This window comes from Ralstonia sp. 25mfcol4.1 (genome assembly GCF_900104095.1).
GTDB lineage: Bacteria > Pseudomonadota > Gammaproteobacteria > Burkholderiales > Burkholderiaceae > Cupriavidus.
Genome location: NZ_FNJO01000009.1, coordinates 56,108 through 283,593, shown reverse-complemented (window position 1 = coordinate 283,593; position 227,486 = coordinate 56,108). Strand labels below are relative to the sequence as shown.

Annotated in this window: 202 protein-coding genes, 1 tRNA gene and 4 pseudogenes; 132 read left to right on the top strand and 75 right to left on the bottom strand. The window is 65.9% G+C overall.

Translation table 11 applies throughout. The features are described from left to right. The 5 genes from BLQ58_RS17910 to BLQ58_RS17890 all read right to left on the bottom strand — a co-directional run. The coding region (locus BLQ58_RS17910) for an ABC transporter ATP-binding protein (RefSeq protein ID WP_092600722.1) at positions 1-656 on the bottom strand (656 nt) is incomplete at its 3' end. Positions 657-964: 308 nt separating this feature from the next. Further along, complete coding sequence (locus BLQ58_RS17905; RefSeq protein ID WP_029051217.1) at positions 965-2,632, bottom strand: GMC family oxidoreductase; 1,668 nt, start codon at positions 2,630-2,632, stop codon at positions 965-967. An 87-nt stretch (positions 2,633-2,719) separates the two neighbouring features. Beyond that, positions 2,720-3,631 carry an alpha/beta hydrolase gene (locus tag BLQ58_RS17900; protein WP_029051218.1) on the bottom strand — a complete coding sequence of 304 codons (912 nt, stop codon included), beginning with the start codon at positions 3,629-3,631 and terminating at the stop codon, positions 2,720-2,722. A 58-nt stretch (positions 3,632-3,689) separates the two neighbouring features. Next, the gene (gene cueR, locus BLQ58_RS17895; protein ID WP_029051219.1) at positions 3,690-4,106 is read right to left on the bottom strand and encodes a Cu(I)-responsive transcriptional regulator; all 417 of its coding nucleotides are present in this window, start codon (positions 4,104-4,106) and stop codon (positions 3,690-3,692) included. After that, the gene (locus tag BLQ58_RS17890; protein ID WP_254776006.1) at positions 4,103-6,487 is read right to left on the bottom strand and encodes a heavy metal translocating P-type ATPase; all 2,385 of its coding nucleotides are present in this window, start codon (positions 6,485-6,487) and stop codon (positions 4,103-4,105) included. Before BLQ58_RS17890 ends, cueR begins: the two co-directional genes overlap by 4 nt. 288 nt (positions 6,488-6,775) lie before the next feature. Between BLQ58_RS17890 and BLQ58_RS17885 the strand changes: the two genes are divergently transcribed. After that, positions 6,776-6,976, top strand: a complete 201-nt coding sequence (locus BLQ58_RS17885) for a heavy-metal-associated domain-containing protein (protein WP_029051221.1) — start codon at positions 6,776-6,778, stop codon at positions 6,974-6,976. 78 nt (positions 6,977-7,054) lie between these two features. On the opposite strand, the gene BLQ58_RS17880 is transcribed toward BLQ58_RS17885, so the two are convergent. The 3 genes from BLQ58_RS17880 to BLQ58_RS17870 form a co-directional block, all read right to left on the bottom strand. Continuing rightward, entirely contained in the window at positions 7,055-7,780 is a 726-nt protein-coding gene (locus tag BLQ58_RS17880) for an OmpW/AlkL family protein (RefSeq protein WP_092600720.1), read from the bottom strand. Between the two features lie 294 nt (positions 7,781-8,074). Then, positions 8,075-9,046: a delta(1)-pyrroline-2-carboxylate reductase family protein gene (locus tag BLQ58_RS17875; RefSeq protein ID WP_029051396.1), complete on the bottom strand. Its 972-nt coding sequence runs from the start codon at positions 9,044-9,046 to the stop codon at positions 8,075-8,077. 76 nt (positions 9,047-9,122) lie between these two features. Then, on the bottom strand, positions 9,123-10,118 hold the full coding sequence (locus BLQ58_RS17870) for an aldo/keto reductase (protein ID WP_029051395.1): 996 nt from the start codon (positions 10,116-10,118) through the stop codon (positions 9,123-9,125). A gap of 122 nt (positions 10,119-10,240) precedes the next feature. On the opposite strand from BLQ58_RS17870, the gene BLQ58_RS17865 reads away from it, so the two are divergent. Further along, positions 10,241-11,173, top strand: a complete 933-nt coding sequence (locus BLQ58_RS17865; RefSeq protein WP_029051394.1) for a LysR family transcriptional regulator — start codon at positions 10,241-10,243, stop codon at positions 11,171-11,173. A gap of 21 nt (positions 11,174-11,194) precedes the next feature. On the opposite strand, the gene pbpC is transcribed toward BLQ58_RS17865, so the two are convergent. The 4 genes from pbpC to BLQ58_RS17845 form a co-directional block, all read right to left on the bottom strand. After that, on the bottom strand, positions 11,195-13,411 hold the full coding sequence (pbpC, locus tag BLQ58_RS17860; protein ID WP_049815936.1) for a penicillin-binding protein 1C: 2,217 nt from the start codon (positions 13,409-13,411) through the stop codon (positions 11,195-11,197). A gap of 31 nt (positions 13,412-13,442) precedes the next feature. Then, entirely contained in the window at positions 13,443-14,150 is a 708-nt protein-coding gene (locus tag BLQ58_RS17855; protein ID WP_029051393.1) for a lysoplasmalogenase, read from the bottom strand. Continuing rightward, positions 14,147-20,122: an alpha-2-macroglobulin family protein gene (locus BLQ58_RS17850; RefSeq protein WP_092600718.1), complete on the bottom strand. Its 5,976-nt coding sequence runs from the start codon at positions 20,120-20,122 to the stop codon at positions 14,147-14,149. The genes BLQ58_RS17855 and BLQ58_RS17850 overlap by 4 nt, the downstream gene beginning before the upstream one ends. A 91-nt stretch (positions 20,123-20,213) precedes the next feature. Further along, a complete protein-coding gene (locus BLQ58_RS17845; RefSeq protein ID WP_092600716.1) occupies positions 20,214-20,693 on the bottom strand; it encodes an Lrp/AsnC family transcriptional regulator in 480 nt (159 codons plus the stop codon). Positions 20,694-20,856: 163 nt separating this feature from the next. On the opposite strand from BLQ58_RS17845, the gene phhA reads away from it, so the two are divergent. The 4 genes from phhA to BLQ58_RS17825 all read left to right on the top strand — a co-directional run bounded on the left by phhA (position 20,857) and on the right by BLQ58_RS17825 (position 24,847). Beyond that, positions 20,857-21,786: a phenylalanine 4-monooxygenase gene (gene phhA, locus BLQ58_RS17840; protein WP_092600714.1), complete on the top strand. Its 930-nt coding sequence runs from the start codon at positions 20,857-20,859 to the stop codon at positions 21,784-21,786. A 154-nt stretch (positions 21,787-21,940) separates the two neighbouring features. Beyond that, positions 21,941-22,252: a 4a-hydroxytetrahydrobiopterin dehydratase gene (locus BLQ58_RS17835; RefSeq protein WP_302847651.1), complete on the top strand. Its 312-nt coding sequence runs from the start codon at positions 21,941-21,943 to the stop codon at positions 22,250-22,252. A 100-nt stretch (positions 22,253-22,352) separates the two neighbouring features. Next, a complete protein-coding gene (locus BLQ58_RS17830; RefSeq protein WP_066737789.1) occupies positions 22,353-23,057 on the top strand; it encodes a response regulator transcription factor in 705 nt (234 codons plus the stop codon). A 59-nt stretch (positions 23,058-23,116) separates the two neighbouring features. Continuing rightward, on the top strand, positions 23,117-24,847 hold the full coding sequence (locus BLQ58_RS17825) for a sensor histidine kinase (RefSeq protein WP_092600710.1): 1,731 nt from the start codon (positions 23,117-23,119) through the stop codon (positions 24,845-24,847). Positions 24,848-24,861: 14 nt separating this feature from the next. On the opposite strand, the gene BLQ58_RS17820 is transcribed toward BLQ58_RS17825, so the two are convergent. Then, positions 24,862-25,380: an SET domain-containing protein gene (locus BLQ58_RS17820; protein WP_092600708.1), complete on the bottom strand. Its 519-nt coding sequence runs from the start codon at positions 25,378-25,380 to the stop codon at positions 24,862-24,864. Between the two features lie 1,030 nt (positions 25,381-26,410). On the opposite strand from BLQ58_RS17820, the gene BLQ58_RS17815 reads away from it, so the two are divergent. The 3 genes from BLQ58_RS17815 (at position 26,411) to BLQ58_RS17805 (ending at position 28,832) form a co-directional block, all read left to right on the top strand. Beyond that, positions 26,411-26,689, top strand: a complete 279-nt coding sequence (locus BLQ58_RS17815) for an HU family DNA-binding protein (RefSeq protein ID WP_066737795.1) — start codon at positions 26,411-26,413, stop codon at positions 26,687-26,689. Between the two features lie 239 nt (positions 26,690-26,928). Beyond that, the gene (locus BLQ58_RS17810) at positions 26,929-27,915 is read left to right on the top strand and encodes a DUF2272 domain-containing protein (RefSeq protein ID WP_092600706.1); all 987 of its coding nucleotides are present in this window, start codon (positions 26,929-26,931) and stop codon (positions 27,913-27,915) included. A 128-nt stretch (positions 27,916-28,043) separates the two neighbouring features. Further along, positions 28,044-28,832 carry an aquaporin gene (locus BLQ58_RS17805; protein WP_092600704.1) on the top strand — a complete coding sequence of 263 codons (789 nt, stop codon included), beginning with the start codon at positions 28,044-28,046 and terminating at the stop codon, positions 28,830-28,832. On the opposite strand, the gene BLQ58_RS17800 is transcribed toward BLQ58_RS17805, so the two are convergent. Then, positions 28,816-30,579 carry a carbohydrate porin gene (locus BLQ58_RS17800; protein ID WP_092600702.1) on the bottom strand — a complete coding sequence of 588 codons (1,764 nt, stop codon included), beginning with the start codon at positions 30,577-30,579 and terminating at the stop codon, positions 28,816-28,818. The genes BLQ58_RS17805 and BLQ58_RS17800 overlap by 17 nt on opposite strands. Positions 30,580-30,924: 345 nt before the next feature. Here BLQ58_RS17800 and BLQ58_RS17795 point away from each other — a divergent pair, with 345 nt between their 5' ends. From BLQ58_RS17795 to BLQ58_RS17780, 4 genes are all read left to right on the top strand, one after another. Continuing rightward, positions 30,925-32,064, top strand: a complete 1,140-nt coding sequence (locus BLQ58_RS17795; protein WP_092600700.1) for a TRAP transporter substrate-binding protein — start codon at positions 30,925-30,927, stop codon at positions 32,062-32,064. A 136-nt stretch (positions 32,065-32,200) separates the two neighbouring features. Next, positions 32,201-33,097 carry an EamA family transporter RarD gene (rarD, locus tag BLQ58_RS17790; RefSeq protein ID WP_092600698.1) on the top strand — a complete coding sequence of 299 codons (897 nt, stop codon included), beginning with the start codon at positions 32,201-32,203 and terminating at the stop codon, positions 33,095-33,097. A 126-nt stretch (positions 33,098-33,223) separates the two neighbouring features. Further along, complete coding sequence (gene dinB, locus BLQ58_RS17785; RefSeq protein ID WP_092600696.1) at positions 33,224-34,396, top strand: DNA polymerase IV; 1,173 nt, start codon at positions 33,224-33,226, stop codon at positions 34,394-34,396. 393 nt (positions 34,397-34,789) lie between these two features. Next, positions 34,790-35,983, top strand: a complete 1,194-nt coding sequence (locus BLQ58_RS17780) for an MFS transporter (protein ID WP_092600694.1) — start codon at positions 34,790-34,792, stop codon at positions 35,981-35,983. A 22-nt stretch (positions 35,984-36,005) separates the two neighbouring features. Here BLQ58_RS17780 and BLQ58_RS17775 read toward each other — a convergent pair whose 3' ends face one another. Continuing rightward, positions 36,006-36,698, bottom strand: a complete 693-nt coding sequence (locus BLQ58_RS17775; protein WP_092600692.1) for an aspartate/glutamate racemase family protein — start codon at positions 36,696-36,698, stop codon at positions 36,006-36,008. Positions 36,699-36,867: 169 nt separating this feature from the next. Here BLQ58_RS17775 and BLQ58_RS17770 point away from each other — a divergent pair, with 169 nt between their 5' ends. Continuing rightward, entirely contained in the window at positions 36,868-38,694 is a 1,827-nt protein-coding gene (locus BLQ58_RS17770) for a diguanylate cyclase (RefSeq protein ID WP_092600690.1), read from the top strand. 33 nt (positions 38,695-38,727) lie between these two features. Here BLQ58_RS17770 and BLQ58_RS17765 read toward each other — a convergent pair whose 3' ends face one another. Then, positions 38,728-39,222 (bottom strand): hypothetical protein, encoded by a 495-nt coding sequence (locus tag BLQ58_RS17765; protein ID WP_092600688.1) that lies wholly within the window; start codon positions 39,220-39,222, stop codon positions 38,728-38,730. 459 nt (positions 39,223-39,681) lie between these two features. On the opposite strand from BLQ58_RS17765, the gene BLQ58_RS17760 reads away from it, so the two are divergent. From BLQ58_RS17760 to BLQ58_RS17735, 6 genes are all read left to right on the top strand, one after another. Next, the gene (locus tag BLQ58_RS17760) at positions 39,682-40,650 is read left to right on the top strand and encodes a Bug family tripartite tricarboxylate transporter substrate binding protein (protein WP_092600686.1); all 969 of its coding nucleotides are present in this window, start codon (positions 39,682-39,684) and stop codon (positions 40,648-40,650) included. A gap of 349 nt (positions 40,651-40,999) precedes the next feature. Further along, positions 41,000-41,473: a tripartite tricarboxylate transporter TctB family protein gene (locus tag BLQ58_RS17755; protein ID WP_092600684.1), complete on the top strand. Its 474-nt coding sequence runs from the start codon at positions 41,000-41,002 to the stop codon at positions 41,471-41,473. A gap of 25 nt (positions 41,474-41,498) precedes the next feature. After that, positions 41,499-43,013: a tripartite tricarboxylate transporter permease gene (locus tag BLQ58_RS17750; protein WP_092600682.1), complete on the top strand. Its 1,515-nt coding sequence runs from the start codon at positions 41,499-41,501 to the stop codon at positions 43,011-43,013. Between the two features lie 94 nt (positions 43,014-43,107). Next, positions 43,108-43,521, top strand: a complete 414-nt coding sequence (locus BLQ58_RS17745) for a PaaI family thioesterase (protein ID WP_092600680.1) — start codon at positions 43,108-43,110, stop codon at positions 43,519-43,521. An 8-nt stretch (positions 43,522-43,529) separates the two neighbouring features. Further along, positions 43,530-44,423 carry a patatin-like phospholipase family protein gene (locus BLQ58_RS17740; protein WP_092600678.1) on the top strand — a complete coding sequence of 298 codons (894 nt, stop codon included), beginning with the start codon at positions 43,530-43,532 and terminating at the stop codon, positions 44,421-44,423. A gap of 71 nt (positions 44,424-44,494) precedes the next feature. After that, the gene (locus BLQ58_RS17735; RefSeq protein WP_092600676.1) at positions 44,495-45,976 is read left to right on the top strand and encodes a dihydrolipoyl dehydrogenase family protein; all 1,482 of its coding nucleotides are present in this window, start codon (positions 44,495-44,497) and stop codon (positions 45,974-45,976) included. 11 nt (positions 45,977-45,987) lie between these two features. Here BLQ58_RS17735 and BLQ58_RS17730 read toward each other — a convergent pair whose 3' ends face one another. Continuing rightward, positions 45,988-46,398 (bottom strand): YkvA family protein, encoded by a 411-nt coding sequence (locus BLQ58_RS17730; protein ID WP_254775997.1) that lies wholly within the window; start codon positions 46,396-46,398, stop codon positions 45,988-45,990. A gap of 983 nt (positions 46,399-47,381) precedes the next feature. Between BLQ58_RS17730 and BLQ58_RS29750 the strand changes: the two genes are divergently transcribed. From BLQ58_RS29750 to BLQ58_RS17710, 4 genes are all read left to right on the top strand, one after another. After that, positions 47,382-47,642 (top strand): type II toxin-antitoxin system HicA family toxin, encoded by a 261-nt coding sequence (locus BLQ58_RS29750; protein ID WP_092600672.1) that lies wholly within the window; start codon positions 47,382-47,384, stop codon positions 47,640-47,642. Further along, complete coding sequence (locus tag BLQ58_RS17715) at positions 47,639-48,130, top strand: type II toxin-antitoxin system HicB family antitoxin (protein WP_092600670.1); 492 nt, start codon at positions 47,639-47,641, stop codon at positions 48,128-48,130. The genes BLQ58_RS29750 and BLQ58_RS17715 overlap by 4 nt, the downstream gene beginning before the upstream one ends. Next, positions 48,120-48,569, top strand: coding sequence for a hypothetical protein (locus tag BLQ58_RS28855; protein WP_139186129.1), 450 nt, complete (start codon positions 48,120-48,122; stop codon positions 48,567-48,569). Before BLQ58_RS17715 ends, BLQ58_RS28855 begins: the two co-directional genes overlap by 11 nt. Positions 48,570-49,862: 1,293 nt before the next feature. Continuing rightward, complete coding sequence (locus BLQ58_RS17710; RefSeq protein ID WP_092600754.1) at positions 49,863-50,933, top strand: DUF4062 domain-containing protein; 1,071 nt, start codon at positions 49,863-49,865, stop codon at positions 50,931-50,933. 43 nt (positions 50,934-50,976) lie between these two features. Here BLQ58_RS17710 and BLQ58_RS17705 read toward each other — a convergent pair whose 3' ends face one another. Then, entirely contained in the window at positions 50,977-52,023 is a 1,047-nt protein-coding gene (locus BLQ58_RS17705) for a phage portal protein (RefSeq protein WP_092600668.1), read from the bottom strand. Then, the gene (locus BLQ58_RS17700; protein WP_092600666.1) at positions 52,020-53,801 is read right to left on the bottom strand and encodes a terminase ATPase subunit family protein; all 1,782 of its coding nucleotides are present in this window, start codon (positions 53,799-53,801) and stop codon (positions 52,020-52,022) included. Before BLQ58_RS17700 ends, BLQ58_RS17705 begins: the two co-directional genes overlap by 4 nt. A 150-nt stretch (positions 53,802-53,951) precedes the next feature. Here BLQ58_RS17700 and BLQ58_RS17695 point away from each other — a divergent pair, with 150 nt between their 5' ends. The 11 genes from BLQ58_RS17695 to BLQ58_RS17645 all read left to right on the top strand — a co-directional run bounded on the left by BLQ58_RS17695 (position 53,952) and on the right by BLQ58_RS17645 (position 60,313). Then, complete coding sequence (locus tag BLQ58_RS17695; protein WP_092600664.1) at positions 53,952-54,821, top strand: GPO family capsid scaffolding protein; 870 nt, start codon at positions 53,952-53,954, stop codon at positions 54,819-54,821. Positions 54,822-54,869: 48 nt separating this feature from the next. Next, positions 54,870-55,895 carry a phage major capsid protein, P2 family gene (locus BLQ58_RS17690; RefSeq protein ID WP_092600662.1) on the top strand — a complete coding sequence of 342 codons (1,026 nt, stop codon included), beginning with the start codon at positions 54,870-54,872 and terminating at the stop codon, positions 55,893-55,895. Further along, on the top strand, positions 55,892-56,611 hold the full coding sequence (locus BLQ58_RS17685) for a phage terminase small subunit (RefSeq protein ID WP_092600660.1): 720 nt from the start codon (positions 55,892-55,894) through the stop codon (positions 56,609-56,611). The genes BLQ58_RS17690 and BLQ58_RS17685 overlap by 4 nt, the downstream gene beginning before the upstream one ends. A 111-nt stretch (positions 56,612-56,722) precedes the next feature. Then, positions 56,723-57,190, top strand: coding sequence for a head completion/stabilization protein (locus BLQ58_RS17680; protein WP_092600658.1), 468 nt, complete (start codon positions 56,723-56,725; stop codon positions 57,188-57,190). Continuing rightward, entirely contained in the window at positions 57,190-57,393 is a 204-nt protein-coding gene (locus BLQ58_RS17675) for a tail protein X (RefSeq protein ID WP_092600656.1), read from the top strand. The genes BLQ58_RS17680 and BLQ58_RS17675 overlap by 1 nt, the downstream gene beginning before the upstream one ends. 16 nt (positions 57,394-57,409) lie before the next feature. Continuing rightward, entirely contained in the window at positions 57,410-57,799 is a 390-nt protein-coding gene (locus BLQ58_RS17670; RefSeq protein ID WP_092600654.1) for a putative holin, read from the top strand. Then, positions 57,796-58,143, top strand: coding sequence for a phage holin family protein (locus tag BLQ58_RS17665; RefSeq protein WP_092600652.1), 348 nt, complete (start codon positions 57,796-57,798; stop codon positions 58,141-58,143). Before BLQ58_RS17670 ends, BLQ58_RS17665 begins: the two co-directional genes overlap by 4 nt. Then, entirely contained in the window at positions 58,121-58,927 is an 807-nt protein-coding gene (locus BLQ58_RS17660; protein ID WP_092600650.1) for an N-acetylmuramidase domain-containing protein, read from the top strand. Before BLQ58_RS17665 ends, BLQ58_RS17660 begins: the two co-directional genes overlap by 23 nt. Next, entirely contained in the window at positions 58,924-59,433 is a 510-nt protein-coding gene (locus BLQ58_RS17655) for a hypothetical protein (protein ID WP_092600648.1), read from the top strand. Before BLQ58_RS17660 ends, BLQ58_RS17655 begins: the two co-directional genes overlap by 4 nt. Next, positions 59,430-59,870, top strand: coding sequence for a phage tail protein (locus BLQ58_RS17650; RefSeq protein WP_092600646.1), 441 nt, complete (start codon positions 59,430-59,432; stop codon positions 59,868-59,870). Before BLQ58_RS17655 ends, BLQ58_RS17650 begins: the two co-directional genes overlap by 4 nt. Then, positions 59,867-60,313 (top strand): phage virion morphogenesis protein, encoded by a 447-nt coding sequence (locus BLQ58_RS17645; protein WP_092600644.1) that lies wholly within the window; start codon positions 59,867-59,869, stop codon positions 60,311-60,313. Before BLQ58_RS17650 ends, BLQ58_RS17645 begins: the two co-directional genes overlap by 4 nt. An 11-nt stretch (positions 60,314-60,324) precedes the next feature. Here BLQ58_RS17645 and BLQ58_RS17640 read toward each other — a convergent pair whose 3' ends face one another. Further along, positions 60,325-60,780 carry a hypothetical protein gene (locus BLQ58_RS17640; protein ID WP_092600642.1) on the bottom strand — a complete coding sequence of 152 codons (456 nt, stop codon included), beginning with the start codon at positions 60,778-60,780 and terminating at the stop codon, positions 60,325-60,327. 107 nt (positions 60,781-60,887) lie between these two features. On the opposite strand from BLQ58_RS17640, the gene BLQ58_RS17635 reads away from it, so the two are divergent. The 14 genes from BLQ58_RS17635 to BLQ58_RS17570 all read left to right on the top strand — a co-directional run bounded on the left by BLQ58_RS17635 (position 60,888) and on the right by BLQ58_RS17570 (position 72,741). Continuing rightward, on the top strand, positions 60,888-61,541 hold the full coding sequence (locus tag BLQ58_RS17635) for a phage baseplate assembly protein V (RefSeq protein ID WP_254775996.1): 654 nt from the start codon (positions 60,888-60,890) through the stop codon (positions 61,539-61,541). Further along, positions 61,538-61,900, top strand: coding sequence for a GPW/gp25 family protein (locus BLQ58_RS17630; protein ID WP_092600640.1), 363 nt, complete (start codon positions 61,538-61,540; stop codon positions 61,898-61,900). Before BLQ58_RS17635 ends, BLQ58_RS17630 begins: the two co-directional genes overlap by 4 nt. Beyond that, entirely contained in the window at positions 61,897-62,811 is a 915-nt protein-coding gene (locus BLQ58_RS17625; RefSeq protein WP_092600638.1) for a baseplate J/gp47 family protein, read from the top strand. The genes BLQ58_RS17630 and BLQ58_RS17625 overlap by 4 nt, the downstream gene beginning before the upstream one ends. Beyond that, a complete protein-coding gene (locus tag BLQ58_RS17620) occupies positions 62,792-63,418 on the top strand; it encodes a phage tail protein I (RefSeq protein ID WP_092600636.1) in 627 nt (208 codons plus the stop codon). Before BLQ58_RS17625 ends, BLQ58_RS17620 begins: the two co-directional genes overlap by 20 nt. Before the next feature lie 3 nt (positions 63,419-63,421). Next, complete coding sequence (locus tag BLQ58_RS29510; RefSeq protein ID WP_092600634.1) at positions 63,422-65,185, top strand: phage tail protein; 1,764 nt, start codon at positions 63,422-63,424, stop codon at positions 65,183-65,185. A gap of 19 nt (positions 65,186-65,204) precedes the next feature. Then, the gene (locus tag BLQ58_RS17610; protein WP_092600632.1) at positions 65,205-65,801 is read left to right on the top strand and encodes a hypothetical protein; all 597 of its coding nucleotides are present in this window, start codon (positions 65,205-65,207) and stop codon (positions 65,799-65,801) included. 2 nt (positions 65,802-65,803) lie between these two features. Continuing rightward, positions 65,804-66,265, top strand: coding sequence for a YiiX/YebB-like N1pC/P60 family cysteine hydrolase (locus tag BLQ58_RS17605; RefSeq protein ID WP_092600630.1), 462 nt, complete (start codon positions 65,804-65,806; stop codon positions 66,263-66,265). Positions 66,266-66,372: 107 nt separating this feature from the next. After that, positions 66,373-67,545, top strand: coding sequence for a phage tail sheath protein (locus tag BLQ58_RS17600; protein WP_092600628.1), 1,173 nt, complete (start codon positions 66,373-66,375; stop codon positions 67,543-67,545). A 35-nt stretch (positions 67,546-67,580) separates the two neighbouring features. After that, positions 67,581-68,090, top strand: a complete 510-nt coding sequence (locus tag BLQ58_RS17595; RefSeq protein WP_092600626.1) for a phage major tail tube protein — start codon at positions 67,581-67,583, stop codon at positions 68,088-68,090. 61 nt (positions 68,091-68,151) lie between these two features. Next, entirely contained in the window at positions 68,152-68,481 is a 330-nt protein-coding gene (locus tag BLQ58_RS17590) for a phage tail assembly protein (protein ID WP_092600624.1), read from the top strand. Then, positions 68,463-68,579 (top strand): GpE family phage tail protein, encoded by a 117-nt coding sequence (locus tag BLQ58_RS28850; protein ID WP_139186131.1) that lies wholly within the window; start codon positions 68,463-68,465, stop codon positions 68,577-68,579. The genes BLQ58_RS17590 and BLQ58_RS28850 overlap by 19 nt, the downstream gene beginning before the upstream one ends. Next, on the top strand, positions 68,576-71,173 hold the full coding sequence (locus tag BLQ58_RS17580; RefSeq protein WP_092600621.1) for a phage tail tape measure protein: 2,598 nt from the start codon (positions 68,576-68,578) through the stop codon (positions 71,171-71,173). Before BLQ58_RS28850 ends, BLQ58_RS17580 begins: the two co-directional genes overlap by 4 nt. A gap of 3 nt (positions 71,174-71,176) precedes the next feature. Next, positions 71,177-71,620, top strand: coding sequence for a phage tail protein (locus BLQ58_RS17575; protein ID WP_092600619.1), 444 nt, complete (start codon positions 71,177-71,179; stop codon positions 71,618-71,620). A 5-nt stretch (positions 71,621-71,625) separates the two neighbouring features. After that, complete coding sequence (locus tag BLQ58_RS17570) at positions 71,626-72,741, top strand: phage late control D family protein (protein WP_092600617.1); 1,116 nt, start codon at positions 71,626-71,628, stop codon at positions 72,739-72,741. Positions 72,742-72,814: 73 nt separating this feature from the next. Here the strand turns inward: BLQ58_RS17570 and BLQ58_RS17565 are convergent, their stop codons facing one another. From BLQ58_RS17565 to BLQ58_RS17555, 3 genes are all read right to left on the bottom strand, one after another. Further along, positions 72,815-75,190 (bottom strand): tetratricopeptide repeat protein, encoded by a 2,376-nt coding sequence (locus tag BLQ58_RS17565; protein ID WP_092600615.1) that lies wholly within the window; start codon positions 75,188-75,190, stop codon positions 72,815-72,817. Between the two features lie 177 nt (positions 75,191-75,367). Beyond that, a complete protein-coding gene (locus BLQ58_RS17560) occupies positions 75,368-75,889 on the bottom strand; it encodes a hypothetical protein (protein ID WP_092600613.1) in 522 nt (173 codons plus the stop codon). Positions 75,890-76,038: 149 nt separating this feature from the next. After that, positions 76,039-76,479: a helix-turn-helix domain-containing protein gene (locus tag BLQ58_RS17555; RefSeq protein WP_092600610.1), complete on the bottom strand. Its 441-nt coding sequence runs from the start codon at positions 76,477-76,479 to the stop codon at positions 76,039-76,041. 83 nt (positions 76,480-76,562) lie between these two features. Between BLQ58_RS17555 and BLQ58_RS17550 the strand changes: the two genes are divergently transcribed. The 10 genes from BLQ58_RS17550 to BLQ58_RS17510 all read left to right on the top strand — a co-directional run bounded on the left by BLQ58_RS17550 (position 76,563) and on the right by BLQ58_RS17510 (position 82,699). Then, positions 76,563-76,757, top strand: coding sequence for a hypothetical protein (locus BLQ58_RS17550; RefSeq protein ID WP_092600608.1), 195 nt, complete (start codon positions 76,563-76,565; stop codon positions 76,755-76,757). Positions 76,758-76,792: 35 nt separating this feature from the next. Continuing rightward, a complete protein-coding gene (locus BLQ58_RS17545; RefSeq protein WP_092600606.1) occupies positions 76,793-76,984 on the top strand; it encodes a hypothetical protein in 192 nt (63 codons plus the stop codon). A gap of 28 nt (positions 76,985-77,012) precedes the next feature. After that, positions 77,013-77,207: a hypothetical protein gene (locus BLQ58_RS17540; RefSeq protein ID WP_092600604.1), complete on the top strand. Its 195-nt coding sequence runs from the start codon at positions 77,013-77,015 to the stop codon at positions 77,205-77,207. Continuing rightward, positions 77,204-77,452: an Ogr/Delta-like zinc finger protein gene (locus BLQ58_RS17535; RefSeq protein WP_092600602.1), complete on the top strand. Its 249-nt coding sequence runs from the start codon at positions 77,204-77,206 to the stop codon at positions 77,450-77,452. The genes BLQ58_RS17540 and BLQ58_RS17535 overlap by 4 nt, the downstream gene beginning before the upstream one ends. Before the next feature lie 85 nt (positions 77,453-77,537). Continuing rightward, a complete protein-coding gene (locus tag BLQ58_RS17530; protein WP_092600600.1) occupies positions 77,538-80,267 on the top strand; it encodes a toprim domain-containing protein in 2,730 nt (909 codons plus the stop codon). A 2-nt stretch (positions 80,268-80,269) separates the two neighbouring features. Further along, on the top strand, positions 80,270-80,476 hold the full coding sequence (locus tag BLQ58_RS17525; RefSeq protein WP_092600598.1) for a hypothetical protein: 207 nt from the start codon (positions 80,270-80,272) through the stop codon (positions 80,474-80,476). Between the two features lie 48 nt (positions 80,477-80,524). Next, positions 80,525-80,983 carry a hypothetical protein gene (locus BLQ58_RS17520; RefSeq protein ID WP_254775995.1) on the top strand — a complete coding sequence of 153 codons (459 nt, stop codon included), beginning with the start codon at positions 80,525-80,527 and terminating at the stop codon, positions 80,981-80,983. Further along, a complete protein-coding gene (locus BLQ58_RS17515; protein WP_092600594.1) occupies positions 80,980-81,378 on the top strand; it encodes a hypothetical protein in 399 nt (132 codons plus the stop codon). Before BLQ58_RS17520 ends, BLQ58_RS17515 begins: the two co-directional genes overlap by 4 nt. Then, positions 81,375-81,692 carry a hypothetical protein gene (locus BLQ58_RS28845; protein WP_139186128.1) on the top strand — a complete coding sequence of 106 codons (318 nt, stop codon included), beginning with the start codon at positions 81,375-81,377 and terminating at the stop codon, positions 81,690-81,692. The genes BLQ58_RS17515 and BLQ58_RS28845 overlap by 4 nt, the downstream gene beginning before the upstream one ends. Next, positions 81,689-82,699, top strand: a complete 1,011-nt coding sequence (locus BLQ58_RS17510) for a hypothetical protein (RefSeq protein ID WP_092600592.1) — start codon at positions 81,689-81,691, stop codon at positions 82,697-82,699. Before BLQ58_RS28845 ends, BLQ58_RS17510 begins: the two co-directional genes overlap by 4 nt. An 11-nt stretch (positions 82,700-82,710) precedes the next feature. Here the strand turns inward: BLQ58_RS17510 and BLQ58_RS17505 are convergent, their stop codons facing one another. Beyond that, positions 82,711-82,920 (bottom strand): hypothetical protein, encoded by a 210-nt coding sequence (locus BLQ58_RS17505; protein ID WP_092600590.1) that lies wholly within the window; start codon positions 82,918-82,920, stop codon positions 82,711-82,713. Between the two features lie 256 nt (positions 82,921-83,176). On the opposite strand from BLQ58_RS17505, the pseudogene BLQ58_RS29745 reads away from it, so the two are divergent. Then, a pseudogene (locus BLQ58_RS29745) lies at positions 83,177-84,103 on the top strand (tyrosine-type recombinase/integrase); the annotation flags it as partial. A 124-nt stretch (positions 84,104-84,227) separates the two neighbouring features. On the opposite strand, the gene BLQ58_RS17495 reads toward BLQ58_RS29745, so the two are convergent. From BLQ58_RS17495 to def, 8 genes are all read right to left on the bottom strand, one after another. Continuing rightward, positions 84,228-84,303 (bottom strand) — tRNA-Phe (locus tag BLQ58_RS17495). Between the two features lie 59 nt (positions 84,304-84,362). Further along, positions 84,363-85,079 carry a response regulator gene (locus BLQ58_RS17490; protein ID WP_092600588.1) on the bottom strand — a complete coding sequence of 239 codons (717 nt, stop codon included), beginning with the start codon at positions 85,077-85,079 and terminating at the stop codon, positions 84,363-84,365. Between the two features lie 53 nt (positions 85,080-85,132). Further along, the gene (locus BLQ58_RS17485) at positions 85,133-87,616 is read right to left on the bottom strand and encodes a sensor histidine kinase (protein ID WP_092600586.1); all 2,484 of its coding nucleotides are present in this window, start codon (positions 87,614-87,616) and stop codon (positions 85,133-85,135) included. Then, on the bottom strand, positions 87,613-88,443 hold the full coding sequence (locus BLQ58_RS17480; RefSeq protein ID WP_092600584.1) for a DUF4390 domain-containing protein: 831 nt from the start codon (positions 88,441-88,443) through the stop codon (positions 87,613-87,615). Before BLQ58_RS17480 ends, BLQ58_RS17485 begins: the two co-directional genes overlap by 4 nt. 11 nt (positions 88,444-88,454) lie before the next feature. After that, on the bottom strand, positions 88,455-89,828 hold the full coding sequence (rsmB, locus tag BLQ58_RS17475; protein WP_092600582.1) for a 16S rRNA (cytosine(967)-C(5))-methyltransferase RsmB: 1,374 nt from the start codon (positions 89,826-89,828) through the stop codon (positions 88,455-88,457). Between the two features lie 152 nt (positions 89,829-89,980). Continuing rightward, entirely contained in the window at positions 89,981-90,841 is an 861-nt protein-coding gene (gene htpX / locus BLQ58_RS17470; protein ID WP_092600580.1) for a zinc metalloprotease HtpX, read from the bottom strand. 135 nt (positions 90,842-90,976) lie between these two features. Next, positions 90,977-91,978, bottom strand: a complete 1,002-nt coding sequence (gene fmt, locus BLQ58_RS17465; protein WP_092600578.1) for a methionyl-tRNA formyltransferase — start codon at positions 91,976-91,978, stop codon at positions 90,977-90,979. Positions 91,979-92,093: 115 nt separating this feature from the next. Then, positions 92,094-92,600, bottom strand: a complete 507-nt coding sequence (gene def / locus BLQ58_RS17460; RefSeq protein WP_092600577.1) for a peptide deformylase — start codon at positions 92,598-92,600, stop codon at positions 92,094-92,096. 163 nt (positions 92,601-92,763) lie between these two features. On the opposite strand from def, the gene BLQ58_RS17455 reads away from it, so the two are divergent. The 4 genes from BLQ58_RS17455 (at position 92,764) to BLQ58_RS17440 (ending at position 98,440) form a co-directional block, all read left to right on the top strand. Continuing rightward, positions 92,764-93,939, top strand: coding sequence for a LysM peptidoglycan-binding domain-containing protein (locus BLQ58_RS17455; protein ID WP_092600575.1), 1,176 nt, complete (start codon positions 92,764-92,766; stop codon positions 93,937-93,939). Positions 93,940-93,980: 41 nt separating this feature from the next. Further along, positions 93,981-95,135: a DNA-processing protein DprA gene (dprA, locus tag BLQ58_RS17450; protein WP_092600574.1), complete on the top strand. Its 1,155-nt coding sequence runs from the start codon at positions 93,981-93,983 to the stop codon at positions 95,133-95,135. A gap of 34 nt (positions 95,136-95,169) precedes the next feature. Then, on the top strand, positions 95,170-95,577 hold the full coding sequence (locus BLQ58_RS17445; protein WP_092600573.1) for a thioredoxin family protein: 408 nt from the start codon (positions 95,170-95,172) through the stop codon (positions 95,575-95,577). A gap of 157 nt (positions 95,578-95,734) precedes the next feature. Next, positions 95,735-98,440, top strand: coding sequence for a DNA topoisomerase III (locus BLQ58_RS17440; protein WP_092600571.1), 2,706 nt, complete (start codon positions 95,735-95,737; stop codon positions 98,438-98,440). 56 nt (positions 98,441-98,496) lie between these two features. Here BLQ58_RS17440 and BLQ58_RS17435 read toward each other — a convergent pair whose 3' ends face one another. After that, on the bottom strand, positions 98,497-99,420 hold the full coding sequence (locus BLQ58_RS17435) for a LysR family transcriptional regulator (protein WP_092600569.1): 924 nt from the start codon (positions 99,418-99,420) through the stop codon (positions 98,497-98,499). 188 nt (positions 99,421-99,608) lie between these two features. On the opposite strand from BLQ58_RS17435, the gene BLQ58_RS17430 reads away from it, so the two are divergent. Further along, the gene (locus tag BLQ58_RS17430; RefSeq protein ID WP_092600567.1) at positions 99,609-99,857 is read left to right on the top strand and encodes a hypothetical protein; all 249 of its coding nucleotides are present in this window, start codon (positions 99,609-99,611) and stop codon (positions 99,855-99,857) included. Between the two features lie 214 nt (positions 99,858-100,071). Here the strand turns inward: BLQ58_RS17430 and BLQ58_RS17425 are convergent, their stop codons facing one another. From BLQ58_RS17425 to BLQ58_RS17415, 3 genes are all read right to left on the bottom strand, one after another. Beyond that, positions 100,072-100,506 carry a hypothetical protein gene (locus BLQ58_RS17425; RefSeq protein ID WP_092600565.1) on the bottom strand — a complete coding sequence of 145 codons (435 nt, stop codon included), beginning with the start codon at positions 100,504-100,506 and terminating at the stop codon, positions 100,072-100,074. A gap of 244 nt (positions 100,507-100,750) precedes the next feature. Then, positions 100,751-100,945 (bottom strand): YbdD/YjiX family protein, encoded by a 195-nt coding sequence (locus BLQ58_RS17420; protein WP_066734504.1) that lies wholly within the window; start codon positions 100,943-100,945, stop codon positions 100,751-100,753. Positions 100,946-100,961: 16 nt separating this feature from the next. Next, positions 100,962-103,037, bottom strand: coding sequence for a carbon starvation CstA family protein (locus tag BLQ58_RS17415; RefSeq protein ID WP_092600563.1), 2,076 nt, complete (start codon positions 103,035-103,037; stop codon positions 100,962-100,964). 382 nt (positions 103,038-103,419) lie between these two features. Between BLQ58_RS17415 and BLQ58_RS17410 the strand changes: the two genes are divergently transcribed. The 5 genes and pseudogenes from BLQ58_RS17410 to BLQ58_RS17395 all read left to right on the top strand — a co-directional run bounded on the left by BLQ58_RS17410 (position 103,420) and on the right by BLQ58_RS17395 (position 106,326). After that, positions 103,420-104,802 carry a cache domain-containing protein gene (locus BLQ58_RS17410; RefSeq protein ID WP_092600561.1) on the top strand — a complete coding sequence of 461 codons (1,383 nt, stop codon included), beginning with the start codon at positions 103,420-103,422 and terminating at the stop codon, positions 104,800-104,802. A 5-nt stretch (positions 104,803-104,807) separates the two neighbouring features. Continuing rightward, entirely contained in the window at positions 104,808-105,497 is a 690-nt protein-coding gene (locus BLQ58_RS17405) for a response regulator (protein ID WP_092600748.1), read from the top strand. 178 nt (positions 105,498-105,675) lie between these two features. After that, a pseudogene (locus tag BLQ58_RS29505) lies at positions 105,676-105,786 on the top strand (hypothetical protein); the annotation flags it as partial. A gap of 79 nt (positions 105,787-105,865) precedes the next feature. Then, positions 105,866-106,009, top strand: coding sequence for a hypothetical protein (locus BLQ58_RS29500; protein WP_254776007.1), 144 nt, complete (start codon positions 105,866-105,868; stop codon positions 106,007-106,009). Next, complete coding sequence (locus BLQ58_RS17395) at positions 106,006-106,326, top strand: helix-turn-helix domain-containing protein (protein ID WP_092600559.1); 321 nt, start codon at positions 106,006-106,008, stop codon at positions 106,324-106,326. Before BLQ58_RS29500 ends, BLQ58_RS17395 begins: the two co-directional genes overlap by 4 nt. A 79-nt stretch (positions 106,327-106,405) precedes the next feature. Here the strand turns inward: BLQ58_RS17395 and BLQ58_RS17390 are convergent, their stop codons facing one another. Continuing rightward, complete coding sequence (locus tag BLQ58_RS17390) at positions 106,406-108,259, bottom strand: phosphoenolpyruvate carboxykinase (GTP) (RefSeq protein ID WP_092600558.1); 1,854 nt, start codon at positions 108,257-108,259, stop codon at positions 106,406-106,408. 521 nt (positions 108,260-108,780) lie between these two features. Between BLQ58_RS17390 and BLQ58_RS17385 the strand changes: the two genes are divergently transcribed. From BLQ58_RS17385 to BLQ58_RS17355, 7 genes are all read left to right on the top strand, one after another. Then, positions 108,781-109,794, top strand: a complete 1,014-nt coding sequence (locus tag BLQ58_RS17385) for a D-2-hydroxyacid dehydrogenase family protein (protein ID WP_092600556.1) — start codon at positions 108,781-108,783, stop codon at positions 109,792-109,794. A 189-nt stretch (positions 109,795-109,983) separates the two neighbouring features. After that, positions 109,984-110,628, top strand: a complete 645-nt coding sequence (locus tag BLQ58_RS17380; RefSeq protein ID WP_092600554.1) for an MOSC domain-containing protein — start codon at positions 109,984-109,986, stop codon at positions 110,626-110,628. Between the two features lie 281 nt (positions 110,629-110,909). Then, on the top strand, positions 110,910-112,160 hold the full coding sequence (locus BLQ58_RS17375) for an efflux RND transporter periplasmic adaptor subunit (protein WP_092600552.1): 1,251 nt from the start codon (positions 110,910-110,912) through the stop codon (positions 112,158-112,160). A 4-nt stretch (positions 112,161-112,164) separates the two neighbouring features. Then, complete coding sequence (locus BLQ58_RS17370; protein ID WP_092600550.1) at positions 112,165-115,362, top strand: efflux RND transporter permease subunit; 3,198 nt, start codon at positions 112,165-112,167, stop codon at positions 115,360-115,362. Between the two features lie 349 nt (positions 115,363-115,711). Then, positions 115,712-116,221, top strand: a complete 510-nt coding sequence (locus tag BLQ58_RS17365) for a MotA/TolQ/ExbB proton channel family protein (protein ID WP_092600548.1) — start codon at positions 115,712-115,714, stop codon at positions 116,219-116,221. After that, a complete protein-coding gene (locus BLQ58_RS17360) occupies positions 116,218-116,580 on the top strand; it encodes a DUF2149 domain-containing protein (protein ID WP_092600546.1) in 363 nt (120 codons plus the stop codon). The genes BLQ58_RS17365 and BLQ58_RS17360 overlap by 4 nt, the downstream gene beginning before the upstream one ends. Next, a complete protein-coding gene (locus tag BLQ58_RS17355; RefSeq protein ID WP_254775994.1) occupies positions 116,577-117,443 on the top strand; it encodes a ChaN family lipoprotein in 867 nt (288 codons plus the stop codon). Before BLQ58_RS17360 ends, BLQ58_RS17355 begins: the two co-directional genes overlap by 4 nt. Before the next feature lie 153 nt (positions 117,444-117,596). Here the strand turns inward: BLQ58_RS17355 and BLQ58_RS17350 are convergent, their stop codons facing one another. Beyond that, a complete protein-coding gene (locus BLQ58_RS17350; protein WP_092600544.1) occupies positions 117,597-119,075 on the bottom strand; it encodes a sensor histidine kinase in 1,479 nt (492 codons plus the stop codon). 1 nt (position 119,076) lies between these two features. Further along, positions 119,077-119,769 carry a response regulator gene (locus BLQ58_RS17345; protein ID WP_092600542.1) on the bottom strand — a complete coding sequence of 231 codons (693 nt, stop codon included), beginning with the start codon at positions 119,767-119,769 and terminating at the stop codon, positions 119,077-119,079. A gap of 205 nt (positions 119,770-119,974) precedes the next feature. Between BLQ58_RS17345 and BLQ58_RS17340 the strand changes: the two genes are divergently transcribed. Further along, complete coding sequence (locus BLQ58_RS17340; RefSeq protein WP_092600744.1) at positions 119,975-121,081, top strand: ABC transporter substrate-binding protein; 1,107 nt, start codon at positions 119,975-119,977, stop codon at positions 121,079-121,081. Between the two features lie 54 nt (positions 121,082-121,135). Here the strand turns inward: BLQ58_RS17340 and BLQ58_RS17335 are convergent, their stop codons facing one another. After that, entirely contained in the window at positions 121,136-121,849 is a 714-nt protein-coding gene (locus BLQ58_RS17335) for a TetR family transcriptional regulator (protein ID WP_092600540.1), read from the bottom strand. Positions 121,850-122,283: 434 nt separating this feature from the next. Between BLQ58_RS17335 and BLQ58_RS17330 the strand changes: the two genes are divergently transcribed. Genes BLQ58_RS17330 through BLQ58_RS17320 form a run of 3 tightly spaced genes read left to right on the top strand, consistent with a single transcriptional unit; the run spans position 122,284 to position 128,219 of the window. Continuing rightward, positions 122,284-123,543 carry an efflux RND transporter periplasmic adaptor subunit gene (locus BLQ58_RS17330; protein ID WP_092600538.1) on the top strand — a complete coding sequence of 420 codons (1,260 nt, stop codon included), beginning with the start codon at positions 122,284-122,286 and terminating at the stop codon, positions 123,541-123,543. A 39-nt stretch (positions 123,544-123,582) separates the two neighbouring features. Next, positions 123,583-126,738 (top strand): efflux RND transporter permease subunit, encoded by a 3,156-nt coding sequence (locus BLQ58_RS17325; protein WP_092600536.1) that lies wholly within the window; start codon positions 123,583-123,585, stop codon positions 126,736-126,738. A gap of 2 nt (positions 126,739-126,740) precedes the next feature. Next, positions 126,741-128,219 carry an efflux transporter outer membrane subunit gene (locus BLQ58_RS17320; protein ID WP_092600534.1) on the top strand — a complete coding sequence of 493 codons (1,479 nt, stop codon included), beginning with the start codon at positions 126,741-126,743 and terminating at the stop codon, positions 128,217-128,219. Between the two features lie 78 nt (positions 128,220-128,297). On the opposite strand, the gene BLQ58_RS17315 is transcribed toward BLQ58_RS17320, so the two are convergent. The 7 genes from BLQ58_RS17315 to BLQ58_RS17285 all read right to left on the bottom strand — a co-directional run bounded on the left by BLQ58_RS17315 (position 128,298) and on the right by BLQ58_RS17285 (position 136,610). Beyond that, entirely contained in the window at positions 128,298-129,149 is an 852-nt protein-coding gene (locus tag BLQ58_RS17315; RefSeq protein ID WP_092600532.1) for an OmpW/AlkL family protein, read from the bottom strand. 22 nt (positions 129,150-129,171) lie between these two features. Continuing rightward, on the bottom strand, positions 129,172-130,455 hold the full coding sequence (locus tag BLQ58_RS17310; protein WP_092600530.1) for a DUF2957 domain-containing protein: 1,284 nt from the start codon (positions 130,453-130,455) through the stop codon (positions 129,172-129,174). Between the two features lie 60 nt (positions 130,456-130,515). Further along, positions 130,516-131,904 (bottom strand): DUF2957 domain-containing protein, encoded by a 1,389-nt coding sequence (locus tag BLQ58_RS17305; RefSeq protein ID WP_092600528.1) that lies wholly within the window; start codon positions 131,902-131,904, stop codon positions 130,516-130,518. A gap of 216 nt (positions 131,905-132,120) precedes the next feature. Then, positions 132,121-133,017: a DUF1571 domain-containing protein gene (locus tag BLQ58_RS17300; RefSeq protein ID WP_092600526.1), complete on the bottom strand. Its 897-nt coding sequence runs from the start codon at positions 133,015-133,017 to the stop codon at positions 132,121-132,123. Positions 133,018-133,237: 220 nt separating this feature from the next. Continuing rightward, positions 133,238-134,179: a TetR/AcrR family transcriptional regulator gene (locus BLQ58_RS17295; protein ID WP_092600524.1), complete on the bottom strand. Its 942-nt coding sequence runs from the start codon at positions 134,177-134,179 to the stop codon at positions 133,238-133,240. 213 nt (positions 134,180-134,392) lie between these two features. Continuing rightward, positions 134,393-135,988 carry a GMC family oxidoreductase gene (locus tag BLQ58_RS17290; protein ID WP_092600522.1) on the bottom strand — a complete coding sequence of 532 codons (1,596 nt, stop codon included), beginning with the start codon at positions 135,986-135,988 and terminating at the stop codon, positions 134,393-134,395. A gap of 19 nt (positions 135,989-136,007) precedes the next feature. Next, positions 136,008-136,610 carry a hypothetical protein gene (locus BLQ58_RS17285; RefSeq protein WP_092600520.1) on the bottom strand — a complete coding sequence of 201 codons (603 nt, stop codon included), beginning with the start codon at positions 136,608-136,610 and terminating at the stop codon, positions 136,008-136,010. 383 nt (positions 136,611-136,993) lie between these two features. On the opposite strand from BLQ58_RS17285, the gene BLQ58_RS17280 reads away from it, so the two are divergent. From BLQ58_RS17280 to BLQ58_RS17265, 4 genes are all read left to right on the top strand, one after another. Then, on the top strand, positions 136,994-138,568 hold the full coding sequence (locus tag BLQ58_RS17280; protein WP_092600518.1) for a flavin-containing monooxygenase: 1,575 nt from the start codon (positions 136,994-136,996) through the stop codon (positions 138,566-138,568). Between the two features lie 66 nt (positions 138,569-138,634). Beyond that, positions 138,635-139,528: an SDR family NAD(P)-dependent oxidoreductase gene (locus tag BLQ58_RS17275; RefSeq protein ID WP_092600516.1), complete on the top strand. Its 894-nt coding sequence runs from the start codon at positions 138,635-138,637 to the stop codon at positions 139,526-139,528. After that, positions 139,525-140,526, top strand: a complete 1,002-nt coding sequence (locus tag BLQ58_RS17270) for an alpha/beta fold hydrolase (protein ID WP_092600514.1) — start codon at positions 139,525-139,527, stop codon at positions 140,524-140,526. Before BLQ58_RS17275 ends, BLQ58_RS17270 begins: the two co-directional genes overlap by 4 nt. Continuing rightward, a complete protein-coding gene (locus tag BLQ58_RS17265) occupies positions 140,523-141,395 on the top strand; it encodes a metal-dependent hydrolase (protein WP_092600512.1) in 873 nt (290 codons plus the stop codon). The genes BLQ58_RS17270 and BLQ58_RS17265 overlap by 4 nt, the downstream gene beginning before the upstream one ends. 31 nt (positions 141,396-141,426) lie before the next feature. Here the strand turns inward: BLQ58_RS17265 and BLQ58_RS17260 are convergent, their stop codons facing one another. Beyond that, the gene (locus BLQ58_RS17260; RefSeq protein WP_092600510.1) at positions 141,427-142,266 is read right to left on the bottom strand and encodes a MerR family transcriptional regulator; all 840 of its coding nucleotides are present in this window, start codon (positions 142,264-142,266) and stop codon (positions 141,427-141,429) included. An 89-nt stretch (positions 142,267-142,355) separates the two neighbouring features. On the opposite strand from BLQ58_RS17260, the gene BLQ58_RS17255 reads away from it, so the two are divergent. From BLQ58_RS17255 to BLQ58_RS17240, 4 genes are all read left to right on the top strand, one after another. Next, the gene (locus BLQ58_RS17255; RefSeq protein ID WP_092600508.1) at positions 142,356-143,291 is read left to right on the top strand and encodes a LysR substrate-binding domain-containing protein; all 936 of its coding nucleotides are present in this window, start codon (positions 142,356-142,358) and stop codon (positions 143,289-143,291) included. 137 nt (positions 143,292-143,428) lie between these two features. Continuing rightward, the gene (locus tag BLQ58_RS17250; protein ID WP_092600506.1) at positions 143,429-144,409 is read left to right on the top strand and encodes a Bug family tripartite tricarboxylate transporter substrate binding protein; all 981 of its coding nucleotides are present in this window, start codon (positions 143,429-143,431) and stop codon (positions 144,407-144,409) included. 87 nt (positions 144,410-144,496) lie between these two features. Then, the gene (locus tag BLQ58_RS17245) at positions 144,497-145,471 is read left to right on the top strand and encodes a M14 family metallopeptidase (protein ID WP_092600504.1); all 975 of its coding nucleotides are present in this window, start codon (positions 144,497-144,499) and stop codon (positions 145,469-145,471) included. A 284-nt stretch (positions 145,472-145,755) separates the two neighbouring features. After that, a complete protein-coding gene (locus BLQ58_RS17240) occupies positions 145,756-147,768 on the top strand; it encodes a methyl-accepting chemotaxis protein (RefSeq protein WP_254775993.1) in 2,013 nt (670 codons plus the stop codon). 21 nt (positions 147,769-147,789) lie between these two features. Here the strand turns inward: BLQ58_RS17240 and BLQ58_RS17235 are convergent, their stop codons facing one another. The 11 genes and pseudogenes from BLQ58_RS17235 to rpmH form a co-directional block, all read right to left on the bottom strand. Then, positions 147,790-148,371 (bottom strand): Sbal_3080 family lipoprotein, encoded by a 582-nt coding sequence (locus tag BLQ58_RS17235; RefSeq protein WP_092600499.1) that lies wholly within the window; start codon positions 148,369-148,371, stop codon positions 147,790-147,792. A gap of 232 nt (positions 148,372-148,603) precedes the next feature. Next, positions 148,604-149,164: an OB-fold protein gene (locus BLQ58_RS17230; RefSeq protein WP_092600497.1), complete on the bottom strand. Its 561-nt coding sequence runs from the start codon at positions 149,162-149,164 to the stop codon at positions 148,604-148,606. A gap of 101 nt (positions 149,165-149,265) precedes the next feature. Further along, on the bottom strand, positions 149,266-149,853 hold the full coding sequence (locus BLQ58_RS17225) for a TetR/AcrR family transcriptional regulator (RefSeq protein ID WP_092600495.1): 588 nt from the start codon (positions 149,851-149,853) through the stop codon (positions 149,266-149,268). 101 nt (positions 149,854-149,954) lie between these two features. Then, positions 149,955-150,464, bottom strand: coding sequence for a hypothetical protein (locus BLQ58_RS17220; RefSeq protein ID WP_092600493.1), 510 nt, complete (start codon positions 150,462-150,464; stop codon positions 149,955-149,957). Beyond that, positions 150,461-151,888 carry a tRNA uridine-5-carboxymethylaminomethyl(34) synthesis GTPase MnmE gene (gene mnmE, locus BLQ58_RS17215; RefSeq protein ID WP_092600491.1) on the bottom strand — a complete coding sequence of 476 codons (1,428 nt, stop codon included), beginning with the start codon at positions 151,886-151,888 and terminating at the stop codon, positions 150,461-150,463. The genes BLQ58_RS17220 and mnmE overlap by 4 nt, the downstream gene beginning before the upstream one ends. A 46-nt stretch (positions 151,889-151,934) precedes the next feature. Beyond that, positions 151,935-152,708, bottom strand: coding sequence for a CHAD domain-containing protein (locus BLQ58_RS17210; RefSeq protein WP_092600489.1), 774 nt, complete (start codon positions 152,706-152,708; stop codon positions 151,935-151,937). A gap of 94 nt (positions 152,709-152,802) precedes the next feature. Beyond that, the gene (gene tam / locus BLQ58_RS17205; RefSeq protein ID WP_092600488.1) at positions 152,803-153,573 is read right to left on the bottom strand and encodes a trans-aconitate 2-methyltransferase; all 771 of its coding nucleotides are present in this window, start codon (positions 153,571-153,573) and stop codon (positions 152,803-152,805) included. A 127-nt stretch (positions 153,574-153,700) separates the two neighbouring features. Then, entirely contained in the window at positions 153,701-155,377 is a 1,677-nt protein-coding gene (yidC, locus tag BLQ58_RS17200; protein WP_092600486.1) for a membrane protein insertase YidC, read from the bottom strand. 115 nt (positions 155,378-155,492) lie between these two features. Then, positions 155,493-155,699: pseudogene (gene yidD, locus BLQ58_RS17195) on the bottom strand (membrane protein insertion efficiency factor YidD); the annotation flags it as partial. An 8-nt stretch (positions 155,700-155,707) separates the two neighbouring features. Beyond that, positions 155,708-156,154: a ribonuclease P protein component gene (gene rnpA, locus BLQ58_RS17190; RefSeq protein WP_092600742.1), complete on the bottom strand. Its 447-nt coding sequence runs from the start codon at positions 156,152-156,154 to the stop codon at positions 155,708-155,710. Between the two features lie 142 nt (positions 156,155-156,296). Then, positions 156,297-156,431: a 50S ribosomal protein L34 gene (gene rpmH, locus BLQ58_RS17185; RefSeq protein ID WP_008650850.1), complete on the bottom strand. Its 135-nt coding sequence runs from the start codon at positions 156,429-156,431 to the stop codon at positions 156,297-156,299. 860 nt (positions 156,432-157,291) lie between these two features. On the opposite strand from rpmH, the gene dnaA reads away from it, so the two are divergent. The 3 genes from dnaA to gyrB all read left to right on the top strand — a co-directional run bounded on the left by dnaA (position 157,292) and on the right by gyrB (position 163,169). Then, on the top strand, positions 157,292-159,013 hold the full coding sequence (gene dnaA, locus BLQ58_RS17180) for a chromosomal replication initiator protein DnaA (RefSeq protein ID WP_092600482.1): 1,722 nt from the start codon (positions 157,292-157,294) through the stop codon (positions 159,011-159,013). Positions 159,014-159,343: 330 nt separating this feature from the next. Continuing rightward, a complete protein-coding gene (gene dnaN, locus BLQ58_RS17175) occupies positions 159,344-160,459 on the top strand; it encodes a DNA polymerase III subunit beta (RefSeq protein ID WP_092600480.1) in 1,116 nt (371 codons plus the stop codon). Between the two features lie 184 nt (positions 160,460-160,643). Continuing rightward, complete coding sequence (gyrB, locus tag BLQ58_RS17170; RefSeq protein WP_092600478.1) at positions 160,644-163,169, top strand: DNA topoisomerase (ATP-hydrolyzing) subunit B; 2,526 nt, start codon at positions 160,644-160,646, stop codon at positions 163,167-163,169. 61 nt (positions 163,170-163,230) lie between these two features. Here the strand turns inward: gyrB and BLQ58_RS17165 are convergent, their stop codons facing one another. Then, positions 163,231-163,890, bottom strand: coding sequence for a methyltransferase family protein (locus tag BLQ58_RS17165; protein ID WP_092600476.1), 660 nt, complete (start codon positions 163,888-163,890; stop codon positions 163,231-163,233). 126 nt (positions 163,891-164,016) lie between these two features. On the opposite strand from BLQ58_RS17165, the gene BLQ58_RS17160 reads away from it, so the two are divergent. From BLQ58_RS17160 to BLQ58_RS17130, 7 genes and pseudogenes are all read left to right on the top strand, one after another. Further along, on the top strand, positions 164,017-164,349 hold the full coding sequence (locus BLQ58_RS17160; RefSeq protein ID WP_092600474.1) for a nucleotide pyrophosphohydrolase: 333 nt from the start codon (positions 164,017-164,019) through the stop codon (positions 164,347-164,349). Positions 164,350-164,460: 111 nt separating this feature from the next. Next, positions 164,461-165,288 (top strand): annotated as a pseudogene (locus tag BLQ58_RS17155) (DUF72 domain-containing protein); the annotation flags it as partial. 343 nt (positions 165,289-165,631) lie between these two features. Beyond that, positions 165,632-166,330: a DEAD/DEAH box helicase gene (locus BLQ58_RS17150; RefSeq protein WP_092600469.1), complete on the top strand. Its 699-nt coding sequence runs from the start codon at positions 165,632-165,634 to the stop codon at positions 166,328-166,330. 185 nt (positions 166,331-166,515) lie between these two features. Beyond that, positions 166,516-166,956, top strand: a complete 441-nt coding sequence (locus BLQ58_RS17145) for a CBS domain-containing protein (protein ID WP_092600467.1) — start codon at positions 166,516-166,518, stop codon at positions 166,954-166,956. 325 nt (positions 166,957-167,281) lie between these two features. Continuing rightward, positions 167,282-168,772 carry an MDR family MFS transporter gene (locus BLQ58_RS17140; RefSeq protein WP_092600465.1) on the top strand — a complete coding sequence of 497 codons (1,491 nt, stop codon included), beginning with the start codon at positions 167,282-167,284 and terminating at the stop codon, positions 168,770-168,772. A gap of 151 nt (positions 168,773-168,923) precedes the next feature. Further along, entirely contained in the window at positions 168,924-169,541 is a 618-nt protein-coding gene (locus BLQ58_RS17135; RefSeq protein ID WP_092600463.1) for a glutathione peroxidase, read from the top strand. Positions 169,542-169,673: 132 nt separating this feature from the next. Beyond that, entirely contained in the window at positions 169,674-170,459 is a 786-nt protein-coding gene (locus BLQ58_RS17130) for an oxygen-binding di-iron domain-containing protein (RefSeq protein WP_092600461.1), read from the top strand. A 16-nt stretch (positions 170,460-170,475) separates the two neighbouring features. On the opposite strand, the gene gstA is transcribed toward BLQ58_RS17130, so the two are convergent. Next, positions 170,476-171,102 (bottom strand): glutathione transferase GstA, encoded by a 627-nt coding sequence (gstA, locus tag BLQ58_RS17125; protein WP_092600459.1) that lies wholly within the window; start codon positions 171,100-171,102, stop codon positions 170,476-170,478. 240 nt (positions 171,103-171,342) lie between these two features. On the opposite strand from gstA, the gene BLQ58_RS17120 reads away from it, so the two are divergent. Both BLQ58_RS17120 and BLQ58_RS17115 read left to right on the top strand, forming a co-directional pair. Next, positions 171,343-172,191: a fumarylacetoacetate hydrolase family protein gene (locus BLQ58_RS17120; protein ID WP_092600457.1), complete on the top strand. Its 849-nt coding sequence runs from the start codon at positions 171,343-171,345 to the stop codon at positions 172,189-172,191. A gap of 224 nt (positions 172,192-172,415) precedes the next feature. Further along, a complete protein-coding gene (locus BLQ58_RS17115; protein ID WP_092600455.1) occupies positions 172,416-173,663 on the top strand; it encodes a M20 aminoacylase family protein in 1,248 nt (415 codons plus the stop codon). Positions 173,664-173,715: 52 nt separating this feature from the next. On the opposite strand, the gene BLQ58_RS17110 is transcribed toward BLQ58_RS17115, so the two are convergent. Continuing rightward, entirely contained in the window at positions 173,716-174,504 is a 789-nt protein-coding gene (locus BLQ58_RS17110) for an AraC family transcriptional regulator (RefSeq protein ID WP_175459942.1), read from the bottom strand. A gap of 289 nt (positions 174,505-174,793) precedes the next feature. Between BLQ58_RS17110 and BLQ58_RS17105 the strand changes: the two genes are divergently transcribed. Further along, the gene (locus BLQ58_RS17105; RefSeq protein WP_092600453.1) at positions 174,794-176,011 is read left to right on the top strand and encodes an MFS transporter; all 1,218 of its coding nucleotides are present in this window, start codon (positions 174,794-174,796) and stop codon (positions 176,009-176,011) included. A 61-nt stretch (positions 176,012-176,072) separates the two neighbouring features. On the opposite strand, the gene BLQ58_RS17100 is transcribed toward BLQ58_RS17105, so the two are convergent. After that, a complete protein-coding gene (locus tag BLQ58_RS17100) occupies positions 176,073-177,332 on the bottom strand; it encodes a M20/M25/M40 family metallo-hydrolase (RefSeq protein ID WP_254776005.1) in 1,260 nt (419 codons plus the stop codon). A gap of 185 nt (positions 177,333-177,517) precedes the next feature. On the opposite strand from BLQ58_RS17100, the gene BLQ58_RS17095 reads away from it, so the two are divergent. Both BLQ58_RS17095 and BLQ58_RS17090 read left to right on the top strand, forming a co-directional pair. Then, entirely contained in the window at positions 177,518-177,757 is a 240-nt protein-coding gene (locus BLQ58_RS17095; protein WP_254775992.1) for a hypothetical protein, read from the top strand. Between the two features lie 258 nt (positions 177,758-178,015). Further along, positions 178,016-179,005, top strand: coding sequence for a Bug family tripartite tricarboxylate transporter substrate binding protein (locus BLQ58_RS17090; protein ID WP_092600447.1), 990 nt, complete (start codon positions 178,016-178,018; stop codon positions 179,003-179,005). A gap of 47 nt (positions 179,006-179,052) precedes the next feature. Here BLQ58_RS17090 and BLQ58_RS17085 read toward each other — a convergent pair whose 3' ends face one another. Beyond that, positions 179,053-179,805, bottom strand: coding sequence for a response regulator transcription factor (locus tag BLQ58_RS17085; RefSeq protein ID WP_343656471.1), 753 nt, complete (start codon positions 179,803-179,805; stop codon positions 179,053-179,055). Positions 179,806-179,965: 160 nt separating this feature from the next. On the opposite strand from BLQ58_RS17085, the gene BLQ58_RS17080 reads away from it, so the two are divergent. Next, positions 179,966-180,772, top strand: coding sequence for a response regulator transcription factor (locus tag BLQ58_RS17080; protein ID WP_092600445.1), 807 nt, complete (start codon positions 179,966-179,968; stop codon positions 180,770-180,772). Between the two features lie 4 nt (positions 180,773-180,776). Here BLQ58_RS17080 and BLQ58_RS17075 read toward each other — a convergent pair whose 3' ends face one another. From BLQ58_RS17075 to minC, 4 genes are all read right to left on the bottom strand, one after another. Next, positions 180,777-181,904, bottom strand: coding sequence for a porin (locus tag BLQ58_RS17075; RefSeq protein ID WP_092600443.1), 1,128 nt, complete (start codon positions 181,902-181,904; stop codon positions 180,777-180,779). 397 nt (positions 181,905-182,301) lie between these two features. Then, the gene (gene minE, locus BLQ58_RS17070) at positions 182,302-182,556 is read right to left on the bottom strand and encodes a cell division topological specificity factor MinE (protein WP_008645119.1); all 255 of its coding nucleotides are present in this window, start codon (positions 182,554-182,556) and stop codon (positions 182,302-182,304) included. Between the two features lie 17 nt (positions 182,557-182,573). Continuing rightward, positions 182,574-183,386: a septum site-determining protein MinD gene (minD, locus tag BLQ58_RS17065; RefSeq protein ID WP_092600441.1), complete on the bottom strand. Its 813-nt coding sequence runs from the start codon at positions 183,384-183,386 to the stop codon at positions 182,574-182,576. Positions 183,387-183,435: 49 nt separating this feature from the next. Then, on the bottom strand, positions 183,436-184,305 hold the full coding sequence (gene minC / locus BLQ58_RS17060; protein ID WP_092600439.1) for a septum site-determining protein MinC: 870 nt from the start codon (positions 184,303-184,305) through the stop codon (positions 183,436-183,438). Between the two features lie 249 nt (positions 184,306-184,554). Between minC and BLQ58_RS17055 the strand changes: the two genes are divergently transcribed. From BLQ58_RS17055 to BLQ58_RS16995, 14 genes are all read left to right on the top strand, one after another. Beyond that, positions 184,555-185,526 carry a magnesium and cobalt transport protein CorA gene (locus tag BLQ58_RS17055; RefSeq protein WP_092600437.1) on the top strand — a complete coding sequence of 324 codons (972 nt, stop codon included), beginning with the start codon at positions 184,555-184,557 and terminating at the stop codon, positions 185,524-185,526. 184 nt (positions 185,527-185,710) lie between these two features. Further along, positions 185,711-185,881 carry a hypothetical protein gene (locus tag BLQ58_RS29185; RefSeq protein WP_175459939.1) on the top strand — a complete coding sequence of 57 codons (171 nt, stop codon included), beginning with the start codon at positions 185,711-185,713 and terminating at the stop codon, positions 185,879-185,881. Beyond that, the gene (gene kdpF, locus BLQ58_RS17050; RefSeq protein ID WP_092600435.1) at positions 185,881-185,970 is read left to right on the top strand and encodes a K(+)-transporting ATPase subunit F; all 90 of its coding nucleotides are present in this window, start codon (positions 185,881-185,883) and stop codon (positions 185,968-185,970) included. Before BLQ58_RS29185 ends, kdpF begins: the two co-directional genes overlap by 1 nt. Next, a complete protein-coding gene (kdpA, locus tag BLQ58_RS17045; protein WP_092600433.1) occupies positions 185,970-187,802 on the top strand; it encodes a potassium-transporting ATPase subunit KdpA in 1,833 nt (610 codons plus the stop codon). The genes kdpF and kdpA overlap by 1 nt, the downstream gene beginning before the upstream one ends. A 144-nt stretch (positions 187,803-187,946) precedes the next feature. Further along, complete coding sequence (gene kdpB, locus BLQ58_RS17040) at positions 187,947-190,055, top strand: potassium-transporting ATPase subunit KdpB (RefSeq protein ID WP_254776004.1); 2,109 nt, start codon at positions 187,947-187,949, stop codon at positions 190,053-190,055. Positions 190,056-190,070: 15 nt separating this feature from the next. Beyond that, positions 190,071-190,688, top strand: coding sequence for a potassium-transporting ATPase subunit KdpC (gene kdpC, locus BLQ58_RS17035; RefSeq protein WP_092600429.1), 618 nt, complete (start codon positions 190,071-190,073; stop codon positions 190,686-190,688). Positions 190,689-190,833: 145 nt separating this feature from the next. After that, entirely contained in the window at positions 190,834-193,752 is a 2,919-nt protein-coding gene (locus BLQ58_RS17030; protein WP_092600427.1) for a sensor histidine kinase, read from the top strand. Position 193,753: 1 nt separating this feature from the next. Further along, a complete protein-coding gene (kdpE, locus tag BLQ58_RS17025; protein ID WP_092600425.1) occupies positions 193,754-194,449 on the top strand; it encodes a two-component system response regulator KdpE in 696 nt (231 codons plus the stop codon). Positions 194,450-194,638: 189 nt separating this feature from the next. Further along, positions 194,639-195,628, top strand: coding sequence for a YadA family autotransporter adhesin (locus tag BLQ58_RS17020; RefSeq protein ID WP_092600423.1), 990 nt, complete (start codon positions 194,639-194,641; stop codon positions 195,626-195,628). Positions 195,629-195,835: 207 nt separating this feature from the next. Then, on the top strand, positions 195,836-196,534 hold the full coding sequence (locus tag BLQ58_RS17015; RefSeq protein ID WP_092600421.1) for a tetratricopeptide repeat protein: 699 nt from the start codon (positions 195,836-195,838) through the stop codon (positions 196,532-196,534). Between the two features lie 96 nt (positions 196,535-196,630). Next, positions 196,631-200,053, top strand: a complete 3,423-nt coding sequence (locus tag BLQ58_RS17010) for a transglutaminase family protein (RefSeq protein WP_092600419.1) — start codon at positions 196,631-196,633, stop codon at positions 200,051-200,053. 38 nt (positions 200,054-200,091) lie between these two features. Next, complete coding sequence (locus tag BLQ58_RS17005; protein WP_092600417.1) at positions 200,092-202,773, top strand: circularly permuted type 2 ATP-grasp protein; 2,682 nt, start codon at positions 200,092-200,094, stop codon at positions 202,771-202,773. Beyond that, the gene (locus tag BLQ58_RS17000; protein ID WP_092600415.1) at positions 202,770-203,753 is read left to right on the top strand and encodes a transglutaminase family protein; all 984 of its coding nucleotides are present in this window, start codon (positions 202,770-202,772) and stop codon (positions 203,751-203,753) included. Before BLQ58_RS17005 ends, BLQ58_RS17000 begins: the two co-directional genes overlap by 4 nt. 196 nt (positions 203,754-203,949) lie before the next feature. Then, the gene (locus tag BLQ58_RS16995; protein WP_175459938.1) at positions 203,950-206,493 is read left to right on the top strand and encodes a hypothetical protein; all 2,544 of its coding nucleotides are present in this window, start codon (positions 203,950-203,952) and stop codon (positions 206,491-206,493) included. An 85-nt stretch (positions 206,494-206,578) separates the two neighbouring features. Here BLQ58_RS16995 and gatB read toward each other — a convergent pair whose 3' ends face one another. From gatB to gatC, 5 genes are all read right to left on the bottom strand, one after another. After that, positions 206,579-208,048 carry an Asp-tRNA(Asn)/Glu-tRNA(Gln) amidotransferase subunit GatB gene (gene gatB, locus BLQ58_RS16990; RefSeq protein WP_302847650.1) on the bottom strand — a complete coding sequence of 490 codons (1,470 nt, stop codon included), beginning with the start codon at positions 208,046-208,048 and terminating at the stop codon, positions 206,579-206,581. A gap of 63 nt (positions 208,049-208,111) precedes the next feature. Then, positions 208,112-209,086, bottom strand: a complete 975-nt coding sequence (locus BLQ58_RS16985; RefSeq protein WP_254776003.1) for a dienelactone hydrolase family protein — start codon at positions 209,084-209,086, stop codon at positions 208,112-208,114. 140 nt (positions 209,087-209,226) lie between these two features. Then, positions 209,227-209,697, bottom strand: coding sequence for a hypothetical protein (locus BLQ58_RS16980; protein WP_092600407.1), 471 nt, complete (start codon positions 209,695-209,697; stop codon positions 209,227-209,229). Positions 209,698-209,740: 43 nt separating this feature from the next. Next, positions 209,741-211,240, bottom strand: a complete 1,500-nt coding sequence (gene gatA / locus BLQ58_RS16975) for an Asp-tRNA(Asn)/Glu-tRNA(Gln) amidotransferase subunit GatA (RefSeq protein WP_092600405.1) — start codon at positions 211,238-211,240, stop codon at positions 209,741-209,743. 52 nt (positions 211,241-211,292) lie between these two features. Next, the gene (gene gatC, locus BLQ58_RS16970; RefSeq protein WP_092600403.1) at positions 211,293-211,592 is read right to left on the bottom strand and encodes an Asp-tRNA(Asn)/Glu-tRNA(Gln) amidotransferase subunit GatC; all 300 of its coding nucleotides are present in this window, start codon (positions 211,590-211,592) and stop codon (positions 211,293-211,295) included. A gap of 840 nt (positions 211,593-212,432) precedes the next feature. Here gatC and BLQ58_RS16965 point away from each other — a divergent pair. The 7 genes from BLQ58_RS16965 to BLQ58_RS16935 all read left to right on the top strand — a co-directional run bounded on the left by BLQ58_RS16965 (position 212,433) and on the right by BLQ58_RS16935 (position 220,685). After that, positions 212,433-213,476 (top strand): rod shape-determining protein, encoded by a 1,044-nt coding sequence (locus tag BLQ58_RS16965; protein ID WP_019450345.1) that lies wholly within the window; start codon positions 212,433-212,435, stop codon positions 213,474-213,476. A 138-nt stretch (positions 213,477-213,614) separates the two neighbouring features. Further along, the gene (gene mreC / locus BLQ58_RS16960; RefSeq protein ID WP_092600401.1) at positions 213,615-214,637 is read left to right on the top strand and encodes a rod shape-determining protein MreC; all 1,023 of its coding nucleotides are present in this window, start codon (positions 213,615-213,617) and stop codon (positions 214,635-214,637) included. After that, positions 214,634-215,146, top strand: coding sequence for a rod shape-determining protein MreD (gene mreD / locus BLQ58_RS16955; RefSeq protein WP_092600399.1), 513 nt, complete (start codon positions 214,634-214,636; stop codon positions 215,144-215,146). Before mreC ends, mreD begins: the two co-directional genes overlap by 4 nt. 44 nt (positions 215,147-215,190) lie before the next feature. After that, positions 215,191-217,575, top strand: a complete 2,385-nt coding sequence (gene mrdA, locus BLQ58_RS16950) for a penicillin-binding protein 2 (RefSeq protein ID WP_092600397.1) — start codon at positions 215,191-215,193, stop codon at positions 217,573-217,575. 13 nt (positions 217,576-217,588) lie between these two features. Further along, complete coding sequence (rodA, locus tag BLQ58_RS16945) at positions 217,589-218,731, top strand: rod shape-determining protein RodA (protein WP_092600395.1); 1,143 nt, start codon at positions 217,589-217,591, stop codon at positions 218,729-218,731. A 60-nt stretch (positions 218,732-218,791) separates the two neighbouring features. Further along, a complete protein-coding gene (locus BLQ58_RS16940) occupies positions 218,792-219,463 on the top strand; it encodes a DUF484 family protein (RefSeq protein ID WP_092600393.1) in 672 nt (223 codons plus the stop codon). A 187-nt stretch (positions 219,464-219,650) separates the two neighbouring features. Further along, positions 219,651-220,685 (top strand): tyrosine recombinase XerC, encoded by a 1,035-nt coding sequence (locus BLQ58_RS16935; RefSeq protein WP_175459941.1) that lies wholly within the window; start codon positions 219,651-219,653, stop codon positions 220,683-220,685. Here the strand turns inward: BLQ58_RS16935 and BLQ58_RS16930 are convergent. After that, positions 220,682-221,638 carry a transcriptional regulator GcvA gene (locus tag BLQ58_RS16930; RefSeq protein ID WP_092600389.1) on the bottom strand — a complete coding sequence of 319 codons (957 nt, stop codon included), beginning with the start codon at positions 221,636-221,638 and terminating at the stop codon, positions 220,682-220,684. The genes BLQ58_RS16935 and BLQ58_RS16930 overlap by 4 nt on opposite strands. A 194-nt stretch (positions 221,639-221,832) precedes the next feature. Here BLQ58_RS16930 and BLQ58_RS16925 point away from each other — a divergent pair, with 194 nt between their 5' ends. From BLQ58_RS16925 to lipA, 3 genes are all read left to right on the top strand, one after another. After that, complete coding sequence (locus BLQ58_RS16925) at positions 221,833-222,201, top strand: DUF2917 domain-containing protein (RefSeq protein ID WP_092600387.1); 369 nt, start codon at positions 221,833-221,835, stop codon at positions 222,199-222,201. A 111-nt stretch (positions 222,202-222,312) separates the two neighbouring features. Continuing rightward, positions 222,313-223,032: a lipoyl(octanoyl) transferase LipB gene (gene lipB / locus BLQ58_RS16920; RefSeq protein ID WP_092600385.1), complete on the top strand. Its 720-nt coding sequence runs from the start codon at positions 222,313-222,315 to the stop codon at positions 223,030-223,032. A gap of 66 nt (positions 223,033-223,098) precedes the next feature. After that, positions 223,099-224,088 (top strand): lipoyl synthase, encoded by a 990-nt coding sequence (lipA, locus tag BLQ58_RS16915; protein ID WP_092600383.1) that lies wholly within the window; start codon positions 223,099-223,101, stop codon positions 224,086-224,088. Between the two features lie 84 nt (positions 224,089-224,172). Here the strand turns inward: lipA and BLQ58_RS16910 are convergent, their stop codons facing one another. Next, positions 224,173-224,601 carry a hypothetical protein gene (locus BLQ58_RS16910; protein ID WP_092600381.1) on the bottom strand — a complete coding sequence of 143 codons (429 nt, stop codon included), beginning with the start codon at positions 224,599-224,601 and terminating at the stop codon, positions 224,173-224,175. Positions 224,602-225,006: 405 nt separating this feature from the next. On the opposite strand from BLQ58_RS16910, the gene pxpB reads away from it, so the two are divergent. The 3 genes from pxpB to pxpA are packed head-to-tail and all read left to right on the top strand — an operon-like array spanning position 225,007 to position 227,450. Next, positions 225,007-225,657, top strand: coding sequence for a 5-oxoprolinase subunit PxpB (gene pxpB, locus BLQ58_RS16905; RefSeq protein ID WP_092600379.1), 651 nt, complete (start codon positions 225,007-225,009; stop codon positions 225,655-225,657). Then, entirely contained in the window at positions 225,654-226,673 is a 1,020-nt protein-coding gene (locus BLQ58_RS16900; RefSeq protein ID WP_092600377.1) for a 5-oxoprolinase subunit C family protein, read from the top strand. Before pxpB ends, BLQ58_RS16900 begins: the two co-directional genes overlap by 4 nt. A gap of 36 nt (positions 226,674-226,709) precedes the next feature. After that, positions 226,710-227,450, top strand: a complete 741-nt coding sequence (gene pxpA, locus BLQ58_RS16895; RefSeq protein WP_092600375.1) for a 5-oxoprolinase subunit PxpA — start codon at positions 226,710-226,712, stop codon at positions 227,448-227,450. The last annotated feature ends 36 nt before the right edge of the window (positions 227,451-227,486 follow it).

Below are 227,486 nucleotides of genomic sequence, written 5' to 3'. Positions count from 1 at the left end.
GTGATCTTGTCGGCGATCGACGACACCACGTTCATGTTGTGCTCGACCATCAGGATGGTGCGGCCAGCCGACACCTTCTTGATCAGCTGCGTCACGCGGTCCACGTCCTCGTGGCCCATGCCCTGCGTGGGCTCGTCCAGCAGCATCAGCTCGGGCTCCATCGCCAGCGTGGTGGCGATCTCCAGCGCGCGCTTGCGGCCGTACGGCAGGTTGACGGTGGTGGTCTCGGCGAACTCGGTCAGGCCCACCTGGTCCAGCAGGTCCATGGCGCGCGCGTCGAGCACGTCGAGCGACCGCTCGCTGCGCCAGAACTGGAACGCGGTGCCCAGCTGGCGCTGCAGGCCGATGCGCACGTTCTCGCGCACGGTCAGGTGCGGGAACACGGCGGAAATCTGGAACGACCGGATCACGCCGCGCCGCGCAATCTGTGCGGGCTTCTCGCGCGTGATGTCGATACCGTTGAAAAGGATGGTGCCCGTGGTGGGCTCCAGGAATTTGGTGAGCAGGTTGAAGCAAGTGGTCTTGCCCGCGCCGTTCGGTCCGATCAAGGCATGGATCGAGCCGCGACGCACGCGCAGGTTGACGTCGCTCACCGCAGTGAACCCCTTGAATTCCTTCGTGAGGTTCTTCGTTTCCAGGATGATTTCCTGAGTCATAGTCTCCTGCCCGCCCTCTTGCTGCTGCCAGGTTGTGCCCGGCTACTGACAATGGTTCGAACTTCGGCGCTTTGTCGCCATGTTTGCCGCTTTAGGTATCGGTTGGAACGGTGCGGCTACCGTGGACAGGCGCACGCGAAGTGAAGGCTGCGGCACCGTATACCGGCGACTATTGTGTGCGCCTGCTGCGTCGCAAAACATCGGGGTTTGCACTAGGCGTAATACATTACCGACGTGACAGCAATCCGATGTGCGAAGCCGTACCGACGTCTGCGGGCATCGGCTTCGCCAGGTATCGTGGAAGACCCTTAGGCCGACACCGACGTGACGATTTCAGCGGTATTTGCTGCACCGCTCGCGCGTGCCTTGCGGTCGGCGCGGATCATCTCGCTGGCCCGCTCCGCGATCATGATCGTCGGCGAGTTGGTATTGCCCGATGTAATCAGCGGCATGACCGACGCATCCACCACGCGCAGTCCGGCGATGCCGCGTACGCGCAGCCGGTTGTCCACCACCGCATCGGGGTCGTCGCCGGCGCCCATGCGACAGGTGCCCACCGGATGGAAGATCGTGGTGCCGATGGCGCCGGCCGCTTCCGCCAGCTGCTCGTCGGTCTGGAACGCAGGACCCGGCAGCCATTCGCTGGGCTGGTACGGGGCCAGCGCCGGCGATGCGACGATGCGCCGGGTCAGGCGGATCGAATCGGCGGCTACCTTGCGGTCGGCATCGGTCGACAGGTAGTTCGGCGCGATCAGCGGGGCGCGGCGGAAGTCCGCATTGTCGATATGCACGCTGCCCCGCGACGTGGGCCGCAGGTTGCAGACGCTGGCCGTGAAGGCATTGAAGTCGTGCAGCGGATCGCCAAACTTGTCCAGCGACAGCGGCTGCACGTGATATTCGACGTTGGCGCGCGCCTGGCCCTCGTCGCTGCGCGCGAACGCACCCAGCTGCGACGGCGCCATGCTCATCGGCCCGCTCTGGTTGAACGCGTACTGCAGGCCGATGCCAAGCTTGCCCCACCACTTCGAGGCACGCGTATTGAGCGTGCGCACGCCCTGCACCTTGATGACGGTACGCAGCTGCAGGTGATCCTGCAGGTTCTCGCCGACTCCGGGCAAGGCATGGCGCACGCGGATGCCCAGCGCCTGCAGCCGTTCCGGCTGCCCGATGCCCGACAGTTCGAGCACTTGCGGCGAATTGATCGCCCCGGCGGCCAGGATCACTTCTTCCGTGGCCCGCGCTTCCAGCTGCTGGCCGCCGCCCAGGTACTGCACGCCGGTGCAGCGGCGGCCGTCCGGCGCATCGAACACGAGGCCGCTGACCTGGGCGCCCGTGACGATGGTCAGGTTGGGCCGGTCCGACGCCTTGCGCAGGAATGCCTTGGCGGTGTTCCAGCGAATGCCGCGCCGCTGGTTCACCTCGAAATAGCCCACGCCGAAGTTGTCGCCGCGATTGAAGTCGCTGGTACGCGGAATGCCGGCCTGCTCGGCGGCGTCGATGAACCGCTCCAGGATGTCCCAGTGCAGCCGTTGTCCTTCCACGCGCCACTCGCCGCCAGCGCCGTGAAATTCATTGGCGCCGCGATGATGGTCTTCGCTGCGCTTGAACAACGGCAGCACGTTGTCCCAGCGCCAGCCGTCGTCACCGGTGATGCGTGCCCAGTCGTCGTAATCCTCGCGCTGCCCGCGCATGTAGATCATGCCGTTGATCGACGAGCAGCCGCCCAGCACGCGGCCGCGCGGGTATCCCAGCGAACGGCCATTGAGGCCCGCCTCCTCGACGGTGCGGTACAGCCAGTCGGTGCGGGGATTGCCGATGCAGTACAGGTAGCCCACCGGAATATGAATCCAGTGGTAGTCGTCCTTGCCCCCCGCTTCGAGCAACAGCACGTTGACATCGGCATCCTGCGTCAGGCGGTTGGCCAGCACGCAGCCGGCCGAGCCGGCGCCCACGATGATGTAGTCGTACGTCTCCATATCCCTTGCTTCCTTTGCCGGCCCTGAGGGCGCTTTTTTTTCTTGTGGAATGCCGGGCATCATCGCACGACTTGGCAGCGGCCGTCGTCAGGGCTTTGCCGGATTCTCCAGGTGCCGGCGAAGCCAGTCGGTCAGTGCCGCGAAGACTTCACCGCGCAGCGGCTCGGCTTCGTTGAAGATCTCGTGAAAGCCGCTCTCGAACCACGCCATCTCGCGCAGGTCCTCGGGTGCGTTGTCGAAGAAGGCGCGGCTACCCTGCGGATCGACGATGCGGTCGGCGCCGCCCACCAGCATCAGCATCGACGCCTCCAGCCGCGGCGCGTCAGCCTGCGCCTGCGCCATGCCGTGCAGGAACGACTCCAGCACGCTGGCGCTGATCGTACCCTGCACAAGCGGATCGGTACGATAGGCACGCGCCACTTCGGGGTCGTGCGACAGCAGATGGGCGTCGATGGGATTCGGCACACGCATACGTGGCGCCAGTGCCAGCAGCACGCGATGCAGCGTGAGCATAGTGCTGGACAACTTCAACGCCAGGGCCGGCGACGACAGGACCAGCGCCCGGATCGGCCGCACGCGAGCCGTCGCAAAACGTGCGGCCACCAGGCCGCCCATGCTGTGGCCCAGAACGATCGGCAGTTCGTGCCATTGCCGCACTGCGGCATCGTGGATTTCGGCCAGATCGTCGAGATAGCTGTCGGGATGCGGCACCACCATGCGCGGTCCGCCGCTCGCGCCATGGCCCCGGTGGTCGTAGGCCCGTACGCGCAGCCCCAGCGCGCACAACGCGGCCGCAACATGCGGATAGCGGCCACCATGCTCGGCCAGTCCATGCACGAGCAGGACGGTGCCAAGGGGGTCGGGAAAGTGCTGCGGATCGGGCAGCCAGGTACGCAGCAGCAGTTCGGTGCCATCGCGCATGCGCTGGCGCGATTCGGCCGGCGCGACGGCGGGCGCTGGCGCGCAAGCCAGCGCAAGGGCGGTCACAGGTTCGTTCATCCCAATCTCTCCTTGTTGGGACCTGCTCGTCGTTATGCTGCGGATGGCTTGCCCGCGGTCAGGAATGGCACGCCGGACAACCCGACGCCTCCGACGCCATGTCGGACAGGATCGGGCAATCGGGCCGGTCGTCGCCGCTGCAGGCCTCGGCCAGTGCGCGCAGCGTGTCGCGCATGGCGGCCAGCTCGGCAATCTTGACCTCCAGTTCCGCCACGTGCCGCAGCGTCAGCGCCTTCACGTCGGCGCTGGCCCGCCCGCGATCATGCCAGAGCGACAGCAGGTTGCGGATCTCGTCGAGCGAGAAACCGAGATTACGGGCGCGCCGCACGAAGCGCAAGGTATGCACCGCGCGTTCGTCATACCGGCGGTAGCCGCCCTCGCTGCGCGGCGGCGCATCGACCAGGCCGATCGATTCGTAGTGGCGGATCATCTTGGCGGATACGCCCGAGGCGTCCGCCGCTTCTCCGATATTCATCGCGACTCCTTCGCTTGCTGGCCCGCCAGCGGATGCCAGCGGCGCAGCAGCAGCGCGTTGCTGACCACGCTGACACTGGAAAACGCCATCGCGGCGCCCGCCACCACCGGATTGAGCAGCCCCGCCACGGCCAGCGGTATGCCGATCACGTTGTAGATGAAGGCCCAGAACAGGTTCTGGCGGATCTTGCGCACGGTGCGGTGCGACACCGCCAGCGCATCGGCCACCAGCGCGGGATCGCCACGCATCAGCGTGATGCCGGCGGCGTGCATCGCCACGTCGGTGCCCGTGGACATCGCGATGCCGACATCGGCCGCCGCCAGCGCCGGCGCGTCGTTGATGCCATCACCCACCATCGCGACCACGGCATTGCCGTCAGCCCGCAACGCCGTCACGCGGGCGGCCTTGTCCTCGGGCAATACCTCGGCCTGCACGTCGTCCAGACCCAGCACGCTGGCCACCCGAGCCGCCGCGCCGGCGTTATCGCCGGTCAGCATCACGGTGCGGATGCCGGCCTCGCGCAGCCGTGCGATGGCGGCCGCCGCGCCCGGCTTCAGCGCATCGCCAAACGCCACCAGCCCCAGCACCGAATGCGCCGCGGCGTCGATCAGCCACGATACCGTGCGCCCCTCGCCGCGCAGGCGTTCGGCATCGGCCTGCAGCGCACCCGCATCGGCGTTCAGCGACACGCGCAGCGCCTCGCTGCCCAGTTGCAGCGCCTGCCCGGCCACCACGCCGGCAATGCCACGGCCCGGCAGTGCGCGCACGTCGCTGGCCACGGGCGCCGCGATACCGCGTTCGGCCGCCAGCGTCACGACGGCACGCGCCAGCGGATGCTCGCTGCCGGCCTGCAATGCCGCGAGCCTTTCCAGCAGTGCGTTGTCGTCGCCATCGGCGGCGAGCAGCGCCACCACCTCGGGCTTGCCGACGGTCAGCGTGCCGGTCTTGTCGAACGCGACGATCGACACGCGATGCGCCACTTCCAGCGCCTCGGCGTCCTTGATCAGGATGCCTGCCCGCGCACCAGCGCCGGTGCCCGCCATGATCGCGGTGGGCGTGGCCAGGCCCAGCGCGCAGGGGCACGCGATGACCAGCACTGCCACCGCATTGAGCAGCGCCTGGCTCCAGTCGCCTGCAACCAGGCCCCAGCCCAGCAGCGTGGCCAGCGCAATGCCCAGCACCACGGGCACGAACACCGCGCTGACCTGGTCCACCATGCGCTGGATCGGCGCCTTGGCCGCCTGCGCGTGCTCGACCATGCGGATGATCCTGGCCAGCACCGTCTCGGCACCCACGGCAACGGTACGCGCGACCAGCAACCCTTCGAAATTGATCGATCCACCGGTCAGGCGGTCGCCCGGCTGCTTCGGCACCGGCAGCGACTCGCCGGTCAGCATCGATTCATCGGCTTGGCTGGAGCCGGTCACCACTTCGGCATCGACGGGAATCCGCTCGCCGGGCCGCACGATGATCTCGTCGCCCACGCGCACGTCCGCCAGCGGCACAGTCTGCTCCACGCCGTTGCGGACCACGCGCGCCGTATCGGGGCGCAGGGCGGCCAGCGCGCGGATGGCATCGGCGGTCTGGCGCTTGGCGCGCACCTCCAGCCACTTGCCGAGCCGCACCAGCGTGATGACGACCGCGGCGCTTTCGAAGTAGAGGTGAGGCATGGCGCCGGGCCCGGCATCGAACATCTGCCAGATCGACAGCGCATAGGCGGCCGACGTACCCAGTGCCACCAGCAGGTCCATATTGCCCGCGCGGGCGCGCACGGCCTTGTAGCCGGCCTTGTAGAAGCGCCAGCCGAACACGAACTGCACCGGTGTGGCCAGCAGCCATTGCAGCCAGCCCGGCAGCATCGCGTGGATGCCGAACCATTCCAGGACCATCGGCGCCACCAGCGGCAGCGACAGCGCGGCGGAGATCGCCACGGGCCACGGACCGGACCAGAAATCGGCCTGCCGCGCTTCCGTACCCGACGCAGCGGCTGCCGCATCGACCACCGGCTTCGCGCCATAACCGGCGCGCGTCACGGAAGCGGCAAGCGTCGCGGCGTCGACCGTTCCGCGCAGCACCGTTACGGTGGCGCGCTCGGTCGCCAGGTTGACCTGGGCGTCCTGCACGCCGGGTACGGCCCGCAGCGCACGCTCCACGCGGCCCACGCACGACGCGCAGGTCATGTCGTCGATATCGAGTTCGACCTCGTCGCGCGGCACGTCGTAGCCCGCATCGGCCACGGCCTGCGCGGCGGCGGACAGTGCCGCGCCGCTTTCGACATGCAGCGTGGCCTGCTCCGTGGCCAGGTTCACGGCCACGTCATGCACGCCGGGCACCTTCGCCAGCGCACGCTCGACGCGGCCCACGCAAGACGCGCAGGTCATGCCCTCGACAGGCAGGCGCCACTCGGCCCCGCCGACGGCATTCCGGGCGGCATTCGGCGTGGTGTTCGGGACGGGACTCAGGGACGACGCAGGTGTGGACATGGACGAAATCCGGCAAGGCGCACGGGGCGCGACAACTGTACTGTGGACCTTACCATCATTGGAAGGTCAAGGCCTGCCGCGTTATTTCGCCGTCACCATCGCGGGGCTTGCGCTTCCCACCGTAGGAAGGTTCATACTGCTTCCAAAGGCGTTTCCGGTCTCAAATCGTTAACAAGGAGTCACACCATGATCCACTTCCAGGTCGAAGGCATGTCCTGCAACCACTGCGTCGGCGCGATCACCCGCGCGGTACAGGCCGTCGATCCGGCCGCCCACGTGGCCGCCGACGTGCCAGCCCAGTCAGTCAAGGTCGAATCGGCCGCGGATCGGCAGGCGCTGCAGCAAGCCATTGAAGATGCCGGCTACCCTGTGAAGTCGGTGGCCTGATATCCATCCGGCCCGCGCCAATGAAAAAGGGCACCCTCGGGTGCCCTTTTCGCCATCTGGTGTCTGGTCCGGGAAGGATCAGAACTTGTAGCCGACGTGCAGGAACGTCACCACCGGATCGATCTTGATCTTGGTATGCGACTCGACCTTGGCGCCGTTGGCCAGCGTGGTCGTGAAGTTGGCCGTGGCCGAGATCGGCACGTACGATACCGAGAAGCCAACGAACCACTTCTCGTTGATGGCGTAGTTCGCGCCAACGTTGAACACCGGGTTCCACGACGAACTGGCGGTAGCCGTCATGGTCGAGCCCGGGCCAAACTCGCGCTGCACGAAGGTCTGGTTCGTGACCGTCTCGCCGGTGAACCAGGTGTAGTTCACACCCACGCCCACGTACGGACGGAACTTGGTCTTGGCGTCGAAGAAGTGCCACTTGGCGACGATGGCCGGGCTCCACTGACGCACTTCGCCGAGCTTGCCGTACTGCGCATAGCCGCGGTCGCCGCTGACATCGTGCTTGGGCGGGATGCCGACCACGAATTCGGCAGAGAGGTTGTCGGTGAAGAAGTGCCCGAACGTCAGGCCGGCGGTGTCGGCGCCGTCGATCTTGGCGCCGGTGTTCGGGCGCTGCACGCCGGCCGGACGGCCAGCGATCGAATCGATCGTCAGCAGTTGCGAGTCGCCCGTGGGCATTACGCGCATCCAGCCAAGACTCACTACGTTAGTGCCCGCGGACTGGGCCTGTGCGGCGCCAGCCATTGCCATGGCGGCACCCGCCATCAGCATGTTCTTATAGATCTTTTTCATTGTTCCTCTTACTCCATCCTCTTTCTTCTGAATACAGCCACTGCTGGCGGCAATTATCCTGCGCGGCTTGCGCGGACTGTTTCAAACACGGGACGGGATGATAGAAGAAATGCCCTAAAGACAGGGTTAACCCAAAAGGTGGACACGGATTTCCGCGTTTTTGCATCCAAAACGACGCGTCAGCACAACGGTTCTGTTTCACAAATGAAAAACCACTCATAGAGAGTGGTTTTATTACTGCATAGCCGAATTCTCAAACACGTGTTCGGACGATATCCGGACGCCAGGCCCACGTCACTTCTGGCTGGCGAGGATGCAGGCAGCGAGGTCCCACAGCGCATAGCCCACGCTCTTGAACACCAGCGGACTGCCGGTTCGCGTACGCAGGGTGTCGGCGTCCAGAATGGCCGTCTCGAACGGCTGCACCGTGTTCCAGTCGATACCCGCCTGCAGCAGATCGCCCGCCTCGTCTTCGATACCGAACAGCGTGTCGGCCAGCAGGCGACCCAGAGCCGATGCCGTTTGGCACAGTTGCGGCGGCAGTTCGCACATATCGGGCCGGAACGCGCCGACGGCCGCCACGAAATGGCGGTCGGTCCAGAGCCCGCTGTCCAGATCGGGCAGCACCGGCGACCGGCTCGATGTCACGGTAACCACCATCGACACCCGGGGCAGCACCGCCGCGACGTCGTCGATCACGTCGGCCGCCACGCCTAGCGCACGGGCTTGCGCAGCCAGCGCCTCGGCCTTGTCGCGCGTGCGCGACTGCAGCCAGACCTTGCGCACGGGCAGGCCGGCCACGAAAGCTTCGAGATGGGTTTGCGCCTGCACGCCCGCACCGACGATCAGCAGTTCCCCGTCAATCATCGGTGCGAACGATTGCGCTGCCAGCAACGAAACGGCGGCGGTGCGCCGCCCGGTGACGGTCGGGCCGTCGAGCATGGCGATCCGCTCGCCGGTATGCGCGTTCGCCACCAAAACTTCGCCCAGGATATTGGGCAGGCCCCGCTGGGGATTGTCCGGATGCACGGTGATGTTCTTGGTCATCACGATGTCGCGGTTGCACGCCGGCATCACCAGCAGCGTGCCCTGCCCGCGCGCGGCGTCGCCCACGGGCAGCGCAATGCGCGGCGGCGCCATCGCGGTGCCGTCGCGTAGTTCACCGAGCATCGACCCTATGGCCTGGGCAAGCGCGGGATACGGCAGGCGTGCCGCGGTGGCGGCGGCATCCAGGGCAGTCAGCGGGACGGACGGCTTAGCAGTCATCGGTGTCGGGCCAGTACAGGCAAAAAGAAACGAAGGCCGACATTGTCGCCCAGCCGGGCCCGCCACCGGGCGCCGATCAGCGGGACAGCAGCGACATCACCTGTTCGGCGTAACGCGTACCCGCCGCTGCGCCCAGCGGGAACACCGCGTCGATATCGGCCAGATCGCGCGCAGACAGTGTGACGTTTAGTGCGCCCAGATTGTCGTCGAGATTGGCGATACGCCGCGTGCCGGGAATCGGCACCACATGTTCGCCGCGCGTCAGCACCCAGGCCAGCGCCAGTTGCGCCGCCGTGCATCCCTTGGCTGCGGCCAGCTCGCGCACGGCATCCACGAGTTTCAGGTTGCGGGCGAAGTTTTCGCCGGTAAAGCGCGGATTGGTGCGGCGGTAGTCGTCCGGCGCGAAATCGTCGGGCGTACGGATGGCGCCGGTCAGGAAGCCGCGTCCCAGCGGGCTGTATGGCACGAAGCCGATGCCCAGCCGCTGGCAGATGGCGAGAATGCCGTTCTCGTCCACGTCGCGCGTCCACAGCGAGTATTCGGTCTGCAGGGCCGTCACCGGGTGCACCGCATGGGCCCGCTCGATGGTGGCCGCGCCGGCCTCTGACAAGCCGATCCAGCGCACCTTGCCGGCCTTGACCAGATCGGCCATCGCGCCGACGGTGTCCTCGATTGGCGTGTCCGGGTCCACGCGATGCTGGTAATACAGGTCGATATGATCGACGCCCAGCCGCTTCAGGCTGGCATCGCAAGACGCCCGGACATACTCCGGACGCCCGTTGGCACCCCGCGCGCCCGGATTGGCGGGATCGCGCACGATGCCGAACTTGGTGGCCAGCACCACCTGGTCGCGCCGCCCGGCCAGTGCGCGGCCCACCAGCTGCTCGTTGGTATGCGGGCCGTATATATCTGCCGTATCGATAAAGTTGACGCCATTATCGATAGCATGATGAATCGTACGAATGGATTCGGTGTCGTCGTGGGCACCATAGAACTCGCTCATGCCCATGCAGCCCAGGCCCAGGGGAAAGACTTCGGGGCCAACCTGCCCCAGCTTGCGCATTGCCGTCATCGGAAAACTCCTTGTGGTTTCAGGTCACGGCGGGCACCAGAACGATCAGAGCGTCCCAACCGCATGCGTGCCAGTATCGCGATCCCCTGCATCGGGAAACAGCGTGCTACGCTGCACGCATCATGAAGCCTGACTTCACAATCGATCCCGATTCGCTACCTGCACTGGCCGCCTTCACGCGCGTGGCGCAACTTGGCGGCTTCACCGCTGCCGCTGCTGCGCTGGGCGTCAGCCCTTCGGCGATTTCCCAGACCGTGCGCCATCTGGAAGACCGGCTGGGCGTGCGCCTGCTGCAACGCACGACGCGCCGCGTGGGCCTGACAGAGGCCGGCGCCGCCCTGCTGGCGCGCGTGGCACCGGCGCTGGCCGAAATTCATGCCGCCACCGACGACGTACGCCAGCAACGCGACGTACCGGTGGGCACGCTGCGGCTCACCAGTTCGCATTCCGCGGTGGTTATCGCGCTGCGCCCGATCCTGACCGATTTCATGCATGCGTACCCGTCGATATGCGTCGACCTGGTGACCGACGACCGCTTCATCGACCTGATCGCCGAAGGTTTCGATGCCGGTCTGCGCCTGGGCGAAGCACTGCAGCAGGATATGGTCGCAATTCCTGTCACTGGCCCACTGCGCATGGTGGTGGCGGCCTCGCCCGACTACCTGGCCGCCCACGGCACGCCCGAAACGCCCCATGACCTGCATCGGCATGCCTGCCTGCAATATCGCTTCGGGCCCACGGGGTCGATGTACCGCTGGGAATTTTCGCGGGCGGGCGGTCGCCCGTTCACTGTCGACACACGCACAGCGCTGATCGCCAACGACAAGACCATGCTGCATCAGGCCGCACTGGCAGGGCTGGGGCTGGTGTACGAGTTTCCGCACCATATCGCCGGGGCGCTGGGGTCGGGGGCGCTGGTCACCGTGCTCGATGCCTGGACGCCGCCGTTCTCGGGCTTCTATCTCTACTACCCGAGCCGCGCGCTGATGCCGCCCAAGCTGCGCGTGTTCGTCGATTTCCTCAAGGCGCGCGAACTGCCGCAATCCCCGCTGTAACGTCCGGCCGGCCGCGCGGCATCAACGCCGCTGCGACACCTTCTGCGCCTTGGTCTCGCGCACGCTGGCGCCGCGCACTTCGATGCCGATCTCATGCACCACCTTGCCGCCGGCATCCACCAGCTGCACACGATGCCGTCCCGGCCATGGCAGCCAGCCAACCTGCCCCCCCTTGCCCAGCGGTTTGCCGTCCATGCGCCATGTCACGGCGCTGGCGGTCTGGCCGGTCAGCCCATCGGCATGGAACCAGACGCGCTGCGCCGCCGGCGGGATATCGGGATCGAGGGCGAAGATCGTGCCGTCCGCCGGGCTGGCAATGGCGGGCGTGCCTTGCGTCTTCCCGGGTTTGCCGATGCGGATGTGCGGCACGGCCGTACCCGCCAGGAATACCTCGTCACGCGCGGGCTCCAGGTCGTCATCGAAATCCACCGCCACACGCTCCACACCGGCCGGCATCGCTGGCGCCCGGCTTGGCTTGCCACGGTGCAGTGCCTCCATGACTTCGTGCCACACGGGCGCCGCGCCGGATACCCCCGATACGTCGTGCATGCTCGCCCCGCTGGCGTTGCCCGCCCATACGCCAACCGTGTAGGCCTGCGACCATCCCACGCACCAGTTATCGCGCATATCCTTGCTGGTGCCGGTCTTCACCGCCGTCCAGAAACGCGTCGTCAGCGGACTGTCGAGCCCGAACGTGCGTGCGCGGGCATGGCGGTCCGACAGCACATCGCCGATCACATACGTGGCGCCTGGCATCATCACCGCGCGCCTTGCGGGACTCGCGGCACCCATCGTCGTACGTGGCAACGAGTACGCGCCCGCATTGGCGAAAGTACGATACGCATTGGTCAGCGACAGCAGCGACACATCGGCACTGCCCAGCGCCAGGCTGTAGCCGTAGTAGTCGCCCGACTGGGTTAGCGGCAGACCCAGCGACACCAGCCGGCGATGGAAGCGATGCGGGGTCACCATCACCAGCGAGCGCACGGCCGGCACGTTGAGCGACGACCCAAGCGCGGCACGCAGGCTGACCCAGCCGGCATAGCGATGATCGTAGTTCTGCGGAATATAGAGGCCCCCGCCGGTCGGCAGGTTGACCGGGCGATCGTCGAGCAACGATGCGGCGGTGAGCCGGCGTTCCTCGATCGCCTGCGCATAGAGAAACGGCTTCAGCGTCGACCCGGCCTGCCGCAGCGCAGCCGCATGATCGACCTGCGCCGCCGCCGACAGCACGCCTGACGACCCCACATAAGCCAGCACGTCGCCGCTGGCGTTGTCGATCACCACCACCGCACCGTCCTCGGCATTGCGGCCGGCCAGTTCGCGCAGGTGGCGATCCAGGCTATCCGACGCCACGCGCTGCAGTTCAGCGTCGAGCGTCGATACGATGCGCGGCGGCAGCGGTTTTCCCGCCGGCGTCGCAAGCCGTGCCTGGGCCACCAGTTGCCGTGCCAGATGCGGCGCGAGGTTGATGTCGCGGCGCGCGTTCATCGCATCGCCCCCCGCGCCGGACGACTTCGCCAGGACCAGTGTGGTAAAGCCGTCGAGCCCGTCGCATTCGCGTGGCAGCTTCATGTCGCGCAAGATGCCGCACGCCCGCTTCGACACCTGCAGTGCCGACGCATTCGGGCTGCGCACCAGCGCCACCGCCACCGCCGACTCGCGCGCGTCAAGCCCGCTCGGCACCTTGCCGAACAGTGTCTGCGACATCGCCGACAGCCCCACCAGTTCGCCCCGGAACGGCACCAGGTTCAGGTACGCCTCCAGGATCTGATCCTTGCTCCAGCCGCGCTCCAGCGACGACGCACTGACAACCTGCCCCAACTTCTGCCCGAAACTGCGGCCACGGCCCGCCCGCAGGTCGGCGTCGAGCAGGCCCGCAAGCTGCATCGTCAGTGTCGATGCCCCGCGCGTGCGCGTGTTCCACAGGTTGGCCCACGCCGCGGCGGCCACGCCCTGCCAGTCCACCCCGCTATGCGCATAGAAGCGCCTGTCCTCGGACAGCACGATGGCCGTGCGCAAGGCCGGCGACGTATCGGCCAGCGTCACCCAGTCGCCGCGCCGCGCCTGGAAGTCGTCACGCACGCGCGCCACCGTCTGCCCGTGCCGATCCGTGACGACGATATCGGCACTGCGCCAGTTGTCGCGCACTTCACGGAAACCGGGCACGGCATGGGCCGTGCCTGCCGACCACAGCAGCAGGCCTGTCACCACCCATGCACTTCGCTTCAATCGCATGCTTCGTCCTGCCTTGACTGCACCAGATGCCTCATTCGTGCGCGTCGCGCCCCGCCACCACACCGGCCACCAGCAGCAGCTGCGCGATGGCGTAGGTCCACCAGATGCCGAGCTGGTACGTGTCGAACGGCGACAGGAATTTCGCCGTGCCGATCAACGCGTCCGACATCACAAAGAACAGCGCCCCCAGCGCCGTCAGCGGCGTGGGCAGCCGCGCCAGCAGCGCCGCGCACGCCATGGCGGCCAGCACGCCGACATAGACGGTCACGGGCCACATCAACGGTCCGAGGTTGGGCCAGAAGCGTCCCAGCAACGCACCCGCCGCGCCCAGCACCAGCCCGCAGCCCACCAGCCGCTGCGGACGCGTGTCGCCGCCCAGCGGCACGAACAGCCGCAGGTAGGCCAGGTGCGCCATCAGGAAGGCGCCCAGGCCACCGACGAACGAGACCCGAAGCCCGGGCAGCGCCAGCAGAAAATCGCCCAGGGCCGAGAAGACCAGCGCGATCACCAGCCAGCGCCGCTCCGCCGCCGGGCGATGGAACCAAGCCGCCCGCGCCAGCAGCAGCACCATCGCCGTCTTCCAGACAGGCTGGTACGCGATCTGGCCGGTCAGCGGCGTATTGGGCGGCAGTTCCAGCGACGCCTGGAACAGCAGCACACCGTAGGTGATGCCGGCCAGCGCGCCGGCCATCCACCATTCGCGCACGCGTGGGGGCATCCGCATGGCGATCCAGCTCACTTGGCCGCTCCGACCGTCAGCTTCGCGTTGGGCGTTTCACCGAACACGTCCGGGGCGTACATCGCCTCGACACGCGTCGGCGGCAGCGCGAACTCGCCCGCGTTGTTGAGCCGCACCGTGTACTCCACCGACAGCCCGCCCTTGGGCACGTAGCTGAAGTACTCGCGATAGGCCTCGGGCGTGCGCTCGGTGAAGTCGGACCATGCCGATTTCTGGTCGCGCGTGGCGATCACCGAATCGCGACCCAGCCCGCTGCCCAGGATCGTTGCGCCGGTGGGCACCGGATCGCTGACCACCACCCACGTCATGTCGGCCTGCGCGTCGATGTCGAGCTTGACGCGATAGGTGTCGCCACGCGACCACTTGCCCGCCACGGCCTGCTCCACCGGCGTGACGCTGCGGCGGATGCGATAGCCCGCCGCCACCGGCTCGCGCAGCGGCACGGCGGCCAGCGCACGCACCGTGGCCCACGGACGGCCCGTGCCCTGCTGCTCCACCTGCAGCGCAACCGGCGCGCTGGCGGCAGCCGCCGGCCACGGCAGGTCAACCATGCCGCTGGCCACGCCGTCCTGCTGCGTCGCCCTGGCCCAGTGGAACGTGCGCGACACCTCGCCAAGCGTGGCACGCGCACTGCCCGCCACCGGCGTCTTCTCGTAGACCTGCGCATAGCGGCGGATCGCCATCACGCCCCAGGCATTGGAAGTGGTGGTCGACCACGCGCCACGGGTCTGTCGGCCCAGCAGGCCAGTGACCAGCTGTGGCACGTCGTCCTTCCACGCCGGCAGTTGCGACGCCAGCGCCAGCAGCTTCGCCGCGTTGACGTCGCCACCCGCCATCAGCCACCACCAGTTGTCGGCGCGCTCGGTCGAGAACACCAGGCGCGTGCCCTGCACCGTCAGGCGGCTGCGCAGCAGTTGCGTGGCATCGGCAATGCGCTTGTCGCGCTCGGGGATGTCCTGCACGCGCGACAGGATGCCCAGCCAGTCGATCAGCGCCGACGTCGGCCACTGGTCGGGCAGGATCTGGATCGATCCCAGCATGCGGCCCTGCGCCTTGCCCGTGCGCGACAGCGCCTCGATGGCGGCCAGTTTGCGCACGTCCAGGTCCATCGTCGCCGACGACGGCGCCCAGCGCGGCGGCGCGATACGCCCTTCGACAAAAGCAATCAGGCCGCGCTCCATCTGGTCGCGCTGTGCGTCGGGAATGCGCATCGGCAGCCCGGCTCGCGACGCTTCGTCGGCAATCGCCAGCAGGTAGGCCGTCAGCACCTCGCTGCCCGACTGGCTGTCGCTGCGCAACGGGAAGTACGACGCCAGCCCGTTCGTGTCGAGGTACGAGGGCAGTTGCGCCATCAGCGCATCCCAGGCCGCCGCATCGCCCAGCCCGAGCGATTTCGACGACCGCTGCTCCAGGCAGCTGAACGGATAGTTGCGGAACCATTCCCGCACGCCCGGCATGCCGCCAGCCAGCGAAGACTGCATCGTCACCTGCATGCCACCGCGCAGCCTGCCGGACGGACCGGCCAGCGCACCGGCGGGCGCCTGCACCGGTACCGACATGCCCGGCGTCAGCTGCGCCAGCATCGCCTGCTGCACCGTGACCGGCACGGCCGGCACGATCTGCTGCGACACCTTGAGCTTGTCGCTGGCACCGCCCGTGCCCTTCTCGGCGGCTGCCACCTCCCACAGGATCGTGCCGCTGCGGCTGTAGGCCAGCAGCGCGGGCGCGGTGATGTCCCAGCCGATCTCGCGGGCCTCGCCGGCGGGAATCTGCATGGTCTGCGCCGGCAGCGTCTGCGCGTCCACCAGCGTGGCGCGTGCCGTGGCTTCCACGGTCATCGCGCGCTGCGTAGTATTGCGCAGCGTGAACATCGCGCGGTACTTGTCGTCCTCGCGTACCAGCAGCGGCAGGCCCGAGATCATCTGCAGGTCCTGCGTCGCGGCGATGCTGGCCCCGCCGCTGCCGAAGCGGTTTACGCCCAGGTCGGCCACGGCGACGATGCGGAAGCTGGTCAGCGAATCGTTGAGCGGCACCTCCAGCGTGGCCTTGCCCTCACCGTCCAGCTGCACGCGCGGATTCCACAGCAGCAGCGTGTCGAACAGCTCGCGCGTGGGGCTCTTGCCCCCGCCACCGCCCGCCGGCACCGCCTTGCGACCATAGTGGCGGCGGCCGATGATTTCCATCTGGGCCGTCGACGTTTCGACGCCATAGCTGCGCGGCTGCACCATCGCGTCGAGCAGGTTCCAGCTCGTGTTCGGCATCAGTTCCAGCAGCGCCTGATCCACCGCGGCCAGCGCCACCTCGCCATTGGCCGCGGGCTTGCCGTCGGGCAGCCTGACCTGCACCGTCACGCGCGCCTTGCCGCGCACCGGGTAGCTCGCCTTGTCCGGTGTCACGCTCACATCGAGCCGGTACGCCTCGTTACCAACGCGGATCTGCGCCAGTCCCAGCCGGAACGCCGGCTTCGACAGATCAACCAGCGGCGACGGCGCCACGTACTCGCGCCCTTCGCTGCGGAACGCGTGCCACCAGTCCAGCGGCTGGCGCCAGCCCCATTGGAAGAACGAGTACCACGGCACTTCGCGCAGGCGGCCACGCAGGCTCAGCACCGATACGTAGACGTTCGGCCCCCATTCCGGCTTGACCTTGAGCCGGATCGTCGGATCGCTGCCGTTCAGCTCCACCACCTGCGTATCGAGGATGCCCTCGCGTTCCACGGCTACCAGCGCCGTGGCGCGGCGGAACGGCATGCGCACCTGGAACACGGCGGTGTCGCCGGGTGCGTACGCCTTCTTTTCGGGCAGCACGTCCATGCGGTCGTGGTTTTCGCCACCGAACCAGAGTTCGCCCTGGCGCGTGACCCATACCGTGGTGGCGGCTTGCGCCGAGCGGCCGTCGGCATCGCGCGCACTGGCGATCAGCTCCACTTCACCCGCCTGGGACAGTGCCACCTCGCAGCGCGCACGGCCCTGGGCATCGGTGCGCACATCGCACACCACGCCGAGATCCCTGGTCTCGCTGCGGTTGTCGTAGCGGTAGAAGCCACCTACCACGCGCTTGCGCGCCGACGTGGTGATGCGGGCGCGTGCCTTGATCTGCACAGGCGATTCGGCCATCGGCTTGCCCTGGGTATCAAGCACCACGGTGTGCACGGCCAGCTTCTGGCTGACCGATGCCCAATTGGCGGCGCGAATGCCCACCACCACGGCCGACGGCCACAGCGGCACGGTCTGGCGCAGCGTCTGGATCTCGCCGTTCGGGTCGGCAAAGCCGGCCTCCAGCACCAGGTCGCGCGGGGCATCGACCTTCGGCAGATTCTTCACCGTCAGCTTGCCGTTGCCATCCTTGTCCAGCGTCAGCGGCAGCTTGTCGGCCACGAGCTTTTCGGATTCGTCGTGCGATCCTTCGCTGTCCTGGTCGTCTTCCTCGTCGCCACTGCTGCTCTGCCGCTGCGCGCGCGGCGGGTTGAATGCGTAGTCGTCGTAGTCCGCGAAGCTCACCGCCTTGTTGCGCATCAGCGCGGACAGGCGCACCGGCAGCCCGGCCGCACCGCCCCCGTTGAGGTAGTGGATCTCCACGCCCACCGGCACCTCGGCCGGCGCCACCAGCGCATTGCCCTTGGCCTTGGGGTCCCTGGTCACCGACAACGTGCCGGACAGCACCGGCAGCCGGAACGCCTCGACGCGGAAGCTGCCGCTATCGAGCCTGCGATCGTTGTCGTAGACCAGCGCCACGTCGTAGACGCCCAGCTTGGCCGACGAGGGCACCTGGAACGCGTTCTCGGCACTCCGTCCGCCCGTGGCGGTGGTGCGCCAGGTCAGCGGCATCTCGTATTCCTGGCCGCTGCCTTCATGGGTGATGAGCAGCTTCGCCGGCATGGCCTGCGGCAACGCAAGGCCCTGCGCGGTCTCGTTGCGGATCAGGTGCTTCATCGACACCGTTTCGCCGGCGCGCAGCAGCGTGCGGTCGAACACGGTGTGAGCGCGCACGGTCTGCTTCGGGCTCAAATCGGTGGGCACGTTGAAGCGCCACGTCTCGATGCCGCGATTCCAGTCCGACATGACAAAGGCCATGTCGGCCTTGCCGCGCGCCTGGGGATGGTCGGCGGCGATGCGGGCCGACACGAAATAGCCGTCCATGCCGTTGGCGCAGTCCTTGTAGCGGCGGTCGGCCAGCTTCGCGAAACGCGCCACGCCGGTGGCGTCGGTGGTGCCCTGCCCCAGCAGCTCGCCGTCGCAGCTGCGCACCGCCACCCTGGCGTTGGCCACGGGCTTGCCGTCATCGAGCGTGGTCACCCACGCCAGGCCGCTCATGTCGCCGTCGCCCTCGCCGCGTGCCAGCTTGAAATGCACGCCAAGGTTGGTGACCAGCGCCGCCGTACGCACGTACATCGGCGCCTTCTTGCCAAGCAGCGCCTCGCCCAGCAGCGGCGAGGCGATCTCCACCACGTGGAATCCGGGTTCGGGCAACGGAATGCCGACCACCTCGAACGGGCGCGGCGTGGTGTCGGTGGACTTCGGAATGGCCAGCTTCTTCGCGCCGGCTACGCCCTCGAGCAGCGACACCGAGCGCGTTTCGATCGACGGTGCGTTGCGCGGGCTCTGGACGGAATATGGTGCCTGACCGGCCCGGATGGCGGCGATCTGCTCGCGGGTCCAGCTGTTTTCGTGCATGCGCTTGACCATGCCGAACCAGCGCAGGATGGCACCGTCGTCATCGACCTTGAGCCGCGCCACGGTGCCGGCCTCGGCGCGCACGGCCAGGGTGGGCAGATCGGCCTCGACATTGCGCAGCGTCACGGGCAGCAGCGGCGGATAGTCGTTTGCCGATTTTCCGCGCGGCAGGTCGGCAAAACGTTCGACCACGCCAAACGGCGCGGCGGCGAACTTGGCCAGCGGCGGCAGCGCCGCAGTGGTCAGCTTGATCGGGAACAGGTCGGCGTTGGCGAGTGCACGGCCGCTTTCGTCCTTGAGATCCTTCGGCGCCTCGATCGTCAGGCTGGCCTTTTCCGGGAACGGGCCCTTGAACGTGACCGTGGATACCGGCGCATCGCGCGCCTCGTCCGGATCGAACGACGGGGTCTTCGGACCGGAAGGCGTCTTCATCACGATGCCCTCGGCCGCCTTGCGCGAAATCGGCGCGGTGAACGTGACGGTCATCGGGCGCAGCGGCGTGCAGGGCGCTTCGGCGCGCTCGCGCTCGCAGGTAAAGCCCGCGGCAAAGGGGTCGCGCACGTGGAAGTCGAAGCGGCGGGCCGCCGTGGTGGCCAGGCCCGATGGCGTGGCAATGCCCGCATCGAGCACCAGTTGCATGCGTGCGCCGGCAGGCAGGCGCTGCTGGCAGGCCAGCAGATGCACGGCATCGCCGTCGCGCTTGACCACTTCCTTCCAGTGCAGCGCCTCGATGACGCTGTCGCGTTCCTTGCCAGTCAGCAGCCGCACGGGAATGCGTTCGCCCAGCCCCTCGGCCTGGCACCAGGCATGGGACCGGATCGACCCCGCCGCGGCCGCGCCGTTGAAGCGCAGCGCAAAGACCTGGTCTTCCTCGACCTCGCCGCCGGACGGGCGCGCGGCGATCACGATCGGACCGCCCGTTTCAAACCGGTACTCGGATTTGCCGGAGAACGCCTTGCCGGCCACGCTCTTGAGGGCCGGGGTGATCTGTACGGTGCAGCGCACGCCGGGCGGCAGGTCACGCTCGAAGTCGTAGACCCAGTTCGTGGCGTTGACCCAGCGTCCGCTGCCGCCGACGCCGCCCACGCACGACACCGATGCCGGCGCGGCAGCCTTGAGGTCGCCCATCGGCACCATCGGCTCGTCGAACCGGATGGCCACCTGACGCACCTGCGGGTTCACCCCTTCGGGTGAGAAACGCGTGATCTGCGCGGCCGATGCGGCCGGCGCCCATGTCAACGCACTGAATACAAGACCTGCTGCGGTGGCCGCGGCCGCCGTGGCGATCCTCCCGATCATGCTGCCTTCTCCCGAATTGGCTCCGCGCGAGCGTGACATGCGCGGGTGGCAAGCGCAAGCCTCTGCACATTTCAGGAGAAGGCCTTGTGGTTTAGCGCAAATGTGACAGTGGCAACGGACCCTCGCGCTTGAGTGCCGTCAGGACGATGTTCGACCGCACACTCTCCACGCCCGGCACGCGCATCAGCCGCTTCATCGTGAAATCGGCCAGCGTGGGCAGGTCGGCCACCACCACGCGGATCAGGTAATCGGCCTCGCCCGCGACCGAATAGCACTCCTGCACCTCTTCCAGCAGCAGGATTTCCTCGGCGAAGCGTTCGACCATGGTGTCGCCATGGTGCGCCAGCTTCACGCTGATGAAGACCATCACGCCCAGCCCCAGCGCCTGGGGCGACAGGTTCACCCGGTAGCCCGTGATCACGCCGTCGGCTTCCAGCCGGGCCAGCCGCCGGCCCACCTGGCTGGCCGACAGATGTACCCGCTCGGCCAGTTGCTGATGGGTGGAGCGGCCGTCGGCCTGCAGGGCGGCCAGCAGGGCCAGGTCATAGGGGTCCAGGTTGGCTTGGTTCATGTCCGCAGATATCCCGCATCGATCCTCGTGTATGTGCGGATTATATGCACTGCGATGGTGGATATCGCCGATTTTGCGGCCATCTTGCGGAGTCCGGTCGATAGACTATGCATAAATTCCGCATCCGATCGGAATACAAGCCACAAGTTTGGAGACGTAACGCATGACGCCCTCGGCCGCCACCCCCGACGCCGGCAACTTTGCCGGCACGATGACCGCCAAGCTCAAGGAACAGTTCGATGCCGGCCTGCTGTCCGGCCAGGAACTGCGTCCCGACTTCACCATCGCCCAGCCGGTGCATCGCTATACCGACACCGACCACGCGATATGGCGCAAGCTGTACGATCGCCAGGCGTCGATGCTGCAGGGCCGTGTTTGCGACGAATTCCTGCAGGGCCTGGCCACGCTGGGCATGGAGCGCGACCGCGTGCCCGAGTTCGACCAGCTCAACGAGATGCTGATGCGCGCCACCGGCTGGCAGGTGGTGGCCGTGCCCGGCCTGGTGCCGGACGAGGTGTTCTTCGAGCATCTGGCGAATCGGCGATTCCCGGCCAGCTGGTGGATGCGCAAGCCGGAACAGCTCGACTACCTGCAGGAGCCCGACTGCTTCCACGACGTGTTCGGCCACGTGCCGCTGCTGATCAACCCGGTCTTTGCCGACTATATGGAGGCGTACGGCAAGGGCGGGCTCAAGGCCGCGCGGCTGGGCGCGCTGGACATGCTGGCGCGCCTGTACTGGTACACGGTGGAGTTCGGCCTGATCCGCACGCCGCAGGGCCTGCGCATCTTCGGCGCGGGCATCCTGTCCAGCCAGGGCGAGTCGGTTTACAGCCTCGATTCGGCCAGCCCGAACCGCATCGGCTTCGACCTGCACCGGATCATGCGCACCCGCTATCGCATCGACACGTTCCAGAAAACGTACTTTGTGATCGACAGCTTCGAGCAGCTGTTCGATGCCACGCGCCCCGATTTCACCGACATGTACCCGGCGCTGCGTGCGCTGCCGACGCTGGGCGCCGGCGACATCGTCGAGGGCGACCGGGTCATCAACGTCGGCACCCGCGAGGGCTGGGCCAGCAGCGACGATATCTGACGCGTCGCCGCGCGAAGGCCGCTTGGCGGCGGCCCCGCCCGTTATCCCGCTTTGTGAAACAATGCCGGAATGCCCAGGCCGCCGGTCATCCGGTGTGCGCCGGGGCGGGCCGGCTTTTGTCGTGTTCCAAATACTGCAACAGACAACCCTTCAGATCGAGCCCATCATGACCCCTCTTTCGCAAGATGCCCGCCAGCCGCTGCTGGCGACCCTGCCCGGCTGGACCTCTGTCCAGGACCGCGATGCCATCCGGAAATCGTTCAAGTTCGCCGATTTCAACGCCGCATTCGGCTTCATGACGCGCGTGGCGCTGCACGCCGACAAGGTGGACCATCATCCCGAGTGGTTCAACGTGTACAACCGGGTGGATATCACGCTGTCCACCCACGACGCCAACGGCCTGACCCAGCGCGATATCGACCTGGCCCGCTTCATCGAACAGGCCGCCGCCGGCCTGGCACGCTAAAGCGGTTCCGGCCCGGCTGTAGGGCAACTGAAAGCCAGGCCCCGGGCCTGCCCTGTACAATCGGCGGCATTGTTTCCCATCCAATGTCACCTGTACCGCCATGCGTATCCTGCTGATCGAGGACGACCGTCAAATCGCCAGCGGCGTGGAAGCCGGGTTGTCCCGCGCCGGCCACCAGGTACGCGTGGTGCATGACGGCGTCTACGCCACCGACCACCTGCTGAAAGAGCAGCACGACCTCGTCATCCTGGATCTGGGCCTGCCCGGCATCGACGGCATGACGCTGCTGGCGCGCTACCGGGCCCGCAACCGCACTACCCCCGTACTGATCCTGACCGCGCGCGACGAGCTCGAAGACAAGCTGTCGGGCCTGAACGCGGGCGCCGACGACTACCTGGTCAAGCCCTTCGCCCTGCCCGAATTGGAAGCCCGCGTGCGCGTGCTGCTGCGCCGCAGCCAGCACGGCGAAGCCGCGCCGGAACGCGATGTGCGCCTGGGCCGGCTGCGGCTGTCGGGCAACGACCGCCGCATGTTCGTCGATGGCCGCCCGCTGGAACTGTCGCCGCGCGAGTTTGCCGTGCTGGAACTGCTGCTGCAGCGCCAGGGCCGTGTGGTCAGCAAGGCGCAGCTGCAGGACCACCTGGCCACCTTCGCACATCCGGCCGGCGAAGGCGGCGACACGGTGGGCGACACCGCGATCGAGGTCTACGTGCATCGCGTCCGCAAGAAGCTCGAGGATGCCGACGTCGAGATCGTGACGGTGCGCGGCTTCGGTTATCTGCTACAAATCCGCGCGGGCCACTGAGCCTGGCCGGCTTGCGCCGCCCCGGTGGCGGCCGCCTTCAACGGAAGTCCTGATCCGCCATGTGGCCGCGTTCGCAATCTTCTTCTGCCCCGCCTGGCGATGCGAGCGCCACGGGCAAGCGCACACGCGGCGGTCGCAGCCGTGCGGGCGCGGCGGCACGCGGCACATCGAACCCGAGCCTGCGCGTCCACCTGCTGCGCGCGCTGGCCACGCCGCTGTTTGCACTGGTACTGACCAGCGGATCGCTGTCGTACTGGCTGGCGGCGCACTACACCACGCAGGTCTTCGATCGCGCGCTCTATGGCGTGGCCAACAACATCGCCCAGCAGATCCGCATTGCCGGTCCGCGGCTGGAGCAGGACATCCCGATCATCGCCCAGACGCTGGTCGAGGCCGAGGGCACCGATCGCATCTACTGGCGCATTCATGGTCCGGACGGGCTGATCGGCGGCATGGACACCTGGCTGGGCTACGGCACCGGCCAGACGTCGCTGCACGACGCCCGGCTGTTCTACGCGTGGTTCAGCGGCCGCCAGGTGCGCGCGGTGCGCCTGCCGGTGAGCCTGCCCAGCCCGGCCGCGGACGAACTGGCAACGACACCGTCCGAGGCGCAGATCCCGCGCGGGCCCATCGTGGTCGAGGTGGCCGAACTGCTGGACCGGCGCGAAACGGCCGCCAACGAGATCCTGCTGTCGGTGTCGGTGCCGCTGATCCTGCTGCTGCTGGTGGGCAGCCTGATCCTGTCGCACGTGCTCAAGGAAGAACTGGTGCCGCTGCAGATCCTGACCGACAAGCTGAACCGCCAGACGGCGCGGTCACTGGCAGCGCTGGACGAGACCCAGGTGCCGGCCGAGGTGGAGCCGCTGATCCGCGCCCTGAACGCCCTGCTGTCGCGCCTGCGCGATGCCCTGGATGCCCAGCGCAAGTTCATCGCCGACGCCGCGCACCAGTTGCGCACGCCGCTCACGGCGGTGAAGCTGCATGCCGACCGCGCCGTGGAAGCCGATTCGCTCGATGTGGCGCGTCATGCACTGCGCGAGGTGCAGACCGCCGCCGACCGCGCCGTGCGCCTGTCGAACCAGCTGCTGTCGCTGGCGCGCGCAGAGCCCGGCCTGTCGCTGGAGCGGCTGGGACCGGTCGAACACTTCGACCTGGCGGAACTGGCGTTCGAGATTGGCGCGGAATGGGTGCCGCAGGCACTGGCGCGGCGGGTGGACCTGGGCTTCGAGGTACTGCCCGGCCCGACGTTCACCGGCGGCGCCCCGGCCGTGGTGCGCGGCAACCGGCTGCTGATGCGCGAGGCGCTGTCCAACCTGATCGATAACGCGGTCAAGTATGTGCCGGCCGGCGGCCGTATCACGGTGCGCGCCGGCGGCGAGGCCATGGGCCACCGCGGCATGGCCGTGGTGATGGTGGAAGACAACGGCCCGGGCATTCCGCCGGCCCGCCGCGAGGAGGTGTTCAAACGCTTCTTCCGCGGCGATCACACACCTGGCACGCCCGCCCTGCAGGCTTCGCCCGGCGGGGCCGGCCTGGGACTGGCCATCGTCCACGAGATCATCACCCTGCACCAGGGCACGATCCGGATCGAGGATGTGCCGGCGCCTGCGGCGCCCGCCTCGGCCACGGCGGCCATGGCCGGCGGTCCGGATGATGGCGCGGGAGCGGTTTCCCCGTATGCCCAGGCATCCGCCGAAGCGTCGGAATTGTCGGAGGCGCCCGCTCGCCGCGCGACGATGCGCTTCGTGATCCGGATCCCGTGCGAGGCACCCGGCACCACACCGGCCTGAACCGGTCGGACGGCTTATTTGCCTGACTTTTCCTTGGGCGCCAGCATCGTGCCGCGGCACTTCGGGCTGCCGCAACGGCACTCGTATTCCTTTTTCAGCTTCTTCGTATAGCGCGCATCAATGACCAGGCCGTAGTCATAGAACAGCTCTTCGCCCTCGGCGATATCGCGCAGCGCATGGATGAAGACGCGTCCCTTCTTTTCGCGGGCTTCGCAGTTCGGCTCGCAGGCGTGGTTGATCCAGCGCGCCCGGTTGCCGCCGAACTTGGCATCGATGACGTTGCCGTCGTCCAGGCTGAAATAGAACGTGTGGTTCGGGTCCGTCGGATCGTGCGGGTGGCGCTTCAGGGCTTCCTTCCAGGAAATGTGCTCGCCCTTGTATTCGATCACGCGCTCGCCTTCCGCAATGGCGCCAATCGCGTAGACACCCCTGCCATGCACGCCCGACTGGCGTACTTCGATACGGTCGCTGGCGGTCTTTTTCTTGCCCGCCTGCCTCTTGTGTTCCCTGGCGTCGTTGGCCTTGTCCGACATTCTGATGTTCCTGCGGTGGTGGGCCGGTCCAGTCCGGCGAACCGGATGATACCCGTGCGGCTGTGTCAGGTATACGCATCCTCGCCCCCGGGCGGGCTCGGTACGTTTTCCGGGCACGGCGCCGTATACCGGCCTGTGCCGATGTGGATAACCGGGCCCGTTTTTGTGGATAAGCGCATGGGTTTGATGTGGGCTGCCTGGGGCTGGCATGGGGAACGTATACGAACAACCTGACAGGTATACGTCCCTCATCCCATCCGGAAGGATGAGTCATCCACGCCGGCCAACATTTCATCCCTGTGCTTTCGGTATACGTAAACGGTTGATCTGATTGACGTATACGGGGTTATCCACAGAAACGCACGTGGTTTACCTATCACTACTATCTGTATACATGAAAGAAAGATGTAAACCATACGCACGAGGCCTCGCGCCGGGGCGTATACGTCGAGGGCCCGATGCGATGGAGGCTGTGCCGTCCTGCCCGACCCTTTTCGCGCATGATGAAAAATTGGGCAGGATCATTGCCGCCGGGCTGCGCGCGGCAATCCATGGCGGAACGAAGCGACGCGCATGGCGGTATACGCGGTATACGCCGCCTCACGGGTCGCCTGATCGACCCCATTGGCACCTGACTGCCTTGCAGCAGGCGTATACGGGCCCGTCAGCGCGTATACGCGCCTCACCAGCCCCCGGGACACTGCGGGGCGTCAAAACGCGTCCAGGGGCGTCCAGGCGCGTCCTGAGGCGTGCGATGGCGCGTATACGCGGCTTCAGCGACGTATACCGCGGCTTGCCGCCCCTAGCGGACCTCGCGGTCTGCCGGCCCGCCAGCGCCGCGCTTCTTCCGTAAAAAACCCGCCAACGTTGACCTGGCGCGGCCTGCGCGCCAAGGGCCGGTAACAAACTGTTCCCGGTGCGGCGTGTCCGACACGGTATGATGTGGCCCGCGGCGTCTTTGCCGGCGCGGCTTCCAGCGAAGTCGCCGGCCCGGACGTCAGTGTTTTTTCAACTCGATACGGAGTGAAGCATGACGAAGACTGAACTGATCGACGCGATCGCAGCAGGCGTGGACGGTCTGACCAAGGCCAAGGCCGAGCAGGCCCTGAACGTGACCCTGAACGCCATCATGGATGCCGTGGCCAAGGGCGAGACCCTCAGCCTGATCGGCTTCGGTACCTTCAGCAAGGGCGAACGTGGCGAGCGCATGGCCCGCAACCCGCGCACCGGCGAAGAAATCAAGGTGGAAGCTGCGAAGACCGTGAAGTTCAAGGCAGGTCAGAAGTTCAAGGACGCCGTCAACCAGTAATGCCGACGGGCAAGCTTTTCGCCCGGTTCGCATGACCCCGCCGTGCCGCCGCCATAGCCCGAAAGCGGCGCAGGTGCGCAGCGCGCGGGGACGTTATCCACACCATTTTTCCCCCAGCTCCGCGTGGAGAATCGCACAGTTGGCCGGGCCCCTTCACAGGCCTGCAGCGACCACGCGAAAATGTCATCCACGCTCGGCTAATCAAGGCCTTGCGCGAGATCAGGAATCACGAGCCTGACATGTCGTTCCGCTTGCCGCAGCGCACATTTCCACAGCCTTATTCACAGCAGTTTCCACACAAACTTCCACAGCATTCTCCACAGGCACGCACGCGTACCTGGCAGGGTGTGATGGCGGTGGTGGCGCTGGCCGTCCTGTGCGGTTGCAGCACCTCCCCGACGCGTACGGCCCGCCCGCAGGCAGTGCCCTTGCCCGATTACGGGCGCGTGGCCACGCCGCCCGGCGCCACGGCGCGTGAACGGATCGTCGATATTGCCCTGCAGGAATGGCGCAAGTGGGGCAGCCAGGTGGTGCGGATTGGCCGTGACGATTCGGCGTGCGTCACCCAGAGTCCGCTGCCCGCCCCGGCCGCCGCCCTGCCGGCCAATGGCGCCGGCGGCAATGGCACGGCGATCCAGCCATCGGCCGACGTCGATATGGAAGAGGATGGCGATAGCCAGTGCCTGCGTTTTCCCGACGGCACCGGCATGGAGGCTACGCCGCAGGGATGCCGGATGGCCCAGCGTTACTGGGGCATCGTGGGCGAGGCGCCGGACTGCCGCCAGGTCACGCAGGGCGCGTGGGCGTGGTCGGCGGTGTTCATTTCGTGGGTGATGCGCAAGGCCGGACTCGATAACGACCAGTTCCTGACGGGCCAGTCCCATTCGATGTACGTGGTGGACGCGCGCGATGGCATCCTGCCGCGCCCGGCGTTCCGTGTGGAGCCGGTGCCCGCCGTGCCGCGTCCCGGCGACATGATCTGCGCGGGCCGCGGGCGCGACAAATACCTGTCGGATCCGTCCGAAATCGGCTTCGGCACCACGCCCATGCATTGCGACATCGTGGTCGAGGTGGATCGTGCCGCCAACGTGGTCAAGGCCATCGGCGGCAACGTCCAGCAATCGGTGTCGATGGATGTGATTGACCTGAACGACGCCGGCCAGCTCGACGGCTTCACGAATTCACACATGCCGTGGCTGCTCATCCTGCGTAACGGCCTGCAGTAAATGCAGCAATGACTGCCGCCACCCGGCCGATTCGGTACCGGCGGTAGTTTCTCAACATCGCCCCGTTGCATTGACGGACCTCCCCCCGCCGCGAAACACTGCGTGATCGTATTTCGACGATCTTTCGCATGTCCGCCGCAGCGCCCCCTCCTTCTTCCACTTCTTCCACTTCTTCGCCCGCTCCCCATTCCACTCCCGATATTGCGCGCCGCCTGGTGGCCGAAGCGCTGGGTACGGCCCTGCTGGTGGCCATTGTCGTAGGCTCGGGTATCCGCGCGGAACGCCTTGCCGCCGGTGATACCGCGCTGGCCCTGCTGTGCAACGCGCTGGCCACGGGGGCCGGGCTGGTGGCGCTGCTGGTATCGCTGGGGCCGGTATCCGGCGGGCACTTCAACCCGGTGGTCAGCCTGTCGAATCTGATCCAGGGGCGGCTTTCGCCACGCGAAGCCGCCGGCTATGTGTTGGTGCAGCTGATTGGAGCCGTACTGGGTGTGATGGCCGCCCATGCGATGTTCGGTTTGCCCGCGCTGTCATTGTCGACGCAGGCGCGCACCGGGGCGCCGATGTGGTGGAGCGAATGTCTGGCCTCGTTCGGGCTGATCGGGCTGGCCATCGCCACGGGGCGGTCGCGGCCCGGCCTGGTGCCGTTTGTCGTGTCGGGCTATATCACCGCCGGCTACTGGTTCACGTCGTCGACGTCGTTCGCAAACCCCGCCCTGACACTGGCCTGTGCGCTGACCGATACGTTCACGGGTATTCGTATGATAGATATTCCTGCGTTCATTCTCGCCCAGATATTTGGTGCGATGAATGCAACGCAACTGTTCCACTGGTTGTGTCCGCCGATGACGACGGCGCCGGGAACCGTGTCCAGGCGCCAGTGGAAAGGCCGCGCGGAGCTTACCAGCGCCGATTGAGCTGCACGCCGAAGATCGAGCCGCTGGTCTGCGAAGCCCAGGCGTCGGCCGGCGCCGCGAAGGTGATGCCGTCCACGTCGTTGGCACGGCTGTAGGTATAGAACGCGCGCAGGTTGGCATTGCCGGTGGCCTTGCCCAGCGTCATCGTGGGCGCCACCGTGAACGCGGTGCGCTGGCCGCCCACCCCAAACCCCGACGAGATCTGGTCGTGCGCCACCTCGAAAGTCAGCTTGAACTGGTCGTTGGCCACGAAGGCCGGACGCACGCGGGTGGCGGCCCACTGCAACGTGCCGATGCCCGATCGATCCAGCTGCAGGCTCGATTCCACTGAACCGGCCAGGCCCGAGCGCCCCTTCCACTCCATCGATTCCGACACGCGTACCCGCGACAGCGCGTTGCCCATGCCCGAATAGCCGGTCATGGCCGTGCGCGAGCCCTGCCCGTACTGAAAGCCAAGCCGGTTGGTGCCATACAGCACGCCCTTCTGCTCGTGCATGGCCGATGCCCACCATGCGCTGCCGGTGTCCTCGATTTGCGAAAGCGGCTCTACCCGGGTGAAGCCGACCCGTACCGAACCCTTGTCATTGGTGTCGATCGGTGCCGACAGCACCGAGTGATAGCTGGGAAGCTTCGCGCCATTTAGGTCGTTACGCGCGGTGTATTGATAACTCACGCCGAATTCGCCCAGTTTGGCGTTGTCGATGCCAAAACGCATCGATGGCGAGTTCGGCGGCAACAGTCCCGACGACATCAGGAACGGATTGCTGTCGCGGCGCCCCGCCCAGACACTGGCGCCGTCGAGGACGGTCAGCCCGGACAGGCCGCTGACCGAGGTATAGAAATTCGGCACCAGCGCGTACGGGTCCACGGCGGCAGCATTGCCGTTGACCGACGTGGCATTGGTGCCCTTGGCCTGGGCGACCAGCTGAACCTGTGCGCCGCCGCCGATATCCGCCACCGATTCGCGGATCTTGACCTCGCCCGAACTGGTGCACGCCAGACCCTGGCCAAACCCTGCCGACGGTGTGCCGCCGCCCGGACATGCACGCTGCGTGCCGGCGCGGTCTTCCGCCGCCGCGCGGCCGCTGTAGCCCAGGCGCCAGACCGAATCCCCGGCCAGGTCGTCAGCGGGAAGTTGCGAACGCAGCACTGGCGGTGCGTCGGATGGGGTTTCCGACGCGATATCGGCGTTTTCCGGGTTCCGCCCTGGTGTCTGCGTCTCGGGCTGTGGCAGTGCCGGAAATTCACCGAGCCGATGCGGAAACAGCACCACCGGCGGTGGCGGCGGGGGCGGCGGCGCGAGCGAGTCGGGCGGACCCACGAAGTCGGGATTCTCAGTGGCAGGCACCTGGGCGACCGCGGCGGTGCTGTCTGCGGGCACCGGCTCGTCGCCACCCTGAGCCGCCACTGCCGTAGCGGCCGGCGCGGCCGCCCGGCCCTCCGCAGCATCGGCAGCATTGGCCGACTGGATCAGGTCGGCCAACGGATCGGCTGACGCAGCGGTGGGTACGGTCTCATGTACTCGGGCAGGTGTGGTGGGAGGTGCGGTGGCAGGTGCTGTGGCAGGCACGGCGCCGGCTGCCACGGCCGAGGTCGCCTGCTGGGTCGTGCTCTCGGCAATCATCGGCGGCGGTGCCACCAAAGTGACTGTTTGCGCGCACGCGCTGAGTCCCCACGCGGCCAGGACGACAAAAGTCAGGCGGCGACGGGCAAACGGGCGGGCGGGAGGCAGTACGGATTGCAGCATGGACACAACGGGGCCGGCGTGGAAGAACTCCGAGGGAGGGCTCAGTTTTTAACAGGCGAACTTTTTGACCGCAAGCCGGGTTACAAAATCCCGCGATCGCGTCACAAAGCGTTGGAAATGCGTCCGGATTCCCACATTGCGGAAAGCGAAATGCACAGCTTCGAAGCATGTCCCGGGTCCGTGGCAAAACCGTTGCAGAAGTGCCGAATTCCTAGCGAAAACCCCCATCCCAGAGGGCATCCGTGCTGAAAACGCCACCGCTATAATCGTCCGACCTGTCTTCCGGGCAACACATAACGGGTGCAAGGCAGTCACGCATACATATCTATAAAAGAGGAGATGTCCATGGAACGTCGTTCCTTCCTGTTGAAGGCTTCGGCCGTAGCCGCCACGGGCGCACTTGCCGCGTGCGGCAAGGAAGAAAAGCCCGCGGCCCCGGCCGCATCGGCCAGCGCGCCGGGCGCGCCCGCCGTGATCGGCAGCAATCCGGCGGTGGAATGGCGCCTGGCGTCGAGCTTCCCGAAGTCGCTCGACACCATCTATGGCGGGGCCGAGCTGCTGAGCCAGCGCGTGAAGGAACTGACCGACGGCAAGTTCAACATCAAGGTGTTCGCCGCCGGTGAAATCGTGCCGGGCCTGCAGGTGCTGGATGCCGTGCAGAACCAGACCGTGCAGATCGGTCACACGGCCGGCTACTACTACTTCGGCAAGAACCCGACGCTGTGCTTCGACACGACCATCCCGTTCGGCCTGACCGCGCGCCAGCAGAACGCGTGGATGATGCAGGGCAACGGCATGAAGCTGATGCGCGAGTTCTTCAAGGAATACAACGTCGTCAATTTCATGGGCGGCAACACGTGCGCCCAGATGGGCGGCTGGTTCCGCAAGGAAATCAAGACCGTGGCCGACCTGCAGGGCCTGAAGTACCGCGTGGCCGGCTTTGCCGGCGTCGTGCTGGCGCGCCTGGGCGTGGTGCCGCAGCAGATTGCCGGCGGCGACATCTACCCGGCGCTGGAAAAGGGCACGATCGACGCGGCCGAATGGGTGGGCCCGTACGACGACGAGAAGCTCGGCTTCTACAAGGTGGCGCCGTACTACTACTACCCGGGCTGGTGGGAAGGCAGCGCGCAGCTGTCGTTCTACGCATCGCAACCCGAGTACGACAAGCTGCCGGCGCTGTACAAGCGTGCGCTGGAAACGGCCACCATCGAGGCACACACCAACATGATGGCCAAGTACGACACCGTTAACCCGCAGGCGCTGGCCCGGCTGCTGGAAAACGGCGTGAAGCTGCGTCCGTTCTCGAAGGAGATCATGGAAGCCTGCTTCAAGGCCACGCAGGAAGCGTACGCCGACGAAAGCGCCAAGAATCCGTCGTTCAAGAAGATCTTTGACGACTGGCGTGTGTTCCGCAACAACGAAGCCGCCTGGTTCAACGTGGCCGAGCAGGCTTTCTCGCAGTTCAGCTACGCGCGCAAGCTGTAAGGGAACATTGATTTGGCCATTCGGCCATTCCCATCACCTGGAAACCCGGCTCCGGCCGGGTTTTTTCATGGCGCCACGCGCCTGCCCACACCCCGGTAGAATCCGCCCACAAACCGGACTCTACCCGGAACATTCCATGCAACTAGGCATCTTCTACGCGCTGCTGGCGTACATCATCTGGGGCCTGCTGCCCCTCTACATCAAGTCCCTGCACGGCGTGGCGCCACTGGAAATCCTGCTGCACCGCATGGTGTGGTCGCTGGTATTCCTGGGGGCAATACTGTTGTGGCGCCGTCAATTCGGCTGGCTGCGCCAAGTGGCGGCCAATCCGCGCCTGATCCTGAACTTTGCGGCCAGTGCCGGGCTGCTCTGCTGCAACTGGTTCCTCTATATCTGGGCGGTGTCGGCCGATCGCGTGGTCGATGCCAGCCTGGGCTATTTCATCAATCCGCTATTCAGTGTGCTGCTGGGGGTGCTGCTGCTGCACGAGCGGCTGCGGCCGGGCCAGTGGTTGTCGATCGCGATTGCGACGGCTGGTGTGCTCTGGCTGACATGGGCGGCCGGACAACTGCCCTGGATTGCGCTGGGTCTGGCGGCGTCGTTCGGCGGCTATGGTCTGCTGCGCAAGACCGGCGCGCTCGGTGCGCTCGAAGGCCTGTCGCTGGAAACGCTGATCCTGTTTCCGCTGGCCGCGGCGGCGCTGGGCTTTCTGCTACTGACCGGCCACGACACCACGCGCAGCGCAGCCACGGGTACCCAGATCCTGCTGCTGCTGGCCGGCCCGGTCACGGCGGTGCCGCTGCTGTTCTTTGCCGCCGGCGCCCGCCGTATCCCGCTGTCGCTGCTTGGCCTGCTGCAATACGCAGGGCCGACGATCCAGCTGGTGCTTGGCATCTGGCTCTACCACGAGCCGTTTCCGGCCCAGAAGCAGATCGGCTATGCACTGATCTGGATCTCGCTGGCGATCTACGCGGCCGAGGGTTTGCTGGTCAGTCGGCTGAAATGCCAGGCAATCCATCAGTACGAAAAATGAGGCGGCTTAAAAAATAGCGGCTTCTATCCGTCGTGAGAATATCCGTGGCAGTCGGCCCCTATTCCGGAAACAAGGTCGCCACACTATACTGTACGTATATACAGTATCGATCCCCTCCCAACGCTCATGCCCCCGAACGCTCCTCGGCGTATTGCCCATCTCGACATGGACGCGTTCTACGCTTCGGTGGAACTGCTGCGCTATCCGGACCTGCGGGGCCAGGCAGTGGTGATCGGCGGCGGCCGCAATGCGGTGCCCGAAGTGTTACCCGATGGATCGCGCCGCTACGCACGGCTGCGTGACTATGTGGGGCGGGGCGTGGTCACCACGTCCACCTACGAGGCCCGCGCCTTGGGCGTGTTCTCGGCCATGGGCATGATGAAGGCCGCCAAGCTGGCGCCGGACGCGATCCTGCTGCCGACGGACTTTGACGCCTATCGCCGCTACTCCGGGCTCTTCAAGGCAGCCGTCCGATCATTCACCGGACAAATAGAAGATCGCGGAATTGATGAGATATATATCGATCTAACTGATATAGAGGGCGAGCCGGGCGAGGTGGCCGGCCGCATCAAAGCTGCTGTTCACGAAGCTACGGGCCTGACGTGTTCGATCTGCGTGGCCCCCAACAAGCTGCTGGCCAAGATCGGCTCCGAACTCGACAAGCCGAACGGCCTGACCATCCTGACCCCTGCCGATATCCCCACGCGCATCTGGCCGCTGGCGGCGCGCAAGGTCAACGGCATCGGTCCCAAGGCAGCGGAGAAGCTGCAGGCCATCGGCATCGACACCGTGGGAGACCTGGCCCAGGCCGATCTGGCGCTGCTGCAGGCCCATTTCGGCCGCAACTACGCGGGCTGGCTGGTGGAAGTGGCGCATGGCCGCGACGACCGCCAGGTGGTGGTCAGCTCCGAACCCAAGTCGATGAGCCGCGAAACCACGTTCGAGCGCGACCTGCACCCGCGTACCGACCGGCCCGTGCTGTCGGAACAGTTCACCAAGCTGTGCATGCGCGTGGCTGAGGACCTGCGGCGCAAGGGGTATGTGGGGCGCACGGTGGGCATCAAGCTGCGCTTTGACGATTTCCACACCGTGACCCGCGACCTGACCATGACGGCCCATACCGCCGATGGCGCGATGATCCGGCGCGGTGCCACCGAATGCCTGAAGCGGATCCCGCTGGAGCGGCGCATCCGGCTGCTGGGCGTGCGCGTCAGCGCCCTGCTCCCGGCGGCCGAGCAAGGGGACGATCCCGCGCCGGTGCAGGAGGAATTCCGTTTCGACGACGAGGCCGAAGGCTGAACGGCCTTCCTCCAGCCGAATCGATCCGAATCGAGCCGACCCCAGCCCGATCCCAGCCCGACCCCAGCCCGACCCCAGCCCGACCTCAGCCCGACCTCAGCCCGACCGCAGCCCCACCCCAGCCCCACCCCAGCCGCACCCCAGCCGCACCCCAGCCGCACCCCAGCCCGACCCCAGCCCGACCCCAGCCCGACCCCAGCCCGATCCACGAACGTTTCCGCACGTCCGCAGCAAATCGTCGTTTCCAGCGGAACGCGGTGCCGCCCTCGATAGCCGTCAATGCGCCAAAAACCCCCACGCCATACGACCCTATCTATCTCCCGGTAGAATCAGCGGCTTCGACGGGCGCGCATCGAGAGCGCCACGCCCCACCCTTCGCCCACGCGCGCCCCCATGACAACCGCCGCTTCCGCCCAACGCACCGCCACCCCGGCCGCCTGGATCACGCCCCTGCTGGCCGTGGCCTGCGGCATGATCGTCGCCAACCTGTACTACGCACAGCCGCTGGTCGGGCCGATTGCACGCGCCCTGCAGCTGTCGCCCGAAATCGCCGGCCTGATCGTCACGCTGATCCAGATCGGCTACTGCGTGGGCCTGCTGCTGCTGGTGCCGCTGGGCGATATCGTCGAGAACCGCAAGCTCGTGCTCACGCTCGTGGGTGGTTGCGCGGTGGCCCTGCTGGCGGCGGCGCTGGCCACGCATGCCAGCGTGTTCCTGGTGGCGGGCTGCGCGATCGGACTGTGCTCGGTGGCGGTGCAGGTGCTGGTGCCGTTCGCGGCGCACCTGGCGCCGGAGCATGCGCGCGGCCGGGCGGTGGGCAATGTCACAAGCGGGCTGCTGATGGGCATCATGCTGGCGCGTCCGGTGTCGAGCCTGGTGTCAGACCTGTTCGGCTGGCACGCGATCTTCGCCGCGTCGGCCGTGGCGATGGTGCTGCTCGGCATCGTGCTGGCGCGCAAGCTGCCGCAGCGCCGGCCGGCGCCGGGCGTCAACTATATCCAGATGCTTGGCTCGATGAGCCATCTGCTGCGTACCCAGCCGATCCTGCGCCGCCGTGCCGCGTACCAGGCGGCCATGTTCGGCGTCTTCAGCCTCTTCTGGACCACCACGCCGCTGTACCTGGCCGGGCCTGCGTTCCATATGTCGCAGACCGGCATCGCGATCTTCGCGCTGGTGGGTGTGGCCGGCGCCATTGCCGCGCCGATGGCGGGCCGCTACGCCGACCGTGGCCACAGCCGGCAGATGACCGCGCTGGCGCTTGCGCTGGGCGCGGCATCGTTCCTGCTGAGCCGGGTGGGTGCGGAGGGTTCGCTGCTGTCGTTGCTATCGCTGACAGTGGCCGCCGTGCTGCTCGACTTCGCGGTATCGACCAACCTGGTGATCGGCCAGCGCGCGATCTTCGCGCTGTCCGACGAACACCGCAGCCGCCTCAACGGCCTGTACATGGCCATCTTCTTCGTGGGCGGTGCCATCGGATCGTCTGTCGGCGCGTGGGCCTATGCGCGTGCGGGCTGGCCCCTGGCCAGCTGGATCGGCTTCGCCCTGCCCGCCATCGCGCTGCTGTACTTCCGCACGGAACGTCGTTGATCGGCCAAATCTGAGCGTGCGGCTACCGGGCCACCGCGCGCTGCAATGCCGCGCGGGCCAGCAGGCGGGTTGAATCGAGCGTCGGCAACGACGAATTGCCGTCGTCTATGATCAGCGGAATCTCGGTGCAGCCCAGCACCACTGCGTCGCAACCGTTGTTCCGCAGGTCATCGATCACGCGCTGGAATGTGGCGACCCCTTCAGGGGTGGCGATGCCGGGCACCAGCTGGTTCATGATCACGTGATCGATCAATGCGCGGTCTTCCGCCGGCGGGCGCACCGCCTGCAGCCCGCGGGCGGCCAGCGCGGCCGGATACACCTCGCTGTCCACCAGCCACCGCGTGCCGGTGATGCCTAGCCGATGGAAGCCGCGTGCCACGGCGGCGTCGGCCACCACCTCGGCGATATGAAGCCATGGCAGCGGCGACGTGGGACGCACCAGGTCCAGCGCAGCATGGATCGTGTTGTCGGGGCAGATCACGAAATCGGCGCCTGCCGCTGCCAGCTTGTACGCCGAGCGCAGCATCAGGTTCGCCACGCCCTGCAGGTCGCCGCGCTCCAGGCAGGCCACATAGGCGGCAAGCGATGGCGTGTGCATCGTAATTTCCGGATGTCCGTGCGGGCCCAGGAATCCGGCCCCTTCCATGCAGATCGTGCGATAGCACAGTGCCGCGCCTTCGGCGGAACAGGCCGCGATACCGATGTGCCGTGGCATGAGAATTCCCCCTTGATGGTTGTCAGGCTTTCATGATGGCATGCGCTGCGCGGCTGCACTACACTGAGCCGGCGCGCCACGCCCTGGCGTGCCCGCCGTCGATGTTGCAGATGAAAGTCGCCGTTCTACTACCCGTCCCGGTGGGCGGGCCTTGCCGGGGAGACGATCGATGTCATGGCGCAAACTGCTGCCGAGGCCGCGCTGGCTGCCGCGCGCGGCGCTGATACACCCGCAGCGCGTGGTCATCGTCGGTTTCGGCCTGGCGATGCTGCTGATGCTCATCGTCGGCGCGCGCGACCTGTACCTGCTGCGCGACCGTGTCCTGTCATCGCGCCAGCACGACCTGACATTGCGCGCGCTGGGCGGCGAAGCGGTCTTCGCCGCCGAACGTTCCAAGCTCGTTTTCGTGCGCGACTATGCGCAGCAACTGATCACCCTCTACGACAGCGGCGCGGCGCCGGCCGACCCGGCCGTGGAGCGGGCCTTCGCGCAACGCAATGACCGTATCTGGCAGATGGAGGTGCCGCTTGGCGATTCTCCGGTGGTCGGCACGGCGCCCGCGCTGCTGGACGAACTCGAAGGCTTCGAACGCCGCGACGCCGACCTGCGCGCTGACCTGTACGCGGCGCGTCAGCTGAGCCATGTGCTGGGCCTGAGCCTGCGGCTGCGCCAGGGCGAGAATGCCGACGGCACCGTGAGCTATATCTCCAGCAACGGGCTCTACATCACCTACCCGCCGCTGCCGCCGGACAAGGCGCCGGCACTCTTCAGGCGGTTCAGCCATATCGCCTATTACCGCGACATGCTGCCCGAGCGCGACGCGTCGCGCGACATTCGCTGGACGCGGGTCTACACGCAGTTCGAAAGCACGCAGTTGCGCACGACGTTGAGCATTCCGGTCTATGTGGAAAACCGCTTTCGCGGCGTGGTGGCCGTCGACGTGGAACTGGCACGGTTGCGCGAACTGCTCGGCGTGCCGGAAGACGCCGGCACCACGCGATATCTGATGGACTATCGCGGCGGCATCATCGCATCGAGCCAGCACAACGTCCGCATCGACATGCGCTGGCCCGATGACGTGGACCAGGCCTGGCGCGGCGTTCCAGCGCAGGAGCTATTCGGCGCAGGCGCCGGCATCCGGCACGTGGATGGCCAGTATCTGATCTACCAGCCGGTGGGCCAGCGCGGTACGTGGCTGCTGGTGGAATCCTTCAGCGATGCCGACGTATGGCGCGCGGTCCTGCAGCGCACCAGCACACCGCTGTTGTCGATCTGGCTGGCCCTGCCGTTGTTGATGTTTGTCACATTGCGCGTGGTGACGCTGCTGTTCCGGCACTACGTGGCAGCCGGCGAGACACTGCAGCGCCTGGCCGAGACCGACCCGCTTACCGGGCTGGCCAACCGGCGACACTTCGGCGAGGCCTACGGCAGGGAATCGGCACGACGGCGGCGCGAGCGCGAGGCTGCCGGCGCGGATGAAAGCCTGGCCGGCGGCGCCCCGGCCCGCGTCGAAGCGTCACCCGCCGCACCGCTGTCGATGCTGATGCTCGATATCGACTTCTTCAAACGCGTGAACGACCGCTGGGGCCATGCCAGCGGCGATCACGTGCTGGTGGCGCTGGCCGACGTGCTGCGCCGGAATCTGCGCGAGATCGACCTGCCGGCGCGGCTTGGCGGAGAGGAGTTCGCGGTGCTGCTGCCGCAGACCACGCTGGCCGATGCCGAGGCAACGGCGGAACGGCTGCGCGCCGCCGTGCAGGGCACGCCAGTGAAACCAGCACCCGATGCGCCGCCGCCCCGCGAGGGCGACGGACACATTCATTTCACTGTATCGATTGGCGTCGCAGAAGCCGTGAGCGACGGTTGCCCGACACTCGATGCCATGCTGGCGACGGCCGACCGCCGTCTATATGCCGCCAAGCAAGCGGGCCGTAACCGGGTGTGCGCGGCTGATGCGCCGGCCGGCAATACTGTGGCGCCATCTGTTCAGGGATAAGACAGTTCATGGACGTCTCCTCCGCGGTTTGGCCTAGCGCAACAGGAATGCGATGTCGTCGGCCGTGATGACCGACACCGGAATACCCTTGCGCCGCTGGAACAGGATGTGTTGCTGCACACGGCTGCGCTGCTCGGCAAACGTGGCCGGATCGATCGGCGTGCCGATGCGTGCGTAGTGTTGCACCAGCAGCTTGTAGGCGCGATGCCGGATCTGCAGCGTCTCGTTGTCGGCGCGCAGGCGCTGCCATTCGGCAGGGCTCAGGTCGAGCGTGTGGTTGAGTTCGTCGACGGTGCGTGCGTGCAGGTCGCGATACATGTCGCGCTCGGCTTCGGCGCGATGCAGTTCGTCGCGCAGCGCCATGATCTTGTGCTGCAGCTTGAGCGTCTGCCCCACGGCCGCCTGCATGCCCTTGGCCGCTTCCAGCGCCTGGTTGGCGGCCGCAACGGTGCTTTTCCACAGGCCGCGGTCGGCCCCTGCGTCGAGTTCCGGCGGCCAGACGTCCGACGCCTTGATCGTTGTATCCATGATTGACCCCTGAGACTTCTTTTTTGTCACTTCACCCGAAAACCGAAAAAGACCGGATATCCCGAATCGGCCAGCGCCTCGTTGTGCGATGGTCCATGTCATCTGCTTTTCATGCTTTGGCCGCCGTGCCGCAACTTGCTGTCGGTGCGGCAGGCAACTGAGACAAATCGTAGTGAGATGTCCGACCTGAGCCAAGTCAAAGATGTGCAGATCTGATCTGGCAGATACAACGATGCCAAAAAACGACAGGCGGCCGGTCCGGCCGGGATGGAAGAGCAGCAGACAAAGCAGACAACACCACGTAAACCCCGAGCATCAAGCAGACGTTTTGACAGGGTTTTGACAGTTTCACGCTTCTAGAATTCGGGCCATGGCTACTGCTGTCTCTTTGTGGACGGTAGGCAATAGCCGGAAATCTAAAAGCACAAACTAACATTCCAATAAGACAGGAGACACGCGATGCCTCGCACGCTTGCCCGCTTTACCCATGTCTTCGCCGCTTCGGCCGCGCTCGCCGCTGCCGTGGTGGCCGCGCCGGCTTATGCCGTCGACAACCTCAAGGTGATGATCGGCGCCAACCCCGGAGGCGGCTACGACCAGACCGGCCGCTCGATCGGCGCGGCCATGGTGGCGGCTGGCACGGCCAAGTCGGCTTCGTATGACAACAAGGGCGGCGCGGGCGGCACCATCGGCCTGACGCAGTTCGTGAACACCGACAAGGGCAACCCGAACGCGCTGATCGTGACGGGCGCCGTGATGGTCGGTGCCATCGAGACCAACCACCCGCCGGTGACGCTCAAAAACGCCACGCCGATCGCGCGCCTGTTCGCCGACACGATGGTGATCACGGTGCCGGCAAGCTCGCCGATCAAGTCGATGAAAGACCTGACCACGCAGCTCAAGGCCAATCCGGGCAGCGTCAGCTGGGGCGGCGGTTCGAAGGGGTCGATCGACCACATCCTGGCCGGACTGATCGCCAAGGACATCGGCGTGGATCCGAAGAAGATCAACTACGTGCCGTTCCAGGGCGGTGGCGAGGCCTCGGCGTCGATCCTCGGCGGCCACGTGACCGTGGGTATCGCCGGCGTGTCGGAATTCCTGCCGTTCATCAAGACCGGCAAGATGCGCGCGCTGGCCGTGACGTCGAAGGATCGCACCGCCGACATCCCGACCCTGAAGGAACAGGGCGTGAACGTCGAGATCTACAACTGGCGCGGCGTGTACGGCGCACCCGGCATCACCGCCGACCAGCGCAAGGCCATGATCGACGCCGTGGTGAAGGGCACCGAGAACCAGGTCTGGAAGGACGCGCTGCAGAAGAACGACTGGACGCCGTTCCTGCTGACCGGCGACGAGTTCGGCAAGTTCGTGGAAGCGGAATCCACCCGTCTGGGCGCCACGCTGCGTGAACTGGGCGTAGCGAAGTAAGACTCCCCAAGGGACCAGGCGCACGCCACGCCGCATCGGTACTGCCGCGTCGGTCCACGTTCCGACGACCGGTGGCAACCGCCCCCCACGCCGTCGGCCAAGTAGTAGAAGTACGAAAAAGTAGTACGAGACAGCAGTACGAGACAGCAGTACGAGAAGTCGTTACCCGAGTCGCGGAAGTTTGCTTCACCCTGTCGTTCCCGCCCGGCTGCCGATCCGCGATCGGCACGCACGGAAGACGGCACGGGGCCCCGGTGCCGCCATCACGTGCGCAACACCGAAAAACAGACCAATAACGTCACCGGGCCCCGTGACCGCGCGGGCGGCAGGACCATCCGAGAGCCCCACCATGAAACCATCCCACGTATCCATCGGCGTCGCCATCCTGGCGTTGTCCGTGTTCTTCTTCGCCGGCATACCGGGCATTTCGGGCGACGAGGGCTATGCCGGCCTGTCGCCGCGCTTCGTGCCCACGCTGGTGGCCATCGGCCTGGCCGTCTGCGGCGCGCTGCTGCTGTGGCAGGGCGTGCGCGGCGGCTTCCGGAACATGCCCGAGGAAGATGCCGAACTGCCTGCGGCGCCGCACAACTTCAAGGGCTTTCTGTGGGTGTCCGCCGGCCTGGTGGCCAACATGGCGTTGATCGGCACGCTGGGTTTCGTGTTCTCGTCCACGCTGATGATGGTGTGCGTGGCGCGCGGCTACGGCAGCCGCCGCATCGTGCGCGATGCGCTGATCGGCCTGATGCTGACGCTGCCGATGTGGGCGCTGTTCGATTTCCTGCTCGGCATCAACCTGCCGCTGCTGCCCGTCGCGGGCTTCTGATCCACGCCCTACGGGAGACACTGACATGGATACCCTGAACCAGTTGATGCACGGCTTCGCCGTGGCCATCACGCCAATCAACCTGATGTGGGCCCTGGTGGGCTGCTTCCTGGGCACTGCCATCGGCGTGCTGCCCGGCATTGGCCCGGCACTGACCGTGGCCATGCTGCTGCCGCTGACGGCCAAGGTGGAACCCACCGCCGCGCTGATCATGTTCGCCGGCATCTACTACGGCGCGATGTACGGTGGATCGACCACGTCGATCCTGATGAACACGCCGGGTGAATCGTCGACGATGGTTACCGCGATGGAGGGCAACCTGATGGCCAAGAACGGCCGCGCAGGCCCCGCGCTGGCCACCGCCGCCATCGGCTCATTCGTGGCGGGCACGATCGCCACGGTGCTGCTGTCGATGTTCGCGCCGGTGGCGGCCGACGTGGCGCTGCAGTTCGGGCCGGGCGAGTACTTCATGATCATGCTGCTGGCTTTCACCACGGTGTCGGCCGTGCTGGGCTCGTCGCTGCTGCGCGGCATGACCAGCCTGTTCCTGGGCCTGGGCATCGGCCTGATCGGCATGGATTCGCTGTCTGGCCAGACGCGCTATTCGATGAATATCCAGGAGCTGTACGACGGCGTGGACATCGTCGTGGTGGCCGTGGGCCTGTTTGCGGTGGGCGAGGCGCTGTTCAATGCGTTCTTCCCGCAACCGGAGGGCTCGTTCAACAAGCTCAGTTCGGTGCACATGAGCAAGTCGGACTGGAAGCGGTCGATCCCGGCCTGGATCCGCGGCACGTTCATCGGCTTCCCGTTTGGCCTGATCCCGGCCGGTGGTGCCGAGATCCCGACCTTCCTGTCGTACGCCACCGAGAAGAAGCTGTCGGACCACAAGGCGGAATTCGGCAAGGTGGGTGCCATCGAAGGTGTGGCCGGCCCCGAGGCTGCCAACAACGCCGCCGTGACGGCAACGCTGGCCCCGCTGCTGACGCTGGGCATCCCGACCTCGAACACCACGGCCATCCTGCTGGCGGCGTTCCAGAACTACAACCTGCAGCCGGGCCCGATGCTGTTCCAGACCTCGGGCGACCTGGTCTGGGGCCTGCTGGCGTCGCTGTACATCGGCAACGTGATGCTGCTGGTGCTGAACCTGCCGGCGATCGGCCTGTGGGTGCGCATGCTGCGCGTACCGACGCCGCTGCTGTACGGCGGCATCCTGATCTTTGCCGGTCTGGGCGCGTACGGCATCCGCCAGTCGTGGTTCGACCTGCTGCTGCTGTTCGTGATCGGCCTGCTGGGCATGGCCATGCGCCGCTTCGACTTCCCGACCGCGCCGGTGATCGTCGGCCTGATCCTGGGGCCGATGGCAGAGAAGCAGCTGCGCAATGCGCTGTCGATCGGCCAGGGCGACTGGAGCCTGTTCGTCAAGCAGCCGATCTCGGCCACGATCCTGGCCATGACGGTGGCCGTGGTGGTGGTGCCGCGCGTGCTGCGCTGGCACGCCAACCGCTCGACGGCGCGCGCCGAGGCGGACAACGCGGCGTGACGCCTGCGGGCGTTCCCGGCAGGAATCGGCAGGGGGCTTCGGCCCCCTGTATCATTGGCGCAAACAACATGCCGCGCGCCGAGGAGACCGGGACGTGCCTGCCACTTTCACCATCGCGGATATCGATGCCACGCTCGAACGCGTGCTGGCGCCCTGGGTGCGCCAGCTGGGCCTGCGTGCCGAGGCTGCCGACGCCACCGGCGTAACCCTGCGCCTGCCCTTCCAGGAAGCGTTTCGCCATGCCGGCGGCGTGGTCTGCGGACAGGTGCTGATGTCCGCGGCCGATACCGCGATGATCGTCGCCATCTCTGCCGCACTGGGCGAATTCCGGCCGATGACCACCGTCACGCTGACCACCAACTTCATGCGTCCCGTGATCGACGGCGACGTGCTGGTGCGTGCCAGCGTGCTGCGCCTGGGCAAGACCGTGGTCTTCGGCGCGATCGAACTGACCGGCCAGGACGGCAAGCTGGCGGTGCAGGCCACCACTACCTACGCACTGCTTTGAAATCCACGATGTCCGCCATCAACCCCCAACCCTTCGACCAGATCGTCTTTGCCGGCGGCGGCAACCGCTGCTGGTGGCAGGCCGGATGGTGGGATACCGTGGCCCCCGAACTGCACCTGCGCCCGCGCATCATCGCCGGCATCTCGGCGGGCGCGGCCACGGCGTGCATGGTCTATGCGCACGATTCGCACCAGACCATGGCCTACTACCGCGAGGTGCTGGCCAACAATTCGCGCAACGCCTACTGGGGCAACCTGCTGCGCCGCGAGCGCGTGTTTCCGCATTACGGCATCTATCGCAACGCCCTGCTCTCGCTGTTTGGCGATAACCGCCTGCACCGGCTGCAACAGGCGCCCGAGATCCGCATCGGCGTGGCCCATATCCCGCGCTGGACCGGGCCGCGCCTGGCCGTGGCCGCAGGGCTGCTGGCGTACAACATCGACAAGCACCTGCTGAAGACGCTGCATCCGCGCCTGGGCCGCAAGCTTGGCTTCCATCCCGAATTCGTGCTGGCGCAGGGCTGCGGCTCGCCGGAGGATCTGGCCGATCTGCTACTGCAATCGGCCTCCACGCCGCCCTTTACGCCGGTGCTGCGCCGCAATGGCCATGCGGTGCTGGACGGCGGGCTGGTGGACAACGTGCCAGTCGATGCGCTCGATGCCACGCCGGGCAATGTCCTGGTGCTGGTGACGCGGCTGTATCCGCGGCCGCGCCGCTTCATCATCGACACGGGCGGCCAGCGCCGCCTGTACCTGCAACCGTCACAACGCGTGCCGATTTCGAGCTGGGACTACACCAGGCCCGAGGCCATGACGCATGCGTATGACCTGGGCCGGCGCGACGCGGAATCGTTTCTGCGCGACTGGCCCGTCATCCAGCAGGATCTGTTGCCGGCGTCATAGCCAAAGCGCCATATGGCGCCGGTCAATTGTTTGGCATGCGGCGATGGTGCCGCGCAGGCAAGGAGGATTGAATGACAAAGCGTCAGGCATCAACCGAAACCGCAACCCAGGCAAGGACCGTGAAGACGCGTCGGCGCGCCAGCGAGGCCAGCGCCGAACCCGTTGTCGAACGGGTGCCGCGCAAGCGCGATGCGCGGGCCAAGACACGCGAAGCCGACTTCGTGGTGATCGGCGCGGGCTCGGGAGGCGTGGCCGCCGCGCGCCGCGCCGCATCGCACGGCGCCCGCGTGATTCTGGTGGAGCGCGATGCCGTCGGCGGCACCTGTGTCAATCGCGGTTGCGTGCCCAAGAAAATGCTGTCGTACGGCGCGGGATGGGCATCGATCCTGTCCACGTGCCTGTCGCACACGGGCGGCAAGGAAGACTGGCGCGATGCCATCGTGCGCGTGAATGCCGAGGTGGCACGGCTCAATGCGTCGTACAAGCAGCGGCTCAACGAGGCCGGCGTGGAGATCTGGCACGGCGAGGCGAGCCTCAACGCGCGCGGGGATGTGGTCGTCGGCAATGAAGTCATCCGTGCCGGCAAGACGCTGATTGCGACCGGCGCCAGCCCCGTCGATCTTCCGGTGCCGGGCGGCGAACTGGTCAGCTCTTCGGACGACGTTTTCACGTGGCAGACCGTGCCCGCTTCGATTGCCGTGATCGGCGGCGGCTATATCGCCGTGGAGATGGCATCGATCCTGTCTCGCTACGGCGTGAAGGTGGACCTGCTGGTGCGTGAGGACCGGCTGCTGCCGAAGTTCGATCACGATATTGCCGCCGCCCTTGCAGAAGCCCTGATCGCGAAGGGCATCCGCATACATTTCCGTACAGAGGTCACAATGGTGTCGCAGTCGAACGGTGCATTCGACGTCTGCTACACGCAGGAAGACAATCGGGGCCGCACGCAGACCGTGCGCACCCAGGCGGCGCTGGCCGCGATTGGCCGAAAGCCGAATGTTGATGGACTGGGTCTCGATGACCTGGGTGTGAAGCGCGATGCCAAGGGCGGCATCGCGGTGGACCGGCAGTTCCGCAGCAGCGTGCGGTCGATCCACGCCATCGGCGACTGCATGGCCGACAACGTACACCTGACGCCCGTAGCCATTGCGCAAGGCCGCTGGCTGGCCGATCGGCTATTTGGGCGACGCGGAGACATGACGGACTTCGAATTCCTGCCGACGGCCGTGTTCTGTGAGCCGGCAATCGGCGCCGTGGGGCTGACCGAGGCCCAGGCCATCGAGGAGGCCGGCGGCAAGGCCGACCGCATTCGCACCGAGATCAAGCGTTTTGTCTCGCTGGAAAGCCGCTTCGGCGGCGTGCCGCAGCAGTCGGTCTTCAAGCTCGTGTTCAACGCGCGCAGCGGCCGGGTGCTGGGCGTCCACCTGATGGATGGCGCTGCGCCGGAAATCGTCCAGACGATGGCGCTGGCGCTACGGCTCGGCGCGAAGGCCTCGCACCTGCAGACCACCATGCCGCTGCATCCGACCGTGGCCGAGGAGCTGTTTGGCTAGCGATCGCGGGCTTAATGCCCGAGCCAGCGCCAGATGCCATAGGCCGCCACCGCCCACACGCCCAGCACCAGGACGATGCCCCAGCGACTGCGCGGCTTCGCGCCGCTGGTGGCCATCCACGCGCTCGCCTGTTCACGCGACGCAGCCAGCACGGCCGCAGGCGTCAGCCTGACGGCCAGCCAGATCAGCGCAGGCAAGAGCAGCACGTCATCGACGTAGCCGAGCACGGGGATGAAGTCCGGTACAAGGTCGATCGGGCTCAGCGCATAGGCCACGACGAAAGCGCCCAGCGCCTTCACATACCAGGGCGTATCGGGATGCCGGCACGCGAACCAGAGCGCAACGCCATCACGCTTGATGGCGCGTGCCCAGGTGCGCAGGCGCTGGGTCAGGGGGGGTGGCGATTCGTTTTTGGGAGGCACAGAGCGGCTCCGGCTTGACCATATTGTGATCCGAACCCGGATCCGATAGGCGAGGCCACGAAAAACGGAGACGACAAAAACAAAAACGGACGCCTGAGCGTCCGTTTCTTGAATCTGGTGGCCTGGGACGGAATCGAACCGCCGACACAAGGATTTTCAAAACGTGCCGCCGATTCGAAACCCGCAACACATAAGGCTTTGCGGGTAGCAAGGAAGCGCAAAGCGGCGTAAATGCCGTCACAACCCGGCACAAATCCGACACAGCCGATTACATCCACGGCACAGCTTGATGCATTGACGACTTGAGCCGGTGCCAGACAAGTCCGAAGCTTCTCTCCCCTCATCGGGCGATGCGCAATTCGCGCAGCCGGCCGATCATCCATGGACGCAGCACATCACTGAAGGCTTACTGACAGCTCCCATGGCTGGAGGCACCAATGAACTACATCGACCTAATTACGTGCGTGTGTGGGGTCAAAGTCCAAATCCACGAGTACCAGATGAACTTGGGCGAAGATGAGCCTCGCGACATCGCGTTTTGCCCAATGTGCAGTCGACAGCTGATCGTGATGGAGCAACCAGGAATTCTGGTAACGGAGCTTGTCCTGCCAGGCGATAAAACAAAGTGTGGAGACGGTGATCGTCACCTAGGCTTGCCACCAGGCTACGACGACGAAGATTGGCCGTTCCCTACACTTGCGGAGCTTCTCAAACGACAGAGCCGCCGGTAGCACCGACCGAGTCTGTTGCGCCGCTGTATATATATACAGCCTCAGGTCATCACGGAAGCATTTGTTCTCGCTGAACCCTCCCAGAGCGGGAGCGAAGTAATAGCCGAAATAATAGATACTTCGTCATTGGCGCTGGGGCGCACCCCCCTTTAGGAGGGTATCGGCCTCAGTAAAAGAAACTATTGAATCACTTTTATGTAGTGCAACTGGAATTTAGTTGCTCTACAATGCCTTCACCCCCTCTAACAGAAGATGTCAAAAAGCGAAAAGCGACTCGACCGCCTATGCCGCAAACCTCCACCCACCGACATACGGTGGGACGAGTTCGTCGGCATACTGGAATCGCTGGGCTTTACGCTCCATGAGCATGGCGGCTCACATAAGTTCTTCGTGAGGGAGGTTGATGGGACCGAGGTACGAATAAATACCTGCCGGCCTCATCCGAATGGAATTATGAAGTCGTATCAAATTAAAGAAGTTGTCGCGAAATTGGATGAATGGGGGCTATTATGAGTGATATGCTGGAACATCGCGGATATTACGGCTCCGTTTCTTTTAGTGTTGACGATCGTCTTTTTGTCGGAAAAATCGAATTTATAGATGATCTGATTTTGTTTGACGGCGAGAATGTCAGCGATCTAGAAGCCGCTTTCAAAGATTCTGTCGATGCATATCTTTCTTTTTGCGCTGAACAAGGAAAGGAACCTTGCACTACGTACAAGGGAACCTTCAACGTACGCGTAGGGAGCGATTTACATCGCAAGGCCGCTGTTGCCGCAAAAAAGAATAACCAGTCTCTCAATGACTTCGTGAAATATGCGATTGAGCATGTACTTTACGAAGATCCACGAGCTCACGAAAAGCCGGTGCACCACCATCACCACCATCACCTTCCCGCTATGGGACAGCAGGTAAACGTGTCTTACGAGCAGGAATTCATGACCGAAGACTTGTCGTGGACTGAGCGCGCGTCTTATATCGAGACACGTTATGAGCACTAATTTGATACCCGCTACATCGCCAGTCTTAAATAAGACTAGGTATGCCGCCATTGCGGCGCGTCGGCTTGAATTGTCCGAGGAAGCAAAAAAATCCAAAACCGGTAAAATTCAAGCGAAAGTCAATTTCGTTGTAGATGCCCCTAAGGACGGACGTTGCTCGGTTAATGGCTTTGTCAGCATTGAGGGCAAGAAGAATGATGAGAAAGAATTCGAGATTTCACTAGAAATTAATGCGTTGTTCCGAGTTGCTCCGGAATGTACTGACGAACAATCCGAATCCTCAGAATTTCATCACTTCATTACGGCTCAGCTTGGGCCCTTGGTCGTAACGAAGGCGAGACAATTGATGGAGGACATTGGCATCAGCAGCAACGGACTCTCGTTCTTCAATCCGTTCGCCGGCTCCGTGGTTCCCCTCGACGCGCCAGATCAGATCTAGAGCAAGTGTTCGCCGAGTGAAGACTCTCCGGCCGCCGCGAATTGGCGGCCGTATCGGCGCCACGTCTGCTTGGACGTGGTGTCTTTTTTGGCATTACGATGTCGCCTGGATTCACGCTTGGGCGTTCAGGGATCCTACGCGGCCAGCTTGGTCGGTTATTCTTCCGCTTCGCGCCGGCGGCGCTCCTCCGCCAGGTACTGCACCCTCTCCAATTCACGGCGCAGAGCGCTGATCCTGATATCCAGCGTAGTGGCCGTCGATGTCCCGGCGTTCGTCGGAATGCACGACAGAACTGATCCGTGTGCCAGACAGTGGCTGTGCAGCCACACTATTTCCCACACCTGCGCCTGCACCTCGGGCGACCGATTGCGCGGTATAGCGCCCGCAGATCTATGGCCGACAGGGGGTCGGCATAGCCGCGGATCGTTCCGCTGGCCACCAAGGCAATCAGGCATCGCGCGTCTCTGTGACGGCGTGGCGTGTGCTTCCGGCTGCGCATGCGCGTTTTGACCTACCACTGTATATATGTACAGTATATATCAAGGGTCCTGGCTGAAGTCGGTGAGGGGTCGGGAAAAAGGTAACTTTGGTAACCTGTGGACGAGAATCGACCGGAAAGCCTTGCCAGATAAGGATTTGGGGGTTTCAGAGAAAAGGTAACATTGGGGTAACTTTAGGGTAACCAGATTACCTTTGGTCTTGGTAACTTTGATTCTTCATCATCCTCAATAAAATCAACCACTTACGAACAGGTTATCTTTTGTGTTACCTCAGATTACCTTTTGTAGGTAACCTGCAGCACACTTACAAATCAATGGGTTAGCGTAGATTTTTGGGGCAGGTTACCGAGGTTACCTTTTTCCCGAGCCGTCCCCCGTCCATAGCTTTGGCCAGTACATTGAGAGAACTTGGACAGCAAACGCCATCACGAGCCTGGAACACCCGTGCGGGACACTGCGCGAGCTGCGTAAATCTGCGTAAGTGGATGCATGGTGCAAATCGCCTGCGGCCCTAGCACTGGCGCGGCGGGCGGGGGGTTGCGTCGGTGCATAAAAACCACTCGATGAAGCGCCCGGGTGAGGCGGGGTCTCAACCGCGCGCTGAAGAGCGATGGTGGGGGATGCCCGTAATCCGGCGACGAGCCGATGGCAAGCGCTCGGCGGCACCCTGGCGCGACGTGGGCGCGCGAGGAATTGCCGGCTGGGATGCCTAGGCACGCCTGCGAAAATCTCACCGTCTGTGCCGAGCAGTCGACATAAAATCTAGGACCGATTTCGTACGCGAGCCTTGGAAGTGGATAAGCGATACCAAGTCTTTGTCAGCTCGACCTTTGTCGACTTGAAAGACGAACGACAGGAAGTCATGCAGGCGCTTCTCGAACTCGACTGCATTCCATCCGGGATGGAGCTGTTTCCCGCCGCAAATGAAGATCAATGGACGCTGATAAAGAAGGTCATTGACGATAGTGACTACTACATTCTGGTCATCGGCGGCCGCTATGGCTCCTTGGGACCCGAGGGCTTTAGCTATACCGAGATGGAATACAGGTATGCTCTTGAGACTGGCAAGCCAACCATCGCTTTCTTGCACAAGGAACCCGAGCAAATCTCGGCAGGCAAGACTGAAGGCTCGGAGGAAGGCCGAAGAAAACTTGCTGCCTTTCGCGACTTGGCATCTGGCAAGGTGTGCCGCTTCTGGACTGATCCGAAAGACCTTGGCAGTCAAGTGAGTCGCAGCCTGATTAAGTTGATCAAGTCAACGCCGGCAATCGGTTGGGTTCGCGCGGATCTTGTCCCCGATGAATCAGCGGCGCAGCAGATGGTCCAATTGCATCGCAAGATCGAACAACTCGAAGCTGAGTTGGCGGCTGCGAAGGTGGATGGACAACATGAGCTGACAGACCTCGCACATGGCGGCGATTGTTTTACGCTGCACTATGAAGCAACAGCAATAAATGCATGGTCGGAAGCCACAGCTACGTGCGACGTGAACGTGGACGTTACGTGGAACGACATTCTTGGAGCCATTGCACCGAACCTCCTAGACGAGGCAACTGAGTTCACGATGCGGGCGGCACTGAACCGCCTTGCATGGGCACACGGCAAAGTCTTGGAGGATGAGGCATTTGGTGCTGCAAAAGTGGAACGCAGCGAGACCAGAAAGTCGCCGGTAAGCTTGCAGGATTTCGACACTGTAAAAATCCAACTTCGAGCGCTCAAGTTCATCGACAAGAGCACCAAGCCGCGCAGCGTAAAGGACACTGAGACATACTGGACCTTGACGAAAGCGGGTGACGTAGCCATGACCGAGCTTCGCGCCATCCGCCGAAGCGGCGGGGCTGTGTTGGAGGCCCATGTAGACTGACGACGCCGGGCACAGTGCGGCGGCGCTTGCCCGGCGCGCATGGTCAGTCCAATGAGTACGGCTCGAACCGAACCACCTCTTGTCCGAGCCATCCATTAACTTCAGTTAGCCGGTCTTGTAAAGGCTTCACTTCATTCCTTGCAAACACCATGGCGGCCTTCTCGGCATCTCCGAAGCCGCCTGTGTTGTTGGGAATGATCCCCATCAGTTGCGGTGGCACGCGATGCGCGGCGAGTTGGTCATCACGCGTGACGTTCTTGATGTTCCAGAACTCGTCTTTCGCTGCCACTTCGGACACTGGGATAAGCTGAATGCCCTCCTTCTTGCCGTTGGGCGCGTACATAAACAGGTTGCGGAAGTTGCCCGGCCCTTTGCTGTTCTTCAGCGCCTCGCGCAGGTTGTCGACGTCCTCCTGCTTCTGCGCGGCATCGGTCATGTAGAGGATGAAACCGGCATGGCTGCCGTTCTTGTAGTAGCGCCTGCGGAACAACGTGGCCGACTCATTTAGCCAGGTCGCATTCAGGGCCGACAGATACTCGGGCAGCCCATACACCTCCTGGTTGATATCGGGCTCCATCAGGTGGAACACGCTACCCCTTTTGAACTCGTGCTTGTCCTGCCAGTTCTGCACGAAGAAATACCGCTCCAGGTCCGTGCCGCGTCGCATGTACTTCGCAAGCGCCGGCTCCAGCGCCACCGGCCGGCCGAGCACATTGTCGCGGCGCTCCAAATACCCGTTACCGAAGACAAGGAAGTCCTGCACCCAGCGCGCGAACGCAGTGCGTGACAGCAGCTTGTGCGGGATGAACGTCGATACGAGGATGTTGCGCTTCACGTAGATCGGCGAGCTGTTGTGCACTGCAGCGCGAAACGTGCGCGCCAGGCCATCCCAAGGCATCGGCGGTTCGAACCATTCCCCTACGCGTTGGCATTCGATGTAGTCGAGCAGCTCGCGGCGGTCAAGCACGGCGACGGGGTCGCCAAAGCTGAATGCCTCCATCGCCGACGCTGGGGCCGGGGTTGCCGGGGTGGACGGCGGCGCAGCGTGCTTGATCACATCTGGCGCGCGGCCTCTTTTCTTACGGGTCATGACAGCTCCATGATGCTGGTATTGGTGGTGGTGACGCCTTCGAGTGGTTCGTGTGCGATGGCGTGCATGCATGCCCACGCGAGGTCCGCGTGGCTGGTCTCTTCTGATCGGCCGGCCTGATAGGTGACACGGCCGCCAGCTGCGGTGGTGGTCTTTCGGATCGACATGAACGACGCGGCGAAGTCTGTCCAGCCGGCGTCGAACTCCAGGCGCCCCTTGCTGATCACGTCATGGGCCTTCAGCACGAGTCCGGTCTTCACGTCGACTGAGTAGGTGAAGCCCTCGGCATCGGGTCGGAACTTCGTCACCAGCTGGTAGACGGCATCGCCGATGCCGGTGCGATCGATGCCGATGTACGCGACGTTGTAGCGTTCGGTCACGCGCTTGATAGCGGTGGCCTGCTCTTCGTAATCGATGCCACGGAACTGGTGTTTCTCCAGCACGCGGAACTTGCCGCCTGGTACGAGCGGTGGTGCCACGACCACGAGCGCAGCACTGTCACCACCACCACCGTTCGGGTCGTACCCCACCCACACGTCGCGGTTGCCGAACGGACGTGGCGACCAATGCCGGAAGTCTTCCCACACCTCCCAGCTATCGACCATGCCGCGCATGAGCATCGAGAGCGGGAAGACGGACGCCGTGTCATCGATGAAGCCGCACATCAGCAGGTTCTCGAAGTCAGCGTCGCTGTACTCCAACCGCAGTTGATCGAGGTCGAACAGATTGCACCCACCGGCGATGGCATCTTCGACGGTGACGATCTGCTTCCACTGGCCGTCCGCGCACCGCCGGCCGCGCTGCAGGTTCGCGTGGCTCACATCCACGCGGATGTGGTCTTCCTTCTTCCTGCCTCGATTGAACAGTGCCCCAGACCAGAACGGGTATGCCTCGTGGGCAAGGCTCGAAGGCGTCGAGAAATACGTCTGCCGCCACTTCGAGTGGATGGCCATCCCGGAGGCCACCTTGCGCAGCTCCTGAAATCGCTGGATCCAGAAATACTCGTCCAGATACAGGTTGCCGTGATAACTCTGGGCGGTGCGCGCGTTGGTGCCGAGGAAGTAGAGCGTGGCGCCGTTCGGCAACACCATCGGGTCGCCCTTCAGCTCCACGCCAGCCGCATCCTTCGCAAACTGGATGATGTATTGCTTGAAGACGTGGGCCTGTGCCTTGCTGGCTGACAGGAAAATCTGATTGCGCCCGGTGGTCAGCGCGTCAATGAACGCTTCCCGCGCGAAGTACCACGTCGCCCCGATCTGCCGGCTCTTGAGGATGTTGCGGATCCGTTCCTTCAGACCCGCCTCGTACCAGGCGCGCTGGTAGTCGAACATCGAATCCTTGAACGCGTCGACCAGCTGTTCCTGTTCTTCGTCGCTGATCGCGTTGCGTTCCGGTGCGCGGCGTGGTCCCTTGTTGCGGTTGGCCACCTTCGGATTCAGATCCGCTTCGTTGCCGCCGTCCTCATAGCGACGCACGCGTGCCAGGCGCTCGATCTGCCGGCCAAGGAGGTCGATCTCCTTGAAGTCCTTCCCTTCCTTGTTCTCTTTCGCGATCAGCTGCGCCATGCGCGTTTCGAGATTCGAGCCCACACGCGTCACAGCGTCGGCCCGGTCCCATTGCTCGCGCTGCTTCCAGCTGTGAATCGTGGACGGCTTCTTGCCGAGCATCTCGGCGATGCGCGCCACGCGATAGCCCTGCCAGTAGAGCGCGCGCGCAATGCGGCGCGGCTCCATCTCGGGGTCCAGCGAAAGCGATGTGATGGGCGGAAGCGTAGTCATGCCGCCACGCTACCGTCCGCGCGCGCGCGTGCCACGTCGCGCGTGTTGTCACAGCAAATCGGACAACACGATTGCGTTGCCCGCGCGCGGCGGCCCGCCGAACATGGCAGCACGAGCACACCACACCGAACCACCACCGAAGAGGAACCCATGGCCGGCAAGAACACGAAGTTTTTCCGCATTGCCACCGAAGGCGCGACCAGTGACGGGCGCGTGATCGACCGTCAAATGATCGTGCAGATGGCCGCCAGCTACGACCCCGCGACGTATGGCGCACGCATCAACATGGAGCACATTCGCGGCTACGACCCGACCGGCCTGTTCAAGGCATACGGCGACGTGCTCGCACTCAAAGCCGAAGAGCAGGACGGCAAGATGCGCCTCTTCGCGCAGCTCGATCCCACGGCCGAGCTGGTGGCCTTCAACAAGGCACGGCAAAAGGTGTTCTGCTCGATGGAGGTGAACCCGGACTTCGCTGACACCGGCGAGGCATACCTGACCGGCTTGGCCGTGACCGACAACCCGGCAAGTCTGGGCTGCGAGATGCTGGCCTTCAGCGCCAAAGCCAAAGTCAACCCGCTGGCCGAGCGCAAACAGGATCCGCAGAACCTGTTCACCGAAGCCGTGGAAGTCACTCTCGACTTCAGCGAAGAAAAGCTCGATGGCAAGGGCAAAGGCAAGGACAAGGGCAAGGATTCGTCCAGCCTGACCGAATCGATCAAGCGCATGTTCTCCCGCCAGGACAAGAGCGACGAGACGAACGAAGCAAAGCACGCCGACACGAACGAAGCCGTGACGGCGCTGGCCACCGAAGTGAAGGGCCTCAGCGACAACTTCAGCAAGGTGCTGAAGGCTGTCGAGACCGTGGCCGAGCAGGTGGACAAGCTGAAGCAAGAACAGTCCACCGCAAACAAGGAATTCTCCGCGCTCAAGGGCGATCTGGAGAAGACCGAGACATTCACGAGGCGACCGCCGGCCACGGGCGGCAGCGGCGACGCCGAAATCAAGACCGACTGCTGAGCCGGCATCCGGACAGCGACTCCCCAACCTATACCCGGAGCCAAACCTATGCGTAACGATACCCGCCGTCTGTACACGGCATATGAAGCCGAGATTGCCAAACTGAATGGCGTGGACCGCGTGGACCGCAAGTTCAGCGTGCAGCCGAGCGTGCAACAGCGCCTCGAAACCAAGGTGCAGGAGTCTAGCGAGTTCCTCACGAAAATCAACGTCCACGGCGTGATCGAACAGGAAGGCGAGAAAGTCGGCCTCGGCGTCTCCGGCCCGGTGGCCGGCACCACTGACACCTCGGTCAAGGACCGTCAGACCAAAGACATCGTCACGCTGGATGAGCGCAAGTACCGCTGCGAGAAGACCGACTCGGACACCCACATCACCTATCAACGTCTGGACGCCTGGGCGAAGTTCCCGGACTTCCAGACGCGCATTCGCGACGCCATCCTGCGCCGCCAGGCGCTGGACCGCATCATGATTGGCTTCAACGGCATTGCACGCGCTGCAACATCGGATCTCGCCGCCAATCCGATGCTGCAGGACGTCAACAAGGGCTGGCTCCAGCACCTCCGCGAAGAAGCGGCGGAGCGCGTGATGAAGGACGGCAAGGCCGCCGGCAAGATTGTGGTAGGCGGTGCCGACACCGACGCGGCACGCGACTATGCGAGCCTGGACGCACTGGTATTCGATCTCTGCAACAACCTGATCGCGCCGTGGTACGCCGAAGACCCGGACCTTGTGGTGATCTGCGGCCGCAAGCTGCTGGCAGACAAGTATTTCCCGCTGCTGAACCGCGACCGCGATCCCACGCAGAAGCTGGCTACGGACATCATCATCAGCCAGAAGCGCATCGGCAATCTTCCTGCCGTCCGCGTGCCTTATTTCCCGCCTGACGCGCTGCTGGTTACACGCCTGGACAACCTGTCCATCTACTGGCAGGAAGGCGCCCGCCGTCGCACCATCGTGGACAACGCGAAACGCGATCGCATCGAGAACTACGAGTCGAGCAACGACGCCTACGTCATCGAGGATCTGGCAGCGGCGACTATGGCCGAGAACATCGAGGTAGCCGAAGCATGACGAGTCCGGCCCGCCGACACTACCTGCGCGTGACAGCCGGCATGGCGGCGGCCGCCGAAGCTGCCGCCAGTCCGCTGCGTCATGCCACCGGCCACGAGCTGATGTTGGCGCAGCTCGCCGAGCACAAGCGCTCCCTCAAACAGATCCAGTCCATCGAGCGCAAGGCCGAGGCCAAGCGCAAGATGCTGCCCGAGTACTCCGATTGGGTGCAAGGCACGCTGGACGCGGACAAGGGCGTGCAGGACGAAGTGTTCATGACCGTTATGGTCTGGCACATCGATGTCGGCGACTTTGCCGGCGCTTTGCCCCTCGCGCGCTACGCAATCCGTCACGGCCTGGTCATGCCAGACCAGTACCAGCGCACCACCGCATGCCTGATTGCGGAGGAGTACGCCTCGATGGCCATCAAAGCGACCGAGGCAGGGCAGCCGGTCGACGCCAAGGCGCTGGTGGAGGTAACCGACCTCGTGCAAGGCGAAGACATGCCCGACGAAGTGCGAGCCAAGCTCCACAAGGCGCTGGGTTATGAGGCGCTGGCGCGAGTTGCGGAGCAAACGGTCTCGAATCAACAGGCATACCGGCGCTACGCACTCGATCAGTTGCAGCGTGCGCTGCAGCTCCACGAGAAGGTCGGCGTGAAGAAGGACATCGAGCGCCTGGAGCGTGACATCAAGAATGCTGGCCCCGCCTTCTCTCAGGTGGAAGGCACGGGCTGACACCGAGCGTGACCCCGCGCATCAGGCGGCACGGGGTGTCCCAAGGACGCGCCGCAAGGCCAACCCGAACGGTCACCCCGTCCACCGCCTCCACTCACCGACCGCGTACCCATGTCCTCATTCTTCGCAGCCGAGCCGGCCGCTACCGGCCAGAACCTGATCGTCAACGATGGATTCTTCCCCGACATCGATGTCGACACGGCGACGGCCGCCATGCGGCAGGACGGCACGGTGACGGCTGAGCGCCTGCGGGCTGCCTTGGTAGAAGCCGCGCTGTCCGTGAACGAGGATCTGGGTGTGTGGCGGGCCGAGCAGCTGGCAGCGGGCTATGAATCGCTGGAGGCGGTGCCCGCCGCACTGATCGACAGCAAGTCTGCGCACTTACACCGCTATTTGCGGGCGGTGTACTGCGAAGCACGGGCTGGGCTGATCGAGCGGTACCGGGATTACGACGCCACGGCGGCCGGCGACCGCAAGGCGGAGGCGCTGATGCAGGCGGTGGAAGATCTGCGCAGGGATGCGCGCTGGGCAACCAGCGACATCATCGGCCGGCCCCGCAGCACGGTGGAGCTGATCTGATGCGCGTCATCGCCATGCAGGGTGACACCGTAGATGCAATCTGTCATCGCATCTACGGCCAGACCGCCGGCATCACCGAGGCGGTTCTAGAAGCAAACAGGGGCCTGGCCGATCTCGGCCCGGTTCTTCCCCACGGCACGGTCGTAGACCTGCCCGACCTACCCCAGCAGGCTGACGTGCAGCGCGTCCAGCTCTGGGACTGACCCCAAGGAATCCATCATGGCTGAACCCATCTCCGCCAGCTCGACGGCCGCCCTCGCGGTGACCGGCATCGGCGCGATCACGCTGGTGCCAGGCGTCGACGCGGCCACAGTGTTGGGCGCGTTCGCGGGCGCCGCAGTCTTCGCCCTGAATTCGGACGAGCTGACCACCGGCAAGAAGATTGCCTTCCTCATGCTGTCCATTGTGATGGGGTGGCTCGCCGCGCCGCTGGCCGCATCGCTGATCGCCCGGATCCTGCCGGCCGACACCGAAGTCAGCCACGGCGTAGGTGCGCTGATCGCATCGGCCGTGCTGGTGAAGCTGCTGCTGGCGCTGATCCGGCTTGCCGACAACAGCGACCGCCTAGTGGCGCTCATCCGGGGCAACAGCGACGGAGGTGCCAAGTGAAGACGCTCTACGTGTTTCAGGCGATGCTTTGCGCGCTGATCGCCATCCGGCTGCTGTTCTTCCGCCGCCATGGCGCAGCCCATCGCCCGTGGGCCGCGCGGCTGGCCTACGCCCTGATTGTGATGTCCGGTGCCGTCGCCATCGGCGTAGCGTTCGAACGCTATGAATGGGCGCTGCTGGCGCTGAACGGAATCACCGCCATCCTTTGCGTTTCCATCTACGCCGTGCGCGGCAACGTGGTCGAGCTGTTCCGCATCACCGGGCTCGATCCGGATGGTGATGGGGAGTCCCTGCTGCTGCGCCTGCTTCGGAGAACCAGCCATGACGCTACTGCGACGCGGTGATGTAGGCGCCGAGGTACGCGAGCTGCAGCGCCTGCTGCGCGTGCGTGGCGCCCGTATCGACCTGACGGGTGCATTCGATGACGCGACAGCCGCCGCCGTTGTGGTGGCGCAGGCACGCTACGGCCTGGTCGTGGACGGGGTGGTCGGCAACAAGACGATGTTGGCCCTGCAGCTCGATGGACGCAGCCCCGGCCACCTCGGTGCCGAGGATCTGCGACGGGCCGCGAGAACGCTGGACGTGAAGCTGGCCGCCGTCCGTGCGGTCAATGAGGTGGAGAGCCAAGGCTCGGGATTTCTGCCTGACGGCCGGCCGGTGATCCTCTTCGAGCGCCACATCATGTACCGGCAACTGCGCGCCGCCGGCCATGACGCGGACCAGCTCGCACGCCAGTATCCGAACATCGTCAACCCGGCACGCGGCGGATACATGGGCAAGGCCGCCGAGCATATGCGACTTGCGCAGGCAGCCGGGCTTGACCAGGCATGCGCGCTCGCCTCCGCGAGCTGGGGCCTATTCCAGATCATGGGCTACCACTGGGAGCGCCTCGGCTATGCCAACGTGCAAGCCTTTGCCGATGCCATGCGCATCGGCGAATCCCAGCAGCTCGACGCCTTCGTACAGTTCATTGCGACGGATCCCACCCTACACAAGGCGCTGAAGGGCCTGAAGTGGGCTGCGTTTGCCTCTGGCTACAACGGCCCGGCGTACAAGGACAACCTCTACGACGTGAAGCTGGCCCGAGCCTTTACGCGTTACGAGGCCGATGAACAGGTGCCCGCATGAACCGGCCGCTCGTGGTTGCGCTGGCTGCTGTCGTCACCCTGGTGGCGGCAGCTGGTGCCGGTGCGTGGTTCACGGACCGGTACAAGAACTCGGTCCAGCGTGCGAACACTGCCGAAACGCTGGTGGCGTCGCTGCGCGCCCAGCTCGACAACACCGATGCAGGTGTGGTCGAGGTCACCAAGTATGTCGACCGCGTGCAGACCATTCGCGTGAAGGGCGACACCATCGTCAAGGAGATTCCCCGTTATGTCACGGTCGTTGCTGATGCCGCTTGCATTGTGCCTGGTGGCTTTGTCCGCCTGCACGACACCGCCGCCTCCGGTGGCGTGCTCGATCAGGATCCCCGAGGCGCTGATGCGACCCCCTCAGGCGTTCCACTCTCTGCCGTCGCCGGCACCGTCGCCGCCAACTACACCACCGGCCACATCAACGCCGCTCGACTGACGGCGCTGCAGGACACCCTGCGCGCGCAGGGCGTGACGATCATCGGGGAGCCTGCACAATGAGAAAGCCCGTGGAGCTGCGCGCGGCGATCACCGCTGCCGTAGCGGATCTGAAGCGCAATCCGGACAAGCTGCACCTGTTCGTGGAAGAAGGCCGCGTCGTGGCCACTGGCGCGAAGACCATCTCGTTTGAGTATCAGTACACGCTGACGTTGCTGGTGACGGAGTTTTCGGAGAGCGCGGACGCCATCATGGTGCCGGTTATGGCGTGGTTGCGTGCGAACCAGCCAGAACTATTCACGAACCCCGACCGGCGGCCGGATGGCTTCAAGTTCGAAACGGACATCCTGAGCCACGACTGCGTCGACTTGCTGATGCGTATTCCGCTGACGGAGCGGGTGATCGTCAAGGTAGTGGAAGGGCACTACGTCGTCACGCATGCCCCGGAGCCGGTGAACGAGTTCGATGACCCTTCCGGCTGGAAGCTACCTGCGCCATGAACAGCCTGGAAGACCTGACCACTTGGGCGGCCGCCCTGCTACACAAGCTCGATGCAGGCGAACGACGGGCCCTGCTACGCGCCGTCGCTGCTGAGATGCGGCGCCGCCAGACGGTACGGATCGCCGAACAGCGCAATCCTGATGGCTCAGCCTATGAGCCACGTAAGCCACGCCTGAGGCAACGCACCGGCCGTGTCCGCCGGGCGATGTTCATGCGCCTGCGTACTTCTCGCTTCATGAAGGCCCAGTCCGACCCGAACAGCGCGGTGGTGACATTCATTGGCAATGCCCAGCGGATTGCAGCCGTCCACCAGTTCGGCCTGCGCGACCGCGTGAACAAAGGCGGGCTCGAAGTCCAGTATGCGAAGCGAGAGTTGCTTGGCTTCGAAAATGGCGATGTGGAAAAGATAGCAGACCTCGTCATGATTCAATTGGCTCAGTAGCCTCAACGACCTCACCAGCCATAAGTTGCTTGAGCGATACGCAGGACGTGCCAGACAACAAACAGGACTGCGCCCCAGACGAGCAGAAAGAACTGTGCTCGCTTGTATCGGTGAGCCTTTTCATATGCTACGTCCTGTAAAGCAAAAGAGAACTCCATCGCAGAATAGCGTGGCGCCGGACCATCCCGCAGGGATCGATGCGAACCGGCCTCAAGTTCCAAAGCGTTCGAGTTGTAAACCATCGCGTTTTGCCACGCGGCGACATGGCAGCATCCGTAGTAGAAGCTGGCGCCCCAACACAGGATTGATAGTGCGACCGGAGTTAGCCACCAAGAAAGCAATTGACCTTCGGTCTTCTGAACCGCGAAACCAATCGCGGTGCCTGCCGCAGCAAGAAGAAAATAGGTCTGTTTCTCGTTGATGGTGTTTAGCTGCTTGTATAGCTCCAAGATCTTTGGATCTGACATAAGGCTCTCTCGCGGTTAGATGTCCATCGGATTATCCGCGATCCAACGCGCCGGCCGAACATGTTGCATCGTTTTGTTGTCGCTGAAGCCAGCACAACCACGAAGACGTGACCGCCGCGCGCGCGCAAGGCACGCTGGCGGGTATGGACTCCGCTGAAATCCTCCGCCTGATTGAGAACCTGCTGCGCACCGGCACTGTTGCCGAGATCCAGCATGGCAAGCCGCCGCGCGTACGCGTGACTTCGGGCGGTCTGGAAACAGACTGGCTGCCGTGGGCCGAACGCCGCTCCGGGGGTACACGCACGTGGAGCCCGCCGACTATCGGTGAACAGGTGCTGCTCTTCTGCCCCAGCGGTGAGCCACGCAACGGCATCGTGCTTTGCGGCATCCCCTCCGATGCCAACGATACGCCCAGCCACAGCCCCGACGAAACCGTCACGCTGTACCCAGATGGCGCAATGACGACTTACAACCACGTCGTCGGCACCCTGTCGGTCACCGGCATTCAGAAGGTCATAGTAGAGGCCGCCACCAGTGTCCTGGTGAAGTGCCCGGATACCACCATCGACGGCAACTTGACCGTCAAGGGCTTGCTCTCCTACCAAAACGGCATTGCTGGCCAAGGCGGTGCGAATGGCAACGTCATCACCGGCGACTTCAACCACCAGGACGGAAAGCTATCGTCCAACGGCGTAGTGCTCGATGACCACGACCACGGCCAGGTACAGCGCGGTGGTGACTGGACGGAGGGCACACGATGACTTATCTCGGGCTCAACAGCACAACAGGCCGCGCCATCACGGATCTGGAACACATCTGGCAGTCCATCCGCGACATTCTCACCACCCCGGAGGGCACGCGTTCTATGCGCCGCACCTACGGCTCCCAAGTGCCGATGCTGATCGACCAGCCGCTTAACGACGTCACCCAGCTGCGCGTGATGTCCGCCTCCGTGGCGGCTATCGTGAAGTGGGAGCCCCGCGTGCAGGTCAACTCCGCATCGTTTGTGATCGACGGCGAAGGCGCCATGACGGTAGATCTTGATGCAGATCGCGTCGACGGCGCCCGTAGCACGCCGCTGGGCACGCTCTCCATCCCCCTGCGCGAGGCCAAGACATGACCACGCCCATTGATCTTTCACGCCTGCCGGTGCCGGACGTGGTCGAGAACATCGACTACGAGACCATCGTTGCCGAACGCAAGGCTTACTACGTCAGCCTCTTTCCCGTCGCCCAGCGGGCGGATGTGGCACAGACGCTGCAGCTCGAATCCGAGCCCATCGTGAAGCTGATTCAGGAGAACGCCTACCGGGAGACGGTTCTGCGTCAGCGCGTCAATGACGCATCGCGTGCGCGCATGCTGGCCTATGCCAAGGGTAACGACCTCGAACACGTAGCCGCGAACTACAACGTGGAACGCCTGGTGGTGACGCCAGAAGACGACAGCACGGAGCCGCCCACGGCTGCAGTGATGGAAGAGGATGAGTCGCTGACCGAGCGAACGCAGCTCGCCTTCGAGGGGCTGTCGACGGCCGGACCGCGCGAAGGTTACAAATTCCACGCCCGCAGTGCGGACGGTCGCATTGCCGATGTCAGTGCGATCAGCCCGCAACCGTGCGAAGTCGTTGTCACCGTCCTCGGCATCGAGGGCGACGGCAGTGTTGGCAAAGAAGTGCTGGACAACGTGAAAGCGGCGCTCAGCGACGAAGACGTGATACCGCTGGCAGACCGGCTGACCGTTCAGTCGGCCCAGATCACCCACTACGAAATTGACGCGACGGTGTACACGAAGACGAACGGCCCGGAGCGTGAGCTGGTGCTGGCCGAGGCCGCCAAGCGTCTGGACACCTACCGGAAGGACAGCCGTCGGCTCGGCCGCGATATCGACCGCTCGGCCATCAATAGTGCGCTTTTCGCCGAGGGCGTGTCGCGCGTCGAGATTCGGTTGCCGGCTGAAGACGCCGTGCTGGACGAGACGCAGGCCGCCTACTGCACTGGCGTGAACATCGTGGATGGGGGCGCACGTGTCTAGGCTCCTGCCTCCGAACGCCACGCAGGTGGAGCGGAACATCGCCACAGCAGGGGCGGCTATCGAACGAATCCCAGTGCCCATCCGGGATTTGGGAGACGCCGCGAAGTGCCCCGCCAGTGTGCTGCCCTTCCTCGCGTGGGAAAGATCCGTCGACCGCTGGGATCCGAACTGGTCGGAAGGGACGAAGCGGGCGGTGATCGACGCTTCGTTCTTCGTACATCAGCGCAAAGGCACTGTCGGTGCCATCCGCCGCGCGATCGAGCCGCTTGGCTATCTGATCCGCGTGGTGCCCTGGTACGACATGCAACCAGAAGGACCGCGCGGCACGTTCCATCTCGATGTCGGCGTGATGGACACCGGCATCACCGAGGAAATGTACGCCGAGCTGGAGCGCCTGATCGACGACGCCAAGCCGCTTTCGCGTCACCTGACGGGGCTCGCCATAAGCGTCGAGACACGAGGCGCCGTGCGCTACACCGGCGCGCCGCTGCTTGGCGATGTCATCACCGTCTACCCGTATTCCCCCCAACCCGTCGAGGTCGTGGGCGCATCGCTTTATGCCGGCGCCGCGCACCTGGTCGACACCATCACCGTCAACCCTCTGTGAGCCATGGCGCAAACCTATTTCCTTATCCCCACCGCTGACGGCGAGGCCAAGCTTGCCAACGCCCAGGCACTGGGCGTCCCCCTGAAACTCACGGCCATGTCGGTCGGCGACGCCAATGGTGCCTTGCCTATCCCGGATCGCGCACGCAAGACGCTGATCAACGAACGCCGCCGTGCGGCCATCAATTCGTTGACACAAGATCCGCAGAACGCGAGCCAGTTCATCGCCGAGCAGGTCATTCCTGAGACTGAGGGTGGCTGGTGGATCCGCGAAGCTGGCCTTCATGCTGAAGACGGTACGTTGGTCTATTACGCCAACATTCCGGAGACGTACAAGCCGGTGTTGGCCGAAGGCTCCGCACGCACGCAGGTCGTGCGCTTGGTCTGTCTGAACACCAGCGGGGCGACCGTGGAACTGAAGGTGGATCCGTCCATCGTGCTCGCCACGCGCGGTTACGTCGACACCCAAATCGCCGCGGAGCTGGATAAACGCGACGGCAAGCAGTCTGCTCTCGTCGCAACCACCGCCCCTCTCGCCGCGCTGTCTGGACTGCAAACCGTCGACGGCGTCGTGCTAACTGTTGGCGCCCGTGTCCTCGTAAAAGACCAAGTGGCGGGCAAAGACAACGGTATCTATGCAGCGGCCACTGGGGCATGGGCACGCACCGCTGATGCGGACAGTGGCATCGATCTGACGCCCGGTGCACTGGTGACCATCGAACAGGGTACGGTGAACGGCGATTCGGTCTGGCAACTGGCCACGGACGGCACAATCATCATCGGCGCGACAGCGCTCGTATTCAAGCGCGTAGGTGACGGCTATTTCGCTCCCCTCGCGTCTCCCGACTTCACCGGCGTTCCGAAGGTTGACACCGCGCCCCCCGGCACGGCAACGCGGCAGGCAGCGAGCACGGCGTTTGTCGCCGCCGCGATTGCTGCGCTGGTGAATGCGTCGCCCGCCCAACTCGACACCCTAAACGAGCTGGCTGCTGCACTCGGGAACGACGCGAACTTTGCGGCCACCATGACAGCCGCGCTTGCGCTGAAGGCGCCTTTGGCATCGCCGGACCTGACCGGCAACCCGACCGCGCCGACACAAGCGCAGTTTGATGCGAGCAAGAAGCTCGCCACGATGGAAGCCGTGCAACGCGCGCTCGGCAACTTTTCCGGGTCTGCCAGCTTCACAGCAACGGCAAACGTGCCAGTCGCAAACGCAGGGAAGATGATTAGCGTCGCGATGGTCGCTGCTGGGCAGGTGCTTACGCTTCCGGCGCTGAATGCCGCACCTGACGGCGCTACCTTTGTCTTCCAGAATGTTGGCGGGCAAGCCTTCAATGTCGCCCGCGCGGGAACAGATTGGATGACCGCATCGGGAACGGCGCTTGGTGCCGTGACTGTGTACTCGGGCGAGACGGCCGTGTTCGTCAAGGCGTCGAATGGATGGCTCTGCTCTGGGTCCGCTGCCGAGCAACTTGGGGCGAACTGGGCCCGCTACCACATTACGAACGGGTATCAGAGATTCCCTGGCGGCCTGATTCTCAATTGGGGCTCATTCCAGTGCAACGCTGTATCGGGCGGAATCACGGCGTTTTCGTATGCACTGCGGTTTCCGAACTACTGTCTGATGTGTACCGGCAACCGCCAAGCTCCCGGTACTAACGCAACCCTCTTTGTCTCGACCGCCGGCGGTGACCCTACCGGGCAAGTCATCGCACAGAACTTCGCAGCGAGCCCTGAGTGGTGCAGCTTCATCGCACTCGGCTTCTAATCCTCTGAAGAAAACACCCATGCAAATCTACGCGCAAGTCGACGGCGACAACAAGGTCATTGGCTTTGTCGCCGAAGGAATCCACGACCCAATTCCACAGCCAAGCATCGCGATCAGCGCCGCGACGCACGCCCAGCTCCTCGAAGGACAGTCCGTTGGAAAAATCATGGCCGTCACGCCTGATGGCAAGGCCGTACTGATTGACCGTCCCGCGCCGTCTCTCGGTCAGGTGCGCGTCTTGCTGTGCGCCAGCATCGATGCCGCGGCCGACGCCGCCCGCCTGGCGGTTGCCGGCGACCCACTGCGCGCTGCCGAGTACCAGATCGCCGAAGCCGAAGCGAAAGCCTATCGAGCGGCTGGATACGTGGGCGAATGCCCTCTAAGCGTCAAAAGCTGGGCGGAAGCGAAGGGCTGGTCGTCGAAGCAAGCGGCCGATAACATCATCGCGGAGGCAAACGCCTGGAACGCTGCGCTGTATGCCATACGAGACGCACGCCTTAAAGCGAAGGAAGGCGTACGGAATGCGCTGACAGCGGACTCGGCGACGGCGATTGCTTCTGCGGCCATTGACGGCATCCACGCTAAGATCGCTAGTCTGGGCAACGCGGCGAGCTGACCATGTCGAGCGTGCGCGTTCTGTTCTCCACCACGCGGCTGCCTTTGTCGGTCGCCATCCGGGCCTTCACATGGTCACGCTGGTCGCACGTCGCCGTGGTCGATGGCGACAGCGTGATCGAAGCCGTGGCGCTACACGGTGTACGGCGCGCGCCGCTGGTCGATGCGCTGTCGCGCAGTACGGACTATGCGATAGCCGACCTGCCTGCGCGTGATCCGCAAGCGGTCATCGACGCCGCGGCATCCCAGGTCGGCAAGCCCTACGATTATTCGGCACTAGCTGGCCTCGCGTTGCGCCGAGACTGGCAGTCAGACGATGCGTGGTTCTGCTCCGAGCTGGTGGCATGGGCGTTCGATGCTGCTGGCCAGCCGCTCGTGCGTCCGGAATTCCGTCGCCGCGTTTACCCGCAACACCTCTGGATGCTGCCGCTGGCAGCGTCCATTCCCCTTCCCGTACACGCGTGATGTTGTGCGCCGCTGGCGTACAACATCATTAGAGAGACAGGCTCGCGCGTGCGCAGCATCCTACCGGGACGATCCCACCATCGTCAGGATCAATCCCGGAGGACTGCATGCCATCTGACTACCACCACGGCGTACGTGTCGTTGAAATCAACGAAGGCACCCGCCCCATTCGTACCATCGCGACGGCCGTGCCCGGCATCGTCTGTACTGCTGACGACGCGGACGCAACGGTCTTTCCCCTTAACAAGCCGGTACTGCTGACCAGCCCCCTTTCGTCCCTCGGCAAAGCGGGCGACACCGGGACGCTGGCCAAAGCGCTCGACGCCATCACAGATCAGGCCAACCCGCTGACCGTGGTCGTGCGCGTGGCCAAGGGCGCGACCGATGCCGAGACCACCAGCAACCTGATCGGCGGCACCGATGCCAACGGCCGCTTCACCGGCATGAAGGCTCTGCTGTCGGCGAAGAACAGCCTGGGCGTCACGCCACGCATTCTCGGCATTCCCGGCATGGACAGCCTGCCCGTGGCCACGGAGCTGGCCAGCATCGCGCAGAAGCTGCGCGCGTTCGCCTATGTGTCGGCGTTCGGCTGCGAGACCAAGGAAGAAGCGGTCGCCTACCGCGACAACTTTGGCCAGCGCGAGCTGATGACCATCTGGCCCGACTTCATCGGCTGGGACACGGTGTCCAACGCCGAGACCACGCTCTTCGCCACGGCGCGTGCGCTGGGACTGCGCGCCAAGCTCGACAACGAAGTGGGCTGGCACAAGACGCTGTCGAACGTGGCCATCAACGGCGTGACGGGCCTGTCCAAGGACGTCTTCTGGGATCTGCAGGATCCGGCCACCGACGCGGGATACCTGAACCAAAACGACGTCACCACCCTGATCAATTTTCAGGGCTTCCGCTTCTGGGGTTCTCGCACCTGCAGCTCGGATCCGCTCTTCCAGTTCGAGAACTACACCCGCACGGCGCAGGTGCTGGCAGACACGATGGCAGAGGCGCACGCCTGGGCCATGGATCTGCCGATGACGCCGTCGCTCGTACGCGACATCGTGGAAGGCATCAACGGGAAGATGCGTTCGCTGACGCGCAACGGCTACCTACTCGGCGGTTCCGCGTGGTACGACCCGGAGTTCAACCCCAAGGACTCGCTGAAGGATGGACAGCTCGGCATCGACTACGACTACACGCCGGTACCGCCGCTGGAAAACCTGACGCTGCGTCAGCGCATCACCGACCGATATCTCATGCAATTCGCGGAAGCCGTCAACGCGTAAGCGTGCGAGCTGCCAACACCTGAAAGGGAACCGCCATGGCAATGCCACGCAAAGTAAAGAACTTCAACGTCTTCCACAATGGCGAGAGCTTCGTGGGCGAGTGCGAAGAAATGACGCTGCCCAAGCTCACTCGCAAGCTGGAAGAGTACCGAGCGGGCGGCATGAACGGCCCGGTCGATATCGATCTGGGTGCCGAGAAGATGGAACTGGAGGCCACCTACGGGGGCATCATGCGCGCCATCTTCAAGGAATGGGGCATCACGTCCGTATCAGGCGTGTTGCTGCGCTTTGCTGGCGCACTCCAGCGTGACGACGACAGCGACACCGATTCGGTCGAGATCGTCATCCGCGGCCGCCACACCGAGCTGGACATGGGCAACGCCAAGGCCGGCGACAACAGCCAGTTCAAGGTCAAGTCCTCGGTCAGCTACTACAAGCTGACCATCAACGGCGAAGTGTGGTGTGAGATCGACCATGTGAACTTCATCGAGGTTGTCTTCGGTGTCGATCGCCTGGCCGGCCAGCGCCGCGCCATGGGCCTGTAACGGACCTCATGCGGGCCGGCCTTTGGGCTGGCCCGTTCCTGTCATCCTGATTCCTACTGCCATGACCCAACCGACCTCCACCGATATCACCCTCGATAGCCCCATCAAGCGCGGCGAGCAGACCATCAAGTCCATCGCGGTACGCAAGCCCGGTTCGGGCGAGCTGCGCGGCTGCAGCCTGGTCGATCTGATGCGTATGGACGTGACCGCATTGCACATCGTGCTGCCGCGTATCACCACCCCAACGCTCACGCAGCACGACGTGAGCAAGCTGGATCCGGCGGACCTGACCCAGCTGGGAACGGCGGTGACCGGTTTTTTGCTGCCGAAGTCGGCCAAGGAGGAAAACTTCCAGACCGAGTCGAGCACGCCATCGCAGACGTTGCAGTGATTTTTCACTGGCCCCCGGAGGTGATGTACGCCATGGGGGTCGCAGAGCTGATGGAATGGCGCGAGCGCGCCTACGAACGTAGCGGATCCGACGAATGAGCACACCCCGTAACCTCAGGCTTGAAGTCGTGCTGCAGGCCGTCGACCGCATGACGCGCCCGTTCCGCGCCATCATGGGCAGCAGCACCGATCTGGCCAAGGCCGTCAAGGCCACCCGCGACCAGCTCAAGGATCTGAACCGAGCACAGGCCAACATCGACAGCTTTCGCAAGCTGTCCAAAGACGCCGCGATCACCGAGAACCAGCTGGGCGCCACGCAGGCACGTGTAAAGGCTCTGGCACAGGAGATCGCGGCGGCCGACAAGCCCACTGCGGCCATGTCGCGGGCATTCCAGACGGCGGTGCGCGAAGCCCAAGCGCTCAAACAGCGAGGCGGCGAGCTGCAGCAGAACCTTGCCGCAGTGCGCGGCCGGCTCGATGCCGCTGGCATCAGCACGACAAGCCTCGGCCAGGCGCAGCGCGACCTCCGCAACCGCATCGACAACACCTCGCAGGCTCTGGCGCAGCAGCAGGCGCAGCTCCGGGCAGTGGGGGAGCGCCACCGGCTAATGGCTGCCGCACAGTCGCAATACCAGAAGGGGATGGCTGCCCGGAATGCCATGCTCAATGCCGGCGCGTCGATGGCGGCCGCCGGCGGCATTGTGCTGACGCCCATCGCCAAGGCCGTCAAGGATTACGTCACGTTCGAAGACGCCATGCTCGGCATCGCCAGGCAAGTGGACGGCGCGCGGGATCCCAGCGGCAAGCTGACGGACATCTACTACGACATGGCGCGGCAGATCCGGCAGCTTGGCAAGGAACTACCGATTCCCACTGCGCAGATCGCAGAGATGGTGACGGCCGGCGCACGCATGGAGGTGCCGCGTAACGAGCTGATCGAGTACACCCGCACTGTGGCGATGATGGCCACCGCATTTGACGCGGTGCCGGACGAGATCGCCGAGAGCATGGGCAAGGTCGCCAAGAACTTCCGAATCCCGACCAACGCGATCATGGGGCTGGCCGACACGATCAACTATCTGGACGACAACGCCATCAGCAAGGGCAATGACATCATCAACGTCCTGAATCGTATCTCCGGCGTCGTGTCCGGTGTGGCCATGCCCGCCAAGGATGCCGCCGCCCTCGCCTCCACGCTGCTGACGCTGGGCGAGCGCACGGAGACGGCGGGCACCGCCATCAACGCCATCGTCCAGAAGTTCGCTGCTGCCGAGAAGGGCACAAAGAAGTTTCACGCAGCGGTGTCCGAAATCGGGCTGACCACCACCGAGATTCAGAAAGGCATGGCGACGAATGCCACGGGCACGCTGTTCAAGGTGATCGAGGAGCGCAAGCTGCCTGCCGACAAGCGCATTGGCGTCATGGTCGAGCTGGTGGGCATGGAGCACTCGGACACCTTGGCCAAGCTGGTCGACAAGCCGGACGAACTGAAGCGCCAGCTGGATCTAGCCAATGGCTCGAAGGCAGAGGGCTCGATGTCCCGCGAGTTTTCTGCACGCCAAGACACGATTTCCGCACGCTGGCAGCGCCTGCAGAACCAGATATTCAACACCAGCAGCGCGGGCGGTGAAGTCCTTCGCTCGACGCTGGTCGACCTGATGAACACGGTGGGCCGCCTGGTGGACCGCTTCAATGCGTTCGCACAGGCACACCCGCAGCTCGTCGCCTGGCTCATCAAGGGTGCGGCGGCGGTCGGCGTGCTGCTGACGGTGCTGGGCGGCCTGACGCTGGCACTGGCTGCCGCGTTTGGGCCCATGGTGATTGCCCGATATGGCATGGCCATGCTCGGCATTCAGCTCGGGGGTGGCGTGGGCATCGTCGCGCGGCTGGCCGGGGCCTTCAATTTCCTGATGACCGTCTTCAGCTTCGTGGGGCGCGTGTTCCTGCTGAATCCCATTGGGCTGGCGGTGACCGCCATTGGTGTCGCAGCGTTCCTGCTCATCAAGTATTGGGATCCGATCCGCAATTTCTTCACCGGCCTGTGGGCGCAGGTGACCACGGCGTTTCAGGGCGGGCTGGGCGGCATCCTGTCACTGATCGCCAACTGGTCGCCGATGGGTGCGTTCTACTCCATGATCGCGCCGGTGCTGCGCTGGTTCGGCTTTGACCTGCCGGAAAAATTCAGCGAGTTCGGTGCCAACCTGCTGCAGGGACTGGTGAACGGCATCACGAGCCGTGTGGGCGCCGTGCGCGAGGCCATCGTTTCCGTGGGCGACAGCGTGGTGGGCTGGTTCAAGGAGAAGCTTGGCATCCACTCGCCAAGCCGCGTGTTTGCCGACCTGGGCGGCTACACCATGAGCGGGCTAGAGCAGGGCCTCGCGCAGAATCAGCGCGGCCCGCTCGACGTGGTGTCGAAGGTGGCCAGCTCCATGGCGGGCATCGGCGCCGGCATTGCCATTGGCACCGGATCGGCTGCAGCCGGCATCAGCGTCGACAACCGACCGCCCCTCTCGGCTGCATCCCGTACAGGCGCTGTCGCGACGCCTGTGGCGTCCACGCCCGTCGTCATCAACATTAACCCGCCCGCCGGTGCGGACGAGCAGCTGATTGCCCGCCTGGTCGCCGAGCGCATCGAACGGCTAGAGGCGCAGAAGAATGCCCGTGGCCGGTCGCGGCTTACCGACAAGGATTGACCCATGATGATGGCTCTCGGGCTGTTCGTCTTCGCACTGGAGACGGCGCCCTATCAGGAATTCCAACAGCAGATCGGCTGGCGCCACCCGTCGAACAACCGGGTGGGCAAACGTCCCTCACGGCAGTTCACCGGCCCCGACGATGAGACCATTACGCTATCGGGCGTGCTGCTGCCCGAGATCAGCGGCGGCGATAACACCATCGAGGTGCTGCGCGTGATGGGGGACCTTGGTCTCTCCTACGTGCTGATCGAGGGTACCGGACATTACTACGGTATGTTCGAGATCGATTCGCTGGCGGTAACCCGTACCCTCTTCTTCAAGGACGGCAAGGCCCGCCGCATCGAGTTCTCGCTGAAGCTGACGCGCGTGGACAGCAAGCTCGAACAGATCATCGGAGAGGCCGTCATGAACCTCGCCTCCAGCGTCGCTTCCAGCGTTCTCTAAACGTCATGGAACTATCCACCGCATTGGAGTCCATCGTCAGCAAGGCCGCGGTGCCGGTGTATCGCCTGCGTCAAGGCCCCAAGGACATCACCAACCGCTTTGCGGGCCGGCTCATTTCGCTGACCCTCACCGACAACCGCGGCTTCGAAGCCGACCAGCTCGATATCGAGCTGGACGATGCGGACGGCATGCTTGCTCTGCCTGACAAGGGCACCATGCTGTCGCTCGGGATCGGCTGGGCGGACACAGGCGTGGTCGACAAGGGCCAGTACAAGGTGGACGAGCTGGAGCACTCGGGACCCCCTGACCGCCTGACCATCCGTGCTCGCAGCGTCGACCTGTCTGGCGGCATGACCACCCGCAAGGAACGCTCGTTCCGGGGCCAGACCATCGGCGCCATCGTCGGCGGCATCGCGGCCATGAACGCGCTGGCGTCCGTGGTTGCGCCCACGCTGCTCGGACTTGTCATCGACCACATCGACCAGACCGGCGAATCGGACGCCAACTTCCTGACGCGCCTGGCGAAGGACCACGACGCCATCGCCACGGTGAAGGCCGGGAAGCTGCTGTTCATCAAGACGGGGGATGCCAAGAGCGCCACCGGAATCAAGCTGCCTACGGTTGAACTCACGCGGGCCAGCGGCGACACCCACAGCTTTCTGATCGCCGACCGGGAGAATTACAACGGCGTGAAGGCGTATTACCAGGACGCGCGGCGCGCGGTGAAGGGCGAGGTGGTGATCGACGCGTCTAACGCGGTGAAGGTAGTCACCAAGCCGGCGCCGACGAAGAAGCGCAAGAAGGGGCAGAAGAAGACGGTGGCTGATGTGATGGCCAACCCCAACCCGGACAACGTGAAGGTGTTGCGCCACACTTATGCGTCGAAGACCAACGCCGAGCGCGCGGCGCGTGCCGAATGGCAGCGTATCCAGCGTGGCGTTGCATCGTTCCGAATGACGCTCGCACGCGGCCGGCCGGAACTGTTTCCCGAACTGCCCGCTGTGGTGCGAGGGTGGAAGCCGCAGATCGACAGTACGCGCTGGATCATCACCCGCGTCACGCACAACCTATCGGACCACGGCTACACCACGACGCTGGAGCTGGAGGTCGAGCCTGCCTGACTAGTCCATGGGTTTCAAGGATCTTCGCTTCTAGTGGGGAGAACTGCGCGCGAGTAACCTAGCCAGGCCTGCCCTAACCGAGCGCTTCGGCCCTTTTTTCGGCCGCCTTGGCGACCTGCTCTCGCACTGAGGGACTTGTATCCTGTCCGTAGCGAAGGCTCACGTCGTCAAAGACAGCAATGGCATCGCCGCTACGCCCGAGCCGGTGTAGCGTGGTTCCCTTTTGGACGAGCGCCCTAGCGACTTGTTCGCGTACAGTAGTATCTTGTCCATAGCGCCGGTCGATTTCGTCAAAGACTGCAATTGAATCTTCATCGCGCGCTACCTGGCGAAGCGTGATTCCCTTGTTGACGAGCGCCCTGGCGACCTGATCGCGCACCCGAGAATCCCCATCTTGTCCATAGCGCCGGTCGATCTCGTCATAGACAGCGATTTCATCGTCGTTGCGACCAAGCACGCCTAACCGGTATCCCTTGTTGATGAGCGCTCTGCTGACGTGTTCGCGCATCGTGGCGCTCGCATCTCGCCCATAGCGCCGGTCAATCTCATCATAGACGGCTATGGCGTCCTCGCTGCGGCCAGCTTGGCCAAGTGTGATCCCCTTGTTGACGAGGGCCTTGGCGACCTGTTCGCGTACCGCGGCACTGTCATCCTGACCGTAGCGCCGGTCGATCTCGTCATAAATGGCGATTTCACCTTCGCTGCGACCAAGCATGCCTAAGCGGTATCCTTTGTTGAGGAGTGCCCTCGCGACCTGTTCGCGTAGCTCAGCATACTCATCCTGACCGTAGCGTCTGTCGATCTCGTCATAGACGGCGATTTCATCCTCACCGCGATCAAGCCTTCCTAACCGGAATCCCTTGTTGACGAGCGCTCTGGCAACCTGTTCGCGCAACGGGGTACTTGCATCTTGTCCGTAGCGGCGGTCGATCTCATCATAAATGGCGATCGCCTCCTCGCTACGACCAAGCGCGCCTGTCCGGACGCCCTTGTTGACGAGCGCCCTGGCGACCTGATCGCGTAGCGCAGCACTGTCATCCCGACCGTAGCGCCGGTCGATCTCGTCATATACGGCAATCGCGTCCTCGCTGCGACCGAGTTGGCTAAGCGTGATGCCCTTGTTGAGGAGAGCCTTGGCGACCTCTTCGCGTAGAGCAGCACTCCCATCCTGCCCGTAGCGTCGGTCAATCTCGTCATAGACGGCGACTTCATCCTCGCTGCGACCAAGCACACCTAACCGGTATCCTTTGTTGACGAGCGCCCTCGCAACCTCTTCGCGGATCGGGGTACTCGCATCCTGTCCGTAACGCCGATCGATCTCATCATAGATCGCGACTGCATCCTCGCTACGACCAAGCACGCCTGACCGGATGCCCTTGTTGATAAGCGCCCTGACTACCTGACCGCGCAGCGCGGCACTTTCGTCCTGTCCGTAGCGCCTGTCGATGTCGTCATAGACGGCAATCGCCTCCTCGCTGCGTCCAAGTTGGCCGAGTTTGACGCCCTTGTTGAAGAGGGCCTTTGCGACCTGTTCGCGTACCGCAGCACTGCCATCCTGACTGTAGTGCCGGTCGATCTCGTCATAGATCGCGATTTCATCCTCGGGGCGTCCCATTTCCCCGAGGATATTTGCGCGAACGAACATGAGCAGGGCAAGCCTTTCCGGCGAGACCAGCTCTTTTTCTGCATGTGCTAAGGCCTTGTCAAAACTCAGCAGCGCGGAATCCATCCGACCGGCGGCGTATTCATTCAGACCTCTCGCAAAATGGTCGTCAGATGTAAACTTACTCTCCGGCTTCGCTTCTAGTGCCTGGCTGGTTTCTTGAGCAATGTGAATGGCCTCTGGGTCGGCCAACGGTTCCGAAGCCTGCGCTTCACCTTCTGGTCTTGAGAGGGCTTTCTGGACAGCCTGATCAAGAACCTGACGCGTCTTCTCGGCGTGATCGTTTATCTCCGCCTTTCGCAAGTCAATTTCCATTGCTGCATCGCCCGCCTGCTTTCGGAGCAGCAAGAGTTGCGATCCCAGCGAATCTGCCTCCGCTTGTAGGTCCCGAATCTGCTTTTGCAGTCGGTCACTGTGATCCTTAAGCCATTGCTGAGCCGCTTCTTGAGCTTCGCTTATGGCGCGATTTTTTGCACCCATGTAAGCAGCGAAACCGGCAAAGAACGTAATGATCGTGATTCCAAGTCCGACTAACGTGGATAGATTTGAAATCGCGCCCATGTAATTTGCTTGCTGCGCTGTCGAAATGCCTAGATCGTTGATGCGCTTGTCCTGCGCGTCGAGCCGACTCTCAGTCACCGCCTTGAAGGTGCCGAGTTCCTTGTCCAGCGCACGGATTTGCTCGCTTGCTTGTCGAATATCGTCCTGCGCTGTTGACGGAGTGGAAGATGCACGCTGAGCAAAAAGAACTAAACACAAAGATATGCAAATCAGAAAAATGCGCATGGTCGTTCTTCTTATGCTGATTGCCATCCGGTAGGCCCCGGATGATACTTTTACATTGGCCGCAGATGATAAGCGCGTTGCCGTGCGAGGGGTTAACTATTACTGGAAAGTCTCGTGCTGGATCGGAGATGGACTTCCCCATGGCTTTCAGGGCAAATACGTCACGTAGTCGGGGCATTAGCCTTGCTGGCTAGAGACCTGGTCGTCCAGATTGCGCGCTGGAGCCCAGTAGGGGTAGGCATGGGCGCTGAGATCGTAGACGCATTCATACACATCACGGGTGCCCATATTCGACACTGCGCCTACTGAGAAATCCTTGCCCTCCCAGCGGCAGTGCAAAGCTGGAGCGTGAGAAGGCGCGCCGGTGGCCATCATAACGACGACGGCAGCGACGGCCACCGAAACCAATAGCGCCCAACGGCCCGTTCGTGTCAGCCACCGTTTGATGCCAGGTGTCGCGCCACCGTAGTCCTCAAGAAGGATGCGATACACCGCGTCCGGCTTGATGCCTTCTGCTGCCGCTACATCCTCCACCCTCCGGGCAAAACATGCTCGCTCGCGCATCGACAACTGCTGCTCCGCTACTTGCGTGTTCAGTGTCACGTTGTTGACCTGGTGAAACGTTTGTGGCGCTGTGAAGGTGGCGCTTCCACTAAAGACCTGACCGACTTCCCCGTCGAACTTGAAACGCGTTTCCATGCTCGTTGTGAGACGGTCGCGCGGGATCGGTTTTGCGTGCCTCTACACCACCGTCGTCCTCTGGTTATTGCGATAGAGAGCCATATTCAACGGCAGGGAAGTCCGGCTGTAAGTGCCACGTGAGGGGTATTGCGCCGCCGCTAGCTGATTCACTCCGACGTGGTCTTGCGCTTCGGCTTACGGCCAACCTTGACCGTCAGGGCTTCATTCTGATGATAGTCGCCCTGGTTGACGCTACCGACAGCCCCCTTGAAAACCATTTCCGTGCGGTGGTTCGTCTCGGCCACTGGCTGCATGCCGCCAATCAATGCCAGCACGCCAGCTCGTCCCCGTTCATCGAGCTTGCGATAACCGGCGAGCACCATTTCTTCATCAGGCTTCATTGCGCCGCCCGAACGCCGCCCCGTCACCACAAATTGCACATCGAGCCCATGCAGCGATGCCTCAGCAAAGAACGACGCGCGCGGCTCGCTCTTTCCTGATTCGTAGTCGCAGTAGGTGCGGAACGCCACGCCACCCTGTTTGGCCATCTCCGTTTGCGTGAGACCAAGGCGCTCGCGTTCCTCCACCAAACGAGTGTGGATTTGCATATTTCTGCTAAGTGTTATTGACACATTGCAGATTTCTGCAATAATGCCGTTGTGCAACGCTAACTCACACAAGTATATCCGCCATGACCCAAGCCAAAACGCCCCGGACCCGTTCCCCTCGCGGCGTGCTCAGCGACAAGCCGGTATGCGTTCGCCTGCTCCCCGCAGAGCGGCAGAAGCTGGAGCGGCTCGCCGTCAAGGAGAACCGTTCCGTGTCGAGCCTGGCCCGTCTGGTGCTGCTTGAGGGCCTTGCCGTCTACGAAAGCCGCTCGCTCTGAGCGTCGTCACCATTCACATTTCAATCGAGGACAGTATGTATCCCGATCCGAAACGAGTGCGCGACAACCGCGTGGTGCTCCGCTTCAACGACTACGAGTTCGACCTGATCACCGCTCTGGCCAACTACCAGGGCGAGCAGCCCGCCACCCTGCTGCGTCAGATCATCTTCCGCGAAGCCGAAGAGGTTCTGGCGCTGGGTTCGAATGTAGAGGCGCGTAGCGCCTGAACAAAGTTACTTTTGAGCTGCCGAGAAGATGCCGGACATCGAAATCCAACTGACCGAGCAAATAGAGGCAGTGCTGGAAGACGTGCGCCAGCAGCAAGGTCTGGCAACGATAGAACAGGCCGCTGAATGGCTAGCCAAGGCCCGGATCCGGCGCACCGCAGAGCGCATGACGGGCAAACGCCGTGCTTTTAACTTGGTTGTACCTCCGGGGAAATCGCTGTGAAACTGACCTGCCCACATTGCGAATCGCGCATGAAGATCCGCACCAGCCGCGTGGTGTCGCTGCTCTCGAAAGAAAGCTACTGGCAATGCCCCAACGTTGACTGCGCCTATACCTGCAAGGCCATCACGTCTGTCATCACGACCATCGCGCCGAGCATGAAGCCGAACCCCCAGGCATATCTGCCGGTCGCCCGCCAGCGTGCCGCCGTCATTGACGACAGGCAGCTGGACTTGCTGAAGACCTGATCTAGGGTCTCTCCCCTACCCCTGCTGATTGACACCGACGCGCCCCGTTTGCGGGGCGTGCGGGATTCCTTTTGCCAGAAGATTCATGAACCCAACCCGTAGCGACAACACGGATGCAATCCTGCGAGAGGCGGCCAGCCGTTTGCTCCGTGACTACCAGTTCAAAGAGAAGCGCGGCGGCGAGAAGCTGGAGAACGGTGTCTGCCCGTCGTGCGGCAAGAAAACGCTGTGGGCCTATGGCGAGGCCCCGTGGGTGGTGCGTTGCAACCGCCTGAACCACTGCGGCGCCGAACTGCACATCAAGGATCTGTACCCGGATCTTTTCGAGAGCTGGTCAGATCGGTTCCAGCCGACACCGGAAGATCCGAAGGCGTCAGTGAATGCCTACATGCGCGACGCCAGAGGCTTTGACCTCGCCGTGGTGCGCGACTGGTACACGCAGGAGAGCTACTACAGCCACGAGCTCAAGATCGGCAGCGCCACCGTGCGCTTCCAGCTTGCACCAGGCGTCTATTGGGAACGCATCATCGACCAGGCGCACCGCTTCGGCGACCGCAAGGCCACCTTTCATGGTAGCTACGGTGGGATGTGGTGGCAGCCGCCCGGCAGCACGTTCACCGACGTCCAGGAGCTTTGGATTGTTGAAGGTATCTTCGACAACATCGCCCTCCTGCATCACGGCATCGCCGCTGCATCGGCCATGTCCTGCAACAACTATCCCGGCCTCGCGCTGCGCGGACTGGCTGAGCAATGCGCCGCCAACGGCAAGGACCGGCCAAAGCTGGTGTGGGCGCTCGATGGAGACAAGGCCGGCATCCGTTACGGCAAGCAATGGCTCAAGCGTAGCCGCGAGGAAGGCTGGGAAGCCTCCATTGCCGTACCGAAACAGGTCGGCGCCAAGAAGCGCGACTGGAACGACCTGCACCAGCTCGGCAAGCTGACTGACCACGACCTGGGCGAATACCGCTACCTCGGCGACCTGATCGCGGCGCCGACGCCGGCCGAGAAGGCACGCCTGATCTATGGACGCACCAGCATGAGCCAGTTCGCTTTCGACTTCGACAGCAAGCTGTACTGGTTCAAGGTGGATCTGGACGCGCTTACAAAGGAAATGGACGCGGTGCGGCATGCGCACCCCGACATGGATGAAGGCGACATCCGCGACGAAGCCATGCTCAAGGCGGGCACCATCACCAATATCGCGACCTGCCTGCCGAGCGTCCTGTACTACCAGGCTAACGCCGCGACCGACGAAGCCTGGTACTACTTCCGCGTGGCCTTCCCGCACGATTCCGAGCCGGCGAAGAACACCTTCACCAGCTCGCAGATCGCCTCGGCCGGCGAATTCAAGAAGCGCCTGCTCGCGGTCGCGCCCGGCGCCTTCTACACCGGCTCCAACGGCCAGCTCGATGCGTATCTGAAGGAACAGATGCACCGCATCAAGAGCGTGCAGACCATCGATTACGTGGGCTACTCGAAGGAACACGGGTGCTATGTCTATGCCGATGTCGCGGTCAAAGACGGCAAGCTCTATTCGCTCAATGATGAAGACTTCTTCGATGTCGGCCGCCTGTCCATCAAGACCATCGGTGGATCGGCCGGCCTGTCCATCAACACGGACCTGAAGCGCCTGACCTATGACTGGGTAGAGCTGCTGTGGCGCGCGTTTGGCGCCAAGGCCATCGTGGCGCTCGCGTTCTGGCTGGGCAGCTTGTTCGCCGAACAGATCCGCGAAGGCGATGGCATCAAGCAGAAGAGCTTCCCATTCCTCGAAGTCGTGGGTGAACCGGGCGCGGGCAAATCCACGCTGATCGAGTTCCTGTGGAAGCTGTGCGGCCGTCGCGACTATGAAGGCTTCGATCCGTCCAAGTCGTCGCTCGCGGCGCGTGCGCGGAACTTCGCGCAGGTGTCGAACCTGCCGGTCGTGCTGATCGAAGGCGACCGTGGCGAAGACGGCGCCAAGGTGAAGGGCTTCGACTGGAACGAGCTGAAGACCGCCTACAACGGCCGCAGCACGCGGGCACGCGGTGTCAAGAATGCCGGCAACGAAACGTACGAGCCGCCCTTCCGTGGCAGCGTGGTCATCAGCCAGAACGCCGAAGTCAATGCGAGCGAGGCGGTGCTGCAGCGGATCGTCCACCTGTACTTCGACCGCTCTGGCCAGAGTCCTGACACCTTCGCCGCTGCACGGGCGCTGGAACAGACCGCCGTCGAAGACGTGTCGGGCTTCCTGCTGTCAGCGATCCTCAAAGAGAAGGAGGTCCTGAGGTTGTTCGCGGAGCGCATGCCGCTCTACCAGGAGAAGTTGGCGGCCCATCCAGAAGTGAAGCACCAGCGCTTGGTAAAAAACCACGCGCAAATCATGGCGCTGGTCGACTGCCTGCCGGCCGTGATGCCACTGCCTATCGCGTATCGCGACGCCGCCCAGGCGCAGCTCGTGCGCATGGCAGTGGAGCGTCAGCAGGCCATCGGCGCCGATCACCCGCTCGTGCAGGAGTTTTGGGAGCTGTACGACCACATTGAGTCCGCCGAGGACGATCACGCGGTGCTCAACCACGCTCGCGGCGGTGGCGTCATCGCCATCAGCCTGCGCCATTTTGAACAGGTGGCCAATGACCGCCGCCTGAACCTTCCCCCGCTGACCGAACTGAAGCGCGTGCTCAAGACCTCGCGGGCACGCAAGTTCCTCGATCTTCGGGTGGTCAACAGCGCCATCAATGCGCGATTCAACACCGAGCATACCCATGCCCCAAAGCGCCCTGACACCGTCAAGTGCTGGGTCTTCGAGGACCGCTCGGGCAACACAGGAGCGTGAGCATGTCAAGTAAGCCCGTCGTCACCGATGCGCAGTTGCGGCACACACATCATGTTTTGCGAATCTCCACTCCGTTTGACGCCATGTCCGACATGTTGCGCGCCGCAGTGGCGGCAGCTGCCCGCGCCATGGCGGCGCGCGAGGAGGCACACCCGCATGGCCCTCACACTGACCTGAAGCGTCGAGCTGCCGGCGACTTCGAAGACTGACACAAGGAGCACATCATGCCCGCAAGCAAACACCGGAAGAATCGTCGCGTGCATCGTCCGCGCGAGAAATGCCTGCCTTCCTGCTTCCGCTTCAGTCGCAAGGCCGAAACGGATCTTCAGCTCTTGCCCCATAGCGAGCTGAGCAAGATCCTCGACGGCACGGCCACGGAATCCGCCTGGCACACCCTCGCGTTTCGCATCAACGTCGGTCAGGCCATTGCCACCCTGTACTTCGCAGATAACGGGGAGCTGCGCGACGCGATGGACGCCGCTGTGATGGCCGTCGCGGAAGTGGGCAAGCGGTTCCGCGCGTGTGGCCGCATGGGCGTCACCGGCGACGAGTTCCGTGCCATTGGCCAAGGCCTGAATCTGACCGACGAGATGCAGAAAGCCTGCACGCGCCGCCAGCTGCTGGTCGCTACGCTGCAGGTGCATGACACCGCCACCGCCACCGCCAGCGGCCCGGTCCAGACCGGCGATATCGCCTACATCGAGCAGAAAGCATGACCAACCACTCCCTTCCCGTTTCGTCCTACGCCGAACGCGTGGCGCAGATCATCTGTAGCCTCTACCCCGAGGCAGCCGCCAAGGGAACTACCCTTGCCGACTTCCCGGCAACCACACGCCAGAATCTGCTGACGATTGCCGAGGCCATTCTTGTCGAGGGGCCGCGCGTTGATCACCCTGCGCTGGAGTACGCCTGGTGGGTGTCCAGTTCGCCCGTGTTGGACGACCTAGCGCCAGCGCAGCTGATGGCCGGCCAGCCGCTAGATACGATGTCGGGTGCGCCCATAGAAGTCGGGGCGCACCAGGCCGCGCATCTCGAAAAGCCATGGCGCGCACGGTTGTCGATGCTGATCTATGCGCTGCAGTGGGCCGACCCCAGTAAGGGGATCGCATGACCCGGCGCCAGTACAACGGCCGAGTGACGGCACCGCATATCCCCCTCGGCGATGCAGCGCTCGCTGCAGCCTTCTGGCGCAACAAGGAATGGAAGACGTGGGCCGTAGACATCGCGGCCGGGCCGGCAAAGACGCCGACTTACTGCGCGACCTGGTATGCCCGCGCACGTACTGCGGAGACAGCGATTGCCTGCGTGCGACGCAATCTGATCAGCCGCCCGCCCCGAGGCGCGCGATTCACTGCCCGCCTCGCCGGGCCGCGCGAACTGGGTTGCATCCCGACCTCGCAAACACCGACCACGGAGACCGCATGATGGAGGGACACGTACAACGGATCGCGCTGGGCTGGACGACGGCATTGGCGGCGGTGTGTTCTCTGGTTGCCGCGTGGCTATCGGCGGCCGGCGCCTGGAATCGGGGCGGCACGCTCGCCGAGCGTGCGCTGATCGCTGCGGTCGCCGTGCTACTGACGCTGGCGGTCCACCAGCTGCCTGCGGTGCTATCGACTGGCAAGCGGTTACCTGTCGCAAGCTGGGCGCTCTGGTGCGCGTGCCTGGTATCCGTGGTGTGGGGCCATCTCGCGTTCTTCGCGGCGGCCAATGGTCACGCTGGCGATGCGCGTGCACAGCGCCAATCCGAAGCCACAGCGACGTGGTTGACGGAGGTGCGGGCGACGGCGCGGCCCCTTGCGGTGGTCACTGCGGAACGCGCCACGGTGCGCGGCGATATCGCGCGGCTGCAGGCCACGGCTCCCAACTGCCGCAATTGCCCACTCGCGGCGGCACGGCTCACCGCGCTGCAGCAGCGGGCCGAGGCGCTCGACGTGGAAGAACAAGAGGCGCGCCGGGCCATCCAACAGGACGAGCGCGCCCGTGCCACCGCACAGCGCCACGCATCGGACGTCGACCGGGCGCGACTCGATCCGGCCGCGCGTCTGCTCGCCGCAGCCATCGGGGCGCATGCCGATACCGTGCTGCTGGCCACGCAACTGGTCGCGGCGATCTGCCTGGAACTGGTGGGCTGTGCGCTGTGGCTGCGGGTCGCGTCACGGCGTACCGCCGGTACCGAGCGGGCGTTACCGTGTCCCGCTCCACAGGCGCCTGCCGTGACTGCGGCGCCAGAGAGCGGTAACGAAGCCAGCAGCGACACCAGTCACGCGGAAGACGACCAGGTCGCGGCGGCAGTACGGCGCGGAGACATCAAACCAACCGTCGCGGCGATTCGCCAGTTCGTCGGGTGCTCACAGGCCCGCGCGATGACGATTCGCCGCCGGATACTGGCAAGCGGGATCGCGCCGGACGTACCCGGAGGTGTCATATGACTCGCCATTGGCTAGCGGATCAGCTCCCAGCTGTCTGTTGCGTCGTCTATGCAGAGCCCTTCGCCGCAGTTGTTGCAGCGGAACATCCAGGGCAGATCGACGACGGTATCCCCGGCCAGATCAGCGAGCGCCAGTTCGGCTCGATAGTCGCGTCGCAGTGCCGCGTGAGGAGCACAGATGGCAGGCTTCCCGGAAAGGGCAAGGCAGGCGGCGCAACGCATGGGAACTCCGAAAACGCTCCGCCAGACAGGCGGTACCGTAATGACGCGGAAAAGCTAAACCACAAACAAGCGAAGGGCCATCAGTGAAGACGCTTAGCCTGGAGCAGGCCGCGGCGTGGCTGTTCACCACGCCCGATACGGTCTCGGAATGCATCCGGCGCCATGGCTTGCCGGCCGCCAAGGTCGGCAGGGCCTGGGTGCTGGTCGATGTCGATGTGATAGATTGGATTCGTAAAAGGTACGGGGAACGGGCCGTATGCACCTCTTCAAAAGAACAAAAAACGGTCCCTGGTGGGTCGACCTCGGTATCGACGGTACGCGAGTTAGACGCTCTACTGGCACCGCGGACCGTCGGCAGGCGGAAGAATTTGCCGCCAAGGTTGCGAGTGATTACTGGCGGCAAAAGAAGCTCGGTGAGCGCCCGGCGGTGAGCTGGGAGGCGGCCGTGGTCCACTGGCTCAAGCAGAACCAGCACCTGCGGTCGCTGGAGACCGTGAAGCAGCGCCTGCGCTGGCTGACCGGCAAGCTCGCCGGCACGGCGGTGCGGGAGATCGACCGCGACCGCGTCAATGCCCTGATCGCGGCCAAGCTGGAAGACGGGGTGGTCGGCGCGACCGTGAACCGGCACATGGCCGCCCTGTCGGTCATCCTTAATCACTGCCGGCAGGAAGGCTGGGTCGACGTCGTGCCGCCGATCCGCAAGCTCCCGGAGGGCGGCAGCCGCCTGACCTGGCTGACCCGGCCGCAGGCGCTGCGGCTGCTCGAAGAGCTGCCCGGCCACCTGCGTCAGATGGCCCGCTTCGCGCTGGCCACCGGCTTGCGCGAGTCAAACGTCCGTTTGCTGGAGTGGGCGCAGGTGGATACGGCGCGGGCGCTCGCATGGATCCATGCCGATCAGGCCAAGGCCAAGCGGGTCATTTCGGTACCGTTGAACGGGGATGCGCTGGAGGTGCTGGCCGAGCAGCGCGGCGAGCATCGTGACTACGTGTTCACGTATCAGGGGTCGCCAGTTGGGCGGATCTACAACCACGCCTGGCAGAAGGCGTGCCGGCGGGCGGGGCTGGATGGGCTGCGGTTCCACGATTTGCGCCACACCTGGGCGAGCTGGCATGTGCAGGCGGGCACGCCGCTGCCGGTGCTCCAGCAGCTTGGCGGCTGGGCCAGCTACCAGATGGTGCTGCGGTACGCCCACCTCGGCCGGGACCATATCGCGGCCTATGCGGACAACCTTGGCACGCTACGGCACAAACACGGCACAGTGCCACAAAAGGAAACGGGCGCCGAAGCGCCCGATCCCTTGTCAAATCTGGTGGCCTGGGACGGAATCGAACCGCCGACACAAGGATTTTCAATCCTCTGCTCTACCGACTGAGCTACCGGGCCAAAGAAGCGAAACTATAACTGGGGGATTAGCCCTCGTCAAGCGATTTCTGCGTCACGGCCTACTGTTCGGTCGGTTCGGGCTTGTTGCGGCCCAGTTCCACTCCCAGCTGCTTGAGCTTGCGATACAGGTGGGTGCGCTCCAGGCCGGTCTTTTCCGCCACGCGCGTCATGCTGCCGTGCTCGCGCACCAGGTGATACTCGAAATACGCGCGTTCGAACAGGTCGCGCGCCTCGCGCAGCGGCATATCGAACGAGAACTGCATTTCGCCCTCGGGCACGCCGCGCGACGGGTTGCCGTTGGCGGCTACCTCGGCAGGTGCCTCGGCCGGTGCGACAGTCGCGGCGGCCGCTTCCGGCATGCCGGTCGACGTCAGCGGTGCGGCTGCGGCAGGCGCGGTGCGTGGGCGCTCGATGCCGCGGGCCAGGCCGGCTTCCACGGCAGACAGCAGCTTCTGCAGTGCGATGGGCTTCTCAAGGAAATTCAGGGCGCCGATCTTCGTGGCTTCCACGGCGGTATCGATCGTGGCGTGCCCCGACATCATGATGACGGGCATCGTCAGATAGCCCTGCGCCGACCACTCCTTTAGCAGCGTTACGCCATCGGTATCCGGCATCCAGATATCGAGCAGCACCAGGTCAGGCGTGGCGTTCGCACGGAATTCACGCGCCTTCTGGGCGTTTTCCGCAAGTTCGACCACATGTCCTTCGTCACTGAGAATCTCCGAAAGCAGCTCCCGGATTCCCATTTCGTCATCGACTACGAGGATGGTTGCCATACTTCCCCTCTTAACCCCACCGCAGCGCAACCGGAGGCGCCGGCGCGCAAGATTTAAGCCAGTTTAACGAACAGGATCGAGATCTGCGCTCCCGCGATCTCGGTACCGTTCATGCGATTGCGCAATTCAATGCGCGCGCCATGTTCGTCAATGATCTTTTTCACCATCGCAAGCCCGAGACCCGTACCCTTGGCTTTGGTGGTCACATACGGTTCGAACGCACGACTCAGGATACGTGGTGCGAATCCAGGACCATTGTCCGTAATGGACAACTTGACGGCTTGCCGGTCTTCGCCGGCGGAATCTTTGTATTCTACAGTCTCGGTGTGCAGAGTGATATGGGGCGCCGCCCTACCGGCCGCCAGGTTGTCCGCCGCCGCATCCTGCGCATTCTGCAGCAGGTTGTGGATCACCTGCCGCAACTGCGTCGGATCGCCCTTTATTTCAGGCAGATCCGGGCCCAGCGCAGCATGAATCACCGGGTGTTCGTGCACCGCCGGATCGTCGATGCCGTACAGATGCAGGACTTCAGCCGCCAGGGCGTTCAGCGCCAGCGACTGCATCACCGCGGGCGGCGTACGCGCATAGTCGCGGAAGTCGTCCACCATGCGTTTCATCGCCGCCACCTGGTTAACGATCGTAGTGGCCCCGCGCTTTAGCACTTCGGCGTCGGCTTGTTCGAGCTTGGGCGACAGCTTCATCTGCAGGCGCTCGGCCGAAAGCTGGATCGGCGTCAGCGGATTCTTGATTTCGTGCGCCAGCCGGCGTGCCACCTCGCCCCATGCCACGGAACGCTGGGCCGAGATCACATCGGAGATATCGTCGAACACCACCACGTAGCCGGGCTCGTCGCGGCTGCCGCCCGGCAGGTGTGCGCCGCGCACCAGCAAGGTGAGCGGCTGTTCTTCGTCGCCCTGCGGCAGTTCGATCTGCTTTTGCCAGTGCTGCGAGCCGCCCAGCACCTCGCGTGTGGTCTGCTCCGAGAACGCCTGGCGCACGATGTCGGCAAAGTCGCCCATGCCGGGAATCTGTTCGACGGGCTGGCCCAGCACGCCCGCGAACGGCTGGCGGAAGATGCGTTCGGCACCGGGGTTGGCCGTGATCAGCGTGAAGCGGCGGTCGAACACCAGCACGCCGGCGGTCAGATTCTGCAGCACGCTCTCCAGGTAGGCCTTCGATTGTTCCAGCGCCACGCGGTTGTCTTCCACCGCGATGCGCGCTTCGGACAGCTGGCGCGTCATCTGGTTGAACTGCTGCGTCAGCTGGCCCAGTTCGTCGCGGCTCTTCAGTTCACGCTTGGGCGACAGGTCGCCCTCGGCCACTTCCTTCGTGCCCTGCAGCAGCATCAGCAGCGGCCGGGCCAGCTGCCCGCCCAGCAGCAGCGCCAGCATCACGGCGATGAAGACGGCCAGGAACAGCGTCAGCGTCAGCGTGCCGATGTACATCTTGCGCAAGCCGGTACGTCCGAGCGCCTTTTCCTGGTACTCCTGGTAGGCGCGCTGGACTTCGTCGGCATTGCGCGCCAGCACCGCCGGCACAGGGTGCAGCACCTGCAGGTAGCGTTCCTCGCGGACCGTGTCGCCCACCAGCCCGAAGCCCGTGGCCGGGGCATCCTCGGGGCGGCGTTCGATGGAAAGGCCCGAGCCGGCCCAGCGGCTGCCCGGCGGCGCCAGCCGCGTGCGTGCCCGTGCCGCCGCGGCTGCCGCCGCCGCGCTGGCGCTGATGCTGACCGAAGCCTGTGCCGCTTCGTCGGGCGTGGCCGGGGCCGGCGCGGGGCCCAGCGGAATGATGACGCGGATGCGGTACAGGTGGCTGCTGTCGAGATTGACGGGGGCCTTGTCGCCGCCGGTGGGGTCGGAGCCACCTTCCACGGCCGCGTATCCGCCCGCCATGCGCGCCTGTTCGGCCAGCACGCCCGATGGAATGTCGGGTACCAGCGTGGCATAGCTGCTCGACGCCGTGGCCAGCACGCGGCCGCTGCCGGTGAAGATCGCCGCCTCCTGGATGCCGTACTGCTCGCGCAGCCGGTTCAGCTGCAGCGACGACGCCATGCTCGACGCGCCGGTGAGCTGGTCGGCCATCAGGCGCGCCTTGCCCTGCAGATCGGCCAGCTGGCTGTCGATGGTGGAGCGGCCCAGGTTCAGTCCCGCCTCAAGGGCGTTTTCCACGCGCACGTCGAACCACGATTCGATGCTGCGCGATACGAACTGCAGCGACACCAGGTAGATCAGCACGCCAGGCAGCACGCCCACCACGCCGAAGAACACGGCCAGCTTGCTCATCAGCCGCGTCCCGAACTTGCCGCGCCGGTAGCGTACCCATAGCGTGAACGCGAGCGCGCCAACCGTCAGAACCAGCAACACCCCGACTACGAGGTTGATCTTGAACAGCAGCGTGAAGTAGCGGTCGAAGAATTCGGTATTTGCCGATGCACCGGCCAGCAGGCCCACCAGCACCAGCGCCAGAAAGACGATGATGCCCACCACCACGCGATAGAGCACGCGGCGGAAGCGGCTATCCCACGGATTGCCGTTCATGGCTGGCTGGCCGGCTGGACCAGTTGGCTCGGTGACAGCACGTTCGACACCGTCTGCGCGAACGGTGCGCGCAATTCGGCGGAGGCTGCCGACGCAGCGGACGGCGCGGACCCCGGCATGGCCGGCGGCGCCGGCGGAGCCACCGGAGGCGGCGGGGGCGGGGGCGGGGGCGGCGGTGCGTCCAGGTTGGTGGGCACCGTGTAGTTGAAGCGTTTCCACTCCGACGACAGGTTCCACTCGCGCGTGTTCACCGCGTTGATCTGGAACGGCTTGGGCAGTTGCGACAGATCCAGCCGCATGCGCGTCTCGGCGTGATACGTCTCGCCGGTCTTCACGTCGCGGCGTTCGAAGACGCGCCAGCCCCGCACCTGCTGGATGAACTGCAGCGCGCCCTTCAGGCGGTTGAACGGCAGTTGCAGCCCGCCGGTCGACACGCGGTATTGCCGCGTCAGCGGTTGATACGACAGGCGCACCGAACGCGAGGTGTTGACCGGCTTTTCATCGAACCAGTACCAGCGTGACCGCGACAGCTGGAAGTCGACCACGAAATAGAGCGAGATGCCCTTGTGCAGGGCGTCTTCGAGCGCGGGCGGGAGATCGAAGTCGAATGAAGCGCCAAGCTCGAAGCCGCCGTCCTGATAGTCGATGCGCGCTTCGGTGGTTTCAATCAGCTGTGCGCCAGCATGGGGCATGTACACCAGCAGCGCCAGCAGCAGCAAAGCGGTTGCGTACCACGTGCGCAGGATGCCGGCCAGCGGTGCTGCCGGCCATTCGCGCACCGCGCGGCCGGGGGCACGTAGGACGAGCAGGCGCTGCAGGTTCGGCATTGGTGGAAATATCAGGCGCGTTTCTGGAAGCGGGCGTAGTAGAAGCCATCGTGATCCGATGGCAGGCTTGCCTTGCCGGCGGTCCCGCTGCCGGTCGTCTCAGGCGCCTTGATGCCAGGCAGCAGTTGCCCTGGCGCCTGCAATCGTATCGCATCTGGAAGCTGCGCACCAAACCAGAGCGCCTGCTCCTCGCCTTCCGTTGGGAAAATAGAACAGGTCACGTAGACCAGGATGCCGCCCGGTTTCAGCAGCGGCCACAGTTGCGAAACGATGCGGCGCTGCTCGGTCATCAGCCTCGCCACGTCGGACTCGCGGCGCAGCCAGCGGATATCGGGGTGCCGCCGCACGATGCCCGACGCCGAGCATGGCACATCGGCCAGGATGCGATCGAACGGCTGGCCATCCCACCAGTCCTTGGGGCGGCTCGCGTCGCCCACGATCACTTCGGCGCGTTGTCCCAGGCGGGACAGGTTGTCGTGGATGCGCGCGGCGCGTTCGGCATCGCTTTCCACCGCCGTCACGTGGATGTCGGCAAGCTCCAGCAGATGGCCGGTCTTGCCGCCAGGCGCCGCGCAGGCGTCCAGCACGCGCATGCCGTCGGCAACTTCGCACAGCGGCGCGGCCAGTTGCGCGCCGGCGTCCTGCACCGATACGTCGCCCTGGGCAAAGCCGGGAATCTGCGATACGGGAAAGGCCCGCGCCAGACGCACGGCCTGCTCGCCGACAGCGGTGCCGGCCAGGCCGGCATTGGCCAGTTCCTGGAGATACGCCTGCACCGAAATGCGCTTCGGATTGATGCGCAAGGTCATCGGCGGGCGTTCGTTGACGCTTTCGGCCAGGGCCATCCACTGGTCGGGGTAGGCCCGGCGCAGTTGCGCGAGCCACCACGCGGGCAGGTTCCAGCGCGCTTCCTCGTCCTGCATGATCTTCGGCATGAGCGCGCGGCGCTCGCGCAGGAAGCGGCGCAGGACGGCATTCACCAGCCCGCGCGCATGCGCGGTCTTGGGCTCCGAGGCCGCCGCGCTGACCGCCTGGTCCACCACGGTGAAATCGGAATAGCCGCCGCGCCCCACCTTGCTGCCATCGCCCTCCTCGCCCTCGATCAGCAGGGCCAGCGCCACGGCCAGCAGGGAATCGACCAGCGCCCCGGGCGGACGCGTCACCAGCTGCGTCACCAGCGCGCGCGTGGTGCCGAACAGGCGCACGGAGCGATAGGCCAGATCCTGGATGGCGCCGCGCGTGGCGGCGTCGCGCACGCGGTCCAGCCGCAGGTGGGTGGCAACATCTTCGATGGCCTGCGGCAGGGCCGCGCCTTCGTGCACGCCGCGAATGGCCGCGGCAGCACCGAGCATCTGGAAGGCAAGGGATTCGTGAGGCAGGCGCATACGGAAAATCAGACAGGCAACGTAGGAAAAGGAGTGACGCAACGGGCGTCGGGCCGGGCGGATACAAGAATGCCCGCCGGTCCCCGGGGGAACACAGCGGGCAGTTTACCCGTTGTCGCGGACTGGCCGGTCAAACTGGCCAAATCCCGGCATCACGCTGGATAGCTGCCGGTCTGCGCCATGTGCATCAGGCGAGCGATGCGCTCCTCGGTGGCCGGGTGCGTCGAGAACAGGTTGGCGATGCCGCCGCCGGACAGCGGATTCATGATCATCATCTGCGCCGTGGCCGGATGTTCCTCGGCCGCCTGGAACGGAATGCCCTGCGCATAGCGGTGGATCTTGTCCAGCGCACTGGCCAGCGCCTGCGGGTCGCCGCTGATCTCGGCACCGCCCCGGTCCGCTTCGAACTCGCGCGCCCGCGAGATCGCCATCTGGATCAGCGATGCGGCCAGCGGGGCCAGGATGGCCACGGCAATCGCGGCAATCGGGTTGGTACGGTTGCCGTTCTCGTCGCGGCCGCCGAAGAACATCGCCATGTTGGCCAGGGCCGAGATGGCACCGGCCATGGTGGCCGCGATGGTCGACGTCAGGATGTCACGGTGCTGCACGTGCGCCAGTTCGTGCGCCATCACACCGCGCAGTTCGCGGTCGGACAGCACACGCAGGATGCCGGTGGTGGCGGCCACGGCTGCGTGCTCGGGATTGCGGCCCGTGGCAAAGGCGTTGGGCGCGTCCTCGTTGATCAGGTACACGCGCGGCATGGGCAGGCCGGCGCGCTGGGAAAGCTCCTGCACCATGTTGTAGAACTGCGGCGCGGTGCTGGCATCCACTTCCTGCGAGTTGTACATGCGCAGGACCATCTTGTCCGAGAACCAGTAGGAAAAGAAGTTCATGCCCAGCGCGATCAGCAACGCGAACATCATGCCGCTACGGCCGCCGATCATGCCGCCGATGACGATGAACAGCGCCGTGATGGCGGCCATCAGCATGAAGGTCTTGACCCAGTTGAACATGGTTTGGTCTCCAGAGAGATCGATCAGGGCGCGTACCCGCCCCTGCGGGACGCGATGTTCGTTAGATAGGGCCAGGACCGCAGGAATTCAATGCTGATGTCAGGGTTTTACGATGAAAAGTGGTGTCAGGGTAACTTATCCCGCATCGCCGACCAGGCAGCGCGTACCCGGCGGCAGCGGCATGGCCTGCAGGAACTGCCCGGCCGGCTGGCGGCGGCCGCCGGCCTTCTGCAGTTCGGTCACCTGCAGTGCACTGCCGTCGCCACAGGCGATGATCACGCCGGCGGCATCCGCCGCCAGCACGGTGCCAGGCGGATGGGGCAGGCTCGTGGCGGCGGCCAGCGGCAGCGCCTGCCAGCACTTGATGACGGTGTCGCCCACCTGGATCGTGGCCCCCGGGAACGGATTGAAGGCGCGCACCTGGCTGGCCAGCGCGGCGGCCGGGCGGGTCAGGTCCAGCGGCGCTTCGTCCTTGGCGATCTTCTCGGCGTAGGTGATGCCGGCTTCGGGCTGGGGCGTGGCCGCCAGCGGCTGTCCGGCGGCCAGCTGCCGGAGGGCATCGACGATCATGCGGCCGCCCAGCGCGGCCAGCGTGTCGTGCAGGCTGCCTGTGCTGTCCTGGGGCCCGATCGCCACGGATTCGCGCGACAGCATCGCGCCGGTATCGAGCCCTTCGTCCATCTGCATCAGCGTGATGCCGGTCTCGGCGTCGCCGGCCTCGATGGCACGGTGGATCGGTGCCGCGCCGCGCCAGCGCGGCAGCAGCGACGCATGGATGTTCAGACACCCATGGCGCGGCAGATCGAGGACCTCGGCCGGCAGGATCAGGCCATAGGCAGCCACCACCATGACATCGGGGGCGATCTGCGCCAGCGTGTCGACCGCGGCGCCGGCCTCCTCGGGATACTTGCCGTTGCGCCGCAGCGAGCGCGGCTGCAGCACGGGGGCCAGCCCCGCTTCCAGCGCGAACTGCTTGACCGGGCTGGACTGCAGCTGCATGCCGCGGCCGGCAGGCCGGTCGGGCTGGGTCAGGACGGCCACCACCGGGAAGCCGGCGGCGTGAATGGCCTCAAGGGCAACGCGCGCAAATTCGGGCGTGCCGGCAAACGCGACGCGCAGTGGCTGGACTTGAGTCATGACGGAAATCCGCAGGGAGAAACGACACCGGCCGCATAGCGGCCGGTACGTGATGTGTCTTGGGAAGATGTAACGATAGCAGACGCCACCCGCGTGGCATGTCTCTGTTACATCCTTACATGCGCGAGCGGACGCGCTTCTGGAGCTTGCTCTTGATGCGGTTCAGCTTGAGCGGAGACAGGTATTCCACGAAAACCTTGCCATTCAGGTGGTCGATCTCGTGCTGTATACATACGGCCAGCAGGTCGTCGGCATCGAGCTCGAACGTTTCGCCCTTTTCGTTGAGCGCGCGCACCTTGACGCGGTCGGGGCGCTCCACGCGGTCATAGACTTCGGGCACCGACAGGCAGCCCTCTTCCCAGACCTTGCGGTTGTCGCTGGCCCAGACGATCTCCGGGTTGATGAACACCATCAGCGCGTCGCGCGTTTCGGAAACGTCGATCGTGATCACGCGCTCATGCACGTCCACCTGCGTGGCGGCCAGGCCGATGCCGGGCGCGTCGTACATGGTTTCCGCCATGTCCTGGACCAGCTGGCGGATGCGGTCGTCCACCACCGCCACGGGCTTGGCCACGGTATGGAGGCGAGGATCGGGGTAGGTGAGGATGTCGAGTTTGGCCATGATGCTCGGGCGCAACGCCGGGTGCTGTCCACTGCCCGGCCGCCGTTGCGGCGTGCGGGGTTTCCATGCAGAATCGGGGCGCTAGTACAAAAATTCAAGGCGCGCCGCAGCAGGCACGCTCTACCTAGGGTCAATCCGGTCGTTCTCCCGACCGGTCAGGAAAATGCGCGATCTTACCAAAGAACAGGCGGCGTCGGGCCGCAGGCTGTACGCGTTCACCCTCGCCATGTTATGTGTCGCCGGCATCACAGCTGGAGCCGGCATGGCGGTTCAGGCGGCCGATCTGAACGTCTCGGCGGCTCAGCTCGCCCAGGCCGATGCGACCGCCCAGGAGGGTATCCCCGTTTCCGAACTGGCGCCCAATGCGCCCAGCCAGTACACCGTGCGCTCGGGCGACACGCTGTGGGGCATCTCGGGCCAGTATCTGCGCCAGCCATGGCGCTGGCCGGCGCTGTGGGGCATGAACCGCCAGCAGGTCCGCAATCCGCACCTTATCTACCCTGGACAGATCCTTTACCTGGTGCAGCGTGATGGCCGCGCGTACCTGTCGACCACGGCGCCGGGGGGCGCCCATGGCGACAGCCGCCTGTCGCCGCGCGTGCGCGGCGAGGGCGGCAACGGCGAGGCGATCCTGAGCATTCCTGCGTCCGACATCGAGCCGTTCCTGACGCGTCCGCTGGTCGTGGAAAAGGATGCGGTGGACGCGTCGGCGCGGATCGTTGCGCTGACCGATGCCCGCGTCTACATGGGGCGGGGCGATACCGGCTACGTGCGCGGTATCGCACCGACCGACGCGGCGATCGGCAGCGACTGGCAGGCGTTCAAGCCGGCCTTGCCGGTGCGCGACCCCGTCAGCAATGCCGTGATCGGCTTCGAAGCCCAGTACCAGGGAAGCGTGCGCGTGATGCGCGGTCCGGAAGGCCCGGACGCGGTCACCACGGTCCAGGCCACCCAGTCTCCGCAGGAAATGGGCGCGGGGTCGCTGCTGCTGCCGCAGCCGGCCCGTGAACTGGTGCGCTACGTGCCCCATGCGCCGGAAAACAACGTCGACGCGCGCATCGCCGCCGTCTATGGCGGCGTGGAGTACGGTGGCGCCAAGCAGGTGGTGGTGCTGAACCTGGGCGCGAACGGTGGCCTGGAACCGGGTCACGTGCTGGCGCTGTCGCGCGTGGGCGGCGTAGCCAAGGATCCGACCGACGGCAACCGCAGCATCACGCTGCCGGATGACCGCTATGGCCTGGCCTACGTATATCGCGTCTTCCCGGGCATCGCCTATGCGCTGGTGACTGATGCCAGCAATGTGATGAAGGTCGGCGACCGCGCCACCAGCCCGCAGTAACGGGCGTGCGCGTGCGTGAGCACGCGCCGCCGCGTTGTTCGATGACCGATTCGACTCGCGACCCAGCCGAAGTGGCTGCCTGGGTGCGGCTGACGGCCACCCCCGGTGTTTCGGTGCAGGCCGGCCGCCGTCTGCTGGCGGCTTTCGGACTGCCCCAGACCGTGCTGGCCCAGGACCCTGCAAAGCTCCGCGACGCCGCGGAGCCCGCGGTGGCGCGCGCGCTCGCCGCGCCTCCCGACGCCGACGTATCCGCCCGGATCGATCGCACGCTGCAGTGGCTCGACACCCCTGACCACCATCTGGTCACGATGGGCGACCGTGCCTATCCGGCGCGCCTGCTCGACCTGGCCGATCCGCCCCTGGTGCTCTACGTCAACGGCCAGGCTGGGCGCCTGCAGGCGCCGTCACTGGGTATCGTCGGCGCGCGGCATGCCACGGCACAGGGCGTCCGCAATGCGCAGGCGTTCGCTTCAGCGTTTTCCGATGCCGGGCTGACCGTGGTGTCGGGGCTTGCACTCGGCATCGATGCCGCCGCGCATGCCGCGGCACTGGAGGGGCCCGGCGGCACGGTCGCCATCGTGGGCACCGGCGTAGACATCGTCTATCCGGCCAGGCATCACAAGCTGGCGCACCAGATCGTCGATGCCGGCGGCGCCATCGTCAGCGAATTCCCACTGGGTACGCCGGGACTGCCGAACCATTTTCCGCGTCGCAACCGCATCATCGCGGCGCTGGCGCGTGGCGTGCTGGTGGTGGAAGCTGCCGAGCGGTCGGGGTCGCTGATCACGGCCCGCCTGGCGTCCGAAATCGGCCGTGAGGTCTTTGCGATCCCCGGTTCGATCCACGCCGAGCTTTCGCGCGGCTGCCACAAGCTGATCCGCCAGGGCGCCAAGCTGGTGGAGTCGCCGGCCGACGTGTTCGAGGAATTTGCCGACCTGGCGACCCCCGCCGACGCCGGCAGCGCCAACAGGGCGCCTGCGGGGACGAAGGCCAGCCAGGTATCGGTGCCGCCCACCCCGCGGCAGACGGCGGCCGACGCGCTCGGAGCGGCGCTCGCCTATGATCCTGTCACGCTCGACGCATTGTGCAAGGGCACCGGCATGGCGGCGGAGGCGGTATCGGCCGAACTGCTGCAACTGGAGCTGGCCGGCGTGGCCGAGCGCCTGCCAGGCAACCGTTTCCGGCGTCTGGCATGATCCGGTATCGCGTTTGCCTCACTTTTCGACTGGAATGGCCGTTTACTTCCCCGAGCAGGATGCCCCAGCCCTGCGCCAGGCGCTTCATGCCCGTCCGCTGGGACGGCTGGTGGCTTGTCTTTGCGCCGCATGGTGTGGCACGTGCAAGGACTATCTGCCGGGCTTTGCGGCGTTGGCGGCACGTTATCCGGACGACTGTTTCGTCTGGATCGATGTCGAAACCCACTCCGACTATCTGGGAGAGGACATCGACATCGAAAACTTTCCTACTGTATTGATTCAGCCCATCGCTGGCGGCGCACCGCAGTTTTACGGAACCGTGTTGCCCCACCTCGACGTGCTGGACCGGATGCTGACGCGCGCAGGAGCCATGGCCGGCGCCGCGCCAGACATCCCTGAAGTGCTGCCCTGGTTGCTTGGCAGCGGTGCCGATAACGGTTGAGCGTGGTCAGGGTGGGCGGCGGCGGTCGCTTGCACGCCCGTCGGAACCGCGCTTATTATTGGCGCCTCAAAGCCCAGGCCTGCTGTTTACATAGTTTGCCGTGAATTTCAAGAGGCGCGAACTGCACTTTTGCAGTGGCGCCACAAGGACCCGTTGAATGTCTAAAGCCCTCATCATCGCGGAAAAGCCATCGGTCGCCGCCGATATTGCGCGCGCCCTCGGGGGCTTTGCCAAGCACGACGAGTATTTCGAGAGCGACGACTATGTGCTGTCCTCGGCGGTTGGCCACCTGGTGGAAATCGCCGCGCCCGACGACTACGAGGTCAAGCGAGGCAAGTGGAGCTTCACCAATCTGCCGGTGATTCCCCCGCATTTCGACCTGCGCCCGATCCCCAAGACCGAATCGCGCCTGAAGGTGCTCAACCGCCTCATCAAGCGCAAGGACGTGACCGCGCTGATCAACGCCTGTGACGCGGGGCGCGAAGGCGAACTGATTTTCCGGCTGATCGCCCAGCAGGCGAAGGCCAAGCAGCCCGTGCGCCGGCTGTGGCTGCAGTCGATGACGCCGCAGGCGATCCGCGACGGGTTTGCCGCGCTGCGCGAGGACGAGGAAATGCTGCCGCTGGCCGACGCGGCCCGCTGCCGTTCCGAAGCCGACTGGCTGGTCGGGATCAACGGCACGCGCGCGATGACGGCCTTCAACAGCAAGGGCGGCGGCTTCTTCCTGACCACGGTGGGTCGGGTGCAGACGCCGACGCTCTCGATAGTGGTGGAGCGCGAAGAGAAGATCAAACACTTCGTGCCGCGTGACTACTGGGAAGTGCGCGCCGAGTTCATCGCCGCCGCCGGCCTGTACGAGGGCCGCTGGTTCGACCCGAAGTTCAAGAAGAACGAGTTCGACGCCGAGGCACGCGAGTCGCGCCTGTGGAGCGAAGCCGAGGCCAAGAGCATCGTGGCGGCCTGCCGCGACAAGCCGGGCACGGTCACCGAGGAATCGAAGCCATCCACGCAGCAGTCGCCGGCCCTGTTCGACCTGACCACGCTGCAGCGTGAAGCCAACTCGCGTTTTGGCTTTTCGGCCAAAAACACGCTGGGCCTGGCGCAGGCGCTGTATGAAAAGCACAAGGTGCTGACGTACCCGCGTACCGACGCCCGCGCGCTGCCCGAGGACTACCTCGACACGGTCAAGCAGACCATGGACATGCTGGCCGACAGTTCGCCGAACTACCTGCCGCATGCCAAGAAGATCCTGTCGCAGGGTTGGGTGAAACCGAACAAGAAGATCTTCGACAACAGCAAGATCAGCGATCACTTCGCCATCATCCCGACGCTGCAGGCGCCGAAGAACCTGTCCGAGCCCGAGCAGAAGCTGTACGACCTGGTCGTTCGCCGCTTTCTGGCCGTGTTCTTCCCGGCGGCCGAGTTCCAGGTGACCACGCGGATCACCGAGGTAGCCGGCCATCACTTCAAGACCGAAGGCAAGGTGCTGGTCAATCCGGGCTGGCTCGTGATCTACGGCCGCGAAGCCCAGGGTAAGGACGACAAGGACGCCAATCTGGTGCCGGTGCAGAAGGACGAGCGCGTCAAGACCGACAAGGTGGAGTCCGTCGGCCTGAGTACGCGCCCGCCGGCCCGCTACAACGAAGCGACGCTGCTGTCGGCGATGGAAGGTGCCGGCAAGCTGGTGGACGACGACGCGCTGCGCGAGGCCATGGCCGGCAAGGGCCTGGGCACGCCAGCCACGCGCGCGGCCATCATCGAAGGCCTGCTGACCGAAAAATACCTGGTGCGCGAAGGGCGCGAGCTGATTCCGACCGCCAAGGCGTTCCAGCTGATGACGCTGCTGCGCGGCCTGGGCGTGCAGGAACTGACCCAGGCCGAGCTGACCGGCGAGTGGGAACACAAGCTGTCGCAGATCGAGCGCGGCCGTCTGAAGCGTGATGAATTCATGCGCGAGATCGCGCAGATGACGCAGCAGATCGTCAAGCGCGCCAAGGAATACGACAGCGACACGATCCCTGGCGACTACGCCACGCTGGACACGCCGTGCCCGCAGTGCGGGGGCCAGGTCAAGGAAAACTACCGTCGCTTTGCCTGTACGGCGTGCGACTTCTCGATCAGCAAGATCCCGGGCGGGCGCCAGTTCGAGATCGACGAAGTCGAGGAACTGCTGCAGAAGAAGGAAATCGGTCCGCTGCAGGGCTTCCGCAGCAAGATGGGCCGTCCGTTCGCAGCCATCCTGAAGCTGGCCAAGGATGACGAAGGCCACTGGAAGATGGAGTTCGACTTCGGGCAGAACGACGAGGAAGACGACGAACCGGTGGACTTCAGCGGGCAGACGCCTGTGGGCCACTGCCCGAAGTGCAATGGCCAGGTCTACGAGCACGGCATGAAGTACGTCTGCGAGAACGCCGTGGGCAGCGAGAAGACCTGCGATTTCACGACCGGCAAGATCATCCTGCAGCAGGAAATCTCGCGCGAGCAGATCGGCAAGCTGCTGACCGCCGGCAAGACGGACCTGCTGACGGGCTTCAAGTCGTCGCGCACGGGCCGCAACTTCAAGGCGTTCCTGGTGAAGCAGCCGGACGGCAAGATCGGCTTCGAGTTCGAGGCACGCGAGCCCAAGGCGGGCGCCAAGCCGGCTGCGAAGTCCGCGGCGGCGAAGTCGGCAGCCAAGGGCGAGGAAGCCGAGGCCGCGCCGGCCAAGGCCGCCGCAAAAACGGCTGCCAAGGCGCCTGCCAAGAAAGCGCCTGCCAAAAAGGCTGCCTCCAGGACCGCGCCGGCCAAGAAGGTAGCCACGAAGACAGCCGCAAAGACCACTGCGGCCAAGAAGGCCAAGCAGACGGCGGAAGCCGAGGAGTAAGCACTCGCACGGTTCCCGGGCGGCAAACGAAAAAGCGAGGCAGAAGCCTCGCTTTTTTATTGGCTGGCCAGCTTGACGAGATTCTCGCCGGCCCGCTGCTTGCCCTCGTCGAGCAGGAAGTCGATGAAGGCCCGCACCTTGGTGGGCAGGAACTTGCGGCTGGGGTAGACCACGCTCACGTCGCGGCGCGGCAACTGGTACTGCGGCAGGATGTGCATCAGACGTCCCGCCTCGATATTGGGCCGGGCCAGGTACGACGACAGCATCGCGATGCCCATATTGGCCAGCGCCGCCTGGTGTGCCAGTTCGGCATTGCTGCAAAGCAGGCCGGGGCGAATCGGCACGGTCACCTCCCCTTCCGGGCCGGACAGCGTCCACTCATGCTCGGCCGTGGGAATGCGCATGGCGATGGCGCGATGATTGGACAGGTCGTGGGCGGTGCGTAGCGGCGGATGCTCGCGCAGATAGCCCGGCGAGGCGCACAGGATGATTTCGGCCGAGATCAGCGGCCGGGCCACCAGATGCGAGCCGAGCCCAAGGTCGGACAGCACCACGCCGACGTCGCGTCCCTCCTCAACGATATCGATCACGCGGTCGGACAACTGCACGTCGAAGACCACGTCCGGATAACGCTGATGGAACCGCTCCAGGGTTTGCGGCAGCAGGTGCAGGCCGAACATGACCGGTGCCACCAGCCGCAGCGTGCCGGACAACGACTGGCTCCGGGCGGTGACGATCGACTCCGCCTCTTCGACGTCTTCAAGAATCTGTGCGCAACGCTGCAGGTAGGTCTCGCCGGCATCCGTCAGCGACAGGCTGCGCGTGGTGCGGTTCAGCAGCCGCGTGCCGAGATGGCTTTCCAGATCGGCCACATAGCGCGTGACCACGGCGTTGGACATTTCAAGTTGCTGCGCCGCACGGGCGAAGCTGCCAAGTTCGACTACCTTGGCGAAGACGCGCATCGATTGCAGCCGATCCATGACATAGTCTCCCGCGTCCGCCGTGAACTTTTACACGGTACGGGTAGTTTATTGTTGAAACCACAATCAATCATTGTGGACGCGGGTATTTATTCATATCAGGGGAATGCCTAATATCACGCTAACCGATGCCGCGACGCAGCAATCTTTAAAACAGCGGCATCCACGAATAAAGTGAAGGATTCGCCATGAGCCGACAAATCGCCCTGATCGCTGCAGCCGTTGTTGCCCTGTCCGCCGCCCCCGCTTTTGCCAAGGCCGGCAAGTTCGACCCTTACACCGATGGCGCCAAGGCCACCCGCTTCGACCCGTACACCGACGGCGCGAAGGCCGGCAAGTTCGACACGTTCACGGACGGTGCCAAGGCTGGCAAGTTCGATACGTTCACCGACGGCGCCAAGTCGTTCGACGTCTACTCGGACGGCGCCAAGATCTGACCCGCCCCGCATCCGAAAAAAACCCGTACCAACCGGTACGGGTTTTTTGTTTTCTGGCGGCGGAGGTGTCAGACCTGTGGGGTGGGTCGATACGCACGTATCCTTGCGTTGGCCGCAAGCCACGTCATCCACTCGGTCAATGCCTGGGCCACGAGCCAATTCTGAAAACTGGAAGTCTGCATGAAGAAACGGGCCCCGCAGGGCCCGTTTTGCATTAATCGTGGTGATGGTGACGATGCTTGCCGCGCTTGTAGTAGCGGCGGTCATCGTCGTACGAGTTGCTGCGCGACACATTGCCGCCCAGTGCGGCGCCTGCTGCGCCGCCCAGACCGGCGCCGACAAGGCCGCCGGTACGGCCGCCCATGGCGTTGCCGGCTGCGGTACCTGCGCCGCCGCCCAGTGCGCCACCGATGATGGCGCCCGTGCGTTCGCGGCGATTCGAGGTCAGCGCACCGCCGGCGCCACCGCCGACTGCGCCGCCGATGATCGACCCGGTGCTACCGCCCAGTGCACCACCGACAGCGGCACCTGCCACGCCACCCAGGCCACCGCCGAGCGCGTTGTTCAGATCACCTCCTGCAAACGCCGGCAGCGTAGCCGCCGAGAGGGCAAGAGCCAGAGTCAGGTTGCGGAGAGGATGGCGAGACATCGTATTTTCCTTATGTGGTGTGTATCTGGAAACGGAGTGTAGAGAAGCAGCCCTGCGCTTGCTGTAACCAGTTGTGAGGTGCTGTAACCCGCTGCAGAAACGGTATCGAACCGTTAAAAAGCGATGTTCCGGCGCAACAGCGCGCAATGATACGTCACAAAGTCAGCGCGGACTGGCGCATGAAAAAAGCGGCCCCGCAGGGCCGCTTTCTATTTTTACCCGGAAGGCCGGGCCAGCGCCGCCGTCAGCAGCACTTGCCCTGCCCCCCACCGTACCGGGCTTCCTGGCGTTCGCGGAAGAATTCCTCGTACGTCATGGGCGCGCGGTCCGGATGGGTGCTCTCCATATGGGCCACGTAGGTCTGGTAGTCGGGCAGGCCCACCATCAGCCGCAGCGACTGGCCCAGGTAACGTCCCATGTTTCCGATCTGATCCAGCATGTGTGGCTCCTTTGGGTCAGTGCGAGGCGGCCGATGCCTGGGCCGGCAGCGGCTCGAACGGCGTTTCGCTGTCGGTGCGCTTGCCCTGGTTGCGGGCCGACATGGCGGTCTTGAAGCCGTAGAAGACGATCGACAGCACCACGAACATGAACAGCGCGCACAGGCCGGCGTCCAGGTAGTCGTTGAAGACGATGCGGTGCATCTGCTCCATCGTCTTGGCCGGTGCCAGCACCTTGCCCTCGGCAATGGCGGCGCTGAACTTCGACGCGTGCGTCAGGAAGCTCACCTTCGGGTCGGCGTCGAACAGCTTTTGCCAGCCGGCGGTCAGCGTGCAGATCAGCAGCCAGCAGGTGGGCAGCAGCGTCACCCAGGCGTACTGGCCGCGCTTCATCTTGACCAGCACGCAGGTGCCCAGCACCAGCGCCACGGCGGCCAGCATCTGGTTCGAGATACCGAACAGCGGCCACAGCGTGTTGATGCCGCCCAGCGGGTCGACCACGCCCTGGTACAGGAAGTAGCCCCAGGCCGCCACGGTCAGCGCGGTGGCGATCAGGTTGGCCGGCAGCGATTCGGTGCGCTTCAGGGACGGCACGAAGCTGCCCAGCAGGTCTTGCAGCATGAAGCGGCCGGCACGCGTGCCAGCGTCCACGGCGGTCAGGATGAACAGCGCCTCGAACAGGATGGCGAAGTGATACCAGAACGCCATCATGGCCTGGCCGCCCACCACCTGGTGCAGGATGTGCGCGATACCGACGGCCAGCGTCGGCGCGCCACCGGCACGCGAGATGATCGTATTTTCGCCAACATCCTTGGCGGTCTGGATCAGCACGTCCGGCGTGATCACGAAGCCCCAGTTCGACACGGCCTGTGCCACGGCCTCCGGCGTGGTGCCGATCACGGCCGCCGGGCTGTTCATCGCGAAGTACACGCCCGGCTCGATCACCGACGCGGCCACCAGGGCCATGATGGCGACGAACGACTCGGCCAGCATTGCGCCATAGCCGATGAAGCGCGCGTGCGATTCATTTTCCAGCAGCTTCGGCGTGGTGCCCGACGAGATCAGCGCGTGGAAACCCGACACCGCGCCGCAGGCGATGGTGATGAAGAGGAACGGGAACAGGTTGCCCGACCACACCGGGCCGCCGCCTTGCGCAAACTGCGTGAAGGCCGGCATCTTCAGTTCCGGCGCCACGATCAGGATGCCGATGGCCAGCGCGATGATGGTGCCGATCTTCAGGAACGTCGACAGGTAGTCGCGCGGCGCCAGCAGCAGCCACACGGGCAGCACGGCGGCGATGAAGCCGTAGATGATCAGCATCCACGTCAGCGCCTTGCCGTCGTACGTGAACAGCGGGGCCAGCGCGGCGCTTTCATGCACGTACTGGCCGCCAATGATGGCAAGCATCAGCAGCACGAAGCCGATCACCGATACCTCGCCGATGCGGCCCGGGCGGATGTAGCGCGTGTAGATGCCCATGAAGACGGCGATGGGGATGGTCACCGCCACGGTGAAGGTGCCCCACGGCGAGCCTGCCAGCGCCTTGACCACGATCAGCGCCAGCACCGCAAGGATGATGATCATGATCATGAAACAGCCGAACAGCGCGATCAGGCCGGGCACGGTGCCCATTTCCGACTTCACCAGGTCGCCCAGCGAACGGCCGTCGCGGCGCGTGGAGATGAACAGGATCATGAAATCCTGCACCGCACCGGCAAACACCACGCCGGCCAGGATCCACAGCATGCCGGGCATATAGCCCATCTGCGCGGCCAGCACGGGGCCCACCAGCGGCCCGGCGCCGGCGATGGCGGCAAAGTGGTGGCCGAACAGCACCGCCTTGTTGGTCGGCACGTAGTCCAGGCCGTCGTTGTGGCGCCACGCAGGCGTCATGCGTTTGGGGTCGAGCTGCATCACCTTGTCGGCGATGAAGCGGCTGTAGTAGCGGTAGGCAATCAGGTAGATGCAGAGCGCGGCAACCACGATCCACAGTGCGCTGACGGCTTCACCGCGCGACAGCGCGACAGTGGCGAAGGCAAACGCGCCGAGCACGGCGACGGCCAGCCACAACAGGTGTTGTCCGATGCGATTCATGTTGAAGGGTCTCCTCAGACCGGCTGAAAGAACCTGCGGCGACAGGGAGCCCGGGCAGCGGGGGCGGTGCCGGATGGCGCCACCGACGATCGCGTGGAAAGGGAGTCTCCTGGATGTCTGCGGCGTCCGGTCTGTTTCTCGTCTGGACCCGGATCTTGTCGTGCAGGCAGGCAGTGCTCTCAGGGGGCGGGATCGCCTGGGCCAGGGAGCACCTACTGCGTCGGATTTGCGCGGCCGGCGGGCCGGGCGCGTGTCCGGCGTGTAGTATTGACACCCGCCCATGTCGGCACAAGCGCGAAACTACGCAACACCCGTGCGTAGTAGTACGTAGACCGACGAATTCAAGCGGCCTTCCCGGCATCGGTGTTTACCCCCGGTTCAGATGAAACTCCGCCAAAAGATACTGTTGCTCGCCGTGGCGCCCCTGGCCGTCGCGATGCTGGGCATTGCGCTGGCCGTGCGCTACCAGGCCACCGCGCTGGCCCGCCACGAACGCGCGCTGGTGGAAGCCGCCTATCTGCAAAGCAAGGAAACCGAGCTGCGCCACTACGTGGACCTGGCCCAGAGCGCCATCGCGCCGATGGTGCAGTCGGGCCGCACCGACGACGCCACGCGCCAGGCCGCCATGCAAGCCCTGGCCAGGCTCGACTATGGCCCCGACGGCTATTTCTTCCTGTATGACCTGCAAGGTCGGAATCTGATGCATCCGCGCCAGCCGGAACTGGTGGGCCAGGACCTCTGGCTGATGCGTGATCCGCAAGGCGCGTTGACGATCCAGAAACTGGTGATGGCGGCCAAGGCGGGCGGTGGGTCGGTGCGCTACATGTGGCAGAAGCCGTCTTCCAAACAGACCGTGCCGAAGCTCGGCTACGTGGTGGCCGTGCCCGGCTGGAACTGGATGCTGGGCACCGGCATCTATCTGGACGATGTGGAGCAGACGCTGCGCCAGCTCGACGCCCGCGCCGAAACCGATATCCGCGAGACCATGGCCTGGATTGGCGTGATTGCCGCCATCAGCATCCTGCTGGTGGCCGCCAGCGGGCTCGCGCTCAATATCAGCGAGCACCGCGAGGCCGATGCCAAGCTGCGCCAGCTGGCGCAACGGGTGGTGCAGTCGCAGGAGGAAGAACGCGCGCGGCTGTCGCGCGAGCTGCACGACGGCATTGGCCAGTTACTGGTGTCGGTCAAGCTGGTGCTGGAGGCCGCCGCCAACCGCATCCGCCTGGCACCGTCGGAAGGCGCCTCGGTGGCCCCCATCCTGGGCATGGCATTGAACCGGCTCGATTCCGCTTTCAATGAAGTACGACGTGTATCGCGCAACCTGCGGCCGGCCCTGCTCGATGACCTGGGCCTGTACGCGGCCCTGCAGCACCTGGCGCGCGAGATGCAGGCCGGCAGCACGCTACGGGTGGACGTCACGCAGACCGGAAAGCCCCGCGAACTGGCCGATGAGCAGGCGACGGCGCTGTTCCGCATTGCGCAGGAGGCGCTGACCAATGTCGAACGCCACGCGCATGCCTCGCGCGTGCACGTAGAACTCGAATTTTCTCCATCGGCCACCCGCCTGACCGTGCGTGACAACGGCACGGGCTTCGACGTGGCCCGCATGCAACACGACCCGCAGCGCGGCATCGGCCTGCGCAACCTGCGCGAACGCATGGCGGCGCTGGGCGGCCAGTTCGACATCGTGTCGATGCCGTCGGGCACGCGGCTCGTGGCGATGCTGCCGCTGGTCACTCTCCCTTCCGATATTCCGCTGTCATGACCCATATGACCGTTGCACCCGACGACGAGCCCGTCATTCCGCCATCGAACGCCCCGGCCAGGGTCCTGCTGATCGACGACCACGCCCTGGTGCGCGACGGCATGCGCATGCACCTGACGTTGCAGCCGGGACTGGAGGTGGTGGGCGAGGCTGACGACGGCGAGGCCGCGCTGGCGTGGCTGGCCGGCGCCGGACCGGCAAACCTGCCCGAGCTTGTGATCACCGACATCGGCATGCGCGGAATGGGCGGCATCGCGCTGGCCGGGGCGTTGCACGATGCCTATCCCGAAGTGGCCGTGCTGATCGTGTCGATGCACGACAACCTGGAATACGTGCGCCAGGCCATCCGGGCGGGCGCGCGCGGCTACGTGCTCAAGGACGCGCCGGCCGACGAACTGATGGCCGCCATCCAGGCCGTATTGGCCGGGCGGGTGTTCTACAGCGCGCGCATCGCCCGCGGCATGGCCGAACAAGCGGTCAGCCCGCTCGACGCCCTGACGCCGCGCGAACGCGACATCCTCCACGGCATTGGCCGGGGCCAGTCCAACAAGGACATCGCGGCACGCCTTGGCGTATCGGTGCGCACTGTGGAAACCCACCGCCTCAACCTGAAACGCAAGCTCGGCATCGAAGGCCGCGCGGAACTGGTCAAGTACGCAGTCCAGCAACTGGGGATCGATAACGATCCGGCGTAGTTCGGCGTAAAGCCTGCGCCGCCCTGTCCCGGCGCATGGACGGCATCATTTCAAGAATCGTCTTAACCACAAGCGAACGCTTGCTGCGTAACGTCGCGGGATGCTGACGTGCGTGGCGCTTTTGCGGGGCTTGCCGCGCACGTCGTGATCTGTTATAAAATCATGAATGATCTGATAAATGATCGCGACACCGAACTACAAACGGCCTTTCCGGGACTTCGTCAAAAAGGCGCGCATAGCGTTGCAGAGGGCAATCGAAGACGAGGTGGAACTGGTTTGCGAAGACCCGGGCGCCGGCGAATCCAAAGCGGGCGACCTGGCAGGCATCCGGGGTACACAAATTCCGGTTTCAGCGGCAGGAATACCTGATGGCCTATCGCTCGCCCGCACCCGAGCTGGCGGCGGAAGGGATAGACATCGATTTCGTCATGATCGACTTCTATCAGGTTGGGCCGCACCAAAATTTCTATGACCTGCTGAAGAGGTATCTCAGAGCAGAGAGGAACGCATGAAGACCATGACCGCACAAACCTTGTTCAACGACCTGCGCCAGTTGCCGGACGTCGAACGCGAAGCGTTCTTCGTGATGATTGGCCAACAGGCCTTTCGTGACGAGAATTTCAGCCACGACGACGTGTTCGGCCACCTGGCCCATGCCGAATTCACGGCCAGCGAGGCGGCAGAGTATCTTGAAGTCTCGATGGCCACGTTTCGGCGCCTTGTCCGCGATGGGAAACTGACGCCCCATGCCGAGGTTGGGCGTAGCCAGCTGTTTGCCGTGGCAGCGCTGGCGGCGTTCAAGCGCCAGCGCAAGGCCATCAAGGGCTGACCGCGCAGCGCCCCGCGGCAAACAAAAAAGCCGACCGGCAAGGCCGGTCGGCTTTCGATGCAGCGGTGCAGCCGGGGGATCAGCCCAGGCGCTTGGCCAGCGCGGACTTGGTTTCCACCAGGGCCTGCGGCAGGTTGTGCTTGAGCTGGGTGAACAGTTCGTCGTGCAGGGCCAGTTCCTTCTGCCAGGCGTCCTGGTCGATCGAGGTGACCAGGTCGAACTGCTCAGCCGTGAACGGCAGGCCGTCCCAGTTCAGGTCGGCGTAGCGCGGCGACGTGCCGAACACGTGGTCCACACCCTGGCCGCGGCCTTCCACGCGATCGATCATCCACGACAGCACACGCATGTTCTCGCCGAAACCGGGCCACACGAAGTTGCCGTCGGCGTCCTTGCGGAACCAGTTCACGCAGTAGAACTTCGGCAGCCTGGCGCCAGCGGCTTCGAGCTTCTCGCCCAGCGCGAGCCAGTGGCCGAAGTAGTCGCTCATGTTGTAGCCGCAGAACGGCAGCATCGCGAACGGGTCGCGGCGCACCACGCCTTGCTGGCCGGCGGCGGCAGCAGTGGTTTCCGATCCCATCGTGGCGGCCATGTACACGCCTTCGGTCCAGTTGCGGGCTTCGGTCACCAGCGGCACCGTGGTGCTGCGGCGGCCGCCGAAGATGAATGCATCGATGGCCACGCCAGCCGGGTTGTCCCAGTTTTCGTCGATCGACGGGCATTGCGAGGCCGGTGCCGTGAAGCGGGCGTTCGGGTGGGCAGCCTTGGCGCCGGTTTCCTTGGCGATGGCGGGCGTCCAGTCCTTGCCTTGCCAGTCGATCAGGTGTGCCGGGGCATCCTTGGTCATGCCTTCCCACCACACGTCGCCGTCGTCGGTCAGCGCCACGTTGGTGAAGATGACGTTTTCCTTGAGGGTCGCCATCGCGTTGAAGTTGGTCTTCTCGCTGGTGCCCGGGGCGACGCCGAAGTAGCCCGCTTCGGGGTTGATCGCGTACAGGCGGCCGTCCTGGCCCGGCTTGATCCACGCGATGTCGTCGCCGATCGTGGTGATTTTCCAGCCGTCGAAGCCCTTGGGCGGGATCAGCATGGCGAAGTTGGTCTTGCCGCAGGCCGACGGGAACGCGGCGGCCACGTGGTACTTCTTGCCCTCGGGCGAGGTCACGCCCAGGATCAGCATGTGCTCGGCCAGCCAGCCTTCGTCACGGCCCATCGTCGACGCGATACGCAGTGCGAAGCACTTCTTGCCCAGCAGCGCATTGCCGCCGTAGCCCGAGCCGAACGACCAGATTTCGCGCGATTCCGGGAAGTGGACGATGTACTTCGTCGGATTGCACGGCCAGGCCACGTCCTTCTCGCCGGCCGCCAGCGGCTTGCCCACGGTGTGGACGCACGGCACGAACTCCCCATCGGCGCCCAGCACGTCGTACACGGCGCGGCCCATGCGCGTCATGATGCGCATGTTGACGGCCACGTACGGCGAATCGGACAGTTCCACGCCGATGTGGGCAATCGGCGAACCCAGCGGGCCCATCGAGAACGGCACCACGTACATGGTGCGGCCGCGCATGCAGCCGTCGAACAGGCCGGCCAGCGTGGTGCGCATTTCGGCCGGGGCGGTCCAGTTGTTGGTCGGGCCGGCGTCTTCCTTCTTCTCGGAGCAGATGAAGGTGCGGTCTTCCACACGCGCCACGTCGGACGGGTCGGACAGGGCCAGGAAGGAATTCTTGCGCTTGGCCGGGTTCAGGCGGCGCATGGTGCCTGCCGCCACCATCTGCTCGCACAGGCGGTCGTATTCTTCCTGCGAGCCGTCGCACCAGTAGATCTGGTCGGGTTTGGTGAGAGAGGCGATTTCTGCAACCCAGGCGACCAGTTTCTGGTTCTTTACCCAGGTCGGCACGTTCAGTGCCGGGGTGCCTTGCATGGTGGGGTGGTTCATCTGACTGCTCCAAAGCAAAAGGGAAACCTTGTCATGCCCGACCAGGGTCGCTGCCGGTCTCGCGGGGAAAGGCGGAGGCCAGCGCGGCATGCCGCGTCGGGCATGGCGCACTCGCGTGAAGACCGTCACATCCCGTTACAACTCGGCGACGACCGATTCCGCGCAAATGGTCGCGGGGGCCCCTGCGGCTGCGCTACAGTTGCGCTTCGCCCGCTTTTGGCGGGCGGCAGGGTCCGGTCGGGCATTGTCCGGCGGCGAGCAGGGGGCGGGAGCTGGGCTCGACCGCACTGTTGCGCCGCGGAGGCGGGCAAGAATACCACTGTACGGACGCCCTGTTTTTTGCTGCGCAGCATTGTCTCCCCTGCCGGAATGCCTGGAACGACCCGCGCAACCTTGCCGCGCGGGGTGGCCCGCCGGGACTGTCATCTGTCAATGTTGCGTCAGGGAAGTCAACAATACTGTCGGTCGCGGGCTGATTCTGTGGCCGCGCGCACCAAGCCCCCGAGGTCAAAGAGTCACCCATGAAGATTGCCGTTCTCGACGATTACCAGGACGCTGTACGCAAGCTGCCGTGCTTTTCCCTGCTGGAAGGGCACGACGTCAAGGTCTTCAACAACACCGTCAAGGGCGTGGGCCAACTGGCCGCGCGGCTTTCGGACGTGGAGGCGCTGGTCCTGATCCGCGAACGCACGCGCGTGACGCGCCAGCTGCTGGAAAAGCTGCCCAAGCTCAAGATCATCAGCCAGACCGGCCGTGCCGGCAGCCATGTGGATCTGGAGGCCTGTACCGACCGTGGCGTGGTGGTGCTGCAGGGTGTGGGGTCGCCGGTGGCGCCCGCTGAACTGACCTGGGCGCTGATCATGGCCGCCCAGCGGCGCATTCCGCAGTACGTGGCCAGCCTCAAGCACGGGGCGTGGCAGCAGTCGGGCCTGAAGTCGACCACCATGCCGCCGAACTTCGGCCTGGGCCAAGTGTTGCGCGGCCAGACACTGGGCATCTGGGGATACGGCAAGATCGGCCGCCTGCTGGCCGGCTACGGGCGCGCCTTCGGCATGAACGTGCTGGTCTGGGGGCGGGAGGCGTCGCAACAGGGCGCCCGCGAGGACGGCCTGAATGTGGCCGAATCGGTCGAACAGCTCTTTGCCGACAGCGATGTGCTGTCGCTGCACCTGCGCCTGGCCGACGAGACGCGCGGCATCGTCAAGCTGGCCGACCTGCAGCGCATGAAGCCCACGGCTCTCTTCGTCAACACGAGCCGCGCCGAGCTGATCGAGGAAAACGCGCTGGTGGCGGCGCTGAACCGGGGGCGCCCGGGCATGGCAGCCATCGATGTCTTCGAGTCCGAGCCCATCCTGCAGGGCCACGCGCTGCTGCGCATGGAAAACTGCATCTGCACGCCGCACCTGGGCTATGTGGAGCGCGACAGCTACGAGCTGTACTTCCGCACCGCCTTCCAGAACATCCTGGACGTGCTGGAAGGCAAGCACGACAGCATCGTCAATCCCAAGGCCCTCACGCCCGCGCTGTCCCGCTGAACCCCGCTGGCGCCGTCTTTCTCCGGCGCCAGACACCCCCCGGCGCACGCCGCCGCGTGCGTCTGTTTGCCCACATTCCCCCCCTTCAAACGAGCGGACTAGCCGGTACACTCGGTTCAAAACGTCAGCGCGTGGCCCCTGCATTCCGGTGCATGCGCGCAGGCCCCGCACACGCAAGGAGGGCGTCCCGTGGCCGAATCCGATCCGCGTCCCAATCCCGCAGGTGCCGGTGGCACGGCCGTCGGTCGTGTGCTGGCGGTCAATGTCGGCGTGGCCCTGCCCCTGGTGGTGGCCGGCGCCGGCACCGAGGCCATCGTCATGTCCGCCATCCGCAAGCATCCGCTCAGCACCCTGCATCACCCGATTGCCGTGGGCGTGCACCGCCTGGGGCTGGCGGGGGACGAACAGGTGGACCGCGCCATCCATGGCGGACCGGGCCGGGCCGTGTATGCCTATCCGATCGAACACTACACATGGTGGAACGCGCGCCGCCGCGAGGCCGGCGTGGAAGAAGCCGAGCGGCCGCTGGCCTTTGGCGCGCTGGGCGAAAACCTGACGACCCAGGGCCTGGTGGAGACCGCGTTGTGGGTGGGCGACCGCATTCGCGTCGGCGAGGTCGAACTTGTGGTGGAATCGCCACGTCGCCCCTGTTACAAGCTCAACGCCGCGATGGGCTATGCGCAGGCCGTGCGCGACATGAGGCAAAGCGGCTTTTCAGGCGTGTACCTCAGCGTGGCCCGCCCGGGCGTGATCCGCGCCGGCGACAACATGGTGCTGACCCCAGGCCCCCGTCAGATTCCGATGTCATGCCTGCACCAGCGCTCCAGCGCATGAATCGCCATCTGCCGGGCGGCTCGCGTGTAAGACCGCGTTAGTCCCAAGTTGAGTCGTCACGCTTTTCTGCTAATGTTTTGCTTCTGATACAAGCAATTCGACCGACCCTTCCCCGCTGGTCCAGACATCCTTCCCTGGTGATGCTGTAATGGCTTGTAATACGTCGCACTTTGCCTAGAAAGGGCAATGCGGTACTAGTAGCGATTTTGCGCGGGCACGACCGGATCCAAGAAGCCGGGGCCATTTGGGGAGCGCGCCATGCGGCATTTGAGGGTCCTCACATGAAAACAGACGGGATCGACCAGCCGAAAGGCTTCGTCGATGGGAACTGGAGCGCGTCCACTTCGACAGGACGCGGCCGCATTTCGCCCTGGGTGGCCATTGCCGGGCTGGTGGTTCTGGCACTGGCAGGCTGGTTCGGCTGGAAAGCGTGGCTGGCACCGAAACCGGCGGCCAAGGGGCCGACCGTCACCACGGTGAGCACCGCCGTGGTCCGGCAGTCGGACGTGCCCGTGGAGGTCACCGCCAACGGCACCGTGACCGCGATGCAGACCGTGGACGTGCGTCCGCAGGTTTCCAGCACGGTGCGTACCGTCCATATCAGGGAAGGCCAGTCCGTGAAGCCGGGCGACCTGCTGTTCACGCTGGATACGCGCATGGACGAGGCCAACCTGGCCCGCGCACGCGCCCAGCTGATGCGCGACCAGGCCGACCTGTCCGATGCCCGCCGCACGCTGGCCCGCAGCCAGGAGCTGTTGCAGCGCAATTTCATCTCGCGTAGCGCGGTGGATACCGCCCAGGCCAAGGTCGACGGCTTCGAGGCCACGATCCGGGCCGACCAGGCGGCCATCGAGGCCGGGCAGGTGGCCGTCAGCTACGGGCAGATCCGCGCCACCATCGGCGGCCGGACCGGCGTGATCAACGTGTTTCCGGGCTCGCTGGTGACGCCGGCCAACACCACCACCACGCCCGCGATGGTGACGATTGCCCAGATCGCGCCGATCACGGTCATGTTCACGCTGCCCGAGCGCCAGCTGGCCTCGCTGCGCGAGGCGCTGCAGGCGGGCCCGGTGACGGTGTCCGCGCAGCCCAACGACGGCAATCCGGCCCCGGTGACCGGCAAGATCACGTTCGTCGACAACACGGTGGACCCGCAGTACGGCAGCATCCGCGTCAAGGCGATGTTCCCCAACGACGAGCACCGGCTCTGGCCCGGCACCTACGCGAACGTGAATGCCACGGTGCAGGTGCTGAAGAACGCGCTGAGCGTGCCGCCGCAGGCCGTGGTGACGGGGCCGGAAGGCCGCTTCGTCTATATCGTGCAGCCCGACAGCAAGGTGGCCCGCGTGCCGGTCAAGGTGGTGGTGACCACCGCCGCCGCCGCCGTGGTGGAAGGCGTGCAGCCGGGTGCCCGCGTGGTGACCGAAGGCGCGCAGAACCTGCGTCCGGGCATGCTGGTGCGCGAAGCCGCCGCGCGTGGCGCTTCGGCGCCGGCCGCCGCAGCGCCGGCATCGGCCAATCACGGACACTGAGACCATGTCGCTGTCCGAGCTCTGTATCCGCCGGCCCGTGATGACGGTGCTGCTGTGCCTGGCCGTCATCGTCACGGGCATCGTGCTGTACCCGACGATTCCGATCGCGGCCCTGCCCAGCTTCAACTCGCCCGTGATCCAGGTCACGGCCACGCTGCCCGGCGCCAGCCCCGAGACCATGGCCGCGTCGGTGGCCACGCAGCTGGAGAAGCAGTTCGCGACGATCCCGGGCGTGACGGTGATCAGTTCGTCGAACACGCTTGGCAATTCGAGCATCACGATCGAATTCAACAGCGACCGCAATATCGACGACGCGGCCGTGGACGTGCAGGCCGCGCTGTTCCGCGCGCAGCGGTCGCTGCCGATCGAGATGACGGTGCCGCCGTCGTACCGCAAGGTGAACCCGGCCGATGCGCCGGTGATCCTGCTGGCGATCAACTCGCCGTCGATGAGCCTGGGCGAACTGAACGCGTTTGGCGACAACCTGATCTCGCCCACGCTGGCCACGCTGCCCGGCGTGGCGCAGGTGCAGATCTTCGGCCAGAAGCGGTTCTCGGTGCGCGTGCGCGCCCACCCCGACGCGCTGGCTGCCCGCGGCATGACGCTCGACGAGCTGGCCACCGCACTCAATCGCGCCAACGCGAACACGCCGGTGGGCACGCTGGACGGCGCGCGCCAGACGCTGACCATCCAGGCCAACCGTCAGATGACCAGCGCCGACGCGTTCCGCAACATCATCGTGGCCAGCCAGCCCAGCGGCGCCGTGGTGCGGCTGTCCGACGTGGCCGACGTGGAAGACAGCGTCGAGACGATCAAGACCGGCAGCTGGCTCAACAACGAGCGGTCGATCGTGCTGGCCGTGCTGCGCCAGCCCGACGCCAACACCGTGGCCGTGGTCGATGCCATCAAGGGCGCGCTGCCGCGCCTGGTGCAGCAGATGCCGGGGTCGGTCAATGTGAGCGTTGTGAACGACCGCTCGAACTCGATCCGCGAGTCGATCCACGACGTGCAGTTCACGCTGGCGCTGACCGTGGCGCTGGTGGTGATGGTGATCTTCCTGTTCCTGCGCCGCGCGGCCGCCACGCTGATCCCCACGGTGTCGCTGCCGATTTCGCTGATCGGCACCGTGGCGCTGATGAAGGCGTTCGGCTACAGCCTGGACAACGTGTCGCTGCTGGCCATCACGCTGGCCGTGGGCCTGGTGGTGGATGACGCCATCGTGATGCTCGAGAACATCGTGCGCCACATCGAGGAAGGCGTGCCGCCGCTGAAGGCGGCGCTGGTGGGGTCACGCGAGATGGGGTTCACCATCCTGTCGATCTCGATCTCGCTGGTGGCGGTGTTCATCCCGATCTTCTTCATGCCGGGTGTGATCGGCCTGCTGTTCCACGAATTCGCCGCGGTGGTGTCGCTGTCGATCCTGGTGTCGGCGCTGGTGTCGCTGACGCTGATTCCGATGCTGTGCGCGCGCTTCCTGTCGGCCGAGAACGTGCCGGTGGACGAATCGCAACACACGTATGGGGATCACGCGCCCGGCGCACCCGTGCATCCCGTGCAGCAGAAGCAGACCATCGGCCTGCGCGCCACGCAGTGGTTCGAAGACCTGTTCGAGTGGACGCTGCACAGGTATGCGCATGGCCTGGACTGGTGCCTGGCGCACCGGCGCGTAGTGCTGGCGGCGGCGGGTTTGACGTTCGTGCTGACCGCGGTGCTGTTCGTGAAGATCCCCAAGGGTTTCTTCCCCGAGGAAGACATTGGCCAGATCCAGGTCAACGCCGAGGGCCCGCAGGATATTTCGTTCGAGGCCATGTCCGATCGCCTGCGCGATGCGGCCGAGCGCATCCGGGCCAACCCGGCGGTGAAGAGCGTGGTGGCGTCGATTGGCGGCGGCCCGTCTCCGGCCATCAACACGGGCCGCATGTTCGTGGAGCTGAAGCCGCTGGGCGAGCGCCCGAAGATGCCGCAGGTGGTGGAATCGCTGCGCAAGGATGTGTCGGGCGTGCCGGGCCTGCAGGTGTACTTCTCGCCGGTGCAGAACCTGCGCCTGGGCGGCCGCCAGAGCAAGAGCCGGTACCAGTACACGCTGCAGAGCGTGAAGCCGAGCCAGCTGCAGGAGTACAGCGACAAGCTGATGGCGAAGATGCGCGCCGAGCCGGTGTTCCGCGACGTGACCAGCGATTCGCAGCAGTCGGGCCTGGAGGCCCAGCTGACCATCGACCGTGACAAGGCCAACGCGATGGGCGTGCAGATGCAGGACGTACGCGCGGCGCTGTACACGGCCTTCGGCGAACGCCAGGTGTCGACGATCTATACGCCGATCGACAACTACTACGTGATCCTCACCGCCGCCGATGTCGATCGTGTGGACGAGACCGCGTTCTCCAAGCTCTACGTGCGCAGCAAGACCGGGCAGATGGTGCCCGTGTCGGCGTTTGCCACGACCGAGCGCCGGGTGGGCCCGATCGCGGTCAACCACCAGGGCCAGCTGCCTTCGGTGACCGTGTCGTTCAACCTGGCCCCGGGCGCGGCGCTGGGCGATGCCTCGAAGCTGATCGACCGCTTCAGCCGCGAAATCGACATGCCGTCGTCGATCTTCACCAGCTGGGGTGGCGACGCAGCCGTGTTCCAGTCGTCGCAGGCCACGCAGGTGGTGCTGCTGGTGGCGGCCATCGCGGTCATCTACACGCTGCTGGGCGTGCTCTACGAGAGCTACATCCATCCGCTGACCATCCTGGCCGGCTTGCCGTCGGCGGCCATCGGCGCATTGCTGACGCTGTTCATCTTCAACGTCGAACTGTCGCTGATTGCAACAATCGGCGTGCTGATGCTGATCGGCATCGTCAAGAAGAACGCGATCATGATGATCGACTTCGCGCTGGCCGCCCAGCGTGAACAGGGGATGGCGCCGAGCAAGGCGATCCGCCAGGCGTGCCTGCTGCGGTTCCGCCCGATCATGATGACCACGTTCGCCGCCGTGATGGGCGCCCTGCCGCTGGCCCTGGGCCTGGGTGCCGGCGCCGAACTGCGCCAGCCGCTGGGCCTGGCCGTGGTGGGCGGCCTGCTGTTCTCGCAGGTCATCACGCTGTTCATCACGCCGGTGATCTACCTGGCGCTGGACCGCTATTCGGGAACCGGCCCGCTGCAGATCGACGCCGAAGGCAATCCGCTGGAAGCCAAGCAGCCCGAGGCGGTTGCACACTGACTGACACCGCGAGGGCGTCCCCTTCCCGCGTGCGGGACGGGGCGCCTGTTCGGGTGGATGCTATCCGCTGTCGCGTGACACGGCTGGTTCGTCACTTCGCCGCGTGACCACGGTCGTCCGATTCCCGCCGTACCAGCTCTCCTCCGACTCTTCTCCGAAAACAGGTCCCGCACGTCACCTGCCACAGCCATCGCGCCGGTGCTATCTTCGCTGGCCGGGGCCTTGCGTTGGCCCCTGAACAGCCGGCGGCGAGCCGGGCCAGGAAATGCGCCAGACGATCTATTTAAAGAATGATGAACGATCAGATCGTGATTATTCGTTGCATGGATATTTGTAACCCCGCTTGACCATGACACCTACCTTCCTTGAAACCCTGATGTACGACGTCGGCCAGCTATTCCTGTACCCGACGCTGGCGCTGATCGGGCTGCTGTTTCTCTACGCTTTCTGGGCGCTTGGCGATTTTGCGATGCAGGCCTGGCTGCGCAGCCGCCATCCCGTCAGCTCGGGACGCGGCTATCCGCTGGTCGCCTGGGCGCGCCGGCACAAGGTCAGCCACCCTGACGCGCTCGACGTCACGGCGCACAAGCTGCTGGAGCGCCCGCGCATTGCGACGCGGGTGGCACCGATGCTGGGCCTGGTGGCGACGATGATCCCGATGGGGCCGGCGCTCAAGAGCCTGTCCGGCGGCAACCTGGCCAATGTGGGCGAAAACCTGACCATCGCGTTCTCGGCCGTGATCCTGGCGCTGATCGCGGCGAGTATCACGTTCTGGGTGGTCAACGTGCGCCGGCGCTGGCTGGCCGAGGAACTGGTCTGGCTGGGCCAGTCGCGCCCGCAATGGGAGTCCGAGGCATGAAGTTCCTGGAGGAGAGCGAGGCCGACGATCCGATCCTGTCGGTCGTCAACCTGATCGACGTGTTTCTGGTGGTGATCGCCGCCCTGCTGGTGACCATCGCCCAGAACCCGCTCAATCCGTTCAAGCACCAGGACGTGACGATCATCTCCAACCCGGGCAAGCCGAATATGGAAATCGTGTCGCGCCAGGGCGAGAAGATCGTGCGCTACCAGGCCAGCGGCCAGGTGGGGTCCGGCGACGGCATCAAGGCTGGCGTGGCCTATCGCATGAAGGATGGATCGATGGTCTACGTACCCGAAACGCCGGCGGCGAGCGGCGGCACGCAGGCACAAACGCAACCGGAGCCCGCCCGGCCATGATGCGCACCCCCTTTGCCCTGCTTGCGATGGCGGTGGCCGTGGCCCTTGCCGCCGGCTGCGCATCGATCGCAACCCCGCCGCCCCATGCAACGCCGGCCGCGATCAGTTTGAAGTTCCCTGCCACGTCATACGTGCTGCTGGGCGAAGTCCACGACAACGCGACCGCCCAGCAGCAACGCCTGGCCGCGCTGACCCGTGCCGTGGAAGCGGGCTGGCGCCCGGCCATCGCGATGGAACAGTTCGACCGCGAGCGCCAGCCTGATATCGATCGCGCACGGCTTGAGCGGCCGCACGATGCGGACTACCTGATCGAACAGGCGGCCGGCAGCAAGAGCGGATGGGACTGGGCGCTGTACAAGCCGGTGGTGGCGCTGGCGCTGCAGTACAACCTGCCGCTGCGCGCGGCCAACCTGTCGCGGGCCGATGCGGCAAAGATCGTGCGCGGTGGCTATGGCGATGTCTTCGCCCGGGACCAGCAGGCGGCGCTGGGCCTCGATGGGGCGTTGCCGGCCGACATCGTGACGGCACAGACCGCCGCGCTCGACGCCGGCCACTGCGGCCATTTTCCGCAGGCCATGCTGCCGGGCATGCTTAACGCGCAGGCCGCCCGCGACGCCGTGATGGCGCAGGCGCTGCGGCCATACGCCAGCCGTGGTGCGGTGCTGATTGCCGGCAACGGCCACGTGCGGCGCGACATCGGCGTGCCGCGCTGGCTGCACGAAGACGGTTCGCGGGTGCTCAGCGTCGGGTATATCGAGTCCGATTCGCCCGACCAGGGCTTCGACGTCGTGGTGCGCGTACCGGCGAAGGAGCGCGACGACCCATGCAAGGGTGCGATGATGGGCAAGCCGATGAAACAGTGATCGCCTGCCTGCATCGCTCCCCTCTCCCGCGAGCGGGACAGGGGCAGGGGGAGAGGACCGAGCCGCTCTGGATGCGACGGGTCAGCAAGCAGAGCCTCGATGCCCTCTCCCACGACCCCCTCCCATTCCATGGGAGCGGGGAGCCAAAACACGCTAAGCGTCCGCCAGCGCGAAACTCAGCTCTGCGCGCAATCCCCTGCCCTGCGTGGCATCGCGCAACGTCACCTTGCCGCCGAACCTCGCTGCCATCTCGCGGGTGATCGCCAGCCCGAGACCCGATCCGGGCTCGGTGTTTTCCACGCGCCGGTAAAAGCGCGCAAACACCTTTTCGCGCTCGCTCTCCGGAATGCCGGGGCCATCGTCCTCGACCACCAGCAGCGCGCGGCCGTCGCGGTGGGCGGCGGATAGCGTGATGCGGCTGCCGCGCCCCGAGTACTGGATCGCGTTGTGTACCAGGTTGGCCAGCGCCTCGCGCAGCAGGGCGGCGTCCGCACGTACCGGCAGCGTCAGGCCGGCAGGCCGCTCCCATCCAAAATCCTGCTGCTTGCCGCGCGCCAGCGGCAGGTAGTCCAGCGCGACGTGTTCGGCCACCGTGACGGCGTCGATGACACCGGCCTCGTCGTCCTGCGTGGCGCCATCGCGTCCCGGCTGCCGCACGCGGGCCAGGGCCAGCAGCTGGTTGGTCAGGCGCGCCGCCTGTTCCAGCTGCGTGACGATGCCGCCGACGGCTTCGGCGGCAGCTTCGCGGGCCGGCTCGTCCTGCCGCATCTGCAACTGCCGCTGCGCGAATTCGGCCTGGGTCTTGAGAATGGCCAGCGGCGTGCGCAACTGGTGCGCCGCGTCGGCAATGAACTGCGCCTGCGATTGCGCCATGGCCTCCGAGCGCGATACGTGCAGGTTGACCGCGTCGACCAGCGGCCGCACCTCCACGGGCACCACGTCGAAAGCCAGCGGCGCCAGATCGTCGGGCGAGCGGGCGCGGACGTCGTCGCGTACCCGCTGCAGCGGCTTGAGCACGTAGGTGATGCCCCCGACCAGGATCACGGCCGACAGCACGATCAGCGCGATATCGCGCAGCAGTGCGCTGCGCCAGACGTTGCCGATCAGGGCGGCGCGCGGCTCTGCGGTTTCGGCCACCTGGATGATGACGCGCATGTTGGCGTCGGGCCGGTAGATGGGCCGCGCCATCGTGGCGACGCGCACCGGATCGCCGTGGTAGATGGCGTCGTTGAAGCGCGGCACGTTGTTGACGAGCGGCCCCTTGGGCAGCGGCAGGTCGTCGTAGCCGGTCACGGTCTCGATGCCGCCGCCGCGCTCCATCGACACGCGATAGAACACATGGGTCTGCGCGGCCGTCTCGAACATCTCCATCGCCGCGTCGGGCAGCGTCAGCTGCACGCTTTCGCCAGCCATGCCGATGGCGTTGTCGATGGTGCGGATCGATCCGTACAGCGAGCGGTCGTAGGCCGTATTGGCGGCATCGCGCAGGGTGCCGTAGGTGAACCAGGTGTCGACGGCCATCATCAGCGCCAGCGCCGGCACCAGCAGGATCAGCAACTGGCGACGCAGGCTGCCTCGCAGCCACAGCCGCACCGGCAGGCGTGCGCGCTGGCGCAGGTGGCGGCGCCACATGTCAGGCCCCGGCCCTGGGCGGTTCCGTGGCTTCGGGTTCCAGCAGGTAGCCGAACCCGCGCAGCGTGACGATGGTGACACCGTGGCCGGTCAGCTTCTTGCGCAGGCGGTAGACCAGCACTTCGATGGCGTCGGGGCTCACGTCGGCATCGAGCGAGAACACCTTGTCCAGCAGTTGCGCCTTGGTCAGCGGCTGGCCGCTGCGCGCCAGCAGGGCGCCGAGCAGGGTGGATTCGCGCGGGGTCAGCGACAGCGGTGCGCCGCCCAGCGTAAAGCTGCGGGTCTCGCCGTCGAACACCAGCGTGCCGCATTGCAGGCGCGGATGCGCGCGGCCGCGGCTGCGGCGGATCAGGGCAAGGATGCGGGCTTCGAGTTCGGCGATGGCGAACGGCTTGGGCAGGTAGTCGTCGGCACCCAGGTTCAGGCCGCGCACGCGTTCGTCGAGCGTGTCCTGGGCGGTCAGGATCAGCACCGGGGTGCGATCGTCGCGGCCGCGCATGGATTTGAGCACGGCCAGGCCGTCCTTGCCGGGCAGGCGCAGGTCCAGCACCACGGCGTCGTACTCCTCGGCCATCAGCCGCGCTTCGGCCTGCAGGCCATCGGCGACGTGCTCGATGACGAAGCCGCCCTGCTCCAGCGCACGTGCCACCCAGCGGGCCAGTTCCACTTCGTCTTCCACCAGCAGGATGCGCATGCCGGACCTCCTCTGCCCGCTCTTTGTCGTGTCTCGCGGGCCGCCCCTGCGTGCCGCGGGCGCCTATAATACCCCCGCCCTGCCCGCAGGTGTCTGCTGGCTGCCTCACCCACGTCCGCACACCATCGTCCTGTCTTCTCCGCTGCCCGTGCCGCCCCCGCCCTCGCCTACGGAACCGTCCTGCTTCACGCGTCGCCAGTTGCTGCTGGCCGGTGGTGCCATGGCCGTGGGGCTGCCGGTGCTGGCGCAGCCCGGCCCGCGTGTGCCGGATGGATATCCGGGCGACTATGCCGACGTCATCGCCCGCGCTCAGCGCGAGGGCGGCGTCACGGTCTACGCATCCACCGACCTGGAAGTGGTGCAGCCGCTGATCCAGGGGTTCGAGGCGCGTTATCCCGGCGTGCGCGTGCGCTACCAGGATCTCAACACGCTCGAACTGCATGAGCGATTCCTGGCCGAGAGCGCCAGCATGGGCCCGGCGGCGCCCGGCCGCGACGCCGCCTACGCCGACGTGCTCTGGAGCACGGCCATGGACCTGCAGATCAAGCTGGTCAACGACGGCCATGCGCAACGCTACGACTCGCCCGAGCGCGCCGGTCTGCCCAGCTGGGCGGTGTGGCGCGACGAAGCCTGGGGCACGACGTTCGAGCCGGCCGTCATCGTCTACAACCGCAAGCATTTCGCGTCGGCGCATGTGCCGGGCAGCCGCAGCGGCCTGGCGCGCCTGCTGCAGGAACACGCGCCCCAGTGGCGCGGCAAGGTGGTGACGTACGACGTGGAGCGTTCGGGAGTGGGCTACCTGCTGGCGCAGCAGGACGCCCGCATGGGCAGCGAATTCTGGTATCTGGCGCAGGCGCTGGGGCGTGCCCAGGTGCAGCTGTCGGCATCGACGGCCGACATGGTCGAGCGCATCGCCAGTGGAGACCTGGTGCTCGGCTACAACCTGCTGGGGTCGTACGCGCTGTCGCTGATGGAGCGCGGCGCAGGTATCGGCGTGATTGCGCCGCGCGACTACACGCTGGTGATGTCGCGCGTGGCATTTATCGCGCGCCGGGCGCCGCGGCCCAATGCCGCCCGGCTATGGCTCGATTACCTGCTGTCGCGCGCAGGGCAGGCGTTGCTGGGGCAGTCCACGTCGCAGCTCTATACCATCCGCACCGATACCGACAGCGCGCATACGGCCAATGCCCTGGCAGAGCGGCTGGGCTACGCGCTCAAGCCGATCAGCGTGGGGCCGGGCCTGCTCGCTGCGCAGGATGCCCTGCGCAAGAAGGCCTTCCTCGCGCGCTGGCGCGAGGCGCTCAAGGGTTGAGTCGGGCTGGGTGGGCCGGGGGCATGGCGCCAGGGCTGAAGCCGGCGCCCGATGCTATTCGGCGACGACCGGCGGCTGGCGCTCGCACAGCGTCGCCATTTCCTCGTCCAGGGGCGCCATCGGGCGCGGCACGTAGCCGACGCGCAAGGCCGGGGACAGGCGCAGCGTATCGATGAAGGTGTCCGCCAGACGCTCGGCCTCGCGGTTCAGGTCGAAATCGGTCGGGGAGAACAGCCAGTGGGCCAGCACGCCGCCGATCGCGGCGTGGAAGGCCATCACGGCCAGGTCGAGATCCAGGTCTGCCGGCAACTGGCCGCGCTCCATGGCCAGGCGCAGATGCTCGCGCATCTTGACCGTGCCGTCCTGGTGCGACGCGCGCTGGCGTTCGAAGATGGCGCCGTTGTCCTCCACCATCTCGCACTTGTGGAAAATGATCTCGAAGACGCGGCGCCACTGCGGATTGGTGACGGTCTGACGGAACACGAAGGCGCAGATGTCGCGAATGCCGCCGAGCGGATCTTCCTGTAGCGCCAGCCGCTCGGGCGCGCACAACGCTTCCACGGGCAGGTTCACGCGGTCCGCCATGGCGGCGAACACGTCGCTCTTGTTCTTGAAGTGCCAGTAGATCGCGCCGCGCGTGACACCGGCCGCTTCGGCGATGTCCGCCAGCGACGGGCGTGCCACACCACGGGCGTGGAACACGGCCTCCGCCGCATCCAGAATCCGGTTGCGCGTCTCGAGTGCTTCTTCCTTGGTACGTCTGACCATTTCCTCTTTTCCCGGGCCAGTGGTTAGCCGTCCGGGTCTCCTGATGCCAACGCGCGAATGCGCCGAAGGGCTTCTCTTTCCAAATTGCTCTACCGCACCGGCGGCCGCATCGTACCTTGAATGGAACAATCGTGCTCACAGGGGCCGAACATTCCAATGCACACAACAGGCGCCATGTGTTGCTAACTGCGCTAATTTCGTAACCGTGACTTACATACATGCGCGAATGTATCTATACTACTCGCCTGTCCGGACTTCGGCCAAGCCGTTTTTTTGCCCGGCTGCGGTGACCCGTTACCCGCACGCCTGTGGTCCGCCTGACTCAAGCATCACTTTTTTAGCCGCCGCGCCCCGCCCCCGGGGCGCGCCTGCCTTCCAGCCCATCGCGTTGGGAGCGGAGCGGCAGCTCTCAAATTTTCATCATGGGGTTATCGATGAGGAAGTCCCAACGTATCCGTAGCGCAGCCGTTGCAGCCGCCGTCACTGCCGCTGCCCTGGCGCTGTCCGCCTGTGGCCAGAAGGCGGCCCAGGGCGGTGCGATGCCGCCGCCGGAAGTGGGTGTGGTTACCGTCACGCCGTCTGCCGTTGCCGTTGTCAATGAACTGCCGGGTCGTCTCGAAGGTGTGCGTACTGCCGAAGTGCGTGCCCGTGTCGAAGGCATCGTCCTGTCCCGCAATTACACCGAAGGCGGCGAGGTCAAGGCCGGCCAGGTGCTGTTCCGCATCGATCCGGCCCCGTACCAGGCGCAGCTGGCCTCGGCCAAGGCCCAGCTGGAGCGCGCCGAAGCCAATGCGGTCTCCGCGCGCCAGAAGGCCGAACGCTACAAGCCGCTGGTGGCCGTGAACGCGGTCAGCAAGCAGGAATATGACGAGGCCGTGGCCGCCGCGGGCCAGGCCAATGCCGACATCGCCGCCGCCAAGGCCGCCGTGACCACGGCCCAGATCAATCTGGGCTACACGACGGTGACGTCGCCGATCTCCGGCCGCGTGGGCCGGGCGCTGGTGACCGAAGGGGCGCTGGTCGGCAAGGGCGAAGCCACCAAGCTGACCACCGTCGAGCAGGTCGACCCGATATGGGTGACATTTACCCAACCGGCCTCGGAAGTGGCGCGCCTGCGTGCCGCCATCGAATCGGGCAAGGTCAAGGGTGTGAACGGCGGGGCCAAGGTGCATCTGTATCCGGAAGCCGGCGACAAGGAATACGTCGCCACGGGCAAGCTGCTGTTCTCGGACATGACCGTCGACCCGACCACCGGCGCCATCACGCTGAGGGCCGAATTCCCGAACCCGAAGCGTGAGCTGCTGTCGGGCACGTTCGTGCGCGTGAAGATCGAGCAGGGTGTCGACGAGAACGCGCTGACCGTGCCGCAGCGCGCGCTGATCCGCAGCGCCCAGGGCGCCAGCGTGCTGGTGGTGGGCGCCGACGGCAACGTGGCCGCGCTGCCGGTCAAGGCGCCGCAGGCCATTGGCGACCGCTGGGTCGTGACCGAAGGCCTGAAGGGCGGCGAAAAGGTGATCGTGGAAGGCCTGCAGAAGGTGCGCCCGGGCGCGCCGGCCAAGGCCGTGCCGTTCCAGGCGCCGAAGACGGCCGATGCCCCGGCATCGGCGCCGGCCGCCACCGCGCAGGGCGACAAGCCCGCCGCAGGCGGCAAGGACGCCAAGGCTGACGACAAGTCGGCCGCCAAGCAGGGCTGATCGGGCCCTCGACCAAAGCCATAAAAGGGAGCCAGTTTCATGGCGAAGTTTTTTATCGACCGGCCGGTGTTCGCGTGGGTGCTCGCGCTGATCATCGCGCTGGGCGGTCTGTTGTCGATCGTGCAGTTGCCGATTGCGCAGTACCCCAATATCGCCCCGCCGATCATCACGGTGACCACCACCTACCCCGGTGCGTCGGCCAAGACGATCGAGGACTCGGTGATCACGCCGATCGAGCAGGAGCTCAACGGCGCACCCAACCTGCTCTATTACGAATCGCAAAGCGAATCGTCGGGGCTGGCCACGATCAACATCTCGTTCGCGCCCGGCTCGAATGCCGACCTGAACTCCGTGGAAGTGCAGAACCGCCTCAAGCGCGTGGAAGCGCGTCTGCCGGCGGAGGTGCGCCAGCAGGGCGTGCGGGTCGACAAGGCCGGCAACAACTACATGATGTTCATCACGGTCTCGTCGAAGTCGGGTAAATCCGACGCGATCGAGCTCGGCAACTTCGTGTCGGCGCAGGTGGTGGATTCGATCCGCCGCGTGCCCGGCGTGGGTGCCGCCGACCTGTTCGGCACCGAGTACGCGATGCGGATCTGGCTGGATCCGGCCAAGCTGACGGGCTACAACCTGACGCCGCTGGACGTGACCGCCGCCGTGTCGGAGCAGAACATCCAGGTGGCCGTGGGCGAACTCGGCGGCACGCCGTCGCCGCGCGGCACGGAGCTGAACGCCACGGTTAACACCGAAAGCCGGCTGACCACGCCCGAACAGTTCGCCAACATCCTGCTGCGCGTGAATCCGGACGGCTCGTCGGTGCGCATCAAGGACGTGGGCCGCGTGGAACTGGGCGGCGCTGACTATTCGACGCTGGCCCGCATCAACGGCAAGCCGGCTTCGGCCATCGCCATCAAGCTGTCGCCCACGGGCAACGCGCTGGCTACGGCAACCGCCGTGCGCGCCAAGATGGACGAGCTGCAGCGCTTCTTCCCGCCCGACTACGAATTCAGCGTTCCCTACGACACGTCCGCGTTCGTGAAGATCTCGATCGAGGAAGTGGTCAAGACGCTGCTGGAAGCCGTGGTACTGGTGTTCCTGGTGATGTACCTGTTCCTGCAGAACTTCCGGGCCACGCTGATTCCGACGCTGGTGGTCCCGGTGGCGCTGCTGGGTACGTTCGGCGCCATGCTGGCGTTCGGCTTCTCGATCAACGTGCTGACCATGTTCGGCATGGTGCTGGCCATCGGTATCCTGGTGGACGACGCCATCGTGGTGGTCGAGAACGTCGAGCGGATCATGAGCGAGGAAGGGCTGTCGCCGCGCGAGGCCACCCGCAAGGCCATGAGCCAGATCACTGGCGCCATCGTCGGCATCACGCTGGTGCTGACCGCCGTGTTCATCCCGATGGCATTCTTCTCGGGCTCGGTCGGCAACATCTACCGCCAGTTCTCGCTGTCGCTGATCTCGTCGATGGTGTTCTCGGCCATCCTGGCCCTGACGCTGACACCGGCCTTGTGCGCGACGCTGCTCAAGCCGGTCGAGGCAGGCCATCATCACGAGAAGACCGGGTTCTTCGGCTGGTTCAACCGGACGTTCGCCACGGCGTCGACCGGCTACCAGGGCATCGTGGCACGCATCCTCAGGCGCTCGGGCCGCTATCTGATCGTGTACGCGGTGATCATCGCCGGCGTGGTCCTGCTGTTCCAGCGCCTGCCGTCGTCGTTCCTGCCTGACGAAGACCAGGGCTACATGATCACGGTGGTGCAGTTGCCCACGGGCGCCACGCAGGAGCGCACGATCGGCGTGCTCAAGCAGATCGAGGACTACTACCTGCAGAAGGAATCGAAGGTGGTGGACCAGATGATCACCGTGGCCGGCTTCTCGTTCTTCGGCCGTGGCCAGAACGGCGGTATTGCGTTCGTGCGCCTGAAGGACTGGAAGGAGCGTCCGGGGGCGGACCAGACCGCACAGGCCCTGGTGGGCCGTGCGTTCGGCGCGCTGTCGTTCATCAAGGACGCGATCATCTTCCCGCTGAACCCGCCGGCCATTTCCGAACTGGGCAACTCGTCGGGCTTTGACTTCCGCCTGCAGGATCGTACCGGGCAAGGCCACGCCAAGCTGATGGAAGCGCGCAACATGATGCTCGGCATGGCCGCGCAATCGCCTGCCCTGGTGGGCGTGCGTCCGGAAGGCCAGGAAGACGCGCCGCAGCTGCGCATCGACATCGACCGCGAAAAGGCGCGTGCGCTGGGCGTGGCGGTGGCGGACATCAACCAGACGCTGTCGATCTCGTTTGGCTCGTCGTACGTGAACGACTTCATCTACGAAGGCCGCGTGCGCCGCGTGATCGTGCAGGCGCAGGGGTCTGACCGCCTGCTGCCCGACGACCTGGGCAAGCTGCGGGTGCGTAATGCCAATGGCGACATGGTGGCGTTCTCGGCGTTCTCCACGTCGCAGTGGGTGATGGGCTCGCCGCGCCTGGAGCGCTACAACGGCATGCCGGCCGTGAAGCTGGCAGGCCAGGCCGCGCCGGGCAAGTCCACCGGCGAGGCGATGCGCGTGATGGAAGAGAACTTCGCCAAGCTGCCGCCGGGCTTCGGTTTCGAGTGGTCGGGCCAGTCGTATGAAGAACGCCTGGCCGGTTCGCAGGAACCGATCCTGTACACGTTGTCGCTGATCATCGTGTTCCTGTGCCTGGCTGCGCTCTACGAGAGCTGGTCGATCCCGGTATCGGTGCTGCTGGTGGTGCCGCTCGGTGTGATCGGTGCGCTGCTGGGCGTGACGCTGCGCGGCATGCCCAACGACGTGTACTTCAAGGTGGGCCTGATCGCCACGATTGGTCTGTCCGCGAAGAACGCCATCCTGATCGTGGAATTCGCCAAGGACCTGCAGGCGCAGGGCCGCAGCCTGATCGATGCCACGCTGGAAGCAGTGCACCTGCGGTTCCGCCCGATCCTGATGACGTCGATGGCGTTCATCCTGGGCGTGCTGCCGCTGGCCATCTCCACGGGCGCGGGCTCGGGCAGCCAGCGCGCCATCGGTACCGGCGTGATGGGCGGCATGATCACGGCAACGGTACTGGCCATCTTCCTGGTGCCGGTATTCTTCGTCGTGGTGCGCAGCCGGTTCAAGGGCAGCCGCGCCCAGCACGAACGTGAGCAGGCGCGCCTGGAAAGCAGCCAGAGGGAAATCTGACAATGACCAAGACTTTGACCACATTGCTGCTGGTGGCCGGGGTGATGAGCGGCTGCACGCTGGCGCCGCACTATGACCGCCCCGCCGCCCCCGTGGCAGGCAGCTATCCGGCCGCGCCGGAAGGTTATGCCACGGCCGAGGTGAAGAGCGGCGAAACGCGCCGCGCCACCGATATCGGCTGGCGCGAGTTCTTCACCGATCCGCGCCTGCAGACGCTGATCGCCACGTCGCTGGAAAACAACCGCGACCTGCGCACGGCCGCGCTGCGGATCGAGGAAGCGCGCGCGCAGTACCAGATCCAGCGTGCGGACCTGCTGCCGACCATCAACGGCAACGCGAGCTTCCAGCGCGGGCGGTTCTCCGGCACGACCTCGGGCGTGTCGCAGTCGTTCACCGGCAACATCTATCAGGTTGGCCTGTCGGTGACGCAGTGGGAGCTGGACTTCTTCGGCCGCGTGCGCAGCCTGTCGAATGCGGCGCTGGCGCAGTATTTCTCGACCGAGGAAGCGCATCGCGCCGCCTATATCTCGCTGGTCTCGGAAGTGGCCAAGGCCTATCTGGCCGAACGCGCCGCCGCCGAGCAGTACGAGCTGGCGCGCGAGACGCTGGAGGCGCGCCAGAGCACGTACGAATTGTCGAAGAAGCGTTTCGATGCCGGCGCCACCTCGGCGCTGGACCTGCGCGACAACGAATCGCTGGTGGCCCAGGCGCGCGTCTCTGCCGCGCAGCTGGCGCGCCAGCGTGCGCAGGCGCAGAACGCACTCGAAGTGCTGGTGGGCAAGCCGATCGCCGAGATCCCGACCCTGCCGGCGCCGATGCGGCTGTCCGACGAGCGCATCATCAGCGACATTCCCGAGGGCCTGCCCTCGGAACTGCTGACGCAGCGTCCCGATATCCGCCAGGCCGAACAGGCGCTGCTGTCCGCCAACGCGAACATCGGGGCGGCCCGCGCGGCCTTCTTCCCGCGTATCACGATGACGGCCAGCGCCGGGAACATCAGCACGTCGTTCACCAGCCTGTTCGACAACGGTGCCGGCGTGTGGTCGTTCTCGCCGCAGCTGGTGCTGCCGATCTTCGACTACGGCCGTAACCTGTCGAACCTGGATCTTGCCAACGTGCGCAAGAACATCCAGGTGGCCAACTACGAGAAGACGATCCAGACCGCCTTTTCCGAAGTGGCCGATGCGCTGGTGGCGCGCGGCACGCTCGAAGAGCAGGTGGCGGGGCAGGAGCAGCAGCGCAATGCGGAGGCGGCGCGCTACGAACTGTCACGCCTGCGCTTCCGCAGCGGCGTGGCCAGCTACCTGGACGAACTCGACGCACAGCGCCAGCTGTTCTCGGCCGAGCAGGCACTGGTACAGGCACGCCAGCTGCGCCTGACCAATGCGATCGACCTGTACCGCGCATTGGGCGGTGGCCTGAAGGAAACCGGAGAACTGGCGAAGGCCGCGCCGCAGCCAGCGACGCAGACCACGCAGTAACGCTTCCAGCCGGAAGCACAAGCGAAAAGGGCGAGGCCGCGATGGCCTCGCCCTTTTTCCTGCGCGCGTGACAGCCGCTCAGAACTTGTACGTCGCGGCCAGGAAGAACACCAGCGGATTGGGCCGCAGCGTGGTCTTCGACGTTGACAGCACGGTGCCGTCCGAAGCCTTGATCGTCATCGTCGATTCCGATTTCAGCGGAATGTACGTCACCGCGCCGGTCACGCCCCAGTGCTCGTTGAAGTTATACGTGCCGCCGACGTTGAAGATCGGCGCCCATGACGACGACGCATCGGCGCTGACCGAAGTCTGCCCCGGGATGCCGGCCCCCGCTGCCAGGATGGCGCCAAGGTTGTTGTTGACTGACTCGGCGAAGGCCGGATTCACCTTGATATCGGTGAAGAAGTTGTACGACACGCCGACGCCGACGAACGGACGGAACGTCACCCCCGGCGAACGGAAGTGATACTGCACCATGGCCGCCGGGCTCCACTGCCGTGCACGGGTGATGATCGGATTCAGGGAAGGGTCCCCCAGGCTCTGGTGGCCCAGTGCGCCAGCCGGCCCGGGCGGAATCAGCTCGCCATGGCCGTAGATCTTGAAGGTCGGCGGAATGCCGCCCACGGCGGTAATGGCGATGTGGTCGGTCACGAAATGGCTGAACGTCAGCCCCAGCGTGTCGGCGTTAGACGACGATAACCCGCTGCCCGGCGCCGAGAACGACGACGGCAAGCCAAGCGGATAGTTGATCGGCACATCGACCACGTTGGTGGTCAGCGGCCCGCTGGTGCCGAAGGTCTGGATATGGAACCAGCCGGCCGACACCACGTTGTCGCCCGCCTTCTGGGCGTGCGCGGGCGCCGCAAGGCACGCGGCAACGGCGGCGCCCAGGGCAAGAAGGCGCTTCAGGGCAAGTCGCTTGTTCTGCATGGTCAGGTCTCCCCGGTTCCTGTTATTCGACGAATGCACCGATCGTGAAGTACGGGCTGCCGTTGCGGTCCTCCAGGAATCCGAACACGCCGCCGGTGAACATCAGCTTGCCGGTGATGCCGGGCGTGCCCTCCTTGCGCGTGGTGGTGATCACGCCTGCGGTGGTCTGCGAGAAGTCGAGCTTCAGCGCCACGGCGCGCGTGGCGTCCGACGCATGGAACGGGTCGAGCATGGCGGCGTCCGCCCCCACCAGTGCCGTGGTCTTGTAGTCGAAGTTGCTGTCCACGCCGACGTATTCCCCATTGACGGCGCCCTGCGTGGCGGACACGGCGGGCGCCATCATGCCGATGCCGATCTCGTCGTCGGCCCCCAGCGGCAGCTTGTCGGCGCTGGCATAGCCCACGCGGATCATCACCGGCACCAGTTGTCCGCGCAGCTTGCCGACGATCAGGTACGCGCGCCCCATCACATTGCCCAGCGTCGGCGCCTGTTCGCCTTCATAGTTGGTCGACACCAGTGCGCCATCCGATTGCGCCACGAACCTGTTGCCCTTCTGCTTGCAGGTGCCGCCCGCCTTGTTGTCGCAAACCGTGAACGAGCCATCGGCAGCCAGCGACATCCTGTAGTCCTGCGCCACCTGGGCGAAGTTCTTCGACGGGATCTCGTGGAAGCCGGATCCGTTGTAGAGGCCGGCGATCTTGCCCAGGTCGGTCTCGGTCTGCGCGAAGCCGATGAACTGGAAGTACGGGAACGTGGTGTCGGGCACTGCGCCCGCGCCCAGCAGACCGTTGAACTGGATGCGTGCACCCGGGATGGTGCCGCCCATCACGCCCTCGCCCAGGAACAGCTTGGCCGGGCGCGCCGGGTCCAGGCTCGCACCCTGCAGCACGAAGGCGCACTGGTTCAGCTTCTGCGTCGGCAGTCCGGTTTCCTGCGCCAGCGTGCCGGTCATCACGTTCTTGCCGCCCGTGGGGTCCGAACGTGTCGGCGACACGGTGCCAGTGGTGCGCGGCACCGACGAGTCGAGGAACGTCACGGCCCACGTCTTCCGCGTGGTATCGATCTGCACCTTGACCAGCTCGCCGGAGCCGGTGCCACCGATATATGGCGTCGAGTAGTCGACCGATGCGGGGCACAGGCGCGGCGTCACCGCGGCGGGCGTGCTGCTGCCGCCGCCATCGCCGCCGCCGCCACCGCAGGCGGCCAGCAAGGCGGTGGTGACAAGCGCCAGCGCCAGGCGCGGCACCCGGGTCCGCTGCGAGGGGGCGCCGGCGGTGCGCGGCGGAAGCGATTGCGGCAGCTGCATGATGATGTCTCCTTGGTGCTTTCTTATGTGTGAGGCAGGGTTCTGGATACGCGGCGCGCGCTAGCGGTTGGCCACGGCGCTGACGCGGAAGGTCGGATCGGAGGCGTCGCCGAACAGGTGGGCGTACACGGGGCCGGTGGTGATCAGCGCACCGGCCTTGCCGCTGTTGTCGACCGTGCTCACCACGCCGGGCCGCGTGGCCTGCGTGAGATCCATCTGGAAGCCGCCGATCGGCGTGAGCGAGGGGTCTTGCGGATCGAGCCAGGCACCGACGTTGTCGTGCAGCGACGACGCCACGTACCTGAAGTCGCTGCCCGAGCCGATGTAGCCGCCCTTGAGGGCGGCGGCGCTGGTCGCCGTGGTCGGCGACAGCAGCGCGATGCCCGATTCGTCGTCGACGCTGAGGATGATGTTGGACAGGTCGGAGAAGTCGACGCGCGCGTAGCCCACGCGCACCAGCAGCGGCACCAGCTTGCCTTCGAGCTTGCCCACGATCAGTACGCCTTTGGCCAGCGTCTGGTTGCCGGCCGCGAACGTCTGGGTGAAGAAAAACGGATACGGCTTCAGGCCGCTGGAGTCGAAGCTTTCGAAAGCGCCGTCGGTGCCTGGGCGCAGCTTCCATGCCTTGCCGGTGGTCACGCAGTTGCCCGAAGCCACCGTGCAGGTGCCGTCGGCGTTGATGGTCTCCACCTTGTTGGCGACCGTGGGCACGAAGTGGTTCGTCGATAGCGGATCTCCACCTGACGGAATCAGGTGGTAGCCCAGCACGTTGTAGCTGCCGGCCACCTTGCTGAAATCGGTCTCGGTTTCGGCAAAGGCCAGCACCGGATACATCGCGAAGGTCGTGGCGGGAATGGCGCCAAAGCCGGGGACGGCGTCGGTGCCGCCGAGGCCGTTGTACTTGATCGTGGCACCTGGAATGCCGCCGCCGGCAACGCCATTGCCGACGAACAGTATTGGAGGATGGGACGGGTCGATGAGCGCCTGCGACGTGCCGTCTGATGCCGTCGCGGTCTTCAGTTCGTATGCGCAGCGGTTCTGGGCTTCCGTGGGCAACGGCCGGGTGGGATGCGACATCGTCCCGGTGATGGTGACGCCGGCGCGCGTCGGGTAGATATCGGCAGTGGTCTTCGGCACCGGCGATTCCAGGAACTGGATGCGATACGTGCCCTTGGTGCTGTCGAGCTGGATCTTCACGAATTCCCCCGCGCCCGATCCGCCGGTGTACGTGGTGCTGTAGTCCAGCACGCTCGGGCAGATGGCGGCCACGGGCTGGTTGACCGTGGGGCCCGAGGGCGTGCACGTTCCACTGGTGGCGCATTGCTGCGCGGCGGCTTGCGGCGTGCTGCCGCCGGGTTCTCCGTCGCCGCCGCCGCAGGCGGACAGCGCGATCGTCAGGCTTACCCCAGCCCAAGCAAAGGCGGTACGTCGAAAATTCGACTGTGTCATGGTGGTCTCCTCGTTCTTATGACGGGCGCACCGGCAGTGGCCGAGGTGTCGCACGGTGGTCGGAATCTCGCGTTTCAAGCGCCTGCGCGCAATAGAGCGCATGTTCCAAACATTGCCGCTGCGCCGTCTGCCGTTGTCCGCCAAGCGCCTCGCGCCGTTGTTCAAACCGCGTGCGCGGCCCGATGTGCGCATATTCAAACGGGGGTGGCGGCGGTATCAGAACTTGTATTCGCTGTTGGCGGGGTCGAATGCCGAGGCATCGAAGGTCTTCTTCACGGCCTTTTCGAAGACGATCTTCTCGACCATGTTGCCGTCGGTGTCCCATGCCGTTTCCATACGCGGCCATGGATGCTTGAGGTCGAACATCAGCTGCACCTTCTTGGCGTAATACCTGGGCGCGCCTTCGGGCAGGTCCCAGGTCAGCGCCACCATGCGCGTGCCCTGCTCCTGCACGATCTCCGTGCGTGTGTACTTCTCCGACAGGCCCGCGGCGCGCAGCGTCTTGGCGTCGCGCTCCAGCATCGACAGCACGAACTGGAAGCCCAGGTCGCGCACGGTATGGTTCGATTGCGATTTCGCCAGCGTGCCGTCGATGGCCGTCCAGATCGACGTGAAACCCATGATGCCGCCCAGGTGGCCGTACATCTCATCCTTGCGCCGGGTCTCGTCGTAGATGATTTCCTGGCCGGCCTGCGCCCCGTTGGGCAGCCATTTCGCATAGAGCTGGCGCGGCAGATGGCGGTAGCGGATCATCATGCGCGCGGGCTTGTCCTGCCACTGGCCGTTAAGGCGTTCCTGGCGCGTCATCCAGTATTCGTACTCGGGATAGCGGTTGATTTCCTGCCGCGCCCACGTCAGCAGCGCCTCGGGCTGCAGGGCGTCGAACACGGCCAGCACCTGGGCATCGGACATCGCCGCCAGTTCACCGCTGGCAATCTGCTTGGCGAGCAGCGCGGTCTGTTGCGATGTGGGCAGGCCGTCGTAGGGCGTGGGCGTCCGCGCGGATTGCGCGGCCGGCGCACCCTGCGCGTGGGCTTCTAACAGGCTGCCGGGCGGCGTGGCGACGAATCCGAGGATGCCGCCGAACGCGGCGATCACGAACATCTGCTTCATTGCGAGTCTCCAGTGTGTTTTGCTTTTTTCAGGCAAGACGGGGCCCGTCCGGCCGTGCGGAACACGGCAGGCTGGATGCGCACCGGAACCGCGGCGCGCAGCGGGTCACGCCTCGCGGTGGGCGTGGCGGATCGACAGGTCGGTGGTAAAGGCGACGGTTACCGTCGCGGCTCGCCGCAGCGCGCGCCGCGGTCCCGGTGGAGACCGCGGCGGCGTGCCGCTATGTCCTGGGGCGGGTACGCATCCAGTCGTCGAGCGGATTGCTGGGGAAGGTGGCGCAATGCTCGCGGCGTACCGCCATGCTGGCGGTGGGCGGACGCGTTGCGGCCTCACTGCGCGCGGCCCGCGCGCTGCGTCGGGCGCGGCCCATTGCGGCAGCCGTGGCGGCGGCAAGCTCCTGGGCCTCGCTTTCGGCCGTGGCGGCCATCGCCGCGATGCTGGCCTGCTCGTCGGCGTGCTGCGCCTCGCCGATCTCGAATACCTCCTGCAGCGCGCCAAGCTCCTGCACCGCCGGCGACGGCGCCTTGAGGGCGGCCACCACCATCGACGTCAGTTGCGCCAGCACCTGCGCATCGCTCATCCGCTTGCCTTGCGTGAACGCGGGCATCAGGTTGCCGAGTTCGTCGCCGGCCAGCACACCCGCCAGCGCCTTGAGGGCGAAATGCAGGCGCCAGCCAAGCTCCTGCCGCGGCACGTCGGGCAGCGCGCGCGCAAACGCTTCGAAGAAGCGTCCGAACACGGGTGCGTAATGCCCCATCAGCCAGGACTGGATGAACGGTGAGGTATCGGAATACACGCGCCCGAGCAGGCGCAGGAACGACGGGCCGCCGATATCGGGCTCGCGCGCCATCTGCAGCGCGGGCACGAACAGGGCGCCCATCACATGTTCGCAGCGGATGGCGTTGCCGGGCCAGCGTGCCTCGCAGGCATCCAGCAACGCCAGCCGCCGCGTGTTGAGCGGATCCAGCCGGCGGCTCAGCACCGACTGCATCATGATTTCCTTGCTGCGGAAGTGATAGTTGACGGCGGCCAGATTGACGATCGCTCGGGACGTTACCTGCCTGAGCGAAGTCGCTTCATAGCCAACCTCAATGAACAACTTCTCGGTCGCATCGAGGATGCGAGCCTTGGTATCTCCTGCCGTGGTTTTCCCGGTCTTCATGGGGGCGTCTCTCGCTGAAAAACCGCTGTGGACCCCTGCAAAAAAAACTACAAATCCACAACCGTCCGCTCCTTGCTCTGTTGGCATACGGATGCTTCAAACGGTTGTAGGGAGCCTATCCAGCGCCCCGAGCGTTTCACAAGACCATTTTTCGAAGACATGCTCTAAATTGCAAGTCCCCGCCACGCACCGCGTTGCCTGGCAGGAATCCGGTCACGTCATGATGGTCTTGCGCAACACTGAGGCATTCTGCGCCGTCAATGCGAAGACTGACAACTGGGGATTGGCCCCGATGCTTGTCGGAAATGCCGAGCCATCGAACACGTACAGATTCTGCAGATGATGATGGCGGCCCGCGCTGTTCACCACACCGCGCGCAGGGTCTTCGCTCATCGCGCAGCCGCCCATCAGGTGGGCGCTGAACAGCAGCACGCGGAATTTCTTCAGCGGCAGCTGGCCGATGGCATCGCGCGCCTGCGCCCACGTCGTGTAGTAATTGCCGTCGAGGTGGGCCGGCCGTACGCGAAGGGCGCCGGCCGCGAACTGGGCTTCGGCCATGCTCAGGTACGCGCGCCGGACGCCATCCCATACGTAGTCGCTCACTTCGTAGTCCAGGATGGGGCTGCCGTCGTCTGCAATTTTTACGCGTCCGCCCGGGCTGTCGGGCACAAAGCCATCGCGCAGCAGGGCCAGCATGGCGTTGGTATGGGGCAACGCAGCCATCTCGCGCTGCAGCGTCTGTCCCATGCCATTGAACACCCCGGCGCTGATGCCCGGAAACATCGGCGGCACTTCCAGCTTGTACCCCATCGGGCCGGTTGCGCCGTCACGCCACTGGAAATGGTCCGAAGCCACCGACTGCGGCGCGCCATGATATGGATCGATTTTCTCCGGCATTTCTGCGATGCTCAAATTCACCGGATGAATAATTGTGCGCTGCCCGATCCTGTCATGCGGATCGGGAACACGCGAACGCAGCAGCAGCGCCGGCGTGTTGATGGCTCCGCCCGCGGCGATCACGTACCGGGCCCGTACGCTGACACTGACGCCGGTCGGGGTGTAGCCGTCCCGCCCCAGCGCATCGCCAGTCAGCCCGCGCACGACCTTGCCGTCGTGGTCGATGGTCCGTACGCGCAGCCGATGCACCAGTGTGGCGCCGCGCGCCAGCGCGTTCGGCAGGGTCGACACCAGCATCGACTGCTTGGCGTTGACCGGGCAGCCCAGCCCGCAATAGCCGGAATTCCAGCAGCCCTTCACGTTGCGCGGAATCACGTGCCATTCCCAGCCCAGCTTTTCGCAGCCGCGCCGCAGCACCGCGTTGTTCGGGTTCGGGTCCATCGCCCATGGCGCCATGCCCAGGCGTTCCTCGATCTGCGCGAACCAGGGCGCCATGTCGGCCTGGCTGTGACCTACGACCGCGTGTTCGGCGGCCCAGTGCGCCAGCGTCTGCGGCGGCGTGCGGAAGCTGGACGACCAGTTCACCGTGGTGCTGCCGCCCACGGCACGGCCCTGCAGGATCGAGATCGCGCCATCTGACGTGGCGCGTGCGGCGGCCTCCTGGTAGAGATCGCGATAGGCGCGTGCCTCGTCCATGTCCCGGAAGCTGTCGGACGTTTGCAGGCCGCCCTCCTCCAGCAGCAGCACGGTCAGCCCGGCGTCGCTGAGCACCTCGGCGGCGATGCCGCCGCCCGCCCCGGTGCCGACGATGACCACATCGGCTTCGAATGCACGGGGCGCGGTGAACGTGGCGGCGTCAAGCACCTTCCAGCCGGACGCGATGCCGGCGCTGTAGATATCGTTGATCGGCATGTGGAAATCCGCTGGAAACTCAGCTGTGAAGGGCGCGGTAGATCGCGGGATTGGGGCCGGGGTAGCCGCTGGCCGCCCAGGTATCGGGCAGTACGAAGTAGGCGACGCTGGCCAGCTTCACCAGCACCACGCCCCCGGCATTCAGCGTGGCGAAGCGGCTGCCGCGCCAGCGGGCCAGGAAGGCGGTCACCTGTTCGGGCGTGGCCTGGTTCCAGGGCGTCCGCACGCCGGCCAGCGCCCACCGCAGCGGCGCGCTCGCCAGCAGATCCAGCAGTTTGCGCAGTTCGTGCCGGCCGTTCTGGCCCATGGCGGCAATCGTGCCGTCGATGTTCTTCACGGCTGCATCGACGCGCGGGCCGCGCGCGGCGGCGTCGAGCGTCTGCAGGTCGATAGCCACGGCGGGCAGCAGCGCGCGGAACAGCGTGACATCGGCGGGCCGTAGAAAGGCCATGCCGGGTTGCGGCGGCGTGTCGGCTGCCGAGCAGCCAGTCAGCGCGGGCAATAGCGTGGAGCACGCGATGGCCGCCGAAAAGCCCGCGCCCACCTTCAGGAACAGGCGGCGCGATGCGTCATGCGGTTCGTGCGAATCAGGCGGTGCGGCCGTGCGGGCAGGTGCGGGCATCGTGTCTCCGTGATTGGGATTTTTTTGCGTTTTTGCTTACGGCGCTGGCGTGCGCCGACGTGGCCCCGCAGCGCCGGGTACGTCCCGAGCGTGGCGGCGTTGCGATTCTGCCGAAGCCCCCGAAAATATTTCGTCCTGGCGCACGGGTTTCAAACGCACGACTGAGCCGCACGCCCACTGCGGGTCTTTTGGCGTCAACGCCGTTTAATGTGACCCGAAAGACGCTGGAAAAGGGCGAAAAATAGAGCAATTCTTCAAACCATCGCATTGACCGGCCAAATCTCGGTGCCTACGATGACATCGTTCAATGTCACGATCAACGGTGTCGACGAGGCATGGCTAACCGGCCATGACGCGTCGCGCCCGCACCGGAAAGCCGCCCCATGAATGCACCTCTGGACCTGCAGGCTCATCTTCCGACCGAAGCGGAGCAGGCATGCGACATCGCCATCATCGGCAGCGGCTTTGCCGGGCTCGGCATGGGCATCCGTCTCAAGCAGTCGGGCGTGGATGACTTCCTGATCTTCGAGAAGGCCGATGCAGTCGGCGGCACCTGGCGCGACAACCACTATCCCGGGTGCGCCTGCGACGTGCAATCGCATCTCTATTCGTTCTCGTTCGCACCGAATCCCGACTGGTCGCGCATGTTCTCGACGCAGCCCGAGATTCGCCGCTACCTGGAACATTGCACCGACCGCTTCGGGCTGCGCCCGCATCTGCGGCTGGGCCACGAACTGGCGCACGCCGAATGGGACGCGCCCGCCGCGCTCTGGCGCCTGCGGATGCGCGATGGCCGCCGTGCGCGCGCCCGCGTGCTGATCGCGGGCATGGGTGGCCTGAGCCGGCCGTTGATTCCGGATATCCCAGGGCTGGATCGCTTCGCCGGCACCGTGTTCCATTCGCAGCAATGGCGCCATGACTATCCCCTGGCCGGCAAGCGCGTGGCCGTGATCGGCACCGGCGCCAGCGCCATCCAGTTCGTGCCGCAGATCGCGCCGCAGGTGGCGCAGCTCGACCTGTACCAGCGCACGCCGCCATGGATCATGCCCAAGCCCGACCGTCAGGTAACGGCGGCGGAGCAATGGCTGTTTCGCCATTTGCCCTTCACGCAGGCGCTGGTGCGCACCGGCCTGTACTGGATGCTGGAATCGCGCGTGCTCGGCTTCGTGATTCATCCAAAGTTGATGAAGGCCGTGGAAAGCGTGGCACGCCGCCATCTGAAAAAGCAGGTGCGAGACCCTGCGCTGCGCCGGACGTTGACGCCGGACTACACCATCGGCTGCAAGCGCGTGCTGATCTCCAACGACTACTACCCGGCGCTGGCGCGCGGCAACGTCGATGTGGTGACCACGGGCATCGACCACGTGGAGCCCGACGCCGTGGTGTTGCGCGACGGCACCCGCCGGCCCGCCGACGCGATCATCCTCGGCACCGGCTTTCACGCCACCGATCCGCTGCCGCGCGGCGTGATCGTCGGCCGGGACCGGCGTGATCTGCTCGATGCCTGGCGCGATGGTGCGGAGGCGTACCTGGGAACCACGGTGGCCGGCTTTCCGAACCTGTTCCTGATCGTCGGCCCCAACACGGGCCTGGGTCATAGCTCGATGGTCTTCATGATCGAGTCGCAGGTGAACTACGTGCTCGATGCGCTGCGCCAGATGCGCCGGGAGCGCGTGCAGGCCGTCGACGTGCGCCCGCCGGTGCAGGCCGCGTTCAATCGTGGCATCCAGCAGAAGCTCGGTCACGCGATCTGGGCCGCGGGCGGCTGCGCAAGCTGGTACATCGACCCCCGCAGCAACAAGAACACCACGCTGTGGCCGGGCTTCACGTTCCAGTTCCGCCGTGCCACGCAGTCGTTCCGCATGAGCGACTACGAACGCTGGCCCATGCGCCACGCCAGCGTCGAACCGCTGGCGGACACCGAACCGGCTGAACCGGCGGCATCGATCCGCGCCTGACAAGGGCCTGCGCACCCCCGCAGGACACCACGCATCCGACACCAGAAAGACCACAGGAGACAAGGCATGAAGGATTTCCGCAACAGGGTTGCCGCGATCACCGGCGCCGGCTCAGGCATGGGCCGCTGCCTGGCGGTGCAGCTCGCGCAGGCAGGCTGCCACGTGGCGCTGTCCGACTGCAACGAAGCCGGGCTGGCGCAGACGCTGGCCGATGTGCAGCGTGCCGCGCCCGGTGTGCGCGCCACGGTCGCGCCGGTAGACGTGGCCGATCGTGCGGCCGTCCATGCCTGGGCCGATACCGTGGTGCGCGACCACGGCCGCGTGAACCTGATCTTCAACAACGCCGGCGTGGCGTTGTCGAGCACGGTCGAAGGCATGAGCTACGACGACCTCGAATGGATCATCGGCATCAACTTCTGGGGCGTGGTGTACGGCACCAAGGCGTTCCTGCCGCACCTGAAGGCCAGCGGCGAAGGCCACGTGGTCAATACGTCCAGCGTGTTCGGCCTGTTCGCGCAGCCCGGCATGGGCGCCTACAACGCCAGCAAGTACGCGGTGCGCGGCTTCACCGAGGCGCTGCGTCAGGAGCTGGACCTGATGGACTGCGGCGTGTCGGCCACCACCGTTCATCCGGGCGGCATCAAGACCAATATCGCGCGGGCCAGCCGGGTATCGCCGAGCGTGAATGGTCTGCTGGTGCGCGATGCGCAGCAGGGCCGCGAGGAGTTCGAGAAATTCTTCATCACCACGGCCGACAAGGCCGCGCGCGTGATCCTGGACGGCGTGCGTGCCAACAGGCGTCGCGTGCTGATCGGGCCCGATGCCGTGGCCGCCGACGCGATGGCGCGCCTGCTGCCGGCCGCCTATCAGTCGCTGGTGGTGCGCGAGACGCGGCGCAAGCGCAAGCGGCTCGTGCCGGATGCCGCCACGGCCCCCGCGCGCGACGGAGAGCGGGCATGACGCGCGCCACGCTGTCCCGCGAGGCCGCGCTGCAGTCGCCACCGGGCACGTTCACGCGCTGGTTCGGCCAGGGCCGCGTGGGGCTGGTCAGCCTGTCGCGCGATACGCTGGCGCGCCGCTACGCGTTGCCCGCTTCGCGCTGGATCCAGGTGATGGGCGCCCTCGTGCACTACACCGAGGAAGGCGTGCCGGAGGGCGAGCCGCTGGTGCTGATCCACGGCTTCGGCGCGTCGTTGCACACGTGGGAAGGGCTGATGCCTGCGCTGCGCCAGCGCTTCCGGGTGATTCGCCTGGACCTGGCGCCGTTCGGCCTGACCGGGCCGCTGCGCGACGCACATGGCCGTATCGCCACGATGGATATCGACGTCTACCGCAGCTTCATCGACGGCTTCCTGGCGGCGCTGAACCTGTCGCGCGCCACCTTCATCGGCAACTCGCTGGGCGGCCTGATCGCCTGGGACCTGGCCGCGCGCCGGCCGGCCATGGTGAACCGGCTGGTACTGATCGACGCGGCGGGCTTCCCGATGAAGCTGCCGATCTATATCGACCTGTTCCGTCACGCCGCGGTGCGCTGGTCGGCGCCGTGGCTGCTGCCCGAGTGGATCATCCGCGCGGCCACGCGCGATGTGTACGGCGATGCCGCGCGCGTGCCGGAGGCCACGTTCCGCCGCTATGTCGATTTCTTTTACGCAGCAGGCAGCCGCGAAGCGGTGGGCCGCATGGTGCCGAAGCTCGATTTCGACCAGCTCGACACCGAGCGCCTGCGCGGCCTGCGTCAACCCACGCTGGTGCTGTGGGGCGACCGTGACCGCTGGATCCCGCCCGCGCATGCCGCGGAGTTCGCGGCACGTATCCCCGACGTGACGCTGCACCGCTATGCGGGCCTTGGCCACGTGCCGATGGAAGAAGACCCGCAGCGCGTGGTGGCCGACCTGCTGCGCTTCCTGCACGGTGCCCGCAAGGCGCCATCCACCCAGCAACTGGAGCCCACATCATGATGCCAGTCCGACGCGACGTGCATCCCCACCTCCCGCCGGAACGCATCTGCGACTGGCACGAGCGCGGGCAGCACGTGACCCACTTCATCAACGCGCTGTCGATCTTCTTCCCGGCCGGCGAACGCTTCTTCATGGACAGCGTGCGCAACTACCGCGACCGCGTGACCGACCCCGAACTCAAGCAGGCCGTGGCCGGCTTCATCGGGCAGGAAGCGATGCACACGCGCGAGCACATCCTCTACAACCGGCTGCTGGACGATGCCGGCCTGCCCGCGTCGAAGCTCGACCGCGCAGTGGCGAAGCTGCTAAACCTGCTGCGCAGGATCCTGCCGAAGTCGTGGCAGCTGGCGCATACCATCGCGCTGGAGCACTACACGGCAATGCTGGCCGGCGGCATGCTGTCAGACCCGCGCCACATGGGCGAATCGGAACCCGGCTACCGTCAGGTGTGGACGTGGCACGCGCTGGAGGAAACCGAGCACAAGGCCGTGGCCTACGACGTGTGGAACACCGTGATGAAGCCGGGGCCGTATCGCTACCTGCTGCGCACGTTCACGATGCTGACCACCACCGTGACGTTCTGGGCGATGGTGTTCGTGTTCCACGTGCGGCTGGTGATGGCCGACAGGACGTGCCGCAACAAGCTGCTCGGCTTCGGTCGTGTGGTGAACTTCCTGTGGGGATCGCCCGGCGTGCTGCGCAAGATGATTCCGGAGTGGTTCGACTACTTCCGCCCCGGCTTTCATCCGTGGGACGTGGATAACCGCGCCGAACTGAATCGGATCGTGCCGTTGATCGCCGAAATTGAAGATACGGCGATTCGCGCAGGGGCCAGTACGCGCGCGCCGTCGATCCGGAGCGCTGTGTGAGGCGGTAGGGCCTCAGGCGCATGCCGGCGCATCAGTCGCCTGCCACGCGATCCTTGTCGTGCAGATGTTCCAGGATCGCCGCCACCCGGTCCCCGAGATACTTGTTCGCCGAGATCTCCAGCGATCGCATCATCTCGGTCTCCAGCGCCACCAGCGCCAGCGGGCGAATGCGCCAGAGCACATCGACGATGCGCGGCACTTCCGATGGCGGCGGCAGTTGCCCTTCCCCGAACTTGTCGAGTTCGCGCACCACCATGCCGACAATGCGGTCCGACACGGCCTGGAAGTGACCCCGGGCGTGGTCGATGATGTCCAGCACGTCTTCGAGCGGAAAGCCGGCGCGGGCCATCTCCGCACCGGCCGCCAGCGCGCGCGGGCTGCGGGCCAGGTAGCCGATCCCGTCGGGCTCCAGCAATCCCAGCGAAATGGCCTTGGCCAGCGCCGGGCGCGAGATCGCGCGGCCGAACAGACGGGCCAGCGCCAGATACGAATAGTGACGCGGCGCCTCGCTGTTCCATGGACTGCTGATGGCCGTTTCCAGGCCCAGGATCGAGCGCAGGTCGTGGCCTTCGACGATGGCCTTGAGCAGCTCCATGATGTTGGCCAGCGTGTAGCCGCGTGCCAGCAGATGATGGATCAGCCGCAGCCGGCCGAGGTGGGTCTGGGTGTAGATGCCCACCCGGCCGCGGCGCTCGGGCGGGTCGATCAGACCTCGGTCCTGGTACGAACGGACGTTGCGCACCGTGGTGCCGGCCGCGCGTGCCAGTTCGTCGATCGTGTATTCGGGAAAGGCGGCGCGGTCCGATGGCGTCGCATCGGACGGGCCGGCAGCGGAGGAGGATGGGCTGGCGCCGCGTTTGGGTGGAGGCATGGCGAAAATTCTAACCGAGCGGGCGGCGGCATTGCCGGGGCGCATCGTGGCAGCGACGTTACAATGCGCCCACAACATACCCGGTCCCCATGCATATCCGTTGGCTCGAAGATTTCGTCTGTCTGGCCCAGGCTGGCAGCCTTGCGCGGGCTGCGGAGCTGCGCAACGTCACGCCGCCGGCGTTCGGGCGCCGCATGCAGGCGCTGGAAGTGTGGGCCGGCGCGCCGCTGATCGACCGCAGCGTGTTCCCGGTGCGGCTCACGCACGAGGGGCGGCAGTTCCTTGAGGCCGCCCAGTCCGCGCTGCGCACCCTCGACGACACGCGCGTGGCGCTGCGTGCCGCGCACCGGGCCGATGCCAGCACCATCACCATCGCCACGGGCAAGACGCTGGCGCGGTCGATGGTGCCCGCATGGCTGGCGTGCCTGCGCGACGCATTGCGCGATGATCCAGTCGGCGCGGGCTTCCGCACCCGGCTATCCACCCACGCCACGCACGACGCGCTGGAAATGTTCACCGAAGGCGACGCCGACTTCCTGCTCTGCTACAGCCCCCACGACCTGCCGATCATGCTCGACGACGCGCGCTACCGCTTCCACGCCGTGGGTGTGGAGCGGCTGGTCTGCGTGTCGGCCGCCACGGCGCGCGGCGGGCCCGCGTTCCGGCTGCAGAAGCCCAGGGCCGGAGCGCGGCCGATGCCGGTGCCGATGATTGCCTACGCGGAGACGCTGACCATGGGCCGCATGGTCAATCAGGAGATCGCACGCCGCAAGCTGGCAAGCTGGCTCGACGTGATCGCCGTGAGCGACTTCGCGGAGTCGGTTCACGAGATGGTGCGCCAGCGGATGGGCCTGGCGTGGCTGCCCGCGCGGCTGATTGCGGATGACCTGCATGCCGGCCGACTGGTGCGGGCCGACCTGCACGGCGGCGACAGCGCCGACCTGGCGCTGGACATCCGCCTGTACCGGCCGCGCGCGGCGATGCGTCCGCTGGCCGAAGCGTTCTGGCGAGCCGCCTCGAAGTAGTGCGTGTGCGCCGGCGCGCACCATTTTCGACCTTGCCGAAATGGCAATCCGGATTGCCAAAGCCGCATGCCGCAGCAGTGCGCGCTCTCTACCATCGCCGGAAAACATTCATAGACCACAGACCTGCCGGAGAAATCATGAACCCGATGCTGCGCGCGCTTGCCGCCGTTTCCCTTGCCAGTAGTGCCCTCGTCCCGGCCAGCGCGCTGGCGGCCGGTGGCTATCCGACCAAGCCGATCACGCTGGTGGTGGGCTACACCGCCGGCGGCAGCGTCGACCTGGTGGCGCGTACCGTCGCGCCCGAACTGGGCAAGCGCCTGGGCCAGAGCGTGGTGATCGAGAACCTGGGTGGCGCCGGCGGCACCATCGGGGCGCAGAAGGTGGTCAAGGCCGAGGCCGACGGCTACACGCTGCTGATGGGTTCGGGCAGCGAAGTGTCGATTGCCCGCCTGACCAATCCGGCGGTGCGCTACGACGGCGAAAAAGACCTGGCGCCGATCACCTTCGTCGGTACCCAGCCGATGGTGCTAGTCGGCAAGCTGCAGCTGCCGGCCAAGGACGCCAATGAACTGATCGCGCTGGCCAAGGCCAAGCCGGGCACGCTGTCGTACGCGTCGTCGGGCGTAGGCACGCCGCTGAACCTGGCCGGCGAACTGATCAAGCAGCAGGGCAAGGTCAACATCACCCACGTGCCGTACAAGGGTGCCTCGGCCATGGCCACCGACCTGCTCGGCGGCCAGATCGACCTGGCGGTGATGGTGCTGTCGTCGGCGCTGCCCCACATCCAGGCCGGCCGTGTGCGGGCCTATGGCGTGACCGAGTCGAAGCGCGCCAGCGTGGCCCCCAACGTGCCGGCCCTGGCAGAGACCCCGGCCCTCAAGGGCGTGGACATGGGAGTATGGTTTGGATTGATGGCGACTAGTGCCACGCCTAAGCCTGTTATCGATCGGTTGAATAGTGAAATGCAGGCCGTGCTGGCTCTCCCGGACGTACGGAAGAAGCTGGCCGAGGCGGGCGTGGAAGTGCAACCGGCCAATCCGTCCCAGTTCGGCAGCTTCGTGAAACGCGAGACGGCCAAGTACAAGGCGATCGTGCAGGCCGCCGACATCCGTGAATAAGCAACAAGAATAATTTGCAGATTTAAAATTCCGTAGTAATAGATACGAAAAATAGTGCTGCCCCGCGGGGCAGCCAAGGAAGTCCAGATGACACAGAGTGCCCCCTCCTTCGACGCCTATCCGGTCGAAGTGGAGTTTCCCGATATCCGCCCCTACGCCCAGGGCAACACGGGCATCGCCTACGTGCATACGTTCGACAGCGGCCTGCCGGGGCCGCATGTGATGATCAATGCACTGACGCACGGCAACGAGGTATGCGGCGCGATTACCGTGGCCGGCCTGCTCGACCACGGCCTGCGTCCCCGGCGCGGCCGGTTGACGCTGGCCTTTGCCAATGTCGATGCGTATGCCACGTTCGACGCGGCCCGGCCCGACGCCTCCCGGTTTGTCGATCAGGATTTCAACCGCGTGTGGACGGCCGCCGTGCTGGACGACCTGTCGCGCGATTCGTCCGAACTGCGCCGGGCGCGCGCCATGCGTCCGGTCATCGACACGGTGGACCTGCTGCTCGACCTGCATTCGATGCACGAGAAAAGTCGCCCGCTGATCGTATCGGGCCCGCTGGACAAGGGCATCGCGCTGTCGCGTGCCGTGGGCGCGCCGGCCGACATCATCGTCGATGAGGGTCACCCCGAAGGCCGCCGCATGCGCGACTACGCCGATTTTGGCGATGCCGCCAGCCCGCGCAACGCGTTGCTGATCGAATGCGGCCAGCACTGGGAGACCGCTGCCGTGGATGTGGCGCGAGACAGCACCGCGCGCTTCCTGCTCAATGCCGGCATCATCGACGAAGCCGACCTGCCGGCCGGCTGGCTGCGGCCGCTGCCCGCCACGCAGCGCGTGGTTCGCGTGACCGAGCCCGTGGTGGCCAGCAGCATGGACTTCCGTTTTGCGGGCCCCTACACGGGACTCGAAACCTTTGCTGATGCCGGAACCGTGATCGGCTGGCGCGATGGTGAGCCGGTAACCACGCCGTACGCGAACTGCGTGCTGGTCATGCCGTCGCTGCGCCAGTTGCGTCCCGGTGTGACGGTGGTACGCCTGGGGCAGCTTGAACGCTGAGCCACGGCGCGCGACTGGAAAACCAGGCCCACGATAAAACACTGAAACGGGTTGCACAGGGGTAATTCAGCGGTACGCATCGGCAAGCGGCCCCCGCAAGAGGCCGCGCCCGGTGCCCGTTTTTCCTGTCATGCCGTGATATGTCGGCACACAGCTAGATTAAGCATTTCTTTAATTCAAGGGTGTTGTCTCGTCATCCGATAACTGCGATGTGACGATCTGCCGTCAGAGCAGACGTTGCCCGTGCGTCACAACGGCGCATGGCGTTATTCACGGAGCGCCCCTTGTCTTCTACCTCATCCCTTACCCTGCCCCGGCAGGCTGCGGCGGGTCGCGTGCGCGCGGTTGCCGGCAGCTGGGGCATCGGCACGCGCCTTGCGCTGGTTGTGCTGGCTGTTCAGATCATTGCCTTCTGCGCGTTCTCGCTGGCGCTGTCGCTCAGCAGCATGAACCAGCTCGAATCGCAGGCCCGCGACGCCATCAGCGCCGAAAGCCAGACCCTGCGCGAACTGGTGGCCCAGCTCGATGACACCATGCTGCAGGAGGCCGACCGCTTCCTGCTGAACTTCGCGTCGGTGCTGCCCGGCCCTTACGCGGTGGATCCGTCCCAGACCATCGAAGTGTCCGGCAAGGCGACGCCGGCCTTTCGTAGCGGCGACCTGCTGCTGAACAACAGCTTCGAGGTGCCGGATCGCTTTTTCGCCAATACCGGCGGCGTCGTGGCCACCGTGTTCGCCCGCACTGGCGACGACTACATTCGCGTGACCACGTCGCTCAAGAAGCAGGACGGACAGCGCGCGGTGGGTACGCTGCTGGACCGCACGAGCCCGGCCTATGCCGCGGTGGCGTCGGGCAAGTCGTACCGATCGCTGGCCTGGCTGTTCGGCAAGCCCTATATGAGCAAGTACGAGCCCGTGCGCGACGCCGGCGGCAAGATCGTGGGCGCGCTGTACGTGGGCGTGAATGTCGAGGCCGAACTGGCCGCGCTGAAGAACCGCATCCGCCGCAAGACAATCGGCGCCGACGGCCAGTTCATCGTCATCGATGCCAAGGCCGGCGCCGACCAGGGCAAGATCATGGTGGACCGCTCGGGCTCCGAAGGCACGGTGCAGATCGATGCGAAGGACGCCGATGGCAAGCCATGGATTCGGGACATGATTGCCGCCAGGGACGGTGCCGTGGTCGGTACGGTAGCCATCGGCAACAGCGCGCCGACTGAACGGCTGACCGCCTTCGTGACCTACCCCGAGTGGCAATGGCTGATCGCGGGCACGGTGCCGATGGCCTCGCTGCGCGATGAACTCGTGGCCAGCCGCAACCGCTTCCTGGCCTTTGGCCTGCTGGTGGCGCTGGTCGTGTCGGCTGCGTTCTGGTGGCTGCTGCGCCGGATGGTGAGCCAGCCGCTGGCCGAGGCCGCCGACGCGGCCGGCCGCCTGGCGTCGGGTGACCTGACCACGCGCCTGGATACGCGCCGCAACGACGAGATCGGCCAGCTGATGCGCGCCATCGATGGCGTGGGCCAGGGCCTGACCGGCATCGTCGACAAGGTGCGCGGCAGCATTGGCGCCATCGCCGGCAGCACCAGCCAGATTGCCAGCGGCAATGCCGACCTGTCCGCGCGGACGGCGTCGCAGGCCGGCAGCCTGGAGCGCACGGTGGCCAGCATCGAACAGCTGTCCGCCACGGTGAAGCAGAACGCCGACAATGCGCACGACGCCAACGCGGCCGTGGCCAGCGCCGCCGATGCGGCACGCGCGGGCGGCAGCACGGTGGGCCGCGTGGTGGGCACCATGGCCGACATTCATCGCAATGCGCAGCAGGTGGTGGACATCATCGGCATGATCGACGGCATCGCGTTCCAGACCAACATCCTGGCGCTCAACGCCGCCGTGGAAGCCGCGCGTGCGGGCGAGCACGGGCGCGGTTTTGCCGTGGTGGCCGGCGAGGTGCGCAGCCTGGCGCAGCGCAGCGCCAGTGCGGCGGGCGAGATCAAGCAGCTGATCGAACGGACCGTGGCGGACCTGAAGAGCGGTAACGAAGCCGTGCAGCAGGCCGGAACGGCCATCGACGACGTGGTGCGCCGCGTGGAAGGCATTGCGGCGCTGATGGGCGATATCAGCGTGGCATCGCGCGAGCAGTCTCAGGGGCTGGCCCAGGTCAGCGGTGCCGTGGCCGAGATGGACGGGGTCACGCAGCAGAACGCTGCCCTGGTGGAAGAAGCGGCCGCCGCGGCCGAAAGCCTGCATCACCAGGCGCAGGAACTGCGCCAGGCGGTGGAGGTATTCCGGCTGGCCTGACCAGCCGGACGGCCCGTGGCGTCAGGCCGCGGGCGCTGCCGCAGGTGCCGGAGCGGGCGACGCCTGTGCCGGCGCCGGCTGGGGCTTCAGGCCCGGGAACAGCCGGTCGACCAGTTCCTCGATCTTGGCGTCGGGCTGGATCAGGTGGCTCAGGTTGATGCCGCCCGCGCTGCGGTTGGCATTGAAGACGGCCTTGCCCACGCGCTCGCCGTTGCGGAACACGGTGATGTCGGCCGATACCAGGAACGGCGTGATGTAGGTCTGGCGCTGGGCCGTGTAGACGGCCGTCATGGGGCACGACGCCACCGACGAATACGGCGGCAGCATCTTCACCTCGAAGTTGCGCGCCCGCAGCGAGTTGGCAAAATCTTCCACATACGCGTTGCCATTGACCTGGTGCGTGATCACGCAGAACAGCGCGCCATCGGCGCCTACTACGCGATTGCCGTCCACGCGAAACTGCGCCGGGCCGCCATAGGCACCGTTCTGGTAGCCGGCGATCGGGTCGACCTGGTCTGCGCGGTCGACCGGCGTCACGCTCTGGTAGGTGGAACAGCCCGTGGCCAGCAGGGCCAGCGTGGCGGCTATCGTTGCTCTCTTCATCTTGGATCCTGGATGCGCGTCGGCGAGGGTGCCGGCCGTCCGGATCCGCTTCGGATTTCGAGCGAGGCGGTTCAGGGACGCATTGCCGGCAGCATGCCTGCGTAATGTAGGCGTGCCGGCGTGCCGTCAATGCGGGGAACAGCGGGCGACAGATGCCGCAAATCGAAAACGTGGCCTTTGAGGCACGTTCGCGGCGCCGTCAGCCCGGTTGCGGAGGCGCCGGGCCGTTGCGTCAGTTCGCGCCGCCCCGGAGCAGACACTCGGACAGCAGCGGGGTGCCGCCTTCGCCCTGGCCCGCACCGGTGCATTCGACGGCCACCTTCTGGCCGCGCCGGACCATCGTGGCACGGGCTTCGACTTCGCAGGCGCGGGTGCCGGGGCCGCAGATCTGCTGGCGCAGCAGCGCCGCGCGGACCACCTGGCCGGGGTTGTCGGTACGGATTTCCAGCACCAGGTTGTCGCCGTCGCGGCGCACGCCACTGGCTACGCCTTCGACGATGAAATAGCGGCCGCGATAGCGGTCGTCCGCCGCGGCGGCGTCGCTGCGATAGTCGTCGGCCAGGCCATCGGCCTGATACTGGGGCAGCAGATCGGCGGGGCGGTTGGGATCGATGCTGATCGGGTCGAGCGTGCCGTTGCGCGGAATGCCGCGCGGCACGCTGGCGGGCTCGTCGGGAGCGGAAACGGAGGCAAGCGGCGCGGTGTCGTGCTTCTCATTGCCAACGAACCACAGCAGGAAAAGGACGACGACAGCAACAACGGCGATCAGGGTTTGTCTGGTGCGGCTCAACATCGGGGGGGCTTCTGGGGGCTTCAGGGGCTTCTGGGGCTTCAGGGACTTCGGGCGGTAATGCGGGACGGCGAAGTCCGCCAGTGTAGCGCGCCGGCGCCGCATCAGCCTTCCGGCAGCAGCCGGGCCCGGGTGGCGGCGAGAATCTCGTTGGACAGCGGCGTGCCCTGCGTGGCCCGCGACAGGATCAACGCGCCGGCCAGCGTGGCCATCTGTGCCAGCGCCGCGCTGCGGCGCGCACCGGCATCGGTATCGGGCTGCACTTCGGCGAGGATGTCGACGAGTGCCTCCAGCCCTTCATGGAAGGCGGCGCGTACCGGCTTGTCGTCGGGCTCGCGCGCCACGTCGTTCGCCAGCGCCGCCACCGGGCACCCGGTGCCCGCGTTGTTGCGGTTGCGCGTGGAAAGGTAGGCATCGATCAGCGACGACAGCGCCGTGGCGTGGTCCGGCGCTTCGTTGACGCGCTTGCGCCAGCGCGCCTCGGATTCCTCGAACGCCCGGGCGCAGGCGATGGCCGCGAGCGCATCCTTCGATTCGAAATGGCCGTAGAAGCCACCATGCGTAAGCCCGGCGGCACCCATCAGGTCTGCCACGCTGATGCCGTGGAAGCCCTGTTCGCGAAACAGCCGCGACGACACCTGCTCAATAATGGCGCGGTTCTTCTCCGCTTCCGCTTTCGATACGCGGGGCATGATCAACTCCAGATGACAATGGGGCCGATGGTCCGCCACATCGCCATGCAAGTCAACGCGACGGGATGGAGGCTTCGTTCACGCGCGATGCCATCGACGCATCACACGATGGTCGGGCCCGCGCTGCCCAGCGCGGCCAGGTACTGCGCGGGGGTGTACGGCGTGGGCTGGCCCTGCCGGGCCAAAAAGAAATGCCGCAGGATCTCGCCCTGCTGCTCCAGCTTGTACTGTCCGAGCGCCTTGCCCGATTCCAGCCGGTACCGGTACTGGTTGAAGCCGCAGAAGTGCCGCACCTGCTCCAGCGCGCCGCGCACCAGCACGTTGACGCCCCGCTGGTGCTGCCATACGTGCGCCATCTCGTGGATGAACAGCCCCTGCATCGCCAGGCCCGCCGCACTGAAGTCGGTCAGCCCGCGGAGCCTGCGGCCCAGGTAGATGTGACCATTGGGCGTGATGATGTAGTTCGCACCCTGCCAGAAGACAAAGTCGCGATGATGAACGCGGACAGCAGCGTAGTCGATGGCATCGCCGAAGACAGCGCGGGCGATGGATTGTTCGCCGGGGGTGAGGGGGCGGCCTGTACTCGCCGCCGAAGGCGGGCCCGCGCTCACTTCCCGATACAAAACCGCGTAAAGATCGTCCCCAGCAGATCGTCGCTGGTGAACTCGCCGGTGATGCTGTTCAGGTGGTCCTGCGCGAGCCGGAGTTCTTCGGCGAAGAGGTCCAGCGCCTGGGCGTTTTGCTCGGCGCGTTCGACGGCGCAGTCCAGGTGCGACTGCGCGTTACGCAGCGCGGTGAGGTGGCGTTCGCGGGCCAGGAAGGTGCCTTCGTTGCCCGATTGCCAGCCGATCAGGCGCAGCAGTTCGCGGCGCATCAGGTCGATGCCGGCGCCGGTGCGCGCCGAGATCCAGATCTCGGTGGGATTCGGGCCGTTGGCGGCTACCACGTGCGGGCGGTTGCCGCCGAAGCCCATCTCGCCGGCCGACGGCGCCACGTCGATCTTGTTGACCACGCGCACGATCGGCGATCCCGGCGGCAACTGCCCGCTCAGGCGGTCGTCGATGTGATCGTCGATTTCCGAAATGCCGTGTTCGAGGTAGTCGGCCGCGTCCACCAGGTGCAGGACGATGTCGGCGCGCCGGATCGCGTCCCACGTGCGTTCGATGCCGATGCGTTCCACCTCGTCGGCGGCATCGTCGCGCAGGCCGGCGGTGTCGATGATATGCAGCGGGATGCCGTCGATCTGGATGGTTTCGCGCACGCGGTCGCGCGTGGTGCCGGCGATCGGCGTGACGATGGCCAGTTCCGCGCCCGCCAGCGCATTGAGCAGCGACGACTTGCCGACGTTCGGCTGGCCGGCCAGCACTACCGACAGCCCTTCACGCAGCAGCGACCCCTGCCGCGCCTGCTTGAGCACGCCAGCGAGGCTCTCGCGAATCCGCTTGAGCTGGCCGCGCGCATCGGACGCTTCCAGGAAGTCGATTTCTTCCTCGGGGAAGTCGAGCGTGGCTTCCACCAGCATGCGAAGGTGGATGACCTGCTCGACCAGCGCGTGGATGGCCCGCGAGAACTCGCCCTCCATCGAGCGCGCTGCCGATCGGGCGGCGGCCTCGGTGCTGGCTTCGATCAGGTCGGCCACGGCTTCGGCCTGCGCCAGGTCGAGCTTGTCGTTCAGGAACGCGCGGCGCGTGAATTCGCCGGGTTCGGCCACCCGCAGTCCGATGTCCTTGCCGGCTTCCAGGCAGCGCGCCAGCAGCATCTGCATCACCACGGGGCCGCCATGGCCCTGCAGTTCGAGCACTTCCTCGCCGGTGTAGGAATTGGGTGCCGGAAAGTACAGCGCCAGGCCGTGGTCGATGACCTTGCCGTGGCCGTCCAGGAACGGCAGATAGGTGGCATGGCGCGGCTGCAGCGCGCGGCCGCAGACGGCGCGCATGACGCTGCCGACATCGGGGCCGGATACGCGCACGACGCCGATGCCGCCCCGGCCCGGTGCGGTGGCGATGGCGACGATGGGAAGCTGGTTTGCGGTCATGCGCGGTATTGTCGCAGATCGCCCCGCCAGCCGGATGGGCCGCGGCTCATGTCGGCGAGTCGGGCGGCGGTTCGACGGACAGGCACTCGCACAGTAGCCGGCGGGCGACGGCACCGTCGATCACGGCGCCAAGTTCCGACTGCCGCGCTACCAGCTTCTTGCGCAGGCGTTTGCGATAGCGGCCGGGCAAGACTTCCGACAGTGCCTCGATCGCGTAACGCAACCGCTTGTTGCCGATGCGGAGCTTGTGGACGTGTTCGGTCTTCCCGTCCCGGGCGATGCGGGCCCGCTCGCGAACCTTGTCGCGCGCCTTGCGGATCCGTCTGGGTGCGAAATTCTCGAGCCGGCCCTTGGCGTCCTGTTCCGAGAGATCCAGCAGGTCGCGTTTCAACGTCGGGAGCGGGGATTGCCGGTAACGTGACAGTCTTGTCATCATCTCGGCGTGGGCAAGCGTACGCCTGGCCTGCGCGGTTTCGATCAGTGCCACCAGTACGGCGTCGTCGGGCTGCTTCACCAGCGCCGGGGCCAGGGTGTCGGCGATGAAGACGTCCCAGTCGCGCACGTCGCCGGCGGCGTCTGCGACATCGTGCAGGGCCTGCTTCCAGCGGGCCTTTACCTGGCCCGGCAGCACGGGCCCGAATGCCCATGCCACGGCACGAAGATGGCGAACGGCGACGCGCAGCTGGTGGACATCCTCGACCTCGTCGCGATGCTGCAGTGCGTCCAGGCGATCGTGAACGGCCTTCAGGCCCGATTCGCCCAAGGCAACGAAGGCGGCGGCGGGACGCATTTTCCGGTGCAGCACAGGCTGACGGCTCATTGCGATGTCTCTGAAGTGGAAAGAGAGTTACTGCGCAACGTCCGTCTAGTGTAGGCGATGGCGCACGCCGCCGCCGTCCGCTGCCGTCTGATTCCTAACGCGTCGCCACGATGAACACGCGGGGGAACGGCAGCAGCACGGTGCCCTCGGGCATCGCGGGAAACACCTTGGCCAGCGCGGCTTCATACTGTTTCAGATATTCGGCGCGCTCGGCCTCGTCCAGCGGCGCCAGGAAGGGCCGCAGGCCGCTGCCCTTGAACCATTCGACGACCGCGGCCGCGCCGCCCGTGAGCGGATGCTGGTAGATCGTTCGCCAGATGTCCACACGCGAGCAGTGCGGCTTCAGCAGTTCGTAATACCAGCGTTCCGAGGCCAGTGCGGTGCGGGCATCGGCGGCCGCAGCCAGCTTGGGCGCCCACGGGCCGCTCAGCGCCGTCTCGCGCATCAGCAGGTGCGGCGGCTCGTTGAGGTTGTCCGGCATCTGCACGGCCAGGCTGCCGCCCGGCGCAAGCTTGCCCACCAGCGACGGAAACAGCGAGGCGTGATCGGGCACCCACTGGAACACCGCATTGGCCAGGATCACGTCCCAGGGCCCGCCATCGGCCCATTGCGTGACGTCGGCGATGTCGAAGTGCAGGTTCGGCAGCCGCTTGCGTGCGGCGGCGATCATGTCGGCGTCGCTGTCCAGGCCGATGACCTCGGCGCCGCCGTAGCGGGCCGCCAGGACCTCGGTGGAGTTGCCGGGCCCGCAGCCGATGTCGACCACGCGCGTGGCATTGGCGGTGGGGATGGCCCCGACAAGATCCCGCACCGGGCGGGTCCGTTCATCCTCGAATTGCACGTACTGGCTGGCCGACCACGTCATGGCGTATCCCCTCTTTCCTGTTGATGGGCTTCTAGTCTTATATAAGACATAAGACTAGAAGCATACGCCGAAAAAGAAAAACCCGGCTGGCAGCCGGGTTTTCGTGGGTCGGGTCGGAAACCGGGGATCAGCTCTTGGCCACCGCCGCGGTCTTGCCCTTGCCGAGCATGCGGTTGATCTGCCACTGCTGGGCGATCGACAGGATGTTGTTCACGACCCAGTACAGCACCAGGCCGGCCGGGAAGAAGAAGAACATGAACGAGAACACCAGCGGCATGATCATCATGACCTTGGCCTGGACGGGGTCCGGCGGCGTCGGGTTCAGCTTGGTCTGCACGAACATCGAGACGGCCATCACGATCGGCAGGATGTAGAACGGGTCCGGCACCGACAGGTCATGGATCCAGCCCAGCCACGGCGCACCGCGCATTTCCACCGACGACAGCAGCACCCAGTACAGCGCGATGAACACCGGGATCTGGATCACGATGGGCAGGCAGCCGCCGAGCGGATTGACCTTCTCGGTGCGGTACAGCGCCATCATTTCCTGGTTCATCTTCTGCGGATCGCCCTTGTAGCGTTCGCGGATGGCCGTCATGCGCGGCTGCAGGTCCTTCATCTTGCCCATCGACTTGTAGCTGGCAGCCGACAGCGGGAAGAACACCAGCTTGATCAGCACGGTCAGCGCGATGATCGACCAGCCCCAGTTGTTCAGGAAGCCGTGCAGCTTTTCCAGCAGCCAGAACAGCGGCTTGGCCAGGATGGTCAGCCAGCCGTAGTCCTTCACCAGTTCCAGGCCCGGCGTGATCTGCTCGAGCATGCGCTCTTCCTGCGGGCCGGCGAACAGGCGGGCATCGGTGCTCACCGTGGCGCCCGGGGCCAGCTGGCCCAGCGGCTGCTGGACACCCACGCGGTACAGGTTCGGGTCGATCTGCTCGGCGTAGAAGCTGTGCTGCTTGCCGTTCTGCGGAATCCAGGCCGAAGCGAAGTAGTGCTGCACCATCGCCACCCAGCCGTTGTCGGTGGCGGCCGGCACGGAGGCCTTGCCCTTGGCGATGTCGTCGAACGTGATCTTGTGATACTTGTCGGCGTTCGTGTAGATGGCCGGACCCGTGAACGTGCTGTAGAACTGCGACTGCTCCACCTTGGTGCCGTCGCGTGCCAGTTCCAGGTACAGCGTCGGCGAAACCTGCGCGGTGCCGGTGTTCGTCACGTCGAAGCGGGCGTCGACCACATAGCTGCCCTTGCGGAACGTGTAGGTCTTCACGAACTTCACGCCGTTCTTTTCGGCGGTCAGCACAACGTCGAGCTTGTCCTGGCCCGGTGCCAGCGAACGGGCGCCCGGGGCGGCCGTAAACACCGTGGTGTGATTCGGCAGGTCACCGCCAATCAGGCCCGAACGAGCAAGATAGGTGCGTTGTGCATCACGTTCGAACAGGACAACGGGCTTGCCGTCCTTCTCGTGCTCGTTGAGCAGTTCCAGGCGCGACAGGATGCCGCCTGCGGTGTCGATCTCGGCACGCACTTCGTCGGTGGTGACGATGACCTTCTCGCCCGTGGGCTGGGCAGCCGCCTGCGGCGCGCCCGGCACGGCGCCCGGGGCCGACGCGCTGGCGGCGTTGGCCTTGGGCACGTCACCCTGCGCCGTGGCGCCGCTCGCGCCACCGGCCGGGGCGGCCTGCTGTTGCGTGTTGGCGCTCGGGAAGAACATCGACGCGTGGCCGTTGGCGCGCTGCCAGTTGTCGTAGAGCAGCACGAGGGACATCGAGAAGATGACCCACAGGATGGTGCGTTTGATATCCATGTCTCGCTATGGTCTGGGGGAATCAGGGTCTGGGAAGCCGGACCGTGATGGACGGGCGGGCGGATGCGGTGGCTGCGGGAGGCACCGCGGAGGCCTTTCCGTGTACTACAGGCTCGGGCACGGGATCATACCCGCCCTTTGCGAAAGGATGGCAACGGCAGAGTCTGCACGCGGTCATCCACGTGCCACGCGCGGGGCCATGGCTGATGATGGCGTCGCGGGCATAGTCGGAACACGTTGGCAGGAAGCGGCACTGCGAGCCCAGGTAAGGACTCAGGGCGATCTTGTAGATGCGCAGCAGGGCAAGCAGGATTCGCTTCATGGTGATGATCAGGCTGGCGCGGGTGGCGCTGCAGGTGCGGCCGACGCAGGCGGCTCGCCGGATGCCGGGACAGTCGGCGCAACTGGCAGTGGCCTGGCGGCCACGTCCAGCAAGCTGCCGAGTTCGGCCTGGCAGGCTCGCCGTATGGCCGACCGGCTGGCAAAGTCCGCACGCGGAAACTTTGCCTGCAACCGCAACAGGATATCGCGGCCCGCGAATTGGTCCTGCCGGCTGCGAAACAGTTCCCGCACCATGCGCTTCACCAGGTTGCGCTCCGCGGCACGCGGCGCGAACTTCTTGCCCACGACGATGCCCAGCCTGGCCTGCGGCTGGCCATTGGCCCGCACGTACAGCACGAAATGCGTGCTGCGACGCCGGGGCCGCAAAGCAAAAACGGATGAAAATTCATCCGTCTTTGTCAGCCTCGCGGCTTTGGGAAAGGCATGGGTCGACACGCTGGTCAAAGCTAGCGGAAAAGCCGGGCTTCGGCGGCGGCGGTCCTGGCCATCCTGAGTGCGAGGCGCTGGACCGGACGACGGATGCAGCGCGGACGACGAACCGTCACGCTGACTGCCGTCCGGGCCGGTCGCCCGGCCCTCAGATTGCCAGGCGCTTGCGGCCCTTGGCGCGGCGGGCGTTGATCACGGCACGGCCGCCGCGGGTCTTCATGCGCACGCGGAAACCATGGGTACGCTTGCGGCGGGTAACGGAAGGTTGGTAGGTACGTTTCATGTTGCACTCTCTGGTTGATCCGGGCTTTCCGGGCGTCGGCCGTTGCCGGGACGCCTTGGCCGCCGCGTATGGTTCGCATGGGGCTGCCGCAATGCAGACGCTCGGTATCCGTTGAGGTTGCTGCGGCGATGCCGACGATTCTGGTTCTGTCTTGCTGCCGGCCGCCGCTGGCCCTTGGCCGAATGGACCGAAGGCGCTGGCGGGGATCAGGCCGCTTGCCTGATGCCGCACATGTTTACATGTAGCGGTTCGGGCCAGACCCGGCGATGCGCATACGTGATCCCCTGCCGCATCGCAGAACCCGCCATTTAACCGATTTTCGACGCGAGTGTCAAGGCGCCGGATGGCCACTTCCGGCCTCCGCACAACGTGTGCGGTACAAGCCCTGCAAATTGCAGTGCCCCATTGTCCACAACGGTCGGTGGGTAACTCTGTGGGTATTCCCGGTCACCTATCGGCAGTAGCAAAGCGGATCAAGTCCTTGTTTCCGATGGATTATCGGGTGCAGCAGGCCGTTGCCTGGCGCGGCTTCCGCGTCGGTTGTGCACACAAATCCACTGAATTTTCACAACTTGTCCACAGGGTTATCCTTTGTGGATAACTTGGGGCGGGGGGTACAATCCGGGTCCAAACACTACACGGGCCGCGTGGCGCACGCACAACCCGGGACTTCCTGCCGCGGTATACCGCCATGTATACCCGTTTGAACTGCCGTTGCGATGCATTGCATTCGTGGACGGTCTATTGCCTTTCGCGTCTGAAAAATGACGCGCAAGGCATGTGCAGGGGCCCGGAACGCAAGCACCGCGTCCACCCGTGACGTGTCATCGGCGCGATGGCACGGTCACTCAGAAGAACACATGCAAGATTTCTGGCAGGCAGCAGCCGCGCAACTCGAGCGCGAACTGACGCCCCAACAATTCAAAACCTGGATCAAGCCGTTGGCGCCTGTCGCCTTCGACGAGGAAGCGCATGCGCTGCGGATTGCCGCGCCCAACCGCTTCAAGCTCGACTGGGTCAAGAGCCAGTTTTCGGGGCGGATCACCGCGCTTGCGTGCGAATACTGGGAAACGCAGGTCAGCGTTCACTTCGTTCTGGACCCCGCGGCCTCGGGCCGTGCGGCCACCTATACGCAACAAGCCATGCAGCAGGGCGGCCACGATGGCATGACGCCCGCTGCAATGGGTACGGGCGGCGGGGCCTATCCCGGCGCATCGGCCGGCATGGCGGGCCAGGCATATGGCCACGCCCCGGCGCCGCATCCGCAATCGCTCCAGGCGGGCGGCTATCACGAGCACGCCGGCCAGCCGAACGGCGGCCAGCCCGGCTATGGCGCGCCGGCCAGCCAGGTGCCCTACCCGGCCGGCCCTGGCGGCATGCCGCATCGCGGCGCGGCGCCGACCGGGCATCCGCTGCAGGCGGCCTCCCATGTGCCGATGCAGGACATGGGCGACATCGACGTGGCGCAGATGGATGCGTCCGAAGCCAGCGCGCGCTCCTACCGCGTGCCGGCCCAGCAGCCGGCCGTGGCCGGCGCGCAGCCGACCGACACGGTGCACGAGCGGTCGCGTCTGAATCCGATCCTGACGTTCGACAACTTCGTGACCGGCAAGGCCAACCAGCTGGCCCGCGCCGCGGCCATCCAGGTGGCCAACAACCCGGGCAAGTCGTACAACCCGCTCTACCTGTACGGCGGCGTCGGCCTGGGCAAGACCCACCTGATTCATGCCATCGGCAATTTCATGCTGATGGAGAACCCGCGCGCGCGCATTCGCTATATCCATGCCGAGCAGTATGTGTCGGACGTGGTGAAGGCCTATCAGCGGAAGGCATTCGACGAGTTCAAGCGGTATTACCACTCGCTCGACCTGCTGCTGATCGACGATATTCAGTTCTTCTCGGGCAAGAACCGCACGCAGGAAGAGTTCTTCTACGCGTTCGAGGCGCTGATCGCCAACCGCGCGCAGGTCATTATCACCAGCGATACGTATCCGAAGGAAATCACCGGCATCGATGACCGGCTGATCTCGCGCTTCGACTCCGGCCTGACGGTGGCGATCGAGCCGCCCGAGCTGGAAATGCGCGTGGCCATCCTGATGAAGAAGGCCGCCGCCGAGAACGTAAGCGTGCCGGAAGAAGTGGCGTTCTTCGTCGCCAAGCACCTGCGCTCCAACGTGCGCGAGCTGGAAGGCGCGCTGCGCAAGATCCTGGCGTTCTCGAACTTCCACGGCAAGGACATCACGATCGAGGTTACGCGCGAGGCGCTCAAGGACCTGCTGACCGTGCAGAACCGCCAGATCTCGGTGGAGAACATCCAGAAGACCTGCGCCGACTTCTACAACATCAAGGTCGCGGACATGTACTCGAAGAAGCGGCCGGCCAACATTGCGCGGCCGCGCCAGATCGCGATGTACCTGGCCAAGGAACTGACGCAGAAGAGCCTGCCGGAAATCGGCGAGCTGTTCGGCGGACGCGACCACACCACGGTGCTGCATGCCGTGCGCAAGATCGCCGACGAGCGTGGCAAGGACGCGCAGCTGAACCACGAGCTGCACGTGCTGGAACAGACGCTCAAGGGCTGATTCGCGGGAATTGCAGGGCGGCCTTGCCGGGCTGGCATACTACTGGGTGCGCGTCCGGCGGCAAGCGGGCGCCAGAGCAACTGTTGCATCGCGGGAAACCGGCCTCAGATAAGGCTTTGCGGTGAGTCGGGACGAATTGGCGGACGTAGGCGCCCGGAGCGTGGCATTTTGTGCACAGCCCGACGCCCTGCCGGATTCGCCCCGCTTCACCGCAGCGGCTTATCCTTGGTACAATCCGGCATTAACTCTTTGATTCCAAAGTGGAAATTGGATATCTGAGTTTCACCTGATTCCGCGGTCGCCGACGACAAACGACGAAGGATAAATTCAATGCAATTGGTCAAAACCTCGCGAGACAACCTGCTGCGTCCGCTGCAAATCGTGAGCGGCATCGTGGAGCGCCGCCACACCCTCCCGATCCTGGCCAACCTGCTGATTCGCAAGTCCGGCTCGAACGTGTCCTTCCTCTCGACCGACATCGAGATCCAGATCACCACGCACGCCGAATGCGGCGTGGGCAGCGACGACGTGGCCACCACGGTGGCCGCGCGCAAGCTGCTGGACATCCTGCGCGCGATGCCTGACGGCGACGTGGCGCTGTCGCTGAACGACAAGCGCATGACCGTGCAATCGGGCAAGAGCCGCTTTGCGCTGCAGACGCTGGCCGCGGAAGAGTTCCCGACCGTTGCCGAGGCCGCCGAGTTCAACGCGAGCGTCAGCCTGCCGCAGAAGACGTTCAAGCATCTGCTGGCGATGGTGCACTTCGCGATGGCCCAGCAGGACATCCGCTACTATCTGAACGGCATGCTGCTGGTGGTGGACGGAAAGAAGGTCATGGCCGTGGCCACGGACGGCCACCGCCTGGCGTACTGCGGCGTGGAACTGGAAAACGAGGCGACCGGCGTGGGCTCGCGCCAGGAAGTCATCATCCCGCGCAAGACCATCCTGGAACTGCAGCGCCTGCTGGAAGACAACGACGATCCTGTCCAGGTGCAGCTGGCCGCCAACCAGGTCAAGTTCTCGTTTGCCAACGTGGAACTGATCAGCAAGCTGGTGGAAGGCAAGTTCCCGGACTTCCAGCGCGTGATCCCGAAGGGCTACAAGAACGCATTCGCGATCGACCGCGTGCAACTGCAGCAGGCGCTGCAGCGTACTGCGATCCTGACGACCGACAAGTTCAAGGGCGTGCGCTGCATTCTGGACACGCACGTGCTGAAGATCAGCTCGACCAACGCCGACCAGGAAGAGGCGCAGGAAGAGCTGGAACTCGATTATTCGGGCGACGCGCTCGACATCGGCTTTAACGTGACCTACCTGCTCGACGTGCTCGGCAATCTCAAGAGCGAGCAGGTGCAGGTCAGCCTCGGCGACTCCAATTCGAGTGCGCTGATTACCGTGCCGGAAGACGACAACTTCAAGTACGTCGTGATGCCGATGCGCATTTGATGGCCAGCACCGAGTCGCCATCCATACACAATCGGGCACACACCGCAGCAGGGGCCGGGTCCACGGGATCCGCCCCTTTTGCCGTTTTTAAGTAACCCGCGAATGCGGTTGGTCCGCACCCATCGCCGTCCGGCGCAGGTACGGATTTCTCCGCATTTGCCGTGAGTATCGTGAGTAGGAAAACATGACCGATCAGCAGAAACCGCAGCAGGAAAACACTTACGGCGCCTCTTCGATCCAGATCCTGGAAGGCCTGGAAGCGGTGCGCAAGCGTCCCGGCATGTATATCGGCGATACGTCGGACGGCACCGGCCTGCACCACCTGGTGTTCGAGGTGCTCGACAACTCGATCGACGAGGCCCTGGCCGGCTACTGTACCGAGATCCAGGTCACGATCCATAGCGACAACTCGATCTCGATCGTCGACAACGGCCGCGGCATCCCGCCCGCCGTCAAGTTCGACGACAAGCACGAGCCGAAGCGCAGCGCCGCCGAAATCGCCATGACCGAGCTGCACGCCGGCGGCAAGTTCAACCAGAACAGCTACAAGGTGTCCGGCGGCCTGCACGGCGTGGGCGTGTCGTGCGTGAACGCGCTGTCGAAGTGGCTGCGCCTGACGGTGCGCCGCGATGGCCAGGTCAACCTGATCGAATTCGCCAAGGGCGAGGTGCAGAACCGCATCGTCGAGACCGTGGCCGGCCCGGATGGCCACCCCGTGGAAGTCTCGCCGATGAAGATTGTGGGCGCCACCGACAAGCGCGGCACCGAAGTGCACTTCCTGGCCGACGAGGAAATCTTCACGAACGTGGAGTTCCACTACGAAGTGCTTTCCAAGCGCATCCGCGAACTCTCGTTCCTGAACAACGGCGTGCATATCAAGCTGCTGGACCAGCGCACGGGCAAGGAAGAGGATTTTGCATTCTCGGGTGGCGTGAAGGGCTTCGTGGAGTACATCAACCGCGCCAAGACCACGCTGCATCCGAATATCTTCTACGCGAACGCCGAGAAGGATGGCATCGCCGTGGAAGTGGCCATGCAGTGGAACGATGGCTACAACGAGCAGGTGCTCTGCTTCACGAACAACATTCCGCAGCGCGACGGCGGTACTCACCTGACCGGCCTGCGCGCGGCGATGACGCGCGTCATCAACAAGTACATCGAAGAAAACGAGATCGCCAAGAAGGCCAAGATCGAAACCAGCGGCGACGACATGCGCGAAGGCCTGGCCTGCGTGCTGTCGGTGAAGGTGCCGGAGCCGAAGTTCAGCTCGCAGACCAAGGACAAGCTCGTCTCGTCCGAGGTGCGCCTGCCGGTGGAAGATCTGGTCGGAAAGGCGCTGACGGACTTCCTGCTGGAAACCCCGAACGACGCCAAGATCATCTGCGGCAAGATCGTGGATGCCGCCCGCGCGCGCGAAGCCGCCCGCAAGGCCCGCGAAATGACGCGCCGCAAGGGGGTGATGGACGGCATGGGCCTGCCGGGGAAGCTGGCCGACTGCCAGGAAAAGGATCCGGCCCAGTCCGAGCTGTTCCTGGTGGAGGGTGATTCCGCAGGCGGCTCGGCGAAGCAGGGCCGCGACCGCAAGTTCCAGGCGATCCTGCCGCTCAAGGGCAAGATCCTGAACGTGGAGCGTGCCCGCTTCGACAAGATGCTGTCGAGCCAGGAAGTGCTGACGCTGATCACCGCGCTGGGCACCGGCATCGGCAAGGACGACTACAACCTCGAAAAGCTGCGCTACCACCGCATCATCATCATGACCGATGCGGACGTGGACGGCTCGCACATCCGCACGCTGCTGCTGACGTTCTTCTATCGCCAGATGCCGGACATCATCGAGCGTGGCTACGTCTATATCGCGCAGCCGCCGCTGTACAAGATCAAGCACGGCAAGGAAGAACGCTACATCAAGGACGACACCGAGCTGAACGCGTACATGCTGAAGCTTGCGATGGAAAAGGCGGGCCTGGTGCGTCCCGACGGCAGCGAGATCAATGGCGATGCGCTGATCGAACTGGCCCGCCAGTACCAGCTGGCCGAAGGCGTGATCGGCCGCCTGTCGCGCATCGTCGATGTCGAGGCACTGCGCGCGATCGCCGATGGCGTGTCGCTGGACCTCGACAGCGCCGCAGCGGCCGAGGCGTCGGCCGTGGCGCTGAAGGCCAAGCTTGCCGAGATGCATGCCAAGACGCTGATCGGTGCCGCCGTGAACGATGACGGCACGGCCGATGTCTACGCGCAATTCGACGAGAAGACCGACAAGCATCGCCTGATGATCGCCCGCCGCCACCATGGCAATGTGCGCCTGTCGCACCTGGATGCGGACTTCGTGCATGGCGCCGACTACGCCGCCCTGTCGCGCGCGGCCACCACGTTCCAGGGCCTGATCCCGGACGGCACCAAGGTCAAGCGCGGCGAAGGCGAAAAGCAGCGCGAGCAGACCGTGGCGGATTTCCACCAGGCCATGCAGTGGCTGCTGAGCGAAGCCGAGCGCGGTGTTTCGCGTCAACGCTACAAGGGTCTGGGTGAAATGAACCCCGAGCAGCTGTTCGAAACCACGCTCGACGTGACGCAACGCCGCCTGCTGAAGGTACAGATCGAAGACGCCATCGCGGCAGACCAGATCTTTACGACGCTGATGGGCGACGAAGTGGAACCGCGCCGCAACTTCATCGAGAGCAACGCGCTGGTGGCGCGGAATATCGACGTTTGATGGGTTGCAATAGGTGTGCACAGAAAATCCCGGCTCAAGGCCGGGATTTTTTTTGGCGCTTTCACCATACCCCCGGCACCATCCGCCATGTCCGCGCGCAATAGCGCGCATATTCGTCCCCGAACGTCTCGCGCAGCAGGGCCTCCTCGGCCCGGATCCGCGCGGTCAGCGGCCATAGCATCAGCGCAGTCAGCATCACGCCGATCAGGGATCGGAACACCAGTACCCACCCTAGCGATCCAACCATGAGCCCCAGGTAGCTGGGATTCCGGATAACGCCGTAGATGCCTGTGGTCACCAGGGTGTGGCCGGGCTGGATGGCAACCAGTCCGCTGAACCGTTTGCCGAGGACGAATACGGGCCAGAGCCGCAGTGTGCCGCCGACGACAAACAGCGCCAGGCCGATCCAGCGCACCGCTTCATCGCCGATTGTCCAGAAGTTGAGCCGATCGGACAGTGCCGGTACGTAGCCTGTCAGCAGTCCGAGGACGCCGAAGGCGATCAGCACCCAGCGGTTGCTGCGATCTTCGCGCTCGCTCGTACTGATATTCCCGCCGGAGAAGGTTGCGATAACGGCCATGGCCATGGTGCCGACGACAGCGGCGGTCCGGACGGGATTGGCGAAGCAGGCGGCGACGCCGCCCCATCCGGCGATGGGCAGCGCCAGATACGCGAGCGAACCGGTCAGGGTGAAGAACACCAGGCGGGGGGAAGGTCGCATGTGGCCTCCGTCTGCGGTGGGTTGAGTCTGGCAGGGTATGCCTGCCGGCATCGCGCTGTCGAGCCGTAGATCGTCCACGATCAATGGGACAATGCCGCCTGATCCCCAATTCGCACCAGGCAGACCATGGCTCTTATCGACCTCAGCAACCTCCAGCAAGCGGCGCACGCCTTCGGCGAGGCGCGCGGCTGGGGCAAGTATCACAGCCCGAAGAATCTGGCGATGGCGCTTAGCGTGGAAGTGGCCGAGCTGGTGGAAATCTTCCAGTGGCAAACCGAGGAAGAGTCGCGCGACATCATGTCGACGACCGAGCGTGCACACGTCGAGCAGGAACTGGCCGATATCACGATCTACCTGACGCAGCTGGTGACGGCGCTGGGCGTCGACCTGGACGCGGCGGTGCGCGCCAAGATGGAGATGAACGCGCGCAAGTACCCGGCGCCGGCCGAGGGAAAGTAGGCCACGGCGCGAAGCCGCATGCCGCGCGCGAATCACGTGTCCGCATCCTGACAGCCGCGTACGGCAAATGCGGCTAGACTTGGTCCATCGTCTCTCGGGGAGATCGCGGCCATGGCAGTGCGCAAGCAAGGCAAGTCATCGGACAATGTCCACATTGGTATCGGCGGCTGGAATTTCGCGCCGTGGCGCGACAATTTCTATCCGGCGGGCCTGCCGCAGGCGCGTGAACTGGAATACGCGAGCCGCCACCTGACCGCCATCGAAATCAACAGTACCTATCACGGCACGCAGAAGCGCACGTCATTTGCCAACTGGCGCGATGCCACGCCCGATGACTTCGTGTTCGCCGTCAAGGCGTCGCGCTTCGCCACCAACCGGCGCATCCTGGCCGAGGGCGCGGATTCGATTCATCGCTTTATCGACAGCGGCATCGCCGAGCTGCGCCACAAGCTCGGCCCCGTCGTCTGGCAGTTCGCACCGACCAAGCAGTTCGTGCCAGATGACTTCGAGGCCTTCCTGAACCTGCTGCCGGACTCCGTGGAAGGCGTGCCGCTACGGCACGTGCTGGAGGTGCGCCACGCGAGTTTCATGTGCGACGAATACCTGAAGCTGGCACGCAAGTTCAAGGCGGCCACGGTATTCACCGATTCTCCAAAATTCCCGTCATTTGCCGATCTGACCGCCGACTTCGTCTACGCGCGCCTGATGAATGCACAGGAAAAGCTGGCGACCGGTTACGCGCCCAAGGACCTGGACCAGTGGGCCGGACGCGTCGCAAGCTGGGCCGAAGGCAAGGCGCCCGATGACCTGCCTGCGGTGGAAGACAAGCCGGGCGTGAAGCTCAAGCCGAAGGCGGTGTACCTGTTCTTCATTAATGGCGCGAAGGAACGGGCGCCGTCGGCGGCCGGCGCGCTGCTGGAGCGGCTGGGCTGGACACCGACCGAAGATGTCCCGGTGAAGGTTGCGGTGTCGAGGCCGGCCGCCGTGGAGGCACCGGCGGAGGCACCGGCAAAAAAGGCGCCGGCAGGAAAGGCACCCCAAAATAAGGCTTCAGTAGAGAAAGCGCCGACAGGGAAGGCACCGGCAAAGAGGCCGGCTGCAAAGAAGGCGGCAACGAAGAAGGCGGCAACGAAGAAGGTGGCAACGAAGAAGGTGGCAACGAAGAAGGTGGCAACGAAGAAGGCCGCCAGCAAGGCAGCCGCACCCACGCCCCCGGCCAGGAAGGCGCCCGCCAGGAAGGCCGCTGCGAAGAAAACCGCCAGCCGCGCCGCCGCGTAAGGCCATGCGTGCCAGCCAGCCCCCATCCCAGGTGAGCGCGCTGCGGTGCGAACCCTTTTCGGCGCTGCCGCTGGAACCGATGTGGCTCGACGCGCTGGCGCAATCGGGCCACGTTTCAATGACGCCGCTGCAGTCCGTCGCCCTGCCCCTGGCGCTTGCCGGTCACGACCTGATCGTGCAGGTGCGCCAGGGCGGCGGCAGTGCCACGACGCTGGCGATCGCCCTGCTCCACCGGCTCGATCCGCAACGTTTCGACGTCCAGGCGCTGGTGCTGTGTCCCACCCGCGATCGCGCCGACATGGTAGCGCGCCGCATCCGGCAGTTGGCGCGGGTGGCTGGGCAGGTCAAGGTGGCGCTGCTATGCACCGGCATGCCGATCCGGGCACAAATCGATAGCCTGATCCACGGCGCGCATATCGTTGTGGGCACACCGGGACGCATGCTCGACCATATCGATGCGGCAAGCCTGGATCTTCGTGCGGTGAACACGGTCATCTTCGAAGCCGCCGACACCATGCTCGACATGGGGTTTGCCGATGACATCGCCTTCGTGGCCAGCCGTTGCCCGAAGTCACGGCAGACGCTGCTGTTCCATGCGTCGCCCGACGCCGATCCGCCGCCGGAGATCGTCCGGCTGGCCCGGCAATGGCAGCGCAAGCCGCGCGCCGTCCGGCTGGTGCCGGGCGAGCAACCGTCTGTGTAAAGCCGTGCGCCGCGCCAACACGGGCGGCGAAGATTCGTGAAAGTCACCCTGTGAGGCGGCGCTTTCGTTTGCTAATCTGGTTAGACGCAGCCAGACACCGGGGGGTGCGGGCTTTTGCGCAGCACCGCAGATTGATCGAGTCTGGGCAGCGACTGTTTCCAAAACGGCAACAAGGAGTCGGTGACATGAAGACCGCACGGCAGGTTCTGGAAAACAAGGCAAATCACGCCATCTTCAGTATTCCACCCACGGCGACGGTGTACGCGGCGCTGCAGCTCATGGCCGACAAGGGCATTGGCGCGCTGCTGGTAATGGAACACGACAAGATCGTCGGCATCCTGAGCGAACGGGATTACGCGCGCAAGGTGATCCTGATGCAACGCACGTCGCGAGAGACGCTGGTCAAGGAAATCATGACCACGGCCGTGATTTATGTACGTGCCGAACAAAGCACCGACGATTGCATGGCGCTGATGACCAGGCATCGCCTGCGGCACTTGCCGGTGATGGAGGGCGACAGGCTGATGGGCATGTTGTCGATCGGCGACCTGGTCAACGACATCATCAGCGAGCAACGCTTCACGATCGAACAGCTCGAACACTACATCACGGGCGGCTCGCGCTAGCCGGCGCGCCCGCCTCCGCCCGAATCCTGCCCTTCGCCCCCCGGACACGTCATGACGTGCCCGGGGCGTCGCTCAGCCTGTGGTTTTTGCGGCCTGCCGCGCGTCCGAGGGCAAACGGATCGAGCGCGAAAATACTAAGCATGCATATAATTATCCGGTTACTGAATAAGGACCGCGTCGATGTCATGCGGCCCGATTTTTTGTGGCCTACACGGCACCCCTGGCGCCGCCCGCACCCTCCGCATCCCATCGCATGTCATCGCCCTCGCCCTCACAGTCCGTCACGCTGGACGCCGCTCCCGTTGTACACGACCACGCCGCGATCATGCGCGTGATCGGCGGCATCGTGCTCTGTATCCTGCTGGCTGCCCTCGACCAGACCGTGGTGATCCCGGCCGTGCCGGCCATCGCCAACGACCTGAACGGTTTCGGCCATCTGTCGTGGATCGTCACGGCCTACCTGATCGTGTCGACGGTCACCACGCCGCTCTACGGCAAGCTGTCTGACAGTTTTGGCCGCCGGCGCCTGCTGATGCTGGCGATTTCGCTATTTATTGCCGCATCGGTGGCGTGCGCGCTGGCGCAGTCGCTGACGCAGCTGATCGTGTTCCGCGCGCTGCAGGGCGTGGGCGGTGGCGGTCTGATGTCGCTGGCCCAGGCGGCCATCGCCGATGTGGTGGCGCCGCGTCAGCGCGGCCGCTACCAGGGCTACCTGGCGACGGTCTGGGCGGTCTCGTCGATTGCGGGACCGCTGGTGGGCGGCTGGGTGTCCGACCACATGTCGTGGCGCTGGCTGTTCTGGATCAACGTGCCGCTGGGCCTGCTGGCGATGGCCATGTGCTATCGCGGGCTGGCGCACCTGCGTGCGCGGGGCGGCCGGCCGCAGGTGGACTGGCTCGGCGCCAGTTTGCTGGCGGTAGCCATCGTCGCCTTTCTGCTGGCGATGAGCTGGGCCGGCGAAGCCTTTGACTGGATCTCGCTGGAAATGGGCGGCCTGCTGCTGCTGACGCTCGTGGCCGTGGCGCTGCTGGCCTGGCAGGAACGGCGCGCCGCCGATCCGATGCTGCCGCCGCGCCTGTTCGGCAACCGCGCCTATGTGATGGGCGTGGGCGCTTCGTCGCTGGCTGCGCTCAATATCTTCCTGTGCATCTTCGCGCTCCCGCTGCACTTCCAGCTGGTGCGCGATGCCGATGCCTCGACGTCGGGCCTGCTGGTGGTGCCGTTTCTGCTGGCCACGGTGGCCGGCAACTTCGTGGTGGCCTGGCTGGCGCCGCGCCTGGGCCGCATGCGCGAGATCCTGACCGGCGGCTACGTGGCCGCGGCCGTGGGGCTGGTGTCACTGGCCACCGTCACGGCTGCCGTGCCCACGACACTGGTAGTGATGGCGATGACGATTGCCGGCATCGGCCTGGGCATGTCGATGGTGGGCACGCTGATTTCGGTGCAGAACGCGCTGGAGCGCCGCGACATGGGCGCCGGCACCGGTGCGCTGCTGGTGATCCGCTCGTTGGGCAGCGCACTGGGCGGCGCACTGGCCGGCACGCTGCTGGCGATGGAATTCCGCGCCGCGCTGGCGCGTTCGGGTGCGAACCAGGCGCTGGACCTGGGCTCGCTGCGCCATGGCAGCGAGGCGATGGCCCATCTGTCGCCGGCCGTGCGCCAGGTGCTGGCGGGCGGCGTGGAATCGGGCTTCCATCTGATCTTCGCGGCGGGCGCGGTCGCGGCCATCGTCGCGCTGGTCATCGTGCGGCGCATGCCAGACCTGGAACTGCGCAGCAGCGTGACCGAACACGCGGCCAAGATTCACATGGACTGAAGCTCGTCGGCGCCCGGCGGCGCCTGTGTCTGCGGCCCCGCGTCATGACCGTCATGACGTGAAGCGCCCGAGAGCGTAGACTTTGCTGCACTAACGGAAACCGGAGCCTCTACCCATGTCTCGCGAACGCACCTCGGCAACTGCAGTCCACATGGACCGGAAGCGGCACCACCTCCAGCGCACGGCCCTGCTTGGCGCGTTGGGCCTGGCCGCCGCGGCCGCCATGCTGCCGCACCCTGCCCGCGCCGCAGACAAGCCCGCCACGGCGTCCACGCAGCCGGCCGGCAATTGCCCGGCTTCGCTGAATTTCCGTTTCCCGCGCCTGCAGGACGAATCGCCCCAGAACCTGTGCCAGTACGCCGGCAAGGTCGTACTGGTGGTCAACACCGCCAGCTATTGCGGATTCACGCCGCAATACGAAGGCCTGGAGGCGCTTTACGCCAAGTACCGCGACCGCGGGCTGGTGGTGCTGGGCTTCCCGTCGAACGACTTCTCGCAGGAGCCTGGTTCGGCGAAGGAAATTTCGGACTTCTGCTACAACACCTACGGCGTCAAGTTCCCGATGCTCGGCAAGTCCCACGTGCGCGGCGGCGAGGCCAACCCGATGTACGTCATGCTGACGAAGGAAACCGGCACCGCGCCGAAGTGGAACTTCTACAAGTACCTGATCGACCGCAAGGGCCAGGTCGTTGGCAGCTACAACAGCATGGTCAAGCCCGACGACAAGCAGTTCGTGGCCAAGATCGAAGAGTTGCTGTCTACGCGCTGAATCGCCCCGCCGCCGGCACCCGTCCGGCTCTTTCGGCCCGCTTTCCATAATTCTTGATTCACATCAATTGAAAACACCGTGCAAGTGAGTACTTTCGCCGCTTAAAAATAACCACAAGCGGACGAGGGAGTCATGAGCAAGGTGCTTTACGAATATAACGGGCACGTCTGCCTGGCGTTTACGGACCTGGTCGACGATACGCATGGCGAAGCGGTGCAGAGCAACCAGTTTCTGGTGGTCGATCACGGGCACGCGGCGCTGATCGACCCGGGCGGGCAGATGACCTATGGCGAGCTGTACATGACGATCAGCCGCTATTTTCCGCCCAAGCAGCTCGATTACGTGCTGGCGTCGCACGCCGATCCCGACATCGTGGCGTCTGTGGGGCGCTGGCTGACGGCGTCCGAGAGCCGCGTGCTGATCTCCGAGGTCTGGTCGCGCTTCCTGCCGCATTTCTGCCAGACCGGCAAGACCGCCGGTCGCATTGTCCCGATTCCCGATGCGGGCGTGGTGGTGCCGCTGGGCAGGTCGTCGATCATGGCCGTGCCGGCCCATTTCCTGCATTCCGAGGGCAATTTCCAGTTCTACGATCCGGTCAGCAAGATCCTGTTTTCGGGCGATCTCGGCGCGTCGATGACCACGACGGACGAGGCGCGCGGCGACGTGACCGATTTCGACGCCCACGCGGCACGCATGCTGGGGTTCCACCGCCGCTACATGAGCGGCAACAAGGCCTGCCGGCTGTGGGCGGCCATGGCGCGCACGCTCGATATCCAGTGCATCGTGCCCCAGCACGGGCCGTCGATCCGGGGGCGCGAGATGGTGAAGCGGTTCATCAACTGGATCGACCAGCTCCAGTGCGGGCTGGATCTGATCGACGCCAGTCACTATCAGGTGCCCACGCAGGTCCTGCGCTGACCCCTCCGGCGCGCCGTCAGTCGCGCACCAGGCCTTCGGCCCGCATTGCCGCCTGCACGGCCGGGCGGGCGGCCACGCGCGACAGGTATTCCTGCAGCCTCGGGTATGCATCGAGCTTAAGGTGCAGCAGCCGGGCCCAGCTGACGATGGTGAAGCAATACGCATCGGCCACGCTGAACTGGCTGCCCAGCAGGTAATCGCGCGACGCCAGGTGTTGGTCCAGTTCGCCAAAACGCTTGTGCAGCTTCGCCTTGCAGGCCTCGACGGTGCTGGCGTCGGTTTCCTTGTGCCACAGCCAGGGGCTGAACACCTTGTGCAGTTCGGTGGAGATCAGCGTCAGCCAGCCCACGGCTTCGAGCCGGGCCTGGGTGCCGGGCGCCGGCAGCAGGTTGCGTTCGGGTACCTGATCTGCGATGAACTGGAGCAGGGCGGACGCCTCGCTGTGGCGCGACCCGTCATCGAGCTGCAGCAGGGGCACATAGCCGCGCGGGTGGATGGCGTAGTAGTCGTTGCTGCCGTTCTCGGGCTCGGCCAGTGTGTGATGGATCAGGTCGACGCGGGCCAGCGTGACGGGCAGGCCGGCCTCGCGCAGGGCGATATGAACGGCCATCGAGCAGGCGGCGGGCGAGTAGTAGAGCTTCATGGGATTCCTTGGAGACGGCACGGCGCGGGGTGCGGTGTGCGGTGATGGCAGTCTAGGCAGCCCCCCCGGGCCCACACAATGCGTGGCGACGCACAGCGGGTATGCAAAGATGCATGGCCTGCATGACGTGTCCGGAGGATGCCGATGCACGGCGCCCGGGGCAGGGCGCGCGGTGGCCGCGCGCGGGCCGCTGGCTTGCGATATGCTCGCGAGGCTGACCTGACCCCCAGAGGAGACAAGATGAAGCTAGTCCGTGTAGGAAACCCCGGCGCCGAGCGTCCGGGCCTGGTTGACCGTGATGGCCGCGTGCGCGACCTGTCCGGTGTCGTGGGCAATATCGGCCCGGGCGAACTGGCGCCGGCGGCGCTGGCCCGGCTGGCCGCGATCGACCCGGCCACGTTGCCCGTGGTGGAGGGCCAGCGCCATGGCGTGCCCTGGACCGGCATCGGCAAGATCATCGCCATCGGCCTGAACTACGCGGACCACGCCGCCGAGGCCGGCATGCCGCTGCCGGCCGAGCCGATCGTGTTCCTGAAGGCGAATACCTCGCTGAACGGCCCGAACGACGCCGTGATGCTGCCATTCGAGTCGCAGAAGTCGGACTGGGAGGTGGAACTGGGCGTGGTCATCGGCACGACGGCGCGCAATGTGTCCAAGGCCCAGGCGCTGGAACACGTGGCGGGCTACTGCGTGGTGAACGATGTGTCCGAGCGCGAATTCCAGCTCGAACGCGGCGGCACGTGGGACAAGGGCAAGGGCTGCGACACGTTCTGCCCGGTCGGCCCGTGGCTGGTCACCCGCGACGAGGTGCCGGACGCCCAGAAGCTGGGCATGTGGCTCGACGTCAATGGCGATCGCATGCAGAAGGGCAGCACCGCGACGATGGTATTCGACGTGGCCACCGTGGTCAGCTACGTCAGCCGCTTCATGACGCTGGAGCCCGGCGACCTGATCGCCACCGGCACGCCGCCCGGCGTGGGCATGGGCTTCAAGCCGCCGCGCTACCTGAAGGCCGGCGATGTGATGCGCCTGGGCATCGAGGGCCTGGGCGAACAGAGCCAGAAAGTGGTGGCGTACGGCGAACGCTAGATTCTGCGATGTGAAAAATGCGGGGCGAACGCGTGGCTTCGCGAGGTTCCCCGCTGAAACATCGTCTTGCAAAGCGTCGCGTTTTCAAACAAAGCGTCCGTTAAGGGCAACAGTTTTGGGGCCATTTGGGGCGCTTTCGCACGAAATCGGCATTCGGGGTTTTACCTCTCGGGGGTGCGTGAAATACTGTTCCTACATGATGTCTGCCAAACAAGAGCAATGCCATGTCTGAACACGCCCCCGAAATCGAGTCGATATTGAAGACCGTCTCGGTCAGCCTCGCCAAGAACGGTCCCACCCGCACCTTCTGCACCCTGCATGACACGCTCGACTCGCGTGACGAACTGCAGGACATCCGCCGCAGCATCCACCAGCATCCCGAACTCGCCTTCAATGAAGTCCGTACCGCCGAGCTTGTCGCCAGCAAGCTCGAAGGGTGGGGCTACGCCGTGACGCGCGGCGTGGGCGGCACCGGGGTGGTGGCGACGCTCAGGTCGGGCAGCGGCAAGCGCAGCGTCGGCATTCGCGCCGATATGGACGCGCTGCCGATCCACGAGCGCACCAACCTGCCATATGCCAGCGTGAATGAAGGCCGGATGCACGCCTGCGGCCACGATGGTCACACCGCCGTGCTGCTGGGCGCCGCCCGCCAGCTGGCGCGCACGCGGCACTTCAACGGCACCGTCAACCTGATCTTCCAGCCTGCCGAGGAAATCGGCGCCGGCGGGGGGGCCGAGCGCATGCTGGCCGATGGCCTGTTCGAACGGTTTCCGTGCGACGCCATCTTCGGCCTGCATAACCACCCTGGCGTGGAAGCCGGTACGTTCATGTTCCGCGCGGGGCCGTTCATGGCCGCGTGCGACACGGTGACGATCACCATTCGCGGCAAGGGCGGCCACGCGGCCCGTCCGCACCAGTCGATCGACCCGATTCTGGTGGCCGGCAGCCTGGTGATGGCGCTGCAATCGATCGTCGCGCGCAATGTCGATCCGAACGAGACCGCCGTGGTCACCATCGGCACGCTGCACGCCGGCCACGCGCCAAATGTGATCCCGGACAGCGCGCGCATGGAAATCAGCGTGCGGTCGTTCAGCGCCGAAGTGCGGGCGTCGATGGAGGCGCGTATCCGCCAGCTGGTCACGGCACATGCAGAAGGCTATGGTGCCGCCGCCGATATCGACTACGTGCGCGGCTATCCGGTGCTGGTCAACAGCGAGGCGGAAACCGAATTCGCCCGGCAGGTGGCCGAGGAACTGGTGGGCCCGGAGCGGGCGGTGGGCAATTTCCATCGCATCGCCGGCAGCGAGGACTTCGCGTACTTCCTGCAACAGCGCCCGGGCTGCTTCGTGCGGATGGGCAATGGCGCCAACCAGCCGCTGCTGCACAACGCCGGCTACGACTTCAACGACGACAACCTGACCGTTGGCGCGGCGTACTGGACGCGCCTGGTGGAACGATATCTGGCGGAATAACGATCGATTCGCAGCAGGTTTGCAGATCGACAAGCCGCCAGGGCAGAGCGGGTCACTTGAAGAAGGCGCTCGGCGGCACGCCAAATTGCCGCCGGAACATTGTCGCGAAGGCGCTTGGGCTGTCGTAGCCCATGTCGAGCGCCACATCCACCACCTTGTCGCCGGCTGCCAGGCGCTCCAGCGCGGCCAGCAGCCGCGCCTGCTGGCGCCATTGGCCAAAGGTCATCCCCGTTTCGCGCGCAAAGCGCCGCTGGATCGTCTTCGGGTCCACGCCCAGGCGCGTGCCCCAGTCGGCCAGCGTCAGGTCGGTATCGGGCTCGCCGACGATCTGGTCGCAGATCGTGCGGAGGTCCGGGTCGGTGGGGCGGGGCAGGTGCAGCGGCAGCGTCGGCACCAGCTTCACTTCGTCGAGCAGCAGCCGCATCAGGCGGCCATCGCGCGAATCCATTTCATATAGAGGGGGCACGTCGATGGCGGCCAGGATCAGCTCGCGCAGCAGCGGCGATATGCCCAGAACGGTACATTGGGTGGGCAGATCGGGCGCGGCGTCGGGGCGGATATAGGCGGTGCGCATCTGCACCCGGCCCACCATGCGGATCCAGTGCGTGGTGCCGCCCGGCATCCACATGCCGCGCGTGGGCGGCACGGTCCACTGGCCTTCGGCCGTCGAGACCACCATCACACCATGCATGGCATGGATCAGCTGGGCATGCGGATGCTGGTGGGGCTTGGTGACATGGCCCGGCACATAGTCGGCAGCCATGGCCGTGACCGGCATCGGGCTGCGGTCGTACTGGATATAGGCGGGGCGCTCGGCATAGGTGTCCGCGCGGGCGTCCATGGCGGGATCGCGCGGCGCATCGGCGGGCAGGGGTTTGCTGCCCGGCGTGTCGTGGTCCACCCAGGCGATGCGTGGGGCAGGGTGGGCGGGAGATTTCGGTGATGTGGACGGCTTACGGCGCTGCGGCGGTCGCTGAGTACCCGGCATGTCCTTTTCTCCAAGGTTGCGGCCTTATTCTCGCAGGACAGGCGCGGATTTGCCAATTAGCATCGTCACACTTCCTTTAATACCGTCGAAACGGGCACCGGGAAGATTCCTGAGAAGAAAACTGGCCAATGCGCCCCCGACCATGAGCACAACCGTCAATTCCGCCGCCGCCGCGGCGCCTCGCGAGGAGGGCACGCGCTTCCGTGTGCTGTACGCGATCAGTTTCGCGCACTTCCTCAACGACATGATCCAGTCGCTGATCCTGGCCATCTATCCGATGCTCAAGGGCGGCTTCAACCTGAGCTTCGTGCAGATTGGCCTGCTGACGCTGACGTACCAGATCACCGCATCGCTACTGCAGCCGATCGTGGGCCTGTACACGGACAAGCATCCGAAGCCTCATTCGCTGGCCATCGGCATGGGCTTCACGCTGGGTGGCCTGCTGTTGCTGTCGGTGGCGCCCAGCTACGGCGTGCTGCTGATGGCGGCGGCGCTGGTGGGCACCGGATCGTCGATCTTCCATCCCGAGTCGTCGCGCGTGGCGCGGCTGGCGTCGGGCGGCCAGCATGGCCTGGCGCAATCGATTTTCCAGGTGGGCGGCAATGGCGGCAGCGCCATGGGTCCGCTGCTGGCGGCGTGGATCGTCCATACGCAGGGCAGCGTGGCGTGGTTCTCGCTGGCGGCCCTGCTGGCCATTGCGGTGCTGTGGCAGATCGGCGGCTGGTACGGCCGGCATCTGGCCGAGCGCGCCGCGAAGAAGAAGGCCGCCACCGGGGCGGTCAGCAAGCTGCCGACATCGACCGTCGTGCGCGCCATGACCGTGCTGCTGCTGCTGATCTTCTCGAAGTATTTCTATATGGCCAGCCTGAACACGTACTACACGTTCTATCTGATGGAGAAGTTCGGGCTGACGCGCCAGACGTCGCAGGTCTACCTGTTCCTGTTCCTGTTCGCGGTGGCGGCGGGCACGATCCTGGGCGGCCCGATCGGTGACCGCATTGGCCGCAAGCGCGTGATCTGGGCGTCGATCCTCGGCGTGGCACCGTTCACGCTGATGCTGCCGCACGCCAACCTGTTCTGGACGGCCGTGCTGACGGTGATCATCGGCTTCATCCTGGCATCGGCGTTCTCGGCCATCCTGGTGTTTGCCCAGGAACTGATTCCGGGCAAGGTGGGCATGGTGTCGGGCATGTTCTTCGGCTTCGCGTTCGGCATGGGCGGCATCGGCGCCGCCGTGCTGGGCAAGCTGGCCGACGCCCATGGCATCGAATCGGTCTACCAGTTCTGCGCCTACCTGCCGCTGCTGGGCCTGCTGGCGGTGTTCCTGCCAGACCTGCGGGGGCGCGCGAAGGCCGCCTGACGAGGTTTGCTGGGTGCGCCCCTCTCCCGCCTTGCTGGCGAGGGGCGCAAGACCATCATCGCTACTTGCCGGCCTTGTCCTGCGACACATCCATGATCATGCGCGTCAGCAGGTACAGGCGCGGCGTGACCGAGTTCAGGTCCACATACTCGGCGTCGTTCGAATGGGCGCCGAACCCGCGCAGGCCGAAGCGTTCGATGACCGGCGCCTTGGTGGCTGCCGCGGCAAACGCGGCATCGGTGCCGCCGCCTTCGGCCGTGTCATAGACGGCCAGCTTTTCACCGATTTCCGCATAGATGCCCTGGGCATGGGCGGCCAGGGCGCGCGCGGCCGGCGTGACCTCCAGCGGCGGACGGCGGCGCTCGAACTTGACCTCGACCTTGGCGTCGGGAATCAGCTTCTTCTGCGTCCGTTCCTTCAGCGTCTTCTCCAGGCCGTCGTAGTCGGCGGTGCGCAGCACGCGCACATCGGCCTGGGCCGAGGCCACGGCTGGAATCACGTTGCGATTGGTGCCGGCCTGCGACAGCGTCCAGTTGACCTTGAGCCCGGTATCGGGATTCGACAGGTCGCGCATCTGCAGGATCTGGTGTGACATCTCGTACAGCGCATTCCGGCCGAGTTCCGGCGAGCTGCCCGCGTGCGATGACTTGCCCTCCACCTTGAGCGCGATGGCGCCGATGCCGCTGGTGGCCAGCGACAGGCGGTCTCCGGTCACGCGCGTCGCCTCGCAGGAGAACACGGCGTCCTGCTCCGATCCAAGCTTCGTCAGCATCGCGCGGGCGCCCGGCGAGCTGATTTCCTCGTCGCCATTGATCAGCACGGTCAGCGTGCCGTAGTCCTTGAAGTTCATCTTCTGCAGGATCGCCACGGTGTGCAGGATCACGGCCACGCCGTTCTTGTCATCGGCGATGCCCAGCCCGTAGGCCTTGTCGCCTTCGACGCGGAACGGCTGCTGTGCCAGCATGCCGCGCAGGTACACGGTGTCCATGTGGGCGATCAGCATGATCTTGCGCTTGCCCGTGCCCTTGAATGTGGCATGCACCATCTTGCCCACTTTCTCGGGCGTGTCCTCCATGCGGTAGACCTCGGTCGGCTCCACCAGCCTGGCGTCGCCACCCATGGCGGCCAGCCGGTCGCGGATCAGATTGGCAATGCGGTCCAGGCCTTCGATGTCCTTGCTGCCGGATTCGATCGACACCAGATCCTTCATGGTGCCGATGAGCGCGGGCTTTTCCTGCTGGGCAAGCTGGTAGACGGGTTCGACCGGCGCCGCTGCGGCGGTGCTGGCAAACAGCGCGGTGGCCAGGGCGGCCGACGACAGGGTGACAGGACGATGACGAAACACGGGGCGGGGGACGGGCACGAAACGACTCCTCTTTCTTCCTGGTGGTGTGAAGCCGACATGTTGCGCGCGCAACGCGCACGGGTCCAGTACCCTGGCATCGGTTTTGCGGCATCATCTGGGTCATGAAGTCCGCCGTACCCCAGCCCTCCGCATTACCCGCCATGTCTGCCCGTCCCGCCTGCGCCCACTGCCTGGCCCTCGCCGAAGATCCGCGCCGCCGCGAGCCGCATCCGTGCCTGGCGCTGCGCAATACCGCACCGCTGGTCAGCCAGAGCGCGGCTGGCGTGCCCTTCAGCATGATGTCGTTCACCTGCCGCGAATGCGGTACGGCCTGGCGGCTCTACGACCGCGCCAACGAACTGTTCGTGTCGTGGGTGCCCGAGCACCCGCTGGTCCGATAGCCGTCCCGACACCCGCTGGTCCGATAGCCGTCCCGAGCACCCGCTGGTCCGATAACCGTCCCGACACCCGCTGGTGCGATAAACGTCCCGGTACCCGCTGGTGCGATAGCCGCCCGCGCGGCAGGGGTGGCGTAGCCGATCAGCTAAGATAGCGGCTGGCCGGACGCCGCCGACGCGCGCCACCCGGTTCCCAGACGATTTTCTCCGCGCGCCGCGTACGCGCCCATCCCACGTAATTCCCGCTTCCAAAGCCCGACCATGGCCGTTTTCCGTCTCCTGCCGCTGCGCGCCGCCTGCCTCGCCGTCACGCTGATGGCCTCCGCCGCTGCCCCCGCCCTTGCCGCTGACAACTACCCGAGCCGGCCGATCCGCATGATCGTGGCCTATCCCACCGGTGGGATCAGCGACGCCGTGGCGCGCGCGCTGGGCGAAAAGCTGTCGGTCCAGATGGGCACGTCGGTGGTGGTGGAAAACAAGGCTGGCGCCGGCGGCAGCATCGGCATCGACGCCGTGGCCAAGGCCGCGCCCGATGGTTACACGCTCGGTTTCGCCTCGACCAGCCCGCTGACGCTCAATCCGCACGTGGGCCACGTCAACTATGACCCGCAGCGCGATGTGGCGCCGGTCATGAGCGTGATGTACTCGCCGGTACTGGTGATCGCCACGCCGAGCTTCACCGGCAAGACCTTCCAGGACGTGGTCGCCCAGTCGAAGGCCAGGCCGGGCTCGGTGCGCTGGGCCACGTCGGGCCTGGGCACGGTGGGCCACGTGATGCTGGAACAGGTGCGCTCGAAGTCCAGGGCCGATATCACGCTGATCCCCTACAAGGGTGCCGGCCAGCAGATGAACGACGCGCTGGGCGGGCAGTTCGAGGTGATGAGCACCAACGCCAGCCCGATGCTGAGCCAGCATATGCAGGCCGGCCGCCTGCGGGCCATCGCCGTGGGCGCGCCCAGACGGCTCGACAGTCTGCCCAATGTGCCGACGTTCGACGAACTCGGCTATCCGAAGGCCAACCTGACCTCTACGTTCGGCATCTTCGCGCCGGGCAAGACGCCGGCGGCCATCATCGACAAGCTCAACGCCGAACTGAACAAGGCGCTGGCCGAGCCCGAGGTGCGCGATCGCCTGATGCGCGGCGGCGAGGTGCCTACCGGCGGCACGGCGGCGCAATTCGCCAAGGCCATCCACGCCGAATCGCAGGAAAACGCCCGCATCGTGAAGGAAGCGGGCATCAAGGCGGATTGAGGGTTCCCGGGGCAGGGCGCTGAGCCCTTCCTCAACTCATACTTTCTTCAAGCCACGTCGAGCCGGCTGCCGAGCCGGTAGACCGTGCGCAGCATCACGCCGTTGAACGGCCATAGCGCCAGCTTGGTCCGGATGCGTGACAGATGGCTGTCGATGGTGCGCGACTGTTCTTCCATGTCGGCACCGCGCCAGACCTTGTCGATCATCGTCCGGCGCATGACCAGCGTGCCGAGGTTGCGGAACAGCAGCAGCGCCAGCGCATATTCCTTCGGCGACAGCGTCACCGGCATGCCTTTCACCCAGACCTGGCGCTCGGCCACCGCGAAGCGGAATTCACCGCAGACCAGCTGATCGGGGCCGTTTTCCAGTACCCCGGCCGGCGCGGTGGCCGGCCGCACCGGCTGCGCGGCGGCGCGCCGGCCCAGTGCCTCGATACGCGCGAGCAGTTCGCCGTCGCGTACGGGCTGCGGCACGTAGGCATCGGCGCCGGCCATCAGGCAGCGCGCCACATCCGATTCGGCGTCGCTGGCACCGAACATCATCACGGGCAAACCGTGTCCGAGCGTGCGTCGGACCCAGTCGAGCAATTCCTCGGCATCGGCGTCGGCCACGTCGCGGTCCAGCAGCAGCATGTCGAAGGGCTCGGCATGGATGGCATCGACCAGGGGCGGCCCGCAGCGGAAGCGTGCCAGATGGTGCCCGCCCCGTTGCAGGGCGCGCTCCAGCACCATGATGCGAGCCGGATTATCTTCAAGCGCGGCGATCTTCACGTTGGGTTCCTTGCAGTCCTTGCCGGTCATTCAATGCGGCCCATGGTAGGTCGCGGCCCGCTGAGGACGAAGTAAACATTTGTGGCGGACACAAAAATGAGCATCGTCTTATAGGGTTTGTGCGCAACTCCGCATCTAATGGTCGTCGGACTTAATCACCGGGGCCCCGAATCGGGGAACGCGACGACGCATGACGAACACAGGACTGAGGGTGGCTTCACTGGAGAACGACAGCGCCCAGGCGGCGATGATCCGCGCCATCGTGAACGGCGCCGGCCATGAGTGCGTGACCTTTACCGACGGCCGCCGCATGTTGCTGACCTTGCGCAAGGTCACGTTCGACCTGCTACTGCTGGACTGGGACGTGCCGCAGGTATCCGGCCTGGAAGTGCTGCACTGGGTGCGCACGCACCTGGACCCGCGCGTGCCGGTGATGTTCGTGGCCCGGCGCCAGGCCGAGGCCGATATCGTGGCGGCCCTGGCTGCCGGCGCCGACGACTACATGGTCAAGCCGATCCGGCCGGTGGAACTGTCCGCACGCATCCAGGCGCTGCTGCGACGGGTCTATCCCGATACGCGCCAGCGCTACGACGACCGCCTGACCTGGGGCCGCTACGCATTCGACATCGTGACGCACCATGCCACGCGCGACGGCGCGGTGGTGCCGCTCACGCCCAAGGAATTCGAACTGGCGCTGCTGATGTTCCGCCATGCCAATCGCGTGGTGCCGCGCGAGCACATGGTGACGGCGGTGTGGGGACGCGAGTTCTCGCCGATGTCGCGCACCATCGACACGCACATCTCGCGCGTGCGCAACAAGCTCGGGCTGTGGGACGAAAACGGGGTGCGCGTGGTGCCGGTCTACACCTACGGCTACCGGCTGGAACTGCTGGACGACGGATCTGCCCGCGACGCGGCCGCGCAGGTGGCACCGGCTGGCGCCGGACGAAAAAAAAGGCACCCGAAGGTGCCTTTCCCAGAACAGCAGATCGAGTGAACGATCAGAAAATGTGGCGGATGCCAGCGCCGAAGCTGGTCTGGTTGCCACGACCCGGCAGTTCGGTTTCGGTTGCGCCCGAAACCTTGTTCCAGTCGGCGGCGCCGTAGACCTGGGTACGCTTCGACAGCGAGTACTCGGCGATGAACGCGGCGGTGTAGCGACGACCGTTGTTGTCGTTGACGCCGTTCTTGTTCTCGACGTAGTCGCCGTAGAAGGCGCCGGTCAGGGCCAGGGCCGGCGTGACGTTGTACGTCACACCAGCGTAGCCCAGCGTGTCCTTGCGCGGGTTGGCCGGAGCCAGGCCAGCCAGCTGGGCGCCGGTCGGGTTGTTCCAGCGAGTGGTCGACACGACCAGGGCGTTGTTCAGCGTGTTGTCGATCACGCCGGTCTTGTCCTTGCCGCCGATGTAGCCCAGGAAGAACTTGGCCGGACCGTACGTGTACTTACCGGCAGCGCCCCACATTTGCTGCTTGTTGCCGTTGGCGTCACGGATTTCCTGGTACACGCCACCGAAGCCCAGGGGACCCCAGTTGTAGGCCACGCGTGCGCCGAAGTACGGCGAGTTCGTGCCGGCGCCCGAACCGCTGGCCTTCGTGAAGCTGCCCGGGGTTTCGCCGAAGCCGTAGCTCAGGCCGACGTCCAGGCCGCTGAACGAGCCGCTGTAGCTGATCACGTTGTTACGGCGCAGCTGCGTCAGGCTGTAGTACATCCACGAGTTGCCGTTGTAGTTACCGATGGTCAGCGGATCGTAGTCGCCGAAGAAGTTAAACCCTTCGGTGTACTGGCGGCCCAGCTTGACCGAGCCGAAGTCGCCGGCCAGGCCAACATAGGCTTGACGGTTGAAGATCTGGCCCGGCGAGCTCATCGTGCCGTTGTCGCCGTTGAAGCCGTTTTCCAGCTGGAAGATCGCCTTCAGGTTGTTGCCCAGGGCTTCCGAGCCCTTGATGCCCCAACGGCTTTGCGTGATCGCGCCATTGTCCAGGGCCAGTTGGCCGTGGTTCTGCGCGTCGGCATTGGTGGTGTAGTGAACGCTGTTGTCAATGATGCCGTACAGCGTGACCGACGATTGCGCGAACGCGCTGCCTGCGCACAGCGAACCAACGGCGAGGGCCAGTAGCGATTTCTTCATGGTGCTCCTTTTCTGTCTTGTGGTCGGATCGCCCCGGATCACGGCGCGTCCTTCTTTGTGGATAACGTTTGCACTAAACGCCGCGAAAATTTAACAAAAGGCGGATGTTTCGGACATAAATCCGAAGCGCAGGCGCGTTCCGAGAAGACATTTGGTGCAAATCCGTTGGTTTGCCGCTACACAATGTCGGAAGGCCCGCGAATTGGTGCATGGCACCATGCGCCAGGGCGGTGCAGGTCAGGCGGGGAGCGGGAAAGGAGGCGGGCAGCAGCACGCAATACAACCGCCACGCGTGGCGGTTGTTGCGCTGCAATATCCCCAACGAATGTAGGGAAGGGTTATCCCTCGGTGGGGATGGCGGGGGGCGCGGTGCCGACGCTGGCCGGCGTGCGGCAGGTCAGGCCTGCGGAATCTCGATCTTGACCTCGAGCACTTCCAGGTTGTCCTGGCGCTCAAGGCTGACGCGCAGATCCTGGTCGCTGATCTTCACGTATTTCGAGATGACGGCCACCAGTTCGCGCTGCAGGGCCGGCAGGTAGTCGGCCGGCGCCGAATGGCCGGAACGTTCGTGGGCGAGAATGATCTGCAGGCGCTCCTTGGCGACCGACGCGGACTTCTTCTTCTCCCCGAGCAGGAAGGACAGGATCGACATATGGATGAGCCCTCCTTTTACTTGTTGCCGAAGATGCGCGAGAGCAGGCCCGGCTTCTGGTAGTCAGTGAAACGCAGCGGCTTGTCCTTGCCCAGGAAGCGGTCCACCACGTCGCCGTAGGCGTCGGCCACATCCGTGCCTTCCAGGTGGATGGCCGGGGTGCCCTGGTTCGAAGCATGCAGCACGGCTTCCGATTCCGGTACCACGCCGATCAACTTGATGCGCAGGATTTCCTGGATGTCGGTCAGCGACAGCATCTCGCCGCCATGTACGCGCTTGGGGTTGTAGCGCGTGATCAGCAGGTGTTCCTTGATGGTCTCGCCTTCGCTGGCGCGCTTGGTTTTCGATGCCAGGATGCCCAGGATGCGGTCCGAGTCACGTACCGACGAGACTTCGGGGTTGGTCACGATCAGCGCCTCGTCGGCAAAGTACATGGCCATCAGCGCGCCGGTCTCGATGCCGGCCGGCGAATCGCAGACGATGTATTCGAAATCCATGGCTTTCAGGTCGTTGATGACCTTTTCCACGCCCTCGCGCGTCAGCGCCTCCTTGTCGCGCGTCTGCGACGCCGGCAGGATGAACAGGTTCTCGCACTTCTTGTCCTTGATCAGCGCCTGGTGCAGGTTGGCTTCGCCCTGCACCACGTTGATCAGGTCATACACCACGCGGCGCTCGCAACCCATGATCAGGTCGAGGTTGCGCAGGCCGACGTCGAAATCGATCACGGCAGTCTTGTGGCCACGCAGGGCCAGGCCGGCGGCGAAGCTCGCGCTGGTGGTGGTCTTGCCGACGCCTCCCTTGCCGGAGGTCACTACGATGATTTTTGCCATGGCTCTTGGTCCGGTATGAAAGTTGTTCGTCGTGATGGGCGCGGCGGCGTTATTTCATCCGCAGCGGTTCAAGAATCAGCTTCTCGTCGGCCAGGCGCACCTGGGCCGACTTGCCGAGCACCTCGGCCGGGAGCGTCTGCTCGGCGGTCCGGTAGATGCCGGCGATGGAAATCAGTTCGGGCTCCAGGCACGTGCAGAAGATGCGCGCGTCCGGATTGCCCTTGACGCCCGCCAGCGCACGGCCGCGCAGGGGGGCGTAGATATGGATGTTGCCTTCGGCGATGACCTCGGCGCCGTAGCTGACCAGATCCAGGATCACCACATCGCCCTGCGCGTACACCTGCTGGCCCGAGCGCAGCGGCTTGTCGATCAGCAGCGTGGGGATGGCCCGCGGCGTGGCGGCCGCGGCGTTGGCGGCGGCCATGATCTCGGCGATTTCCGATGCGCTGCCGTTGGCCGCGCCCGAACCGGCGCCCTGCGCACCGTTGCCGGCCGGGCTGGCGCTGGCGGGCGCGTCATCGGCGGCACCCTGTTCGGAAGCCGTTTCGGCACCCTTTTCGGCGTCCGGCTTGTCCCGGGCCGCGTCGTCGCGGCCGCCGCGCCGGCTCTGGCTGTCCAGCAGCGGCAGCCCGAAGCCGCCCGCCCACCCGCGCTGCTCGGGGCGCGCCACCACGCCGATGGCGCGGGCATTCAGGGTGGCCAGGGTGTCGATCACGCGGTCCAGCGCCAGCGCGCTGTCGCCGTCCAGGCGGCGCAGGTCCAGCGCCACCACATCGTCAGAGAAGAAATCGGGGGTCGATTCGAAGCGGGAGAGAAGGTCATCCCGCAGCGCGTCCATGTCCGCGGTCTGCAGGGCGAGAAGGAGGGCGTCGACATTGCCACTGCGCAGCTCGAAACGTGGCGATTTCTTCTGGGACATAGCCGGGTGACCGTGGAAATGGGACATTCTAACGTCGGTTTTCTCGGGAACTGTAACAAATCTTGGTCGGCCCGCAGGGGGTGAACCATGCGGACCATATGCCCCGCGCAAGGGCGCGCGCATGTGGCGGGCGGGGCGGTATGGGTACCGGGATGGCCCGGGTTCGGGTACACCCTGATGTCAGCGCAACGCCTATCGCACGGTTCCGCCGCCCTTGTTACGATTGCGCATCTTGATCGCGGAGGAGCCATGGGCGCCATCGTCAACTGTGCGGCGTATCGCAATGGCAAGAAGCTTGGCAAGGTGGACTTCGCCGATATCGGCCAGGTGCTGGCGGAACCGGGCACGTTCGTCTGGCTGGGCCTGCACGAGCCCGACCTGACGCTGCTGCGCCGGGTGCAGCAGGCGTTCGGGCTGCATGACCTGGCCGTGGAAGACGCGCTGGACGCCCATCAGCGGCCCAAGCTCGAAACGTACGGCGATTCGGTGTTCGTGGTGCTCAACACCGCGCAGCTGGCCGGCGAGGACGTGGTGGTGGGCGAGACCCACCTGTTTGTCGGCCCCAATTACGTGGTGTCGGTGCGCCACGGCGCCAGTTCCACCTATGCGCCCGTGCGCGAACGCTGCGAGGAAGACCCGCAGGGGCTGGCCAACGGCCCGGGCTACGTGCTGTACGCGCTGATGGACTTCGTGGTCGACCACTACCTGCCCATCGTCACGCGGCTGGAAGACACCTTCGAGCAGCTGGAGCAGGGCATCTTCCGCGACGAATTCGACCGCGAGGCCATCCAGCGGCTGTACCACGTCAAGCACCAGGTACTGCGGCTGCGCAATGCCGTGTATCCGGTGGAGGATATCTGCGGCCAGCTGATCCGGCTGCATGAAGACCTGGTGCCCAAGGAACTGCGCGCGTATTTCCGCGATATCGAGGATCACTGCAGCCGCATCGTGCGATCGCTGGACGTGGTGCGCGAGATGCTGACCACGGCCGTCCAGGTCAACCTGGCGCTGGTGACCGTGACGCAGAACGAGGTGGTCAAGCGCCTGGCCGGCTGGGGCGCCATCCTGGCCGTGCCGACGGTGGTGTTCTCGCTGTACGGCATGAACTTCAGCGACATGCCCGAGCTGAAGTGGCACTACGCGTATCCGGTGGTGCTCGGCGTCACCGTCACGGCCTGCGGATTGCTCTGGCGCAAGCTGCACCGGGCCGGCTGGATCTAACGCGGCTGTTTTTTTCCCGGCTTCCGCCGGGCAGCAGGGCAACATCGCGTCCGGGCGGCACTGCGCCGCCCGTTTTTATATTTCGTTTACACCCCCTCTCCCCCTCTCTACCCCGTTTTTACCCCCCGATCCCTAACCTCCTATCCGTGAATCACTCTGCAGGCGACCCGCCTGCACACACATCATGGACGGGATCTATTTCCTCGTATTGCTGGCCTTTGGCGCGTTGACGGGCGCGCTGCTGGCCCTGTGCGCCGCGCTGGGCGCCAACCTGCCCGCTGGCCGTGGCGGCGCCGACGACACCGGCGCGGAGCCCGGCCGGCCCGGGCATCCGGCAACCGACCGGAGGCCCTGATGGACTGGACCGACCTGCTCAGCGGCGGCCTGGCCGTCGCCATCTTCATTTACCTGCTCGTTGCACTGTTCCGGCCGGAGAAATTCTGATGCCCACGTCAACCTTCTCCCAGTTTCTGGGGCTGCTCGCCCTGTTCCTTGCCGTGCTGTTCGTGGTGGGCCCGTTCCTGGGCCGCTACATGCGCCGCGCCGTCGAAGAGGGCAACTATGGGCTGACGGCATGGGGCCGCCCGCTCGAACGCGCGCTGTACCGTCTGGCCGGCGTGCGTGCCGATGCCGAAATGGGCTGGAAACAGTACGCCGTCGCCGTGATCGTGTTCAACGTGATCGGCGTGATTGCCGTGTACGCCATCCAGCGCCTGCAAGGCATGCTGCCGCTGAACCCGCAGGGGTTTGGCGCGGTGTCGCCCGATTCGTCGTTCAACACCGCCGTCAGCTTCGTGGCCAACACGAACTGGCAGGGCTATGCCGGCGAATCCACGATGAGCTACCTGACGCAGATGCTGGCGCTGACGGTGCAGAACTTCGTCTCGGGGGCCACCGGCATCGCGGTGGTGTTCGCGCTGATTCGCGGCTTTGCGCGCCACAGCGCCCAGACCATCGGCAACTTCTGGGTCGATCTGGTGCGCAGCACGCTGTATGTGCTGCTGCCGCTGTCGATCGTGATGGCCGTGGCGCTGGTGGGCCAGGGCGTGATCCAGAACTTCGACAGCTACAAGGACGTGTCGCTGGTGTCGGCCGTGGAATATACGCAGCCGAAGGTCGACGCGGCCGGGCAGCCGGTGATGGACCGCGACGGCAAGCCAGTGACCGAGGACGCCAAAACCGCCACGCAGACGCTGGCGATGGGGCCGGTGGCGTCGCAGGAAGCGATCAAGATGCTGGGCACCAACGGCGGCGGCTTCTTCAACGCCAACTCGGCCCATCCGTTCGAGAATCCCACGCCGCTGTCCAACCTGATCGAGATGCTGGCGATCTTCCTGATCCCGGCCGCGCTGTGCTTCACGTTTGGCGAGATGGTCAGGGACCGCCGCCAGGGCGTGGCCGTGATCGCGTCGATGACGGTGATCTTCGTGGTGATGGCGCTGGCGGCGATGGCGTCCGAGCAGCAGGTCAACGCCGCGCTGTCGGCGCTGCCGGTCGACCATGTGGCATCGGCGCTGCAGGCCGGCGGCAACATGGAAGGCAAGGAAGTGCGCTTCGGCATTTCGGCCAGCGCGCTGTTCGCGACGATCACCACGGCCGCGTCGTGCGGCGCCGTGAACGCCATGCACGACTCGTTCACGGCCATCGGCGGGCTGGTGCCGATGCTGCTGATGCAGCTGGGCGAGGTGGTCTTCGGCGGCGTGGGTTCGGGCCTGTACGGCATGCTGGTCTACGCGGTGCTGGCGGTCTTTATCGCGGGCCTGATGATCGGCCGCACGCCCGAATACCTGGGCAAGAAGATCGAGGCCTACGAGATGAAGATGACCGCCGTGGCCATTCTGGTGACGCCGCTGCTGGTGCTGGTCGGCACGGCCATCGCGGTGATGGCGGAGCCGGGCCGCGCAGGGGTGTTCAACCCCGGCACGCACGGCTTCTCCGAGATCCTGTATGCGCTGTCGTCGGCGGCCAACAACAACGGCAGCGCCTTTGCCGGGCTGTCCGCCAACACGCCGTTCTACAACGTGCTGCTGGCCGCGGCGATGTGGTTCGGCCGTTTCTGGATCATCGTCCCGGTGCTGGCCATGGCCGGATCGCTGGCCGCCAAGCGCCGCACGCCCGCCACGTCCGGCACGATGCCCACGCACGGCCCGCTGTTCGTGGTGCTGCTGGTGGGTTCGGTCCTGCTGGTTGGCGCATTGACCTACGTGCCCGCGCTGGCGCTGGGCCCGGTCGCAGAGCAACTGCAGCCCGCCGCCGTTGCGGCGGCAGCCAAGTAATTCGCGGAGATTCTCATGCAACAACAATCCCCGGCGACGCGTAATACCCCGGCCGCGCCGTCACGTCCCGCCGGCACGGCAGCCAATGCGACCGCCACGGCGGCCGGCGGCGGCATGCCGCATCACCCGCGCCCCGCGCGCGGCATGTTCTCGCCAGAACTGGTCAAGCCGGCCATGATCGATGCGCTGCGCAAGCTCACGCCGCGTGCGCAGTTGCGCAATCCCGTGATGTTCGTGGTCTACGCGGGCAGCATCCTGACGACGATCCTGTTCCTGCGTGCATGGCTCGGCCACGCGCAGGGCAGCGAGTCCGCGGGCTTCATCCTGGCCGTTGCGGTCTGGTTGTGGTTCACGGTGCTGTTCGCCAACTTTGCCGAAGCCCTGGCCGAAGGCCGCAGCAAGCAGCAGGCCGCCGCGCTGCGCGGGCTCAAGACCACCACCATGGCGCGCGTGGTGCGCCCGGGCCGAGGCGATGCGCGCGCCGCCGGCGCCACCCAGCCGGTCATCGCCACCGACCTGCGGCGCGGCGACATCGTGCTGGTCGAAGCCGGCGAGATGATCCCCGGCGACGGCGAGGTCATCGAAGGCGTGGCCTCCGTCGATGAAAGCGCCATCACGGGAGAATCGGCGCCCGTGATCCGCGAATCGGGCGGCGATTTCTCGTCGGTGACCGGCGGCACGCGCGTGCTGTCCGACTGGATCGTGGTCCGCATCACGACCAATCCGGGCGAAAGCTTCATCGACCGCATGATCAGCATGGTCGAAGGTGCCAAGCGCCAGAAGACGCCGAACGAGCTGGCGCTGACGATCCTGCTGGTGGGCCTGACGCTGGTGCTGCTGCTGGCCACGGCCACGCTGCAGCCGTACTCGCTCTATGCGGTGCTGGTGACCAAGGCCGGCGTGCCGGTATCGGTGACGGTGCTGGTGGCGCTGCTCGTGTGCCTGATCCCGACCACCATCGGCGGCCTGCTGTCGGCCATCGGCGTGGCGGGCATGAGCCGCATGATGGAGGCGAACGTGATTGCCACGTCGGGCCGCGCGGTGGAGGCCGCCGGCGACGTCGACGTGCTGCTGCTGGACAAGACCGGCACGATCACCCACGGCAATCGCCAGGCCGCGCGCTTCCTCTGCGCCCCGGGCGTGAACGAGCGCCAGCTGGCGGAGGCCGCCTGGCTGTCGTCGCTGGCCGATGAAACGCCCGAGGGCCGCAGCATCGTCGCGCTGGTGCGCCAGCAACCGGGCGTGACCGCGCCGGAGATGGGCGCACGCGGACTGGCTGCCCCGGTCTTCGTGCCGTTCACCGCGCAGACGCGCATGAGCGGCGTCGATGTGGCACAAGGCAACGTCGTGCGCAGCGTGCGCAAGGGCGCGGCCGACGCGGTGCGTCGCTACGTGACCGAGCGCGCCGGCAAGTTCCCCGACGCCGTCATGCAGGCCGTGGACGATGTGGCGCGCGCCGGCAGCACGCCGCTGGTGGTGGCCGAGGCCATCTCCGAAGGCACCGAGGACAGCGTGCGCGTGCTGGGCGTGGTCGAGCTCAAGGACATCGTCAAGAGCGGCATCCGCGAGCGGTTCGGCGAGCTGCGCAAGATGGGCATCCGCACCGTGATGATCACCGGCGACAACCGCCTGACGGCGGCATCGATCGCGGCCGAGGCCGGCGTGGACGACTTCCTGGCCGAAGCCACGCCCGAGGCCAAGCTCGCGCTGATCCGGGAATACCAGGGGCAGGGCCGCCTGGTGGCGATGACCGGCGACGGCACCAACGACGCCCCGGCGCTGGCGCAGGCCGATGTGGCGGTCGCCATGAACAGCGGCACGCAGGCCGCGCGCGAGGCCGGCAACATGGTCGACCTGGACAGCAACCCGACCAAGCTGATCGAGATCGTCGAGATCGGCAAGCAGATGCTGATGACGCGCGGGTCGCTGACCACCTTCAGCGTGGCCAACGACGTGGCCAAGTATTTCGCGATCATCCCGGCCGCATTCGCCACCACGTATCCGCAGCTGAACCTGCTGAACGTGATGCACCTGTCCACGCCGGCGTCGGCCATCATGTCGGCCGTGATCTTCAACGCGCTGATCATCGTGGCGCTGATTCCGCTGGCGATGCGCGGCGTGGTGTACCGCCCGCTGGGCGCCGCCATCCTGCTGCGCCGCAACCTGTTGATCTACGGGCTGGGCGGCATCCTGGTGCCCTTTGCCGGCATCAAGCTGATCGACATGTTCCTGACGATGTTCGGCTGGATCTGAGTACGGAGAACTGCAATGCCTTCACAAGCCCAAATCAACCTGCCGGCCGAGCCGGCTCGCCAGACCGGCATGCTGCGCCCGGCGCTGACTGTGTTCGTCGGCCTGTCCATCGTCACCGGGCTGCTCTATCCGGGCGTGGTCACCGGCATCGCGCGCGCGGTGTTTCCGCACCAGGCCGCCGGGTCGCTGATCGTGCAGGATGGCAGGACGGTCGGCTCGGCGCTGATCGGCCAGCCGTTCTCGGACCCGAAGTACTTCTGGGGCCGCCTGTCGGCCACGGCGCCGATGCCGTACAACGGCGCGGCGTCGGTGGGCTCGAACCTGGGCCCGACCAATCCGGCGCTGACCGACGCGGCGACCGCGCGTATCGATGCGCTGCACGCCGCCGATCCCGATAACCGGGCGCCGGTGCCGGTGGACCTGGTCACGGCGTCGGGCAGCGGCCTCGACCCGCATATCAGCCCGGCCGCGGCGCAATACCAGGCGGCGCGCGTGGCGCGCCTGCGCGGCCTGCCGGAGGCGAAGGTCGAGGCGCTGATCGCGGCTAACACCGAGGGCCCGGGCCTGGCGGTGCTAGGGGAGCCAGCGGTGAACGTGCTCAAGTTGAATCTTGCGCTGGATGGGCTGAAATAGATTTCGTGGTGGTCGATGCGCTTGCCCTCGCCCCCGCCCCTCTCCCGCAGGGGGGAGAGGGGAGAACACCAGGGGCATATCGGATGCTGGTGGTTTGCTCACCTCTCCCGCGCGGGGGCGAAGGGCCGGGGGAGAGGGCCGGCGCATGCACACACCGCGAATGCCTGCGTGGCACAATCCACACACGATGACTGACGCCGCCCGCCCGGACCCCGACGCCCTGCTGCAACGCATGCAGGCGGACGGCGTGCGCGCCGCGCACGGCAAGCTGCGGGTCTACTTTGGTGCATCGGCCGGCGTGGGCAAGACCTTTGCCATGCTGGCGGCGGCCCGGGCCTTGCGTGAACAGGGCGTGGACGTGGTGATCGGCGTGGTCGAAACCCACGGCCGCGCCGAAACCGAATCGCTGGTGGACGGCCTGGAGCGCCTGCCGCTGCGCGACGTGCCCTATCGGGATCACGTGCTGCAGGAATTCGATCTCGATGGCGCACTGGCCCGCCACCCTGCGCTGGTACTCGTCGACGAACTGGCGCACTCCAACGCGGCGGGCAGCCGCCACCCCAAACGCTGGCAGGACATCCAGGAGCTGCAGGCTGCCGGCATCGACGTCTGGACCACGGTCAACGTCCAGCACCTGGACAGCCTGAACCAGGCCGTGGGCGGCATCACCGGCGTGCGCGTCTGGGAAACCGTGCCCGACGCCGTGTTCGACGGCGCCGACGAGGTGGTGCTGGTGGACCTGCCCGCCGACGAACTGCTGCGCCGGCTGCGCGAAGGCAAGGTGTACCTGCCTGACCAGGCGCGCCACGCGGCCCGGCATTTCTTCCGCAAGGGCAACCTGATCGCGCTGCGCGAACTGGCGCTGCGCCGTACCGCCGACCGCGTCGATGACGACGTGCGCGCCTACCGCCATGCCGAGGCGATCCAGCCGGTCTGGCGCACCCGCGAGGCCGTGCTGGCGTGCATTGGCACCGGCGACGATGCCGAACAGGTGGTGCGCAGCGCGCGGCGCCTGGCCAGCCAGCTCGACTGCGACTGGCACGTGGTCACCATCGCCACGCCCCGGCTGATGCCGCTGGCCGACCCCGTCCGCGTGCGCGTCCGCGCCGCCATGCAACTGGCCGAGGAACTGGGCGCCCGCACCGAAACGCTGGCCGGGCACGACATGGTCAGAGCGGTGGCCGGCTACGTGCGCCGCCACAACCTGACCAAGGTGCTGGTGGGGCGTGCCCGCAACGACTGGCGCGCCGAGGGCAGTCCGATCGATCAGGCGCGCATGTGGCTGGCGCGTGCGTTGTCGCCGGTGGTGGGCGCGGGCAACCGGCTGATCGGCCGGCAGACGTTTGCCGATGCGCTGGCGGCGGGCTGCCCGGAGATCGACGTGATCCGCGTGGCCGCCGACACCACGCGCGCCGATCTTCGGCCGCGCGCGCCGCAGATCGTCGCGCCCCATGACGATGCCGATGCGCAGGCCGCCATCGAGGCCCGCGCCGAACTGGCACGCACGCGCCGGCGCGACTACGCGTTCGCGGCGGTCTGGTGCGCCGGTGCCACGGTGCTGTCGATGCTGGCGCGCCCGTGGTTCGACCTCGTCAACATTGCGATGCTGTTCCTGGCGGGCGTGGTCGGCGTGGCCTTGCGCCATGGCCGGGGACCGGCGGCGCTGGCATCGGTGCTGGCGGTGGCGGCGTTCGATTTCTTCTTCGTGCCACCCCGGATGTCGTTCGCGGTCAGCGACGTGCAGTACCTGCTGACGTTCTTCGTATTGCTGACGGTGGGGCTGGTCATCGGGCAGCTCACGGCCGGCCTGCGCGAGCAGGCGCAGGTGGCCGTGCGGCGCGAAACCGATGCGCGCACGCTGTACGAACTGGCCCGCGAGCTGTCGGCCGCGCTGACCACCGATCAGGTGGTCGAGATCGGCAGCCGCTTCATGCGCGCCGCGTTCGAAGCCCATGTGACGTTCTTTCTGGTGTCCGAACAGGGCCGGCTGGTGCCGATGGCCGGAGGCGCGCCGGGCGGGCCTGGTGACAAGACCGACAGGACCGACAAGACCGACAAGGGAGAGGCCATCGACACGGTGCTGGCGCAATGGGTGTTCGACCACGGCCAGCCGGCCGGCACCGGCACCCATACGCTGCCGGGCAGCACGGTGCTGTACCTGCCGCTGAAGGCGCCGATGCAGACGCGCGGCGTGCTGGCCGTGGAGCCGCGCGCCTGGCACGCGCTGGCCGAGCCCGAGCTGCGACGTCAGGCCGATGTCTTCGCCACGCTGATCGCCATCGGCATCGAGCGGCTGCACTACGTGGAAGTGGCGCAGCGCGCGCTGGTGTCGATCGAATCGGAGCGGCTGCGCAGTTCGCTGCTGGCCGCCGTGTCGCACGACCTGCGCACGCCGCTGACCGGGCTGATCGGCATGGCCGAGACGCTGCAGCGCGCCACGCCGGCGCTGGCCGGCGACGTGGCCGAGACCGTGGAGGCCATGCGTGGGCAGGCGCTGCGCATGCGGACCATGGTGGTCAACCTGCTCGACATGGCCCGACTGCAGCAGCACGACGTGGCACTGCAGCGCGGCTGGCAATCGCTGGAGGAACTGGTGGGCGCGGCGCTCGCGTCGATGCGCGAGGCACTGAAGGCGCATCGCGTGCAGGTGGCCCGCCTTTCCGCGCTGCCGCTGGTGGAATGCGACGGCGTGCTGATGGAGCGCGTGCTGTGCAACCTTCTGGAAAACGCGGCCAAGTACACCGCGCCCGGCACGGTCGTGCGCATCCGTGGCGAGCTGCTCGACGACGAAGTGCGCCTGATCGTCGAGGACGAGGGCCCCGGCGTGGCGCCGGGCCAGGAGCGCCACATCTTCGAGAAATTCACGCGTGGCCAGCGCGAATCGGCCACCGCCGGCGTGGGCCTGGGGCTGGCCGTGTGCGACGCCATCATGCAGGCCCACGGCGGCCGCATCTGGGTGGAGCCGGCCGGCCCCGGCGCACGCTTCACGCTGGCACTGCCGCGCGGCAATCCTCCTGCCGTCGAGCCCGAGCCGCTCGACACCATCCTTCCTGATCCGCACTGAGATGCCATTCGATTATTCGCCGACCGTCTTGCTGGTCGAGGACGAACCCCATATCCGCCGCTTCGTGCGCGAATCGCTGCAGGCAGAGGGCTGTACCGTGCACGAGGCCGACACGCTCAAGCGCGGGCTGATCGATGCCGGCACGCGCCAGCCGGATATCGTGATCCTGGACCTGGGCCTGCCCGATGGCGACGGCATGACGCTGATCCGTGAAATGCGCACCTGGACGGAGGTGCCGGTGCTGGTGCTGTCGGCGCGTACCGACGAAGCCGACAAGATCGCGGCGCTGGATGCCGGCGCCGACGACTACCTGACCAAGCCGTTCGGCGTGGGCGAACTGGTGGCGCGCGTGCGCGTGCTGCTGCGCCGCCACGCCAGGACGAACCCGCAGGGCACGCCGCAGATCACGTTCGGCGATGTGCGCGTGGACATGGCCAACCGGCTGGTCACGCGCGGCGATGCGCAGGTGCATCTGACCCCCATCGAATACCGGCTGCTGGCGGTGCTGATCGCCCACCGCGGCAAGGTCATGACCCATCGCGAACTGCTGCGTGAGGTCTGGGGCCCGGCGCACTCGGAAAGCAGCCACTACCTTCGCGTCTACATGGGACACCTGCGCCACAAGCTGGAACCGGACCCCGCACAGCCCGTGCACCTGCTGACCGAGGTGGGGGTCGGATACCGGTTCGCCGGGTAGCCGCATCCGCGCGGTGCCGCGCCCCTAACCACAGGGCGCCCGGTCGCGCCATGGAACCGTCCTGGCCTACCAGATTCCATGGTGTCGCGCGTCGCAGTTTGAAAGGATTGAATCGCCATCCGTGGCAGCCATGGCGCGCACGCCGGCTGTCCGGAAGGCGTTTCCGAATCCGACATCTGGAGCGACGCAATGACACAAAACGTATCTCAGCAGGCGGCCGCGCTGGCCGCAGGCGTTCAGTACTTCCGCGCCAACAGCACCGGCCCCGACGCCAACGCCAGCGGTGGCAACGCGATTGCCATCGGGCAATCGGCCGCGGCCACGGTGGGCGATTCGATCGCCATCGGCAATACGGCGCTGGCCGACGGCGATCACAATACGCTGGCGATTGGCACCGGGGCCCACAGCGGCAGGAACTACAGCGCGGCGGTGGGCCGGGAGGCCACGGCCACTGCCGTGTGGTCGACGGCGTTCGGTGCGCGGAGTGCCGCAACCGCCGACAGCAGCACTGCGCTGGGCAGTTCCACCGTTGCATCGGCCGTGAACAGCACCGCCGTGGGCATCAAGGCCGCCGCCGTCGCCGAAAGCGCGACGGCATTCGGGCAGCTGGCCAATGCCACGGCGCCCTACAGCGTGGCCATTGGTGTGGGCAGCGTTGCCGGCGCCAGCGATGCCATCGCCATCGGCACGAAGGCCGGCGCGTCGGCCGCCAACTCCATCGCGCTGGGCCTGGCCGTGGTATCGGCCGTACGCGGCATCGCGATTGGCGATCAGAGCTATGTCAGCGGTTCGCAGGCCGTGGCGATCGGATCGAATTCCAGCGCCAGCGCCCTGTTTGCCGATGCGATCGGGGCGAACTCGCAAGCCACGCAGCCGGGTGCCGTCGCGCTGGGAGCCAGCTCGACCGCCACGGCGATCTTCAGCCTCGCACTGGGCAGCCAGGCGAAGGCCAACGTGGATTACGGCGTGGCGCTCGGCAACGAATCGGTTTGCGACCGTCCGCTGTCCGTGTCGGTCGGCCGCGCAGGCGTGCGGACCCGGCAGATCGTCAACGTGGCAGCCGGCACCGAAGGCACCGACGCGGTGAATCTTGACCAGCTCCGCCAGGAACTGGTCGCCATCAACCGCCAGATCGCCGCGCTGGCCACGCGGGTGTCGGCACTGGAAGACGCGGGCTGATCCTCGGGCTGCGTGCTGGCACCGCCTTGGCGGTCCATGGGGGTGCCAGCACGATCTCCCGCATTTATTCTGGGGAAGAATATTATTAGCCAAATATGTTTTCAACAAATCCTTCAAGAGAATAAGCGGCGCGCTGGATCGCCAACTACACTAAATCAACGTCCCGCTATCCAGCCCGTCAGCCCCGCCGGCCTTCGGAGTTCCACCATGCCCGCGTCCGTTACCTCGAAGATCCGTCTGGCCGTGCTGGTCCTCGCCGCAGTCGCCGGCTTCCATGCCCGTGCCGCCACCGAACCGCCCGCGCCGGCCCAGGCCCAGACGCGCGAAGCGGTCGCCGCCTATGAAGCCGGTCATTTCGATGCGGCGATCAAGGGTTTTGCCGATGCCGCCCAGAAGGGCAACCGGCTGGCCCAGTTCAACTACGCGATGATGCTGCTGCGTGGCGAAGGCACGACAGCCCGGCCGCAGGAAGCACTGGTCTGGCTGCGGCGCGCCGCCGACAACCAGATGACACATGCGCAGTACACATTGGGGGATCTGAACGAGCGCGGCGAACTGGTGCCGAAGTCGCTGGAGGAGGCCAACCGCTGGTATGAGCGCGCGGCGCAGGGCGGCCATATCCAGGCGCAGGTGGCGCTGGCCACCAACTACTTCACGGGGCGCGGCGTGCCGCTCGACTACGGCCGTGCGTTCAACTGGTACTCGAAGGCGGCCACCGCCGGCGACGGGGGGGCGCAGTACATCGTCGGCAGCTACTACGAGCGCGGCTACCCCGGCATCGTGGACAAGGATATCGAGCAGGCCAAGATCTGGTACGCCCGGGCGGCTTCGCACGGCGATCCCGGCGCGCTGGCCAAGCTGCGGTCGTTGCTGGAAGAGGGCCTGCGCGCGAAGAGTCAAATGTAGGCCGGCACGGTTGCCGGCCGCCGCCCGCTGGCAGGAACGGGCAGGCGGTACAAGTCTTGCTAAGCCTGACGCTACACACAACCCCGGGGGTCGCCAGTGGTCACGCACGTCGCGCTGAGTCATGTCACACACTACCGCTATGACCGTCCGGTGCAGTTGTCGCCGCAAGTCGTACGCCTGCGCCCGGCACCGCATTGCCGCACGCCGATCCTGTCCTACTCGCTGCGCATCGAACCGGTGCAGCATTTCGTCAACTGGCAGCAGGACCCGTTCTCCAACTACCTGGCCCGGCTGGTCATTCCGGAGCCGACCACGGAATTCCGCGTGACGGTGGACCTGATCGCCGAGATGGCGGTCTACAACCCGTTCGATTTCTTCCTGGAGCCGTCGGCCGAGAAGATTCCGTTTGCCTACGATGCCGGGTTGGCGCACGACCTGGCGCCCTACCTGGCGAAAGACCCGCTGACGCCGCGCCTGGCCGCCTTTGTCGACAGCATCGACCGCGCGCCGCGTGCCACGCTGGATTTCCTGGTGGACCTGAACCAGCGGCTGCAGCGCGAGATCCGCTACCTGATCCGCATGGAGCCGGGCGTGCAGTCGCCCGAGACCACGCTCGAAAACGCGTCGGGGTCGTGCCGCGACACCGGTTGGCTGCTTGTGCAGACGTTGCGGCATCTGGGGCTGGCCGCGCGCTTCGTGTCCGGCTACCTGCTGCAGTTGACCCCCGACGTGAAGGCCGTCGATGGCCCGGTGGGTGCCGAGGCGGATTTCACCGACCTGCACGCCTGGTGCGAGGTCTACCTGCCCGGCGCAGGCTGGATCGGGCTCGATCCCACATCGGGGCTGCTGGCCGGCGAAGGCCATATCCCGCTGGCCTGCACCCCGGAGCCCAGCAGCGCGGCACCGGTCAGCGGCGCGGTGGACGAGTGCGAGGTGACGTTCGCGCACCATATGTCGATCTCGCGGATCTACGAGTCACCGCGCGTGACCAAGCCCTACACCGATGCACAGTGGACGGCCATCGACGCGGCCGGCCTGGCCGTCGATCGCCAGTTGCAGGCGCTCGACGTGCGGCTGACGATGGGCGGCGAGCCCACCTTCGTCGCCGCGCGCGACCGTGACGGCGCCGAGTGGAACACCGATGCGCTGGGCCCCACCAAGCGCGGGCTGGCCACCGAACTGGTGCACAAGCTGCGTGCGCGCTACGGCGAGGGCGGCTTCCTGCATTTCGGACAGGGCAAGTGGTATCCCGGCGAACAGTTGCCGCGCTGGGCGCTGTCGATCTGCTGGCGCGCCGATGGGCAGCCTTGCTGGCAGGATCCGTCGCTGTTTGCGGACGAGCGCGAGCCCGACGCCTACACATCGGCCGATGCCCGGCGGTTTCTCGAAACGCTGACGCGGCGGCTAGGGCTGGAAGCCGACGCCATCACACCCGGCTACGAGGATGTCTGGTACTACCTGTGGCGCGAGCGCCGGCTGCCCGTCAACGTCGACCCGTTCGAGGCGAAGCTCGACGACGAACTGGAGCGCACGCGGCTGCGGCGCGTGTTCGACGCGGGGCTGTCCAGCGTCACCGGCTACGTGCTGCCGCTGGCGCCCGACGATCATGGCGGCTGGCTGACCGGCCGCTGGTTCGTGCGCGACGAACGCATGTACCTGCTGCCCGGCGATTCGCCGATGGGCTACCGGCTGCCGCTCGATTCGCTGCCGTGGGTGTCGAAGGCCGACTATCCGTGGCAATTCGAGCAGGATCCGTTCGCACCGCGCGCCCCGCTGCCGGCGGCGGCGCCGCTGCGCGCGCAGTCGCCGGCCGCCGCGTACAGCCCCGCGGCGATGGCCGCGCGCAGGGCCGAAGCGCGGGGCCAGCCGCGGCCGGGTGGCAAATCCGCCACGCAGGCCACGGCGCCCGCGCGGGGGGTATCGTCCAGCGACACCATCCGCACGGCAATCTGCGTGGAGGTTCGCCACCCGAGCCGCGCCGCCGGTCCCGCCGTCGAAGCGCAGTCGATGGATGACAAGCGCGGCATCCTCTATGTCTTCATGCCGCCATTGACCGTGCTGGAGGATTACCTGGCGCTGGTGGCCGAGGTGGAAGCCACCGCCGCCGAACTGGGCGTCAGGATCGTGATGGAAGGCTATCCGCCGCCGCGCGACCCCCGCCTGAAGCTGCTGCAGGTGACGCCCGATCCGGGCGTGATCGAGGTCAACATCCATCCGGCCGCCAACTGGCCGGAACTGGTGGACCACACCGACTACCTGTACCAGGCCGCGCACGAGACGCATCTGTCCACCGAGAAATTCATGCTCGACGGGCGCCACACCGGTACCGGCGGCGGCAACCACTTCGTGCTGGGCGGTGCCACGGCGGACGACAGCCCGTTCCTGCGCCGGCCCGACGTGCTGGCCAGCCTGATCGCGTACTGGCACAACCATCCGTCGCTGTCGTACCTGTTTTCGGGGCTGTTCATCGGCCCGACCAGCCAGGCGCCGCGCGTGGACGAGGCGCGCAACGACCAGGTCTACGAGCTGGATATCGCGTTCGACGAACTGCGCCGCCAGCTTGACCTGTGCGAGGTGGTCGGCAATGGCCAGGTGCCGCCCTGGCTGATCGACCGCATCCTGCGCAACCTGCTGGTCGACGTGACGGGCAACACGCACCGTTCGGAGTTCTGCATCGACAAGCTCTACTCGCCCGACGGGCCGACCGGCCGGCTGGGCCTGCTGGAACTTCGCGCGTTCGAGATGCCGCCCCACGCACGCATGAGCCTGGTGCAGCAACTGCTGCTGCGGGCGATGGTGGCACGCTTCTGGCGCACGCCGTACACCGCGCGGCTGACGCGCTGGGGCACGGCGCTGCACGACCGCTTCATGCTCGGCACCTTCGTGGAAATGGATTTCGACGATGTGCTGGCCGAAATGCGCGCCGCCGGCTTTGTCTTCGAGTCGAGCTGGTTCGCGCCGCACTTCGAGTTCCGCTTCCCGCGCGTGGGCGAGATCGACGTGGCCGGGCTGTCGCTGACGCTGCGCACCGCGCTGGAGCCATGGCATGTGATGGGCGAGGAGGGGGCGCCCGGCGGCAACGTGCGCTATGTCGATTCGTCGGTGGAGCGCATCGAGGTGAGCGTGCTGGGCATGAACGACAACCGGCATGTGGTGACGGTCAACGGGCAGACCATTCCGCTGCAGCCTACCGGGCGGGCCGGCGAGTACGTGGCCGGGGTGCGCTATCGCGCCTGGGCGCCGCCGTCGTCGCTGCATCCGACCATCCCGTCGCACGCGCCGCTGACCTTCGACGTGGTGGATACGTGGATGGACCGCAGCCTGGGCGGCTGTCAGTATCATGTTTCGCACCCGGGCGGCCGTAATTACCAGACATTCCCGGTCAATGCGTACGAGGCGGAAAGCCGGCGCCTGGCACGGTTTTTCGCGATCGGGCATACGCCGGGGCGGTCCGTGGCGCCGCCGCCACGCCGCAGCCTGGAATTTCCGTTCACGCTGGACCTGCGCGACATTGCCTAGCGCATCTGGCGCGCCCGCCCACAGGAGAACCGTCAGCCGTGCCGTTGCAGTCGTCGCTGCCTTTCGATGGATCGGATATTGCCGACGCGCCGGCCGCCCTGGCGGGCCGGCTGGCGCTGCCCGTGCCGGACGGCCATCGCGACGAATTGCGGCTGCCCGACGGCACGCTGCGCGAACCGTGGGCGCGCTTCTTCGGCATCCTCGACGACCTGCGCCCCGCCGCGCTGAATGCCCATGCGGCGGCCGTGTCGCGCCGCATCCGCGACAACGGCGTGACGTACAACGTCTACGCCGACCAGGGCGGCGCGCGGGCCTGGCAGCTGGAGGTCTTTCCGTTCCTGGTGTCCGAAGCCGACTGGGCGGTGATCGAGGCCGGCGTCACGCAACGGGCGACGCTGGCCAACGCCATCCTGGCCGATATCTATGGGCCGCAGACGCTGCTCCGGCGCGGGCTGCTGCCGCCGGGGCTGGTCTACGGGCATCCCGGCTACCTGCGCCCGCTCAAGGGCTACCAGCCGCCGGGCGGCAGCTTCCTGCAGACCGTCGCGGTAGACCTGGTGCACACCGACAACGGCTGGACGGTCATCGCGCATCGCACCGAGACGCCTTCGGGCATGGGCTACGCGCTGGAAAACCGGCTGATCGTTTCAGGCCAGTATGCCGAGGCGTTCCGCGAACTGCGCGTGCGGCGCCTGCCGCCGACCTTCTCGCAGTTGATCTCGACGCTGGCGCACGCGGCACCGGCGGGCCCGGCTGAAGAGGGCGCCGGCGCCGGCGCCGGCACGGGCGCGGGGCGCCAGATCGTGCTGCTGTCGCCGGGGCCGTTCAACGAGACCTACTTCGAGCACACGTTCCTGGCGCGCTACCTCGGCATCACGCTGGTGGAAGGCAAGGACCTGACCGTGCGCAACGACGTGGTGTACCTGAAGACATTCGGCGGGCTGGAACGCGTGGATGTGATCCTGCGGCGCCTTGACGATGTGTTCTGCGATCCGCTGGAACTGCGCAGCGATTCGATGCTCGGCGTGCCGGGCCTGCTCGAAGCGATGCGCGCGGGCAACGTGGCGGTGTCGAACGTGCCGGGATCCGGCTTCCTGGAGTCGCCTGCGATTCACGGCTTCCTGCCCGGCATCGCGCAGGCCTTGCTGGACGAGCCGCTGGTGCTGCCATCGGTCATGAGCTGGTGGTGCGGCGAGGCCGCCGCGCAGGAAGAGGCGCTGCGGCTGCTCGACGAAGCGTTCGTGATGCCCACCTATCCACGCACGCCCGCCGATGCGCTGCTCGGCATGGAAAAGGGGCTGCAGCCGCTCGATGCATGGCGCGCCCGCATCGCCGAAACGCCAGATCGCTTCACGCTGCAGGCGCCGTTGCCGCTTTCGCACACGCCTTGCTGGGAGCCCGACGACAAGGGCGGCGGACGGATCGGTTCGCGCGCGGCCATGCTGCGCGTGTTCGCGGTTGCCGATGGCAATGGCGGCTGGCAGGTCATGCCGGGCGGCTTCACGCGGCTCGCACCGCCCCATCTGGAAGCGGTATCGATGCAGCTGGGCGGCACCAGCGCCGACACCTGGGTGCTGTCGAACCAGCCGGTGCAGGGGTTGATGCCGACGTCGGCCAGCCATGCGCGCCGCGGGTCGGTATCGGCGCCGTCACCGCGTACCGCGCTGCCGTCGCTGGGCACGGTGGCGGTGACGCGGCCGCTGGCCGTATCGAGCCGCGCGGCCGAGAACCTGTTCTGGGCCGGCCGCTATGCCGAGCGCGCCGAAAACGTCGTGCGCGTGTGCCGCCAGATACTCGGCTCGATCGAATCGAACGACGAGACCGACGACGGCACGCTGAACATGCTGGGCCTGCTGGCGCAGTGGTTCGGGCTGGTGGCGCCGCACACGCCGTCGCCGCAGGCGTCGCTGCGCGTGTTCGAACGCAGCCTGGTCTCCACGCTGGCCGATCCGAACGCGGCGACGGGCCTGATGCCGACGCTGGCCAGCCACGCGCGCGCCGCCAACGAGATCCGCAACCGGTTGTCGAACGATCACTGGCGCACCATCCTGGCCGCGCGCAACGACTTCCAGGACGCGATGGCGGATGCCGCCTGCCCGTCCGGCACGGTGGGCCACGGCGAGGGGGCCTACGACCGCTCGAAGGTGCTGGCCGCGCTGGAGCATCTGGCGATGCAGCTGGGCGCGATCAGCGGCGCGCAGGGCGACCGCATGACGCGCGACGAAGCGTGGCGGCTGGTCTTCATCGGCCGTCACATCGAACGGCTCGGCACGCTGGCGCTGTTCCTGGAGCTGGCGGAAGGCAGCGGCGCGCTGGCGTCGCGCAGCGGCTTCGACATGCTGCTGCACCTGTTCGACAGCACGCTGACCTACCGCTCGCTGTTCCCGGGGCGTAGCGACGTGGCGGCACTGGTCGACCTGCTGGTGCTGGAGACGACCAATCCGCGCGGCCTCTACGGCGTGCTGGACCGCCTGCGCGACAAGCTCGCGCAACTGCCCACCGGCGCCACCGGCCAGACGCGCGTGCCGCTGGCCGAACTGCTGCCGCCGGCAACCGCGCTGCCGTCGCGCTCGCTGCTGTGCGAACGCGACAGGGACCGCTACCCCAAGCTCGCGGCGCTGTGCGACCAGCTTGGCGGGCGCATGGCAAAGCTGTCCGACGAAATCGGCGGCCGCTACTTCAGCCATGCCGGCGTGGCGCCGGAGACGGACCTGCCATGAGCGGCCAGCCGGACGGTTCCCAGGCGGAGGCCGGGCCGCGCGAACCGGCCCAGGCTCCCGGGCCCGTGCCCGTCACGCCGCCGGCCCCGCCCACCACGCTCGACGTGCACCACGTCACCACCTACCAGTACGTCTGGCCGGTGGAACATGCGCAGCAGCGTGCCGTGGTGACGCCGCCGTCGTACCCGTGGCAGGCCGTGAGCGCACACCGGACCGATGTGGAGCCGGCGCCAACGCACCAGCACATGCGTACCGATGCGTTCGGCAACAACGTGCTGCATTTCATGCTCGATGTGCCGCACGAGACGATGCGCCTGACCACCCGCAGCACGGTCACGCTGACGCCACGCTGGGCCGGGTTCGATGCGGCGCGGGGCACGCCATGGGAAGAGGCGGCACAGCAACTGCGCTACCACGCCGGCCAGCCGTTCCATCCCGAGACGGAATTCGTCTACGCATCGCCGAACGTGGCGCTGCACGCTGACCTGCGCGACTACGCGCTGCAGAGCTTCACTGCCGGTGTGACGGTGGCGGCTGGCGCCATCGACCTGATGCATCGCATCCACGCCGACTTCGAGTACCACGGCGAGACCACCGAAGTGCATACGCCCGCGCTGGAGGCGTTTGCGCTGCGCAGCGGCGTGTGCCAGGACTTCGCGCAGGTGATGATCGGCTGCCTGCGCTCGATCGGCCTGGCCGCGCGCTATGTCAGCGGCTACCTGTGCACCGATCCGCCGCCGGGCGAGCCGCGCCTGCTCGGTGCGGATGCCTCGCACGCGTGGGCCGGCGTCTGGTGTCCGGCCAACGGCTGGATCGACCTCGATCCCACCAACGACGTGCTGGCCGACACGCGCCACGTGACCCTGGCCATCGCGCGCGACTACAGCGACGTGCCGCTGCTGCATGGCGTGATCGTCGGCGGCGGCGAGCATACGGTGGAGGTGGAAGTCAGCGTGGTGCCGGTGGCCGGGGACGCCTAGGCGGTTCTCCTGTCGGCTTCGGACGGGCGACGCGCACCGCTCGCCGCGCGGATTCCCGATGGATCATCTTCCTGTCATTCGAATCCATTGTCCGGTGCATGGCCATCGGCAACGATGGGCTGGGCCGTGGGCGGTGCCGATGCCGGACACCGGCACCCGAGCGGCTTTCTCCAGGCCAAACGATTGGGAGTTCGACATGACACAGCAGCAACAGGAAGCCGCGCTGGCGCAAGGCGCGGATTCGCCCGAAGCGGGCGCTCAGGCTGGCGGTGAGGCACGCGATAAGGCGCGCGATGAGGCGCACGATAAGGCGCGCGGTGAAGGGGGCGTGCAGGCCGCCGCGGGTATCACGTATTTCCGTGCGAACACGGATGGAACCGATGGCTCTCCCACGGGGGGCAACGCGATTACGGTGGGCCCGAACGGCATCGCATCGGGCAGGAACGCCCTGGCCATCGGCAACGCGGCGCAGGCAACGGGCGGTTACGATGCGATGGCGATGGGCTGGGACGCGCGGTCCACGGCCCAGAGCACGATCGCCTTTGGTGCGGGGACGCGCGCCACTGCCCATCGCGCGCTCGCGATTGGCGAAAGTTCGAACGCCAGCGCGCTTCAGTCCATCGCCTTCGGGGCCAGCAGCATGGCCATGGGAGAACTTAGCGTCGCGCTGGGCTACGGAAGCGTTGCCGAGGCAGATGGGACGGTCTCGGTCGGCACCGACGAGTTCAAGCGCACCATTGTCAACGTTGCACCCGGCGAGGTGTCGGAAAGCAGCACCGACGCCATCAACGGCAGCCAGCTCTACGCGGCACTTGGCGGCGGCAGCAGCGTGGCCGATCTCCAGTATTTCCACGCCAACAGTTCGAAGCCGGACGGCGCGGCCACCGGCAGCGACGCCATCGCGGTCGGGCCGCTGGCCGATGCATCCGGCAGCGGTGGGCTGGCGCTCGGCCTGGAAGCGGTGGCAAACGGGCAACATTCGACGGCGTTGGGCAGCAATGCCGCCAGCGTCGCGGACTGGGCGCAGGCCATCGGCAGCCGGTCGGTGGCGGTTGGCGCTGGCGATGTGGCGGTCGGTGTCAACACGCAGGCCAATGGCGACGGCACGGCCGCGCTCGCGGTGGGGACCGGCGCCAACGCGGGCGGCGCCGGGGCGGTGGCGATCGGCCACCAGGCCAGTGTATCGGCGGCGGACAGCGTGGCCATCGGGAACGGCAGCGTGGCGCTCCGCGAGGGCACGGTATCGGTCGGCACGCTGCTCAAGCCGCGCCGCATCGTGCATGTCATGAAGGGCGAACTCGATTCGGACGCCGCCACGGTGGGCCAGCTCAAGGACGCCGGGCTGAACCTGAATGCGGCCGGCGAGGTGTCCAACGCGTTCGTGGCCTATGACGACGCCACGCTGGGCCGCGTAACGCTGGCCAACACGCTGGTCACGAGCCTGGTGCCCGGTGAACTGACCGAGGCCAGCCAGGATGCGGTGACAGGCGCGCAGTTGTTCGCCACCAACCAGCAGCTCGGCCAAGCGCTCGACGCACTGAGCCAGATCAATACGGCGGTAGAAGACATCACGGGCGGCGACGCCGGGGTGAAGTACTTCCACGTCGACTCGACCGCTTCGGATGCCGATGCCAGCGGCACCAATGCGCTGGCCATCGGCCCGAATGCCTCGGCGAAGAGCACCGGGGCGGTGGCCGTGGGCGACGCCGCCGCGGTGACAGGGGCGGGAGGGCTGGCGCTGGGCGCAGGGGCCAGTGTCTCCGGCTCGTACAGCGTGGCGCTGGGGCAGGGCAGCGTGGCGGACCGGCCGAACACCGTGTCGGTGGGCGCAGCCGACGCACGGCGCCGCATCGTCAACGTGGAAGCGGGCGTGGCGGACAGTGATGCGGTCACGGTCGGGCAGCTGCGCACGGCCGGGCTGGACGTGAACGTGTCGGGGAACGTCGGCAACGCGTTCCTGGCCTACGACGACGACTCGAAGGCCCGTGCCACGCTCGACAACACGCTGGTGACAGGGCTGCGCGCGGCCAGCCTGTCCCAGCTGAGCACCGATGCAGTGACGGGCGGCCAGCTGTTCCAGACCAACGCCAAGGTGACGAAGAACGCGCAGGACATCGCCGATCTTGCCCAGACCGTGGGCGGCATCAGCACCGGCGATGCGGACCTGAAGTACGTGCAGGTGAAATCCACCGGTGCGGGCGCAACGGCCAGCGGCAGCAATGCCATCGCCATCGGCCCGCTGGCCACGGCCAAGGGCGGCGGCAGCATCGTCCTGGGCGATGGCGCCACCATGGCCAGCACCGGCAGCGGCATCGTGATGGGCCGCAGCGCGCGCATCGAGACAGGCGCGGGCGGCGAGGGGTCGATTGCGCTGGGCAATGCCGTGTATGTATCGGCCAACAACGCGGTGGTCATCGGCGCCGCGGCATCGGCGTCGAAGGCCGACAATGTGGCGATTGGCGGATCGGCAACGGCTTCGGGCTCCACGTCGGTGGTGGTGGGCGCCAATGCCATGGCTTCGGTGACGAACGGGGTGGCGCTCGGCGCGAAGTCCAACTGCGACCGCGCCAAGTCGGTGTCGGTCGGCAGCGCCAGCCTGCAGCGGCAGATCATCCACGTGGCAGCGGGGACGTCATCGACCGATGCCGTCAACGTCGGCCAGCTCACCGCCATGCTGGCGGAGCGCGACGCGTTGCTGGAGCGCCTGCAGGCGCGCCTGGCCGCGCTGGAATCCGCATGATCGATACGGCCCGCTGATCGGGGCGAAAAAAACGGCCACGTTCTTATGACGTGGCCGTTTCTTTAGAACAGGATCGGATCAGCGATCAGCCCAGCTTCTTCTTCAGCAGTTCATTGACCTGGGCCGGGTTGGCCTTGCCCTTGGTGGCCTTCATGGCCTGGCCCACCAGGGCGTTGAACGCCTTTTCCTTGCCGGCGCGGAATTCCTCGACCGACCTGGCGTTGGCGGCCAGCACATCGTCGATGATCTTTTCCAGCTCGCCCGTGTCGGACATCTGCTTCAGGCCCTTGGCCGCGATGATCGCGTCGGCGTCGCCGTCCGATTCGCCGGCCCACATCGCCGGGAACACATCCTTCTTGGCCGTGTTGTTCGACACCGTGCCATCGACAATGCGAGATAGCAGTTTCGCCAGTTGAGCGGGGCTCACCGGCGCGGCGTCGATGGTGATGCCGTCGCGGTTCAGTTGCGATGCGATCTCGCCCATCAGCCAGTTGGCGGCCGGCTTGGCACTCGCGGCACCCACTTCCTTGACCACGGCCTCGAAGTAGCTGGCCAGGGCCTTGGTCGCGGTGAGGGTGCTCGCATCGTAGGCCGACAGCCCGTATTGCGACACAAAGCGTGCCTGCATGGCGGCCGGCAGCTCGGGCAGCGCGGCCTTCACGCGATCGATCCAGGCCGCGTCGATTTCCAGCGGCATCAGGTCCGGATCGGGGAAGTAGCGGTAGTCGTGCGCGTCTTCCTTGGTACGCATCGCGCGCGTCTCGCCGGTGTCCGGGTCGAAAAGCACGGTGGCCTGGACGATGTCGCGGCCATCCTCGATTTCAGCAATCTGCCATTGCACTTCGTAGTCGATGGCCTGCTGCAGGAAGCGGAACGAGTTCAGGTTCTTGATCTCGCGGCGCGTGCCGAATTTTTCCTGACCCACCGGGCGCACGGACACGTTGGCGTCGCAGCGGAAGCTGCCTTCCTGCATGTTGCCGTCGCAGATGCCCAGCCACACCACCAGCGAATGCAGTGCCTTCGCATAGGCCACGGCTTCGGCCGAACTGCGCATGTCGGGCTCGGTCACGATTTCCAGCAGCGGCGTGCCGGCACGGTTCAGGTCGATGCCGGTCATGCCCGCGAAGTCCTCGTGCAGCGACTTGCCGGCGTCTTCTTCCAGGTGGGCGCGCGTCAGGTTGATGGTCTTCTCGTAGACGCCCTGCTTGCCTTCCACCTGCACCGTGATCTGGCCGCCCTGCACCACCGGAATCTCGTACTGGCTGATCTGGTAGCCCTTCGGCAGGTCGGGGTAGAAGTAATTCTTGCGCGCGAAGATGCTGCGCGGCGCGATCTTCGCGTCGATCGACAGGCCGAACTGGATGGCGCGCTCGACGGCACCCTTGTTCAGCACGGGCAGCACGCCCGGCAGCGCCAGGTCCACCGGGGAGGCCTGCGTATTGGCCTCGGCACCGAACGCGGTGGAGGCGCCGGAGAAAATCTTGGAGGCCGTGGAGAGCTGTGCGTGCGTCTCCAGGCCGATCACCACTTCCCATTGCATGGCGGTTTTCCTAATCTGAGTGCTTTCTGTATATGTTGCTTCGGTTGCCGAAATCCAGGCCCTGCGCCGTCTGTGTCGTCAGGGATCGGAACTCGTCAGCCATGAATCGAGTTGGGCCAGCGCGGCCACGCGCGCCACGGCGTCGCCGCCGACGGTGACCCCCGAGCCATTGCGGGCCGCGATGTCGCGCCGCACGTGCAGCTCGCTCGTGCCGTCGAAGCCATGGTACGCGCCCGGATAGATTTCCAGGCGGAAGCGGGCCTTGGGCTGCCGGCTTTGCACGGCGTTCTGCAGCATCGCGCAGCGCGTGGCGGGCGTCCAGTCGTCCGCACCGCCGATCATCAGCAGCAACGGCGAGCGCAGCCGGAAATCGTGCTGCTGCACGGCGCGCTTGCAGCCCGGATAGAACGCCACGGCGCGGTCCACGTTCGGCGCATCGGCGGGCCAGGGCCGGCTGGCGTCGATGGTGGCCAGCACCGCCTGCGCGCCGTTGGACCAGCCCAGCAGCACGATGCGGCGCGTGTCGATGCCCGGCTGCCTTGCCACCCAGCGCAGTGCGGCGATGGCGTCGGCACGGCGTGTCTTGTCGTCGATGGACCGGGCGTCGAGCGATTCCGTGCAGAGGCCTTGTGCCTTGCCCCGGGGGCTGAAACTGTCCGGCATCAGCACGGCGTAGCCGCGCTCGGTCAGCCAGTGCGCGTATTCGCGATAGCGGCCCTGCAGGCCGGCCGCCGGGTCGATCACTTCCTCGATCGTACCGGCGCGCCTGGCCGCCACCTTCATGTCGACCAGGCCGCCGCACCCGTGCAGCGCCACCACCACGGGCAACGGCTGGCTGCGGGCCACGGTGCCCTCGCGCGGCATGAACCAGTAGGCGGTCAGTGCCGGCGACCCCGGATCGGCGGGCAGCCGCACCCGCGCGGTGGCGGGCTCGGTCGCGGTGGCCGGCGCCGCCACGGCGGCTGCGCTGGCCGGGGCGACCGGGGCGGTCAAGGGCGCCAGCGGCGACAGCGGCGCCATCGACACCGCCGGCTGGGCCGGTGCGGTCGGCATCAGCGCCGTCACCACGGCCACGCCAGCCAGCGTCCCGCGCAGCCAGCGGCCCACCGTGGTCGGAACCAGCGGCGGGGCCTTCGGCGGCAAGGTGGGCGGGAACAGGCGAGGCATGGTCGATCGACGAATTCAGCCGGGGCTCAGCGCGTGCGCGCGCATTCGCCGGTGCCCGGTTCGAACATCACGGGCCACGCCTCTTCATAAATGCCGGGCGTGCAGTGCGACTGGCAGCTTGCGTGCGCCAGCGTGACGCGGCGCGGGTCCTGCCAGACCATCAGCTTGCAGGCGCTGCCGTCGTTGGCGCGCAGCTCGATGTGCGGCGTCTTGCGCACCTGGCGGAAATCGGCCAGGTTGAAGCTGCACGAGCCACGCTTGCCCACCCACAGCTTCCACTGCAGCTGCTGCACGGTGTTGTCGGCCACGCGCAGTTGCGCGTCCTCGCGGAAGCCGTCTTCCTCGGTGCGCTGGCAGTTGCCGGCCAGGTCGATGTCGCGCGCCGCGATGGGCGTGGAGCGGCCAGCGAACGGAATCTGGCAGCCGGCCAGCGTCACGGCCACCGCCAGGGCGGCGGCCAGTCTCAGCGGGATGCGGGGCAGGGCGTGCATGCGCATGATGGCGTCGGCGGTTGGCGGTTGGCGGTTAGCGAATCGGCGATCAGGCCGGGCGGCGCAGGTGCCAGTCGGTGGCCTGCTGGAATGCATGGGCCACCTGCAGCAGGCGCGCTTCGTCGAAGTAGTTGCCGATGATCTGCAGGCCCACGGGCATGTTGCCGTCGCCAAAGCCGGCCGGCACGCTCATGCCGGGCAGGCCGGCCAGGCTGGTGGACAGCGTGAAGATGTCGGCCAGGTACATCTGCACCGGGTCGGCGGTCTTCTCGCCCAGCTTCCAGGCCACGCTCGGGGCCACCGGGCCCATGATCACGTCGCACTCGGCAAACGCGCGCTGGAAATCGTCGGCGATGATGCGGCGGATCTTCTGCGCCTGCAGGTAGTACGCATCGTAATAGCCGTGCGACAGCACGTACGTGCCCACCATGATGCGGCGCTTCACTTCCGGGCCGAAGCCTTCGGCGCGGCTCTTCTTGTACATGTCGAGCAGGTCGCGGTACTCGGCGGCGCGGTGGCCGTAGCGCACGCCGTCGAAGCGCGACAGGTTCGACGAAGCCTCGGCCGGCGCGATGATGTAGTACACCGGGATCGACAGCTCGGTCTTGGGCAGCGACACGTCCACCAGCGTGGCGCCGAGCCTTTCATACTCGGCCAGCGCGGCGCGCACGGTCTTTTCCACATCGGCGGACAGGCCCTTGCCGAAATACTCGCGCGGCAGGCCGATACGCAGGCCGGCCAGCGGCTTGTCGGCGGTGGCGCCGGCGCGCGGCTGGCCCAGCAGGCGCGTGAAGTCCTCGTCCACGCCGCCCAGTTCCGGGGTCAGGCTGGTGGAATCCTTCGGGTCGAAGCCGGCCATGCCGTTGAGCAGCATCGCGCAGTCCTCGGCCGTATGGGCCATCGGGCCGCCCTGGTCCAGCGACGACGCGAACGCGATCATGCCGTAGCGCGACACACGGCCATACGTCGGCTTGATGCCGGTGATGCCCGAGAACGACGCCGGCTGGCGGATCGAGCCGCCGGTGTCGGTGCCGGTGGCGGCCGGCGCCAGGCCCGCGGCCACGGCAGCAGCCGAGCCGCCCGACGAGCCGCCCGGCACGCGGCCGGTGTCCCACGGGTTGCGCACGGGGCCCTGGTACGAATTCTCGTTGGACGAGCCCATCGCGAATTCGTCCATGTTGGTCTTGCCCAGCGTGACCATGCCGGCCGCGCCCAGGCGTTCCACCACGGTGGCGTCGAACGGGCTTTCGTAGTTGGCCAGCATCTTCGAGCCGGCGGTGGACTTCCAGCCGCGCGTCACGAAGACGTCCTTGTGGGCGATGGGCACCCCGGTCAGCGGCGTGGCCTGGCCGTTGGCGCGGCGCTCGTCGGCGGCGCGGGCCTGGGCCAGCGTCAGGTCGGGGTTGACGTCGACAAAGGCGTTCAGGCTGCTGGCGGCGTCGATGCGGGCCAGGTAGTCGCGGGCGAGTTCCTCGGCGGACACGGAACGGGCGGCCAGCGCATCGGCAATCTGGCGCAGCGAGGTCTGGTGATCAGCGGAAAAGGTCATATCGGGTCGGATGGCGTCTGGATGGGCGACAAGGCAGGGCGGCGCGCTGCCGTCACTCGATGACCTTGGGCACCAGGTACAGGCCGTTCTCGGTGGCCGGGGCGGGGCGCTGGTAATCCGCGCGGCGGTCGGACTCGGTCACCGCGTCGTCGCGCAGGCGCTGGGCGATGTCGCGCACGGCCGACAGCGGGTGGGCCAGCGGCTCGATGCCGGTGGTGTCCACCGCCTGCATCTGCTCCACCAGGGAGAAAAAGTTGTTCAGCTGCACAAGCGTATGCTCGGCCTCGGCATCGCTGGTTTCGATGCGGGCCAGATGCGCAATGCGCTTGACGTCGGAAAGTTCGAGAGCCATGGCGTGGTGCGGCGCTTCTCGCCGGATTCAGTCCTGCGGACTGGAGATGTTGCGGCCGGGCGGGCGGGCGGACGCCGGTTCGGAGCCGGCGTCCACCCAACCGTCGTCGGGTGGCCGTCGGGGTGCCTGGAAGGGCGCCATGGGCCCGGCGTCTGGCGGGGTGGCCAAGGCGTGCCGGACAGGTGCGCCCGGGGGGCACCCCAGGATCGTCGAAGTTACAAGTTTTTCAGGGTCCAAACGCCCCGAAACAGCGGGAATTATAAGGTATCATTACGCGCTGCAGTCTTCCCGCAACGCGCGCGCCACTTGGGTCGCGGCAGAGCGGGCGGGTGGTGATGCGGTCGGCACAGTCGCAGCATCCAGCGTCGGGGGCCGGGCGGATTTGCCGGGGTCGCCAATGCGCTGGATCGGGCGGCATACCGGGGCCGGCGTCGCAACCATGCAACAGTAATGTGCCAGCATCATGGCAACGCCGCGAATTAGCGGCCGGTTTTCATCGTATTTTCACTCGTAAGAAACTGGTTCCTCCGATTAGGCTACTGCCACACGTCAGGCGTGTTCCCGCCCTGTCCCGCGCATCTGTCCGCGAACTTTCGCGCAGAGTCTAATCAAAGGTTCCCGTAGGTCCGGCGTGCAGGCATGCGCCGGCGAAGCGGATTCCCGCTGGCGCACCGGGGCTTGTCCGCGCCAGGGGTACCGGGCGCGCCGGCTTGTGCCGGCGTCAGCCGCACGCACCGGGGGAGCCGTGAACCATCACCCTTGCAAACGCATTCGTGGCCGGGCCGCTACAGGCACCGGCCGCTTCGCATACCCGCGAACCAACAGAAGACAGGATTCCTGATGTTCGGATTTCTCCGCAGCTATTTCTCCAACGACCTGGCCATCGACCTGGGTACCGCCAACACCCTGATCTACATGCGCGACAAGGGCATCGTCCTGGACGAGCCGTCGGTCGTGGCCATCCGTCAGGAAGGCGGTCCCAACGCCAAGAAAACGATTACAGCGGTGGGCAAGGAAGCCAAGCAGATGCTCGGCAAGGTGCCTGGCAACATCGAGGCCATCCGCCCGATGAAGGACGGCGTGATCGCGGACTTCACCGTGACCGAGCAGATGCTCAAGCAGTTCATCAAGATGGTGCATGACACCAAGCTGCTGCGTCCGAGCCCGCGCATCATCATCTGCGTGCCGTGCGGTTCCACCCAGGTGGAACGCCGCGCCATCCGCGAATCGGCGCTGGGCGCCGGCGCGAGCCAGGTGTACCTGATCGAGGAGCCGATGTCGGCCGCGATCGGCGCCGGGCTGCCGGTGTCGGAGCCGTCGGGCTCGATGGTCGTCGACATCGGCGGCGGCACCACCGAGGTGGGCATCATCTCGCTGGGCGGCATGGTCTACAAGGGTTCGGTGCGCGTGGGCGGCGACAAGTTCGACGAAGCCATCGTCAACTACATCCGCCGCAACTACGGCATGCTGATCGGCGAGCAGACCGCCGAGGCGATCAAGAAGGAAATCGGCTCGGCCTTCCCGGGCTCCGAAGTCCGCGAAATGGAAGTGAAGGGCCGCAACCTGTCCGAGGGCATCCCGCGCGCCTTCACCGTGTCGTCCAACGAAATCCTCGAAGCCCTGACCGATCCGCTGAACCAGATCGTGTCCGCCGTGAAGATCGCGCTGGAACAGACCCCGCCCGAACTGGGTGCCGACATTGCCGAACGCGGCATGATGCTGACCGGCGGCGGCGCGCTGCTGCGCGACCTGGACCGCCTGCTGGCCGAGGAAACCGGCCTGCCGGTGCTGGTGGCCGAAGATCCGCTGACCTGCGTGGTGCGCGGCTCGGGCATGGCGCTGGAGCGCATGGACAAGCTCGGCAGCATCTTCTCCTACGAGTAATACGAGGCAGGGACCGTGGTGACCTGCGTCGCCCCGTCCCCGCGCCCTTTGATGTCTTCCCCCGCCAGCCCGGACCGCCATGCCCTTCAAGGGGCGTGCGGATGCGCTGGCGGAATGGTTTCGCCTGCGCATCGGTAAATGGATTACTCTCCACCGCCGCTTTTCAAGCAAGGCACATCTGCCGTGGCGCGCCTGGTCGTCTTCGTGGCGATCGCGCTGGCGCTGCTGATTGTCGACGCGCGTTTCGACGCCATGCGCGTCGCGCGCCAGGTGGCCGCCACCGTCCTCATGCCCGTGGAACGCCTGGTGCTGGTGCCGCGCGACGCATTGCGCGGCGTCCTTGACTACGCCCAGTCGTCGGTCACGCTGACCAATGAAAACCGCGAACTGCGCCGCAGCGCGGTGGAGCAGGCCAACGCGTACGTGCGCCAGGCCCAGCTCGAAGCCGAGAACAACCAGTTGCGCAAGCTGCTGAACCTGCAGCAGCAGTCGGCCACGCCGGTCACGGCGGCTGAAATTCTCTACGATGCCCGCGACCCGTACAGCCAGCGCATCGTCATCGACCATGGCAGCGCGCAGGGCCTGCGCGCCGGCTACCCGGTGATCGACGAGCGCGGCGTGATCGGCCAGGTCACGCGCGTGTCGCCGTTCCAGTCCGAAGTGACGCTGCTGACCGACAAGGACCAGGCGATTCCCGTCCAGGTGGTGCGCAACGGCCTGCGCAGCGTGGCGTTTGGCGGTTCGCGCGCCGGGCTGCTGGACCTGCGGTTCATGGCCGCGTCGGCCGACCTGCAGCAGGGCGACCTGCTGGTGACGTCCGGGCTGGACGGCACCTATCCGCCGGGCTTGCCGGTGGCGAAGATCGTCCAGATCGAGCGCAAGGCGGACACCGCGTTCTCGCGGGTGTACTGCGAACCGGTGGCCGGCGTGCGCTCGCATCGCCAGCTGCTGGTGGTGCGCTACGAGTCCGGCCTTGGCCCGCGCCCGCAGGAAGAAGCGGCCCCGACCAAGGCCGAGAAGGGCGCCCGATCGGCCGCGGCCCGCGCCGGAGCCGAGCAGAAGGCGGCAGACAAGGCGGCAGACAAGTCCGCCGACAAGCCTGCCGAGAAGGGCGCGGACAAGGCCACCGACAAGCAGAAATCCCCGGAGCGTTCCCAGTGACGAATTCCCAATACCTGCTGCGGCCGGTCAATCCCGCGTTTATCGCGCTGACCTTCGTGCTGGCCTTCCTGTGGAACCTGATGCCCTGGGGCACCACGCTGTGGATCCCGGACATGGTGGCCCTGGTGCTGGTGTTCTGGAACATCCACCAGCCGCGCAAGGTGGGCATGGGCGTGGCGTTTCTGCTAGGCCTGCTGATGGACGTGCACGACGCGCGCCTGCTGGGCGAGCACGCGCTGGCCTATACGCTGCTGGCGTACTTCGCGATCACGATCCACCGCCGCGTGCTGTGGTTTTCGGTCTACACGCAGGCGCTGCATGTGATGCCGCTGCTGTTCATCACCCATGCCGTGCCGGTGGTGATCCGCCTGGCGATGGGCGCGCCGCTGCCGGGCTGGCAACTTCTGGTGGCGCCGCTGATCGAAGCCGTGCTCTGGCCGATGGCCACCGCATTGCTGCTGGCGCCCCAGCGCCGCTCGGCCGACATCGACGAAACGCGTCCGATCTAGCCCTTCATCCTCCCTGACACCGCCACGCCGCCCGCAGTACCGCCATGACCGAAATCCGCAACGTCGAACTGGAAATCGGCCGCTTCCGCATCCGCGTGGCGGCGGCCGCCCTGTTCACGGTCATCTGCTTTGGCCTGCTGCTCTTCCGCTTCCTGTGGCTGCAGTGGTACAAGCATGACCAGTACTCGGCCAAGGCCGAGGACAACCGCATCTCCGTGGCGCCGATCGAGCCGAACCGCGGCATCATCATGGACCGCAACGGGGTGATCCTGGCGCGCAATTATTCCGCGTACACGCTGGAAGTGACGCCGTCCAAGCTGACCGATACGCTCGACAACACGATCGACGAACTGGCCAGGCTGGTGGATATCCAGCCCCGCGACCGTCGCCGTTTCAAACGCCTGCTGGAAGAATCGCGCAGCTTTGAAAGCCTGCCGATCCGCAGCCAGCTGACCGACGAGGAAGTGGCCAAGTTCTCGGCGCAGCGTTTCCGCTTCCCCGGGGTGGACGTGCGTGCGCGCCTGTTCCGCCAGTACCCGCTGGGCGAGTCGGCCAGCCACGTGGTGGGCTACCTGGGCCGCATCTCGCAGCGCGACCAGGAGCGGATCGAGGCCATGGATGAGGCCAACGACGCCGACCCCGCCAAGTACGATCCGCGCAAGGATATCGACAACTACAAGGGCACCAACTACATCGGCAAGATCGGCCTGGAGCAGAGCTACGAGACCGAACTGCACGGGCTGACCGGCTTCGAGGAAGTGGAAGTCAGCGCCGGCGGGCGTCCGATTCGTACTTTGTCCACGTCGCCGGCCACGCCGGGCAACAACCTGATCCTGTCGCTGGACATCCGCCTGCAGCAATTGGCGGAACAGCTATTCGGCGATCGCCGCGGCGCGCTGGTGGCCATCGAGCCGGAAACCGGCGACATCCTGGCCTTCGTCTCGAAGCCGACCTTCGATCCGAACCTGTTCGTCGAGGGGATCGATTCCAAGACCTGGGACGAGCTTAACGGATCGCCGGACAAACCGCTGCTGAACCGGCCGCTGCGGGGCACCTATCCGCCGGGCTCGACCTACAAGCCGTTCATGGCGCTGGCGGCGCTGACCACGGGCAAGCGCACGGCGGCCTGGGGCATGCACGATCCGGGCTTCTTCACGCTGGGCAACCACACGTTCCGCGACGACAAGCCGGGCGGCCACGGCTGGGTGGACATGCAGGCGTCGATCGTGCAGTCGTGCGATACCTATTACTACGCGCTGGCGCGCGACATGGGCGTCAATGCGATCCACGATTTCATGAAGCCGCTGGGCTTCGGCCAGATCACGGGCATCGACATCGAGGGCGAAAGCCGCGGCATCCTGCCGTCCACGGACTGGAAGCGCAAGGCCTACCGCAAGCCCGAGCAGCAGAAGTGGTATGACGGCGAGACCATCTCGCTGGGCATCGGTCAGGGCTACAACAGCTTCACGATCCTGCAGCTGGCCAATGCGGTGTCGATCCTGGTCAACAACGGCGTGGCGATGAAGCCTCACCTGGTGAAGGCCGTCGAAGATTCGGTCAACCGCAAGCGCACGCTGACCGTGCCCAAGGAAAGCTACCGGCTGCCGTTCAAGCAGGCCGATATCGACGTGATCAAGCGCGCGATGGTGGCGGTGACGCACAACGGCACGGCGGCCCGGGTGTTTGCCGGCGCGGCGTACGAGTCGGCGGGCAAGACCGGTACGGCCCAGACCTATACGCTGGGCAAGAACGAGAAGTACAACCACCACGCGATCGACGAACGCAAGCGCGACCACTCGCTGTACACCGCGTTCGCGCCGGCCGACCATCCGAAGATCGCGCTGGCGCTGATCGTCGAGAACGCCGGCTTCGGTGCCGCCGTGGCCGCGCCGATCGCCCGCAAGGTGATGGACTACTACCTGCTGCGCAAGTGGCCCGAGGAACTGCAGGCCACCGCGCCGCCGCCCGAGGAGGCGCTGCGCGCCGGCAACCGGCCGCCGGTGGATACGCCGAGCGTGTTCACCACGGGCGACACCGCCAACGCGGCAACCGCCACCGTGATGCAGACCGCACTGCCTGCCGTCGTCGCAGCCGCGTCGGGCGCCGAGGCGGCCGCCAGCGCACCGGGGGCCAGCGCCGTGGCCGGGGCGTCCGTGCCGGTGCCCGCGGCCAGGGCGACCGGCGCATCCGAGTCGATCGCCGCGCAGCTCGATCCGGCCGCCATCGCGCCGGCATCGGCCGTGGCCACGCTCGACGACCGCATGCTGCAGGCGCTGGGCCACAGCAAGCCGCCGGCATCGGCACCCAAGGCGGCGCCGCCGCACGTCACACCGGCATCGGCCCCGGCACCGGCACCGCGCACGAAGCCGGCCAGGACCGCCAACCTTGCCCAGGCCGACGCGGCCGGCAAGAAACCAGTTTCAGAGTAGAAGGAGACGCGCCATGGACAAACGCCGCGTCGCATCGACGATCAAGACCGCCCTGACCGGCTTCGACAAGCCGCTGGCCCTGATCGTCTTCCTGCTGTTCGCCACGGGCATCGTGGCGCTGTATTCGGCCGCCATCGACATGCCGGGCCGCGTGGAAGACCAGCTGCGCAACATCCTGCTGTCGTACGTCGTGATGATAGTGATTGCCTACATGCCGACCCAGCTGCTGATGCGGATCGCCGTGCCGCTCTATACGGTCGGGGTGGCGCTGCTGATCGCGGTGGCCATGTTCGGCCTGATCCGCAAGGGGGCGCGCCGCTGGCTCAACGTGGGCATGGTGATCCAGCCATCGGAGATCATGAAGATCTCGATGCCGCTGATGCTGGCGTGGTACTTCCAGAAGCGGGAAGGGGTGATCCGGTGGTTCGACTTCGTCGTGGCGCTGATCATCCTGGGCGTGCCGGTGGGCCTGATCGCCAAGCAGCCCGACCTGGGCACCGGCCTGCTGGTGCTGGCGGCCGGCCTGTACGTGATCTATTTCGCCGGGCTGTCGTGGAAGATCATCCTGCCGCTGCTGGGCCTGGGCGTCGTGGCCATCACGCTGCTGATCAGCTATGAAAGCCAGATCTGCGCGCCGGGCGTGAACTGGCCGATCCTGCACGATTACCAGCAGCACCGCGTGTGCACGCTGCTGGACCCGACCACCGACCCGCTGGGCAAGGGCTTCCATACCATCCAGTCGATCATCGCGATCGGCTCGGGCGGCGTGACCGGCAAGGGCTGGCTCAAGGGCACGCAGACCCACCTGGAATTCATCCCCGAAAAGCACACCGACTTCATCTTCGCGGTGTTTTCGGAGGAATTCGGGCTGATCGGCAATGCCGTGCTGCTGGTGCTGTATCTGCTGCTGATCTTCCGCGGACTTTATATTGCGGCCAACGCGCCGACATTGTTCTCGCGGCTGCTGGCCGGCTCGATTACGCTGATCTTCTTCACCTACGCCTTCGTGAACATGGGCATGGTGAGCGGGATCCTGCCCGTGGTGGGCGTGCCGCTGCCGCTGTTGAGTTACGGCGGTACCGCGCTGGTGACGCTGGGCATGGGGATCGGCATCCTGATGAGCATTTCGCGACAGAAGCGGCTTATCCAGACCTGACCTCGCGCCAACGTCACTTTGCTACACTGCCAACCGAAAAAATTGAATCGGTAAAAGCTTATGAACGCCCAGGACGTCGCCGCCTATCTGCAGAGCAACCCGCAGTTCTTTGAGGACCATGCCGAACTGCTGGCCACGGTGCAACTGACCAGTCCGCACAGCCACCGGGCCGTGTCGCTGCAGGAGCGCCAGATGGAAATCCTGCGCGAGAAGAACAAGGGGCTGGAGCTGAAGCTGGCCGACCTGGTCCGGCATGGGCACGAGAACGACCGCACGCAGCAGCGCATGCACGCCTGGCAGCTTCGCCTGCTGGCCGAGGCCGATTCGCACGCGCTGCCGTACGCGGTGCAGGACGGCCTGCAGCAGGTGTTCGATGTGCCGGCCGTGGCGCTGCGCCTGTGGAACGTGGGCGAAGCGTTTGCCCATATCGAAGTGGCCCAGGGCGCCAGCGAAGACCTGCGGCTGTTCGCCGAAGGCCTGCGCGCACCGTACTGCGGCGCCAATAGCGGCTTCGAGGCAGCCAGTCTGCTGGAACGCGACGACATCGCGTCGCTGGCCATGGTGACGCTGCGCGTGCCGGCCCGCCCCGGCGACGATGGCCCGGGCGCCGCATTCGGCCTGCTGGTACTGGGTTCGCCCGAGCCGCGCCGCTTCCACGAAGGCATGGGCACCGCCTACCTGGGGCAGATCGGCGAAGTGGCCGGCGCCGCCCTGAACCGCCTGCGCGACTGATTCGCGCCCTTCCGCCATGCGCAAGCGCCAGCCGGGCAAGGGTGATGCCGTGACGGCCACCACGGCCAACCCGGCAACCACGGCCACCACGGCAACCACGGCCTCCACGGCCAACCCGGCCAACCCGGCCAACCCGGCCAACCCGGCCACCGCCGTGGCGGAAAAGCCAGTGCCCGACCCGCTGGTGATGCGCTACCTGGATTGGCTGGCCACCAATCGCAAACTGGCCGACCACACGCTGACCAGCTACGCGCGCGATCTGTCCGTGCTGCAGGAATCCGCCAAGCGCTTTGCGGCTGGCGTGCCGCTGCTGTCGCTGGAAACCAGGCATATCCGATCCTTCGCCGCCCGGCTGCACGGCAGCGGGCTGTCGGCGCGCACCATCGCGCGCACGCTGTCCGGCTGGCGCGGCTTCTTTCTGTGGGCGGCGCGGCATGGCCATGGCGTGACCGCCAATCCGGTGGACGCGGTGCGGGCGCCCAAGCGCGGGCAGCCGCTGCCCAAGGCGCTGTCGGTGGAACACGCCGTGGCGCTGGTGGCGCACCGGCGCGGCGACACGACCGAAGCCATCCGCGACCAGGCCGTCTTCGAACTGTTCTATTCCAGCGGGCTGCGGCTGTCGGAGCTGATCCAGCTCGACGTCCGCTATACCGAAGAAGGGGAGTACCGGTCGGCCGGCTGGCTCGACCTGCAGGGTGCCGAGGTCACGGTGATCGGCAAGGGATCGCGCCGGCGCACGGTGCCGGTGGGCAGCAAGGCGGTGGCGGCGCTGAAGGCCTGGCTTGAGGTGCGTGAAACACTGCTGCGGCCCGGCGCCTTGTTGGAGGACCGGCACGCGCTGTTCCTGGGCACGCGCGGCAGGCGGCTGTCGGGCAGTACGGTGCAGACGCGGATCAAGCAGCAGGCGCTGGCTGCCGGCGTGCCGGCCAACGTGCATCCGCATATGCTGCGGCACTCGTTTGCCACGCATGTGCTGCAGTCGTCGGGAGACCTGCGTGCGGTGCAGGAGATGCTGGGCCACGTGAGCATCACCACTACGCAGGTCTACACGTCGCTCGACTTCCAGCACCTGGCCAAGGTCTACGACCAGGCCCATCCGCGGGCCGGTCGGGCGAAAAAAGGCGTACCCGGATCAGCGCCCGCGCGGGCCGATGACCGGGACCAGGCCGGCGGCACCGGCCACGCCGACGGCACCGACGGCACCGACGCCCCGGATCACTAGGTCCACTGCGAAAGAATGTTCCGGAACCGCTCCATCTCGGGCAGCAGCCAGTTCCGGAACGCCTGCACCTTCGGGGTGGCCAGGCTGGCGTGGGTGCAGACGAAATGCAGCAGCCACGGGCACGGAATGCTCACGTCGAACAGGCGCACCACGCGGCCAGACAGCAGGTCGTTATAGGCCAGCGACGACCGGATCAGCGCAATGCCCTGGCCCTCGGCCGCCGCCTGCAGCAGCAGCGACGAATCCTGCATCATCAGGCCCTTGGTCGGCTCGGACCAGGCCAGTCCGGCCGCCTCGAACCAGGGCTTCCACGGATCGCCCTCGCCGCGCAGCAGCGGCATGCCGGCCATGTGCGCGGGCTGCTCGGGCAGGCGCCCGCCATTGAACCTGGGGCTGCAGACGGGAAAGAACACATCGTCCAGCAGGCGTTCGACATAGAGACCCGGGTACTGGCCGCCGCCCATGCGCAGCGCCACGTCCACCTCTTCATTGGCAAAGTCCACGAGCGAGTTCGACGACAGCAGTTCCACGTCGAATTCCGGATGCTGCTCGATGAAACTGCCGATGCGCGGCGTGAGCCAGCGCGCGGCGAACGACGGCATGGTGCTGATGGTCAGCCGTTTCTCGCGGTTGCCGGCCTGCAGCGCGCGCGTGGCATCGGCAATCTGCAGCAGCGCGTCGCGCACGCGTTCGGCATAGAGCCGGCCGTTGGCGGTCAGCATCACGCGCTTGCCGCGCCGCTCGAACAGCGGCTGGCCTAGCTCTTCCTCCAGAGCCCGGATCTGATGGCTGACGGCGCCATGGGTGACGAACAGCTCTGCCGCAGCCCGCGAGAAGCTCTCGTGACGGGCCGCCGCCTCGAACGTGCGCAATGCAGCCAGCGCGGGCAGGCGCGGGAATTCGCGTTTCCAGCTACGGGGATCGTCCGGGTTCCAGGTGCCGCTCCAGACCATGATGGACCTCGTCTATGTGAGATGGGCTAACAAGACACAAGAATATATATCGTTTTGCCAGCGGCGGGGTCATCACTAGAATTCACTTTACCGGACCCCGCCAAACAAAGCCCTGAACTGTGCTGGTCCAATGACCAAGCCAGTTCCGGCGACGCCGACAACACGGTGGGCCCCGGACTCACGGAGAAGCCATCATGAAAGCCCTACTCACAACGACCGTCTTTACGCTGAGCCCCGGCGAGGTTGCCCCGCTGTCGGTGCATGCCGCCCAGCGCCTGTTCGTGGAAGATGCCAGGGGTGTCGATGTATGGGTGACCCGCGAGAACGATTCCGAGGATTACTGGCTGCGCTGCGGCGGGAGTCTGCTGTTGCGCCGCGGCGACGAGATCGTGCTCAGCGTGGACCCGCGCGCCACGGGCCCGGTGCGGCTGGCACTGATTGCCGAGGCCCGGCGGCCGGTGCTGACTCTCGCCGACCTGCCGCACCTGGTGTTCCGCGCCGCGCGCCGGTTGGTTCGAGGTGCGGAATGGACGCCGGGGCAGGACAAGATCCACGCCTCATGACCCGGAGGCGCGGCGGCTGAGGCTCGTATGGCCGCCGCCCGACAAGAAATGACTGGAAACAGGGCCGGTCTGCCTCAGCGCGGACCGGCCCTTTTCGTTACACTCTCGGGCATGCATCCGATCCAAGTCATCGATCAGGGCCGCCAGCCGTACGAGCCCTGTTTCGACGCGATGCGGGCATTCACCGCCGCCCGCACGCCCGAGACGCCCGACCAGATCTGGCTGGTCGAACACCCGCCGGTCTATACGCTCGGGCAGGCCGGAGACCCCGCACACCTGCTGGCCCCCGACGACGCGATTCCGGTCGTGAAGATCGATCGTGGCGGCCAGATCACTTATCACGGACCCGGACAGGTGGTGGCCTATCTGCTGCTCGATTTGCGGCGCCGGCACCTCATGGTGCGCGAGCTGGTCAACGACATCGAGCAGGCAGTCCTGGACACGCTCGCGGCGTATAATCTCGCAGCCGAACGCAAGCCCGGCGCGCCCGGCATCTATCTGTCCGATGGTCCGCACCAGGGCGCCAAGATTGCCGCGCTCGGCCTCAAGATCCGCAACGGCTGCAGCTACCACGGTGTCAGCCTGAACGTGCAGATGGACCTGGACCCGTTCCTGCGCATCAACCCCTGCGGCTATGCCGGACTGGAAACGGTCGACATGGCCACTGCGGGCGCCACCTTCGCGGCGGCGCACGATGCCGGCCCGCTGCCCGTCACCGCGGCACAACAACCCGCAATCGCACAACGCCTGGCGGCGGCCCTGTGCGAGGTCCTGACCGCACGCGAGGCGCGCGCACAGGCCCACGGGAATGCCGCTGCCGAGGCTGCCTGAACCCGTGGCACGCCCGGTCCCGAATCAACGCCAAACATGCACGCGGCTGCGCGTGCGGAGAACAGTATGAGCGACGCCCTGATCGCCACGTCCAGCGAAGCCCCGCAAACGCCGGAATACGACGCCACCAAGAAGCAGAAATCGGCCGAGAAGACCGCACGCATCCCCATCAAGATCGTGCCTGCCGAAAAGCTCAAGAAGCCGGACTGGATCCGCGTCAAGGCCGCCACCGGCAACTCGCGCTTCTACGAGATCAAGGACATCCTGCGCGCCAACAACCTGGTCACCGTGTGCGAGGAAGCCAGCTGCCCGAACATCGGCGAATGCTTCGGCAAGGGCACGGCCACGTTCATGATCATGGGCGACAAGTGCACGCGCCGCTGCCCGTTCTGCGACGTGGGCCACGGCCGTCCGGACCCGCTCGACGTGAACGAGCCCGGCAACCTGGCGCGCACCATTGCCCAGCTGAAGCTGAACTACGTGGTGATCACCAGCGTGGACCGTGACGACCTGCGCGACGGCGGCGCCCAGCATTACGTGGACTGCATCTCGCAGACGCGCGCGCTGTCGCCGAACACCCGCATCGAAGTGCTGGTGCCCGACTTCCGTGGCCGCCTGGACAAGGCCCTGGACATCCTGCTGACGGCGCCGCCCGACGTGATGAACCACAACATGGAAACGGTGCCGCGCCTGTACAAGCAGGCCCGCCCGGGCGCGGACTACGCGCACTCGCTGAAGCTGCTGCAGGAATTCAAGCGCCGCAACCCGGACGTCGCCACGAAATCGGGCCTGATGGTGGGCCTGGGCGAGACCGACGAGGAAATCCTGGAAGTCATGCGCGACATGCGCGCGCACGACATCGACATGCTGACCATCGGCCAGTACCTGGCCCCGTCGAACCACCACCTGCCCGTGATGCGCTACGTGCATCCGGACACCTTCAAGATGTTCGAGGAAGAGGCCTACAAGATGGGCTTCACCCACGCCGCCGTCGGCGCCATGGTCCGCAGCTCGTACCACGCCGACCAGCAGGCCCATCAGGCGGGGTTTGCCTGATATCTGCGGCTGGCTCCCGGTCGGCCCGTCGGGCTGGCCGGGATCAGTGCTGCGGAACTGTCGCAATGTGTGTCGACGGACGTTTCAATCCGCGTCACACTGGTTGATCGTCTTGATGGGCTCTACGCCTGGCGCGTTCTCTCTTGGAATGAGCGCAAAGTCTTTCCAAACGGGCTCCGTTACGCTCAGGCGCCCCTTCGATTGACAGTCCATATAGGCAATCCTGGGCGTTTCCGAACACGTCATCGTGCCGCTCAGGACGCAACGTTCCCATTGGCGGATGGGAATGACCTTCGAATAATCCCCTTCGTAGTAAATCCCTTCCACGTCCATGGTTGCAATGACCATGTGCGGGTGGCTTCCGTCTGCCCGGATCAGACTCGTCCGGTACATGCCGGCAAGCTCCCGAAACGTTTCCATGAAGTAGAAGGCGCCCAGCGCGACAGTGATCGCCAGGCAAACGGTGCAGGACAACATCAAGTACGACCGGCTGCTGGCCAGGCCAGATTGCATCGGATCATCGCGTTCCCCTTGGGTTAGAAGCGACGGCCAATCTAGCAGTGCGATCCCTCTTCGCCGGTCCGTCTTCCGGTTCGTTTGCCCAGTATCAAAAGCTGCACCGGGTGCCAGACAAGCGGCTGGATGTCTTCTCATCGCCTTTCAACTAACTTTCAACTAAAGCGTCTCATGCGGCATATTTATCCGCTATTGGTGCGAAATTGCCGCTAACGGTGCATAACTACCTAGGGTCTACCCCGAGTGCCGGGCATTGCCATGTTTCGATATGATGAATTTATCGATAAATCGTTGATGAAATTCGATTGAGTCACATCGGGTTCATTGGCGCGCCATGTCGCGGTCCCTGCGGTGCCTACACTGCATGGATCGAAGCCCCGCCCCCAACCAGCGAGCCCGTCCATGCCTCAATGCTCCGTTCACCGTCTGGCCGAACAGGCGCTGCTCTACAGCGTCGCGCCGCCAGCCTCGCTGGATGTTCAGCGCCGCATTTGGGCCATGGCCGAACGCGCGGCCGACTGGCGTGGCGTGGTGGACGTGGTGCCGGGCATGAACAACCTCACGCTGACCTTTGACGACACCGCCGATGTGGCCGCGCTCGAGCGCAACCTGAAGCTCGCGTGGGCGTCGGGGGAGACGCGCAATACCACGGGCAAGCTCGTGGAAATCCCGGTGCGCTACGGTGGCGAGTTCGGTCCCGATATTGCCGATGTGGCCGCGCATACCGGCCTGTCGCCGCAGGAAGTGGTGCGTCGCCACGCCGCCGGCGAATACGTGGTGTATTTCCTGGGATTCCAGCCGGGCTTTGCCTATATGGGCGGCATGGCGCCCGAGCTGGCCACGCCGCGCCGCCGCGAGCCGCGCCTGGCGGTGCCGGCCGGCGCTGTGGGCATCGGCGGCGAGCAGACCGGCATCTATCCGGCCGTACTGCCCGGTGGATGGCAGCTGATTGGCCACACCGACGCGCAGCTGTTCGTGGCGGACCGCGATCCGCCATCGCTGTTCGCGCCCGGCGACACCGTGCGCTTCGTGGCCGAGGAGGTGCTGCTGTGATCGAGATCCTCCGACCTGGCGCGCAGGCGTCGGTGCAAGACCTGGGCCGTACCGGATTCCGCCGCTTTGGCGTGGGCCGCTCGGGCGCCGCCGACGGGCTGGCGCTGAAGGTGGGCAATCGGCTGCTGGGCAACGACCCGAACGCGGCGGCCATCGAATTCACGCTGGGCCGCGCGGCGCTGCGCTTCGAGGCCGACATGCGCGTGGCGCTGACCGGCGCCGAGTGCAGCGCGAATGTCGATGGCGTGCCGGTGTGGTCCTGGCATGCGTTCGACGTGCGACGTGGCGAAACGCTGACGCTGCCCGCGCCGCGCGGGGGCTCGCGCACCTACCTCTGCGTGGCGGGTGGCATCGACGTGCCGTTGGTGATGCAATCCCGCAGCACCGATCTCAAGTCCAACTTCGGCGGCTTCGAAGGCCGTGTGCTGAAGGAAGGCGACCATCTGCCCGTGGGCCGTCCCGGCATCGAAGCCGAGCAGGACTGGGTCGGCGTGGCCGCGCCGGGCTGGGCGCTGCCCGTCAACCGCGAAGGCAATGCGCTGGTGATCCGCATGCTGGCCGGCCCCGAGTATCCCGATTTCGAACCCGAATCGCAGGCGGCGCTGTGGTCGTCGGACTGGTCGATCACGCCGCAGAGCAATCGCATGGGCCTGCGCCTGCAAGGCCCGGCGCTGGCGCGCCGCGCCGACCGATCGGGCGATCTGCTGTCGCATGGCGTGGTGCCGGGCGTGATGCAGGTGCCGCCGAACGGGCAGCCGATCGCACTGATGAGCGACGCGCAGACCACCGGCGGCTATCCGAAGATCGGCACCGTGATCGGCGCCGACCTGTGGCGCCTGGCCCAGGTGCCGCTGGGCGCCACGGTGCGTTTTCAGCAGGTCTCGGTCGAGGAGGCCTCGGCCGCCCAGGCCGAAGTGGACCGCTACCTGCGCCAGATCGACCAGGCGCTGCGCTGGCAGAGCCAGGGCTTGCAGATTGCCGCGCGCCGCCGCACCACCACCCGGTTCGTCGCATAAACCTTAAATCGTCCCCACACCTCCGGAGAACGCCCCATGCAAATCGACCTGAATGCCGACCTTGGCGAAGGCTGCGGCAATGACGAAGCCCTGATCCAGCTGATCAGTTCCGCCAACGTGGCGTGCGGCTGGCACGCGGGCGATGCGGCGACGATGCTGCAGACCGTGAAGTGGGCGCTGGACAACAACGTGGCCATTGGCGCGCATCCGAGCTTTCCGGACCGCGAGAATTTCGGCCGTACCGAAATGCAGCGCGACCCCGAAGCGGTCTATGCCGACGTGCTGTACCAGATCGGCGCGCTCGACGCGATGGTGCGCGCGCAGGGTGGCCAGCTGGCCCACGTGAAGCCGCATGGCGCGCTGTACAACATGGCCGTGCGCGACGCCAGGCTGTGCGACGCGATCATCCGCGCCGTGCGCGACTACGACTCCGACCTCGTCTTCTTCGGCCTGGCCAACAGCCAGATGATCACCATGGCGCGCGACGCCGGCCTGCGCGTGAAGGAAGAAGTGTTCGCCGACCGCGGCTACAACCCCGACGGCACGCTGGTCAAGCGCGGCACGCCCGGCGCGCTGCATGACGACGAAGACGTCGCCCTCAACCAGACGCTCTCGATGATTCGCGACAAGCAGGTGCGCGCGATCGACGGCACCTGGGTACCGATTCGCGCCGAAACCGTGTGTCTGCACGGCGACGGCGCCCACGCGCTTGCCTTTGCGCGCCGCATCCGGGAACGGCTCGGTGCGGAAGGCATCGCCATCCGGGCCGGCAACTGACGGGCTCCGTCAGGCGCAGGCTTTGCTTCAATCGTC

Excerpts from the sequence above, each read along its gene's own strand:
- BLQ58_RS17140 (WP_092600465.1), top strand. The coding sequence starts at position 167,282 with ATGCGCGTGATCGGCGGCATCGTGCTCTGTATCCTGCTGGCTGCCCTC.
- BLQ58_RS17830 (WP_066737789.1), top strand. The coding sequence starts at position 22,353 with ATGCGTATCCTGCTGATCGAGGACGACCGTCAAATCGCCAGCGGCGTG.
- BLQ58_RS17850 (WP_092600718.1), bottom strand. The coding sequence starts at position 20,122 with ATGATCGGGAGGATCGCCACGGCGGCCGCGGCCACCGCAGCAGGTCTT.
- BLQ58_RS17420 (WP_066734504.1), bottom strand. The coding sequence starts at position 100,945 with ATGCTGGATCAGATCGGAAACATGGGACGTTACCTGGGCCAGTCGCTG.
- tam (WP_092600488.1), bottom strand. The coding sequence starts at position 153,573 with ATGACGTGGTCGGCCAGCCAGTACGTGCAATTCGAGGATGAACGGACC.
- BLQ58_RS17395 (WP_092600559.1), top strand. The coding sequence starts at position 106,006 with ATGAAGACCATGACCGCACAAACCTTGTTCAACGACCTGCGCCAGTTG.
- dnaN (WP_092600480.1), top strand. The coding sequence starts at position 159,344 with ATGCAATTGGTCAAAACCTCGCGAGACAACCTGCTGCGTCCGCTGCAA.
- gatC (WP_092600403.1), bottom strand. The coding sequence starts at position 211,592 with ATGGCTCTCGAACTTTCCGACGTCAAGCGCATTGCGCATCTGGCCCGC.
- BLQ58_RS17870 (WP_029051395.1), bottom strand. The coding sequence starts at position 10,118 with ATGACGGCAATGCGCAAGCTGGGGCAGGTTGGCCCCGAAGTCTTTCCC.
- htpX (WP_092600580.1), bottom strand. The coding sequence starts at position 90,841 with ATGTTCAACTGGGTCAAGACCTTCATGCTGATGGCCGCCATCACGGCG.
- BLQ58_RS17485 (WP_092600586.1), bottom strand. The coding sequence starts at position 87,616 with ATGAACGGCAATCCGTGGGATAGCCGCTTCCGCCGCGTGCTCTATCGC.
- BLQ58_RS17425 (WP_092600565.1), bottom strand. The coding sequence starts at position 100,506 with ATGTCTCGCCATCCTCTCCGCAACCTGACTCTGGCTCTTGCCCTCTCG.
- gatA (WP_092600405.1), bottom strand. The coding sequence starts at position 211,240 with ATGACCTTTTCCGCTGATCACCAGACCTCGCTGCGCCAGATTGCCGAT.
- BLQ58_RS17095 (WP_254775992.1), top strand. The coding sequence starts at position 177,518 with ATGTCTGCCCGTCCCGCCTGCGCCCACTGCCTGGCCCTCGCCGAAGAT.
- BLQ58_RS17685 (WP_092600660.1), top strand. The coding sequence starts at position 55,892 with ATGACGAGTCCGGCCCGCCGACACTACCTGCGCGTGACAGCCGGCATG.
- BLQ58_RS17320 (WP_092600534.1), top strand. The coding sequence starts at position 126,741 with ATGACCAAGACTTTGACCACATTGCTGCTGGTGGCCGGGGTGATGAGC.
- mreC (WP_092600401.1), top strand. The coding sequence starts at position 213,615 with ATGGATTACTCTCCACCGCCGCTTTTCAAGCAAGGCACATCTGCCGTG.
- BLQ58_RS17430 (WP_092600567.1), top strand. The coding sequence starts at position 99,609 with ATGAGCCGACAAATCGCCCTGATCGCTGCAGCCGTTGTTGCCCTGTCC.
- BLQ58_RS17890 (WP_254776006.1), bottom strand. The coding sequence starts at position 6,487 with ATGACCTGCGCGTCTTGCGTGGGCCGCGTCGAGCGTGCGCTGGCGAAG.
- BLQ58_RS17700 (WP_092600666.1), bottom strand. The coding sequence starts at position 53,801 with ATGACTACGCTTCCGCCCATCACATCGCTTTCGCTGGACCCCGAGATG.
- BLQ58_RS17590 (WP_092600624.1), top strand. The coding sequence starts at position 68,152 with ATGACCCAACCGACCTCCACCGATATCACCCTCGATAGCCCCATCAAG.
- BLQ58_RS17625 (WP_092600638.1), top strand. The coding sequence starts at position 61,897 with ATGACCACGCCCATTGATCTTTCACGCCTGCCGGTGCCGGACGTGGTC.
- BLQ58_RS16910 (WP_092600381.1), bottom strand. The coding sequence starts at position 224,601 with ATGCAATCTGGCCTGGCCAGCAGCCGGTCGTACTTGATGTTGTCCTGC.
- BLQ58_RS17055 (WP_092600437.1), top strand. The coding sequence starts at position 184,555 with ATGGGCGCCATCGTCAACTGTGCGGCGTATCGCAATGGCAAGAAGCTT.
- BLQ58_RS17865 (WP_029051394.1), top strand. The coding sequence starts at position 10,241 with ATGAAGCCTGACTTCACAATCGATCCCGATTCGCTACCTGCACTGGCC.
- BLQ58_RS28855 (WP_139186129.1), top strand. The coding sequence starts at position 48,120 with ATGAGCACTAATTTGATACCCGCTACATCGCCAGTCTTAAATAAGACT.
- BLQ58_RS29510 (WP_092600634.1), top strand. The coding sequence starts at position 63,422 with ATGGCGCAAACCTATTTCCTTATCCCCACCGCTGACGGCGAGGCCAAG.
- BLQ58_RS17110 (WP_175459942.1), bottom strand. The coding sequence starts at position 174,504 with ATGGACGCCCGCGCGGACACCTATGCCGAGCGCCCCGCCTATATCCAG.
- pxpB (WP_092600379.1), top strand. The coding sequence starts at position 225,007 with ATGCCTCAATGCTCCGTTCACCGTCTGGCCGAACAGGCGCTGCTCTAC.
- fmt (WP_092600578.1), bottom strand. The coding sequence starts at position 91,978 with ATGACTCAAGTCCAGCCACTGCGCGTCGCGTTTGCCGGCACGCCCGAA.
- BLQ58_RS17540 (WP_092600604.1), top strand. The coding sequence starts at position 77,013 with ATGCCGGACATCGAAATCCAACTGACCGAGCAAATAGAGGCAGTGCTG.
- gyrB (WP_092600478.1), top strand. The coding sequence starts at position 160,644 with ATGACCGATCAGCAGAAACCGCAGCAGGAAAACACTTACGGCGCCTCT.
- rpmH (WP_008650850.1), bottom strand. The coding sequence starts at position 156,431 with ATGAAACGTACCTACCAACCTTCCGTTACCCGCCGCAAGCGTACCCAT.
- BLQ58_RS17345 (WP_092600542.1), bottom strand. The coding sequence starts at position 119,769 with ATGCGCATCCTGCTGGTGGAAGACGAAGTGGAACTGGCCCGCTGGGTG.
- minD (WP_092600441.1), bottom strand. The coding sequence starts at position 183,386 with ATGGCAAAAATCATCGTAGTGACCTCCGGCAAGGGAGGCGTCGGCAAG.
- BLQ58_RS17115 (WP_092600455.1), top strand. The coding sequence starts at position 172,416 with ATGTCTGAACACGCCCCCGAAATCGAGTCGATATTGAAGACCGTCTCG.
- BLQ58_RS17030 (WP_092600427.1), top strand. The coding sequence starts at position 190,834 with ATGCACACACCGCGAATGCCTGCGTGGCACAATCCACACACGATGACT.
- BLQ58_RS17740 (WP_092600678.1), top strand. The coding sequence starts at position 43,530 with ATGTCCGCCATCAACCCCCAACCCTTCGACCAGATCGTCTTTGCCGGC.
- mrdA (WP_092600397.1), top strand. The coding sequence starts at position 215,191 with ATGACCGAAATCCGCAACGTCGAACTGGAAATCGGCCGCTTCCGCATC.
- BLQ58_RS17610 (WP_092600632.1), top strand. The coding sequence starts at position 65,205 with ATGCAAATCTACGCGCAAGTCGACGGCGACAACAAGGTCATTGGCTTT.
- cueR (WP_029051219.1), bottom strand. The coding sequence starts at position 4,106 with ATGAATATCGGAGAAGCGGCGGACGCCTCGGGCGTATCCGCCAAGATG.
- BLQ58_RS17750 (WP_092600682.1), top strand. The coding sequence starts at position 41,499 with ATGGATACCCTGAACCAGTTGATGCACGGCTTCGCCGTGGCCATCACG.
- BLQ58_RS17555 (WP_092600610.1), bottom strand. The coding sequence starts at position 76,479 with ATGCAAATCCACACTCGTTTGGTGGAGGAACGCGAGCGCCTTGGTCTC.
- BLQ58_RS17680 (WP_092600658.1), top strand. The coding sequence starts at position 56,723 with ATGTCCTCATTCTTCGCAGCCGAGCCGGCCGCTACCGGCCAGAACCTG.
- BLQ58_RS17160 (WP_092600474.1), top strand. The coding sequence starts at position 164,017 with ATGGCTCTTATCGACCTCAGCAACCTCCAGCAAGCGGCGCACGCCTTC.
- BLQ58_RS17135 (WP_092600463.1), top strand. The coding sequence starts at position 168,924 with ATGGACCGGAAGCGGCACCACCTCCAGCGCACGGCCCTGCTTGGCGCG.
- BLQ58_RS17490 (WP_092600588.1), bottom strand. The coding sequence starts at position 85,079 with ATGGCAACCATCCTCGTAGTCGATGACGAAATGGGAATCCGGGAGCTG.
- BLQ58_RS17640 (WP_092600642.1), bottom strand. The coding sequence starts at position 60,780 with ATGTCAGATCCAAAGATCTTGGAGCTATACAAGCAGCTAAACACCATC.
- gstA (WP_092600459.1), bottom strand. The coding sequence starts at position 171,102 with ATGAAGCTCTACTACTCGCCCGCCGCCTGCTCGATGGCCGTTCATATC.
- BLQ58_RS17275 (WP_092600516.1), top strand. The coding sequence starts at position 138,635 with ATGAAGGATTTCCGCAACAGGGTTGCCGCGATCACCGGCGCCGGCTCA.
- BLQ58_RS16980 (WP_092600407.1), bottom strand. The coding sequence starts at position 209,697 with ATGCGCATGCACGCCCTGCCCCGCATCCCGCTGAGACTGGCCGCCGCC.
- BLQ58_RS17355 (WP_254775994.1), top strand. The coding sequence starts at position 116,577 with ATGATGCGCACCCCCTTTGCCCTGCTTGCGATGGCGGTGGCCGTGGCC.
- BLQ58_RS17780 (WP_092600694.1), top strand. The coding sequence starts at position 34,790 with ATGACAACCGCCGCTTCCGCCCAACGCACCGCCACCCCGGCCGCCTGG.
- BLQ58_RS17350 (WP_092600544.1), bottom strand. The coding sequence starts at position 119,075 with ATGTGGCGCCGCCACCTGCGCCAGCGCGCACGCCTGCCGGTGCGGCTG.
- BLQ58_RS17120 (WP_092600457.1), top strand. The coding sequence starts at position 171,343 with ATGAAGCTAGTCCGTGTAGGAAACCCCGGCGCCGAGCGTCCGGGCCTG.
- BLQ58_RS17805 (WP_092600704.1), top strand. The coding sequence starts at position 28,044 with ATGTCCGCCGCAGCGCCCCCTCCTTCTTCCACTTCTTCCACTTCTTCG.
- BLQ58_RS29750 (WP_092600672.1), top strand. The coding sequence starts at position 47,382 with ATGTCAAAAAGCGAAAAGCGACTCGACCGCCTATGCCGCAAACCTCCA.
- BLQ58_RS28845 (WP_139186128.1), top strand. The coding sequence starts at position 81,375 with ATGACCCGGCGCCAGTACAACGGCCGAGTGACGGCACCGCATATCCCC.
- rsmB (WP_092600582.1), bottom strand. The coding sequence starts at position 89,828 with ATGCGCCTGCCTCACGAATCCCTTGCCTTCCAGATGCTCGGTGCTGCC.
- BLQ58_RS17630 (WP_092600640.1), top strand. The coding sequence starts at position 61,538 with ATGACTTATCTCGGGCTCAACAGCACAACAGGCCGCGCCATCACGGAT.
- BLQ58_RS17650 (WP_092600646.1), top strand. The coding sequence starts at position 59,430 with ATGAGAAAGCCCGTGGAGCTGCGCGCGGCGATCACCGCTGCCGTAGCG.
- BLQ58_RS17385 (WP_092600556.1), top strand. The coding sequence starts at position 108,781 with ATGAAGATTGCCGTTCTCGACGATTACCAGGACGCTGTACGCAAGCTG.
- BLQ58_RS17080 (WP_092600445.1), top strand. The coding sequence starts at position 179,966 with ATGACGAACACAGGACTGAGGGTGGCTTCACTGGAGAACGACAGCGCC.
- BLQ58_RS29500 (WP_254776007.1), top strand. The coding sequence starts at position 105,866 with ATGGCCTATCGCTCGCCCGCACCCGAGCTGGCGGCGGAAGGGATAGAC.
- dprA (WP_092600574.1), top strand. The coding sequence starts at position 93,981 with ATGACCGATTCGACTCGCGACCCAGCCGAAGTGGCTGCCTGGGTGCGG.
- BLQ58_RS17560 (WP_092600613.1), bottom strand. The coding sequence starts at position 75,889 with ATGGAAACGCGTTTCAAGTTCGACGGGGAAGTCGGTCAGGTCTTTAGT.
- BLQ58_RS17015 (WP_092600421.1), top strand. The coding sequence starts at position 195,836 with ATGCCCGCGTCCGTTACCTCGAAGATCCGTCTGGCCGTGCTGGTCCTC.
- BLQ58_RS17145 (WP_092600467.1), top strand. The coding sequence starts at position 166,516 with ATGAAGACCGCACGGCAGGTTCTGGAAAACAAGGCAAATCACGCCATC.
- lipB (WP_092600385.1), top strand. The coding sequence starts at position 222,313 with ATGCATCCGATCCAAGTCATCGATCAGGGCCGCCAGCCGTACGAGCCC.
- phhA (WP_092600714.1), top strand. The coding sequence starts at position 20,857 with ATGACGCCCTCGGCCGCCACCCCCGACGCCGGCAACTTTGCCGGCACG.
- BLQ58_RS17370 (WP_092600550.1), top strand. The coding sequence starts at position 112,165 with ATGTCGCTGTCCGAGCTCTGTATCCGCCGGCCCGTGATGACGGTGCTG.
- kdpA (WP_092600433.1), top strand. The coding sequence starts at position 185,970 with ATGCCCACGTCAACCTTCTCCCAGTTTCTGGGGCTGCTCGCCCTGTTC.
- BLQ58_RS17390 (WP_092600558.1), bottom strand. The coding sequence starts at position 108,259 with ATGAACCACCCCACCATGCAAGGCACCCCGGCACTGAACGTGCCGACC.
- BLQ58_RS17675 (WP_092600656.1), top strand. The coding sequence starts at position 57,190 with ATGCGCGTCATCGCCATGCAGGGTGACACCGTAGATGCAATCTGTCAT.
- BLQ58_RS17545 (WP_092600606.1), top strand. The coding sequence starts at position 76,793 with ATGTATCCCGATCCGAAACGAGTGCGCGACAACCGCGTGGTGCTCCGC.
- BLQ58_RS17360 (WP_092600546.1), top strand. The coding sequence starts at position 116,218 with ATGAAGTTCCTGGAGGAGAGCGAGGCCGACGATCCGATCCTGTCGGTC.
- BLQ58_RS17130 (WP_092600461.1), top strand. The coding sequence starts at position 169,674 with ATGAGCAAGGTGCTTTACGAATATAACGGGCACGTCTGCCTGGCGTTT.
- BLQ58_RS17105 (WP_092600453.1), top strand. The coding sequence starts at position 174,794 with ATGAGCACAACCGTCAATTCCGCCGCCGCCGCGGCGCCTCGCGAGGAG.
- BLQ58_RS17575 (WP_092600619.1), top strand. The coding sequence starts at position 71,177 with ATGATGATGGCTCTCGGGCTGTTCGTCTTCGCACTGGAGACGGCGCCC.
- BLQ58_RS16965 (WP_019450345.1), top strand. The coding sequence starts at position 212,433 with ATGTTCGGATTTCTCCGCAGCTATTTCTCCAACGACCTGGCCATCGAC.
- BLQ58_RS17235 (WP_092600499.1), bottom strand. The coding sequence starts at position 148,371 with ATGAAGAGAGCAACGATAGCCGCCACGCTGGCCCTGCTGGCCACGGGC.
- kdpF (WP_092600435.1), top strand. The coding sequence starts at position 185,881 with ATGGACTGGACCGACCTGCTCAGCGGCGGCCTGGCCGTCGCCATCTTC.
- BLQ58_RS17310 (WP_092600530.1), bottom strand. The coding sequence starts at position 130,455 with ATGCAGCTGCCGCAATCGCTTCCGCCGCGCACCGCCGGCGCCCCCTCG.
- BLQ58_RS17225 (WP_092600495.1), bottom strand. The coding sequence starts at position 149,853 with ATGCCCCGCGTATCGAAAGCGGAAGCGGAGAAGAACCGCGCCATTATT.
- BLQ58_RS17255 (WP_092600508.1), top strand. The coding sequence starts at position 142,356 with ATGCATATCCGTTGGCTCGAAGATTTCGTCTGTCTGGCCCAGGCTGGC.
- BLQ58_RS17705 (WP_092600668.1), bottom strand. The coding sequence starts at position 52,023 with ATGACCCGTAAGAAAAGAGGCCGCGCGCCAGATGTGATCAAGCACGCT.
- BLQ58_RS16935 (WP_175459941.1), top strand. The coding sequence starts at position 219,651 with ATGCGCTACCTGGATTGGCTGGCCACCAATCGCAAACTGGCCGACCAC.
- BLQ58_RS17600 (WP_092600628.1), top strand. The coding sequence starts at position 66,373 with ATGCCATCTGACTACCACCACGGCGTACGTGTCGTTGAAATCAACGAA.
- BLQ58_RS17250 (WP_092600506.1), top strand. The coding sequence starts at position 143,429 with ATGAACCCGATGCTGCGCGCGCTTGCCGCCGTTTCCCTTGCCAGTAGT.
- BLQ58_RS17325 (WP_092600536.1), top strand. The coding sequence starts at position 123,583 with ATGGCGAAGTTTTTTATCGACCGGCCGGTGTTCGCGTGGGTGCTCGCG.
- BLQ58_RS17695 (WP_092600664.1), top strand. The coding sequence starts at position 53,952 with ATGGCCGGCAAGAACACGAAGTTTTTCCGCATTGCCACCGAAGGCGCG.
- BLQ58_RS17605 (WP_092600630.1), top strand. The coding sequence starts at position 65,804 with ATGTCGAGCGTGCGCGTTCTGTTCTCCACCACGCGGCTGCCTTTGTCG.
- BLQ58_RS17905 (WP_029051217.1), bottom strand. The coding sequence starts at position 2,632 with ATGGAGACGTACGACTACATCATCGTGGGCGCCGGCTCGGCCGGCTGC.
- BLQ58_RS17165 (WP_092600476.1), bottom strand. The coding sequence starts at position 163,890 with ATGCGACCTTCCCCCCGCCTGGTGTTCTTCACCCTGACCGGTTCGCTC.
- lipA (WP_092600383.1), top strand. The coding sequence starts at position 223,099 with ATGAGCGACGCCCTGATCGCCACGTCCAGCGAAGCCCCGCAAACGCCG.
- yidC (WP_092600486.1), bottom strand. The coding sequence starts at position 155,377 with ATGGATATCAAACGCACCATCCTGTGGGTCATCTTCTCGATGTCCCTC.
- BLQ58_RS17880 (WP_092600720.1), bottom strand. The coding sequence starts at position 7,780 with ATGAAAAAGATCTATAAGAACATGCTGATGGCGGGTGCCGCCATGGCA.
- BLQ58_RS17845 (WP_092600716.1), bottom strand. The coding sequence starts at position 20,693 with ATGAACCAAGCCAACCTGGACCCCTATGACCTGGCCCTGCTGGCCGCC.
- BLQ58_RS17440 (WP_092600571.1), top strand. The coding sequence starts at position 95,735 with ATGTCTAAAGCCCTCATCATCGCGGAAAAGCCATCGGTCGCCGCCGAT.
- BLQ58_RS17445 (WP_092600573.1), top strand. The coding sequence starts at position 95,170 with ATGGCCGTTTACTTCCCCGAGCAGGATGCCCCAGCCCTGCGCCAGGCG.
- BLQ58_RS16925 (WP_092600387.1), top strand. The coding sequence starts at position 221,833 with ATGAAAGCCCTACTCACAACGACCGTCTTTACGCTGAGCCCCGGCGAG.
- BLQ58_RS17775 (WP_092600692.1), bottom strand. The coding sequence starts at position 36,698 with ATGCCACGGCACATCGGTATCGCGGCCTGTTCCGCCGAAGGCGCGGCA.
- BLQ58_RS17075 (WP_092600443.1), bottom strand. The coding sequence starts at position 181,904 with ATGAAGAAATCGCTACTGGCCCTCGCCGTTGGTTCGCTGTGCGCAGGC.
- BLQ58_RS17435 (WP_092600569.1), bottom strand. The coding sequence starts at position 99,420 with ATGGATCGGCTGCAATCGATGCGCGTCTTCGCCAAGGTAGTCGAACTT.
- BLQ58_RS17260 (WP_092600510.1), bottom strand. The coding sequence starts at position 142,266 with ATGCCTCCACCCAAACGCGGCGCCAGCCCATCCTCCTCCGCTGCCGGC.
- BLQ58_RS17090 (WP_092600447.1), top strand. The coding sequence starts at position 178,016 with ATGGCCGTTTTCCGTCTCCTGCCGCTGCGCGCCGCCTGCCTCGCCGTC.
- BLQ58_RS16930 (WP_092600389.1), bottom strand. The coding sequence starts at position 221,638 with ATGGTCTGGAGCGGCACCTGGAACCCGGACGATCCCCGTAGCTGGAAA.
- BLQ58_RS17300 (WP_092600526.1), bottom strand. The coding sequence starts at position 133,017 with ATGAAGCAGATGTTCGTGATCGCCGCGTTCGGCGGCATCCTCGGATTC.
- BLQ58_RS17525 (WP_092600598.1), top strand. The coding sequence starts at position 80,270 with ATGTCAAGTAAGCCCGTCGTCACCGATGCGCAGTTGCGGCACACACAT.
- BLQ58_RS17455 (WP_092600575.1), top strand. The coding sequence starts at position 92,764 with ATGCGCGATCTTACCAAAGAACAGGCGGCGTCGGGCCGCAGGCTGTAC.
- pxpA (WP_092600375.1), top strand. The coding sequence starts at position 226,710 with ATGCAAATCGACCTGAATGCCGACCTTGGCGAAGGCTGCGGCAATGAC.
- BLQ58_RS17810 (WP_092600706.1), top strand. The coding sequence starts at position 26,929 with ATGTCGTTCCGCTTGCCGCAGCGCACATTTCCACAGCCTTATTCACAG.
- BLQ58_RS17765 (WP_092600688.1), bottom strand. The coding sequence starts at position 39,222 with ATGGATACAACGATCAAGGCGTCGGACGTCTGGCCGCCGGAACTCGAC.
- BLQ58_RS17000 (WP_092600415.1), top strand. The coding sequence starts at position 202,770 with ATGAGCGGCCAGCCGGACGGTTCCCAGGCGGAGGCCGGGCCGCGCGAA.
- pbpC (WP_049815936.1), bottom strand. The coding sequence starts at position 13,411 with ATGCGATTGAAGCGAAGTGCATGGGTGGTGACAGGCCTGCTGCTGTGG.
- BLQ58_RS17660 (WP_092600650.1), top strand. The coding sequence starts at position 58,121 with ATGACGCTACTGCGACGCGGTGATGTAGGCGCCGAGGTACGCGAGCTG.
- BLQ58_RS17755 (WP_092600684.1), top strand. The coding sequence starts at position 41,000 with ATGAAACCATCCCACGTATCCATCGGCGTCGCCATCCTGGCGTTGTCC.
- BLQ58_RS17815 (WP_066737795.1), top strand. The coding sequence starts at position 26,411 with ATGACGAAGACTGAACTGATCGACGCGATCGCAGCAGGCGTGGACGGT.
- BLQ58_RS17020 (WP_092600423.1), top strand. The coding sequence starts at position 194,639 with ATGACACAAAACGTATCTCAGCAGGCGGCCGCGCTGGCCGCAGGCGTT.
- BLQ58_RS17295 (WP_092600524.1), bottom strand. The coding sequence starts at position 134,179 with ATGAAGACCGGGAAAACCACGGCAGGAGATACCAAGGCTCGCATCCTC.
- BLQ58_RS17210 (WP_092600489.1), bottom strand. The coding sequence starts at position 152,708 with ATGAGCCGTCAGCCTGTGCTGCACCGGAAAATGCGTCCCGCCGCCGCC.
- BLQ58_RS17410 (WP_092600561.1), top strand. The coding sequence starts at position 103,420 with ATGAAACTCCGCCAAAAGATACTGTTGCTCGCCGTGGCGCCCCTGGCC.
- BLQ58_RS17885 (WP_029051221.1), top strand. The coding sequence starts at position 6,776 with ATGATCCACTTCCAGGTCGAAGGCATGTCCTGCAACCACTGCGTCGGC.
- BLQ58_RS17550 (WP_092600608.1), top strand. The coding sequence starts at position 76,563 with ATGACCCAAGCCAAAACGCCCCGGACCCGTTCCCCTCGCGGCGTGCTC.
- BLQ58_RS17335 (WP_092600540.1), bottom strand. The coding sequence starts at position 121,849 with ATGGTCAGACGTACCAAGGAAGAAGCACTCGAGACGCGCAACCGGATT.
- BLQ58_RS17760 (WP_092600686.1), top strand. The coding sequence starts at position 39,682 with ATGCCTCGCACGCTTGCCCGCTTTACCCATGTCTTCGCCGCTTCGGCC.
- kdpE (WP_092600425.1), top strand. The coding sequence starts at position 193,754 with ATGCCATTCGATTATTCGCCGACCGTCTTGCTGGTCGAGGACGAACCC.
- BLQ58_RS17690 (WP_092600662.1), top strand. The coding sequence starts at position 54,870 with ATGCGTAACGATACCCGCCGTCTGTACACGGCATATGAAGCCGAGATT.
- BLQ58_RS17530 (WP_092600600.1), top strand. The coding sequence starts at position 77,538 with ATGAACCCAACCCGTAGCGACAACACGGATGCAATCCTGCGAGAGGCG.
- BLQ58_RS16940 (WP_092600393.1), top strand. The coding sequence starts at position 218,792 with ATGAACGCCCAGGACGTCGCCGCCTATCTGCAGAGCAACCCGCAGTTC.
- kdpC (WP_092600429.1), top strand. The coding sequence starts at position 190,071 with ATGCCTTCACAAGCCCAAATCAACCTGCCGGCCGAGCCGGCTCGCCAG.
- BLQ58_RS17770 (WP_092600690.1), top strand. The coding sequence starts at position 36,868 with ATGTCATGGCGCAAACTGCTGCCGAGGCCGCGCTGGCTGCCGCGCGCG.
- BLQ58_RS17415 (WP_092600563.1), bottom strand. The coding sequence starts at position 103,037 with ATGAATCGCATCGGACAACACCTGTTGTGGCTGGCCGTCGCCGTGCTC.
- BLQ58_RS17580 (WP_092600621.1), top strand. The coding sequence starts at position 68,576 with ATGAGCACACCCCGTAACCTCAGGCTTGAAGTCGTGCTGCAGGCCGTC.
- BLQ58_RS16985 (WP_254776003.1), bottom strand. The coding sequence starts at position 209,086 with ATGCCGACCGCACCGGCCCAGCCGGCGGTGTCGATGGCGCCGCTGTCG.
- BLQ58_RS17655 (WP_092600648.1), top strand. The coding sequence starts at position 58,924 with ATGAACCGGCCGCTCGTGGTTGCGCTGGCTGCTGTCGTCACCCTGGTG.
- BLQ58_RS17825 (WP_092600710.1), top strand. The coding sequence starts at position 23,117 with ATGTGGCCGCGTTCGCAATCTTCTTCTGCCCCGCCTGGCGATGCGAGC.
- BLQ58_RS17315 (WP_092600532.1), bottom strand. The coding sequence starts at position 129,149 with ATGCAGAACAAGCGACTTGCCCTGAAGCGCCTTCTTGCCCTGGGCGCC.
- minC (WP_092600439.1), bottom strand. The coding sequence starts at position 184,305 with ATGTCCCAGAAGAAATCGCCACGTTTCGAGCTGCGCAGTGGCAATGTC.
- BLQ58_RS17515 (WP_092600594.1), top strand. The coding sequence starts at position 80,980 with ATGACCAACCACTCCCTTCCCGTTTCGTCCTACGCCGAACGCGTGGCG.
- BLQ58_RS17505 (WP_092600590.1), bottom strand. The coding sequence starts at position 82,920 with ATGCGTTGCGCCGCCTGCCTTGCCCTTTCCGGGAAGCCTGCCATCTGT.
- BLQ58_RS17330 (WP_092600538.1), top strand. The coding sequence starts at position 122,284 with ATGAGGAAGTCCCAACGTATCCGTAGCGCAGCCGTTGCAGCCGCCGTC.
- BLQ58_RS16995 (WP_175459938.1), top strand. The coding sequence starts at position 203,950 with ATGACACAGCAGCAACAGGAAGCCGCGCTGGCGCAAGGCGCGGATTCG.
- BLQ58_RS17265 (WP_092600512.1), top strand. The coding sequence starts at position 140,523 with ATGATGCCAGTCCGACGCGACGTGCATCCCCACCTCCCGCCGGAACGC.
- BLQ58_RS17480 (WP_092600584.1), bottom strand. The coding sequence starts at position 88,443 with ATGCCGAACCTGCAGCGCCTGCTCGTCCTACGTGCCCCCGGCCGCGCG.
- BLQ58_RS17795 (WP_092600700.1), top strand. The coding sequence starts at position 30,925 with ATGGAACGTCGTTCCTTCCTGTTGAAGGCTTCGGCCGTAGCCGCCACG.
- BLQ58_RS17375 (WP_092600552.1), top strand. The coding sequence starts at position 110,910 with ATGAAAACAGACGGGATCGACCAGCCGAAAGGCTTCGTCGATGGGAAC.
- BLQ58_RS17670 (WP_092600654.1), top strand. The coding sequence starts at position 57,410 with ATGGCTGAACCCATCTCCGCCAGCTCGACGGCCGCCCTCGCGGTGACC.
- BLQ58_RS17570 (WP_092600617.1), top strand. The coding sequence starts at position 71,626 with ATGGAACTATCCACCGCATTGGAGTCCATCGTCAGCAAGGCCGCGGTG.
- def (WP_092600577.1), bottom strand. The coding sequence starts at position 92,600 with ATGGCCAAACTCGACATCCTCACCTACCCCGATCCTCGCCTCCATACC.
- BLQ58_RS17290 (WP_092600522.1), bottom strand. The coding sequence starts at position 135,988 with ATGCCGATCAACGATATCTACAGCGCCGGCATCGCGTCCGGCTGGAAG.
- BLQ58_RS17715 (WP_092600670.1), top strand. The coding sequence starts at position 47,639 with ATGAGTGATATGCTGGAACATCGCGGATATTACGGCTCCGTTTCTTTT.
- BLQ58_RS17150 (WP_092600469.1), top strand. The coding sequence starts at position 165,632 with ATGCGTGCCAGCCAGCCCCCATCCCAGGTGAGCGCGCTGCGGTGCGAA.
- BLQ58_RS17305 (WP_092600528.1), bottom strand. The coding sequence starts at position 131,904 with ATGACACAGTCGAATTTTCGACGTACCGCCTTTGCTTGGGCTGGGGTA.
- BLQ58_RS17900 (WP_029051218.1), bottom strand. The coding sequence starts at position 3,631 with ATGAACGAACCTGTGACCGCCCTTGCGCTGGCTTGCGCGCCAGCGCCC.
- BLQ58_RS17645 (WP_092600644.1), top strand. The coding sequence starts at position 59,867 with ATGAACAGCCTGGAAGACCTGACCACTTGGGCGGCCGCCCTGCTACAC.
- BLQ58_RS17230 (WP_092600497.1), bottom strand. The coding sequence starts at position 149,164 with ATGTTGAGCCGCACCAGACAAACCCTGATCGCCGTTGTTGCTGTCGTC.
- BLQ58_RS17735 (WP_092600676.1), top strand. The coding sequence starts at position 44,495 with ATGACAAAGCGTCAGGCATCAACCGAAACCGCAACCCAGGCAAGGACC.
- BLQ58_RS17270 (WP_092600514.1), top strand. The coding sequence starts at position 139,525 with ATGACGCGCGCCACGCTGTCCCGCGAGGCCGCGCTGCAGTCGCCACCG.
- BLQ58_RS17565 (WP_092600615.1), bottom strand. The coding sequence starts at position 75,190 with ATGCGCATTTTTCTGATTTGCATATCTTTGTGTTTAGTTCTTTTTGCT.
- BLQ58_RS17595 (WP_092600626.1), top strand. The coding sequence starts at position 67,581 with ATGGCAATGCCACGCAAAGTAAAGAACTTCAACGTCTTCCACAATGGC.
- BLQ58_RS17365 (WP_092600548.1), top strand. The coding sequence starts at position 115,712 with ATGACACCTACCTTCCTTGAAACCCTGATGTACGACGTCGGCCAGCTA.
- BLQ58_RS17800 (WP_092600702.1), bottom strand. The coding sequence starts at position 30,579 with ATGCTGCAATCCGTACTGCCTCCCGCCCGCCCGTTTGCCCGTCGCCGC.
- BLQ58_RS17820 (WP_092600708.1), bottom strand. The coding sequence starts at position 25,380 with ATGTCGGACAAGGCCAACGACGCCAGGGAACACAAGAGGCAGGCGGGC.
- BLQ58_RS17245 (WP_092600504.1), top strand. The coding sequence starts at position 144,497 with ATGACACAGAGTGCCCCCTCCTTCGACGCCTATCCGGTCGAAGTGGAG.
- BLQ58_RS17620 (WP_092600636.1), top strand. The coding sequence starts at position 62,792 with ATGGGGGCGCACGTGTCTAGGCTCCTGCCTCCGAACGCCACGCAGGTG.
- BLQ58_RS17510 (WP_092600592.1), top strand. The coding sequence starts at position 81,689 with ATGATGGAGGGACACGTACAACGGATCGCGCTGGGCTGGACGACGGCA.
- dinB (WP_092600696.1), top strand. The coding sequence starts at position 33,224 with ATGCCCCCGAACGCTCCTCGGCGTATTGCCCATCTCGACATGGACGCG.
- rodA (WP_092600395.1), top strand. The coding sequence starts at position 217,589 with ATGGACAAACGCCGCGTCGCATCGACGATCAAGACCGCCCTGACCGGC.
- minE (WP_008645119.1), bottom strand. The coding sequence starts at position 182,556 with ATGTCGATCCTGTCCTTCCTGCTCGGGGAGAAGAAGAAGTCCGCGTCG.
- BLQ58_RS17285 (WP_092600520.1), bottom strand. The coding sequence starts at position 136,610 with ATGCCCGCACCTGCCCGCACGGCCGCACCGCCTGATTCGCACGAACCG.
- rarD (WP_092600698.1), top strand. The coding sequence starts at position 32,201 with ATGCAACTAGGCATCTTCTACGCGCTGCTGGCGTACATCATCTGGGGC.
- BLQ58_RS17280 (WP_092600518.1), top strand. The coding sequence starts at position 136,994 with ATGAATGCACCTCTGGACCTGCAGGCTCATCTTCCGACCGAAGCGGAG.
- BLQ58_RS17875 (WP_029051396.1), bottom strand. The coding sequence starts at position 9,046 with ATGACTGCTAAGCCGTCCGTCCCGCTGACTGCCCTGGATGCCGCCGCC.
- mnmE (WP_092600491.1), bottom strand. The coding sequence starts at position 151,888 with ATGACCGCAAACCAGCTTCCCATCGTCGCCATCGCCACCGCACCGGGC.
- kdpB (WP_254776004.1), top strand. The coding sequence starts at position 187,947 with ATGTTCTCGCCAGAACTGGTCAAGCCGGCCATGATCGATGCGCTGCGC.
- BLQ58_RS29185 (WP_175459939.1), top strand. The coding sequence starts at position 185,711 with ATGGACGGGATCTATTTCCTCGTATTGCTGGCCTTTGGCGCGTTGACG.
- BLQ58_RS17405 (WP_092600748.1), top strand. The coding sequence starts at position 104,808 with ATGACCGTTGCACCCGACGACGAGCCCGTCATTCCGCCATCGAACGCC.
- dnaA (WP_092600482.1), top strand. The coding sequence starts at position 157,292 with ATGCAAGATTTCTGGCAGGCAGCAGCCGCGCAACTCGAGCGCGAACTG.
- BLQ58_RS17085 (WP_343656471.1), bottom strand. The coding sequence starts at position 179,805 with ATGACCGGCAAGGACTGCAAGGAACCCAACGTGAAGATCGCCGCGCTT.